This is a genomic window from Paenibacillus sp. FSL K6-1230 (assembly GCF_038002385.1).
Lineage (GTDB): Bacteria > Bacillota > Bacilli > Paenibacillales > Paenibacillaceae > Paenibacillus > Paenibacillus massiliensis.
Genome location: NZ_JBBOCK010000001.1, coordinates 4,801,737 through 5,032,422, shown reverse-complemented (window position 1 = coordinate 5,032,422; position 230,686 = coordinate 4,801,737). Strand labels below are relative to the sequence as shown.

The 230,686-nt window shown below is 49.2% G+C and carries 196 protein-coding genes, 12 tRNA genes, 3 rRNA genes, 1 pseudogene and 2 other annotated features (1 of these 214 running past the window's edge); of the genes and pseudogenes, 173 read left to right on the top strand and 39 right to left on the bottom strand.

Features of this window, described 5'->3' with window-relative positions:
- The 8 genes from MKX74_RS22190 to MKX74_RS22155 form a co-directional block, all read left to right on the top strand.
- Positions 1-1,006, top strand: the 3' portion of a protein-coding gene (locus MKX74_RS22190) for a pentapeptide repeat-containing protein (RefSeq protein WP_341179871.1). The gene continues 140 nt to the left of window position 1, outside the view; the window shows 1,006 of its 1,146 coding nt (coding positions 141-1,146); its start codon lies beyond the left edge, outside the window; its stop codon occupies positions 1,004-1,006.
- On the top strand, positions 1,003-1,527 hold the full coding sequence (locus MKX74_RS22185) for a hypothetical protein (RefSeq protein WP_341178186.1): 525 nt from the start codon (positions 1,003-1,005) through the stop codon (positions 1,525-1,527). The genes MKX74_RS22190 and MKX74_RS22185 overlap by 4 nt, the downstream gene beginning before the upstream one ends.
- 112 nt (positions 1,528-1,639) lie before the next feature.
- Positions 1,640-2,326: a hypothetical protein gene (locus tag MKX74_RS22180; RefSeq protein ID WP_341178187.1), complete on the top strand. Its 687-nt coding sequence runs from the start codon at positions 1,640-1,642 to the stop codon at positions 2,324-2,326.
- Complete coding sequence (locus MKX74_RS22175; protein WP_341179870.1) at positions 2,323-3,756, top strand: phage baseplate assembly protein V; 1,434 nt, start codon at positions 2,323-2,325, stop codon at positions 3,754-3,756. The genes MKX74_RS22180 and MKX74_RS22175 overlap by 4 nt, the downstream gene beginning before the upstream one ends.
- Before the next feature lie 148 nt (positions 3,757-3,904).
- On the top strand, positions 3,905-4,348 hold the full coding sequence (locus tag MKX74_RS22170) for a PAAR-like protein (protein ID WP_133567931.1): 444 nt from the start codon (positions 3,905-3,907) through the stop codon (positions 4,346-4,348).
- Between the two features lie 62 nt (positions 4,349-4,410).
- Positions 4,411-7,281: an EndoU domain-containing protein gene (locus tag MKX74_RS22165; RefSeq protein WP_341179869.1), complete on the top strand. Its 2,871-nt coding sequence runs from the start codon at positions 4,411-4,413 to the stop codon at positions 7,279-7,281.
- A gap of 19 nt (positions 7,282-7,300) precedes the next feature.
- The gene (locus tag MKX74_RS22160; protein WP_341179868.1) at positions 7,301-7,765 is read left to right on the top strand and encodes a hypothetical protein; all 465 of its coding nucleotides are present in this window, start codon (positions 7,301-7,303) and stop codon (positions 7,763-7,765) included.
- A gap of 126 nt (positions 7,766-7,891) precedes the next feature.
- Positions 7,892-9,262, top strand: coding sequence for a hypothetical protein (locus MKX74_RS22155; protein ID WP_341179867.1), 1,371 nt, complete (start codon positions 7,892-7,894; stop codon positions 9,260-9,262).
- Here the strand turns inward: MKX74_RS22155 and MKX74_RS28250 are convergent.
- A pseudogene (locus tag MKX74_RS28250) lies at positions 9,243-10,006 on the bottom strand (IS5 family transposase). The gene MKX74_RS22155 and the pseudogene MKX74_RS28250 overlap by 20 nt on opposite strands.
- A 66-nt stretch (positions 10,007-10,072) precedes the next feature.
- Here MKX74_RS28250 and cdiI point away from each other — a divergent pair.
- Positions 10,073-10,441: a ribonuclease toxin immunity protein CdiI gene (gene cdiI, locus MKX74_RS22145; protein ID WP_341179866.1), complete on the top strand. Its 369-nt coding sequence runs from the start codon at positions 10,073-10,075 to the stop codon at positions 10,439-10,441.
- A 456-nt stretch (positions 10,442-10,897) separates the two neighbouring features.
- Here cdiI and MKX74_RS22140 read toward each other — a convergent pair whose 3' ends face one another.
- From MKX74_RS22140 to MKX74_RS22130, 3 genes are read right to left on the bottom strand one after another with little or no spacing between them, the layout of a single operon-like run.
- Positions 10,898-11,812, bottom strand: a complete 915-nt coding sequence (locus MKX74_RS22140) for an NAD-dependent epimerase/dehydratase family protein (RefSeq protein WP_341179865.1) — start codon at positions 11,810-11,812, stop codon at positions 10,898-10,900.
- Positions 11,809-12,789 carry an NAD-dependent epimerase/dehydratase family protein gene (locus MKX74_RS22135; RefSeq protein WP_341179864.1) on the bottom strand — a complete coding sequence of 327 codons (981 nt, stop codon included), beginning with the start codon at positions 12,787-12,789 and terminating at the stop codon, positions 11,809-11,811. The genes MKX74_RS22140 and MKX74_RS22135 overlap by 4 nt, the downstream gene beginning before the upstream one ends.
- Positions 12,790-12,841: 52 nt before the next feature.
- Positions 12,842-14,119 (bottom strand): nucleotide sugar dehydrogenase, encoded by a 1,278-nt coding sequence (locus tag MKX74_RS22130; RefSeq protein WP_341179863.1) that lies wholly within the window; start codon positions 14,117-14,119, stop codon positions 12,842-12,844.
- Positions 14,120-14,355: 236 nt separating this feature from the next.
- Here MKX74_RS22130 and MKX74_RS22125 point away from each other — a divergent pair, with 236 nt between their 5' ends.
- The 16 genes from MKX74_RS22125 (at position 14,356) to MKX74_RS22050 (ending at position 35,618) form a co-directional block, all read left to right on the top strand.
- Positions 14,356-15,567 (top strand): glycosyltransferase family 4 protein, encoded by a 1,212-nt coding sequence (locus tag MKX74_RS22125; RefSeq protein ID WP_341179862.1) that lies wholly within the window; start codon positions 14,356-14,358, stop codon positions 15,565-15,567.
- Between the two features lie 18 nt (positions 15,568-15,585).
- Positions 15,586-16,674: a hypothetical protein gene (locus tag MKX74_RS22120; protein ID WP_341179861.1), complete on the top strand. Its 1,089-nt coding sequence runs from the start codon at positions 15,586-15,588 to the stop codon at positions 16,672-16,674.
- A gap of 1,084 nt (positions 16,675-17,758) precedes the next feature.
- Positions 17,759-19,915: a glycoside hydrolase family 6 protein gene (locus MKX74_RS22115; protein ID WP_341179860.1), complete on the top strand. Its 2,157-nt coding sequence runs from the start codon at positions 17,759-17,761 to the stop codon at positions 19,913-19,915.
- Between the two features lie 291 nt (positions 19,916-20,206).
- Positions 20,207-20,851 (top strand): DUF3885 domain-containing protein, encoded by a 645-nt coding sequence (locus tag MKX74_RS22110; RefSeq protein ID WP_341179859.1) that lies wholly within the window; start codon positions 20,207-20,209, stop codon positions 20,849-20,851.
- Between the two features lie 143 nt (positions 20,852-20,994).
- A complete protein-coding gene (locus MKX74_RS22105) occupies positions 20,995-21,387 on the top strand; it encodes a DUF6713 family protein (protein WP_341179858.1) in 393 nt (130 codons plus the stop codon).
- Positions 21,388-21,655: 268 nt separating this feature from the next.
- Positions 21,656-22,609, top strand: a complete 954-nt coding sequence (locus MKX74_RS22100; protein ID WP_018885518.1) for a DUF1177 domain-containing protein — start codon at positions 21,656-21,658, stop codon at positions 22,607-22,609.
- Positions 22,610-22,968: 359 nt separating this feature from the next.
- Entirely contained in the window at positions 22,969-23,637 is a 669-nt protein-coding gene (locus tag MKX74_RS22095; protein WP_341179857.1) for an AroM family protein, read from the top strand.
- A gap of 28 nt (positions 23,638-23,665) precedes the next feature.
- Positions 23,666-24,616: an aminopeptidase gene (locus tag MKX74_RS22090; protein ID WP_028591562.1), complete on the top strand. Its 951-nt coding sequence runs from the start codon at positions 23,666-23,668 to the stop codon at positions 24,614-24,616.
- A 297-nt stretch (positions 24,617-24,913) separates the two neighbouring features.
- Positions 24,914-25,555, top strand: coding sequence for an aspartate/glutamate racemase family protein (locus MKX74_RS22085; RefSeq protein ID WP_341179856.1), 642 nt, complete (start codon positions 24,914-24,916; stop codon positions 25,553-25,555).
- A 586-nt stretch (positions 25,556-26,141) separates the two neighbouring features.
- Positions 26,142-27,680 carry a PucR family transcriptional regulator gene (locus MKX74_RS22080; protein ID WP_018885514.1) on the top strand — a complete coding sequence of 513 codons (1,539 nt, stop codon included), beginning with the start codon at positions 26,142-26,144 and terminating at the stop codon, positions 27,678-27,680.
- Positions 27,681-28,147: 467 nt separating this feature from the next.
- Entirely contained in the window at positions 28,148-29,158 is a 1,011-nt protein-coding gene (locus tag MKX74_RS22075; protein WP_018885513.1) for an ABC transporter permease, read from the top strand.
- A gap of 42 nt (positions 29,159-29,200) precedes the next feature.
- A complete protein-coding gene (locus MKX74_RS22070; protein ID WP_018885512.1) occupies positions 29,201-30,100 on the top strand; it encodes an ABC transporter permease in 900 nt (299 codons plus the stop codon).
- Positions 30,101-30,598: 498 nt separating this feature from the next.
- Positions 30,599-32,182: an ABC transporter substrate-binding protein gene (locus MKX74_RS22065; RefSeq protein WP_341179855.1), complete on the top strand. Its 1,584-nt coding sequence runs from the start codon at positions 30,599-30,601 to the stop codon at positions 32,180-32,182.
- Positions 32,183-32,302: 120 nt separating this feature from the next.
- Positions 32,303-33,640 carry a M20 family metallopeptidase gene (locus MKX74_RS22060; protein WP_341179854.1) on the top strand — a complete coding sequence of 446 codons (1,338 nt, stop codon included), beginning with the start codon at positions 32,303-32,305 and terminating at the stop codon, positions 33,638-33,640.
- Positions 33,641-33,678: 38 nt separating this feature from the next.
- On the top strand, positions 33,679-34,656 hold the full coding sequence (locus tag MKX74_RS22055) for an ABC transporter ATP-binding protein (protein WP_341179853.1): 978 nt from the start codon (positions 33,679-33,681) through the stop codon (positions 34,654-34,656).
- Positions 34,656-35,618: an ABC transporter ATP-binding protein gene (locus tag MKX74_RS22050; protein ID WP_025677720.1), complete on the top strand. Its 963-nt coding sequence runs from the start codon at positions 34,656-34,658 to the stop codon at positions 35,616-35,618. Before MKX74_RS22055 ends, MKX74_RS22050 begins: the two co-directional genes overlap by 1 nt.
- A gap of 101 nt (positions 35,619-35,719) precedes the next feature.
- Here MKX74_RS22050 and MKX74_RS22045 read toward each other — a convergent pair whose 3' ends face one another.
- Positions 35,720-35,884: a hypothetical protein gene (locus MKX74_RS22045; RefSeq protein ID WP_341179852.1), complete on the bottom strand. Its 165-nt coding sequence runs from the start codon at positions 35,882-35,884 to the stop codon at positions 35,720-35,722.
- Positions 35,885-35,972: 88 nt separating this feature from the next.
- Between MKX74_RS22045 and MKX74_RS22040 the strand changes: the two genes are divergently transcribed.
- The 18 genes from MKX74_RS22040 (at position 35,973) to MKX74_RS21955 (ending at position 62,133) form a co-directional block, all read left to right on the top strand.
- The gene (locus tag MKX74_RS22040; protein WP_341179851.1) at positions 35,973-36,782 is read left to right on the top strand and encodes a helix-turn-helix transcriptional regulator; all 810 of its coding nucleotides are present in this window, start codon (positions 35,973-35,975) and stop codon (positions 36,780-36,782) included.
- 384 nt (positions 36,783-37,166) lie between these two features.
- The gene (locus MKX74_RS22035) at positions 37,167-38,159 is read left to right on the top strand and encodes a proline dehydrogenase family protein (RefSeq protein ID WP_341179850.1); all 993 of its coding nucleotides are present in this window, start codon (positions 37,167-37,169) and stop codon (positions 38,157-38,159) included.
- A 321-nt stretch (positions 38,160-38,480) separates the two neighbouring features.
- Entirely contained in the window at positions 38,481-39,488 is a 1,008-nt protein-coding gene (locus tag MKX74_RS22030) for a substrate-binding domain-containing protein (RefSeq protein ID WP_018885505.1), read from the top strand.
- Between the two features lie 112 nt (positions 39,489-39,600).
- Positions 39,601-41,670, top strand: coding sequence for a sensor histidine kinase (locus tag MKX74_RS22025; RefSeq protein ID WP_445667327.1), 2,070 nt, complete (start codon positions 39,601-39,603; stop codon positions 41,668-41,670).
- A 47-nt stretch (positions 41,671-41,717) separates the two neighbouring features.
- Positions 41,718-42,968 carry a response regulator transcription factor gene (locus MKX74_RS22020; protein ID WP_341180636.1) on the top strand — a complete coding sequence of 417 codons (1,251 nt, stop codon included), beginning with the start codon at positions 41,718-41,720 and terminating at the stop codon, positions 42,966-42,968.
- A gap of 476 nt (positions 42,969-43,444) precedes the next feature.
- Entirely contained in the window at positions 43,445-44,530 is a 1,086-nt protein-coding gene (gene chvE, locus MKX74_RS22015; protein WP_341179849.1) for a multiple monosaccharide ABC transporter substrate-binding protein, read from the top strand.
- A gap of 35 nt (positions 44,531-44,565) precedes the next feature.
- Positions 44,566-46,116: a multiple monosaccharide ABC transporter ATP-binding protein gene (gene mmsA, locus MKX74_RS22010; RefSeq protein ID WP_341179848.1), complete on the top strand. Its 1,551-nt coding sequence runs from the start codon at positions 44,566-44,568 to the stop codon at positions 46,114-46,116.
- Positions 46,100-47,263, top strand: a complete 1,164-nt coding sequence (gene mmsB, locus MKX74_RS22005) for a multiple monosaccharide ABC transporter permease (RefSeq protein WP_341179847.1) — start codon at positions 46,100-46,102, stop codon at positions 47,261-47,263. The genes mmsA and mmsB overlap by 17 nt, the downstream gene beginning before the upstream one ends.
- Before the next feature lie 185 nt (positions 47,264-47,448).
- A complete protein-coding gene (locus MKX74_RS22000) occupies positions 47,449-48,528 on the top strand; it encodes a hypothetical protein (RefSeq protein WP_341179846.1) in 1,080 nt (359 codons plus the stop codon).
- A gap of 340 nt (positions 48,529-48,868) precedes the next feature.
- Positions 48,869-50,752, top strand: coding sequence for a helix-turn-helix domain-containing protein (locus MKX74_RS21995; protein WP_341179845.1), 1,884 nt, complete (start codon positions 48,869-48,871; stop codon positions 50,750-50,752).
- A 39-nt stretch (positions 50,753-50,791) separates the two neighbouring features.
- Complete coding sequence (locus MKX74_RS21990; RefSeq protein ID WP_341179844.1) at positions 50,792-51,226, top strand: response regulator transcription factor; 435 nt, start codon at positions 50,792-50,794, stop codon at positions 51,224-51,226.
- 145 nt (positions 51,227-51,371) lie between these two features.
- Positions 51,372-52,742 (top strand): diaminobutyrate--2-oxoglutarate transaminase, encoded by a 1,371-nt coding sequence (locus tag MKX74_RS21985; RefSeq protein WP_025680253.1) that lies wholly within the window; start codon positions 51,372-51,374, stop codon positions 52,740-52,742.
- Between the two features lie 8 nt (positions 52,743-52,750).
- Positions 52,751-54,565 carry an IucA/IucC family protein gene (locus MKX74_RS21980; protein ID WP_341179843.1) on the top strand — a complete coding sequence of 605 codons (1,815 nt, stop codon included), beginning with the start codon at positions 52,751-52,753 and terminating at the stop codon, positions 54,563-54,565.
- A gap of 236 nt (positions 54,566-54,801) precedes the next feature.
- Positions 54,802-56,094, top strand: a complete 1,293-nt coding sequence (locus MKX74_RS21975; RefSeq protein WP_341179842.1) for an MFS transporter — start codon at positions 54,802-54,804, stop codon at positions 56,092-56,094.
- Positions 56,095-56,315: 221 nt separating this feature from the next.
- Positions 56,316-58,148 (top strand): IucA/IucC family protein, encoded by a 1,833-nt coding sequence (locus MKX74_RS21970; protein ID WP_341179841.1) that lies wholly within the window; start codon positions 56,316-56,318, stop codon positions 58,146-58,148.
- Positions 58,138-60,177, top strand: a complete 2,040-nt coding sequence (locus MKX74_RS21965) for an IucA/IucC family protein (protein WP_341179840.1) — start codon at positions 58,138-58,140, stop codon at positions 60,175-60,177. The genes MKX74_RS21970 and MKX74_RS21965 overlap by 11 nt, the downstream gene beginning before the upstream one ends.
- Positions 60,164-60,796 (top strand): RraA family protein, encoded by a 633-nt coding sequence (locus MKX74_RS21960; RefSeq protein WP_341179839.1) that lies wholly within the window; start codon positions 60,164-60,166, stop codon positions 60,794-60,796. Before MKX74_RS21965 ends, MKX74_RS21960 begins: the two co-directional genes overlap by 14 nt.
- Positions 60,793-62,133, top strand: a complete 1,341-nt coding sequence (locus MKX74_RS21955; protein ID WP_341179838.1) for an LLM class flavin-dependent oxidoreductase — start codon at positions 60,793-60,795, stop codon at positions 62,131-62,133. The genes MKX74_RS21960 and MKX74_RS21955 overlap by 4 nt, the downstream gene beginning before the upstream one ends.
- Before the next feature lie 303 nt (positions 62,134-62,436).
- Here the strand turns inward: MKX74_RS21955 and MKX74_RS21950 are convergent, their stop codons facing one another.
- Complete coding sequence (locus MKX74_RS21950; RefSeq protein ID WP_341179837.1) at positions 62,437-62,763, bottom strand: hypothetical protein; 327 nt, start codon at positions 62,761-62,763, stop codon at positions 62,437-62,439.
- Positions 62,764-63,065: 302 nt separating this feature from the next.
- Between MKX74_RS21950 and MKX74_RS21945 the strand changes: the two genes are divergently transcribed.
- The 10 genes from MKX74_RS21945 (at position 63,066) to MKX74_RS21900 (ending at position 75,865) form a co-directional block, all read left to right on the top strand.
- Positions 63,066-63,188: a hypothetical protein gene (locus tag MKX74_RS21945; RefSeq protein WP_264177764.1), complete on the top strand. Its 123-nt coding sequence runs from the start codon at positions 63,066-63,068 to the stop codon at positions 63,186-63,188.
- Between the two features lie 255 nt (positions 63,189-63,443).
- Positions 63,444-64,487 carry an ABC transporter substrate-binding protein gene (locus MKX74_RS21940; RefSeq protein WP_341179836.1) on the top strand — a complete coding sequence of 348 codons (1,044 nt, stop codon included), beginning with the start codon at positions 63,444-63,446 and terminating at the stop codon, positions 64,485-64,487.
- A 148-nt stretch (positions 64,488-64,635) separates the two neighbouring features.
- Positions 64,636-65,661, top strand: a complete 1,026-nt coding sequence (locus MKX74_RS21935; protein ID WP_028591538.1) for a FecCD family ABC transporter permease — start codon at positions 64,636-64,638, stop codon at positions 65,659-65,661.
- Complete coding sequence (locus MKX74_RS21930; protein ID WP_018885484.1) at positions 65,658-66,695, top strand: FecCD family ABC transporter permease; 1,038 nt, start codon at positions 65,658-65,660, stop codon at positions 66,693-66,695. Before MKX74_RS21935 ends, MKX74_RS21930 begins: the two co-directional genes overlap by 4 nt.
- A gap of 22 nt (positions 66,696-66,717) precedes the next feature.
- The gene (locus MKX74_RS21925) at positions 66,718-67,551 is read left to right on the top strand and encodes an ABC transporter ATP-binding protein (RefSeq protein WP_018885483.1); all 834 of its coding nucleotides are present in this window, start codon (positions 66,718-66,720) and stop codon (positions 67,549-67,551) included.
- A 554-nt stretch (positions 67,552-68,105) separates the two neighbouring features.
- Positions 68,106-69,854: a glycosyltransferase gene (locus tag MKX74_RS21920; protein ID WP_341179835.1), complete on the top strand. Its 1,749-nt coding sequence runs from the start codon at positions 68,106-68,108 to the stop codon at positions 69,852-69,854.
- A complete protein-coding gene (locus tag MKX74_RS21915) occupies positions 69,851-72,844 on the top strand; it encodes a glycosyltransferase (protein ID WP_341179834.1) in 2,994 nt (997 codons plus the stop codon). Before MKX74_RS21920 ends, MKX74_RS21915 begins: the two co-directional genes overlap by 4 nt.
- On the top strand, positions 72,841-73,137 hold the full coding sequence (locus MKX74_RS21910) for a hypothetical protein (RefSeq protein WP_018885480.1): 297 nt from the start codon (positions 72,841-72,843) through the stop codon (positions 73,135-73,137). The genes MKX74_RS21915 and MKX74_RS21910 overlap by 4 nt, the downstream gene beginning before the upstream one ends.
- Before the next feature lie 189 nt (positions 73,138-73,326).
- Positions 73,327-74,391, top strand: a complete 1,065-nt coding sequence (locus MKX74_RS21905; protein WP_341179833.1) for a glycosyltransferase family 4 protein — start codon at positions 73,327-73,329, stop codon at positions 74,389-74,391.
- A 274-nt stretch (positions 74,392-74,665) separates the two neighbouring features.
- The gene (locus MKX74_RS21900) at positions 74,666-75,865 is read left to right on the top strand and encodes an MFS transporter (RefSeq protein ID WP_341179832.1); all 1,200 of its coding nucleotides are present in this window, start codon (positions 74,666-74,668) and stop codon (positions 75,863-75,865) included.
- An 86-nt stretch (positions 75,866-75,951) separates the two neighbouring features.
- Here MKX74_RS21900 and MKX74_RS21895 read toward each other — a convergent pair whose 3' ends face one another.
- Positions 75,952-76,395: an Lrp/AsnC family transcriptional regulator gene (locus MKX74_RS21895; protein WP_341179831.1), complete on the bottom strand. Its 444-nt coding sequence runs from the start codon at positions 76,393-76,395 to the stop codon at positions 75,952-75,954.
- Positions 76,396-76,566: 171 nt separating this feature from the next.
- On the opposite strand from MKX74_RS21895, the gene MKX74_RS21890 reads away from it, so the two are divergent.
- The 6 genes from MKX74_RS21890 to MKX74_RS21865 all read left to right on the top strand — a co-directional run bounded on the left by MKX74_RS21890 (position 76,567) and on the right by MKX74_RS21865 (position 83,495).
- Complete coding sequence (locus MKX74_RS21890) at positions 76,567-77,733, top strand: serine hydrolase domain-containing protein (RefSeq protein ID WP_341179830.1); 1,167 nt, start codon at positions 76,567-76,569, stop codon at positions 77,731-77,733.
- 434 nt (positions 77,734-78,167) lie between these two features.
- Entirely contained in the window at positions 78,168-79,340 is a 1,173-nt protein-coding gene (locus MKX74_RS21885; RefSeq protein WP_341179829.1) for an ABC transporter ATP-binding protein, read from the top strand.
- Complete coding sequence (locus MKX74_RS21880; protein WP_341179828.1) at positions 79,337-80,053, top strand: ABC transporter permease subunit; 717 nt, start codon at positions 79,337-79,339, stop codon at positions 80,051-80,053. The genes MKX74_RS21885 and MKX74_RS21880 overlap by 4 nt, the downstream gene beginning before the upstream one ends.
- A 7-nt stretch (positions 80,054-80,060) precedes the next feature.
- On the top strand, positions 80,061-81,455 hold the full coding sequence (locus MKX74_RS21875) for a GldG family protein (protein ID WP_341179827.1): 1,395 nt from the start codon (positions 80,061-80,063) through the stop codon (positions 81,453-81,455).
- Positions 81,452-82,372, top strand: a complete 921-nt coding sequence (locus MKX74_RS21870) for a DUF4340 domain-containing protein (RefSeq protein ID WP_341179826.1) — start codon at positions 81,452-81,454, stop codon at positions 82,370-82,372. Before MKX74_RS21875 ends, MKX74_RS21870 begins: the two co-directional genes overlap by 4 nt.
- 133 nt (positions 82,373-82,505) lie before the next feature.
- Entirely contained in the window at positions 82,506-83,495 is a 990-nt protein-coding gene (locus MKX74_RS21865; protein WP_341179825.1) for a YhcN/YlaJ family sporulation lipoprotein, read from the top strand.
- Positions 83,496-83,660: 165 nt separating this feature from the next.
- Here the strand turns inward: MKX74_RS21865 and nagA are convergent, their stop codons facing one another.
- From nagA to MKX74_RS21850, 3 genes are read right to left on the bottom strand one after another with little or no spacing between them, the layout of a single operon-like run.
- Entirely contained in the window at positions 83,661-84,896 is a 1,236-nt protein-coding gene (gene nagA / locus MKX74_RS21860; RefSeq protein ID WP_341179824.1) for an N-acetylglucosamine-6-phosphate deacetylase, read from the bottom strand.
- A complete protein-coding gene (gene nagB, locus MKX74_RS21855; RefSeq protein ID WP_341179823.1) occupies positions 84,893-85,621 on the bottom strand; it encodes a glucosamine-6-phosphate deaminase in 729 nt (242 codons plus the stop codon). The genes nagA and nagB overlap by 4 nt, the downstream gene beginning before the upstream one ends.
- A 3-nt stretch (positions 85,622-85,624) precedes the next feature.
- A complete protein-coding gene (locus MKX74_RS21850; RefSeq protein WP_341179822.1) occupies positions 85,625-86,485 on the bottom strand; it encodes a MurR/RpiR family transcriptional regulator in 861 nt (286 codons plus the stop codon).
- A 201-nt stretch (positions 86,486-86,686) separates the two neighbouring features.
- Between MKX74_RS21850 and MKX74_RS21845 the strand changes: the two genes are divergently transcribed.
- A complete protein-coding gene (locus MKX74_RS21845; RefSeq protein ID WP_018885467.1) occupies positions 86,687-87,043 on the top strand; it encodes a hypothetical protein in 357 nt (118 codons plus the stop codon).
- A 94-nt stretch (positions 87,044-87,137) separates the two neighbouring features.
- Positions 87,138-87,362 carry a helix-turn-helix domain-containing protein gene (locus tag MKX74_RS21840; RefSeq protein ID WP_018885466.1) on the top strand — a complete coding sequence of 75 codons (225 nt, stop codon included), beginning with the start codon at positions 87,138-87,140 and terminating at the stop codon, positions 87,360-87,362.
- 181 nt (positions 87,363-87,543) lie between these two features.
- On the opposite strand, the gene MKX74_RS21835 is transcribed toward MKX74_RS21840, so the two are convergent.
- The 6 genes from MKX74_RS21835 to MKX74_RS21810 form a co-directional block, all read right to left on the bottom strand.
- A complete protein-coding gene (locus tag MKX74_RS21835) occupies positions 87,544-88,242 on the bottom strand; it encodes a transglutaminase-like domain-containing protein (protein ID WP_341179821.1) in 699 nt (232 codons plus the stop codon).
- 30 nt (positions 88,243-88,272) lie between these two features.
- Positions 88,273-89,034, bottom strand: a complete 762-nt coding sequence (locus MKX74_RS21830; protein ID WP_341179820.1) for an AraC family transcriptional regulator — start codon at positions 89,032-89,034, stop codon at positions 88,273-88,275.
- Positions 89,035-89,194: 160 nt separating this feature from the next.
- Positions 89,195-89,362 carry a hypothetical protein gene (locus MKX74_RS21825; RefSeq protein WP_341179819.1) on the bottom strand — a complete coding sequence of 56 codons (168 nt, stop codon included), beginning with the start codon at positions 89,360-89,362 and terminating at the stop codon, positions 89,195-89,197.
- A 66-nt stretch (positions 89,363-89,428) separates the two neighbouring features.
- Entirely contained in the window at positions 89,429-89,752 is a 324-nt protein-coding gene (locus MKX74_RS21820; protein WP_341179818.1) for a DUF5713 family protein, read from the bottom strand.
- A 164-nt stretch (positions 89,753-89,916) separates the two neighbouring features.
- Entirely contained in the window at positions 89,917-90,636 is a 720-nt protein-coding gene (locus MKX74_RS21815) for an SDR family NAD(P)-dependent oxidoreductase (protein WP_341179817.1), read from the bottom strand.
- 91 nt (positions 90,637-90,727) lie between these two features.
- On the bottom strand, positions 90,728-91,681 hold the full coding sequence (locus MKX74_RS21810; RefSeq protein ID WP_341179816.1) for a helix-turn-helix transcriptional regulator: 954 nt from the start codon (positions 91,679-91,681) through the stop codon (positions 90,728-90,730).
- A gap of 94 nt (positions 91,682-91,775) precedes the next feature.
- On the opposite strand from MKX74_RS21810, the gene MKX74_RS21805 reads away from it, so the two are divergent.
- Positions 91,776-92,222 (top strand): VOC family protein, encoded by a 447-nt coding sequence (locus tag MKX74_RS21805; RefSeq protein WP_341179815.1) that lies wholly within the window; start codon positions 91,776-91,778, stop codon positions 92,220-92,222.
- Positions 92,223-92,399: 177 nt separating this feature from the next.
- Here the strand turns inward: MKX74_RS21805 and MKX74_RS21800 are convergent, their stop codons facing one another.
- On the bottom strand, positions 92,400-94,364 hold the full coding sequence (locus tag MKX74_RS21800) for a methyl-accepting chemotaxis protein (protein ID WP_341179814.1): 1,965 nt from the start codon (positions 94,362-94,364) through the stop codon (positions 92,400-92,402).
- 295 nt (positions 94,365-94,659) lie between these two features.
- Here MKX74_RS21800 and MKX74_RS21795 point away from each other — a divergent pair, with 295 nt between their 5' ends.
- Positions 94,660-95,154, top strand: a complete 495-nt coding sequence (locus MKX74_RS21795; protein ID WP_018885457.1) for a hypothetical protein — start codon at positions 94,660-94,662, stop codon at positions 95,152-95,154.
- Positions 95,155-95,180: 26 nt separating this feature from the next.
- Here the strand turns inward: MKX74_RS21795 and MKX74_RS21790 are convergent, their stop codons facing one another.
- The 3 genes from MKX74_RS21790 to MKX74_RS21780 all read right to left on the bottom strand — a co-directional run bounded on the left by MKX74_RS21790 (position 95,181) and on the right by MKX74_RS21780 (position 99,782).
- Positions 95,181-96,557: a dipeptidase gene (locus MKX74_RS21790; RefSeq protein ID WP_341179813.1), complete on the bottom strand. Its 1,377-nt coding sequence runs from the start codon at positions 96,555-96,557 to the stop codon at positions 95,181-95,183.
- A 204-nt stretch (positions 96,558-96,761) separates the two neighbouring features.
- Positions 96,762-98,732, bottom strand: a complete 1,971-nt coding sequence (locus MKX74_RS21785; protein ID WP_341179812.1) for a methyl-accepting chemotaxis protein — start codon at positions 98,730-98,732, stop codon at positions 96,762-96,764.
- A gap of 171 nt (positions 98,733-98,903) precedes the next feature.
- Positions 98,904-99,782: a DUF72 domain-containing protein gene (locus tag MKX74_RS21780; RefSeq protein ID WP_341180635.1), complete on the bottom strand. Its 879-nt coding sequence runs from the start codon at positions 99,780-99,782 to the stop codon at positions 98,904-98,906.
- A 131-nt stretch (positions 99,783-99,913) separates the two neighbouring features.
- On the opposite strand from MKX74_RS21780, the gene MKX74_RS21775 reads away from it, so the two are divergent.
- Both MKX74_RS21775 and MKX74_RS21770 read left to right on the top strand, forming a co-directional pair.
- Positions 99,914-100,657 (top strand): class I SAM-dependent methyltransferase, encoded by a 744-nt coding sequence (locus tag MKX74_RS21775; protein WP_018885453.1) that lies wholly within the window; start codon positions 99,914-99,916, stop codon positions 100,655-100,657.
- 81 nt (positions 100,658-100,738) lie between these two features.
- Positions 100,739-101,752 (top strand): MBL fold metallo-hydrolase, encoded by a 1,014-nt coding sequence (locus MKX74_RS21770; RefSeq protein WP_341179811.1) that lies wholly within the window; start codon positions 100,739-100,741, stop codon positions 101,750-101,752.
- Positions 101,753-101,995: 243 nt separating this feature from the next.
- Here the strand turns inward: MKX74_RS21770 and MKX74_RS21765 are convergent, their stop codons facing one another.
- Together MKX74_RS21765 and MKX74_RS21760 are read right to left on the bottom strand one after the other, a co-directional pair.
- A complete protein-coding gene (locus MKX74_RS21765; RefSeq protein WP_341179810.1) occupies positions 101,996-102,421 on the bottom strand; it encodes a GNAT family N-acetyltransferase in 426 nt (141 codons plus the stop codon).
- 185 nt (positions 102,422-102,606) lie between these two features.
- A complete protein-coding gene (locus MKX74_RS21760) occupies positions 102,607-103,167 on the bottom strand; it encodes a phosphatidylglycerophosphatase A family protein (RefSeq protein ID WP_026281161.1) in 561 nt (186 codons plus the stop codon).
- 250 nt (positions 103,168-103,417) lie between these two features.
- Between MKX74_RS21760 and MKX74_RS21755 the strand changes: the two genes are divergently transcribed.
- The 3 genes from MKX74_RS21755 to MKX74_RS21745 all read left to right on the top strand — a co-directional run bounded on the left by MKX74_RS21755 (position 103,418) and on the right by MKX74_RS21745 (position 105,957).
- Positions 103,418-104,470, top strand: coding sequence for a GerMN domain-containing protein (locus MKX74_RS21755; RefSeq protein ID WP_025676513.1), 1,053 nt, complete (start codon positions 103,418-103,420; stop codon positions 104,468-104,470).
- A gap of 93 nt (positions 104,471-104,563) precedes the next feature.
- Positions 104,564-105,325 (top strand): ribonuclease PH, encoded by a 762-nt coding sequence (rph, locus tag MKX74_RS21750; protein WP_018885448.1) that lies wholly within the window; start codon positions 104,564-104,566, stop codon positions 105,323-105,325.
- Complete coding sequence (locus MKX74_RS21745) at positions 105,325-105,957, top strand: XTP/dITP diphosphatase (RefSeq protein ID WP_341179809.1); 633 nt, start codon at positions 105,325-105,327, stop codon at positions 105,955-105,957. Before rph ends, MKX74_RS21745 begins: the two co-directional genes overlap by 1 nt.
- A gap of 301 nt (positions 105,958-106,258) precedes the next feature.
- Here MKX74_RS21745 and asnB read toward each other — a convergent pair whose 3' ends face one another.
- Positions 106,259-108,103 carry an asparagine synthase (glutamine-hydrolyzing) gene (asnB, locus tag MKX74_RS21740; protein ID WP_018885446.1) on the bottom strand — a complete coding sequence of 615 codons (1,845 nt, stop codon included), beginning with the start codon at positions 108,101-108,103 and terminating at the stop codon, positions 106,259-106,261.
- A 168-nt stretch (positions 108,104-108,271) separates the two neighbouring features.
- Between asnB and MKX74_RS21735 the strand changes: the two genes are divergently transcribed.
- The 3 genes from MKX74_RS21735 (at position 108,272) to MKX74_RS21725 (ending at position 109,068) form a co-directional block, all read left to right on the top strand.
- The gene (locus MKX74_RS21735; protein WP_018885445.1) at positions 108,272-108,625 is read left to right on the top strand and encodes a hypothetical protein; all 354 of its coding nucleotides are present in this window, start codon (positions 108,272-108,274) and stop codon (positions 108,623-108,625) included.
- Positions 108,626-108,706: 81 nt separating this feature from the next.
- The gene (locus MKX74_RS21730) at positions 108,707-108,841 is read left to right on the top strand and encodes a hypothetical protein (protein ID WP_018885444.1); all 135 of its coding nucleotides are present in this window, start codon (positions 108,707-108,709) and stop codon (positions 108,839-108,841) included.
- Positions 108,842-108,994: 153 nt separating this feature from the next.
- A tRNA-Arg gene (locus tag MKX74_RS21725) sits at positions 108,995-109,068 on the top strand.
- Between the two features lie 208 nt (positions 109,069-109,276).
- Here MKX74_RS21725 and MKX74_RS21720 read toward each other — a convergent pair.
- Positions 109,277-110,047: a methyltransferase domain-containing protein gene (locus MKX74_RS21720; RefSeq protein ID WP_341179808.1), complete on the bottom strand. Its 771-nt coding sequence runs from the start codon at positions 110,045-110,047 to the stop codon at positions 109,277-109,279.
- 210 nt (positions 110,048-110,257) lie between these two features.
- Between MKX74_RS21720 and MKX74_RS21715 the strand changes: the two genes are divergently transcribed.
- The 4 genes from MKX74_RS21715 (at position 110,258) to MKX74_RS21700 (ending at position 113,783) form a co-directional block, all read left to right on the top strand.
- Positions 110,258-110,797, top strand: coding sequence for a MarR family winged helix-turn-helix transcriptional regulator (locus MKX74_RS21715; protein ID WP_341179807.1), 540 nt, complete (start codon positions 110,258-110,260; stop codon positions 110,795-110,797).
- Positions 110,798-110,826: 29 nt separating this feature from the next.
- Complete coding sequence (locus tag MKX74_RS21710) at positions 110,827-111,249, top strand: GNAT family N-acetyltransferase (protein WP_341179806.1); 423 nt, start codon at positions 110,827-110,829, stop codon at positions 111,247-111,249.
- Between the two features lie 112 nt (positions 111,250-111,361).
- A complete protein-coding gene (locus MKX74_RS21705; protein ID WP_341179805.1) occupies positions 111,362-112,288 on the top strand; it encodes an aldo/keto reductase in 927 nt (308 codons plus the stop codon).
- A 331-nt stretch (positions 112,289-112,619) separates the two neighbouring features.
- On the top strand, positions 112,620-113,783 hold the full coding sequence (locus MKX74_RS21700) for a DUF418 domain-containing protein (RefSeq protein WP_341179804.1): 1,164 nt from the start codon (positions 112,620-112,622) through the stop codon (positions 113,781-113,783).
- Positions 113,784-114,181: 398 nt separating this feature from the next.
- Here MKX74_RS21700 and MKX74_RS21695 read toward each other — a convergent pair.
- Positions 114,182-114,255 (bottom strand) — tRNA-Arg (locus MKX74_RS21695).
- A 315-nt stretch (positions 114,256-114,570) separates the two neighbouring features.
- Here MKX74_RS21695 and MKX74_RS21690 point away from each other — a divergent pair.
- The 29 genes from MKX74_RS21690 (at position 114,571) to minD (ending at position 149,456) form a co-directional block, all read left to right on the top strand.
- Complete coding sequence (locus MKX74_RS21690) at positions 114,571-115,416, top strand: hypothetical protein (RefSeq protein ID WP_033413012.1); 846 nt, start codon at positions 114,571-114,573, stop codon at positions 115,414-115,416.
- 139 nt (positions 115,417-115,555) lie between these two features.
- Positions 115,556-116,863, top strand: a complete 1,308-nt coding sequence (tig, locus tag MKX74_RS21685; RefSeq protein WP_028591810.1) for a trigger factor — start codon at positions 115,556-115,558, stop codon at positions 116,861-116,863.
- Positions 116,864-117,336: 473 nt separating this feature from the next.
- Positions 117,337-117,927 carry an ATP-dependent Clp endopeptidase proteolytic subunit ClpP gene (clpP, locus tag MKX74_RS21680; RefSeq protein WP_018885436.1) on the top strand — a complete coding sequence of 197 codons (591 nt, stop codon included), beginning with the start codon at positions 117,337-117,339 and terminating at the stop codon, positions 117,925-117,927.
- Between the two features lie 12 nt (positions 117,928-117,939).
- The gene (clpX, locus tag MKX74_RS21675; protein WP_018885435.1) at positions 117,940-119,196 is read left to right on the top strand and encodes an ATP-dependent protease ATP-binding subunit ClpX; all 1,257 of its coding nucleotides are present in this window, start codon (positions 117,940-117,942) and stop codon (positions 119,194-119,196) included.
- A gap of 113 nt (positions 119,197-119,309) precedes the next feature.
- On the top strand, positions 119,310-120,434 hold the full coding sequence (ispG, locus tag MKX74_RS21670) for a flavodoxin-dependent (E)-4-hydroxy-3-methylbut-2-enyl-diphosphate synthase (RefSeq protein WP_018885434.1): 1,125 nt from the start codon (positions 119,310-119,312) through the stop codon (positions 120,432-120,434).
- Between the two features lie 401 nt (positions 120,435-120,835).
- Complete coding sequence (lonB, locus tag MKX74_RS21665; protein WP_025680825.1) at positions 120,836-122,545, top strand: ATP-dependent protease LonB; 1,710 nt, start codon at positions 120,836-120,838, stop codon at positions 122,543-122,545.
- Between the two features lie 169 nt (positions 122,546-122,714).
- A complete protein-coding gene (lon, locus tag MKX74_RS21660) occupies positions 122,715-125,054 on the top strand; it encodes an endopeptidase La (RefSeq protein WP_341179803.1) in 2,340 nt (779 codons plus the stop codon).
- Between the two features lie 16 nt (positions 125,055-125,070).
- Positions 125,071-125,709: a ribosome biogenesis GTP-binding protein YihA/YsxC gene (yihA, locus tag MKX74_RS21655; RefSeq protein ID WP_025680827.1), complete on the top strand. Its 639-nt coding sequence runs from the start codon at positions 125,071-125,073 to the stop codon at positions 125,707-125,709.
- Between the two features lie 300 nt (positions 125,710-126,009).
- Positions 126,010-127,407: a glutamyl-tRNA reductase gene (gene hemA / locus MKX74_RS21650; RefSeq protein WP_018885430.1), complete on the top strand. Its 1,398-nt coding sequence runs from the start codon at positions 126,010-126,012 to the stop codon at positions 127,405-127,407.
- Positions 127,408-127,421: 14 nt separating this feature from the next.
- A complete protein-coding gene (gene ccsA / locus MKX74_RS21645; protein ID WP_341179802.1) occupies positions 127,422-128,249 on the top strand; it encodes a cytochrome c biogenesis protein CcsA in 828 nt (275 codons plus the stop codon).
- A 4-nt stretch (positions 128,250-128,253) separates the two neighbouring features.
- Positions 128,254-128,898, top strand: coding sequence for a precorrin-2 dehydrogenase/sirohydrochlorin ferrochelatase family protein (locus MKX74_RS21640; RefSeq protein ID WP_341179801.1), 645 nt, complete (start codon positions 128,254-128,256; stop codon positions 128,896-128,898).
- 24 nt (positions 128,899-128,922) lie between these two features.
- Entirely contained in the window at positions 128,923-129,852 is a 930-nt protein-coding gene (gene hemC / locus MKX74_RS21635; RefSeq protein ID WP_341179800.1) for a hydroxymethylbilane synthase, read from the top strand.
- A 5-nt stretch (positions 129,853-129,857) separates the two neighbouring features.
- Positions 129,858-131,420, top strand: coding sequence for a uroporphyrinogen-III C-methyltransferase (gene cobA, locus MKX74_RS21630; RefSeq protein ID WP_341179799.1), 1,563 nt, complete (start codon positions 129,858-129,860; stop codon positions 131,418-131,420).
- Between the two features lie 36 nt (positions 131,421-131,456).
- A complete protein-coding gene (gene hemB / locus MKX74_RS21625; protein WP_018885425.1) occupies positions 131,457-132,467 on the top strand; it encodes a porphobilinogen synthase in 1,011 nt (336 codons plus the stop codon).
- A 1-nt stretch (position 132,468) separates the two neighbouring features.
- Positions 132,469-133,770, top strand: coding sequence for a glutamate-1-semialdehyde 2,1-aminomutase (gene hemL / locus MKX74_RS21620; RefSeq protein WP_341179798.1), 1,302 nt, complete (start codon positions 132,469-132,471; stop codon positions 133,768-133,770).
- On the top strand, positions 133,767-134,672 hold the full coding sequence (locus tag MKX74_RS21615; RefSeq protein WP_341179797.1) for an RluA family pseudouridine synthase: 906 nt from the start codon (positions 133,767-133,769) through the stop codon (positions 134,670-134,672). The genes hemL and MKX74_RS21615 overlap by 4 nt, the downstream gene beginning before the upstream one ends.
- 290 nt (positions 134,673-134,962) lie before the next feature.
- Positions 134,963-136,210: a LysM peptidoglycan-binding domain-containing protein gene (locus MKX74_RS21610; RefSeq protein ID WP_341179796.1), complete on the top strand. Its 1,248-nt coding sequence runs from the start codon at positions 134,963-134,965 to the stop codon at positions 136,208-136,210.
- A 231-nt stretch (positions 136,211-136,441) separates the two neighbouring features.
- Positions 136,442-136,698 (top strand) — a binding site (T-box leader).
- Positions 136,699-136,792: 94 nt separating this feature from the next.
- Positions 136,793-139,459, top strand: a complete 2,667-nt coding sequence (locus MKX74_RS21605) for a valine--tRNA ligase (RefSeq protein WP_018885421.1) — start codon at positions 136,793-136,795, stop codon at positions 139,457-139,459.
- 151 nt (positions 139,460-139,610) lie between these two features.
- Positions 139,611-140,990 carry a bifunctional folylpolyglutamate synthase/dihydrofolate synthase gene (locus MKX74_RS21600; RefSeq protein WP_018885420.1) on the top strand — a complete coding sequence of 460 codons (1,380 nt, stop codon included), beginning with the start codon at positions 139,611-139,613 and terminating at the stop codon, positions 140,988-140,990.
- A gap of 9 nt (positions 140,991-140,999) precedes the next feature.
- Positions 141,000-142,379, top strand: a complete 1,380-nt coding sequence (gene murC, locus MKX74_RS21595) for a UDP-N-acetylmuramate--L-alanine ligase (protein ID WP_341179795.1) — start codon at positions 141,000-141,002, stop codon at positions 142,377-142,379.
- Positions 142,380-142,512: 133 nt separating this feature from the next.
- Positions 142,513-143,637, top strand: a complete 1,125-nt coding sequence (locus MKX74_RS21590; protein ID WP_341179794.1) for an SPOR domain-containing protein — start codon at positions 142,513-142,515, stop codon at positions 143,635-143,637.
- A gap of 122 nt (positions 143,638-143,759) precedes the next feature.
- On the top strand, positions 143,760-144,002 hold the full coding sequence (locus tag MKX74_RS21585; RefSeq protein ID WP_018885417.1) for a DUF4321 domain-containing protein: 243 nt from the start codon (positions 143,760-143,762) through the stop codon (positions 144,000-144,002).
- Positions 144,003-144,029: 27 nt separating this feature from the next.
- The gene (locus MKX74_RS21580) at positions 144,030-144,638 is read left to right on the top strand and encodes a Maf family protein (RefSeq protein ID WP_445667288.1); all 609 of its coding nucleotides are present in this window, start codon (positions 144,030-144,032) and stop codon (positions 144,636-144,638) included.
- Positions 144,639-144,650: 12 nt separating this feature from the next.
- Positions 144,651-145,343: a RadC family protein gene (gene radC, locus MKX74_RS21575; RefSeq protein WP_341179793.1), complete on the top strand. Its 693-nt coding sequence runs from the start codon at positions 144,651-144,653 to the stop codon at positions 145,341-145,343.
- A gap of 135 nt (positions 145,344-145,478) precedes the next feature.
- Entirely contained in the window at positions 145,479-146,513 is a 1,035-nt protein-coding gene (locus MKX74_RS21570) for a rod shape-determining protein (protein ID WP_018885414.1), read from the top strand.
- A 43-nt stretch (positions 146,514-146,556) separates the two neighbouring features.
- Positions 146,557-147,390, top strand: coding sequence for a rod shape-determining protein MreC (mreC, locus tag MKX74_RS21565; protein ID WP_445667326.1), 834 nt, complete (start codon positions 146,557-146,559; stop codon positions 147,388-147,390).
- A complete protein-coding gene (gene mreD, locus MKX74_RS21560) occupies positions 147,387-147,917 on the top strand; it encodes a rod shape-determining protein MreD (protein WP_341179792.1) in 531 nt (176 codons plus the stop codon). Before mreC ends, mreD begins: the two co-directional genes overlap by 4 nt.
- 75 nt (positions 147,918-147,992) lie before the next feature.
- The gene (gene minC / locus MKX74_RS21555) at positions 147,993-148,655 is read left to right on the top strand and encodes a septum site-determining protein MinC (protein ID WP_018885411.1); all 663 of its coding nucleotides are present in this window, start codon (positions 147,993-147,995) and stop codon (positions 148,653-148,655) included.
- A 3-nt stretch (positions 148,656-148,658) separates the two neighbouring features.
- Positions 148,659-149,456: a septum site-determining protein MinD gene (minD, locus tag MKX74_RS21550; protein ID WP_018885410.1), complete on the top strand. Its 798-nt coding sequence runs from the start codon at positions 148,659-148,661 to the stop codon at positions 149,454-149,456.
- 42 nt (positions 149,457-149,498) lie between these two features.
- Here minD and MKX74_RS21545 read toward each other — a convergent pair whose 3' ends face one another.
- Positions 149,499-150,206, bottom strand: a complete 708-nt coding sequence (locus MKX74_RS21545) for a DUF421 domain-containing protein (protein ID WP_341179791.1) — start codon at positions 150,204-150,206, stop codon at positions 149,499-149,501.
- 187 nt (positions 150,207-150,393) lie between these two features.
- Between MKX74_RS21545 and MKX74_RS21540 the strand changes: the two genes are divergently transcribed.
- The 19 genes from MKX74_RS21540 to MKX74_RS21450 all read left to right on the top strand — a co-directional run bounded on the left by MKX74_RS21540 (position 150,394) and on the right by MKX74_RS21450 (position 169,420).
- On the top strand, positions 150,394-151,335 hold the full coding sequence (locus MKX74_RS21540; protein ID WP_341179790.1) for a M23 family metallopeptidase: 942 nt from the start codon (positions 150,394-150,396) through the stop codon (positions 151,333-151,335).
- The gene (locus MKX74_RS21535; protein WP_018885407.1) at positions 151,328-152,209 is read left to right on the top strand and encodes a M50 family metallopeptidase; all 882 of its coding nucleotides are present in this window, start codon (positions 151,328-151,330) and stop codon (positions 152,207-152,209) included. The genes MKX74_RS21540 and MKX74_RS21535 overlap by 8 nt, the downstream gene beginning before the upstream one ends.
- 88 nt (positions 152,210-152,297) lie before the next feature.
- Positions 152,298-153,482 carry an Rne/Rng family ribonuclease gene (locus tag MKX74_RS21530; RefSeq protein WP_018885406.1) on the top strand — a complete coding sequence of 395 codons (1,185 nt, stop codon included), beginning with the start codon at positions 152,298-152,300 and terminating at the stop codon, positions 153,480-153,482.
- Between the two features lie 89 nt (positions 153,483-153,571).
- Positions 153,572-153,658 (top strand) — a sequence feature (ribosomal protein L21 leader region).
- A 12-nt stretch (positions 153,659-153,670) separates the two neighbouring features.
- Positions 153,671-153,982, top strand: coding sequence for a 50S ribosomal protein L21 (gene rplU / locus MKX74_RS21525; RefSeq protein ID WP_018885405.1), 312 nt, complete (start codon positions 153,671-153,673; stop codon positions 153,980-153,982).
- 13 nt (positions 153,983-153,995) lie between these two features.
- Entirely contained in the window at positions 153,996-154,322 is a 327-nt protein-coding gene (locus MKX74_RS21520) for a ribosomal-processing cysteine protease Prp (protein WP_028591834.1), read from the top strand.
- Between the two features lie 18 nt (positions 154,323-154,340).
- Positions 154,341-154,652, top strand: a complete 312-nt coding sequence (rpmA, locus tag MKX74_RS21515; RefSeq protein ID WP_018885403.1) for a 50S ribosomal protein L27 — start codon at positions 154,341-154,343, stop codon at positions 154,650-154,652.
- Positions 154,653-154,846: 194 nt separating this feature from the next.
- A complete protein-coding gene (locus MKX74_RS21510) occupies positions 154,847-155,584 on the top strand; it encodes a Spo0B domain-containing protein (protein WP_018885402.1) in 738 nt (245 codons plus the stop codon).
- Between the two features lie 15 nt (positions 155,585-155,599).
- Positions 155,600-156,910: a GTPase ObgE gene (gene obgE / locus MKX74_RS21505; RefSeq protein ID WP_025678921.1), complete on the top strand. Its 1,311-nt coding sequence runs from the start codon at positions 155,600-155,602 to the stop codon at positions 156,908-156,910.
- Between the two features lie 278 nt (positions 156,911-157,188).
- A complete protein-coding gene (locus tag MKX74_RS21500; protein ID WP_341179789.1) occupies positions 157,189-157,641 on the top strand; it encodes an ACT domain-containing protein in 453 nt (150 codons plus the stop codon).
- A gap of 22 nt (positions 157,642-157,663) precedes the next feature.
- Complete coding sequence (locus MKX74_RS21495; protein ID WP_018885399.1) at positions 157,664-158,950, top strand: homoserine dehydrogenase; 1,287 nt, start codon at positions 157,664-157,666, stop codon at positions 158,948-158,950.
- A 138-nt stretch (positions 158,951-159,088) separates the two neighbouring features.
- Positions 159,089-160,060, top strand: a complete 972-nt coding sequence (gene thrB / locus MKX74_RS21490; RefSeq protein ID WP_341179788.1) for a homoserine kinase — start codon at positions 159,089-159,091, stop codon at positions 160,058-160,060.
- Positions 160,057-160,944 (top strand): prephenate dehydratase, encoded by an 888-nt coding sequence (pheA, locus tag MKX74_RS21485; RefSeq protein ID WP_341179787.1) that lies wholly within the window; start codon positions 160,057-160,059, stop codon positions 160,942-160,944. Before thrB ends, pheA begins: the two co-directional genes overlap by 4 nt.
- Before the next feature lie 19 nt (positions 160,945-160,963).
- Positions 160,964-161,848: a branched-chain-amino-acid transaminase gene (gene ilvE / locus MKX74_RS21480; RefSeq protein ID WP_018885396.1), complete on the top strand. Its 885-nt coding sequence runs from the start codon at positions 160,964-160,966 to the stop codon at positions 161,846-161,848.
- Positions 161,849-162,135: 287 nt separating this feature from the next.
- Complete coding sequence (locus tag MKX74_RS21475; protein WP_341179786.1) at positions 162,136-163,827, top strand: LysM peptidoglycan-binding domain-containing protein; 1,692 nt, start codon at positions 162,136-162,138, stop codon at positions 163,825-163,827.
- Between the two features lie 315 nt (positions 163,828-164,142).
- Positions 164,143-165,694: ribosomal RNA gene (locus MKX74_RS21470) — 16S ribosomal RNA — on the top strand.
- 346 nt (positions 165,695-166,040) lie between these two features.
- Positions 166,041-168,963 (top strand): 23S ribosomal RNA (locus tag MKX74_RS21465).
- A gap of 78 nt (positions 168,964-169,041) precedes the next feature.
- Positions 169,042-169,158 (top strand): 5S ribosomal RNA (rrf, locus tag MKX74_RS21460).
- The 16S, 23S and 5S rRNA genes sit together here with 2 tRNA genes alongside, the layout of an rRNA operon.
- A 94-nt stretch (positions 169,159-169,252) precedes the next feature.
- A tRNA-Asn gene (locus MKX74_RS21455) sits at positions 169,253-169,328 on the top strand.
- 3 nt (positions 169,329-169,331) lie between these two features.
- Positions 169,332-169,420 (top strand) — tRNA-Ser (locus MKX74_RS21450).
- 285 nt (positions 169,421-169,705) lie between these two features.
- Here the strand turns inward: MKX74_RS21450 and MKX74_RS21445 are convergent.
- Positions 169,706-170,596, bottom strand: coding sequence for a Cof-type HAD-IIB family hydrolase (locus MKX74_RS21445; protein WP_341179785.1), 891 nt, complete (start codon positions 170,594-170,596; stop codon positions 169,706-169,708).
- An 18-nt stretch (positions 170,597-170,614) separates the two neighbouring features.
- Positions 170,615-171,373, bottom strand: a complete 759-nt coding sequence (locus MKX74_RS21440) for a DeoR/GlpR family DNA-binding transcription regulator (RefSeq protein WP_341179784.1) — start codon at positions 171,371-171,373, stop codon at positions 170,615-170,617.
- Between the two features lie 334 nt (positions 171,374-171,707).
- Here MKX74_RS21440 and MKX74_RS21435 point away from each other — a divergent pair.
- The 12 genes from MKX74_RS21435 to MKX74_RS21380 all read left to right on the top strand — a co-directional run bounded on the left by MKX74_RS21435 (position 171,708) and on the right by MKX74_RS21380 (position 177,424).
- Positions 171,708-171,779, top strand: a tRNA-Glu gene (locus MKX74_RS21435).
- A 126-nt stretch (positions 171,780-171,905) separates the two neighbouring features.
- Positions 171,906-171,981: transfer RNA gene (locus MKX74_RS21430), tRNA-Val, on the top strand.
- Positions 171,982-171,992: 11 nt separating this feature from the next.
- Positions 171,993-172,066: transfer RNA gene (locus tag MKX74_RS21425), tRNA-Met, on the top strand.
- Positions 172,067-172,096: 30 nt separating this feature from the next.
- Positions 172,097-172,173 (top strand) — tRNA-Asp (locus tag MKX74_RS21420).
- A 40-nt stretch (positions 172,174-172,213) separates the two neighbouring features.
- A tRNA-Gly gene (locus MKX74_RS21415) sits at positions 172,214-172,288 on the top strand.
- A 3-nt stretch (positions 172,289-172,291) separates the two neighbouring features.
- A tRNA-Arg gene (locus MKX74_RS21410) sits at positions 172,292-172,368 on the top strand.
- 140 nt (positions 172,369-172,508) lie between these two features.
- Positions 172,509-172,587: transfer RNA gene (locus tag MKX74_RS21405), tRNA-Leu, on the top strand.
- Positions 172,588-173,167: 580 nt separating this feature from the next.
- Entirely contained in the window at positions 173,168-173,761 is a 594-nt protein-coding gene (locus tag MKX74_RS21400; protein WP_341179783.1) for a TetR/AcrR family transcriptional regulator, read from the top strand.
- A 96-nt stretch (positions 173,762-173,857) separates the two neighbouring features.
- A complete protein-coding gene (locus tag MKX74_RS21395) occupies positions 173,858-174,247 on the top strand; it encodes a DoxX family protein (protein ID WP_341179782.1) in 390 nt (129 codons plus the stop codon).
- Between the two features lie 126 nt (positions 174,248-174,373).
- Positions 174,374-174,766 (top strand): RidA family protein, encoded by a 393-nt coding sequence (locus MKX74_RS21390; RefSeq protein ID WP_341179781.1) that lies wholly within the window; start codon positions 174,374-174,376, stop codon positions 174,764-174,766.
- Between the two features lie 826 nt (positions 174,767-175,592).
- Positions 175,593-176,495: a class I SAM-dependent methyltransferase gene (locus MKX74_RS21385; protein ID WP_341179780.1), complete on the top strand. Its 903-nt coding sequence runs from the start codon at positions 175,593-175,595 to the stop codon at positions 176,493-176,495.
- Positions 176,496-176,515: 20 nt separating this feature from the next.
- Entirely contained in the window at positions 176,516-177,424 is a 909-nt protein-coding gene (locus tag MKX74_RS21380) for an NAD(P)/FAD-dependent oxidoreductase (protein ID WP_341179779.1), read from the top strand.
- Between the two features lie 80 nt (positions 177,425-177,504).
- On the opposite strand, the gene MKX74_RS21375 is transcribed toward MKX74_RS21380, so the two are convergent.
- Positions 177,505-178,242, bottom strand: coding sequence for a LytR/AlgR family response regulator transcription factor (locus tag MKX74_RS21375; RefSeq protein ID WP_341179778.1), 738 nt, complete (start codon positions 178,240-178,242; stop codon positions 177,505-177,507).
- 306 nt (positions 178,243-178,548) lie between these two features.
- On the opposite strand from MKX74_RS21375, the gene MKX74_RS21370 reads away from it, so the two are divergent.
- From MKX74_RS21370 to MKX74_RS21350, 5 genes are all read left to right on the top strand, one after another.
- Positions 178,549-180,096 (top strand): radical SAM protein, encoded by a 1,548-nt coding sequence (locus MKX74_RS21370; RefSeq protein ID WP_341179777.1) that lies wholly within the window; start codon positions 178,549-178,551, stop codon positions 180,094-180,096.
- Positions 180,097-180,251: 155 nt separating this feature from the next.
- Positions 180,252-180,380 (top strand): hypothetical protein, encoded by a 129-nt coding sequence (locus MKX74_RS21365; RefSeq protein WP_341179776.1) that lies wholly within the window; start codon positions 180,252-180,254, stop codon positions 180,378-180,380.
- Positions 180,381-180,507: 127 nt separating this feature from the next.
- Entirely contained in the window at positions 180,508-182,319 is a 1,812-nt protein-coding gene (locus MKX74_RS21360; protein ID WP_341179775.1) for an ABC transporter ATP-binding protein, read from the top strand.
- Complete coding sequence (locus MKX74_RS21355; RefSeq protein ID WP_341179774.1) at positions 182,316-183,542, top strand: M16 family metallopeptidase; 1,227 nt, start codon at positions 182,316-182,318, stop codon at positions 183,540-183,542. Before MKX74_RS21360 ends, MKX74_RS21355 begins: the two co-directional genes overlap by 4 nt.
- 41 nt (positions 183,543-183,583) lie before the next feature.
- Complete coding sequence (locus MKX74_RS21350; protein WP_341179773.1) at positions 183,584-184,534, top strand: VanZ family protein; 951 nt, start codon at positions 183,584-183,586, stop codon at positions 184,532-184,534.
- Between the two features lie 66 nt (positions 184,535-184,600).
- Here the strand turns inward: MKX74_RS21350 and MKX74_RS21345 are convergent, their stop codons facing one another.
- Together MKX74_RS21345 and MKX74_RS21340 are read right to left on the bottom strand one after the other, a co-directional pair.
- Positions 184,601-185,818: an MFS transporter gene (locus MKX74_RS21345; protein ID WP_341179772.1), complete on the bottom strand. Its 1,218-nt coding sequence runs from the start codon at positions 185,816-185,818 to the stop codon at positions 184,601-184,603.
- Positions 185,819-185,881: 63 nt separating this feature from the next.
- On the bottom strand, positions 185,882-186,481 hold the full coding sequence (locus tag MKX74_RS21340; protein ID WP_018887730.1) for a TetR/AcrR family transcriptional regulator: 600 nt from the start codon (positions 186,479-186,481) through the stop codon (positions 185,882-185,884).
- Between the two features lie 230 nt (positions 186,482-186,711).
- On the opposite strand from MKX74_RS21340, the gene MKX74_RS21335 reads away from it, so the two are divergent.
- The 9 genes from MKX74_RS21335 (at position 186,712) to yajC (ending at position 194,811) form a co-directional block, all read left to right on the top strand.
- A tRNA-Pro gene (locus tag MKX74_RS21335) sits at positions 186,712-186,785 on the top strand.
- A 118-nt stretch (positions 186,786-186,903) separates the two neighbouring features.
- On the top strand, positions 186,904-187,605 hold the full coding sequence (locus MKX74_RS21330; protein ID WP_341179771.1) for a BofC C-terminal domain-containing protein: 702 nt from the start codon (positions 186,904-186,906) through the stop codon (positions 187,603-187,605).
- 213 nt (positions 187,606-187,818) lie between these two features.
- Positions 187,819-188,322 (top strand): crossover junction endodeoxyribonuclease RuvC, encoded by a 504-nt coding sequence (ruvC, locus tag MKX74_RS21325; protein ID WP_341179770.1) that lies wholly within the window; start codon positions 187,819-187,821, stop codon positions 188,320-188,322.
- Positions 188,319-188,933 (top strand): Holliday junction branch migration protein RuvA, encoded by a 615-nt coding sequence (gene ruvA, locus MKX74_RS21320; RefSeq protein ID WP_018887733.1) that lies wholly within the window; start codon positions 188,319-188,321, stop codon positions 188,931-188,933. The genes ruvC and ruvA overlap by 4 nt, the downstream gene beginning before the upstream one ends.
- An 83-nt stretch (positions 188,934-189,016) precedes the next feature.
- Entirely contained in the window at positions 189,017-190,024 is a 1,008-nt protein-coding gene (gene ruvB / locus MKX74_RS21315) for a Holliday junction branch migration DNA helicase RuvB (protein ID WP_341179769.1), read from the top strand.
- A 156-nt stretch (positions 190,025-190,180) separates the two neighbouring features.
- Positions 190,181-192,226 carry a SpoIID/LytB domain-containing protein gene (locus MKX74_RS21310; RefSeq protein ID WP_341180632.1) on the top strand — a complete coding sequence of 682 codons (2,046 nt, stop codon included), beginning with the start codon at positions 190,181-190,183 and terminating at the stop codon, positions 192,224-192,226.
- 9 nt (positions 192,227-192,235) lie between these two features.
- Positions 192,236-193,264 (top strand): tRNA preQ1(34) S-adenosylmethionine ribosyltransferase-isomerase QueA, encoded by a 1,029-nt coding sequence (gene queA / locus MKX74_RS21305; RefSeq protein WP_341179768.1) that lies wholly within the window; start codon positions 192,236-192,238, stop codon positions 193,262-193,264.
- Between the two features lie 17 nt (positions 193,265-193,281).
- Entirely contained in the window at positions 193,282-194,421 is a 1,140-nt protein-coding gene (gene tgt / locus MKX74_RS21300; RefSeq protein ID WP_018887737.1) for a tRNA guanosine(34) transglycosylase Tgt, read from the top strand.
- A gap of 63 nt (positions 194,422-194,484) precedes the next feature.
- Positions 194,485-194,811 (top strand): preprotein translocase subunit YajC, encoded by a 327-nt coding sequence (yajC, locus tag MKX74_RS21295; protein ID WP_018887738.1) that lies wholly within the window; start codon positions 194,485-194,487, stop codon positions 194,809-194,811.
- A gap of 85 nt (positions 194,812-194,896) precedes the next feature.
- Here yajC and MKX74_RS21290 read toward each other — a convergent pair whose 3' ends face one another.
- Positions 194,897-195,295 (bottom strand): TIGR04086 family membrane protein, encoded by a 399-nt coding sequence (locus MKX74_RS21290; protein WP_018887739.1) that lies wholly within the window; start codon positions 195,293-195,295, stop codon positions 194,897-194,899.
- Positions 195,296-195,423: 128 nt separating this feature from the next.
- Here MKX74_RS21290 and MKX74_RS21285 point away from each other — a divergent pair, with 128 nt between their 5' ends.
- On the top strand, positions 195,424-196,188 hold the full coding sequence (locus tag MKX74_RS21285; protein ID WP_025679010.1) for a DUF421 domain-containing protein: 765 nt from the start codon (positions 195,424-195,426) through the stop codon (positions 196,186-196,188).
- On the opposite strand, the gene spoVB is transcribed toward MKX74_RS21285, so the two are convergent.
- Positions 196,177-197,736, bottom strand: coding sequence for a stage V sporulation protein B (gene spoVB / locus MKX74_RS21280; RefSeq protein ID WP_341179767.1), 1,560 nt, complete (start codon positions 197,734-197,736; stop codon positions 196,177-196,179). The genes MKX74_RS21285 and spoVB overlap by 12 nt on opposite strands.
- Before the next feature lie 138 nt (positions 197,737-197,874).
- Here spoVB and MKX74_RS21275 point away from each other — a divergent pair, with 138 nt between their 5' ends.
- From MKX74_RS21275 to MKX74_RS21245, 7 genes are all read left to right on the top strand, one after another.
- Positions 197,875-198,021, top strand: coding sequence for a hypothetical protein (locus tag MKX74_RS21275; RefSeq protein ID WP_155988606.1), 147 nt, complete (start codon positions 197,875-197,877; stop codon positions 198,019-198,021).
- Positions 198,022-198,023: 2 nt separating this feature from the next.
- Positions 198,024-198,278, top strand: a complete 255-nt coding sequence (locus MKX74_RS21270; protein WP_018887743.1) for a post-transcriptional regulator — start codon at positions 198,024-198,026, stop codon at positions 198,276-198,278.
- A gap of 90 nt (positions 198,279-198,368) precedes the next feature.
- The gene (secD, locus tag MKX74_RS21265) at positions 198,369-199,619 is read left to right on the top strand and encodes a protein translocase subunit SecD (protein ID WP_341179766.1); all 1,251 of its coding nucleotides are present in this window, start codon (positions 198,369-198,371) and stop codon (positions 199,617-199,619) included.
- Positions 199,609-200,508, top strand: a complete 900-nt coding sequence (secF, locus tag MKX74_RS21260) for a protein translocase subunit SecF (RefSeq protein WP_341179765.1) — start codon at positions 199,609-199,611, stop codon at positions 200,506-200,508. Before secD ends, secF begins: the two co-directional genes overlap by 11 nt.
- A gap of 221 nt (positions 200,509-200,729) precedes the next feature.
- Complete coding sequence (locus MKX74_RS21255) at positions 200,730-201,677, top strand: cation diffusion facilitator family transporter (protein WP_341179764.1); 948 nt, start codon at positions 200,730-200,732, stop codon at positions 201,675-201,677.
- Between the two features lie 34 nt (positions 201,678-201,711).
- Positions 201,712-204,123, top strand: a complete 2,412-nt coding sequence (recJ, locus tag MKX74_RS21250) for a single-stranded-DNA-specific exonuclease RecJ (RefSeq protein WP_341179763.1) — start codon at positions 201,712-201,714, stop codon at positions 204,121-204,123.
- 137 nt (positions 204,124-204,260) lie between these two features.
- Entirely contained in the window at positions 204,261-204,773 is a 513-nt protein-coding gene (locus MKX74_RS21245; protein ID WP_018887748.1) for an adenine phosphoribosyltransferase, read from the top strand.
- A 400-nt stretch (positions 204,774-205,173) separates the two neighbouring features.
- Here MKX74_RS21245 and uraA read toward each other — a convergent pair whose 3' ends face one another.
- A complete protein-coding gene (gene uraA, locus MKX74_RS21240) occupies positions 205,174-206,481 on the bottom strand; it encodes a uracil permease (protein ID WP_018887749.1) in 1,308 nt (435 codons plus the stop codon).
- Positions 206,482-206,718: 237 nt separating this feature from the next.
- On the opposite strand from uraA, the gene MKX74_RS21235 reads away from it, so the two are divergent.
- From MKX74_RS21235 to MKX74_RS21215, 5 genes are all read left to right on the top strand, one after another.
- Positions 206,719-208,893, top strand: coding sequence for a RelA/SpoT family protein (locus tag MKX74_RS21235; protein ID WP_028589942.1), 2,175 nt, complete (start codon positions 206,719-206,721; stop codon positions 208,891-208,893).
- A 126-nt stretch (positions 208,894-209,019) separates the two neighbouring features.
- Positions 209,020-209,463, top strand: coding sequence for a D-aminoacyl-tRNA deacylase (gene dtd, locus MKX74_RS21230; RefSeq protein ID WP_018887751.1), 444 nt, complete (start codon positions 209,020-209,022; stop codon positions 209,461-209,463).
- A 202-nt stretch (positions 209,464-209,665) separates the two neighbouring features.
- Positions 209,666-210,574 carry a LysR family transcriptional regulator gene (locus MKX74_RS21225; RefSeq protein WP_341179762.1) on the top strand — a complete coding sequence of 303 codons (909 nt, stop codon included), beginning with the start codon at positions 209,666-209,668 and terminating at the stop codon, positions 210,572-210,574.
- Between the two features lie 313 nt (positions 210,575-210,887).
- Positions 210,888-211,394 (top strand): type 1 glutamine amidotransferase domain-containing protein, encoded by a 507-nt coding sequence (locus tag MKX74_RS21220; RefSeq protein ID WP_341179761.1) that lies wholly within the window; start codon positions 210,888-210,890, stop codon positions 211,392-211,394.
- Between the two features lie 87 nt (positions 211,395-211,481).
- Positions 211,482-211,937 (top strand): hypothetical protein, encoded by a 456-nt coding sequence (locus tag MKX74_RS21215; protein WP_341179760.1) that lies wholly within the window; start codon positions 211,482-211,484, stop codon positions 211,935-211,937.
- A 271-nt stretch (positions 211,938-212,208) separates the two neighbouring features.
- Here the strand turns inward: MKX74_RS21215 and MKX74_RS21210 are convergent, their stop codons facing one another.
- The 4 genes from MKX74_RS21210 to MKX74_RS21195 form a co-directional block, all read right to left on the bottom strand.
- Positions 212,209-213,603, bottom strand: coding sequence for a sigma-54 interaction domain-containing protein (locus MKX74_RS21210; protein WP_341179759.1), 1,395 nt, complete (start codon positions 213,601-213,603; stop codon positions 212,209-212,211).
- Between the two features lie 164 nt (positions 213,604-213,767).
- Positions 213,768-214,727, bottom strand: coding sequence for a nitronate monooxygenase (locus MKX74_RS21205; protein WP_018887756.1), 960 nt, complete (start codon positions 214,725-214,727; stop codon positions 213,768-213,770).
- A 149-nt stretch (positions 214,728-214,876) separates the two neighbouring features.
- Positions 214,877-216,121 (bottom strand): L-lactate MFS transporter, encoded by a 1,245-nt coding sequence (locus MKX74_RS21200; RefSeq protein ID WP_018887757.1) that lies wholly within the window; start codon positions 216,119-216,121, stop codon positions 214,877-214,879.
- Positions 216,122-216,288: 167 nt separating this feature from the next.
- Positions 216,289-217,896 carry an acyl CoA:acetate/3-ketoacid CoA transferase gene (locus MKX74_RS21195; RefSeq protein ID WP_341179758.1) on the bottom strand — a complete coding sequence of 536 codons (1,608 nt, stop codon included), beginning with the start codon at positions 217,894-217,896 and terminating at the stop codon, positions 216,289-216,291.
- Positions 217,897-218,814: 918 nt separating this feature from the next.
- Here MKX74_RS21195 and MKX74_RS21190 point away from each other — a divergent pair.
- The 7 genes from MKX74_RS21190 to MKX74_RS21160 all read left to right on the top strand — a co-directional run bounded on the left by MKX74_RS21190 (position 218,815) and on the right by MKX74_RS21160 (position 224,309).
- On the top strand, positions 218,815-219,090 hold the full coding sequence (locus MKX74_RS21190; RefSeq protein ID WP_341179757.1) for a hypothetical protein: 276 nt from the start codon (positions 218,815-218,817) through the stop codon (positions 219,088-219,090).
- A 486-nt stretch (positions 219,091-219,576) separates the two neighbouring features.
- Positions 219,577-219,891: a hypothetical protein gene (locus tag MKX74_RS21185; RefSeq protein ID WP_018887761.1), complete on the top strand. Its 315-nt coding sequence runs from the start codon at positions 219,577-219,579 to the stop codon at positions 219,889-219,891.
- A gap of 66 nt (positions 219,892-219,957) precedes the next feature.
- Positions 219,958-220,641: a DUF5819 family protein gene (locus MKX74_RS21180; RefSeq protein ID WP_341179756.1), complete on the top strand. Its 684-nt coding sequence runs from the start codon at positions 219,958-219,960 to the stop codon at positions 220,639-220,641.
- A gap of 544 nt (positions 220,642-221,185) precedes the next feature.
- Complete coding sequence (locus tag MKX74_RS28245; RefSeq protein WP_445667287.1) at positions 221,186-221,980, top strand: DCC1-like thiol-disulfide oxidoreductase family protein; 795 nt, start codon at positions 221,186-221,188, stop codon at positions 221,978-221,980.
- A gap of 74 nt (positions 221,981-222,054) precedes the next feature.
- Complete coding sequence (locus tag MKX74_RS21170) at positions 222,055-223,107, top strand: serine hydrolase (RefSeq protein WP_341179754.1); 1,053 nt, start codon at positions 222,055-222,057, stop codon at positions 223,105-223,107.
- Positions 223,108-224,040 carry a M23 family metallopeptidase gene (locus MKX74_RS21165; protein WP_341179753.1) on the top strand — a complete coding sequence of 311 codons (933 nt, stop codon included), beginning with the start codon at positions 223,108-223,110 and terminating at the stop codon, positions 224,038-224,040.
- 92 nt (positions 224,041-224,132) lie between these two features.
- On the top strand, positions 224,133-224,309 hold the full coding sequence (locus tag MKX74_RS21160; protein WP_341179752.1) for a hypothetical protein: 177 nt from the start codon (positions 224,133-224,135) through the stop codon (positions 224,307-224,309).
- A gap of 298 nt (positions 224,310-224,607) precedes the next feature.
- Here the strand turns inward: MKX74_RS21160 and MKX74_RS21155 are convergent, their stop codons facing one another.
- Positions 224,608-225,207 carry a flavin reductase family protein gene (locus MKX74_RS21155; RefSeq protein WP_341179751.1) on the bottom strand — a complete coding sequence of 200 codons (600 nt, stop codon included), beginning with the start codon at positions 225,205-225,207 and terminating at the stop codon, positions 224,608-224,610.
- An 82-nt stretch (positions 225,208-225,289) separates the two neighbouring features.
- Between MKX74_RS21155 and MKX74_RS21150 the strand changes: the two genes are divergently transcribed.
- The 4 genes from MKX74_RS21150 to MKX74_RS21135 all read left to right on the top strand — a co-directional run bounded on the left by MKX74_RS21150 (position 225,290) and on the right by MKX74_RS21135 (position 230,407).
- Positions 225,290-225,997 (top strand): ArsR/SmtB family transcription factor, encoded by a 708-nt coding sequence (locus MKX74_RS21150; RefSeq protein WP_025679028.1) that lies wholly within the window; start codon positions 225,290-225,292, stop codon positions 225,995-225,997.
- 534 nt (positions 225,998-226,531) lie between these two features.
- On the top strand, positions 226,532-227,776 hold the full coding sequence (gene hisS, locus MKX74_RS21145; protein ID WP_018887769.1) for a histidine--tRNA ligase: 1,245 nt from the start codon (positions 226,532-226,534) through the stop codon (positions 227,774-227,776).
- An 80-nt stretch (positions 227,777-227,856) separates the two neighbouring features.
- Positions 227,857-229,635, top strand: coding sequence for an aspartate--tRNA ligase (gene aspS / locus MKX74_RS21140; RefSeq protein WP_018887770.1), 1,779 nt, complete (start codon positions 227,857-227,859; stop codon positions 229,633-229,635).
- A 34-nt stretch (positions 229,636-229,669) separates the two neighbouring features.
- Positions 229,670-230,407, top strand: a complete 738-nt coding sequence (locus MKX74_RS21135) for a tRNA threonylcarbamoyladenosine dehydratase (protein WP_018887771.1) — start codon at positions 229,670-229,672, stop codon at positions 230,405-230,407.
- Positions 230,408-230,686 lie beyond the last annotated feature (279 nt).

The window sequence follows — 230,686 nt, the reverse complement described above, 5'->3', positions numbered from 1 at the left end:
GATTATCGCAGGATATGAAGCTTTGCAGGAACAAGGGCAGCAAGCTGCGCTTGGTTATATTACATTCTCTCTACTACGAACATCCATGCTCAGCGGACAGAGTCTCTACTTGGTAGAAGCCTCGAACAGGCTATGGTTCCTTGACGAACAGGCGTACTCTGCGTGCTACGACGCGTCCTGGGCCTATGGCTTCTTGAAGCCTTTGGAGGCGGAGCTGTTGCAGCTGGCCAAAAAATATGCTGGAGCGATTGACCCGACAGATGTGCAGCGAAGGATCATGCATACGGCAGCATTCGTCCATCAGTACGTGCTTGCATTAGCCCGCTATACCTTGCGACTTCATGAAGATAAGCTGATGCCTGCCTTGAACCGTGTCCGACTTGAGCGTGAATGTGAAATTCGCGTCGGCGAATATCGGGATCTCAGCGAGATTGTGTATAAGGTAGATCGCAGAGAGCGCTCTGCAGAAGAGCTAGGGAATGAACTGTCAGGCAGACATGGATTTGCGTATTCCGGTGAGGTGTTTCGTCATGCCGAGCTGTCGCAGGGAGATTATACGGGAATTCATTTGTATTATAGCGATCTGCGAGGAAGCTCCTGTAAAGGAAGCTTATTCACGAATGGCTATTTAGTAGGCTCTCGCTGGGATGAAGCGGACTTATGTGATGCAGATTTCAGCGGGGCATTTCTGGCAGAGGCAAGCTTTACAGGAGCAGACCTGCGTGATGCGTCTTTTCGAGGTTGTGTTGGAATGGCAGGCTTATTGGCGGAGAAGCACTGGGAACGACCTGGTTATGAGCCGGTATGCTTTACCGGTGCTAATCTGGCGGGTGCAGATTTTACAGGCGCTTGGTTGCCCGGTGCTGATTTTCGGGGAGCCTTACATGTGGATGAGGCTATGCTTCACGGGGCTTGGCTGGAAGGAGCACAATTTTCTTCTGATGTATCCGTGGGATTAGAGCGGATGAGTAAGGTAGCAACGAATAGGAAGCTGGTGGAATCATGAAATATTGGATCGGCAAGCCGGAGCACAGCATGGTGTATCCGGCTATCCCTGTATGGGATGAAGAGGCGAATGGAGAGGACTTGAGTCTCGCGGATTGGACACAATGGCCAGAGTCCAGTGCAGCCCAGTTCCGCGTGCGAGGCCATGATCTTACGGTCTATCCTGATCTGATGCTTGGTGAGCTGCTGCTCGTGTCCGATTCCGTGCATGAACTGCTGCGCTTCTATATGCCACAGCTATTCAGCCGGATGGCGCTGCTGCGTGATCTGGATCGAATGGAGCAGCGGCTCTACTGGCTTGTCCAGCCTCCACTTGTCGATGGTATTGGTACGCGGAGCGAGTGGCAGCTTGGAGGTGGGCTACAAAAGCTCGTCGTGAATCAGCAGGGAATGCAACAGCAGCCTTTGGCGCGATTGCGGGGATTGCGTGAACCGTACCTCATTGTGGAGCTTGTGCTTGCAGAAAGTATGCTACGCAGAGGATTCATTGGCATGCAATTGGAAGAGGCTGAGCTGCAGTAGAGGAATGGAGCATGGATGCTTAAGTTCACGGTCAAGTAACGAAAGTCAGCTATGGAGCAGAGCTTGATCTCATGACGTATAGCAAGCCAGTCAACAAGAAGGAGGAGTATCCATGGAACATCTGGAGAAGAAGCACCTGGATGAAATGATGGTTAGCCTGCGCCAAATCCAACAGGAGGAGCCAGCGGAAGAAGTTGAGGGCCTTGAGGATCTGGGGATCGCAAAGACAGGAACATTAGAGGAAGCTATCGCACTCGGGGAAGCTTCAGAGCAGTGGCTGAAGGGAATGCGTCGTGTAGACGGAGAGATTCTGATGTTCGCAGAACGTCTGCTGCTGGATGGACGAGTAGGGATGACGATGCCAGTTACATTTCATGAGATGGCACCGGAGCTCAAGCAAATGAAGTATCCGTCCGCCCATCGTCCATCCCTGATCCTGACGAATCAGGAGGGGAGCATCAATCTGGCTTTGAACTGGATCGACAGCGATATCGGCCCACAGGATGTAGAGCAGCTCACGATGGACATGACAGCCGTCATTAAAGAGACACAGCGCATTCAGGAATGGCAGAGCGAGGGCTTGGTGGACATTCACGGTCGACAGCTCGGCTATTGTGAATTCACGACGCCTGTATGGAATGACTTGCTGTATCATCTGATGTTCTTCACGGAGCTGGAGGGCCAGGCCTTAATCGGCACCTTTAACTGTACGGCTGAGCATCTACCCATCTGGAGACCACTTGCCTACCGGATGTTAGCCACCCTGAAGATGATCCCTACGAAAGGAGAGACACTATGACGACCCCGCGAACGACGTATGATTTACTACACATCACCCCCTACGAGCACGTGCGCATTCAGGAGCTTCATATTCGCAAGCAGATGAATGAGCACACACGGCTGTCGTTTACCGCCATGGTGCCTGAGGAATGGAAGGACAGCTATGTGCAGATGACGGCAGCAGATTCTCCTGTGGGTGTATTCCAGCTTAAAGAGGACGGCAGCCAGGCTGCTTTGTTTCACGGCACGGTACTGAACATCGAGATCAAGGTCGTACGGGATGTGTACTATCTGGAGGTGGATGCGGTGTCGTACAGCTATCAGCTGGATATTCGCCCCAGAAGTCGATCCTTCCAGGACAAGAATATGACAGTCGAGACGATGCTGCACATCGTAGGAAAGGACTATCCTGGCTTTGACCTGATCGACTCTGCCACAGGCGGTGCGGCCTTAAGAAGGCTTACGGTCCAATATGCCGAGACGGATTGGGCATTCCTGAAGCGCATGGCTTCGCGCTATCGGACTTCCCTCAGTCCTGCATCGAACTTTGATACCCCCAAATTATATTTTGGCGTGGAGGAAACGCCCTCTGGCCTGAATCTGTCCAACTATCATTATACGGTCAGTAAACGGATCGAGACGTATCGTCATTTTAACGGAAATGATACGACCCCGGTGAATGAGCAGGATTTCGTGGATTATGGGCTGGAGACCGAGCAAGTGCTGGATCTGGGCAGCCAGGTGGCCTTTCAAGGTAAAAGTCTGTACGTATACAAGGTCCATACCCGCATGACGCAAGGCATCTTAACGCACGAATACACTATGACGACGCATAAAGGTCTCCGGCACCGCGAGCTGTTCAATGAACAGCTGACAGGCTTATCGCTGCTGGGCAGCGTCATTCAGGTGGAGCGAGATCGGGTGCGTGTACATCTGGATATCGATCAGACTCAGGAGGCAGCAGTAGCCTATTGGTTCCCGTATGCTTCTCCCTATACCGCTGAAGGGCATAGCGGCTGGTATGTGATGCCAGAGCTGGGGGATCGCGTACGCATTACCTTTCCGGCGCATCTGGAGGACGGGGCTTTCGCCAGCAGCTCAGCACGGGAGGGACGGAGTGAGGAGGGACAGCAGGGACAGAACCGTTTCAGTAATCCGCAGGTGAAGATTTTTCGTACCCCACACGGTAAAGAAATTCGGCTGACACCGGATGAGATCATCATTTCCAGCAAGGACGGAGCCGTCTTTATTCGCTTGAATGAGAAGGAAGGTATTCATATTACGAGTGATCAAGAGATCAGCCTCAGTGCAGGTGGAAATATCTCGCTGAGTGCAGGAGACAAGGTCAAGATCACGGCAGGACAGGAAATCCAGCTCTCTAGTCAGGGCAGTACGGTGTCTCTGGGCGGTCAGACGACGGTCATGGGCAGTGAGGTGAAGACGAATTAGCAGGAAAGAAACTACAGAGAGAGACCATATGCAGACTTCAATTGATCTGTAGACAGGTTGAAGTAGAAGTAGGCAAGAGCAGTTTGAGAGAGATAAATGTTAGGAGATCAGGATGCGGTGGCCATGATGCCGCAAAGGAGTGAGGGTATTGTCACAGACAGGGAATAGTGCTTCTGCCGGGAAGGAAGATCTGCGGCCCGGAAAGGGAAGTAAGCTGGGATATGTCGTAGCCGGGGCCATTCTAAGCTGTAGCTTCGGCACACAGCCCACTCGGCTGAAGCGCCCGCTAAGCCATGGTGTATATATCAAAGGCAAGGCGCAAATGAATGTCGGCGATTGTGAGCCGGGAGTGAACATATCTGGCTTTGGCAGGTGCTGGTGTAAGGCCAACCCTGCGGTGAAGGCGAGCAAACTGGTAGATATCTACGGAGTGCCCAAAGCACCGTGTGTCCCGGTCATCACGGGAGCATGGATTGGAGGCAAGAAGGATGTGCTGATTGAAGGTCAGCCAGCGCTGCTGCAAAGCTGCTCTAACGCCTGCATGTATGGAGGCATGATTCGAATTGACGATGATGGACAGAACCTCGACTGAGCGGACGTTCATCACAAGGAAGGGAAGACAGGGGAGGAACAACGAGATGAGGAAGAATGGTGGTGAGTGAGATTCCGACCAATCAGAGCACAAAAGTAGAGCCCAGTCACATTCCACTGCATCGGCTGGAGTTGTCAGCGCCATTTGCACTGCAACGGATTTCAGACATGCGAATGAGCCGCCCACTGCACAATCACGCCAGACTGTTCCTGATGGGAATTGTAGATGAGGAGCAACAGGGACGCGTGCTAGAGCAGGCCCGAGCGGATCAGCCGCTCATACTTACGCTCCGAGGGGAGGAGGGTCAGCCCGCACGGACGCTGTTTCATGGAGAGCTCCAGCAGGTGCGCATGAGCATGGTTCGAGGGGTATACACCGTAGAGCTGGAGGCGGTGTCTCATACCTATCAACTGGACGTCAGACCACGGACGCGTTCTTTTCAGGACTCGCAAATGACGTACGCTGAGCTTATTCGGCAGGTGCTAGAGCTTTATCCCGATGCGGACTGCATCCAGATGGTTGGCGATGAAGTCAAGCTTGGTGAGCTTCTCGTCCAGTATCAGGAGACCGACTGGGCATTCCTGCAACGGATGGCATCCCGTTTTGGAACGGTGCTGGTTCCTGAGGTGACGCTTCCTGGTCCGAAGCTCTGGTTCGGCGTACCCGAGGGACGCTCCGTCAGCTTGGACAACGCCCATTATCGGCTGAGACGGAGCTTCGATAAGGACGCCACGGCGGAATTCAACCATATATTAGAGAGCGGAACACAGGCCCAGCCGGGAGATGAGGTAGAGTGGGCGGGAACGAACTGGACCGTCGGTGAGATCACGACGAGCACCCAAAGAGAACTGTTGCTCCATGAGTACCGCCTGATGCCTGAAGGTAGCATTCATAAGCCGCTGCAACACAATTCAAGATTGACAGGGGCCATCCTGGAAGGCAAGGTGCTGGAGGTCAAGGAGGATCGCCTGCGTGTGCATCTGGAGGTGGACGAGCAGCAGGACCCTGCGAAGGCGTGGTGGTTCCCATACGGAACGCTCTATAGTGCCGAGGGGCATAGCGGCTGGTATGTCATGCCGGAGGTGGGCGACCAGGTTCAGGTCTATTTTCCGAATGTACGGGAGGCGGAGGCTGTGGCAACGGCCTCGATCCGTCGGGCCAAGTCAGCGTCAGCGAGGCTGGCTGATCCCCAAGTGAAGGTGTGGGGTACGGCGGCGGGGAAGTCAATACAGCTCAGCCCCTCTGAATTGACGCTGACGGCGAGCAGTGGAAAGGTAGACATCCGACTTCACTCTGGTGGCGTGCAGGTGAGCAGTGACAGCAGCCTGTCGGTCTCTGCCAAGAGTCGTCTGTCGCTCCATGCAGATCGTCGTGTGCAGGTGGATGCAGGTAGTGCCATCTATCTGCATGCCGGAGGCAGCAGTCTCGTGCTGGACGGTGAGACCGATCTGCGCTCAGCACAGGTGAAGCTGGAGGGAACGGTGAAGCGCCCAGTCTTCGTAGCGGATCTGGAGCCGATCTGGGAACCGCCTATTGCCGGAGCCCCGACTCCCGGAGACTCGCCGGACGCTTCCGGGGGAGAGGGTGGAGATTCCTCGTCAGGTCGCAGCTCTTCGAATTCGAAGGGAAGTGAAGGGGGCCAAGCTCCTGCGGCTAATCTGATGGGGACGCAACTCAATGCGCTGAAGCTGGGTCAGGCAGTGGCGGGTATGATCCCAGTCTTAGGTGCAAGCCCGGTGGTCGCTGCTGTTGGTGCCGTTGTCGCTGTGGCAGTCGCTGGTGCGATGCCGTTCATGGGCCATGTATCATCAGGAGGAGCCAGAGGACGTTCCAGTTCGAGCATATTCGGTCAGCATCTATTGTCGATTGTGGGTGGTCCGCTGCTGGGCAAGGCGTATACCGCTGCCAGAATGTTCGGCAGAACGCCGATGGCCGAAGAGCTCATTAAGGCCATGAAGGATGAGATGAAGCGGAAGCAGCGGTATAGTACGTATATGGCTCTGCACATGGAGAAGGATATGCTAAGGCCGAATGCAGACATCGGCAAGCAGACACTAGCGGAGATCAAGGCAAGAAATCCAGAGAGCAAGTTGTACGGTGGAGAGCAGGAAGGGTTCTATCAGGCGCAGCAGTACTACTTGGTGTGGCTTTATGGGAGCAAGGCAACGGAGCGCTTGAGCCAAGAGGAATTGGGGCATAACTCATACCTCATCTATCAATTGCACAGCTTGCAAAAGAAAGGCCAGGATTTATCGAAGTTAACGGTTGAAGAAATGGACCGACTGTCATTTGAAAATGCGAGTCGGTGGTTTAAAATTGATTCAGCGGTTGTTACTACTTACGGTGCAGGCACCGCGTATATGGAGGGCAGAGCCCTAAGCTCGACGGTAGGTAAGACAACTGTAGATCCGCAGCCTAAGGAGAAAGGTGGCCCCGGTGTTAACCGTCCGATTGATGAATTTGACGATACATTGAATTACCAGGGAGCTGCAAATAGTCGTAAGACTGAGGGGACAGGAAATGTTAATTGGAATCTCGATGATTTAAAGAATACGGATACTTTTAAAAAAGGAACGACGAGCAACGCATTAAATCATATTTTTGAGGGCGAAATTATAAAGGGACAAGCAGTTGGATTTCATTATGAAGGTATGCCAAATAGTAAGGGGAAAATTGTTGGAAATGTTGATACCCCTAATGAGTATGGTGTATATAGAGCCAATATAGAGGTTGATGGAATACTAAAGAAAGCGAAGACTACGTTTTTTCCGAAAGATTGGACACCGCAACAAGTAATTGACGAGATAAATATAGCTTTCAATAACAAAGTTGTTTACAAGAATAATAGATATAGAGGGACTGCGAGTACAGGAATGACTATTGAATTTGTTGTGAAAAATGGGAAAATTACATCAGCATATCCGTTGTATTAAGAAGAATGGAGATAACAACATGATTAAATATTTGTATACAACTGAATTCAATGAAGATTTTAATGAGGTTATTTTGGATTTCGGTATAGATACATCATTAAAGAATGGTTTTCTGATTAGTAATTCACTAGGTTCGGATGTTTTTGGCGATTTTGCTACTGTAAAGGACGAAATCGAAAAATTACTTGAATTACTATCAGGAAAGGTAACTTTATACGAAGGTGGGGGAAATGTGAACTTAATAAAATCAGATGAATTTTTTACAACCATTGAAGATATCTTTGCTGAAGATGATGATGAAGACAGCACATGTAAAATTGAGACTTTAGAATATACAAAGATCATACTGGTCTGGGCAAAAGAAAATTTTCAGTATAAGTGCCAGAGAGGCGTTATGTTAAGAGAAGAAGCAGAATTAGCAGTGGATTGGATAAATAAAAAATGTATTGAGGTGTATGAACTACAGAGTCGACAGGATATGTAAAGAGTTTTATGTAAACTTTTTAAATTCTCTACAACAAGATCGTACAGTACAACCAACAAACCAAATACTAAAAAATGTATAAACACTTGATAAAATTTCAAGCTCATTCCCACTATATGAGTAGGAATGAGCTTTTTTGTGTGTGGAAAGGTAGACATCCGACTTCACTCTGGTAGCGTGCAGGTGAGCAGTGACAGCAGCCTGTCGGTCTCTGCCAAGAGTCGTCTTTCGCTCCATGCAGATCGTCGTGTGCAGGTGGATGCAGGTAGTGCCATCTATCTGCATGCCGGAGGCAGCAGTCTCGTGCTGGACGGTGAGACCGATCTGCGTTCAGCACAGGTGAAGCTGGAGGGAACGGTGAAGCGCCCGGTCTTCGTAGCGGATCTGGAGCCGATCTGGGACCGCCTATTGCCGGAGCCCCGACTCCCGGAGACCCGCCCGGTGCTTCCGGGGGAGAGGGTGGAGACTCCTCGTCAGGTGGCAGCTCCTCGAATTCGAAGGGAAGTGAAGGGGGCCAAGCCTCCTGCGGCTAATCTGATGGGGGCGCAACTCCATGCGCTGAAGCTGGGTCAGGCGGTGGCAGGCATGATTCCGGCTTTGGGAGCAAGCCCGGTGGCCGCTGCTGTGGGTGCCGTTGTCGCTGTGGCGATCGCTGGTACGATGCCGTTCATGGGCCATGTATCATCAGGAGGAGCCAGAGGACGTTCCAGTTCGAGCATATTCGGTCAGCATCTATTGTCGATTGTGGGTGGTCCGCTGCTGGGCAAGGCGTATACCGCTGCCAGAATGTTCGGCAGAACGCCGATGGCGGAAGAGCTCATTAAGGCCATGAAGGATGAGATGAAGCGGAAGCAGCGATATAGTACGTATATGGCCTTGCATATGGAGAAAGATCTATTAAGGCCGAAGATAGAGAAGGAGACTCTGGCGGCGATCAAAGCACGCAATCCCGATAGTAAGCTCTATGGTGGAGAGAAGGAGGGCTTCTATCAGGCGCAGCAGTATTATCTAGTATGGCTTTATGGAAGTAAGGCTTCTGAAAGACTAAGCCAAGAGGAGCTTGGACATAATTCATATCTCGTGTATGAGCTGGATAAGCTGCAAAAGCAAGGTAAGGACTTATCGACGCTAACGGTTGAAGAAATGGACCGACTGTCATTTGAAAATGCGAGTCGGTGGTTTAAAATTGATTCAGCAGTTGTTACTGCTTACGGTGCAGGTACGGCGTATATGGAGGGCAGAGCCCTAAGCTCGACGGCAGGTAAGACAACTGTAGATCCGCAGCCTAAGGAGAAAGGTGGCCCCGGTGTCAACCGTCCGATTGATGAATTTGACGATACATTGAATTACCAGGGAGCTTCAAATAGTCGTAAGACTGAGGGAACAGGACAAGCCCCTAAAATTGAAATAAGTGAGCAGGTCAGTAATGCTGAAAAATTACAAAGATCATACCATTATTTAGGGCGTGTCTTCAAACTCAAGCAAGCCACACCATAATGGATGCCAAGGCCAAAAAAGACTTGAACGTACACGCTAATTTATCATAACGAGTCGCCAAACGACGATAATTCTTTACTTTATTAAAGAAGCATTCCACCAAATGGCGCTCTTTGTAGACATCACGATCGTATTTTAGGGTCATTCGGCGATTTTTCTTTCCGGGAATCACCGGTATGGCCTGTTGTTCCTTCAAAAAGACCCGAATAGCATTCGTATCATACGCTCGGTCGGCCAAGACTTGCTTCCGGGTCAGTTTCATACTTTTAAGGATGTTGAAACCTTGGACGGAGTCATGTGCTTCGCCTCCGGTCAAGTCGAAGCGAAGTGGATTTCCTAACGCGTCAACTACCGCATGAATTTTCGTGCTTAATCCACCTCGGGAACGTCCGATCGCTTGCTTGCTTTGCCCCCTTTTGCGCCTGATCCATGCTGGTGAACTCGCACAATTGTGGCGTCAATCATCACGCTTTCCTCGTCAGGATCGAGGGAAACATGCTTTAGCACTTCATCCCAAATACCCGCTTGCTACCAGCGTCGAAAGCGGGTGTAGACGGATTTCCAATTGGGGAAGTGGTCTGGAAGATCACGCCAAGGGGCGCCTGAACGAGCCACCCAAAGCATTGCATTTAACATGATTCGATTGTCCACTGCGGGACGTCCTCCTTGTGGTTTTCGTTCAGGTGGGAACAAATCTTGAATTAGCCGCCATTGTCTCTCGTGAATTTCGTATCGTGTATTCATTTAATATAATTAACCCATGTATTACCATTTAATCAGTTTGAAGACACGCCCTAAAGGAGAAAAGAAATGTATAGAATACTTACAGAAAAAGACGAGATTGACCAATTGGTTGAATCTTATTTCTGGATTATCGATTTTCCAAGGGCTTTAGAGTATTTCGGGGATATTGAAAGGCATGGATATGGATCAGGCCCACTAGAGGTACAGTTTTCAACCTATCATGAACCAGAGGAGGAGTACTACATTGGAGACAAGAAAGTGTGCTTTATAGGAGAACCGCCAGCTTATGACAAAGATGTAATGGCAATAATGGAATATGATAAATTTTATAACTATTTAATTTTCTTTAGTACGAAACATCTTGACGAGCACCCAGAAGATAAAATTAAGATTAATAGTTTATTAGAAATAATAAAAAACAGATTGAGTATATAACTCTAACAAAAAGATAGAACAAGACAACCATCCAAGCCACAATGCGAGATATCCGCCCGTATTGTGGTCTTTTTTTGCCCTTGTTCTTGCTTCAGCTATTAGTGAAGTACCTTTACCAGTACCGAGTGAGTTGGGTAACTAAACCCTGGCAGACATAATCTAAGTAATTGCGGTATGAAAAATGAGATGAAGCGGAAGTAGCGATATAGTACGTATGGCGCTGCATATGAAGAAAGATATGACCTATGAATTACTGGAAAATGAAACAAGAAAACAACTGGACAAGATTCTTTGCAGCTTATGGAATACTGACCCTTATCATGACTTAGAAAAGGTATAAATAATCAAAACTCAGCTACAACCTATCAGCAAGATGCTAGATAGAAAAGGCCTCATAATCTATGTACTTCCGTACATGAGATCATGAGGCCTTTATCTCATTATTTCAAAAAGCTGTTACTCTTCCATTACATATTCATAGGCTTCCTTCAGACCGCTGCGTAGATCATAGCAGGGCTTCCAGCCAAGCAGCCGAACTGCCTCGCTATGATGCAGCACGCTGTGCCGGATGTCACCAGGCCTCTCAGGCTCGTAGCGTACCTGGAAGGGCTGAGAATGCAGCTGACGCAGCTCATGCACCAGTGTGTTCAGCGAGGTAGGTGTCGTGGTGGCGATCTGAATGATGTGCTGGTGGCCCCGCCTAACAGCGGCCAGGTTGGCTGCGACGACATCCTGCACATAGACAAAATCCCGTGTCTGCTGTCCGTCTCCATAGACGGTCAATGGCAGACCTTTTTTCAGACGCTCCAGGAAAATAGAGATGACACCACCCTCTCCCTTGGGTGTCTGTCTTGGTCCGTATACATTCGCATAACGCAGAACAGTGTAATCGAGGCCATAGAGCTTGTGGAAGACACGCAGGTAAGATTCTGGTGTGAGCTTGGAGATCCCGTAGAAGGAGATAGGCTCCACCAGATCCTCTTCCCGAATGGGGAGCTGATCCAGCTCTCCATAGACGGCACAGGAGGAGGGATAAATGACCTTCCGCACTCCAGCCAGCCTGCAAGCCTCCAGTAAATGAGCTGTTCCGGCAATGTTCACTGTGGCATCGTAGCCAGGATTCTTGACGGAATATTGCACATCTGCCTGTGCGGCATGGTGGAACACCACCTCAGGCTGGATGCGGAGCAGCAGCTCCTGTGCTTGAGGGCTACCGATGTCACACACGTGCAGATGAGCTTGTGGGGACACGTATTCCTGTTTGCCTGTTGAAAGATTGTCTATAATGTGGAGTTCTGCCCCTGCAGAGAGCAGGGCATCGACCAGATGGGAACCGATGAATCCCGCTCCCCCTGTGACGACAGCCTTCATGACAGTCGGCCCGCTTTCATCTGATTGCGGAACCAGTCAATCGACAGTTGAAGCCCCTCTTCCAGCGAAATACGCGGTTCGTACTGTAGCAGATTGCGAGCACGAGAGATGTCGGGTACGCGCACGGGCATGTCTTCATAGCTGCTTCCATAAGCATCGATATATGGAATGTATTCAATCGTGGAAGAAGACCCTGCAATAGTGCGAATCTTCTCGGCCAGATCGGCAATGGTAATTGGCTTCTCGGAGCCAATGTTGAATGCCAGTCCGTCCACCTCCCTCTCCATAGCGGCAATGGTGCCCTCGACCGCATCGCTGATATATGTGAAGCAGCGAATCTGCGATCCATCGTTGTATACCTGGAGCGGCTCACCAAGCAGGGCAGCCTTGATGAACCGGGATACGACCCCGCCATAGGGAGAGGAGGTCTGGCGCGGACCGTAAGCGTTAAAGTAACGTACGATGCTGACCGGGAGTCCTTCCTGTGCATAAGCAAAGCACAGATGCTCATCCGTTGCCTTTGCTGTCGCATAGCACCAACGATTGATGGAAGGTGCACCGAGCACCCGGTCCGAATCCTCACGGAACGGAAGTTGTGTGTTGCGCCCATAAATCTCCGAGGTGGAGGAGAACACGACCTTGATCCCGCGCTCGAATGCCAGCTTCAGAATATTGCGGGTACCGTCTATATTCCCCTCAATGACTTTCAGCGGATTCTCCACTGTATTCTTTACACCAAGTACGGCAGCCAGGTGAAAGATAACGTCACATTCGTCCACGAGCTCGCGAAGCACGCCTGCATCCGTCACAGAGCCCTGTATAAAGATATGATTCGGATTGTGGGATACCTGTTCAAGGAAATGCAGTCGACCTGTAGACATGTCGTCCAGCGTCCATACCCGATGACCGAGCTGGAGCAAGCGTTCTACCAGATGTGAGCCAATGAAGCCAGCCCCGCCGGTTACCAGAATGTTCATGCTTGACACCGCCTTTAATAGATTTTGTAGCTGTACTGGATCACTTGAATGATCAGATTAGGATGATTTTGCTGCGATCCTTGACATGCTTGGTAGCATTGCGGGTATCGATAATCAGATTGGAGACGGACGGGAGCTGCTCATAGGGGACAGAAGAGTGGTCAGACAGAATCAGCACACAATCGTGCTGCTGGATGTTTCTTTTGGTAAGTGGGATACTCTGAAGCTTCGCACGTCCTACGGTAACCTCGGGAATATACGGATCGGAGTAGCTTATGCGGACACCGAGCTGTGACAGCTTCTCCATGATTGGAATGGCTGTGGATTCCCGCATGTCATTGACATCCTTTTTGTAGGTGATACCGAGGACCAGGACACTACTCTTGTTCAGTGCCTTGCGGGCGGACAGGGACTGGCTGACCTTTTGTACGACATAGTTGGGCATGAAGCGGTTCACCTTATGGGCCAGATCAATGAATGTCAGATCGTAGCCGTATTGCTTGGCCTTCCAGAGCAGGTAGAGTGGATCAACGGGAATACAGTGTCCTCCAATGCCGGGTCCAGGATAATAGGGGGTAAAGCCATAAGGCTTGGTACTCGCTGCATCAATGGCTTCCCAGAGATTAATGTTCATCTTCTCGCAGAGCACCGTCAGCTCATTGATGAAGGAAATATTAACCAGCCGTTGGCAATTCTCCAGGATCTTGGTGAACTCGGCCACTCTCGGGGATGATACGACAACGACTTGATCGAAGATACTTTCATAGACTTGCTGTGCAAAGGCTGTGCATTGTCTTGTCACGCCGCCAAGCACCTTCGGAATTGCATGTAGAGCAGCTTGCTGCGGCCCCGGATCGATACGCTCGGGAGAGTAAGCCAGATGGATTTCTTCACCGACCACAAGTCCCTTGGCCTCCAGCATGGGCTGCAAAATCTCTTCCGTTGTTCCCGGATACGTTGAGCTCTCCAGCACAATCAACTGGCCCTTGTGCAGGTGGGGGAGCACGGCTTCCATAGCTTTTTTGACGTAGGTGAGGTCAGGCTGGCTGTCACGGTCCAGTGGTGTAGGCACACATATGATAATGGCATCTGCATGCGTGACATCGGCGAAGTCGCTGCTGACCTGGAAGAGCCCGTCCGCGAACAGCAATCGAATCTCTTTGGCAGAGAAATCCGAAAGATAGCTTTGATGCTGCAGCAGCTTCTGAATCTTGCTATTATCCACATCGATTCCATAGACGTGGTGTCCCTTACTGAGGAAGAGCTGAGCCAAGGGGAGTCCTACATATCCTAATCCGATTACGGCAATGTTGAAGGTTGACTTGTTCATGTTTTCACTCCTTTTCCAGTGCTTGTATATCCTACTCATTCGCTCTTCCAAACGTATAGATTAAAGTACCGTCAGCGCAAAAATGGTAGAATACCATGCCTGTTCCAGGATTCAAGAGATTATGGTGAATGGCGCTATGAATGGCAGACGTCATGGAAAATGGTTGGATGTCCCTGACGGTGACAGACACCAGCACATAGAATAGTGTGAAATGTCTTGGGGAGGTGCTGGATTAGGTGAGAATTTTGCTAAGTACGTATTTTTACTTGCCCCATGTCGGCGGTCTGTCGACCTACGTAGACACGCTTAAGCAGGGGCTTGAACAGTTGGGACATGAGGTGGATGTGTTCGCCCATCACCCGGATATGGCGCATTATTACATGTCGAACAACGGTCGCAAGCTCAAGAAGTCACTTATTGAGGAACGGGTACATGGTCAGCTCAGCGCTTATTATGAGCAACACATGCCACATGTGGAGCACTGGATTCGTTGGCGGGATATCGAACGCTATTGCTTCGAGATTGCGGCAGCCTCCTTCGGCCTGGAATCCTACGATCTGATTCATACGCAGGATATTGTCTCTACCCGAGCCCTGTGGAGGGTGAAGCCGAAGAAGACGCCGTTGGTGGCCACCATACATGGCTGTATTGCTACGGAGTTCCTGCACAATGGAGAGGTTACAGGAAAGAACACACTAGCTTGGAAATATGCTGCGGCTGAGGAGCTGTATGGTGCTACCTCCAGTCATGCGACAATGGTGCCCTCTCGCTGGCTGCAGCAGCTGATGGTATCGGACTTCGGTATTCCGAACCGTCATGTAAGGGTCATGCCCTACGGCATTGATGTAGATGCCTTCATGGCACGGACGCAGCAGCCGACAGAAATAAGTGCAGCAGAGGGGACCAAGGTGATCGTGTGTCCAGCCAGATTGGTGCCTGTCAAAGGACACAAGTACTTAATTGACGCACTGGCTCGCTTGAAGCAAGACCGTACAGATTGGGTGTGCTGGCTGTTAGGAAATGGACCACTCAAGGAGGAGCTACAGCAGCAGACGCAAAGGCTCGGCCTGCAGGAGCATGTCCTATTCTTGGGAGATCGCGCAGACGTACCAGCCTTGCTCAAGAAATCGGATATCTTCGCGCTGGCGAGTCTGCAGGATAATCTGCCGTTCTCCGTCATGGAGGCTCAGCTGGCTGGGACTCCCGTCGTAACGGCAGGAGCCGGTGGTATTCCCGAGATGGTGCAACATGGCAAGACGGGCTTCATTTGCCTTCCAGGACAGAGCAATGCGCTATATAGACACCTCAAGCGTTTGCTGGACAATCCGGGGCTACGGGCTCAGATGAGTAAGCAGGCCCAGGAGTGGGCGATGGAATACTGGTCCATGTCACGCATGATGACTGAGACGATGGAGCTCTATGAAGAAGTGACGAATCAACCTAGCTAAGAGAAAGGAATGACGCATATGGCTTATCGTATGGGGCTGCTCAGACAGACCAAATGCGCTGTGGGCAGACCAACCCAAAGCAGACGTACAAAAAGCGAACGCACCAAAAGTGAACGCACCGCGACTTGGGGTTCTGCTCGTAAGCGACGCCGGTCAGAAGGCTTGAAGAGTCGGAAAAGAAAGCCAACGTCGTATAGCGGTAGCGGTGGGGGAGTCAAGCGACAGGCGAGAAGACTCAGAAGGAGTACTCAGGCCAGGGGGAGCAGAGGAGTGAGACAACGGAAGCCGAAGCAAGTGAAGCAGTTTAAGCCTAGTAGTCCATTGCAGCAGCAGAGAAACCACTTCATAGCTCCTGCACTACCGCCATGGCCTGGAGCGCCGCAGCAGGCTGAGGCTTGCCCACCTGAGCAGATGCTGCAGCCGCTGGCGCCCCCAGTACCCCCAGTACAGCCTATAGCAGCAGCACCTACTTCTGAGCAGCTGATTCAGCAAGTACACCCGTTGCACCCAGTAGAGCTGTCGGAATCGGTGCTCCCGAATCTGGCCGCAGCGGCACTTCAGCATGAAGGAGAGGTAGCAGGCGGCGATGAATGGGGAGCCCATTCTGCAGCGTTCATTGCCGAGCATTCCGGATTTACTTCTGAGCACTTAGCAGGTGAAGCTGCCGAGCAGGTATCGTCTCATTCTGTTGAAGTTGTCGAGCATGTACCGTCTCATCCTGTTGGGACTATTCCGTCGTCAGTTCAGGAAGAAGCAACTGAGGCTCCTTTTGTTGCAGGGCACACGGTGCAGGAGAACGATATAACGAACGATATAACGAACGATATAACGGATACAAGCGTTTGGGGCGCTCCTGTAGCTCGCGGAGCATCTCCTGATTCAGCTGCAGGCGAGCCTAGAGTCCGGGAGCATACTGTCCCAGAGGAGGATATACCTGTAATCACCCGGCTGGAGTTGGACCCGGCTTTCCTGGAGGTATTGTTGACATCTTCACCTGCAGCCTTGTCGAGTGCTAAGGGCATGGGAAGAGATGAAGGAGTGGGGACGGTCCTGTCTAAGGATGAGATAGATCAGCTTGCCCTTCAGGTCAGCCCGCCAGAGCTATAGTAGTTGTTGTAGATGCTGCTTGAGCCTCTTTGGGAAGGGGTTATGAGGGGACGTTTCTTATAATGCGCGAGTGTGCAGGGAGCAAGGGGAGCGATACTTTCAAGAAAAAAAGATTCAGTGTAAATCAGCCTTCAGTATGCTGCTTCCCCGGCGTCTGAAGGTTGTGTTTTTGTACTCAGCTGGGAGAGCCTAGAGCAGTGGATTTGCTAGAACATCACTAAATTGCAGGATGCATGCCCCATCTAGCTCTTGTAGCTTACCCTTCCATGTCTCAACGGGTCTTTGCCCTTTCATTCCTTCGTTACACCTGACAAGGAGAAGGAGGGTCATACTGCATTAATGATCACTGTAACGTCCTTCAGTGCCCATTTGCCTTTCCAGCTGAAGGCTTTGGCAGCTCTCCTCTAGCTCCTTTAGCCGCTTGATTATACATGAAGCACAGTACAATCCATCCTCCCCTGCCTTCAGCGATTCGGAAGAGCTCATTCCAATTACATTTTGAGCTCCGGGCTGAAGCATCCGCATCGACAAAAGCCCATCATCTTACGAGTCGCGTCTACCAAGGATACCTTGCGTGCGTCTGACTGAGGTCAGATACTAATTTATTTAGAGGGAAAGAGCATTTTTTTGCGAAAAGGGTAGATTTTTCTCAAAATCTTTGTTATTTTTGGGATAAAATATAATTTATATTAATCAATTCAATTAAGTCTAATATTTTCATATTTCGCAGTTGGTTACAAAGGTGATGAGCTTGTCATGTAGAAGCTTTTATGTAATAGGAGTAGGTTTGTTCAAACACCAAAAAGAAAGCGCTTCCTTTTTTTAGAGTTCGGCTGCTACGTGTCCTAAATTTCGAGCACCGATACTGACTCACAATCACCCACACCTTCTGTACCTCACCCAGGAACTCACCTATAAGAGCCACGAATCTCACTTGTAGTTGTCAGTTTTCTCATGTCGAAATCGTTTTAGAAAGGGGGTGAGCATTCACGACTCATCCGTACGCTCGCTAGCGTGCGCACATCGTGTCAGAACAGAGGAGCAAGCTTGCTATTCTCACTTTATACAAAGGAAAGGTGGTACTATGAAGACAAAACTGAAAGCGGGACCCAAAAAACAAAATACGCTTCGTAAAGGTATGAAGCACATCCTCGCCGCCACCGTGCTGGCGGCGGGAATTTTTCCTTGGATGCCTCCGAGTGGTACTCAGGCTGCAGAAGCCCATGTGGATAATCCGTTTATTGGTGCTACGGCTTACCTGAACCAGGATTATTCCGACCTAGTCGATACATCCATTGCGCTTACCACTGATGCCTCATTAGCAGCAAAGATGGAAACGGTTAAATCCTATCCGACAGCGGTATGGATCGACCGCATAGCAGCCATCTATGGGGGAGATAACAATGCCGGACGCAAGAGCATCGAGGAGCACCTGGATGCCGCTCTGGCACAAAAGAAAGCCGGTACACCCATTACAGCTTCATTCGTCATCTATAATCTGCCTGGCCGTGATTGCCACGCCTTGGCTTCCAACGGAGAGCTGCCGCTGACGCAGGCTGCCCTGCAGACGTACAAAACAGATTATATTGATGTTATCGCTGATATCTTTGCCAATCCCAAATACCAAGATATTCGCATTGTCACCGTTATTGAGCCCGACAGTCTGCCGAATCTCGTAACCAACCTTAGTACCCCGGCTTGTGGACAGGCCAGCTCGACAGGGATTTATGCGGACGGAGTGAAATACGCTCTGGACAAGCTGCATGCGATCCCGAATGTCTATACGTATCTGGATATCGCCCATTCCGGCTGGCTCGGATGGGATAACAACCGCTCAGGTACAGTCTCCTTGTATACGAACGTGGTTAGGGAAACAAAGGCTGGTCTGAACAGTGTTGACGGCTTCATTACAAATACGGCTAACAGTACTCCCCTCTTCGAGCCGAATCTGCCCAACTCGGACTTGAATGTTGGAGGACAGCCGATCAGATCCGCCAAGTTCTATGAATGGAATCCGTATTTTGATGAGACGGACTTCACAGCTGCACTCTATTCTGATTTCGTACAGGCGGGCTGGCCGAGCAGTATTGGCTTCCTGATCGATACCAGCCGCAATGGCTGGGGCGGCGCGAATCGTCCAACAGTTGCGTCTGGCAACGATATTAACACGTATGTAGACTCCGGTCGTGTCGATCGTAGGGACCACCGAGGCAATTGGTGTAACAACAGTGGAGCAGGTATCGGTGAACCACCTACGGTAGCGCCTGGTCCTGCACATCTGGATGCCTATGTATGGGTCAAGCCTCCAGGTGAGTCCGATGGTTCTAGCTCTGAAATTCCCAACAATGAAGGCAAAGGCTTTGACCGGATGTGTGATCCAACGTTTACAACCCCTGATGGCGTGTTGACAGGTGCCCTACCTAACGCACCCATCTCGGGCCACTGGTTCCATGATCAATTCGTGATGCTGGTACAAAATGCATACCCTGTGCTCTCAGGCACTGACAATGGAGGCGGCGAACCAACGGCTCCAGCAGCTCCAACAGCACTGAAAGCAACAGCAGGCAATGAACAGATTGCACTAAGCTGGACTGCTTCCACAGGCGCAATGAGCTATAACATCAAGCAGGCACTAAGTGCCTCCGGTCCATTCACAACGGTAGCTTCCGATGTATACACTACATCCTACACGAATACAGGTCTGACTAATGGAACGACCTATTATTATGTCGTTAGTGCCATGAATGCCGTTGGAGAGAGCATTGATTCCTCCGTTGCTTCCGCAACGCCAGAGAGTGTGGTGGCTCCGAGCGGCGATCTGGTATTGCAGTACCGCACAGGAGATACCAATGCAACGGACAGCCAGATCAAACCAAACTTCAATATTAAAAACATTGGCAATACTCCTGTTAGCCTAAGTGATCTCACAATCCGCTATTACTTTACCAAGGAAGGTACGGCAGATATGGATTCGGCAATCGACTGGGCCCAGGTTGGCAGCGAGAACATTCAACGCACTTTCACGGATTCGTATGTGGAGCTCAGCTTCACAGCTGCAGCTGGTTCGATTCAGCCAGGCGGACAATCCGGGGATATTCAGCTTCGTATGTACAAGACAGATTGGAGCAATTTTGATGAAACGAATGATTACTCATATGACTCTACCAAAACATCGTATCAGGACTGGGAGAAGGTGACGCTCTACAAAGACGGTATTCTTGTCTGGGGTATTGAGCCTTAAGCATGTCTTCTTATAGCTCTACTTGTAGGTGCTTCCCTAATTCAGACAGGCAAACCAACCGAACCGATTTTCGGATTTGATTAGTTAGCCTGCACGTGCTGTTGAAGCAACCGTCATTCTCTTAATCTAGGGAATGGCGGTTTTCTCTGTACTCAAGGATCCATCCGAACAACAAAGGACACGGAATGTACTATATTCCTTAACACCTATGTCCTGACTGTCAAAAAAGGGATACCCTTGACTCTCAGCGTAAAATAGAAGTAGACCAACTATCACACAAAGGAGGTTCGCATGGAGCGAGACTCATATATAGACAGTTTCTTGAAGGAACACTTTGACGGAAATGATCTGAAGAAGCCTTTGTTTTACAACTCCCGCATAGCCATTCGATTCGAGATGGGGGCAGATGTGGAGGAGCCCGAAGCAAGAGCTGCGCAAGTGAAGCAAAGGGCCGTAGCCTTATATAATGCCTTGAACCAGCCTGAGGACGATGTGCTTGTGATGCTATTTGTGGACAAGTGGGTGGATGAGCCTGTGGATGCGCTTGAGCAGGAGGTTACGGAAGCCTTCAATACCTATATAGACCAGAATCACATAGGGCCACTAGGTAAAAAAGAACAGGAGTATCGGTATAAGGAACCGGATGATTCCGATGATGTGATGACGATTCGGTATGCGGTGCGTGTGAAATCCAGATATGTGAAATTAGCTGACCTTATGGAGGCCATTGCTAATCAGACGTTGGGGCTGAAACCTACGGTAGATGGCGACATATATGTGTTGAACACAACGAACAGGACGATTTTTCATCTCTATGATGATCGGGGACTGGATATAGTAGCTGCGGACAGAGAGACGCTGAGACCGATATATGAGCAGTATAACGGCTGGATTTTGGACTATGACCGTGACAGAATTGATGCCACATTCAACTAACCCATGCCATGATTCAGGGAACGCTTACTATCACTAAGAAATGATCGCAAGACATGAATTGAATGTAGCAAATGTGTTTGTTTTGGTACCTACAATGACCCGATGCACTCATACAAATATAAGCTTATTAGGAGGCTTCACGATTGTCTGACCTCTTGTTGCCAGAGCGCTTACTGCCAAATCACTTACTTATAGTATTTTTGCTGAATTTGTCTTTATTTCTCCTGCACGAAATGGATGCGATCAGACATGCGGAGTGGAAAATGTTTGTCGTGCTCAAGGAAATGGAGGATTCCACCGCATATAAAATCTTCACAGCTATTCATCTACCTCTGTACCTAATCATTCTGTATTTCCTGTTCAGTCCTCACCAGACCATTGTGTTCTGGGTTCTCGATCTGTTTTTCATGATTCATGCTATATTGCATCTTTTGTTCGAAAAACACCCCCAGAATGGAATGAAAAATATGTATTCCAGATCCATTATTTATGGTATGGGTATCCTGGCAATGGTTCATGTCATGTTACTTTTCTAATGAATTAATTGTGCGAATGTTGTGGAGCATGTTCATGTTCCATGACATTCTTTTTTTTTATTGTAAGGAGCACCATATCATGGATGAGTATGTCACATTAAAGGACATAGTGAGTTAACTTTTAATAAAGAAAGCGCTATCAATAACTCTTTTTATCCTTCTCGCACAATAAACCCGCAATCATTTTGGCAAAGTGGTACATTGTAGCCCTCTTCCGAACTAGGTAGACTTGATCTCAAGATGAACAGCTTAGAGAGGATGTGTAACCATGCCACTTCAAAAAACATTATTGGCCCTTGAGGCTCTGGATAGTGCTTATGTTACAGGAGAGAGTGTGAAGCAGTTGTTTGCTTCCTACCCGCGTGTGTCGGTAGAGGTAAAGACGGTGCAGGGGGAAAAAGGTAGCACGGATTTTGTGAAAATTGTAGTGCCAGGAGCTGACGGGAAATCAGGCGGTGGGCAAGCCCCAACGATGGGGATCGTCGGTCGTCTTGGCGGCATTGGAGCACGCCCCGGGCGCATTGGTATCGTCTCGGATGCGGATGGTGCAGTAGCTGCAATCGCTGCGGCCTTGAAGCTGGCAGATATGCAGACGAAGGGAGATGTGCTTCGCGGAGATGTCATTCTGACGACCCACATCTGCCCAGACGCGCCGACACTGCCGCATGAGCCGGTTGATTTCATGGATTCTCCTGTAGACATCCAGCAAATGAATGAGCAAGAGGTCCTGCCCGAGATGGAAGCCATTCTGTCGATTGATACGACCAAGGGCAACCGTGTCATTAATCATAAAGGGATTGCGATCTCGCCGACGGTCAAGGAAGGCTATATTCTGCGCATTAGCGAGGACCTGCTGCGACTGATGGAGATGGCAACAGGACAATTGCCTGTGACCTTCCCGATCACAATGCAGGATATTACGCCTTATGGTAATGACCTGTACCATATCAATTCAATTCTGCAGCCAGCCGTAGCTACACATGCTCCGGTAGTAGGTGTCGCCATTACAGCTCAGGCTGCTGTACCAGGCTGCGGCACGGGAGCAAGCCATGAGATTGATATCGCTACGGCGGTTCGATTTGCCATTGAAGTTGCCAAGGAGTTCACCGGCGGGATTTGTTCCTTCTATGACGCTGCGGAATTTGAGCGTATTCACAGCCTCTATGGCTCTATGAAAGTGCTGCAGACCTCGGGTGCTAAGTCTGGTAGCCCTACGGCCTAATTCTTGAATCCTACAGCTTGATAGGCTAGTACCTTGACCTGATCAAATGAGTGTAGAGCCGCTGCAAGCAGGGAGCCCTGTCGACCTCTGTTAAGCTTGCTGTTCTTTCGAACGAAAATGAAAAGCTGATGAACAGCAAGCTTAAAGGAGGCCACTGTCGTTTCTCTAGGGCTTCCCCGCTTTCCGCTAACCACTACGCTCTCCAGATCATTCAACCTGAAACCAGATTCGGTCAAGGCAATAATAGTCGAATGGTCTAATACTCGAATGGTCTATCACTCTAAGTATCAGTGACTCTGCAACTGTGCCATAACTTAGAATGCAGAGTCATGATGAACAGGGCAAAAGGAGCCGATGCTATGAAGCAGCTTGGTATGATTACGATTGGACAGTCTCCTCGAACAGATGTGGCTCCTATTATTGAAAAATATCTGGAGGGCCGTGCGGAGCTTGTGCAATGTGGAGTACTGGACGAGCTCACACCTGCTCAGATTGCAGAGCTGGCACCAGAGCCCGGGGAATATGTGCTGACCTCCCGTCTGCGTGATGGTTGCGCCGCGGTTGTATCCCGGGAACGAATCAGACCGATTCTGGAACAAAAAATTCGGGAGCTGGAGGAGCGCGGCATCCTGAATATATTGCTGCTATGTACGGGATCATTTCCAGGGCTGCGGGTAGACCGTGCCCACCTGATTGAGCCAGACCGCATTATCCCCCCAGCAGTTGAAGCGCTGGCTGATGGTCGTAGGCTAGGACTGATTGGCCCTCTACCGGAGCAAGCAGATCAGCTGGGGCAAAAGTTTACCTCTACGCCTCCACCTCTTTTTGCAGCAGCATCCCCCTATGCTTCAGGAGAAGCGGAGTTCCGCCAGGCAGCACGAGCGCTGAAGGATCAGGCCCATTTGATTTTGCTGGACTGCATGGGGTATGATGAACGACACCGTCAGTGGGTAAGCGAGGCCGCGGAGGGAGTTCCGGTGATGTTGTCGAATGCATTAATGGGCAAGCTCGTCTCCGAGACGGTATGACCTATAGGCATAGAAGGAGGCAATACCAATGAGTCAAGAGCGTATCGAGATTAGCAAGCATGTACTGATTCAGTGTCTGGGGCTACGCCCTGGTGAGAATCTGGCAGTCGTGGCGGATGATGCCAAGCGTGAGCTGGCAGAATCCATCTATGAGGCAGGCAAGGCGCTTGGTGCGGAAGCGGTGCTGCTGGTTATGAAGGAAAGAAACCGATCAGGTGAGGAGCCACCTGCTCCGATCGCTGAAGCCATGGCTCGTGCCGATGTAGCTGTCTGCGTGACACGTCACTCGGTGACACACACACAAGCACGCAAAGCGGCAGCGGCTGCAGGTACAAGAGTCGCGACGATGCCGGGCATGACGGATGACATGTTCATGAACGGAGCCATAACGGCTGAATATACCGAAGTGAAGGCTCTGACCGAACAAGTGACAGACTTGCTCTCCCAAGGGCGCGAAGTCCGTATCGAGAAGGATGGACAGGTGCTGTCGTTCTCCATTCAAGATCGTCCAGGTGTTCCAAGTACAGGGATGTATTTGAACCCAGGAGAGTCCGGGAATCTGCCTTCCGGTGAGGCCTACATCGCACCTGTGGAGGGTCAAGCACACGGCAGTATTGTGGTCGACGGCTCGATCGCAGGAATCGGTGCATTATCTGAGCCGATCACGCTGACCGTGGAGAATGGTCGTCTGGTTGCAGCGAGCGGAGCAGAAGGAGCGAAGCTGCTGGAGATTCTGGGTGAAGGTGATGGACGCCTACTCGGTGAATTCGGTATTGGGACGAATGACAAAGCCCGCATTACTGGTGTGGTGCTGGAGGATGAAAAGGTGTACGGCACGATTCATGTAGCTTTTGGCAGTAATAACACTTTTGGAGGGACTATTGCTGCGGGTGTACATATCGACGCAGTGGTCTGCAAGCCGGATGTGTATATTGACGATGTCCTGATCATGCGGCAAGGAGAGCTGCTCTCCAAATGACAGGGATCTGCCCGTTGCTGGGCACAAGGAATTATTCAGAGAACAGCACGTGGAAGAGCGGATAAGCACGATACATACACCATGCTAAGTACACATGCTAAATACAATATCTTAAATACAATATGCTAAATATGTGAAGACAGTATGTCAAATACAACCTGCTACATAAAGGCATCTTATATGCACAGTACGATACTTTCGAACAGTTCATCTGTAATGTAATAAGACTGTCTCGTAGATAAGGTGCAGGGCTTCATTAATTACAACTTCATTACACATCAGCTAGGAGGCGGACGGATGTTAGGGATGATTCGGGTAATTACGCTAGAGCAGGAGGAAGCGGTTCATAGGCACGGGGCCTTGCTTGAGGCGAAGTACGGACTCCCCGTTATCAGTCGCTGCATTCCAGACCAATCGCTGGGTGTGTACGATGAGGCTACGGAGCAGGAAGCCATTCCGAAGATTATTGCCTTGGCTCGTGAATTAGAGAAATTAGGCTGTACAGCTATCGGGATTAGCTGTGCCGCCGATCCTGGTCTGGCCGAGGTGAGGGCGGCGACCGGCATACCAATATTTGGAGCAGGCTCCTGTACTGCTCATCTGGCCTTAACCGCTTCAGAGCGCATTGGAGTGCTTACCATTCTGGAGGAGGTACCACCGTTGATTCGCTCCATTCTAGGGGATGCTTTCGTAGGGATGGAGCGTCCTGAGGGGGTGGTGACGACGGTGGATTTGAATACACCAGCAGGTAAGACAGCTGCGCTCGAGGCGGCCCGGCGATTGCAGAGACTGGGTGCTGACTGCATTGCATTATCCTGTACGGGCTTTGCAACGATGGGGTTCGCCGCCGAAGCAGAGCGAACGCTCGGCATCCGCGTGCTGGACCCGATTCTCTCGCTGGGAGCCGCCGTGGCAGCTTCGCATGTCGGGGGAAAATGATCTTCCTTCTGTAGACGAACAACCTTGTGCAGATGAACAACTAAGCAGAGGCTGCTGCATTTCCCCATAGTAAACGCAATACAAGACTAGCTGGGAGCTGGCTTGTGTGCAAATAGCACCGGTTGGCTAAATGCCTGCTCGGTGCTATTTTGTATGATTGGAGATATTTATAACTCAATGACTATGTGATTCTATGATTCATGGTTCTACGCTTTATGTCTCCATGTCTTCATGTCTCTATGGCTCTATGTTCTGTGGGCAACAATCCAACCAATGGATTGGGGGATAAGATTTTATCCACTAGACCACTTTACTCCTTCTAAGTGATAACGTAATGAATTTTTTTATGTATCCATAAATTTCATATAACAACATGAAAATAAAGTCTATTTTCATGAAAACAAGATAATAAAAGAAAAAGTCTCAGGAATTTCCGTTTTGTTTACGAATGGAGTCTGGTACACTATCTGGAACATTAACACATGATGAAATGACAGTAACGACATAATACGTATAAGAAGACATAGCAGATCGGGAAGGATTTATCATCATGAGTGCCACTACCGGGTCATAGGGGGCGATAGACTTGAGAACGACAGGAATTACACTGCAGGAGCTAATGAATATCTCCATACTCAGCAGAGCCAAGGTGATTAGTGGACATCAGGGATTGGACAGGGTCGTCCGTTTCGTGGATATTATGGAAGTTCCAGAGCTGAAGGGCTGGCTGCGAGAAGGTATGCTTATGCTGACGACGGCCTACTCCATCCGACATGATCCTGCGATCTTGGGTGAGCTGATCTATACGCTGAATGAGGCGGGAGCAGCTGCGCTGGCAATCAAGCCCGCTCGTTTTCTCAAGGAAATTCCTATAGAAGCTGTGAATGCCAGCAATGAATGCGGATTGCCTATACTCGAAATTCCGCCGGATATTCCTTATATGGATATTACCCAGCCCATCATGGAGCTAGTGCTCCATCGTCAGGCTGCGCTACTGCGCCGTTCGGAGGAGGTCTATCGCACGTTGACCACGATGGTCCTCGAAAATAGCGGCATTCAGGCTGTTGGTGACAACGTAGCTGATCTGCTGCAGGCTCCTGTTGGCGTTATTGATAATGCAGGAAAGATTATCGTCTCATCTCCACAGAACTATAACTGGAAGACGACGGAGCATGCCCCGTTATCATGGGAGATTAACCTGGATCGGAGGCGGGTCGCACGATTGCTGGTGGACAAGCCAAAGCTGGATGAGATGGAGGAGGTTGGTATCGAGCAAGCACGACTGGTGCTGTCGCTTGAACTGATGCGCAACAAGGTGGCAGAAGACACCGAGCATCGGCTACGTGGCAATTTCATTGACGAACTGCTTACACCTCCTCTGATGTCAAGACACGAGGCTGAAGCTCGCGGCAGCAAGCTGGGGATGAATCCACAGCATCTGTGGGAGGTCGCTGTTATCGAGGGGGAGGATGAGCCGAATCAGGAAAGTCTGACTGCCCTGCTGGAGCTCGAAGCCAGACAACGTGGTGTAACGCCGCATATGGAGTTTCGCTCGAATCGGGCAGTCTTGTTCTTGCCTACACCCGATTACAGACCAGGCATTGATGATACGGAGAAGCCCTGTGCCTGGGCCAAGACGGTAGATGGCTGGCTGCAGGATTCTGCGAATCGGCTAGGGGGCTTCAGAGCCGGGATAGGCAGCCCGGTCCAGCTGTGGAACATGCACCAGAGCTACGGAGAAGCTCGGAATGCATTGAAGGTATCTGTACGCCTGTACGGATCACGCACGACTCGCTTCGAGGAGGTCGAGGTCTACCACCTTCTTGGGGAATCCATTGAGGATACGGGCTTCGCCGCACTGTTCGAGCGCAAGCTGGGCAAGCTGTGCCAGTACGATCAGGAGCATGCAGGGGACCTGCTGCGTACATTGTTCTATTACCTGGAGAGTCGGGGGAGCCTGGTGGACACGGCTCAGCGTCTCTATATTCACCGCAATTCTGTAAAATATCGGCTAGAGCGTATTCGTGATATCGTAGGCTTCGATCTCAATCAGCCGAGGGAGCAGTTCGTATGCCACTTATGTCTGGTGTACTACTATTTAAGACAGGATGAGCAGGAAGGCTGAGACTTCATCCATGGGGGAAGCAGTCCTTACAGGGGGCGATTGAATTGGTGAAATCGAACGATTCGTACACAGCAAGACAAACGTTCGCTACATTGCAGGACAAACGTTCGCTGCATCCCGATCTGTTTCTTGTCGAAATACGCCCATAAGAACTTTATAATGTGACTTAAAATGACACGGAGAGGTACATTAGTGCACAACCGACAAACGGTTGTGCTTTTTTTTAGCTGAAATGGACGTAGTTCAGCCCTCGGATTCTATGTAAAATAAGCACAATTACTAAAGAGCAAGTGCCGCAAACCTGAAGTACAATGTCCGAGCTACAAGATGTTCCAGCGCGATAGGCAGCTTTCTGCTTGTACTGGAACGATGAACGATTGGAATGAATCGAATGCAGAATGCTGAAGAAGAGATGCAATTGGCACACAGCAAGGTGATGACAACAGAGATAAAAAGGGGTTGATCCATTGTTTGCTTTTACAGTCCGCAGGCTGCTGCAGATGATTCCGGCATTAATCGGTATTATCATCATCACGTTCATTCTGTCCAGGGTCCTGCCTGGGGATCCTGCGCTTGTGATGGCGGGAGAACAGGCCACGGATGAGGTCATCGCGAAGATTCGGGCGGACATGGGGCTGGATAAGCCGTTATTCATGCAGTTCTTCGCTTATGTAGGGCAGCTGCTGCAGGGTGACCTGGGCTTCGCCTATCATACCGGTCATACGGTCATGAGCGACTTTGCCACCCGCTTCCCGGCGACGATTGAGCTGACCCTGGCGAGCATGATTATTGCTATCTGTGTAGCCATTCCAGTAGGTATCATTGCTGCTACACAGAAGGAATCGATTATTGACCATATTTCACGGGTGTTCTCGCTGATCGGAGCCTGCGTACCTATTTTCTGGCTTGGTCTGCTAGGCATTTATATTTTTTATTCAATTCTAGGCTGGGCTCCTGCACCCATGGGACGCATCAGCGGTGATCTGAATCCGCCGACGAATATTACAGGCTTGTATGTAGTAGATAGTCTGCTAAGTGGCGATATGGTTGCCTTGAAGAGCAGCCTCGCACATCTCCTGCTTCCCGCGATCTGTCTGAGCACAGGTACGATGGCGATTGTGGCACGAATGACCCGTTCCAGCATGCTGGAGGTGGTAGGACAAGATTATGTTCGCACCGCACGGGCCAAGGGCCTCAGTGAGACGGCAGTTATCGGAAAACACTCTTTGATCAACGCACTGATTCCGACCATGACGGTGCTTGGACTGCAGTTCGGCGGACTCATGGGGGGGGCGGTGATCACGGAGACGATCTTCTCCTGGCCAGGTGTCGGTGGCTATGTGACGGATTCGATCCTCGCAGCCGACTATGCACCGATTCAAGCATTTACGCTGGTCAGTGCCATCTTGTTCAGCTTCATCAACCTGATTGTGGACCTGGTGTATGGATTAATCGATCCACGAATCCGCTATGAATAATTTCTCAGTAACGATGGGTGCTGTGAAAGGAGGAACAACGCTGTGAATACTGCTGCACCGACGAGCTTGGGCACATCACCTGCCAAGGCAGTGACTCCCAAGCCAAGAACGTTCTTTCGACTCCTGCTGCGCAATCGTCTGGCAGCCGTAGGACTGGCCTTTATCATTATGTGGACCGTGATCGCAGCTGTCGCGCCTTGGATTGCACCTTATGATCCTTATGCTACAGACACCTCTGTGAAGCTTACCGCTCCCACGAGCGAGCACTGGTTCGGAACGGACAACTATGGACGGGATATTCTGAGCCGGGTACTATACGGAGCCAGAATTAGTATCTGGACTGGCCTCATTGCAGTCAGTATTTCGTTCCTGATCGGCGTACCGCTAGGTGGCATCGCTGCTTATTATGGCGGACGTACTGGAACAATCATCATGCGTATCATGGATGTGTTGCTAGCCTTTCCTTCCCTGGTGCTGTCGATGGCGATTGCCGCCTCCATGGGGAACGGATTGACTGGAGCCATGATCGCTGTCGGTATCGTGGGCATTCCCGAATTCGCCCGCTTGATGTATGGACAGACCGTGTCCTTACGTGAAAAAGAATATGTCGAGGCCAGCCGGGCCATCGGCGTGAAGGATCGAACGATCTTGTTCCAGCATATTTTGCCGAATGCACTTGCTCCTCTGCTGGTGCAGGCTACGCTGGGAATGGGATTTGCCATTCTGACAGCCTCAAGCCTTAGCTTCCTCGGTCTTGGTGTCAAGCCACCAATCGCTGAGTGGGGCGCAATGATCTCCGAAGGACGGGAATACATCATTTCAGGCCAGTGGTGGCTGGTGACGTTCCCGGGACTCTCCATTGCGACGTCGATTCTGGGCTTCAATCTGCTGGGTGACGGCTTCCGCGATGTACTTGATCCACGGCTACGCTCGGGTAAATAGCCCGGGTGAAGAAGCGGACCGAACGTAGCTTCGCTCCAGCCAGTGAATAGGTTCTCCGGTCTGGGAGAATGGATGATTCATACTTGTACAAACAGGTACCGTAAATCACCTTCATCCATGTGTATCCAAAGTGACCATCTATGTGTATCCACGTGCATCCATGCACTCTGATGAATTGATGCGATATCGCTGCATGACTTCACAGTGTGATGATCATATGGTGAATCATACTTTACTGACTGCTGTATATTCGATACCTGGCTTCATTGCTGCATGCATTAGCACCAGCATTCATTCATAGTCGTCAACTTCAAGCATCCAGGTACCCAGACATCCAGAAATCAACGCATTCAAGGTATCAAGGCTTGAAGGATTCAAGCAGCAATCGCTCTACCGATCCAACACGGCTTCAACTCGATTCCACTTGATTCAACTCGCTTCTACGTGGTAACGAAGGCTTCATCAGATGACAAGGTTCAATTGGGGAGGAAAACAGACATGAAAAAGCTCAAATGGTTCTCAGCATTGATTGCCCTTACTGTAGTACTCGGCGGCTGTGCCAGCAACGCGAACCAGCAGCCAGCGGCATCCGGCGATGGAGAAGCAGCGAAGCCTGCACCATCGCTGACGGTAGCCTACTCTGAAGGCGGTACGACGATGGACCCAGCGGAAGCCAATGATTTGACTTCAGATACCCTGGTACTGGCCACTTACGACCAGCTCGTAACGTATGGGGTGAAGACACTGGATGGCTCAGAGGTTGCTAATACAGAAGATATCCAACCAATGCTCGCAGAAAGCTGGGAGGTATCGCCAGACAATACGACCTACACCTTCAAGCTGAAAAGTGGCGTGAACTTCCAAAGTGGCAACCCGGTAAATGCCGACGCGGTCGTCTACTCCTATGACCGAGTGAAGAACTCCAGCTCCGGCAGCTTCCTGTACGGAATGGCTGACATCAAGACCGTAACGAAGAAGGATGATTCCACTGTGGAGATCGTGCTGAACAAGCCGAACCACATGTTCACACAGATTATCGCGATGTATACCTTCTCGATCGTGGACCAGAAGCTCGTCGAGGAGAAGGGTGAGGATTACCTCAAGACCAATGCCGCTGGCTCCGGTCCGTTCACGCTGGAGAAGTGGGACCCGGCAACGGAAGCGGTGTTCCAGGCTAATGCAGACTACTGGCAAGGTGCTCCTAAGCTTGGCAAAGTTACACTGAAGTTCACCAAGGAAGCCTCTAACCGTGTATTGCTGCTGAACAAGGGCGATGTGGATATGGCGATTGAGATTCCGCCGAAGGACGTGGCGGCGCTGAGTGAAAATAGCGCTTTGACCGTTAAATCCAATGCCAGTAACCGTATTTTGTTCTTCGGTATGAACAACAATGTGAAGCCGTTTGACAATGTGAAGGTGCGTCAGGCTATCAATTATGCGATTCCTTACGATCAATTGATCAATGACGTTATGTATGGACAAGCAAAAGTGATGAAGAGCTCGGTAGCCAGCAATACACCAGGCTCTACGGATGCAGGCTACGTCTATGAATATAACCTCGATAAAGCGAAGCAGCTGCTGACAGAAGCGGGCTATCCAGACGGATTCAGCTTCGACTTTACACTGGGATCAGGCTTTGATGACTGGGAATATGATGCGGTACTGATTCAGGCAGAGCTGGCTAAGATTGGTGTGAAGATGAACATTAACAAGGTCGCTCGTGCTCAATTCCTGGAGCAACAAAAGGAAGGTAATCTGGTATCCTACATCTCCAAATGGACATCCTTCGTGAATGATCCTGGCTACCATCTGGGCTTCCTGCTCTACGGCGAAGGCTCCTCCAACTACATTCATTACAACAATGAGGAAGTCAACAAGCTATGGGAAGAAGCGGGCGCAGAGACAGATGCGGACAAGCGTAACGAGCTGTATAAGAAAGCACAGGAAATCATTACAACAGAAGCACCTTGGGCTTACCTGTATGAATACAATCGCGTTGTGGGTATGAGTAACAAAGTCAGCGGATACGTGTACTATCCAGATGAGGTATTGCGTTTCTACCCGCTTAACAAAGGCGAATAACAGCACAGGCAGCAAGAAGCAGGAGGGAGACAGGTGCATACCTGTCTTCCGACCTTTTTTCAGGACGATATGGTTAACTGTATGAATATTTGAATAGACGATGCGGAGAGGAGTCTGATCATGATGGACTGGAAGAAGAAAGTGCTGGAGGCAATCGAGGAGCAACAGGATGATCTATTGGAGCTGTGCTCGAAGCTGATTCAGTATCCGACGGAGAACCCGCCTGGAGACTCACGGGAGATCAGCGCCTTCATTATTGATTATTTGCAGCAGGCGGGGATATCTACGCAGGTTCACGCGGCTACGGATACGATGCTGAATCTGGTCTCAACGCTGGAGGGGGCAGGCCAGGACAAGTCCGATCGTCATCTGATTTTCTGCGGTCATACGGATGTAGTTCCGGCAGGGGACCTGTCACGCTGGGATTTCGATCCATTCTGTGGCGAGATTCGGGACGGATACATGCTGGGGCGTGGCGCCTCCGACATGAAGGGTGGCTTGGCAGGGCTGCTGTTTGCCACGGCGATTCTGGCCAAGCTGGGCGTGCCACTACGTGGTGATCTGTCACTGATGATCGTGCCGGACGAAGAGACTGGCGGCGATCTGGGGGTTCCTTGGGTGCTGGAGCGAGGCCTGGCAACGGGGACTGCGGCCGTCATCGCTGAGCCTTCCAGTCCGCAGCATCCGACGATCGGACAGAAGGGAAGCTGCTGGTTCGAGTTCACCGTGGAGGGTACGCCTGGACACGGAAGTCTGTCTCCCGTCGTAGGTGACAATGCCATCGTCAAAGCAGCGAAGGGAATTGAGTCCCTGCAGCGGCTGTGGGACATCAAGCCCAATATTCCAGAAGAGGTGCAGGAGATCATCCGTATCTCTCAGCAATATGCGATTGAGCGTGAACAGGCTGGACTAGCCTATCAGGTCTTCGATCATGTCACCGTGAATATCGGGACAATTACAGGTGGAACCAAGGTCAATGTGGTTGCGGATCGTTGTACGGTACAGGTAGATTCCCGTGTGCCATTCGGCGTGGACTACAGGGATGTGCTGGATCGGGCGCGCTCTCTGCTGCTGGAGGCCGGTATTGAATCCGAGCTGAAGCCGTTTGGCTTCCAAGGTAATGCCAACTGGACACCACCGCATGAGCCGATCATTAGTAATCTGGTCGATAGCATTATCGAGGTCAGTGGCGAGGAAGCCTATGGTGTGCTGCAATGGGCTTCCAGTGATGCCCGTCATTTCCGCAATCACAATATTCCCGTACTACAATATGGACCAGCCGAGCTGTCCACGATTCATAATTTTAACGAAAAAGCGCCTGTATGGCAGATTATTCAATGTGCCAAGGTCTATGCGCTGAGCGCTTTGAAATATCTCGGTGTGGAGGGCATGGAAGACACGCAGAAGGATGCACCTGCTCATGGCGCTAGCGCACAGGGAGTTACAGCTTCTTCGTAAATGATACAGTAGATACGCGTTCTGGGAGGAGGAACAACATGACTGAACTGCTCGAAGTCACGGATTTGCGAACAGAATTCATTACAGACAGCGGCGTCATTCGGGCCGTGGACGGCGTGAGCCTGTCTGTGCGACAAGGCGAGGCGCTGGGGATTGTGGGCGAGTCTGGCTGCGGGAAGAGTATCACCTCGCTGTCGATTATGCAGCTCCTGCCCAAGCGGATCGGACGTGTCGCCTCCGGTGAAGTGCGATTCAAGGGCAAAGATATGCTCAAGCTGTCCAGACGAGAAATCCGGCAGGTGCGTGGAAATCACATGGCGATGATTTTTCAGGAGCCTATGACCTCATTAAATCCGGTGTTCAAGATTGGTAAACAAATATCAGAGTCGGCGCGCTATCATCTGAAGCTAGGCAAAAAAGAAGCCTGGGAGCGCTCAGTGGACATGCTGCGCAAGGTTGGCATTCCGCGGCCCGAGCGTATTGCGGAGCAGTATCCTCACCAGCTATCAGGAGGAATGCGTCAGCGGGTTATGATTGCGATGGCGATGGTGTGCAGCCCACAGCTGCTCATCGCGGATGAGCCGACAACAGCGCTGGACGTGACGATTCAGGCGCAAATTCTGGATCTGATGCGGGAGCTGCAGCGTACGGAGAATATGGCAATCATGATGATCACCCATGACCTGGGCGTTGTCGCCGAGATGTGCGATCGGGTCATGGTCATGTATGCAGGGCAGGTCGTGGAGGAGACGGATGTGAAGACGCTCTTCTCGAATCCCAAGCATCCATATACGCGGGGATTGATGGCTTCGCTGCCCCAGCTGGCCGGAGACCAGAAGCGACTGTCCTCTATTCCGGGGCAGGTGCCCAATCCGGCACATATGCCTGCAGGCTGTCGCTTTGCTCCACGCTGTCCAGTCAAGCAGGAGCAATGTGAGCTGATGCAGCCCGAACTGCTGGAGACCGAGCCGGGACACCGCTGTCGCTGTCTGCTGGAGCAGAAAGGAGGAGCCTGATGAGTGCCATATTGGAAGTTCGCAATCTGAAGAAGCATTATCCGATTCGGAAAGGCCTGCTAGCCAAGCAAGTAGGTGCAGTCAAGGCTGTGGATGGAGTCACGCTAACGGTAGAGACGGGCGAGACTTTGGCTGTAGTTGGTGAGTCCGGCTGTGGTAAATCTACCACAGGACGTGCGATCCTGCGGCTCATTGAACCGACAGACGGTGAAGTGTTCTTCGAAGGCCAGGATGTGCGCGCCCTGTCTCCTGAGCAGCTGCGTCGTTTTCGTACCGATATGCAAATGGTATTTCAGGACCCCTATGCGTCACTTGATCCGCGTTGGACGGTACAGCGTACCCTGGAAGAGCCATTGCTGACCCATCACAGCTTGGGCCGTAATGAGGTCAAGAGCCGTGTAGAGGAGCTAATGGAGGTCGTCGGCCTGTCTCCTTATCAGGCGCATCGGTTCCCGCATGAATTCTCTGGAGGTCAGAGACAGCGGATCGGTATCGCCCGTGCATTGGCACTCAACCCGAAGTTCATCGTCTGTGATGAGCCTGTCTCAGCACTCGATGTGTCCATTCAGGCGCAGGTGCTGAATCTGATGCAGGATTTGCAGGAGCAATTCGGGCTGACGTATATGTTCATCTCGCATGACCTGTCTGTCGTTAAATTCATCAGTGATCGGGTAGCTGTCATGTATCTGGGTAAAGTGGTGGAGCTGGCTCCGACGGCCGAGCTGTTCAAGGAGGCGCTGCATCCGTATACGCAGGCGCTGATGTCAGCCGTTCCGGTGCCGAACCCCGAGATCACCCGGCAGCGGATCGTATTGAGCGGAGATGTACCGAACCCGGAGAATCCTCCGTCTGGCTGTACCTTCCATACTCGTTGTCCGTATGTTAAGGATACCTGCCGCTCCGTCGTACCAGAGCTGCGTGAAATATCCCCTGGGCGTCAGGTTGCTTGTCATCTGTATTAAGTACAGTTGATCTACTCTAGTACCTTGACCAGATCAACTGTGAGTAGAGAGCAGCTAGCAAGCAGGGAGCTCTGTCGACCGCTGTTAAGCCTGCTCCTGTCCTAAATTGAAGTCACCTGAATGCATGAGACGAAGCTCATGGCCAGGTGGCTTCTTGTCGTATCCGGGGTGAAGGAAGCTTGACCGTCACTGTACTTGGCTACATACTGAGCATACATGGAGGCCATACAAGCAGGAACTACATGTATGGCCTCACCTATATGCATACGTTCACCTAACGTCTACACGGCGCCTATGGCATATGAATTTAGCCGCATGGGTCATAGACGAACAGTAGGGAAAGGAGAGAAGAGCATGTCCAGAGTTAACTTTTATCGGGATGCGGAGACTCCGTTTCTGGAGGCCAAGCATTGCCTTGCCGATGATCTGGCTTACCATAAGCATTTTCACGAGGAATACTCCATAGGTCTGATCCATCAGGGACGTACTCGCGCGTGGTGTGATGGTCAATTGCTACATGTGGACGCCGGGAGAGTCATTAGCTTCCCGCCGCAGATGCTGCATGCCTGTCAGCCAGAGCCGGAGCTGGGCTGGCAATACAGTATGCTCTTCATTCAACCAGAGTGGCTAAAGCAGCTGGAGCCGCGGGAGCTGGAGCGTGTGCATATCCCGTATTTGCTCGCAGATGCCAAAAATCAAAAGTGTGCTGTCCTGATCGAGCATGTGATGACTGCGCTGCGGGAGCACAGGGGACCACTGGAGACGGAGACAGCCCTCATTGACCTATTACAAGTCATTACAGGTGCGGAGCCGGATGATCTGCGCCACGCGTATCGCAGCAAGGGAGATCATCAATACATTCGACGGATTCATGAGTATCTGAACGAGCATTTTATGAAGCGAATTACCTTGGAGGAGCTAGAGCAACAGGCAGGCATCAGCAGGTTCCATCTCATTCGTCTGTTCAAGCAGTGGAGCCACTTGCCTCCTCATGCTTATCAGAACGTGCTGCGCATCAATTTTGCCAAAGTCGAGCTGGCTCGTGCACGTCGATCACTATCGGATATAGCGATTGAGGCAGGCTTTTATGACCAGAGTCACTTTACACGGATGTTCACCAGAATCGTCGGAGTCACGCCGCGCCAGTACAGTCTATCCGTATAGGTACTTATCGAAATAGAAGCTTCTCTATCTAGATTCAAATTATCATCGACTATATTGAAATTATCATCAATGCAATTCGTCTTCTGCTGTCAACAAGATGCTTCTTACCTCGTAAAAATTCATATCGAGTAATATTCTGGAGTCATATCATTGAAGCAATATTTTGGCGCAATATTCGGAGCAATTTTGTACAATATTTTGGTCACCCTCTCCTGTACAGTTAGGATACTCAGAAGGCTTTTCGCGCAGAGTCTCCACTTTTTTGCCAATGCAGTGCCGCATTCTTGCAGCCCCTTAATGAAGCGTTACAGTCACTTGAGGTTATTGGCATTTGTAGCAGTGGCTCAGTCTCGAAAAGCTGCCTTACGAAAAGGAGCTGGAAGAATGAATCAACTACAACTTACAGAGCTAGATAAGCAGCTAGCAGAAGCACTCAAATCTATTGCTCGTCGTCAGGATATCAAGGCTTATCTGGAGCAAAATGAACAGATGAATCGGCTGGTGCGTCGAGCGGCGGCGCAATATGTCACGGGCGAGCAGCGTCATGAAGCCATGATTGCAGCAGCTAGACTAGAGCAGCTTGGCTACGCCGTATCGCTTGAGTATATTGGAGAAAATACGACAAGCGAGAAGGAATGTGAGCTAGCTGCGCAGGAGCTGTCTGATCTCATAGCTGAACTGGGGGCGTCCAGGCGTTCAGGTCGTGTTTCCTTTGACCTGTCGCATATCGGACTGCTGCTGGATACAGAGCTGGCGCTAGCATATTTGCTACAACTGGCAGCTCAGGCCAAGCCGCTGGGTATTGAGCTATTCATCAGCATGGAGGAATCCGCCAAGACAGACCGGATCTTACAGGTATATGAGCAGGCTGTGGCCCTACACTTGAATATCGGCATCACGCTACAGGCTCATTTACATCGTACCTGGGAGGATGTCACGGCGAAGCTTCCAGCTCAAGCCAGAGTACGTATCGTCAAGGGGGCTTATCAGGAGGATGAAGAAATCTGTCTTCCACGGTCACAAGCTTTGAATGAGCGTTACCTGGAGCTGTTGACCCACGTTGTGACTCAAGGCCATCAGGTATCCATTGCAACTCATGATGAAGCATTAATAGAAGTAATCCTGCAGAAGGGCTTGTTGGACAGACCGGGGGTGGAGTTCGAGATGCTGTACGGCATTGAACCGGAGCTCAGTGCTCGCCTCCAAGCCGCTGGACATCCTGTTCGTATCTATCTGACCTATGGACAGGAGTGGTATCTATATTTGTGCCATCGCATTGCCGAGTACCCGCCCAATCTGTACCGCGCCGTCATTCACATGATTCAGGAGGAACCGATAGACGCTATAGCATCTTATGGTGAATTGCCTGCCCGATAAAAAAAGCAGACAATGCAATATACCAAACAAGTACAACAAGTATATCAAGCACAACAAGCACCATAAGCAAATTGGAAAAAGTAAATTAAATAAATAAATCAAAACAAGCACAACGAGAAAAGCTTACTAAGAAAAGCTCACGGATAAAAACTCACGAAGAAAAGCCACCAAGAAAATCCAAAAAAAGCCAAATAAAAGCAGCTCCGAGCTATGCAGATGGATCAACCGTTACTATGGGGTAACGGTTTCTTTTTGTTGTGATACCGTTTACAATTCCATATATAATATGGAACATAACTATTGATCTAGGACGTGGATGATGTGAAAAAAACACTTCTGATCTATGTGGTGCTGATTGGCCTGTTTGCGCTCTATGTGTTCCGATACGAATATGCGAGCCGGACACAGGGAACCTGGGAGGAGCATGCGCTGCAGGGAACATTGACGGAAAGCTATGTCATGATAACGTTCCAGTCTGGGCTGGAGTATTGGAAGGGAGCGCTAAAAGGGTTTGAGGATGCAGCCGATGCGCTCGGAGTGACGGCTGAATATCGCGGAGCCACTCGTTATGACGTGCAGGAGCAGACTACGGTGATTGAGCAAGTCATAGCGCGCAAGCCGGCTGGGATCGCCATCTCGGCTATTGATCCGACCTCTGTCGTTCCGGCGATCAACAAAGCTATTGATGCTGGAATTCCTGTCGTACTGTTCGATGCCGGGGCACCGGGCAGCCGGGCGTATTCTTTTCTGGGAACAGACAATTATCAAGCCGGTATCACCGCAGCAGACCAGATGGCTGAATGGCTGGATGGTACAGGAGAGGTGGCCGTCTTGACACTCCCTGGTCAACAAAATCATATGGAGCGGACTCGCGGGTTCATGCAGCAGATCCAAACGCAATATCCTGCTATACAGGTCGTCGAGGTTGCGGATGGGGAAGGTGATGCGAAGGTATCGAACAGCGAGGCTCTTCGATTGATGACGGAGCATCCCCGACTGACGGGCATCTTTGTGACAGAAGCGACTGGGGCAGCGGGGGTAGGGGAGGCAGTTCGGAACGCTGCTGCTGACAGATCGCTGACGGTTATTGCATTTGATACAAACAAAGCGACGCTGGACATGATCAAGGATGGGACGATCTCGGCGACAGTAGCCCAAGGAACCTGGAATATGGGGTACTGGTCCCTTCAATATTTGTTCCATTTGCAGCACGGCCTGACCGTTCCGGCACCTTCTCCGACAGCTCCCACGGCTCCACTGCCTGTAACGGTAGACACAGGGATATCACTCGTGACCCGCCAGAATGTGGATGATTTTTATGCAAAATAAACATCAACGTCAGCAGCTACAGACTGAGATACGGGGCAGCCACGAGCAACAGTCAGCTGAGATACGAGAGGACCATGACCAGCATCCACGACTTCGAGAGCTTCTTACCCACATGCAGCTGCGGAATATGCCTCTGCGCTATCAGTTGATCCTGCTCTTTCTGTTATTCGCTATTGTCCCATCGGTCGGATTGGGAGCTCTGGTGAACTGGACGGTCGAACGGATCGTAGAGCGGCAGGTGGAGAGCCATACACTACAGCTGATCGGGAAGGTGAATGAGGCACTGGACAGTCAGATGGAGAACCTACAGAACATGACCTATCTGATCGGCTTCCAGCCAGAGGTCATGGCCTTCATGTCAGGACAGACGGCAGCGGATGGCTATACCGGACAGTCCGCACAGACTGCAGGCACACCAGATTCAAGGTCTGGGGATTCAGCTGTTATAGCTTCGGCGCTGGCAACGGTCTCACCTTCAACAGCGGTCTCACCTTCATCTTCAGTCTCATCTTCAGCAACGGATTCAGATTCTCCGAAATCTGAATCGCAGCCAGCATGGCAGCAGCACTTACCGAAGGCTCCGTTGTCGGCTACGGGCGCATCATCGGCCCGGAGCCAGGATCAGCTGTACAGCATGAAGCAATACCTGCAGGGCTTTACGACACTCTATCCCGAGATTGCAGGCATTCTACTCGTCAATCAGCAAGGAGATTATATTAGCAATGATATGTATCCCAGATATGATCGCAGTCTGCTGCTGGAGGATTGGTACGTCAAGGCAAAGCAGAACCCCGGTATTTTCACGGTGCTGGGCCAGCCTGATCAGCGTAACCTGACAAGCCATGCCCGCTATCAGAACAATGAGCTGGTGTCGATCGTTCGCTCGGTGACAGATCCGGCCTCAGGCCAGGTGCTGGGTGTTATCCTGATTGATCTCAAGCAACGAAGCATCTCACAGGCAGCGAGAAATATAACCCTTGGCAAATCCGGCTACGTCATGGTGACGGATGCAGAGGGGAGAAGCATCTATATGCCGGAGCTGTCGCCTATCAAGCATATTCCTCCAGAATGGTTCCATAGCGGTGAGAGCGGAGGCATATTTACTCGGGAGACAGAAGGCAGGGAGATGCTGTTCATGTATCAGGCCTCTTCATTTACAGGCTGGCAGACGGTAGGTGTATTTCCTGCCGATGAATCGGTACAGGAGGTGCGCCAGATTCAATTTTATATTGTCAGCTTTGTGTTCATCGTCTGTCTGTTCGGCTTGACGGCGTCCTTATGGTTATCCCGGTCGATTGCCCAGCCTATCCTGCAATTGATGTCTTATATGCGTAGAGCAGAGAAGGGAGATCTAAGCAAGGGGAAATGGACGGAGCGAGCGGATGAGGTGGGCATGCTCGGCAGGAGCTATAACCGCATGGTAGAGCAACTTCAACAGCTAATGCAGCTGAACAAGGTGCGTGAACGTCAAAAACGGGAAGCCGAGCTGCGCAGTCTGCAAGAGCATATCAAGCCACATTTTCTATATAATACGCTGGATACGATTCACTGGATGGCACGTAAGCAGGGAGCTGCAGATGTGTCTGTCATGGTAGGAGCACTCTCGCGTCTGTTCCGCATCGGACTCAGTAAAGGCGATGATTATATTCCACTGCAGGCGGAGACCGAACACGTCTCCAGCTACCTGCATATTCAACAAATGAGATACAGAGATCGGCTGCGCTATGAGCTGGTCGTGCCACCAGAGCTTGCGCGATTGTACCTGCTGAAGCTGCTGCTTCAACCCATCGTGGAAAATGCGATTTATCATGGGATCAAGGCCCGGCGTGGACCCGGCCTGATTCGCATTGAAGCCTCCGCAGATACAGACAGCCTCAGGCTCACAGTGAGCGATAATGGGGCAGGCATGTCAGCGCAGCGCTTGCAGGAAATCAGAGAGCTACTGGCATCCCCTGTGGAGAAGCTGGATACGCACGAGCGAAGACAGGACCCCACTTGGACAGGAAGAAGCTACGGTATGCTGAATGTGCAGGCTCGCCTGCGCCTGTCGTTTGGTGACACATATGGAATCACAGTAGATAGTGTGGAAGGGAAAGGAACCTGCGTAACCATCATTCATCCACTTTTGCCTGATATGCCAACACCTCAGGCTGAGCGGACGGAAAGCGAGGGATTGGATTGAGCGAAGTTGTGACTAACACAAACGGAGATGGTCATAGAGAACCTATGATGTGGCCGCTGGAAAAAGCCCGTAGCATAGGCATGAGTCCACCTACTGCTTCCTACAGAGTGCTGATCGCTGATGATGAGCCTATTATTCGTGAAGGTATACGAGAGGCTATCCCATGGTCTGAGCTAGGGATGGACGTAGTCGGTGAAGCAGAGGATGGTGAGGAAGCGCTGGAGCTTGCTCGAGAGCTGGATATTCATATTATGCTGGTCGATTTGAACATGCCTTTCCTGAACGGGATTGAGCTGATCCGTCGCTTACAGGAAGAATGCCCGGATTGTCGCTGCCTGATTATATCCGGTCATGATGAATTCGCCTATGCCCAGGAGGCTGTTCGTCTCGGTGTACAGGATTATCTGCTCAAGCCAGTAGACGACAGGCAATTATATGAGACACTATCCGGTCTGCGACAGCGAATGGATGAGGAGCTTGCACGGAGCGCCTATGTGGAGCAGACGGCCATCCAATTGGAGCGACATATTCCCTTGCTCCGGCGTCGCAGCTGCCTGGAGTGGCTGGAGGGGAGCATGGGAGAGCCCGAGGTGCTGGAGCAGCTCGCCTTCCTGAGCCTGCCGCCCCATCTTCCGGTACAGATTGGACTTGTACGCTGGCCAGGAGGGGAGTCGCAGAGCATTATGCAGGAGTCTGAACGACAGCTACTTCGATTCGGTGCCGAGAATATTATGGGGGAGCTGCTGACGGAGCTCCCGCATGTGTTGTTCCAGACGCGCGGAGGACTGATTGGTATGTGTCTGTGGCAGCTTGCGCCTGAAGGTCTGGAAGCGGAGATTGAACAGAAGATTGGCAGCTTCCTGAATATCGCTGTACATTGCTGCCAGGAGAAGAATGAAGATGGACTGGAGGGACTTCGAGCAGCGTATCGGAACTGCCGCGAGCAATTGCAGTATGAGGCCCAGGTGTCTCCCTTGGTCCGCCGTGCACGTCAGCTCATCCGGGAGCGCTATGCCCAGCGCGAGCTTACGCTGGATTCGCTGGCAGCCAGCCTGCAGGTGTCGCCCGTGTATCTCAGTCGTGTGCTCAAGAAGGAGCTGAACGATAACTTCGTCACACTTGTCACGCGTACCCGAATTCGCAAGGCCGTGCAGCTGCTGGATTCCACCCTGCTGCCCATTCATGCGATCGCAGAGCAGACTGGATATGACAGCCAGCATTATTTCAGCACGGCATTCAAGAAGATTATGGGCGTCTCTCCGGCCCAGTACCGCCGAGGTGGGGGCACGGCTACCTAGCGCAAAGCGGGGAACCCCTAGAGAAACGACATTGGCAGCCATTAAGCTTGCTGCTCATCCACTTTTCTATTTCGTTCGAAAGAACGGCAAGCTTAATAGCGGTCGACAGGGCTCCCTGCTTGCAGCGGCTCTATACTCTCATATGATCCCATCTAATCAAGGCATAGTAGAAACAAAATGACTTCATCCGTTCTCTGGAGCAGGTGAGGTCTTTTGTGTTTTTTTAGAGGCAGCCGTTCACTAATTTTGATGATAAGCCGAGTCCAAGGAGACAAAAGTTAAAATTTTATAAAAAAGGTTCATTCATCATAAAGACCCTGCTTATTCCCAAGTGATACCATATCCATGCAGGTGACGCACCGATATTACATTTTGAAAGCGTTATCCATTGTGCCACTAAACATCCGACATCAAGTAGCGGCAAGCACAATTCGGAACGAATGGGTTGGCGATTCAATAGGAAAGGGGACTTCGCGATGAACAAAGGAGCTGTAATGCTGTGGCTACTGGCCATGACCCTGCTGCTATCCGCCTGCAATCTGGCAGAGAGCGGGCCGGGCAGCAGAGAGAAGGGCTACGTGGGCATATCTATGCCGACCAAATCCTCTGCACGCTGGGTAGCTGATGGAGAGAATATGGTCCGTCTCTTTCAGGAGCAAGGTTATAAGACGGACCTGCAATACGCTGAGGATGTCGTTGAGAATCAAATTTCGCAGATCGAGAACATGATTACCAAGGGCGTTGATGTCATGGTCATCGCTTCGGTGGACGGCAACACACTGACAGATGTAATTCAGAAGGCACATGATCAGGGAATTCAGGTGATTTCCTATGATCGTCTGATTCGCAATACACCTTATCTGACTTACTACGCAACGTTTGACAATTTTAAGGTAGGCGTGCAACAGGCCTCGTATATCGAGCAGCACCTGGGGCTTAAGGAGGGTAAAGGACCGTTCAACATTGAGTTGTTTGGCGGGTCACCGGACGATAACAACGCCTATTTCTTCTTTGACGGGGCCATGTCTGTACTGCAGCCCTACATTGATGAGGGCAAGCTCGTCGTTCGTAGTCAACAGACCACGATGGCCCAGATTGCCACGCTGCGTTGGGATGGTGCGTTGGCTCAATCCCGGATGGATAATCTGCTGAGCGCCTACTACTCGACAGAACGGGTGGACGCTGTGCTGTCACCGTATGATGGAATTAGTATCGGAATTATATCCTCATTGAAGGGTGTCGGCTACGGTAGCAGTGCCAAGCCCTTGCCGATCATCACTGGGCAGGATGCCGAGCTCTCCTCGATCAAATCCATTGTAGCCGGGGAGCAGACGCAAACGGTATTCAAGGATACACGTAAATTGGCGGAGAAGACGGTAGAGATGGCTAACAGCATCTTACAAGGTCAACAGGCGGAAGTGAACGACACAGAGTCTTATAACAACGGAATAGAGGTAGTCCCGGCTTATCTGCTGGACCCTATTTCTGTCGATCAGAGCAATGTGGAGAAGGATATTGTAGGCAGCGGATATTACACTCGCGAGGAGATTGGTCTCAAGTAACAAGCAGAAGACACGAGCTGGAAAGGAGCAGGTCCATGGCTGGAATCATTCTGGAGATGATTGGCATCACCAAAGCTTTCCCGGGCGTCAAGGCGCTGGAGGACGTGAATCTACGGATTCGCGAGGGAGAGATTCACGCTTTGTGTGGGGAGAATGGAGCAGGAAAATCGACCTTGATGAAGGTGCTTAGCGGAGTGTATCCCCACGGCTCTTATGAAGGGGAGATTCGTTTTCAAGGACAGACTTGCGAGTTCAAGGATATCCGGCAAAGCGAGGAGCTGGGGATCGTTATTATCCATCAAGAGCTCGCATTAATTCCGGAGCTGTCGATTGCGGAAAATATTTATTTGGGCAATGAACGAGCCAGTAAAGGAGTGATCGACTGGAACGCCACTTATGCGGGCACGCAGCAGCTTCTGGCCAAGGTTGGACTGCATGAACGGCCAGACACGCTGGTATCCAGTATCGGTGTAGGGAAGCAGCAGCTCGTCGAGATTGCCAAGGCCTTATCCAAAAAGGTCAAGTTGCTCATTCTGGATGAGCCAACGGCAGCCTTGAATGAGAACGATAGCGAGAATCTGCTGCAATTGATGCTGGAGCTGAAGCGACAGGGCATTTCCTGCATCATCATCTCCCATAAGCTGAATGAGATATCCAAAGTGGCAGACTCCGTGACCATCCTGCGTGACGGCCACACCATTGAGACACTGGACATGAAGAAGGACGTGGTCACAGAGGACCGGATCATTAGCGGTATGGTCGGTAGAGATCTGACCAGCCGCTATCCAGAGCGACACGCCGAGATTGGTGAGGTCATTCTGGAGGTGAAGGACTGGACAGTCTACCATGAGCATCATGCCGATCGCAAAGTGCTGGAGGGGGTCAATCTGCAGCTACGGCGCGGGGAGATTGTCGGGATCGCCGGACTGATGGGAGCAGGTCGGACGGAGCTGGCCATGAGCATCTTCGGCAGATCCTACGGGCGTGGAATCTCCGGGCAGCTCATCAAGGAGGGCCGCATCATTCGCAACCGGACCGTGACGGAGGCTATTGAGAATGGATTCGCTTATGTTACCGAGGATCGCAAAGCCTACGGTCTGATTCTGATGGATGACATCAAGCGCAACATCTCGCTGACTGGCTTGCCCAAGCTTAGTCAGAACACCGTGGTGAACGAGCATGAGGAAGTGCTGGTGGCTGAGGAGATGAAGCGCAGCATGAATATCAAGGCACCAAGCATTTTGCAGAAGACCGGCAATCTAAGCGGTGGCAATCAGCAGAAGGTGGTGCTGGGAAAATGGATATTTGCGGAGCCTGACATTCTCATGCTGGATGAGCCGACGCGCGGTATTGATGTAGGTGCCAAGTATGAGATCTATACCATCATTCATCGACTGGCTGCTGAAGGAAAGGCTGTGCTGGTCATTTCCTCCGAGCTACCCGAGATTCTCGGGCTATGCGATCGCATCTATGTTATGAACGCAGGACGAATGACCGGAGAAGTGAGCCGTGAGGAAGCATCGCAGGAAGTGCTTATGAGATATATGACCAAGTCAGGAGGCGGGAAGCATGACCATGTTGGCTAGATTGTTCAAGGGAAATGTACGGCAATACGGTATGATATTTGCATTGGTGGTCATCATGCTGCTGTTCCAGGTGTTAACGGGCGGGCTATTGCTCAAGCCGATCAATATTACGAATCTGATTTTGCAAAATAGCTATATTCTGGTGCTTGCCATTGGCATGGTGCTGGTCATTATAACAGGGCACATTGATTTGTCGGTCGGTTCGGTTGCTGCATTTGTGGGTGCGGTAGCTGCGATCATGATGGTAGACTGGCAGCTGCCGACATGGATAGCTGTTATTGCTGCCATATTGGTTGGTGGCCTAATCGGTGCCTGGCAAGGCTTCTGGGTGGCGTATGTAGGGATTCCGGCCTTTATCGTGACGCTGGCTGGTATGCTGCTCTTCCGTGGTCTAACCATGATTGTGCTGGATGGGCAGTCCATCTCCCCTTTCCCTGGTGGATTCCAGAAGCTGAGCTCAGGTTTCCTGCCGGACGTTGCTTTTTCGGGGGTTAGTATCATATCGGTGGTAGTGGGTGTTGCACTGAGTGTCTGGTACATTCTGAGTGAAATGCGTGCTCGCCGTGCGCAATTAAAATATGGATTTGAGGCGGGGGCTAATAGTCTATTCCTCCTGAAGCTGGCTGCGGTAACGATCATAACGAATGTGTTCACCTTCATGCTGGCGAGCTATGCGGGCATTCCGAATATTCTGGTTCTGTTGTTCGCGCTGATTATTGCCTATTCCTTTATCATGAATCGTACGGTCATCGGACGACATGTGTATGCACTGGGAGGAAATGAGAAAGCGGCTGAGCTGTCCGGGGTCAAGACGAAAAAGGTCACGTTCTGGGTGTTCGTCAATATGGGTGTGATGGCTGCGATCTCCGGCCTGATTTTTGCCGCGCGTCTGAATGCTGCTACGCCACGGGCAGGAACGAACTTTGAGCTGGATGCTATTGCAGCCTGCTTCATTGGGGGGGCTTCGGCTTCCGGGGGGATCGGAACGGTCTATGGTGCAATCATCGGGGGCTTGGTTATGGGCGTGCTGAACAATGGTATGTCGCTCATCGGCCTCGGTATTGATTGGCAGCAAGGTATTAAAGGTCTGGTACTTCTACTGGCTGTAGCATTCGATATCTACAATAAAAATAAGCGCGCTGCTTAGACACCAACATCAACCATTTACGATCTATTGCCGCTATTCATAACCTGATGTAAAGTGAGGGAGATAAGGCACTTCGAGCATTGTGTATACATCGTATCCAGGTATCTTCAACTGGACGCTTGAGCTGTATTTTGGGCCTGAATGTATGCAAAATGCTGACTTTACAGCGAACAGGGGCGATAGGGATGAGAGGGAGCATTGGGAGACTTGTGCCGGTCTGGATTACGATGAGCCTGCTGCTGGCGGCTTGTACGGGGATGCAAAATTCAGCTGCAGATCGGGAACAGCCAGTCCCGGCACAGACGCAAGAGGGGGTGAACACCCAAGGTGAAGCTAAGACGGACAGCGGCTTGGGGGCGGGGAGTGAGCATACGCTAGACAGCGAAGGTGCTTCAGCATCCACAACACCAACGGCAAGCCATTCGAGTCAAGGCTCCTCATCAGCGGTGTCATCGACATCATCGTCATCAATATCATCTTCATCATCGGTGTCGTCTGCGGAACCTCTTGCAGTTCTCAATCCTTCCCTACTATTGACCGAGGGCTCCTTAGGCTTCGCAGATCCGTCAGGCAGCAGATTGTTAGTTGATTCGCCAAACGAGGGCAAGGTACCGAGTCAGAGATACAATCTCGCTGTAGGCTACCATGGCCAGCGCCTCGCTGTTCGATATATGAGTGTACAGGAGCGGAATGAGGCGGATAATGGCCGCCAGACGGCCCAGAATTTTGATCACCTGCCTGGCAGTCTCTACGAGGTTGTCGAGGGGAAGGCAGAGCCCAATGAGACCTATTTTCTGACAATGGAGCAAGACATGCCTGAAGCTGCTCAACTGGACATGACCTCTATACGTGAAGAGCAGACACCCGCTGCGCTCGTCAGCCGTCTGGAGAATACCCGGAAGCGTCAGATTCAACATATCTGGCCCTTAGAGCAGATTGACTCACAGGGTAAGCTGTACCTGGTCCAATTCGAGCCGAAAGGCCAAGAACTGCTGGCCAGCCTTGTGCTTGACAGCAAGGATGGACTGATCGTGCAGGATTATCCTGCGCAGCTTGAGGGCTATTCAGCTTGGCGAGTGGACGATGGTGGGGAGGTCCTGCCAGAGATGTTCTCATTCCTGTGGGCTGCTCGCACACCGCAAGGATTCATGCTAGGTGTGCAATGGATGGGAGCAGAAGGTGAGTCCGTCACGTTCCTGTCACGGGAGCAGAACCAATTTGCGGAACTGGACGTTACTTATGGTCGTTATATGTCACCTTTGTGACGGTTAAAGAGACGACGTATATAATCATCTTCTTTATAATTATCTTTTAAAATACTTGCGCTACTGCGATAGACCTCAGAGACGTGATAACGGATCTATGAGGTCTATTTATTTTGCTGAATATATATTGTTACTGTTATCCTGCTTTTGCTATCGTTATAGCTTAGTTATATTTGAAGAGTCTTGCTGGTAGGAACGCAGATCTAGGCTCGAATGAATTCAATGCTTCTAGATTCAATTCTGTTGAATTCGATACTTCTGAAACGATATTTGATAATGATTCTCAGTGAAACTATAATAGAACTAACATAAATTCTGGAAACGGGGGGTTGGAGCACGAATGGTGACACGCGATCAAATGCTGTTATGGACTTGCGCTTCCATTGATATTGTCGATATTCGACATAGCCAGCTGCAGCTGGGAGAAGAGCTGGATTATGTTGCACCTGCAGAGCTATTCCTCATATCAGGGGCAGGGATGGCTCGAATTGAGGCTGGCGATGTAATTTGCAGCTCTGAGGGCTCACCTGTCGTTCATGTCGGGAAAGGAACACGCCTTCATATCAGTCAGGTGTCGAACGGGCTGGAATACGTCCTGATATTGTACAAAGCCTCTCTTCCACAGCAATTACCGAGCGGGCTGCTTGAGCCGGAGCTGGCTGTGGATAGTTTTGGCTCTTGTTATGGCGGTCCTCCCGGGTCCACTGCCATGTATAGAAGCATAGCGTCCGATATGGACAGATTATGGCATCAGGAGGACCCGCTGGCGCGTCTGGAGGCGAAGCAACGCTTCTATGCCTTCGTGCAGCTGCTGCTAACAGAGCTGGAGCGGCTGGAGGGAGCCGCTGACAAGACAGAGGAGCAGGATATGATCGCTTCCGCTCTCTGGCATATGGAGGCTTGCTACAACGAGCCTATAACGCTGTCCTCCTTGGCTGAGCGATTACTTACAAGCCCGCGTCAATTGCAAAGAGGCTTCAAGACTCGCTTCGGACATGGGCCGATGGAGCATTTAATTGGCATTCGTATGGAGCGTGCAAAGCGACTGTTGGAGCAAAGCGGGCAGCCCGTTGCACAAATTGCAGAAGAGGTCGGGTATCCAGATAGCTACTATTTCAGTCGGTTGTTCAAGAAAAAGATCGGACAGTCTCCAAGAGGCTATAGACAGACACATACAGCCAATCCATTTATGACAGGAGTAAATTGCGATAATTGTCGTATTTCTCCAAGTTCATCGTCGCAAACGGTCATTGTCCCTGCCAAATTCGATAGTTATCATCAAAGGGTGAGCGCCACGCAATCCTTCCGTGCCCTATTGTCACTAACCCTGATGTGTACCGGAGGACTGGCCTACGTGGACGACAGGATTCGCATGCCTCATATGAGAGGAATATTGGAGCTTGAACGCAAGCCCGAGCGAATCGTAGTGCTTGATTATCAATATTCAGATCAACTGCTATCCCTTGGTGTCTGTCCGGTAGGTAGTGTGGCTTGCAGTATTGTAACGGATGGACTTCCTTTACCTCTGAAGCAGTTCATGGGAAGCATGTACCACCTCGGAACGAAGGAGCAGCCTGATCTGCAAGCCTTGGGCGAGCTACAGCCTGATCTTATTGTCTGTACGTCATTTCAGGAGCACTGTTATGGGGAGCTGCTCGGCATAGCGCCGACAGTAATGTTTGATCGCAATGAGGATTGGCGTGTCACCCTGCTTAGATTTGGCGAGTTGGTAGGTCGACAGCATCAGGCTCTTGAGATCCTAGATGGCTTCAATACCAAGCTGGATCGACTGCGTCGCAGAATAGAAGCTGGTCATGAACAGACGGTGGCATTGATTCGACCACGTGATGGCAGCATACGACTACATACGGAGCGGCATCGAACTGCGCGCCTGTTGTATGAGGATCTTGGCCTTGCTCCGCCAGCGCTCGCAGTGAAGCAGGCCGGGACTAGCTCCTTAATTCCGTTAGAGACGTTGCCAGAGTTGCAGGCGGATCGGTTATTTGTGCTGACAGATAATTTGAATCAGGAGCAGACTCAGCTATATGAGCAGCATCCTTTGTGGAGTAGTATGAGTGCTGTTCGGAGTGGACGAGTGCGTCATTTTCACACTGCATTATGGACTGGTTATTACGGGCCACTGGCGATGAACAGGGTCGTTGATGAGATTGAAGAGACATTGCTGCCGCCCATTACTTCTAATTTTCGTATTCATAATTTGTAATTAAAAAGTAAATATTCCAATTCGGATGGTGAGGGACCTATGCCTGTTACTAAACTGAGTCTAACGGTCGCCTCCAGCGCGGGTAATGAACGGGAGCGCGAGGAGCTGGCTGAGCTGCACAGCATCATTATGAATTGGGTGATCCAGATGAACATCCGCGATTGTATTCAGGTCAAAATGGAGTATGAGGCGGTTGATCAGGAGGCCCTCCCCGTAGCTACGACTACACGTAACCCACAGTCGACAGGGCCGGTGGAGTCTGTGGTGCTGAGCGGGAGGCAGCTTGAGATTGCTGAGCTGCTGTGCCGCCACTACAGTATTCGTAGAATTGCGGAGGAATTATATATTAGCGTTAATACCGTTAAAAAGCATATTCAGAATATTAAGAAAACGCTCTGTATCGAGCAGACAGGAGGAGATTTCGTCTTTCTGCTGGCAGAGAAGCTAAAAAGCCACAGTAGAACGCAAGACTAACCCCAAATTAACACGATAAGAGTATGAATATAATCCTGCTGGATAATATTCAGTTTGACTCCAAAAATGGTATGATTTAGGCAACTTACTGATAATGATTATCATTAGCGGTAGGGCATAAATCGTATCCAAGGAGTGAACCCGTATGCATCCAGCTACAGCGGCAACAGAAGCATCTGCCAACAGCCGTTATCTACAAAGCCAGCAGGAGCGTGAATCTTCGGCCCGCTCCTATCCTAGACGCCTTCCGATCGTGATTGCCGAAGCGGAGGGAGTCCATATCAAGGATATGGACGGTAAGGTCTATTACGACTGCTTAGCCGGCGCAGGAACCTTGGCGCTTGGGCATAATCATCCGGTGGTGATTGAAGCGATGAGGAATGTGTTCGATCAGAAAATTCCTCTGCATACGCTTGATCTTACAACTCCGCTTAAGGAGAGCTTTATTGACGAGTTATTCGCGAGCTTGCCTCCGTCCTTTGCCCGTCATGCCCGTATTCAGTTCTGTGGCCCAACCGGCGGCGATGCCGTTGAGGCCTCAATCAAGCTGATGAAGACGGCGACTGGCAGACGAAGCGTGCTGGCGTTCCATGGAGGCTATCATGGCTCGACCCATGCGACGATGAGCATCAGCGGTACGCTGGGGCAGAAGGAGCAAATATCAGGCCAGATGCCAGATGTTCATTTCCTGCCGTATCCGTATGCTTATCGTTGTCCTTTTGGTGTTGGAGGCGATGAGACACAGCGACTGGGTCTCCGTTATATCGAGAATGTGCTGCGTGATCCAGAGAGCGGGATCGTGAAGCCAGCGGCGATGATTGTTGAGCCTGTTCAGGGTGAGGGAGGCTCGATACCAGCTCCAGCTGAATGGCTGAAGGGGCTGCGGCGTATTACCCAAGAGCAACAAATTCCCCTCATTGTGGATGAGGTTCAGACGGGATTTGGACGTACCGGAAAGCTATTTGCCTTTGAACATGCCGGGATTGAGCCAGATGCCATCGTGCTGTCAAAAGCGATTGGAGGCAGTCTGCCACTCTCCGTTGTCGTCTATCATGAACGCTACGATGTGTGGCGGCCAGGTGCGCATATTGGTACTTTCCGTGGCAATCAGCTAGCCATGGCAGCCGGACTCGCAGCACTTCGCTATATCAAAGAGCAAGAGCTGCCTGAGCGGGCTCGTCAACTGGGTGAGCGCCTGCAAGGAAGACTACGCCAGTTGGCGGAGCAGGAGCCTTGCATCGGGGATGTACGCGGGCTAGGCTTGATGATCGGGGTAGAGATCGTCGATGAGCATGGTAAGCCGGATCATCTGGGCCATATACCTGCAGCTCCGCGGTTAGCAGCGCAAATCCAGCAGGAATGCCTGAGACGTGGACTTATTTTGGAGGTCGGAGGTCGGCATTCCGCAGTCATGCGTTTTCTGCCACCGCTCATCGTGACGGAGGAGCAACTGGACGATATCGCTGATCGGTTCTGCGAATCGGTGCGGGCAGCCCGCAAGGCTCTGTCATGCTGACAGAACGGATGACAGTGACGACGGCACAGGGGATGGCCGAGAGTATGACCGCTCGTTCGCTGCTTAATGCTTTCCTGCGGGAAAACGAAGACGTGATAGAGTCAGTCGCCGAGCTTGAAGCTGCGGCACAGCAGGGCTCAGCCGTATCACTAAGCTTGCTGCTGGCGAATAGCGCAAAATTGCGCGTCACGATCCGTTATGCCTCACTGACCGGACAGCATTTGTTCGAGGAAGGCTGGTTATTGGAACGTGGCGGCTATACTGGGCAGATCAGCTTCGAAGAGTTGGCCGAGACGCTGGTTACGGAGCTGGCACTCCGCTTCGACTCGGAGGCTCGTCTGAACACGACAGCGGTGTTGGAGCGCATACACCGTAGCGTCTCTCAACTACGGGGGCATTTGGAGCAGTGGGTGGATGCCGGGGCGGATGACAAGAACCTGAACAGGCTGGATTACATTGCCTCAGAGCAAAGTGTATTTGCAGGCCACCCATTCCATCCATATCCCAAAAGTGCCGAAGGCATGAGCGAATCCGAGCAGGATCGCTACAGTCCAGAGCGCGGTGCGGACTTTGTCCTATATTATTTCGCGGTTCATGCTTCCAGACTGCAGGAGCAGTGGCTGCAGGGGGAAGAAAGCCGCGCCTTTCCAGCGGAGGTATATGCGCAGTTCCGGCAGGCATTGTCGGAGCGTCTGAGTAGCGAGGCAGACAAGCTGTACAAACCCTTGCCCATGCACCCGTGGCAGGCCCATCGCATGCTGGAGCGCCCTTGGGTGCGGGAATTGATACAGCGTGAAGAGCTTATTCCACTGGGGCCATTAGGCCCGAGGGTATACCCTACCTCATCCGTACGAACCGTCTGGGAGCCTTCCAGTCGGAATGGCTGGAAGCTGCCACTGGAGGTGCGCATTACGAATTTGATTCGTGTCAATACGCCAGAGCAGACGGCTCGTACCATGGATGCGGCATCCTTGACTGCGTTTTTGGGGCATGAACTGGTCCAGGAGCTACCTGGCTTACTTCCAGAGACGGGGTTCATCGGCCTTGTAGCGCAAGGTCAGGATCAGCCGGATCCGGCCTTCACCGTACTCATCCGACCGATGGAGGTGGATCGAACGTCCACGTTCGTGCTGGCTTCGGTGCTGGAGAGCTGGCCGGGTGAGCATACACCCAAGCTAGCCCAGGCCATATCAGATCGTGCGCAAAATGGAGGGAATCTGCCCATACCCGATATGAAGGCATGGCTGGAATGCTATCTGCGGTTGTCTATGCTGCCGTTGCTGCGTGTCTGGGATCGCTTCGGCATCAGCTTTGAGGCGCATGCACAGAATTCGCTGTTGTCGCTGAAGGACGGCTGGCCTAGCTGCTTTTACATCCGCGATCTGGAAGGGATGAGTGTAGATCATGAGCTCGCCCGCAAGCTGGAATGGATCGGTGGCTCTATAGCGGAGGATAGCCCACTGTTATACGCCCCGGCAGAGGCTTGGCATCGCACCAAATACTACTTTTTTGTGAACCACCTCGGTTCGCTGATCCATGCTCTAGCTCTATGGCAGGAGCGACCAGAGGGTGAAGGCTGGGCTGTCGTGCGTAGTCTGCTGCTAGAGGAGCGGGAGCGTGCGAGTGTGCGACTGCGTCCGTATGTGGAAGAGCTACTGAATACGGATACGTTGCCGGCGAAGGCCAACTTTTCCAGTTGCCTGGCGGATAAGGGAGATACGCCGTCGTACTTGGGAATTCCGAATCCAATACGAGAGAGCTGTCTTTCACCCGAAAGGGGTTCGCGCGGTAACAGCATTTTAGGTGAGCAACGGAGAAAGTGATGGGGCAACGAAGAGTGTAATAGGAGCAACGAAGAATGTAATAGCATTAACAGAGAATGGTGCATGAAAGGTAACATAAAAAGCAACGTGAAGAGTACCATGAAGGGCAGCATAGAAGATCAAGGTGGAAAACAGCATGGAAGACAATGTGGAGTATGATCATCTTACCGTGAGCAACGAGACTGTGAGAACTGAATGGATAGGCTTCAGACATCACAGCATGTTCCACACCAACAATGAATGCAATGAAAGGAAGACGGGCCAAGATGGAAGCTTGGAAGCGTAGTCTATACATCCTGTGCATCGGCCAGTTCCTAGCTATGGCCTCCGTCAGTTGTGTGACACCGTTTCTGCCCCTGTATCTGCAGGAGTTGGGCGTGCATGGACAATCAGAAGTGATGCTCTGGTCGGGAGCGATCTACGGTGCGAATCTGCTCAGTGCCTTTGTCCTTGGTCCCTTCTGGGGAAGACTGGCTGACCGCTATGGACGCAAGCCGATGCTGCTGCGCTCCGGCTTTGGCATGGCGCTGACGATCACGCTGATGAGCGTGGTGAACGGTCCGCTGGAGCTCTTCCTGTTGCGTTTGGTAAATGGTATGCTCTCTGGCTTCAGTCCAGCTGCAGTAGCGCTGATCGCGAAGAATGCTCCCAAGGAAAGAAGCGGCTATGCGCTTGGCGTCCTGCACTCCAGTTCGGTTGGCGGCACGATATGTGGTCCGCTATTGGGAGGAGCACTGGCGGATCAATTCGGCTTCGCACCTGTATTTCTATACATCGGGATAGGGATATTCGCTGCTTCGCTGGTTGTTCTGTTCGGTGTACATGAGCATCGGGAGGAGACAACGAGCCAGATGCAGACGACGGGATTGCGAGGGGATTTTAAGGAAATCATGTCCCGTCGCGCCATGCCCACATTGCTAGTCTCGGCCTTCTTGCAGCGGGCGGCTATGGTAGGTACCTTGCCGTTCATTCCATTGTATGTACAAATGCTGGCGCCTGGCAGCGATAATATCGCACTGCTCGCAGGATTTACTGCAGCCGCAATGGGTGTAGCCAATATGCTATCGGCACCACAACTGGGCAGACTCGGCGATCATTATGGACAGCGGCGAGTGCTGAATGGAGCGCTGTTCGGCGCCGTCGTGCTCATGGTTCCTCAGGCCTTCGCACAGCAGCTGTGGCAGCTGATTGCTCTTCGTTTTTTCAGTGGCGCCTGTCTTGGTGGACTTGGCCCATCACTGAATGTGCTTGTAAGACGTTATGCTCCGTCTGGGATGGAGAGCCGTTCCTTCAGCTATCTCAACTGCGCGCAAATGGCAGGAGGTCTGCTCGGCTCGATCGGATTGGGCTGGATGGCTGCGGCTTTTGGCTTGCGTTATATATTTATAGGCTCGGCGGTGCTGCTCGCGGCCAACTTCGTTTGGATGTGGACAGCAGAGCGGCGGGAGGGGGTCACGAATACAGATTCCCTGTCGGGTGAAGCTGCATCGGATACAAGCATGATCCAATCGGAAAAACGGGAGCTATAGACAGCACTATCGACGGAGAGACGTTATCTTGCTGGACGTCCTCACGGGTGTGTCTCACGGCTGGCAATCCAGTGGTGGTCAGTACATCGACCTGATCCAAGATATAAGTGATAGTAAGGTATAAGTGATAGTAAGGTGTGAGTATAGTCCAAGGTGTGAGTGATCATTTGATGAATTCGTAAAACAACGTATAAATGAAATTAAAAGAGGTGAGCAAACACATGAAACTTTGGAAAGAAATCGACCCGCGCAGCCTAGCGATTCGCTCTCAGCACTACGAGGCGGCAGAGCGACGCGTGCTGGGACAATTGCTTGAAGCTGTGCTGTACGAGGAAATTGCTTTGCCTAAGGAAGGCCTGCCACAGGCAGGCGAGAGCCGAATGGTGGAGCTGGCTGGACGTTCAGCGTCTGGAGAGGTCGTTCATTACCGTTGTGTCTGCCGCCGTAAGCTCAGCTTTGAGCGGATTCGTCTTGATCGTGAATCGCTGGAACGGATCGGGCCAGACGGAGAGTCATCTCCTGCACGACTTGCGCTTTTTGTGGATGAAGTACTGGGTCAATATCAGCAGGGGGAGTTGCTGCTTCGTTTACAGGAGGAGCTGTCACGCACGTTGCTACATGACGCAGAATCCCGCGCCTGGCGTGTAGAAGAGGGGGCACAGCGACAGCGTGATCATGCGGAGGGAGAGCTCGATGGTCATCCGTACCATCCTTGCTTCAAATCCCGTGTTGGATTTGATGCCAGTGACAACCGTCAATACGGACCGGAGTTCGGTGAGCTACTGAAGCCGGTATGGGTAGCTGTCTCACGTTCCTATGCGCAGCTGTCGCTACGTCGTGGTATGAAGGAGGAGGAGTGGCTGCAGGAGGAGCTTGGGGAGAGGGTTCTGGCGGATTTTCGCGCCGTGATTCTCCATAGCGGCTATGATCCAATAGATTACCTGTTCCTGCCCGTGCATCCTTGGCAATGGGAGCATGTAGTGGTGCCTGCACTGCACCGTGAAATAGCGGAAGGTATCGTACTGCCATTAGGTAATGCAGAGGATGACTATCGGGCGCAACAGTCCATTCGCAGTCTGGAAAATGCAAGCGATCGCAGCAAAGCAACACTGAAGCTGGCACTCGGTATTGTAAACACGTCGACTCGCCGCATGCTGGCACGACACACGGTGCTGAATGCTGCCTTGGTGTCGGATTGGCTGCATGATCTGGTGGCGATGGACCGTACACCGAACAAGCCGGAGTTCGCGCTATTGGATGAGTATGCCGGTATAGCCTTTGATACGCAGGAGCTGTCGCCCTCGGTGCGTGAGCGGGCTTATGGTGCGCTGGGCGCCATTATGAGGCGCGGTGTGGGAGCTGTTGTGCGGGATGGCGAGCAGGTGCTTCCTTTTGCCGCGTTGTCACACCCGGAAGGAGAGCAGGCAGACCTTGTAGGGGAGTGGATAGCCCGATATGGGGCAGATCAATGGCTTGGCGAGCTACTTGAGGCATCCGTTACACCGCTTATTCATCTACTGTATGCGCATGGAGTGGGGCTGGAGTCACACGCGCAAAATATTCTCCTGCTGCATCGGGACGGACGCCCCGTGCGTATCGCGCTACGCGATTTTCATGATGGCGTTCGGTATTCCCGGCGCTTGCTGCCACAGCCACAGCTCTGTCCAGAGCTGCATCCTGAGCCTGCGGCTCATCTGGCTCAGAATCGCCATTCGTATATGCAGACGGATGACCCGGATGCTGTTCGGGATTTTCTGCACAGCGCATTCTTTTTCGTCTGTCTGGGTGACCTTGCCCTCTTCTTGCATGAGCGTCATGGCATCGCAGAGGAGTCCTTCTGGGAGCGTGTAGCCGGAATTATCCATCAATATCAGCAGAGCCACCCTGAGTTCGCAGCTCAGTATGAGCTATATGATCTATTCTCGGATAGCATTCGCATTGAGCAGTTGGCCCGCCGCCGTCTGTGGCCTGATACGCAGGTCGATCCGAGGTGGGTGCCTAATCCGCTTCATGCATTTCGTGCTGTGAAAGGAGTGGGCGTTCATGCCGAATAAGTTGGTTGAAGAGGAAGCACTACGACGTGTCATGGAGGATCTGCTGAACACGTTGCTGGCTGAAGAATTGTTAAATGGGCTAATCATGCTCACACCAGCAGCCTGTGATGCGCTCGCTGAAGCAGATGAAATGTTCGATTCCGTCTGGGAGCTATATCGAATCCAAGCAGCGCTCACTGCTAAGCGAGCAGGTGTCAAAGTTGGTGCTACAGAAATGGCTATAGAAGGTGCCAGAGCAGGAGACGAAACAAGTACCGACAGAGCTACTGTAGGATCTGGGACAGAACAGAGCATGGACCCAGAAACATCTGAAACGATGCTAGGCCTGTGGCGTTCGTCCAAAGACAGAACGATGGTCTTCTTCGCCCTTCGTCCTTCCGTGGTACAGCGCTGGCGTTGTATCCCGGGAGCCGTGGTAGTAGGGAGTAATTCTAAAGGAAGAGCCCGACTTCTATCTCCGTCAGAGCTTATGCGCTTAGTCGCTGACAGTCACGGGGAAGCAGCCGGAATACAGCCTGAAGGTACTGACGTTTTCATCGACATGCTGCAGCAGACAGTTAGGCAGATCTCGTGGTCGCTGGAGCGTCGTCAATCATATTCGGCCCAGCTATCACTACCGCCGGAGCATGCTCTGCTCTCGCTGGAGCGTTATGCCGCATGGCGGGACCGTCCATTTCATCCGGTAGCAAAGGCGAAGCTCGGCTGGGGTCAGGAGGAATGTGGGAGCTATACGGCGGAGGCGGCGGAGCCGATCAAGCTGCGCTGGATCGCCGTGCAACGGGATCGCCTGCTGAGTGGAGCGGATGCTGTGAGCGTGCTGCCGCATGAACTGTTGCTCTCGGTAGCAGAGCAGCAGAAGCTGACGGAGGAGTTAACCCGCCGTGGGCTGAAGGATACGCACGCAGCCTTGCCTGTGCATCCATGGCAGATGGAGCATATGCTGCCTAGCCGTCTGTACCCAGAGCTGGAGAACGGCGCTTGTGTCTCGCTGGATATAGAGGCAGGCACCTATTATGCTACTTCCTCTGTACGCTCATTAATGAGCCTGGAAGCATCACCACGGCATGTGAAGCTGCCACTGGGTATTCGTTCACTGGGTGGCCTGCGTTATCTATCCGCGATCAAGATGATGAATGGCGTCCGTGCCGAGAGCTTGCTGCGACAAGCCCGAGAGCTTGATCCGGTCCTGAGCGCACAGCTGTATTTATGCGAGGAAGGGCGCTGGTGGGCATTGAGACCTGAGGATGACGATCTGTTCGCGGATAATCCCCGTCATCTCTCTGCTCTGGTTCGCACCTATCCAGAAGAAATAATGAGCGATGACAGGAAGCGGCTTGTCCCGATGTCAGCGCTGGCTGCGGAGAGCAGTCAGGCATTGCTGTTCGCCGAATGGCTGCAAGAACGAGGACTGCCAAATACAGCGGAGTCTGCACTTGAGCTGTTCCGGGAAGTCGCCGAGACCTTCGGCGAGCTGTCCTTGCGCCTTCTACGCTTCGGTCTCGTACCGGAAGCGCACGGGCAAAATGCAGTCCTCGTCCTCCATGAAGGAAAGGTATCGGGACTCCTGCTGCGTGATCATGATGCGCTGCGCGTCCATGTGCCATGGCTGCAGGAAGCAGGTCTGGCTGATCCCGAATATTTGCTGCGTCCAGGCGTGCCTAATTCTCTTTATCATGATTCGCCACAGCAGCTTATTGCGTTCTTCCAGATGCTTGGAATTCAGGTGAATTTGTTCTCCATCATGGATAGCTTAGCCAACGCCTACAGCCTCTCTGAGGAGCGAATGTGGTCAGAACTTAAGCAGGCTCTACAGACGGCGATGGAGCGAGCGGCACTGCCTGAACAACAGGAGGGGGTTATCTCCAGTTGTCTGTTCACCACTGAGAAGTGGCCATGGAAGCAGATCGTCCGACCATTGCTCGCACAGACGTCCAAGGTACCAGGCAGCATGCCATATGGCAAAGGCGAAATGCCGAATCCACTGCGTGCTGTCCAAGCTGAAGAGGAGGTGCCCTATGTTGCGTATTGAGCCTCATGCCAAGCCATTGGCGCCAGAGCTTCTAGAGCTATATCGCACCATTCAGCCCTCTACGATTGGACATTTGACCGACTTCGGTTATATTCGCGGGATACGGCCCTTATTTCATCCGATCCGCTTGCTTGGCTCAGCCCTTACAGTACGGCTACCCCACCTGGATTCTGCAGCGCTACGTGAGGCGCTGGAGATGGCTCAGCCCGGGGATGTGCTCGTCATCGACATGTCAGGTGATGAGGATCGGGCTTGCTGGGGAGAATTCCGGGCCTACAAAGCCATAGCCAAGCAAGTAGCTGGAGCGGTCGTATCTGGATGCGTCTCGGATGCAGCAGCGCTGAGACAGCTTGGTTTTCCAGTATTTTCGCGTGGTATCAGTGCACTGACCACCCGCTCGCTGGAGCTGGAGGGAGAGGTGAACACCTGCATCAGCGTGGGGGGTGTAGCGATAAGTCCTGGTGATCTAATCATCGGAGATGAGGACGGGCTATTCGCCATTGATCCCTCGCGAGCAGAGGAGCTGGGCCAGAAGGCTGTGGAGAAGCAGCAGCGTGAGCAACGCACCCGTGACAAGCTTGGGTACAGCCATATTGGTGAAGGAGGAGAGGGAGTATGAGGGCAACCGACCAAGGAAAACGTCAGCTTCACCTGAATCTGTTCTTGCTCAGCACGGGACATCATGAGGCAAGCTGGCGTCATCCCGATGCTAGTCCGCAACTGGCAACTGACTTTCGCTATTATGAGCGACTGGCCCGGATGGCTGAGCAGGCGAAGATGGACTCCATCTTCATTGCAGAGAAATACCGTTTGAACAAAATGACGAAGTACCGCGTCATTCCACAGCTGGAGGCATTCACCATGCTTGCTGGGCTATCAGCGGTAACCGAGCGGATTGGCCTGACGGCGACAGCGTCGACCACGTACAACGAGCCCTTCCATATCGCTCGCAAATTCGCCTCGCTGGATCACATTAGTGGTGGGCGAACAGCCTGGAATATCGTGACCTCAACAGGTGATGCGACGGCTCGTAACTTTGGTAAGCAGAACCATCTCGATCACTCGCTCCGTTACGATCGCGCCCATGAATTCGTTGAGGCAGCCGTTAAGCTGTGGACAGGCTGGTCCGAAGATGCACTGCTGATCGATCAGGAGGCTGGACTATATGCGGATATGAACCGGATCAAAGCCGCTGATTATGAGGGTAAGCATCTATCGGTGGCTGGTCCGCTCAATCTGCCACGATCTCCTCAGGGGGTGCCAGTGCTTGTACAGGCAGGATCTTCTGAAGCGGGTCGCTCATTCGCGGCCCGGTGGGCAGAGCTTGTGTTCACGGCACAGCCTTCGATGGAGTCGGCGATAGCCTTCTATACGGATTTGAAGGGCAGGCTGAAGCTATGGGGACGCCGACCTGAGCAGCTGAAGATTTTGCCGGGGCTGATTACCTTTGTGGGGGATACCGAGGCAGAGGCGAAGGAGAAGGAACGCGAGCTGAATGAACTTAGCGCTTCCGAATACGGGCTCTATAATTTGTCAGCGTTGCTGCAGACAGATCTGTCGGATTGTCCGCTGGATGGACCGCTTCCTTATGAGCGCTTACCTCAGCTTGAGCAGGTGCAGGGCCAGAAAGCGCGCTTCCAGCTCTATGTCAATCTTGCACGTGAGGAGCAGCTGTCGATCCGAGAGCTGATTATCCGAACAGCAGGAGGAAGAGGGCACTTTACTGTTGCAGGTACGCCGATCCAGATTGCCGATACCATGCAGCGCTGGCTGGAGGCAGGTGCGGCCGATGGCTTCAATCTGATGCCGCCATTATTGCCGACGGGACTAGAGGATTTTGTGACGAAGGTGATTCCTGAGCTGCAGAACCGCGGGATCTATCGTACAGAGTATAGTGGAAATACACTGCGTGAGAACTTGGGGCTGACGGAACTGCCTGCGACGCAGTTGGTGTGAGGTATATTGCGGCTGTTGCTCAGGGAAGATTGTGAGTCGTGGTCCCAAATCTCGCCTCCTTACTGAGGGCGTATGGTTATCAGTTAAGGGGCATGGATCAGGAAGAGATCAGCGCAAGACACACTTTTAGAACGATTGTATAGGAGAGTAACTTTATTTCAGGAGCCTGTTCGAATTGTCATACCTTCAGACTCGCTAAAATAAGTTTTAGACTGAGTTTAGAAAATGACAGCGACAGTCACGGAAGAGAAAATAAAGTCCTTGACTGTCGCTATTTTATTGAGCTAATGTTTCCCGTTAGCTTCACTGTGACTTCCAACGTTCCAAACTTTCGCAAAGAACCTTATAGGCTCGTACCGCAATTTTAGCTTCATCTGCAAGAATGGTGATTGAATCATCGAAATACGAGACAATTATTCGCAAAACGAATTCTCCATCTCCTTCAATCCAGTAGTAAATTTGATAGATCTCCTGTTCTTTACTGGCGCGCTCTAGTATCACTTTAGCATCTATAAATTCATTAGCGATAGCTTCAGGGAGAAAAGGTAAATAAGTGCGCGAACCAAGGGGCTTCCTGTACCCGTAGATGATCAATTTGTTTTCTAAGTCTCCAACAATTCTATAGGCCATCTTTAAACTCCTATCAAGATTAAATACTTCTGATGATTTTAATTTACACCTTTTTTCAGAGGACCGAAAGGCAATACTCCAAGTACCTGAAGAAGCTGGTGCGCTACTAATCACCAAGTCGATAGAACAGGCTGTTTTTGAACAGAAGTCATTTTCAGCATTAGAGGTTCAATGCAAAACGACTCAAGATCATGCTTTGAAAACTTGATGTAACAGGTTTTTAGTTGTGAACAACGGGGTTTTATTTAGACGTAGTGGGTGTATGAGAATGTCTAATCGCGAAGCGAGCGGGCGTGCTGCACATGGACACAGTTACACAGGCTGCGTATCACCTCCATGCCGTGGAGCAGGATCTGAATCGGAAGTTATTTGAAGTCCGACTGGAGAAGAGTATCTTGGCGAATCGAATGAGCCAGTCTACATAAATTACCTTTAAATCAGGGACAGCACAGGATCACTTTAGGGTGTTCCTGGACTGTCCTTTTACCATTCCCGTTAATATCTCAATTATCAGAAATTATTGCCATTCTCATAAGTATCCCCATTCTCATAAATACCCCCACTGTCGGAAATGTCCAGAACTGCTGACGCAAATGTTCATTTTCAAGCCATAATCTTCATGTAATAATGAGAATCAATATCAATTAAGGTTGAGATAGAAAAAGGGGAGTGTCCATTTCATGTTTAGCTTATTCCATAAAGGACTTCGGAGGCGCTCCGGGTTCATGATGTTTACGGCTTGTCTGCTTGTGCTGGTTGTATTGGCTGGATGCGGACAAAGTGGCGGCAACACCGCAAGCTCGGGCAGTGGTGAAGCTGCATCCTCCAACGCTCAGTCGGGTTCGACCGCAGCGGGACAGGAGGGCTCTTCCGCAGCTGCTGGTGAGGAGCGTACTGTTCAGCATGCCATGGGCGAGACGGTGATCAAGGGAACGCCACAGAAAGTCGTTACCTTGTTCCAGGGAGCCACTGATGCTTCATTGGCGCTGGACGTCAAGCCTGTAGGTGCCGTAGAGGCATGGATTGAGAAGCCATGGTATAACTATATCCGTGAACGGATGGATGGGGTCGTGGATCTGGGCTCCGAGAACCAGCCAAATCTGGAGGAGATCGCTGTACTTAAGCCAGATGTCATTATTGGCTCCAAGACCCGTCATGAAGAAATCTATAACCAGCTCAGTGCCATTGCGCCGACGGTGATGACGGAGGAAGTGCATATCTGGAAGGATTCGCTAGCGTTGACGGCGGATGCACTGAACAAGAAGACTGAAGAGCAGGCCTTTCTAGATCGCTGGGCAAGCGAAGTTGCCGACTTTAAGGAAAAAATGGGTGACAAGCTGAACCAGCAGGTGGGAATTGTTGATTTCCGTGCGGATCATGCACGTATTGTCCATACAGGCTTCTCGGCGCTGGTCCTGGATGAGCTGGGCTTCACACGTCCTGACGTTCAGAAGAGCGAGGAGTGGGGAGTGAAGCTGGTATCGAAGGAGAACATCCCGCAAATGGATGCAGACATCATTTTCGATCAGACGAGCACAGATCGCGATGATGGACGCCTCGACTTGCGCAAGGAGTGGACAGAGCATCCACTTTGGAAGAATATCAAGGCCGTGCAAGCCAATCGTGTCTATCAGGTGGATACAGCCGTCTGGAACAGTGGCTCAGGTCCATTGGCGGCCGAAGAGATGCTTAAGGATCTTAAGGAATTCTACGAACTGGACTAATGAGCGGCAGGGCAGCGGCAAGTGCCAAGAGGTGTGTATCGGTGCGCCGCTGTTGCTCCGTATAGCGGCGGCCGATATGGCTTGCCGCTTCTGTCTTTTTTGCATTGGCCCTGGATGTTTGTGCACCATGATATGAGGGAGGATCATCGTGAAGCCACTTTTGCAACGTAACCGTAGCAAGCTGATCGGCCTTGTGGCCGCGCTGTTGCTGCTTGCTGTCGCTTTTATCGGCAGCATCGCACTTGGAACGACACCCATTGCTCCGTCTACAACGCTGGAAGCGCTCGTCAGCTACAATCCGGCCAACAATGAGCAATTGATCATCATGACTACGCGTGTACCACGGGCTGCGTTCGCCTTGGCTGTTGGTGCAGCGCTGGCGATTGCCGGGGCACTCATGCAAGCCCTTACTCGTAATCCGCTGGCTTCACCGGGGCTGTTCGGGATCAATGCCGGTGCCGTACTGGCGGTGGTGCTAGCGCTCACAATTCTGCCGTTGTCCTCGCTGTCACAGCTCGTGTGGGCAGCCTTCGCAGGCGCTGCGATTGCCGCTCTGCTAGTCTATGTACTTGGTTCATTAGGAGGCGGAGGCCTGTCACCGCTTCGGCTAGTGCTGGCTGGTTCCGCGCTCAGCGCTTTGTTCGGCGCCATGACTCAGGGCGTGCTCGTGCTGGACGAATCAGGCTTGCAAAATGTACTGTTCTGGCTGGCAGGCTCGGTGGCAGGCAAGGAGCTGCCGCTGCTACAGCAGGTGCTTCCTTATATGATTACAGGTGGAATCGCGGCTCTGGGGCTCGGTTACCCGCTAACTGTGCTCAGCTCTGGTGAGGATGTAGCCAAAGGTCTTGGTCAGCGTACCCTGCTCGTCAAAGCCATTGCTGCCGCTGCAGTCGTATTGCTGGCGGGTAGTGCGGTAGCGGTGGCGGGAGCCATCGGCTTCGTTGGACTGGTTATGCCACATTTTGCCCGCTATCTGGCCGGAACTGATTATCGCTGGGTCATTCCATACAGTGCCGTGCTTGGCGGAATTCTGCTGCTTGCTGCGGATATTGTCGCCCGCTTCCCAGTGCAGCCGGGAGAGCTACCGCTTGGAGTCGTGACTGGACTAATTGGTATGCCATTCTTCATTTATATTGCCCGTACTGGATTTCGGGGGAAGGAGGCCGCAGGATGAGTCGTCTTGTTCCAATTCGTAGTCGTCAAGAGCGTATATCCCTTCTGGCTGATCGGCGAATTGCTCTGACATTGCTGGTATTGATGCTTCTTCTCATGGTGTCATTCGTGCTGGGAGCGTCTCTCGGTAGTAAGTGGGAGTCACCGTGGCAGGTGCTGCTTACGCTTGTCGGCCAGGGGGGAGATTCAGCTTTTGTGATTGGTACGCTTCGTCTACCTCGGCTTGTGCTGGCGATGTTGGCCGGAGCGGGTCTCAGTGTGGCCGGGGCAATCCTGCAGGGAGTGATTCGTAATCCGCTGGCTTCCCCGGATGTGCTCGGGATGACAGGGGGAGCATCGGTCGCTGCCGTTGCCTTTATTGCTTTCTTCGGAGGGGAGCTCAGCATTCGCTGGCTACCGCTTGCCGCCATGCTCGGTGCTGCTCTCGTGTCTGGTTTGATCTATGCCCTTGCCTGGAAGGATGGCGTCTCACCGATTCGCCTCGTATTAATCGGCATTGGTATCTCAGCGGGTACAAGTTCTCTGACCATGCTCATGCTGTCGTTCAGCTCGATCACCACAGCGAGCCGTGCTTACATCTGGCTGACTGGCAGCGTATATGGAGCCTCCTGGGAGCAGGTGCTGACGCTGCTGCCGTGGACGCTGATATTTATACCGCTGGCAATGATCTGCGCACGACATCTGAATGTGCATGAGCTGGGCGAGCAGGTGGCTGCTGGCGTAGGCGCGGCTGTGCAACGTCAGCGCTTGGGCTTGCTCCTGATTACTGTGGCATTGGCAGGATCGGCCGTTGCCTTGGTGGGAGCTGTCGGCTTCATCGGCCTGCTTGGGCCACATATTGCGCGCAGACTTGTCGGACCATCTTATGGCGGGTTGCTACCTGCCGCAGCGTTAGTCGGAGCATTGCTATTCTTGCTGGCGGACACCGCAGGACGGACACTCTTTCAGCCGCTGGATATTCCAGCGGGCGTATTCACCGCCGCAATCGGAGCTCCATTCTTCATCATGCTGCTGCTTCGTCATCGACGTCATTAATCAGGATAGGGAGTGAAATGCCATGCAACAGACAGATGGACTCGACATTCGTGACTTAACGATCTCCTACGGAGGAGATCCGGTCATTGAAGGGCTGGATTTAGAGCTATTGGCCGGAAAAATAACGGTATTCGTCGGTAGCAACGGCTGCGGCAAATCAACGCTATTGCGTACAGTGGCGCGTTTGCTGCGGCCACAGCAAGGCAGTGTGCTGCTGGATGGCAAGGATCTGCTGCAAATGCCAACGAAGGAGGTAGCCCGTAAGCTTGCTATTCTCCCGCAAGGGCCGACCGCTCCTGAGGGGCTCACGGTGCTGCAGTTGGCACGCCAGGGACGCTATCCCCATCAGAGCTGGCTGAAGCAATGGAGTCGTGAGGATGAACGAGTCGTTCGTGAAGCGCTGGAGAAGACAGGAATGAGTGTCTATGCGGAGCGCACGGTAGACTCCCTGTCTGGTGGACAGCGGCAGCGGGCCTGGATTGCTATGACACTCGCACAGGATACAGATTGGTTGTTACTGGATGAGCCGACGACCTACCTTGATCTGGCGCATCAGATTGAAATTCTGGACTTGTTGTTTGAGCTAAATGAACGGGAAGGGCGTACTGTGGTGATGGTGCTGCACGATCTGAATCTGGCCTGCCGCTACGCACACCACATTGTGGCTGTTCATGACAAGTCGGTATGGACCGAGGGGCCACCAGAGGTCGTTTTGACGAAGGACATGGTTCAGGCTGTCTTCGGCCTAAGCTGTCAGATCGACACAGACCCTATTTTCGGGACTCCCCTTGTCATTCCGCACGGTAAAGGCAGGAGATTGGTGCAACGCTCGAAGAAGAACGTTCAGTATGTATAAGTGAGTAGTATATGTGATGGGAAATATGAGATGAGTGAATAATGATTAAAGATAAATTATTAGATATAAATAATTAGATATAAATTATTAGAGAAAATCATTAGAGATTAGAGATTTATAACCGTATTATATTTGAGTCGTAGTAGAGGGCCGTTACAGATGGCAGTGTAAGAGAGTAGCCATAGACACAGTGATAGTCATTGATAGAACTATTAGTAGCAATAAAACAAGAACTAGCAATAGAACCAGCATACTGACCGGATCTGGTTTCAGGTTTTAATGTTCTGTAGAGCGTAGCGGTCTTACTCCCATTTGATTTTCGAAATAGTCCACAATCTACCTCAGAAGGATTCAGAAGAATCCCTGAGGTTTTTTTCGTTCCATAGCTTCAACTAAGGTCCATACCAACGGCAACGAGTGGAATATATTAAATAGTATAACTCCTTGTGACCTATGCTTTTGCAAGGATCGAAGATTTTCACCCAAGGGATGGGTTCGTATCGTGACATTTGCTCCGGAAGGTGAGCGGTTGTTCGGGAAAGGAAGGGCTTCGTTTGAAGATTTTGCTTGTAACCTACTGGCCATACCCCCATACAGGCGGAGTGACGACACATTTGCAAGGCATGTCCTCACGGCTAGAAGATTTGGGTCATGAGGTGGAGGTGCTCGCTCAGCATCCAAATCTCTCTCATTATTACTTGGTAAAAGAAGGACGACTGATCCCCAAGCAGCCGCTTCTGGATCAAGCTGAGGCAGCCATTATGGCACGCATGCAGCAGGAACAGATCACCCTGACAAGCTGGCTACTGCGAAAGGAGATCGAGAAGGCAGCTTTTGGTCTAGCTTGTATCCAGGCGAAGCTGGGGCAATATGACATCATTCATGCTCATGATATTTATGCCTCTGCAGTTTGTGCCAAGCATAAGCCTACGCGTACCCCATTAATCTCCTCCATTCATGGGTGTCTGGCTACGGAGTGGGCAGTAAATGGTGAAATTCGTTATCGGACTGCTCAAGAACGCGCGTATCTTGTCTGTGAGGAGTACAGTGGGGTGATGTCTGCTGATCGCTTGATTGTCCCCAGCCTCTGGCTGACTCGCAGAATGCAAGGTTTGGGTGTTTACCATCCCAACACAACACATATTCCATATGGCCTGGATCAGAAGCTTTATGCCCACAGCATGTCCTTGCCTCTATTAGAGGCTGTACCTGTACAGGCTCAGGGGAAGGATAAGCTTGTCATTGCTTGTCCTGCGAGGCTGGTTGCCATTAAGGGACATGTATATCTGCTGAAGGCGCTTGCGAAGCTCCGTGATTCGGGTCGTCCATTCGTCTGCTGGATCATTGGCGATGGTATCCTCAGGAAGACACTGGAGGAGCAGATTGAGACTCTTGGTCTGGAAGCTTCGGTGTATTTACTCGGTAAGCGTAAGGATATTCCACAGCTATTGTCCCGTGCAGATATCGTGGTGCTTCCGTCGCTGCAGGACAATCTTCCGTATTCCATTATTGAGGCCCAGAGTGCTGGTAAGCCTGTAGTGGCTTCTGGTGTAGGCGGTATCGTGGAAATGATTCGTGATGGGATAGATGGCTTCCTGGTCGAACCAGCCAATGCCGACATGCTGTATCAGAAGCTTGCCCTACTGATCGACGACCCTGCGCTGAGACACCGTCATTCACAGCAAGCATTAGCCAAGCGGAGCGAGTGGGATGAAGCTGTGATGACGAGGCGAATTTTGAACATATACACGGAGGCACATACAGCTGCCCACCTTGCTAATGCTGGGGTTACTGCTATTAATGATTCTAATATGGATCAGAGTACCGATCCCGTTGGAAATATTCATTCCAACAAGCATACAACCAGCAATCCAAGCATTCCCATTTTAACAACAACCACAACGAACACCACCGAGATGGATGATATAACATGCTCACATCCCTGGGGGTCTTTAGAATTCATAATGCCCGAAGAGTCGGATCAGAGGAGCATATTCCTGGCAGGTGGCGCACCTGAAGCATTAGCCCGTGAGCTATCTGACATATCAGGCGTTGTAACAGCTACGACAACAGCACAACCGATCCCATATGCAGGTCTTCATCTGCTCGACTGTACCGGGATGGTGCTGTACAACACGAGAAGCGGGCATAACGGAGTATTTCAACTAAGTGATGTTCAGCCTGGAAGCTATGAGCTTGTATGTGTGAAGGAAGGTTACAAGCCTTATACGCAGAAGATCACTTTGCATACATCCAGCGAACTCAGGATTACAGCTGTACTTGGAGAGGTGGAGAATGAATGAGTGAGCAGCAGCCCTTTTATCTATGGAAGACAGTAGAGGGAGAAGGGGAGCATGACCGATTCGGCAGCCGTATTCTAGCGGGAGATATTAACGGGGACGGACAGGAAGAATGGATCATTGCAGCCAGTACGGCTACTTATGTAGAGGATAAAAATGGAGTGAACCCTATCCCGTATCCTTTTAGCGGCAGAGTATACGTCTACACCCGTGATATGGAGCTCCTGTATACATTGGAGGGAAATAACAACGGGGATTGCTTCGGAGCAGCTCTTGCGCTTGGAGATCTTAATGGTGATGGCGTTCCTGAGATTGTTGTAGCCTCTCCACGAGCAAGTAGTCTCACCTGCGTAGAGTGCGGGGAGATCCGTGTCTTCTCTGGCGTGTCGGGAGAATTGCTATATCGCTGGCAAGGGATGGAGGATTACGCTCGTCTGGGATCTCAACTGGCCATTCTGGACTGGGATGGAGACGGGATACCGGAGGTAGCTGTGTCCTCCCATCAGACAGACATGTATGGCACGGAGCAGGATGGAATGGTTACCGTCTATAAGCAGGATGGAAAGCAAATTTTGGCTCGCTTCATGGGAAATGCCCGAGAGGGACTGGGTCTATCACTGGCGGCAGGTGACGTCAATGGTGATGGCCGAGATGAGCTGATCATCGGTGCTCCTCATTATCATGCAGATGGGATGACACGCAGTGGGAGAGTGATGATCTGCGCACCGAACGGCGTGCTAGGCGAATGGAGAGGGAGCCGTGCCTATGATGAAGGTGGGAGTCGTGTTGCCGTACAGGATGTGGACGGAGACGGAATACCAGATATCCTGATAGGCTCACCAAATGCCAGTCGCAAATACCAGCGTGGAGGACTCGTCACCGTCTATTCTGTTGCGCTACAGCGGGAGCTTTTGCAGAAGGAAGGGACATTTGCATCCCAACAGCTTGGAACCTTCGTTGGCAGTGGACTGAGCGGACAGAAGCAATGGCTTATTGGCTCCAGAGCAGGCTTTACCTACGTACTGGATTCTTTGGGACAGGTGCTGCATGAACTGGAGGGTGCCGAGCATGAATTATTCGGTCATTCCCTGTGCGTATTAGATGCTGGAATTGGCCGTAGACGGCTTGCGATCGGCGCGTTGTCGGGCTTGAATCGTCAGCATTGGATGGCGGGCTGTGTGTATATTTTCAATCAAGAAGGGAACGCTCAGGATGCTACTAGCTCTGTAAAATCCAGTAGCTCATCTCATTCCCCCGGAACTAGTGAATCAAGCCAATCAGCTCCAACAACTCCAACAACTCCATCAGTGGAATTCACCAATTCCAACGATTCCAGCGAACCAACGGGATTAACATACTCAACCGAAACAGCCCTTCCAACGGAATTAGCTGCATCGAGTGCATCGAGTGCATCAAGTGCATCAAGTGCATCAAGTGCATCAAGTGCATCAAGTGCATCAAGTGCATCAAGTGAGTCAACGGCAAACGCATTTAACGAAACTAACGAAACTAACGAAACTAATGCACCAACCACACCAACCACACCAACCATTTCTAGTGCATCTAATGAACTCATCCAAACTACTGAATCCTCGTCCTTCCATTCGTTTGATCAGATCGACTCTGCGAAGCAATCGGAAGCACCAGCCAAGGTTCCTGACCGAACTATGCCGTCACCCACAATAGTTGATTCCACCTCCAGCACTCATCTATCATCAGCTCTCGCAGCCAAAGGTCATCCCACCTACGTTAGACCTTTGCGCATTCTGATCGTCACCTATTGGTATCTTCCGCACGTGGGAGGCGTAGACGTCTATGTGCGCCTGCTCAAAAAAGAACTGGAGCAGCAAGGGCATACAGTCGATGTGCTGGCCCACCACCCGGATATGGCGCACTATTACCTGACAGATGGTAGCCAAGTAGAGGACAAATGGCCGATCAAGGAAGTGGTTTACGAGAGACTGATGCCCCTGTATCAAAAATATCTCCCTCATATTCAGCCCTGGGTCCGTTACCGTGAAATTGAGCGCTATTGCTTCGAGCTGGCAGCCTCCTTGTTCAATCTGAAGCAATATGATCTCATTCATACGCAGGATATTATCTCAACCCGGGCTCTATCACGAGTCAAGCCAGCCTCTACCGCACTTGTATCTACGATTCATGGGCTGCTGGCCAAGGAGCACATCTATGCCGGGGACATTACAAGCAAGGAAAGCCTGGCCTGGAAGTACGTTGCAGATGAAGAGTACTATGGCTGTACTTCGGCAGATGCTACGATCGTTCCCACCGAATGGCTGGTTCGTGAAATGGGACAGTTCGCGGTACCACCGGAGTCGCTGTACGTTCTTCCTTATGGAATGGACATTGCTGGCTTCCTGAAGCGTACAAAAGAGGTGCCTGTCCTGACGCAAGCTGAATTCCAGCAGGGAGTACCCATCATCAGCTGTCCGGCCAGACTCGTACCAGTGAAGGGTCATCGGGTGCTGCTGGGGGCACTGCGTCTGCTGGCCGCTGAGCACAAGCTTCCGTGGCGCTGCTGGTTAATCGGCGATGGCGTGCTGCGAGAGGAGATCAGCGCCATGATTGCGGAATACCAATTACAGGAGCGGGTAGTGCTGCTTGGTGACCGGAGCGATGTGCCTGCCCTACTGCGTCAGTCAGATCTGATGGTGCTGCCATCCTTGCAGGATAATCTTCCATTTTCAATTATGGAGGCACAGCTGGCGGGAACAGCCATTGTTGCATCGGATACCGGAGGAATACCGGAGATGATCAAGCATGGTGTAACCGGTCATATTGTAGAGACGGGAAATGAGCGTCAGCTGGCAGCAGCGCTTCAGTTACTGTTAACCGGACACGAATACAGGCAGCAATTAGCGGAGCAGGCCCGAATTTGGGCAGAGAAGCATTGGTCATCGACCACGTTAATGAAGCGGACTCTGCAGGTCTATCAGGCTGCCATAGATTCGGTGAAAGGAGCTGCACAAGAGTGACTAGAATTCCTATATTTAATATCACGACCCGCCCTGTCCTTCCCGAAGAGAGGCAGCAGCAACTAGCAGAGCTTCTGGAAGCGACTTGTCTATTCCCTGACCCTGCCTTTCTGAAGACATTGGACCCACATGAGCTGTGTGGCGAGGAGAGAAGGTTCAACATGGAGGGATTCCGAGAGCTGGAGCAGCGAAGTGGCACGGTTGATCTTTGGACTCGGCTGCAGCAAAATCTGCCTGCACAATATACCATCCCTGACATCCCTTTTTTGCGAAGGCAGTTGGAGATCGACTGACGGGTCATGGAGCAGGGCAGGAGAAATGAGTTCAGACACATTCGACAGTGTAGCCTCGACTAGAGTTCGTTCACAGGTCCAAGGTTATCTTGGCAGCGATGTTCACGGCACCATTTTGGTTACATCCATCACGAGGCTTAATGTGTCCCCACAAGCTGACAGGAAAGTGTAGAAGGGAGGAAGCATGCAGTGAAAGTTCTGTTTGTTTTTTATATCCCGAGCGGGGGAATGGAGACGTTGAACCGCCAGCGCTGCACTGCGCTTCGCAAGCGTGGGATTATGGCCGAATGCCTATATTATGAACCGGGAGCCGGGTTACAAAATCCCGTGGACTTCCCGGTTCACGTCACTCGGGATGATGAGCAGACGCGGCGAATTCTGCGGGAGGGTCAGTATGACGTTATCGTCGTGACAACGGATCATAGCAGCTTTGAACGGTTCAGAAGCCTCGGATTCCAAGGCAAGCTTGTGCTTGAAATTCAGGGCTACGGTCCGATGGAGGTAGCACGTGCAGAGCTAGCCAAGGCTATGCCCATTGTTCAGGCCCATGCATCTGCCTTGTTGAATCCTAATACACCCCATATCGCAAAACTCTTCAACGAGCTGTATCCGACCATTCCGAAGTTTCACATGAACAATTGCTTTGATACAACAAGCTTCACCTATTATTCGGCATCGAAGCCTGATGCTCCGATTGTTGCCTGGATCGGGCGAATCGAGGACAACAAAAATTGGAGAGAGTTCCTGTACATCGGGTATCGACTGATGCAGGAGTACCCCCAGCTACGTCTATGGATGTTCGAGGATGCGAGTCTGTCTGTGCCCGCAGAACGTGAGCAATTCGAGCAGCTGGTGTTGGGACTGGGGCTGGGACCTCGTCTGGAGATCCGCTCCAATATACCGAATGTCCAGATGGCTTATTATTATTCGCAGATAGGCGATTCTGGCGGACTGTTATGCTCCACCTCCAAGGTAGAGGGCGCCCCGTTATCAATACTGGAGGCATTGAGTTGCAGATGCCCTGTACTTGCCTCGAACTCAGATGGTGTGACGGCTTCGGTTATCCATAATGTCACTGGCAAGCGTTACATGCTCGGAGATATTGAGCAGGCTGTGCGTGGTGCCAAGGAGCTGATGAATGATCCGAGACATAGGGACGGTATTCGTGATGCTGGGCTCAAGCATCTGCAGCAAGAATTCAGCGCTGAGAAATATTGTATAGAATTTATGAAGATGCTCCATGCAATTGGGTAGAAAGACACGATCCAGTACGGAGGGAAAGAGAAATTCACATTCATCCCTATCGAACGCTTCAAGCTCGGCGATTATGATCTATCATTAGGCGGCATCTGCGATGCTGCTTTTTTGCTTTTAAAATCAAGGGATTTCTTTGAAAACAAAAGTGTTTTCCTCTTAATTCACTTCATCCCCCTTTAATCATCCATGTAAAAAAGTGTTTTATTTATATAAGCTTATACGGAAGCGAAAGCCTTTTTAGCGGCAAAAAATAAATAAAGGAGATTTTTTCGTGAACCTAAACACTACTCTTGTAAGAAAAGGCGGGGCTAATGTGTCGTCTTCCACACGTCTTCCGTGGGCCGGGTTGCTAGCTTTAGCTATGGCGGGCTTCATCTGCATTCTTACGGAAAGTCTACCTGCTGGATTACTGCCGCAAATTGCACAGGATCTTGGGGTTAGAGAAGCTCTTGCTGGACAACTGGTCACTCTCTATGCGATTGGATCGCTTCTGGCCGCCATTCCTTTGACAACGGCTACCCGTGGGTGGAGGCGTCGGCCGCTTCTATTGCTGTGCATCATCGGTTTTCTTGTATTTAACACCATCACCGCGTTATCTTCCGCTTATGTGCTGACGCTTGTCGCGCGTTTCTTCGCAGGTGTCTCGGCAGGTGTTCTGTGGGGGATGACGGCCGGTTATGCACGGCGCATGGTACCTGATTCGCTGAAAGGAAAAGCGATGGCCGTAGCTATGGTCGGCACCCCGCTGGCATTGGCGCTTGGCGTTCCGCTTGGTACTTTTTTTGGAACATATACAGGGTGGCGTCTCATTTTCGGAGCTGTATCATTACTGACTGTAGCACTTATTGGCTGGGTGCTCTGGAAGGTGCCGGATTATGCAGGTGAGCTAGCCGGTGATCAAGTCCCTTTTCATAAGGTTTTCCTGCTTCCTGGTGTGCGCACAATTTTGTTCGTCGTTTTGACATGGATACTGGCTCATAATATTTTGTACACTTATATTGCACCGTATCTTGCGGAGACCGTGTTTGCTCAGCGAGTGGATTTGGTTCTTCTTATTTTTGGAATTACCTCGGTTGTTGGCATTTGGGTAATAGGCATACTGATTGACCGTTTTCTAAGAATGCTGGTTTTAATCAGCATCACAGGATTTGCCTTGGCTTCTGTAGCCTTGGGAATCGGAATGAATCAGCCTGTAATCATCATGCTTGCTATTACAGCGTGGGGGATTACGTTTGGCGGGGCAGCCACTTTACTGCAAACAGCAATAGCACAAGCTGGAGGGAAAAGCGCAGATATAGCCCAATCAATGCTGGTTACTGCGTGGAATGTGGCCATAGGCGGGGGAGGCATTATTGGTGGCTTTCTTCTCGAGTTGCTCGGAGCCCGATTCCTTCCGGGAGCATTAATTATCCTGTTGCTTCTCTCTTTGCTTGCAGCTTGGCAAGCTAAAAAGCATGGGTTTCCTTCCTAAAGGAGCCCAAGAGTATATGTAACATAAGCAAAAAAATGAATCCGCTGTATGGCGGATTCATTTTTTTGGGATTAGAGAAGTACATCTTATGCGAGCAAATCTGTTTCTCCAATGAGATTTTTGTAAGCGATCGGTGAAGACATGACGATCAGAGTCGTATAGGTTCCGTATTGATCGCACCGGTTTTCAAACTCCTCCAGGTCCTGGGTTGTTTGCGTGAGGACCTTCAATAAATAATTATGCTCTCCGCTTATCCGGTAACATTCCGTGACCTCCGGCGATGAACGACAAAAATCAAGGAAAGGATAGCAATTCCGGGTCCGAACAAGCATAAAGGCTGTGCATTGCTTACCCATTTTTTGCGAAGAAATGACGGTTCGGTATTCCTCGATAACCCCCTTTTCTTCCATGCGTTTTACACGTTCAGTAACAGCTGGTTGAGATAACCCCACTAGCTTTCCTAAATCTGTCATTGATAATCTCGCCTGATTCTGCAAATGGAGCAGGATGTCTTTATCGATTTCGTCCAAGAAAATCATCCTCCTTTAATTTAAAATCCATTTATTTTAAATGCCTTTAAAATCATCGAAAATTTCTTTATATAACTTGTTTCCTTTATGTAAGGTGACAGAAATTATTTATATAATAAACACACTTGCTATAAATAATCAAGTGAATTACAGCAGGAGAGGATGAGAAGCATGAGAAAAATAGATCTGGAATGGCTGCATAAAAACGTCAATGAGGTCATTGACCACACACTTGAGGAAAAAAGGATCGTGGGTACCGTCGTCCTAATTGCATCAGGCGGAAATGTTGTCTACCACAGGTCTGCTGGTTGGGCCGACCGCGAGCAGAAACGACCGATGCAGGAAAATGCTTTGTTTAGATATGCTTCGGTAACCAAGCCGATCGTGTCAGCGGCAGCTTTAGTATTAATTTCGCAAGGGAGATTGCAGTTAAACGATCTGGTGGGAAAATGGTTGCCCGCCTTTCGACCCAAACTGCCAAACGGACAATATGCCTCTATAAGCATTCACCATCTGATGACACATACCGCCGGCTTAACCTACCGTTTCTTCCAGGAAGAATCGGGAACTTATGAGCTTGCCGGGGTATCGGACGGCATGGACCTGGCAGGAATTACACTTGAAGAGAATCTGCAAAGACTCGCTTCTGTCCCTCTTCTATATGAGCCGGGGAAAATGTGGAGGTATTCCATAGCAACAGACGTGCTCGGAGCGGTCATCGAAAAGGTAACTGGAATGCCGCTAAGTGAAGCTGTACGGTTGCTTGTAACTCATCCGCTCTCAATGATGGACACGGATTTCAAGGCTGTGGATGCGGACCGATTGACCGCGGCTTACGCAGACAGTGCTGGAGAGCCCCGGCGCTTGCACGATTTTGATACCATTCCTTTCGTGGAGGGGACGGCAGGATTCCGCCTTTCACCCAATAGGTTTACCGATAAGACAGCTTATCCTTCTGGTGGAGCTGGTATGATTGGTAGCGCAGGAGACTTTCTTAAATTGCTGGAAGCTTTGCGGCAGGGAGGAAATCCGATTCTGCCTAAGGCTCTTGTCGCAGAAATGACAACCAATCAAATTGGTAACCTTGTGATGCCCTATTGGCCGGGAAGAGGCTTTGGACTTGGTTTCACGCTGCTTAAGGACCCAGTGGATGCCAATACACCGGAATCGCCGGGAACGTGGCGGATGGGCGGCACCTATGGTCACTCCTGGTTTGTTGATCCGAGTGAGGAGCTTAGTGTTGTAGCGTTCACTAATACGGCGCTTGAAGGAATGTCAGGCAGGTTTACAACGGAGCTGTGCGAATCTGTCTACAAGGGTATTCGAGGAGTTAAGTAATGAGTAAGAACATTATCTTGAACAAATTTTGGAATATGTAGACTCTATATGGATATCAGATTACATTTACTAAGTAAATTTGAGATGAGAATTTATCATAAAGGTCTCAGTCTATTACTTATTTCTCACCAGAGTCATACTCCACTCGCCATGATATCAGTTTTTTTCTGCCTTCTACAGCTGTTCGTGCCGTGCTTGCGACATCCATGTTTCGTCGTAGGCTCTGGCAGGAGCAGTTTCTTTTTTTTCAGGCTCAGCAAGTCAAATGGCAATAAAGGGGCAAGCTGATATTAGAGATTTATTAGTTCACAAGTTAGACACATTTTTTTAAGCTTGCATTTAGATAACTTTAAGCGAGAATTAGTAGTTATTAGATATAGTGGTACAGCCTCCCGCATGAAAGGCGGGAATATGCGGAGAAAGGATGAAGTGATGTGCTTGATGTGAAGAAGGTTAGCAAAGCTTATGAAGGCCGGATGCGGGTCAAAGAGCTTGACTTCAGCATCCAGCCCGGTGAGATTGTTGGTTTTCTGGGGCCAAATGGAGCCGGAAAAACCACGACGATGCGAATGATTACCGGATATCTGTATCCCACCTCGGGAGAAGTGCTGGTGAATGGGATCTCCGTGCATGATGAAGGGAAGCGGGTAAGATCACGAATTGGTTATTTGCCAGAGACACCGCCTCTGTATTCGGAAATGTCCGTGCAAGGTTATTTGAGATTCGTAGCGGATCTGCGAAATGTTCCTGCCCGTGAACAAAAAATGACCATTAGCGAAATGATTAGCAGACTAGGTCTGAATGGAAGGGAACGACAGCTTGTTCGGAGCCTGTCCAAGGGATATAAGCAAAGACTTGGCCTTGCGGGGGCTATCCTCCATCGGCCAGATTTACTTGTGCTGGACGAGCCTACGTCGGGGCTGGACCCTAATCAGATTATGGAGATCCGGGATCTGATTCGTGAGTTGGGGGAAGAACATACCGTACTGCTTAGTACACATATTTTGCCTGAGGTAAGTATGCTCTGTAACCGAGTGCTGATCATCCATGAGGGGAAGATTGTCCTGGATGGTGATCCGCAAGCGATGAGAGGAGGCGTGAATGAAGCCTTCAAAGTAACACTGGAGGTCAAGGGGGAGCGGCAGCAAGTCATGAGTGTACTGGAAGGATGGTCATATGCCAAGGCTCAGGTAGCTGGTGCTGTGAACACGTTAGCTGTGGACACATTAACTGAGGCAGAGCGGCGTTCGAGCCATGGTGAAAATGAGTCACTCCATGAGCCAGCGAATCCTGGGATTACTCGCTTGGTCCTTGAAGGAAATACGGCTGAGGACTTCCGTGAGCCATTATTCTATCTTTTATCCGAGGCGAACCTGCCCATCCTGGAAATGAAGCGAGAACAGCCAAGTCTGGAGCAGATATTCCAGCAGCTGACATTGGAGCGCGCCTCCTCCCCATCAGAAGAGATAGTATCAGCGGAAGATCCTCAACAGACCGTTCCAAATCAGGTAGAGTCTTCCGGACAGGACACTCCTTCAGCGGGCGAGCCTGAATCGTCGAGCTCCACACTGGACAAGCAGAATTCAGCAGAGGAGGACAAGCGATGAGAAGGATGCTTGCGATCTGTCGAAAGGAGCTGCATGGCTATCTATGGACACCTATGTCGTACGGGATACTTGCCGTGTACATGCTCCTGTCGGGGTTACTGTTCTACTCAAGCTTCGTGTTTTATCAGCCAAGTATCGTAGATTATCGCTTGGTACTGGGGGATACATTATCTGTCTTCATCTTCGTTATTCCGCTATTGACGATGAGACTGATGGCCGAGGAATTCCGTCAGGGAACTGACGAGTTATTACTGACCTCACCAGCAAGCACGACAGAGATCATTTTAGGTAAATATTTATCCTCGCTCGTATTCTTGCTGGTGCTGGTCTTACTTAATTTGCTCTATCCGTTATTAATGTCCCAGTTCGGAGAGCTGGACCTCGTTATACTCTTCACCTCCGCATTCGGGTTATTCCTCATGGGGGCTGGTATGATGGCGATTGGTCTATTCGCTTCGTCTCTATCGCGACATCAGATGGTGGCGGCCGTAGCCGGCTTCATTATATTGCTCACTTTGTGGATGCTTGATTCACTCGGAGGCAATAGCAACACAGCTATTATGGAATGGCTTCGGCCCTTCTCCTTATCCAGTCGTTTTAATGGATTCCTGAAGGGCATCCTGAATGGAGCCGACATCATCTACTATATAACACTGTCCGCACTGTTCCTGCTGTTCAGCATACAGGTTGTGGAACGGAAACGGTGGAGGTGAACGGAACATGAAAAAATGGCTGGGACATGGAAACAGTGTGGTGTTATCACTGGCTGCAGTTGGAATATTCATTCTGCTTACGTTGTTTCTTCGTTCGATTGGCGGCTTTCAGCTCGATCTGACCGCGAATAAGCAGTACACCCTGTCTGAGCAGACACAGAGTGTGCTGAAGTCGATCCGGCAGGATGTGCGCATTTTGTCCTTTACGGTAGGTAGTGCGCAGAATCAGGTTCTGAATCAGGATGTCTCTGATCTGCTTGAAGAATATAAGAAACGCAGCAGCAAGCTGTCTGTGGAGGAGTATGAATTGAATCAGGAGCCTGCACTCGCGCGGCAGTATGGTGTTTCATCCGCCTCGATTGTGCTCCTGCAGGGTGATCAGAGCCGAGTCGTAGATATCGGTACTTTGTTCCGTGCCACGGCAGATGGCAATGGCTACGAGTTCGCAGGGGAGGAGCAGCTCACCTCAAGTCTGATGTCTCTGTCCTCCTCGGATACGCATAAGATTGCCTTCCTGAGCGGGCATGAAGAGATTCCACTATCAGAAATGACGGGGCTACATTCGTCTTTGGAGCAGTACAACGCTACGGCTACCGAGCTTCAACTGAATCGGGATGGAGCCATTCCTGAGGATACGGATGTACTAGCGATCATAGGTCCGCAACGTGATCTTAGTGATCAGGAGTTGAAGCTGATTCGTGAATATTTGAGCAATGGCGGCAAGCTTCTTCTAGCACTTGGGTTCAAGGATGATATGGCAGAGAGCTGGAGTAATATTGATGCCTTGGCTTCTGACTATGGCGTGAAGGACCTGCATGCCGTCACAGTGGATCGTACCCAGACGAGTACACTGGGACCACTGTGGGTTGTGCCTAGTCTTGGAGAGCATCCGATTACGTCGAAGCTGGCTTCAGCCAATCTGCTGCCCATGCTGTCTCTGTCTATTGCTTTGACCACATCCGAGGAGGAGCAGAGCAATTGGCAGCTGACCTCTCTCATGCAGAGCTCGGGAGACAGCTATGGAGAGCTAGATATTAAGGGCCTGTTAAATGGAGATACGAGCTTTAATGAAGGTACTGATATTCAGGGACCAGTAAATCTAGGGTATGCGGCTGATACAGCAGAGGGCAAGTCCAAGGCGATAATTCTAGGCAGCTCGGCCCTGTTCAGTGATACGGAATGGATGAATGGAGGCAATCGGGATCTGGCGCTGAATAGCTATAATCATCTGCTGGAGCGTTCCAACGATCTGTCGATCAGACCGCGACAACAGCAAGGCTATGAGCTGGCCTATTTGACGCCTGTTCAAGCCCGGACCATCTTAGCCATTACTGTGGTCGGAATTCCACTGGTGCTGATAGCGGGTGGGGCACTTCTGTGGTGGAGGAGAAGACAGTCATGAGAAAATGGATGCCTACATTATTGCTGGTCGTGATATGTATAGCCGGCTTCTGGTATGCAAGCTCGGAGAATTTCTTTCGGAGCACCGAGACCGTAGCAGCGCGATTAGTCCAACAGGATAAGAGCTTAATCCGAGAGATTGTAATTCGTGGAAAAGGAGAAGATGGGACAGCTATACGACTTATTCAGGACAATGGGGCCTGGATGATGAAAGAACCGGATGCCTATCCATTAAATAAATACGGTGTAGAGCGATGGCTGGATATGCTGCAGACAGCAGAAGCCGGAGATGTCATTGAAGCGAACCCGCAGGAGACAGCTAAATATGGAATGGATGGGCAACACGACGAGATTGAAATTACGGATGAGCAGGGAACAGTCACAAAGATTGCTTTTGGAGATACTCTTCCTACGGGTGATCAGGTATACGCTCGGGTGAATGAAGGAGATATTACGTCCATAGCCAATAGTACGATGACTTCCTTGCTGCTGAGCTATTCTGAATTCGTGAATACTACACCTTTCCTGTGGGATCAGTCCGAGATTACCCAGCTGGAATGGGAGGGAAGAGAAGCATCATGGATGCTGTCCCGCAGTACAACATCAGAGACGGAGTGGAAGCTGAATGGGACCCGCGTAACGAATGAAGTGGCCTCAGGCATTGCAGACCAGATTAAGAATACCGTAGCAGAGCTACCTTTGCTTCCCGCCTCCAAGCTCAAGGGGGCTGTGCATCAATTCACCTTAACAGTCACACGCTCAGGGCAAGATCCAACAGAGGTATACCAAGGCTGGACGCTTCCCAACGATGCGAAGGTATGGGTGGTTCCACCGGGCAGCAATTGGGCCTATGGTATCTCAGCGAGTGAGGTGTCTAGTCTCGACCGATCAGCAAGTGAGGCTGCCCAATCAGAATGACACTCTTCAGCAACCTTCTTTCTTCATAATGATAAAGCGTACGACTGTGTTCCCATATCCTTGCAGGATAAATGCCCTCTCATGAGCGCATTCTAGGATTGTCACACAATTTATCATATTGGAGGATGAATTCATGCCTGGAGGGAAACAACTTATTTCTTTGTCCTTATCTGCTGTACTGATTGCTGGCATGGTCAGCGTGACAGGCTGTGGATACCGGGATGGCAACGGAAACGTTAGCACGAACAGTACACGGTATGGAACGAAGACTCTGGATATGAACAGAGTGAATCGTTACGGTGTCAATTCCACTGGACGAGATGGTCTGATGGACGGCAGCGCGAACGGTCGTAGTGAGAACCTGCGGGTCAGCAAGGAGTTGTCCCAGCGCATTTCTGAAATGGCAGAAGTAAGAAATGCTACCGTGATGCTGCGCAATAATGATGCCTATGTAGCCGTAAATACGAATAACATGGGTGCAAACGGCGTACGTGGAATGAATAGCACGCGTGGGATGAATGGCACAAATGGAATGAATGGCACTCGTGGGATGAACGGTGTAAATGAGCGGACGACAGACCTGGGAGGTCCCCGTGTATATGGAACGAATACTCCTAACACGACAGGTGTGCCAATGACTGGTGAGCGGAACATGGTTAGAGGAAATACAGGCTATGGCCCAGCCGATCAAGGGATGGACATGACGTCACGTACGGGCGTGCTTGGTATGATGAGAGGCGCAGCAGCTAACTCTAATGCAGGTGTTCGTGATCATGGCATGATGAATAGAGCTGGTGTAGATACGAACAGAGCAGGTATGCATACGAACAACAGCACTACCACGACTGCAGAGCTACCGCAGCAGCTGAAGAACAAAATTGCCAACAAAATTAAACAATTTGCTCCGGAGATTGAGAATGTGTATGTATCGGCTGATCCTGAATTTACAGAGCGCATGGGAACTTTTGCCCGTGGCATTGAGAATGGACATCCGGTTCGTGCGATTACAAATGAATTCCGTGAAATGACGGATCGCTTGTTCCCGACTCCAGCCGGAATGACCCAACCAAACGGACAAATGAATGGAACTCAAGGTATGCGCGGCGGCAATACGGTTCGATAATGTCGTGCAATAATATGGGATAACGGTATCTGAGATGCTCTTACGACAGAGCAATCGATAAATAAAAGTCACAGTAGTACCTCACGGTGCCTGCTGTGACTTTTATTTTTAATATCGCATGCTGTAGGCTGCGATTCTCAATATTGGGATGATGCGTTGCAGCTATCAGTTGAATGGTGTATTCATCTGTAACTGCCTGCCCTGAATCCATACCTCCTCAAGAGCAAGCTGAGGGGACAAGCGTAGTATATCTGCCTGCTTACCCTGCTCCAGAGAACCGACACGATCTGCCATACCAATGGATAGTGCCGGATTCAGACTGGCAGCCAGCGAGGCCTCCACCAGACTCATGCCAGCTTCTTCGATGAGGAAGCGGAAGCCGCGGATCATAGTTAAGGTGCTACCAGCAAGAGTCACTCCATCCTCAAGGCGTGCGATCCCGTCCTTCACTACAACGGGTAGATCACCGAGGGTATAGTTCCCGTCATGAAGTCCTGCCGCAGACATGGCATCCGTAATTAGTATCAGATTATGATTCTGCTTCAGTCTGGCAAGTAAAACCACCGCTGCCGGATGAACGTGAATCCCGTCGGCAATGACCTCCGCTTCAATCCGATCCTCCCCGAGCACCGCTCCAGCCGCTCCAGGCTTCCGATGATGCAGTGGAGTCATAGCATTGAACGTGTGAACGGCGTGGCGTAGTCCAGCCTCGACAGCTCGCTGAACCTCTTCATAGGTGGCATCGGTATGTCCGAGTGCTGGGGTAATTCCTTGCTGACTCAGCCAGGTAATCAGCTCCAGTGCACCTTCCTGCTCTGGAGCCAATGTGAGCTGACGGATCAAGTCAGGATATTGCGTGACCCACGATCGTGCCCATTCGAGATTGGGCAGAGCAATATGCTCCGGGTTCTGTGCTCCTGGCCACTTGGGACTGAGAAAGGGTCCTTCCAGATGGACGCCAAGCAATTGAGCGTATCGCATATCCTGTTGGCTATAGGCATGCACTTCTGCCAGTACACGCTCGATGCTCATGCGGGGAGCTGTCATGGTCGTAGCTAGCATAGAAGTTGTCCCCTGTGAGGCATGAAAGGAAGTAATGGTATCGAGTACTTTTTTGTTAGCGTCCATAAAGTCTTCTCCGTTACCCCCATGGACATGAATATCTATAAATCCAGGTACAAGGTAGCCATGCGAGCCAGATGCTATCGCTTGATCAGAAGAGATTCCTGCCGTCGGTGTTAGAGTGGAGGCGACATCCTTCCATTGGGCTGGGATGTTCTCCATATTGCCCACATATTGCAGAACTCCATCCTGTATGACCAGCGCGCCGTCATGGATAATGCCTGTCGGAGTAACGACAGCGCCATACATAACATGCGACTTAGACTCTTGCTCCCTCATGACAGCTGACTCCCTGCCTTACGATCAAGCAGAACAACGACATGCGGATGGCATTGCAGCAGCGATGCCGGACATGCAGTCGTGATCGGCCCGGTGAATGCTCGGCGAATAACATCCGCTTTATCTCCACCGCGTGCAATCAGCAGGATTTGGCGCGCCTTCATGATCGAAGCTACGCCCATCGTAATGGCTTGACGGGGGACATCATCAATCGAGTCGAAGAAGCGTGCGTTGGCAGTGCGTGTCTGCTCATCCAGTTCGACGACGTGTGTACCACCAATCAGACTCTCAGCAGGCTCATTGAACCCGATATGGCCGTTGTGTCCGATGCCTAGTAGTTGAAGATCTACTGGCCCTCGATCATCAATGAGTCGATCATAAGCAGCGCATTCTGCCTGTAGATCAGGAGCATTTCCATTCGGCACACGCGTATTGGCGAGTGGGATGTCAACCTCGTCAAAGAGGTGCTTGTTCATGAAGCTGCGATAGCTCTCGGGGTGGTCGGAAGACAATCCGACATATTCATCAAGGTTCACTGTGGACACCTGGGCAAAGCTGATTAGATCCCTGCGGTACATTGCGGTTAAATGGCGATAAATGCCTACCGGTGAGCTTCCGGTTGCAAGGCCGAGGGTGGCACGGGGCTTGGTCTGAAGGAGGCTTGCAATGATGCCTGCTCCTGCTGCATTTAGGTCATCCTCATGTTCAAAAATTCGAATATTCATCCTTCATTCGCCTCCCTGATGTTTACGAATCTTCTGTACGTTGCGGTAGGAATGCTCCAGTCTTGGAATGTAGTGTTCAAAGTCAGCGCTCACCATACCTGTAAACAAAATATCAATCACATGCAGCTGAGCAATACGTGAAGCCATATCACCCCTGCGCATTCCTTCCTCCAGTGAGGAGGAGAATAGTGGAATATCCGCAGTTCGGGCAAGTGTATTGCTACCATAAGAGGTGAGCGACAGCGTAGCTGCGCCGTTCTCCTTCGCGACACGCAGTGCGTCAATCGTCTCCGGGGTCTCACCGGAATAAGATACAGCGAGCGCTACATCTTCTGGTCCGAGTGTTGAGGCTGAAGTGATCTGCATATGAGAGTCGGCAAAAGCTGTGCTGTTCTTGCCGATTCGTACCAGCTTCTGATAGAAATCCTGAGCCACAATGGAGGAGGTTGCCATTCCATACAGGTCAATGCGATTAGCACGACATAGCAGCTCCACGGCCTTTTCCAGTCGTTCCATATCTAGCAGCCTGGTAGTATCTGAAATGGAGGCCAGATGATTGGCGGCGATTGCTTCTACGATTCGGGACAGGGGATTGCCTGCTACAATATCCTGATAGGCCGTCTCCTGAGCAGGCTGAGAGATCTCGGCAGCCAGCTTCATTTTGAAATCGGGAAAGCCTTTGAAATGGAACGCTTTGCAAAAACGTGTCACCGTTGCGGGACTTGTCCCGCTTTGTAATGCCAGTTGGTTAATCGTCCAGCCTGGAACTTCGGAGGGCGTATGCAAAATAATCTCCGCAATCCGGCGCTCCTGTGGAGGGAGACCCTCCAATGTCTGCTGCAGCACATGCAGTATGGCTGTCATGTAGAAGCTCCTCTGAAAATTATTTTTGTTAATTATATCTTAGATAAGAAAATTATTTTTACACCTTGATTGTAATCAATCATTTATAGTAAAGCAAGTGGATTCTGGGCCATAGCCACAAAAAACATAATATTACACAAAGGCCCCGGGTTCATTTACTATGGATTACATGGATACCAGCAGCAAAGGAGATATCTGGCTATGAATCGACGACAACGTCAGAAGTACATACCCTCACTCTGGATTATTGCGGAGAAAATGCACACACATGGCTCGTATTTTGCATTGTATGCCATCGATTGGAAGCGTGGAGGGCGATTAAGCTGGGAGGGATGGCAGCGGCTTGAGGATCTGCTACAGTTTCGCATTCCATTGAAGCGCGGAGCAGGAGGCAGGAAGCTGCGCTACCAGCCTGGTTCGAAGATCGTCCCCAAAGCACTCCACCTGAGACTGGACGAGTCACAGTATGATGAACTGGAGAGACTTTTTTATCAACCCTTCTCCCCAAAACGCTGGAGGGAGTTCATTCGAGCAAACAACTGCCCATTTTTGCAGTAAAACTGAACCAACACCCTTCACCTAACATAAAATGTGTTGACTGTATCCCTTAACCTTGTTACACCACATAAACCCGAGCAAGGAGGGGTGAATCTTGAAGGGCAGCGACCACAAAAGCAAATTTTTGCTGACTCACCGTGAACGTGAAGTATTCGAATTGCTGGTACAAGACAAGACAACGCGGGATATTGCAGGGCAGCTATTCATTAGCGAGAAAACGGTGAGAAACCATATCTCGAACGTAATGCAAAAATTGAATGTTAAGGGGCGTTCACAAGCGGTCGTAGAACTGATCAAGCTTGGAGAACTGAAAATCTAACGTACTTACGCTCCTGCGGGTGCATAACCTTCTTGATTATCCTTCTGCAGAAGGATGGGAGAGAGGGTTTTTGTGCGGTATTCCTTTTCGTTGCCATTATTCAATCAAATCCTGGTGAAAATTAGCGACCAACAACAAAAACACGGAGCTCTTGGCTCCGTGTTGGAACGTTCCTTGCGAACTATCCTTCCCTAATGCGCCTGATATTCCGATTCATTAAATGACGGACAATCCGGCTATAGATCTTTTTTTTGAGCGGACCCAGCTGTTGTTGATGTGCGGAGAAAAAGGCGTCTGGACTCTCGTAGGTTCCGAAATCCTGAACAATTCCTTCTTTCTGCACATAGGTGTCATTTTCATTCCAATGGATGGGCGGGTTCTGAAAATTGTCTGTAGCAACGCCATAGCCACAAAAGGAGCCTGTACATTGCTGAAATTTTTGCTGAAGCTTGGTGAGATAAGGAAGGTCCAGAATGAAGCCCTCGATATTCAACCACCTGTCCTCATACCATACTTCCACCCAGCTGTGCAGAATCTCCTGGGGAGACAGTCTATAATACCAGCCCTTCATTGCGCCTTTTTGCAGCTGTTTATGGATGGTGAATCCATGCATACGACAGGGGATGTCAAGAGCTCTTAGCAATGCCATGAAAAGTACGCCCTTGGTATTGCATTGACCATAGCCGTCTAGCAACACTTCGGAGGCTGGAATATCATCGGATCGATTGTAGCCAAAGCTGATCTCGTCGCGGACGTAGTTATATACGGCAAGAATCTGATCCTTCACAGGTAGACGATCCCACTGCCGACTACGAATGAGGCCTTGAATCGTCGGGTGAGTGTAGTCAAGCAATACAGTATTCGTTAGATATGAATTCATTACGAGCACCTCCTTGCACTAATTGTATAGCTAATGCAGGCAGGAAACTTGCAAAAAGACGTTATCCTTGCGAATATCCTTGGCCGTCATACCTAGCAATTTCTTGCTTGTGGCAGCTAAATGTGATGGACTATCAAATCCTGCTGCCATAGCGGCATCTGTAATACGGAGTCCCTGGAAGATCAGATAAGAAGCCTTCTGAAGCTTGTGGAGCAGAATGTACCCACTCAGCGATATCCCCGTATTTTCTTTGAAGAGATGTGACAGCCTACTGTTGGATAAGCCGATCTGGCTAGCAAAATGACCAATCGAGTGGTCAGAATCTGTACAAGCTTTTATGAGCTGAATAAGCTTCTTGATGCGGGGGTCCGTCATAGCGGGTTGCATGTAATCCAAATGAAGATGCTGCATGAGCTTCTCCAGGAACGAAACATATCCATCGGTATCCTTAACATGAGGGGATGTGTCTTGAACAAATGGGGCGACAGCATTGATTATTTCTGCTGGAAAAAGCGCATACGGCTGACTACCCATGTAGTGCTTGAAGCTTGCTGCCATTGTTGAAGTACTATCCATAAGCAGCAGTAGCAAAGGCTGCCCCATCCCGTGCAAGCGATGCGTCACATTGGAATTAATAATCACCCCGCTGGAACAAATAGGTTCCCCCTCAATGTCCATGTCAAACGGAGCTTCTAAGGCGATGGTAACTTGTATAAAAGAGTGCTTATGCACATCGGCATCAATGGTATCGGATAATACAAGGATGTGGTGCTCGGCCCCGTAAAAAATCATCAGCAAACAATCCCCCATGTAATCAAGTGCTGCGTCAAAACTATCGGATCATATATAAATCCATATGAAGATGCTTCGCCATAGCCTACTTCTCGGTAACAGTGCGCTTGTTCCATGATCGAATTCATAATCATTCATGGCTCATGTGCTGTGACCATTATTACTTGCGAACATCAAGGATTGTCCGGCAAGTGCTTAGCTCCGATGCTATGATCTGGCTGAAGATATCAGTTGCTTCGATATTCAGCCTGAAGTCAAAATCAAAATAGCTATCGCCGCCTTCCTCATAACGGAACTGGATGTTCGGCTCTAATTTCATACTGCTCATGTCCGGGAAGTGATTTTACATACATCCTCTATTCTCCTTAGGCGTCTGCTACCATACTCTTGCTCCTTACCAGTCTCGTTCGCGAAGGGCCTCCTCCAGATCAATCTCAATAGCGAAGAATTGGAGTACATCTCTCACGGATACGGCAATGCTATCCCGCGCAACAGTCTCAATCTCGCTCCCGTGTTCCCAGAACAGCTCCTGAATATCGTTAATGGCACTCGTCATCTGGTCGAGCTTTTCTTGAATGGCTTCGAGGTCCTTAGTATCGTTCTCCAGAAAATGCATTAGGCTTACGAGCTCATCCTTGATCTTGTCTACCAGAAAATCGGGATAATAACTGCTGCTATACATGTCTGTTAAAAGCTCGAACTGTGGCTTTGCATTCAATGGCTTGTACCTCCTTCGAGAACTACTAGTTGATAAATGAACTAGATTGTGACTTAGCCCCTGAGGCTAGTTTTACATACGAACGATTGATGGCCTGTAATGCTCTACATCAGGTACTACAAGTTGTAATGTTTGTGTCTACGCAGCAGCATCATTACGAATCACTATGCATTGACATCCGTAATGGCAGGCACATGAATTTCTTTGACGCAAGCAACCTTGGACAGACTGACAATGCACTTCACGATGGAGACAATATCCTGTACAGGAATCCGGGTCCCGTCATATTCTGCAATCGCCTTGTCAGGACCATCCTCGAACGGAATCTCTGCAGCCAGCTCGCCGGGATTGACGCAGGTGACCGCGATGTTGTCTTTGCGAACATGCTCCCGCAAGGCATTCGCAATCCCGCGCAAACCGAATTTGGAGGCTACGAAGGACACTTGAGCATTATTGGTATGATCCAGTCCGGCTGTCGAACCAATCATGATGATTTTGCCAGCCTCAGCTTGTCGTACATTAGTCAATAGTGCCTGTATACAGGTAATCGTTGCGGTGATATTCACTTGGATAATATTTGCTATCTCAGCAGGGGTATCTAGGTCAAAGCTATAGTGATCCTCGAAGCCTTCTTTTTCCCAGATACCCACGTTATAGATCAGTACATCAATGGTCTCGCCTTGCAGAGCATCGGATACGACCTGTGCAGCGTTCGGCTGCCCCAGATCGGCGGCAATCCATCTTCTATTGACGCCGTCCGCAAGCTCCATGCTGCCTGGCTTATTTCTGGAGACGATCCATACTTGATCCCCTTGATCAGGCAGTCCTTTCACAAAAGCATCGCCTAGCCCCTTGCTTGCACCGAAAATAATATAGTTTCTCATAGGTTCTCCTTCATCACTAAACAGTGTGTTCTATCATATCAATTCCTTCATTATCTTACGTACCATTACTTAGGTTATTTGAGTTCCTTCGCTATGGAATGCTTTTGCCCAGTCGTTCCTTCATGCTGACGAGCTGCTGAGTGAACCTCTGCTTAATGGAATAAGGATGGATATCGAGCAGATAAGGCCCGAATTGATGACAATATTGGAGCAGGAAATCCATCTCAGAAGGTTCAATCCAGCCGGTAATCAAGCTCTGCCCGTCCTGCTTCGCAAGCGACATATTGGGATAATGAGAACGCTCGTAGATGGGCTCGCCCTCTGTAGCAATGGTAATGATGTAATCCATCGCCTGATTACTCTTGTGTATCAACTGGAAGTGATTGGTCAGATCCAGATCCTGCAGCCACTTCAGAGGTAGATCGTCAAGTACAGTCAATTGGATGATCCGGTCACAACGGAACAGCCTGTATTCCTGTTTGTCGAGGTCCCATGACGGACAGTACCATTTACCATACTTGGCGAGCATGCCTATGGGCTGGATGCGGCGTTCAGTCTGCTTGTGCGCGGTCTGATATACGATGCTTACTACAGACGGCTTCAGAATCGCTCGAAGAATGGGCTCCAGCATAGGGCAATCGTCAGCTAGCTTCACAGTACCAAATGAAATACGAGAGTTCAACTGCTCCAGTGTACTCCTGATATTCGGCGATACCGAATCCAGAAATTTAGAACGTATGGCACCATATTCGGCTTGGAAGGGTATAGCCCCTAGCAGTTCCATGCTCTTCATAGAGAAGAACAGGGCGTAGGCCTCCTGTGGAGAAAAAGTCACGGGGGGCAGTTTATAGGTGTCCAGAATAGTGTAGCCACCGTAGCGGCCCATTTCCGAGTATAAGGGCACACCGATATCTTCAAGGGCTTTGACGTAGCGGAGGGCGGTGCTTTTGGAAATGCTGAATTCTGTCATTAGATCCTGCAGTGTGAAGCGATCTTTTTTATAGGCATAATTCATGATCCTGTATATGTTTTCGTATTTTTTCATAGTCTCCACCAATGGTGTCTAATTTTGATACCTTTCGTGATTATAGTATACATAGATCACACGTAACATCATACATGAATAAAGGAGTGACATGATGAGCTACGAGGTAGTTACATTTTTATCGATGAATGGAAGAGCGGCAGAGGCTATTGAATTTTATACGCGTCATCTTGAGGCCAAGGTCATCTTCAAGGTGACCTATGAAGAGATGAAGAGAATGGAACCGACTCTGGTGGTGAAGGAAGGAACAGAGCAGTGGGTATCCCATTCCATACTGGAGGTTGGGGTGCATAAGCTTATGCTAGCGGAGGAGACGATGCTCCCTCAATCAAGCTACCAAGCAGGAAATCATATTTCCCTGTGTATTCAATCTGCAGATCGGCAGGAGATCGAAGGCATGTATCATTCACTGCTTCAGGAATCGAGAACCGAGGTGATCCGACCTTTGGGCGAGATCGTCTTCAGCGAGGCCTATGGGATTGTACAAGATCCATTCGGTATTCTGATTCAATTGATGTACGACAAGCGTCTGGCCAAGTAACCGGGGCAAAAATGGAGCAAAAATGGAGCATGACAGAGAAGAGCCTCACCAGTCCACTGATGTGGACCGGGAGGCTCTTCGTTGTAAGTGATTGACTGTGCTAGAACATACGTCAGGTGTAGCGTATTTATCCAGGCACGTTCGTCTAGTATTCTATCTAGCGTACTCAGGACATCCTTAAATGCGGAACCTACCCGCAAGCTCCTGTAGCTGTTCTGCCAGGCGAGTCAGGTCTGCAGCGGAGGAACCAATCTCCTCCATGGAAGCCAATTGCTGCTGGGCTGCGGCAGAGACAGTCTCTGTATGGGCTGCAGCTTCCTGTGCCAGATGGGTCACTTCGGTCATCGTAAGCACGACATCTTCAGCCCCGTGGGATATCTCCTGCACAGCGCCGGATACCGACTCCAGCTGCTTCGCAGCCTTCATGACGCTTCTGCGAATGCGAGAGAAGGAGCGGCCTGATGAGTCAATGGACAGAATACCTTCTCCGACGCGTTCCTTCACGGTCTGCATTGCTTGCAGGGCTTCAGAGACCTGCTGCTGGATGCCCGCGATCTGCTCGTTAATCTGTCCAGCGGAAGCGGACGAGTTCTCAGCCAGCTGGCGAACCTCGGAGGCCACGACGGCAAAGCCTTTACCATGCTCACCAGCTCTTGCAGCTTCAATGGAAGCATTGAGAGACAACAGGTTGGTCTGTCTTGCAATGTCCGCCATCAGTGTGACAATGGTACCAATGTGCACAGAGCGTTCGTTGAGTGCAGCGATAATAGTATCGAGCTCCTCGACAATGGAACGGATGCCATCCACGTGGACTACGCTGTGACCAATCTGCTCGCTACCATTGTCAGACGCGGTAATGCTCTGCTCGGTGAACTCCGCCATTTGCGCTACAAGATTAGTCATGGAAGTCATCTGCTCTGCAATGCCCTGTAGGCTCTCCTGACCGTGCTGGACCTTGTCAGCCTGCTTCTCACTGCCTGAGGCTACATCCTGGATTGCTACGGTTACATGCTCAATGGCACGCGTAGTCTGCTCTGCACCTGCCGCAAGCTCCTGAGAAGAGGCAGACAGATTCGAGGTTAGATCCTGTATGCTCACTACCATTGAGCGGAGATTGTGTACCATGGTTCCGAAATAACTAGCTAATAAGCCGATTTCATCCCGACTAGTGATTGTTGTCTGCTGTGTCAGATCTCCATGGCTGACCTGCTCAGCCACCTGTCTGAGTCGTTGCAGTGGCTTCAGCATCGAGTGAATCAACCAGTAGGAAAGCAGGCCAATGACCACAGTAGACACACCAAGCACGATGAAGGTCGCATAGGTAATTGGTGCGATGGCCTGTGAGATTTCGGAAATCTGCAGTACCCCTGCAATTTTCCAGCCTGTTAACTCGTTGGTTACATACTTCATACGTTCAGCGGCTCCTGCGTCATCAATATGATCGAATTGACCGGAGGCATCCTTGAACAAACCATCGCTGATATCCGTCTCCGCTACTTCTCCAGCAGGCTGTGTCGGATGACTGATAATCTGCTTGCTGCCATCAAGGAGCAGTATGTATCCATGATCGCCGACCTTCATGTTGGTCATTTCCTGCAATGCTGTGAGATTCAGGGACATACCCAGGACCCCGTTTCCATCAGCAAGCACACGTGAGATGAACACGACAGGGATGTTCTCGGTATTCAAAGATACGGATGAGATTACCGTCTCACCGGGCTTGTCCATGGCGTCCTTGTACCAGGCTCTTTCTCGCGGATCATAGGGCTCCGAGGAGTTACGCTCCAGACCTCGCACCATGAGGCCATCTTTCGTACCTACGAAAATATTCGTAACCTCTGCATGAGTAGACAGATACAGCTGAAGCTCATGTAGTAGTACGGATTCCTCGGGATTGGATGCCATCTCGGTGCTCAGGGTGCTCGCATAAAATTCAATATCCTTGACCTTGGTACTAATCGTCTGGGTAGTGATCATGTCAGCAGCCGTGATGCTGGATTGAGCTCCTGACATCAATTCAGCTTCAATTTTGTCAGCGGCGACTTCATAAGCAATTATGCTAACCAGTAAAGCAGGGATCACCATACAGATTAGAAATGATCCGAGCAATTTTCTGCGCAAAGTAAAAAAGCCTAACTTCATATGTCTCTCCTCCGTTGTCTGTTTCTGTTCTGGTATTGGGAATTGTTTTACAGGTACATCCATATATATCGGGCTGAACACTAAAAGTTATGAGAGAGGGGGAATTTGTAAAGAATGAGAAAAGTAGAGGAGCAGAGCAGAGCAGATAACAGCCTATGACCGGAGGAAGGAATGTAAAAAATAAATCAAAATCGTCAAACCACGGTTTTTGCCACATTAAGGTTAAAATAAGGGATAGCATTGATGTTTTCATATCTTTATAGTACATTAGCAGTGAATCCAAAGGAGGCTCTTCATGTACGCAAACAGACAAGAGGATACTTTATACATCATGACCTACACATTAAACAGTGGCATTAAGGGCACTGTGCCTTTGTCTAATCAGCAGATCCAGGAGTGGATGAATTGTTACAAGAGTGGAACGAAGTTCGTCACCGAGATTGGAAAAGAATTTTTCGGCCTGCACGCAGACTTGGTTGCTGATTTCAAAGTACATAATTCTTCTTCCAGCTATCAGGAAGTAATCACGCCTGTCCAACAGCAACAGACAGACAGCAGCTTGAAGCAGCTATCGAACGCCTACAAAGAAACAGAGATTTTGATCAAAATTGACTGTAAGTGTGGTACCGCATATGTAACGGAGTCCCCGTTCAAGCGAACCAAGTGGTACTGTACCAAATGTAAGGAGATCGTGTTCCTGGATTCAAAGAAGGGAATGGTAGAAACATCACGTGGCGAAGCATACTATATGACCAATAAATATTTCGTGGAAAGAGAAACAACCGGCTGAGCGCCGGTTGTTTTTTTGTTCTATATTCAGGCTTGCAGCGAACGAATGTATTCGACGATCGTCAACAGACCTTTATCGAAATTCTCCAGATTGAAATGCTCGTTCGGTGCGTGCAGATTCTCATCTGGCAGACCGAAACCCATCAGTACAACTGGTGCGGACAAAGCCCGTGCGAAGGTCTCAACGATGGGAATGGAGCCACCATCCTTGGTAAAGATGGCCCGTCTGCCGTAGACCCGCTCGAACGCATCTGCCGCCTGCTGCAGGAAAGGCTGATCCGGATCAATGTTGAAGGCACGGGCCTTCTCCTTCTGGCGAACATCAATGCGAGCACCAGTAGGTACATGCGAATTCAAATGCCGCTCGATCTTGTCCAGGATGTCCTGTGGGTCCTGATTCGCTACCAGTCGGCAGGTAATCTTCGCATGAGCTTCCTTAGGAATGACCGTCTTGCTGCCTTCGCCCTGAAAGCCACCGTATACACCATTCAGCTCCAGAGTTGGACGTACACCGACACGCTCCACGAAGTTAAAGCCCTCTTCGCCATATAGACTCTCCAGACCGAGACCCTGGCGTAGCTTCTCTTCGTCCAGATCCATCTTCTCCAGCTCCGTCTTCATGGCTGGGGAGAGAGGCTCAACGTCATCGTAGAAGCCATCCACACCGACACGTCCTTGCTCATCATGCAGGGTAGCTAATAGCGTGACCATGGCATGAAGTGCGTTCGGCACTCCACCACCATAGCTGCCGGAATGTAGATCTGTATTGGCTGTGTACAGGGACAGCTCCATGGAGCATAGTCCGCGCAGCCCTGTGCAGATCGCTGGTTTGCCTTTCTCGATCAGGGAGGTATCGGAGACCAGCACTGCATCCGCAGACAGCTTGGTTGCAGCTTCTGAAGTATTGAGGAATTTTAACAGATTAGGGCTACCAATCTCTTCTTCACCCTCTATGCAGAACTTGATATTGACCGGAAGCTTGCCGTCTTCACGGAGAATGGCCTCGATCGCTTTGACGTGCATGAAGATCTGTCCCTTATCATCTGTTGCTCCGCGTGCATACAGCTTGCCGTCACGCTCCGTCGGCTCGAACGGAGGTGTCTCCCATAGATGGAGTGGATCGACGGGCTGCACATCATAGTGCCCATAGACTAGCAAGGTGGGCTTCCCTGGGGCATGCAGATGATCCGCATATACGATGGGATGGCCAGCTGTCTCAATGATCTCGATATGCTCAAGACCTGCTGCCTTCAGGTGATCAGCCAGCCATGATGCTGCTCTGTTCACGTCTTGTTTGTGATTGCTTAGTGCAGAAATACTGGGGATGGTCAGCCATTCCTTCAGCTCTGACAGGTGCTGCTCCCGATGGTCTGCAAAATATGTAGTATAGATGTTGGAACTCATCTACTTAGGACCTCCTTCAATCTTTTCTTTCCATAATCTGTCCCTGTCTATTGTACACGTTTTGAAGGTAAAACGGAAAGAACGACACAAAAGGTTCTTCTGCGCAGGTCAGAGTGTATTGCAGACCCGGAGAAGAACCTTCTTTGATGAAGCTTGATCATCGTCTCAATCAAATTCCTGTGACGCTATCTACCCTGCTGTTCTCTATTCATTTGAATCAATGCGGAACTTCTCGACCTGTGTACGTAACTGCTCTGCCAGGTGTGTCAGATCCGCAGCAGACGAGCCGATCTCTTCCATAGAAGCTAGCTGCTGCTGAGCTGCAGCAGAGACGGTCTCGGTATTTGCGGCTGCCTCCTGGGCTAGACGAGAGATATCAGCCATGGCTTCGGCTGCCCTATTGGCTCCTGCTGTTACCTCCTCGGAGGAACGTGTGATGGTATCCAGCTGCTTGGCGGTCTTGGCCACATTCCGACGAATACGAGAGAAGGAGCGTCCTGACAGATCAATGGAGGCAATTCCCTCCTGAACTCTTGCCTTCACCGTGTCCATAGATTGATGAGCTTGGTTCACGCTTTCCTGAATGCTGGAGATCTGATCCCGAATCTGCTGCGCAGATGCAGAGGAGTTCGCCGCGAGCTTGCCGACTTCCGTAGCTACTACGGCAAAGCCCTTGCCTTGCTCTCCAGCTCGTGCCGCTTCAATGGAGGCATTCAAGGCCAGCAGGTTGGTCTGCTTGGCAATCTCGGAGATCAATGTGATGATACTGCCGATGTGCCCGGAACGTTCATTTAGCGTGTTGATTACGCTATCCAGCTCCTCGACGATGGCTTGAATGCCGTCAATGTGCATGATACTGGTCCCGATATGCTCACTACCCTGATCCGAGGCCACGATAGCTTGCTCAGATAGCTCGGACATCTGGATAATCAGCTCGGTCATCGCGTGTGACTTGCCAGCAATGACTTGCATGCTGTCCTGACCTTCCTGCACCCGCATGGCTTGCTGCTCTGTTCCTGAAGCCACATCCTGCATGGCTACCGTGACATGCTCTATCGCACTCGTTGTCTGCTGAGCGCCAGCTGCCAGCTGCTGGGCGGAGGAGGACAGATTGACGGTCATGTCCTGAATGCCGCCTACCATACCTCTCAGATTGTCCACCATAGTCTGGAAGTGACTGGCGAGCACGCCTACTTCATCGCGGCTATCAATCCGGACCTGGCTAGCCAGGTCTCCCTGACTGATGCTCTCGGCAGACCGACCGAGACGGTGGAGTGGTCGCAGCAGGGAACGGACGATAATGACCGCAGCCACACCAACCAGCAAGGCCGATACGACCATTACAATGACAATGAAGTTCAAGAGCGGCCTTACAGCTGCCTGAATCTCGGCGGTGTCAAGGCTTCCGGCGATCTTCCAGCCAGACAGCTCATTCGTCGTAAAGCTCATCTCTCTACTGCTATCAACGTCTGTGTAGGAGAATAGCCCCTCTGAGGCACCAAACAATTGATCAACCCATGCACCTTCCGGCTGGTCTGCACTGGCCAGTGTCGGGTGTACAACAACCTTATGCGTGTTATCCAAAATCAGGACGTAGCCCTCTTGCCCAATCTTCATGTTCGTCATGGCTTGCAGTGCGCTAAGATCCAGGGATAGTCCCACAACGCCACTTCCATCTGGTAATGTTCGGGAAATGAACACGACAGGGACCTGCTGCGAATTCAGCTCTACAGGCGTCATAACGGTTTGACCAGGATTGCTCATCGCGAGCTTGTACCATGGTCTCTCACGAGGGTCATAATTGCTGGAGGTAAGGGGACGTCCTGGCGCAATCCGACCATCTGGAGTAGCCAGATACATGTTCAGAACGTCACCATGTGTATTCAAATAGGTATCCAGTACATTAAGAATACCGGAGTCTTCCGGCTCCATAGTCATGTCTGGACTGAACACGGTTGCATAATATTCAATGTCTTTCATCTTAACGCTAAGTGTCTGGGTGACAGCCATATCGGCTGCATTAGTGCCTGCTTGTGCACTATTCAATAACTCATTACGAATCTGATCTCCAGCAGCCAGATATGAAAACACACCAATGATAGACGTGGGGACAAGCAAGCAAAAAAGAAATGCTGCGATTAATTTTTTTCGAAGCGTCAAGAATCCAAGTTTCATTCCAATCCCCCGGCTTTCTGCACGAACTGCACCCATCGGTTAATGGAGCATCTGCTTGATATAACGCATATGCGGGCTATTTACATGAAATACCGCAGCATGCTGATACTATATATATCGGCCACTTCCGGGGGAAAAGAGAGAGGGGATTCTAAGGAAATAACTTGAAGCTTAAAAGAGGCTCATCTGCTCCGGGTCTTCTCCATCCTCAGATGCCAGACGAACAGGCAGGGGCTTCGGATTCATGCCCAGTAGCATCATCAACTGCTTAGCATTAGCCGCAGCGTGCCCACCTGAGTTGTTGTTGAAGATGACGCATACTTCCTTACACTGCTGCTGCAGCTCCAGAATGATGTGCTTCCAGTCGGTGAGCTCCTGCTCATTATAATTATAGAGGTATCGTACCTCACGCCAGTTCGGAGCATCACTCTGATTCCAGCCGCTGACATTGCGTCCATGCAGCCTGACGAGTGTCAGCTCCGGGTGAGTGGCCTTGGGGACGATGGGGATCGATCCCCATCCGGCCTGCGGCTCGTCACACACACTATGCATCCACTGCTCACGGGATAGGAAGGCCAGTGTCCGTTCACAGAATTCGTCCGCGTACCAGCTCTGATGACGGAACTCGACGATACAGGGAATATCCTTCATCCGACTACGGGTATCACGTAGAATCTGTACATTTTCAAAGGTGCAATCGAACCATGGTGGGTATTGGAACAAGACTGCCTTGAGCTTGCCAGCCTCTACCATGGGGGCTATGGACTGTAAGAAGGCGTGATACATATCCTCTTCGGAGATGAAATAAGGTATCTTGCCTCGTGTATGTCCGGTCATTCCCTGATACGCCTTCACGATGAAGGAGAAGCCATCTGGCGTCTCCGCTGCCCATTTTGCCATTCGTTCCGCTGGTTGTACCGCATAGAAGGAGCTGTCCAATTCAACGATGGGAAAATGCGTCCCGTACACATAGAGCTTGGCTGAGGGCTTAGTGCCGTAGGGTTCTAGGCTTTCGTGGTCCCCCCATCCGGTTAATCCGACATGAATCATTCGTAGCACCTCATTTGTCATGAATTATGCAACATGTAATTATTGTAGCATGTGATACAATATCAGAGAATTTTACAGGCCAAATGGAATGTCAGTAGCTAGATAGACTTGTATTTGGGGGGATAGAAATCATGACAGAATGGTATAAGGACAGCTTCGGAGAAGATTATCTGATTGTATATAAGCATCGTGATGTAGCCGGAGCGAACCGTGAGGTCCATCAAATGATATCCTGGTTGGACCTTCCGAAGGGAGCCCGTGTGCTGGATCTGTGCTGTGGCATGGGAAGACACTCCATCGTGCTTGCCCAGATGGGCTATAAGGTGACAGGAGTCGACCTGTCCAAGGTACTTTTGCAAGAAGCATCTCATCTTGATGAGCAGGAACAGGTAGAGTGGGTGTGTGCAGATATGAGAAATCTTCCATTAGAAGGCGGGTATGATGCGGTAGTGAACCTCTTTACTTCGTTCGGGTATTTCCGGGATGATCAGGAGCAGGAGAAGGTATTGCATGAGATTCGCCGAATATTGAAGCCAGACGGACGATTCATCATTGATTATATGAACCCGTCCTATGTCATTCGTCATTTGGTGCCGCATTCTGTCCGATCCATAGAGGGGCTGCAGATTGAAGAGCACCGCAAGGTGGAGGACGGATATGTCAGTAAGCAGATCACGCTGCGCCCCATGAAGGATGGTCAAGGGGACGTGCGGACTCACCAAGAGCGTGTCAAGCTGTATACCTATGAAGAATTCATGCAAATGCTGCAGGAGGCAGGGCTTCATGTTCAGCAAGTGCATGGGAGCTATCAGGAGGACAAATATGATGAGCAGAATTCTCCCCGCATGATCTTTGTAGGTTACCGGAAGGAGTAGTACGAAGGAGAAGCTACATAGAAGCTATACATAAATGGCGACAAAGACAAGCTGGTGCCAAAAGAAGGAGTGTTGGACCTCATGAAATTGCCAGAGCTTACTTATTGGGATGAGGATGATCTGATTCAGGCGAAAATAACGATGGCGTTCCCCCTGCGCTGGGTGAATAGTTATATTCTTCGAGACAGAGAGGGTGTGACTATTATCGATCCTGGTCCCCACACGGAGCTGGCTGAGCAGGAGTGGAAGTGGTTGCTTGAGCAGTTATCCCTGTCCTTTAAGCAGATTAAAGGTATTGTGGCCACTCACCATCATCCTGATCATTATGGAATGACAGGCTGGTTACAGGAGCGAAGTGGTGCGCCGGTCTACATGTCCCAAAGAAGTCAGGAGGAAGCGAGGAGAATGTGGGGAGCCTCTGCGAACATGATTCAACAGCTGCCTGGGCTGTATGCCAGACATGGCATGACAGCGACGTGGCTCGAGGCTCTGCCTGCACATATGCAGGAGGGGGAGCAGCAGGTGACGCCCCAACCGGAAGTAACCCTGCTGGATGAGCGGCAGAGCTTCAACATGGGAGGTCAATCCTGGCAGATGATCCAGACCGGCGGACATGCTGCTGGCCATCTGTCCTTTTATCAGCCGGAGCGGCGTACGATGCTATGTGGAGATGCGGTGCTACCGCAGATTTCACCCAATATCAGCTATGTGCCAGGTGGTGAGACGAATCCTTTACAGCAGTATATGGATGGGTTAAGGGAGCTCGGAAAGTATGAGGTAACGAAGGCCTACCCAGGCCATAGGAACCCTTTTTCTAATTTTCAAGATCGAACGTGGATCTTGCTATCCCATCATGAGGAGCGGCTGAACCGCTTGGAGGAGTTGCTCGTTGCAGGACCGACGACAGCCTTCCAGCTCTGCATTCAGCTGTTCAGTCAGAAGCTGACACCTCATCAGATGCGCTTCGCCATGTCAGAGACACTGGCGCATCTGTTCGAGTTGATTCGGCGTGGGCGGGCAACGCAAAAAGGGGGAGAAGAGGCGGAAGAGGTACTGTTCCACCACTCAACGTCCCCGTGGTCAGTCAACTCGTAGCTTGATCGAATCTGAGGTCGGATGGATGGTTTGGAGAGCATCCGTCGTTAGCGGGAATCGGGAAGCCCTAGAGATACGGAGTGCCTGCCTTTAAGCTTGCTGCTCATAGTTTTTGAGCCTCGGTCGACAGAACAGCAAGCTTAAGTGATCGACAGGGCTCCCCGTCTGTAGCCTCTCTACACCTACAAGTGAAACTGACGAAGCTACTACTTACTACTCATGAATAAATTTATTATGAGAACTTTAAAGGGAGCGGGAAAAGACATGGAAGCTATCCCGCTTCTCCCAGCCGTGGGACAGCCAGAAGCGCTCTCCCTGCTCGTTGCCGCTAATGACGAAAATGTGGCATTTCTCAATGCCTTCCTGTCGTAGGGCCTGCAAGGCGTGCTCGACCAAATGCTCACCGATGCCGCGCCCTCGCCAAGCAGAGTCGACCGCCAGATGATACAAGAAGCCACGGCGTCCATCATGCCCGGCCAGCACGGTCCCTGCAATACCATTGCCGATATCACATACGAAGCTGCAGCCGGGGTTGTGATTCAGATAACGCTCAATCTGTTCACGTGAATCTGCCTCGCTGACAGCTAGTCCCTCCATATGCTCCCACAGGCTGAACGCCTGTTCATAATCCTCTATTGTCATGGGACGAATGCTCCATGAGACCTTCATGTCACTTTTGCCACTTATGCTATTCATTCCACTTACGTTACTTGGCTTACTCAATAGTACCCTCTCACTCTCCATTTCAACTAAGGCCCTCTATTTTACAGGTACATTTCCCAACGTTATTAATCATCCTTCAGCGAGCGGATTCATATCTTAGCGCCCATAGGGTCCATGCGATCGGGACGTGATTAAGGAGCGATGTTGTCTCCGAGCGTATCTTCACCAAGCTCCCGCTCCCGCTCTGCTTGCTTGCGGTGGGCAATGCGACTACTTGCGGAGGCAGCAATCGCGCCAACGATATCGTCCAGGAAGGTATGAATCGGGAGGCTCGACTTATCGTTCAGACGCTCCAGCACCCCTGGCTTCAGCTTGTCCACGTATCCATAGTTCGTGAAGCCGATGCTTCCATATACATTGACGATGGAAAAGGCGAGAATCTCATCTACTCCGTACAAGCCTTCATCATTCTCAATCATTTCCTGAAGGGGAGAGATCAAGGCACCTTGCTCTGCAAGTATATCGAGCTGAATGCCAGTCAGTACAGCATTCTGCACCTCACGTTTGGCAAGTACCTGCTCTACATTGTGAATGCATTCCTCCATCGTAAGGGTGGGGTAATACTTTTGCTGGAGCAGCATGACCAGCTCTGCAATTTCGCTAATCATGACACCGCGCTTGTGTAGCCACTCTCGGGTAGCATCGGCGACCTTCTTGCTGTTCAGACTATACGGAACCTTTTCTTCCTTCATCATGAAGCACCCTCTCTCAGCCGTTCTTGTCGTATGATTATTTCCTGAATCAGAGATTTCTAGCGAGCTCTGCATGAAGAATTTGCTGGTTATTTTTTGCATACAGGCTCGTATACATATTAGTACAATCTCCAGCCTGTTCACAATGCTAGCTATGGTTTTGTTTACGGGAACATCACTACGAAAAGTCCGTAATCATTGGCGGATGTGAGTATGGCTGCAATTACTAGGTTAGGGAGGGCTAACACTTATGAAGGGTAAAAGAGCTATTAGATTAGTTCCGGCTGTTGGCATGCTTATGGTGCCATTGCTGCTGGCTGGATGCGGTCTATTCAATTCTTCTGCACAATCCATTGATCCACCGCCAGCTTCGGTGGAAGAAGCGATGCTGAAGGCAGCATCAGGAGAGAGTGTACCGACTGGAGATCGACTGGAGGCTGTCTATTTGTCGGATCAGAATGGTCTGCTAGCTCCAGTATCACTTCCGATTGCACCTGGAGATTCGGCAGCGAATGCGAAAACTTCACTTGAAATGCTCGTTAAAGGCGGACCATTCTCAGGCATTATCCCTGAGGGATTTCAGGGAATTCTCCCGCAGGGGACCGAGGTGGAAAGCGTAAGTATTGATCAGGATAGTAAGGTTGCTGTGGTGGAATTCAACCCCTCGTTCCTTGACTATCCCGCACAGGATGAACGCAAAATACTGGAAGCCCTGACATGGACTTTAACGGAGCGTCCGGATGTACAGAGTGTGCAGATATGGGTGGATGGCCGCAAACTGAATGAGATGCCAGTCAATGGGACACCGACCGACCGTCTGTTGACAAGAGCTTTGGGGATTAATCTGGAGCTTGGAAACGGAGTGTCCGCAATGTCTTCCAGCCCTGTAACGGTCTATTTCTCCGCTGCTTCTCCTGCAGGCGTGGCCTACTATGTGCCTGTTACGAGGCTCGTTCAGTCTGGTCCTGACAAGCTAAGCTCTGCCCTGACTGAGCTTATTCATGGTCCTCAGTCCAAGCAAGGACTCAATCAGGTGCTGACTGGCCAGACGAAGCTGGAATCCGTCAAGAAGACAGAGGATGGGGTGGTCAGTGTCGCGATTACAGACGATATGTTCGAGCATGGCGAGATCGTCCCAGCGGAATTCCTGCAATCCATCGTGCTTACCGCAGCAGATAATGCCGGTGGAACAGCGAAGATCCGCATTGAGCTGAATGGGCAAAAGACAGTCATGGGCGAGGATAATCAAAATTACGGTTTACCTGTGGCAAGGCCTGAACATATTAATGAAATTCCAATCTAGAGCGATCACGGAGCGTTCCTGTTTTTGGATTTTTACAATTCCTCTGTTAGAATAGAGTGAACATGCAGGACGCAAACGATGTAGGAGGAAAACATGAGATCTAATGGACGCAGCAACAGTGATGAGCTAAGGCCAATGAAGTTGACCACAGGTGTGAACAAATATGCGGAAGGCTCCGTATATATTGAAATGGGAGATACGAAGGTGATGTGTACTGCCAGTGTAGAAGAGCGGGTACCTCCCTTCATGAAGGGGCAAGGCAAGGGCTGGATCAATGCAGAATATTCGATGCTGCCTAGAGCAACACACACCCGTAACCAGCGTGAGGCAGCTCGAGGCAAGCTGGGAGGACGCACGATGGAGATTCAGCGTCTGATCGGCAGAGCACTACGCTCAGTCGTCGACTTACAGGCGCTTGGGGAGCGCACAATCACGTTGGACTGTGATGTTATACAGGCAGATGGCGGTACGAGAACCACTTCCATTACAGGTGCCTTTGTGGCGCTGTCCATCGCTGTCGATAAGATTGCGCAGCAGCACAAGCTTCAGGTATTTCCGATTACGGACTTCCTGGCCTCAGTGAGCGTGGGGGTAGCCGGCGGTAACACAGTACTTGATCTTAATTATGATGAGGATTCCAAAGCGAAGGTCGATATGAATCTGGTCATGACGGGTAGCGGCAAATTCGTAGAGCTGCAAGGCACTGGAGAGGACAGCCCATTCGATCGCAAGGAGCTGGAAGAGATGCTGACGCTCGGCGAGAATGGCATTCTGCAGCTAATTGAGCGCCAGAAGGAAGTACTGGGGCCAATCGCACTGAAGATTGGGAGTCGCCAAGCCGGGGTGAATGCTTAATGAGCAGTCAGAAGGATATCGTTATTGTCGCCACGAAAAACAAGGGCAAGGTACGCGAGTTCGCCCATGCGCTGGCCCCTTTTAACAAAGAGGTTAAGAGCATGTTTGATTACCCGGATCTGCCTGAGGTGGTGGAGGATGGCGCGACTTTTTCTGATAATGCCCTGAAGAAGGCCAGAACAGTAGGGGATGCTTTGGGACTGCCCGTTCTGGCTGATGATTCCGGTCTTTGTGTGGATTTGCTGGATGGAGCGCCAGGTGTATATTCTGCACGCTTTGCTGGCGAGAATGCCACGGATGAGGGTAACATCGAGAAGCTACTGGAGCTGCTGGAAGGAGCGCAGCAGGGAGATGATACGGGACAACCGTTATTGAGTCCTGCCCGCTTCATCTGCTCGCTCGTCCTGTATGATCCGCATACAGGACGTACGCTGGAGGCTTCTGGGGAAGCCGAGGGCTGGATTACCGCGGAGAGAGCCGGGAATGGCGGCTTCGGTTATGATCCTGTATTCTACGTGCCAGCCTACGAGAAGACTATGGCCGAGCTAACGATGGAGGAGAAGCAGTCGATCAGTCACCGCGGGGCAGCGCTGCGCTCTTTGGTTCAACAGTTGGGTAGTCACGAGCTGTAAAGTACCGAGGATGGTTGGACGGTTCGCCCTAGCGTAAGGAACAGATTACATGTGAGTATAGAGCCGTTATCTGCTAACTCATGCGCTCCACAGATCACGAAGAATTACAAGAGGTAAGATCAAGGAGCCGGGATAATTACAGGATATCGTGAAATAAGGAAGCAGGCAGCTCGAATATGACGGGCTGCCTGCTTATTTTATATAACTAGATAGAGAGCCAAAAGATAGAGAGCCGAAAGAAATCTGGATAGAGGGCCAAAAGAAAACTGGGGATAACAGCGATCGGAAGGTTGTTCTGTTATCAACGAATAGCGACCTTATACGTGCGAAGCCAATAGTTGACTTGAGTCAGGTAGGCGAATAGCTGCGGACCTGACATGAGCTGACCGAACCAAGGCAGATTGGATGAGGCTTCAGGCGAAGCTGCAATTTCCCGTATCCGGGCTGCATCAATCAGTGGCAGAATGGGAGAGGACGGATCATCCAGCATATCCAATGCCTGCTTGCGCACTTCATGAAGATAAGCGGGATTGTGCGTCTTGGGATAGGGGCTCTTTTTGCGATATAGCACATCATCAGGCAAAACACCTTCTAGCGCCTTGCGCAAGATACCTTTCTCACGATTGCCCGTCACCTTGATCTCCCACGGAATATTCCATACATATTGCACGAGACGATGATCACAGTAAGGGACACGCACCTCCAGGCCTACGCCCATGCTCATTCGGTCCTTGCGATCCAGCAATGTGGGCATGAAGCGTGTAATGTTGAGATAGGACATCACCCGCATCTGTGCGGCTTTACCTGTCTCTCCCTGCAGACGGGGAACCTCTCCGACAGCTTCGCTATAACGATCCTGCAAATACTCCAGTGGCTTGATCCAGTCCCTGATCTCGGGGGAGAGCAGATTAGCCCGTAGCTCTGGAGCTACTGCCCACGGGAAGGTACCTGCATTCAACATTTCCTCCCGATGGAACCAGGGGTAGCCTCCAAAGACCTCATCAGCAGCCTCGCCGGAAATGGCCACGGTCGCTCCCTTTTTGATTTCTCGGCAAAACAGATATAAAGAGGAGTCCACATCTGCCATTCCTGGCAGATCCCTCGTGCGAGTCGAATATTCCAAAGCCTCTACAACCTCGGGGGTGTCAAATTCAATCCAGTGATGCTGGGTGTTCAAATCCTCAACCATACGCTGTATCCATGGTGCATCTGCTCCAGGCTGGAAGGAATGGGCTTTGAAGTGCTTATCATTATCGACGTAATCGACGGAATACGTGTGAATCTGTCCTTGTCCTGTTCGATTATAATAGCGTACTGCAAGTGAGGATAGGGCACTTGAATCCAGTCCTCCTGACAGCAGGGAGCAGACCGGAACATCCGAGGCCAACTGCCGTTCCACCGTATCCTGCAGAAGCTCTTTTACCTTGGCAGCGGTGTCCTCCACATTGTCTTCGTGGGCGGCGCTTTCCAGCTTCCAGTAGGTACGAATTCGGCTTCCATTACGGTCGTAGGTCAGCGTCTGTCCTGGTCTAAGCTCCTTAATGGAGGCATATACCCCATGACCGGGGGTTCTTGCCGGGCCAACAATAAAAATCTCCGCAAGACCGTCTGCATGCACGACAGCCTCTACATCAGGATGCTGAAGCAAAGCCTTGGGCTCTGATCCGAAAATGAAAGCATCCTTGGTCTCGCTATAGAAAAAAGGCTTTACCCCCAGTCGGTCCCTGGCCATAAAGACCTGTTCTTCCTTGCCATCCCATATCGCAAATGCAAAGATTCCGTTCAACCGGTCTACGCAGTCTGGCCCCCATTCCATATAAGCAACGAGCAGAACCTCGGTATCACATTGTGTCGTAAACGAGTGACCTCTCTGCTGCAGCTCCAGCTTAAGCTCTGGCGCATTATAAATCTCCCCGTTATAGACGATCGTATACGTAGTGTCCTCACGCTTGCGGATCATGGGCTGTGCGCCGTTCTCAGGGTCCATGACGCTTAGTCTCCGGTGACCAAAGGCACAGGGATTGGAGATCCAGGTGCCCGATGCATCCGGTCCACGGCTCACGAGCGTGTTCGTCATTTGCAGGAGCAGATTGGATTGTCGGGTGAGATCTGTATTCCACTGTATGAATCCAGTAATTCCGCACATGTAGATTCATCCCTTCCTTGTCATAGTTCATCCAGTGTCTGGTTTTTGACATCGAGAGTATAAACAAGGATATGCCGAATCAGGGCATAAAATGTCTGTCCGCTTCGAAAACTACATATGATCCGGGGGACTGCAAGCACCCAGTACCCTCAGGAAGGAGGATGCCAAATGTATTACATTAAGGATGCCAAGATCAGAAGATATACGGAAATCAATGGGATGCGCTGTGCCGAGATTGAGGTGGAGCCAGGAGCCGCAGATGACCCTTCTTTGCTCGTGTACGTTGCTCCCGCCGCAGACGGCCATCAGTATCAATTGCTTCGCATTGTACGTAATGATGCTGATCTGGAGCTCGACTGGTACGATAACAATCTTCATTCTGCCTTTGAGGATGCGACAGAGCAAGCCTTTACGGATTCAACCTTAACTACAGCTGGCGAGGAACGTGGCAAATTCACCTCTGAGCTAGTAGGGTTCGGAAAGCTGGAGGCAGAGCTGTCGGAGGAGTTCGGTGCTCGTTAGCAAGTCCATGCATGACGCGACATACCTTGTAGGCCAAGCACTATAAGGAGCATTAGGGCCGTAATGGAAAGGAGGGGGATTATGAACGTTAAGGATAACTATAAGAAGAACAAAGGCAACAATTATTCGCATGACTCTGAGTATGCAGAAAAAGTCCTTGATCAGAACGTAAAGCATCCATCTGGAAAGAATCCATGGCGTACAGGAAATAAGTAGCCCTGCTTGTGAAAAATAGTCGTCTACTTGATGTGGGCGGCTATATTTTTATGTGAACATTAGTGGCTGATTATTAATTTAAGAAAAAAGACTTTCCATAGACCTCCAATCTGTGCTATAATCAAAAACGCACTAAATACATAATTTTAAAGTGTCCCAGTAGCTCAGCAGGATAGAGCAACGGCCTTCTAAGCCGTCGGTCGGGGGTTCGAATCCCTCCTGGGACGTACAGTTAAGAAGCACTCCACTAGGAGTGCTTCTTTTACGTCAGTGGAAGAGAACTCCTTGAGGGGGGCGTCGGAGCATAAGCTTCGTTAGCACTACTTCGCAGTCGGCTCGATTTATGAGCCGTATCCCTCCTGGGACGTACAGTTAAGAAGCACTCCACTAGGAGTGCTTTTTTACGTCAGTGGAAGAGAACCCCTTGTAAGGACATTAGCGTGGCTTAACAGCCGTTATTCGAAGCCGCTTGTAATCCGCATACCAGTTCCCATCCTGGAACAGTTCGGTACGGCATGCAGCGGCTATTTTACTGTAGATTTCTTGTCTTTCTGGTTCTGTAAAAGTTGAGAAGTAGGGCTTTCCTGCAAAGGCCTCCAGCCAAATGTGAAGTCCCTGCTCCCCGCATTCGAGCATAGTTGGACGATCATAGTGGACAGCAGACAGCACACGGAACCCTTGCTTCTCCAACAGAGAACTGTAAGCACCAAGCGTTGGGAAGTACCAGGGATGAAGGTTGTTACCATCAACCCCATAATCAGCGCTTAAGACCTGATGAATGGCATTAACGACTTGCTGCACATTGCCGTGACCACCGAATTCCAGCACCAGCCGTCCTCCCGGCTTAAGTGCTTGCCACATGCAAGATACGACCTCCGCAGCCTCGGTGACCCAGTGCAGAGCCGCGTTGGAGAAGATCGCATCCAGCGGCTCAGGGACGGCAAAGCTTGCCGCGTCTCCTTGCATAAAAGCTAGAGCGGGATATTTGTGCTGTGCCTTCTCGATCATTTCAGGTGACATATCTATGCCAATAACTCGTGCACCAGTCTCCGAAATAGCATGGCATAGATCGCCAGTGCCGCATCCCAGATCAAGAATGAGCTCTCCCGTCTGAGGAGCAAGCACCTCAACCAATCCCTTGCCATATTGAGTTACAAAGGCTAACTGCTGATCGTAGGTATCTGGATTCCAAGCATTTGAAGACATCAGGGCCATCTCCTTCATCATATCATCTGTAGTTATGAAGCTATTGTTGCACAGAAAGGCACCTGTATAGAAATATTGGAAAACTACCACGTTAATAGGCAAAACCTATCACTAAACAAATGTTTATTAATTTATAAGTATATTACGTGGATAGAATCAGGATTAAGCTCTCGCAATGCCTTTACTGGATCTGACTTCAGGTGTGGTGATTTGGACAGTGAATATTTACAATTAATTATTTTTTATATTAGAATAGTCCTATTACAGTACTGTACGAAGAAAGGATTATCAATGACGGAATGTAACATTACAGACAGCCAATTAAAGCAATTTGCCATTGGTTTGCACGAAATGAATATGATTTACGAAGATTATGCAAAGTCAGTTAATCTTCCATATACCAGTCTACAAATACTCAATCTCATCACGCAGATCGAAAACTGCACACAAAAAAATATCTGTGAACAAACCTTTTTGCCGAAACAAACTGTGAATACAGTCATTACCAACTTTTATAAAAAAGGAATGATTGAATTAAGGGAAATACCAAATAATCGAAGAGCTAAAACAATTCATTTAACAAAGTCGGGGGAAGAATTTGCTAATTCAATAATTCCTCAAATAAGAGAAGCAGAACGCAGTGCTATTGCAGAGCTAACACCCGAACAACGAGAAGCTTTCCTAGAGGGAATGCAACTATATTGTGATACATTCCGCAAGATAATGAAAACGGGGAAAAGCATAAATTAATTTAAGTAAAATTTGGAGGTTAATACAGCATGATAAGAAAACTAAATAAAGATGATATTGATCAAGTTACACAAATTTGGCTTGAAGTTAATACTAGAACTCATAATTTTATCCCAGAAAGATATTGGACAGAACAATTTAATGCTGTAAAAGAAATACTACCTCAATCAGAGGTATATGTTTATGAACAAGGTGATGAAATACTTGGATTTGTAGGTCTTTCAAATAATTATATTGCAGGTATTTTTGTTTCTACCATTTCACAATCTAAGGGAATTGGAAGGGAATTGTTGAATTATGCCAAATCTATCAAAACAGAGCTGTCCTTGAGTGTGTATCAAAAAAATGAGCGTGCTATAAAATTTTATCAAAGAGAAAGTTTTATAATAGAGGCTGAAAAAATAGATGAGAACACAGGAGAACAGGAATTTTTGATGTTATGGGAACGATAAACATATATAAACTGAATTTAACAAAATCAACTTCTCCAATTGTGATAATATTACAGAAAGTGAATGTAGTGAAAAAATCAACAGTGTATACATAGAAGGGAGAACGCTTGCTATGAAATTCAGAACGTTGGGCACGACCGGGTTGAAGACCTCTGTCATTGGAGTAGGGACCTGGCAATTCGGTGGTGAATGGGGATTGACGTATACGCAGGATGAAGTGGACCGCATACTGGATAAGGCTGCTGAATTGGATATCAATCTAATTGATACGGCGGAATGCTATGGCGATCATTTGTCTGAATCGTTCATTGGTGATTATCTTAGTCGGCGTGAACGTGAACGCTGGATCGTGGCCACCAAATTCGGTCATCATTTTCATGGATTGTTCGAACGAACAGATCAATTCTCGGCTGAAGCAGTGCTTGCACAGTTGGATCAATCATTAAAGGCGCTTCGAACAGAGTATATTGATATTTACCAATTTCATTCCGGGCCGGATACCAGCTTTGACAATGATAAGCTATGGACTATGCTGGACAAGCAGGTGGAGGCTGGGAAAATCAGGCATCTGGGCATCTCCATCGGGAGCAATGCGAACATTCATCAGACCTCGCAGGCCAGTGATCTGAAAGCGGAGGTTATTCAAGTGGTGTATAATCGCCTGGATCGAGTGCCTGAGGAAGAGGTGTTCCCTTCCTGCGAAGAGCAGAAGCTCGGTGTGCTGGCACGAGTGCCGCTGGCAAGTGGGTATCTAAGTGGTAAATATAAGCCGGGAGCGGCCTTTGGTGAAAATGATGTCCGTCATAAGCATGACGTACAGCAGCGGGACGAGCGACTGGCACAGGTGGAGCAGATTCAGCGTGAGGAAGTACCAGCAGGCGTACCGATGGCAGAGTGGGCACTGGCCTGGTGCTTGCAGCATCCGGCTGTGACGGCTGTTATTCCAGGTTGCAAGACTCCTGAGCAGGTTGAGTCCAATGCGGCTGCTGCCTCGCTTGCACTGGTAAATGACGAGCATCCACAGGCTGTGAAGTCCTGAATGTACTAAATGTCGAATATGCTGTTCGATGTATATTTTTTTAGAGTAGAAGAGGCGCTCTCATTATGGAGGGTGTCTTTTTATTTCGAGGAACATAATCCCTCGTCTCTTAAATATTTAAAATAATTGAATTATATAAAGAATTTTTAGAAATCAAGTGTTAAAATAACTCGAATGATACATTGTGGAAATAAATGAATGTTATTTCTATTAACAACGTGATGTGTCACCGTATCCGAAACGTATATATAACTCAAATCAGGATTCAGTGGTACCAAGCAAGGTCGTATTCCTGATGTTGAACATTATTCTATAAATAGAGGTGATTAGAGTGAGTACACCCAAAAAGCGCATCCAATTAATCGATGCATTGCGCGGATTCAGTCTGGCCGGGATCGTGTTAGCGAATATACTGGCATTTCAATATGGGGTGTTCGGCCAGAGTACACCGCAATTATTCGGGATAGTCGGAGCTGAGCGGGCATTGCACTCGCTCCTCCTTATCGCTGTGGTGGGAAGTTTTATGCCGATCTTTGCATTTATGTTTGGCTTCGGCATGATTAAGTTGTCAGAAAGTCTACAATCACGAGAGCTGCGCCCAAAGTGCCATCTGGCTCGCCGCTTCCTAATGTTGTTTGGCATCGGTATGCTGCATATGACCTTTCTGTGGGAAGGGGACATTCTGATGTTTTACGGGGTCCTTGGCTTCTTCTTGCTGATGTTCCTCAACAGGAAGCCGAGAACGCTGCTAATCTGGGCGGTACTGCTGCTCGCCGGGTCAGGCTTGTTTGGTCTTCTTGCCTTCAATCCACTGGATCCGCTGGCCCATACACCGTCCACGCATATGGAAAATTATATTCTACAGAGTAAAGATGTCTACGGCAGTGGCAGCTATGCAGAGATCAGAAATTTCATGAACAACGCCGATCCATTCGGCGGGGACTTCGATGAGACGTTAGCCCTGTTGATTTTGGTGTCTGTTCCGCTGTTGCTGGTGCCGATGTTTCTGCTCGGTATGCGCGCCGCCAGAGTGGGTACGTTTGACGATCCTGAGGCAATGCGGCATACGTATCTGCGTCGGGCCGTGATTCTGATTCCGGTCAGCTTACTGCTCAAAGCATACGGTGTATTGGCGCCACAACTCAGTGTAGGAGGATGGCCCGGTATGGGCATCGGTGGGGCACTCGGAGGAACGTTACTTGCGCTTGGGTATATTTATGCATTTGCGTGGCTTTATGTGGGGCGCAACCATGCGAGGCTGATCAGCAGATTCGAGGCGGTTGGTCGACTCTCGTTGACGAATTACTTGATGCAAAGTGTGATTTGCACAATGATTTTTTACGGATATGGCTTGGGATTATTTGGCCGTGCTGGTGTGTTCATCGGGGCTGTTATTGCGCTTGCTGTCTACGGCTTTCAATTGTGGTTCAGCCCGCTCTATTTAAAGAAGTTTAGCAATGGACCGTTCGAGCATGTCCTACGGATCTGGACGTAACTGTCCTGGAAAGGGCAGCCGAAAAAGAAAAGAAGAGCGCAGCAAATGGCCACAGAAAATGCACCCGGCGTCAACTGAGTTGTTAAGTAACTCTAGTCACAGAACACAAAGAAGCCGTCTGCCATATGAAAGACGGCTCAAAAATCGAGCCGACTGCGAAGTAATGCTACCGAAGCCTATGCTCCGACGCCCCCTCTGAAGGGGTTCTCATCCCCAGACGCAAAAAAAGCACTCCAAGCGGAGTGCTTCTTGTATTACGTCCCAGGAGGGATACGGCTCAAAAATCGAGCCGACTGCGAAGTAATGCTACCGAAGCCTATGCTCCGACGCCCCCTCTGAAGGGGTTCTCATCCCCAGACGTAAAAGAAGCACTCCTAGTGGAGTGCTTCTTAACTGTACGTCCCAGGAGGGATTCGAACCCCCGACCGACGGCTTAGAAGGCCGTTGCTCTATCCAGCTGAGCTACTGGGACATAAAATTCAAGCGAATATTAATGTACCATATATCCGATACAAGTTCAAGTTTTATTTTCTAACAATTTCTAAAGTAAGCAATACAGGTTTTTTCGTTTTCGAAATAGGGTATGTTAGAATCATATAGGTTTCTATTAAAAACACGCTATTGGACTTCAACTGTTGTTTCCCAGTATAATCTACAATCATTTGGGCATTTGAGCTTTTGGAGGAGAGGGGGGAATATTATAAAGGACTCCAAGGTATCCACAGAAGATAACAATATTATCCTGTTCCCGAAGACGCTGGATTATTACCAGATTCAACTGACCGTGATGCTTGAGAACGAGCGATATCAGGAAGCCATGGGGTTGCTGCGCTTTTTGTTGAAATGTCAGGGACAGAATCCGAAGCATTACGAAGAATGGGATGCACTTTTGCAATGGCTGGAAGCGGCTTTTCCGCAAGGAACTGTACATACCGAGCTGTCTGAGAATCGTACGGATGATGAGGGAGACGTCAGTGAAGAGGAGTTGGCAAGACGGCAGGCGCACCTGAAGCTTCAGCAGGATTCGGGATATGGCGACAAGCTCCTTCGCATGGTCATGGAGGAGCCATTGTCCGAGCAGACGATGCTGGCACTGGAGCAACTATCTTATCTTGAGCAACCTGAAATTGATGAGGCCTTGATGCAATGGCTTGAGGAGAAGCCGATGCATCCCTTGCTGCAGTTCCGAGTGCTGCAGACGCTGCGCAAGCGGGGCGTGGATGGCACGATTCGCTTCAAACGGGATGGATCGGCAGCAGAGATTGACATGGATACAGTGCCACTGCAGCCGGATGATTTTCCACAACCGATTATTCGTATTCTGGAACGTGTGGCGGATCAGACGGAGGTGCATGAACCGACACTGTTTTACTTTGCACAGGAATTGTGGTCTCAATTTGTCATGGCAGTGTATGGAACGGACGATTATCGGTCAATGCTGAGTGAAGACGACAGTATGATGGATATTTGGGCGGCAGCACTGCATCAGACCGTATCAGAGAGCCTGACAGGGGCAAAGGACGAGGAAGAGACAAGAAGTCTCTACGGCATTACCGATTCCATGCGCTTCAGGTATGAGCAGGCGTATCGATCGATGAAGCATTTTGTATCTGTTGGCATGCAAACTCCGTAGCCTCGGGAACCATTTCCACTCCCTGCCATCAGGGTTGCCCTTGAAAAAGTTTTCAAAGTTGTATATACTATGATGGAAATTTTGTGCGTATTTTTAGCGTGAATTCAAGTTAAGATATTGTTGGAGGGGAAAGCATAAAATGAAAGCAACTTGGGAGAAAATAGACAAGAACGTAGGCGTTCTTGAGGTTGAAGTGGAAGCGGAACGTGTCTCCGCAGCGCTTGACAAAGCTTTTAATAAAGTAGTGAAACAAGTAAACGTACCAGGATTCCGTAAAGGTAAAGTACCACGTCCAATTTTCGAAAAACGCTTTGGTGTGGAAAGCCTTTACCAAGATGCAATCGACATTCTGCTGCCAGAAGCTTACGGCGAAGCAGTGAATGAGACGGATATCTTCCCGGTAGATCGTCCAGACGTAGATATCGAGCAATTCAACAAAGGCGAAACTTTCAAGTTCAAAGCGAAAGTGACTGTGAAGCCTGAAGTTGAGCTGGGCGAGTACAAAGGCGTTGAAGTGCCTGTAGCCAAATCCGAAGTAACGGATGAGGAAGTTACAGCTGAACTGGAGCGTCTGCAGCAGCGTCATGCTGAACTGATCGTGGTAGAAGAAGAGGCTGCTCAAGCCGGCGATACAGCTGTGTTGGACTTCGACGGTTATGTAGACGGCGAGCAATTTGAAGGCGGACAAGCTGAACGCTATTCTCTGGAGCTCGGATCCGGTACCTTCATCCCAGGCTTTGAAGATCAAGTCATCGGCATGAACACTGGTGATTTCAAGGATGTTGAAGTAACCTTCCCTGAGAACTACCACTCTGCTGAGCTGGCTGGCAAAGCAGCGGTATTCAAAGTGAAAATTCATGAGATCAAGCGCAAGCAACTGCCTGCTCTGGATGATGAATTCGCGAAAGATGTCAGCGAGTTCGATACTTTGGCTGAGTACAAAGAAGATCTCAAGAAACAACTTCAAGAGCGTAAAGACAACGAAGCTAAAGCAGCACGTGAAAATGCTGTAGTAGAAAAAGTTGGCGAGAACGCAACAATCGACATTCCAGAAGCCATGATCAACAGCGAAGTTGAGAACATGATGCGTGATTTCGACAACCGTCTTCGCAATCAAGGCATGAACATTGACATGTTCCTGAGCTTCTCCGGCCAGACTCGTGAGGATCTGCAAGGACAAATGCGTGATGACGCTGCTAAGCGCGTACGCAACAACCTGGTGCTGGAGCAAGTAGCCAAAGCCGAGAATGTTGAAGTAAGCGAAGAAGAAGTGAACGAAGAACTGCAAAAAATGGCTGACACTTACAAGCGTTCTGTTGAAGAGATTCGCGGAATCCTTGAAGGTAATGGTTCCATCAGCAATCTTCGTGAAGAAATCTCCCTTCGCAAAACAATCGCTCTGCTGGTAGACAGCAGCAAAGAAGTAGAAGCTCCAGCGGCTGAGTAAGCTTATCGGCAAAGGGAGATTCACCGAATTACATGACAAATTACTATTGGGTGAGGTATACTCCGCTCCTAATAGTGAATGATACAGAAATAGGGCACGCAGTTAATCAACTCGTGCCTTATTTTTAACTTATGGCATCCAAACCCTGGCAGTTCAGGAGGCAAATAGTACCTGATACTACTTGGGGATTCCTTATGACGGAGTGCAAGATCCGCGGGGATTCAGAGCCTGCATCTGTTGTACATAGGTTCCATTTTGACGTGTTATCGCCATTACGAAGTACATATACTGATTCAGAGCCTTGCTAATCGGGCTGCCTGAATGCCATTTGCACTGCACATATGAAACATGTTTAAATATGATAAGGTCTGCAATATGACATTGGACCTGTAACATGTTAAAATACGTTTAGGTAAAATTCTGTTTCGGTTTTGCCGATTTTCATTTTACCAATGGAAAAGAGGTTGGTCACAATGAGTCTCGTACCTATGGTTGTTGAGCAAACGAATCGAGGAGAAAGATCCTACGATATTTACTCCCGCTTGCTTAAAGATCGCATTATTTTTCTGAGCAGCGCAATTGACGATGATGTTGCCAATCTCGTTATAGCACAGCTTCTGTTTCTGGCTGCGGATGATCCTGAGAAGGATATCAGCTTGTATATCAATTCGCCCGGCGGTTCTGTAACAGCCGGTATGGGTATATATGATACAATGCAAATCATCAAGCCTGACGTATCAACCATTTGTGTAGGTATGGCTGCAAGCATGGGCTCTTTGCTGCTCACGGCCGGCGCGCCTGGCAAGAGATACGCTCTCACCAACAGTGAGGTTATGATTCATCAGCCGCTTGGTGGCATCCAAGGGCAAGCATCCGATATACAGATTCACGCTGACTGGATTATCAAGACACGCCAGAAGCTTAATCAGATTTATGTGGAGCGGACAGGTCAGCCCCTGGAAAAAATCGAACGGGATACAGACCGCGACTTTTTCATGGATGCCGAAGAAGCTAAAGCATACGGGATCATAGACCAAGTGCTTACCAAGCCGACCAATTTGTAAAGGGGTGGTTACATGTTCAAATTTAACGATGAGAAAGGGCAACTGAAGTGCTCCTTCTGCGGAAAATCACAAGAGCAGGTGCGCAAGCTGGTTGCGGGACCTGGAGTCTATATATGCGATGAGTGTATTGAATTATGTACGGAGATCGTGGAGGAAGAGCTGGGTCACGAGGAAGAGCTTGACCTGAAGGACATTCCAAAGCCACTTGAGATTCGCGCAATTCTGGATCAATATGTCATCGGGCAGGATCAAGCTAAGAAATCCCTGTCTGTTGCCGTATATAATCACTACAAACGGATCAATACACAGAGCAAAGCCGATGATGTTGAGCTGACGAAGAGTAATATTCTGATGTTGGGACCAACAGGTTCAGGTAAGACTTTGCTAGCACAGACGATGGCCAAGATTCTGAATGTGCCATTCGCCATTGCCGATGCAACGTCCCTGACGGAAGCAGGCTATGTCGGTGAGGATGTAGAGAACATTCTGCTGAAGCTCATTCAGGCAGCGGATTACGATGTAGAAAAGGCCGAACGCGGTATTATCTACATTGATGAGATCGATAAGGTTGCTCGCAAGTCCGAGAATCCTTCCATTACAAGAGATGTATCCGGGGAAGGTGTTCAGCAGGCTTTGCTGAAGATTCTCGAAGGTACAGTAGCTTCTGTTCCTCCGCAAGGTGGACGTAAGCATCCGCATCAAGAATTTATTCAAATCGATACCACGAACATCCTGTTCATTTGTGGTGGTGCATTCGACGGCCTGGAGCAAATGATCAAACGCCGGATTGGCAAAAAGGTCATCGGTTTCAATGCTTCGGCAGACCAGAAAGATTTGAAACCAGGTGAATATCTGCAAATGGTACTACCTGAGGATCTGCTCAAGTTCGGTCTAATCCCTGAATTTGTAGGTCGTCTGCCAGTGATTTCTACGCTGGAGCCGCTTGATGAGAATACACTGGTACGTATTCTGTCGGAGCCTAAGAACGCGCTGACAAAGCAATATCAGAAGCTGCTGGAAATGGACAATGTCACGCTGGAGTTCCAGCAGGACGCACTGGAGGCCATTGCCAAAGAAGCAATCAAGCGTAATACCGGTGCTCGTGGTCTGCGTGCGATTATTGAAGGCATTATGCTGGATGTCATGTACGAGGTACCGTCCCGTGATGACGTTACTACTTGCATCATTAACGAGAAAGTCGTTCAGGATAAAATGGCTCCCGAGCTTCGTGGTGCCGACAAAGATAAAACACAAGAAGAGAGCGCCTAAGACAGTAACTTTTGCGACCTCGATAACATGAGCCTGCCATCCTCCACGTTTCGCCCGCTTTGACGTCTAAGCGGGCGGGGGTGGAGCTTTGGTATTATGGGAGAGATATGACCATGTTCTTAAGACAAGACACCCGTCCCGTCAAAGTCGGCAATCTGACCATTGGCGGAAGCAACGAAGTGATCATTCAGAGTATGTGTACGACGAAGACAGCTGACGTACAGGCTACCGTAGCTGAAATTCTGCGCTTGGAGGAGGCCGGCTGTCAGATTGTTCGGGTAACTGTCAACAATGAAGAGGCTGCCGCCGCCATCAAAGAGATCAAGAAGCAAATTCATATTCCTCTTGTTGCGGATATTCATTTTAACTACAAGCTCGCTCTGCTTGCCATTGAGAACGGCATCGACAAGGTACGGATCAATCCCGGAAATATCGGCCGTCGTGAGAAGGTAGAGGCAGTCGTTAAGGCTTGTAAGGAGAAGGGGATTCCGATTCGGATCGGAGTCAATGCTGGTTCCCTGGAGCAGCATTTGCTGGACAAATACGGCTACCCTACGCCTGATGCGATGGTGGAGAGTGCTCTCTTTCACATTAACATTCTGGAGGAGCTCGACTTCCACGATATTATCGTGTCTCTGAAGGCATCGGATGTGCCGATGGCGATTGAGGCGTACACGAAGGCTGCGAAAATCATTCCTTACCCGCTGCATTTGGGTATTACCGAAGCAGGAACACTGTTCACAGGGACTGTAAAAAGTGCAGCCGGGATGGGAGCTCTGCTCTCTGCAGGTATCGGCTCAACAATGCGTATCTCGCTCAGTGCTGATCCTGTCGAGGAGGTTAAGGTGGCTCGTGAGCTGCTGAAGACATTTGGGCTGATTACCAATGCAGCGACGCTCATCTCCTGTCCAACCTGCGGACGGCTGGATATTGACCTGTTCTCCATCGCCAACGAGGTTGAGGATTATATTGCCAAGCTGAAGGTGCCTATCAAGGTATCCGTGCTGGGCTGTGCGGTGAATGGACCTGGTGAAGCGAAGGAAGCGGATATCGGAATTGCCGGAGCACGCGGCGAGGGTCTGCTATTCCGTTACGGACAGATGATTCGCAAGGTTCCTGAGGCCGATATGGTAGACGAGTTGAAGAAAGAGATTGATATTATCGTCAAGGCCTATGAGGAGACCGGCGAGATTCCAGGACGTAAGGAACGGCACGGTCATCAAAAGCAAGAGGCTTGAGGATGGAGCGAGTGCTTGTGCTGGGCGTGGATTGTGAACTAATACATTGAATATATGCCGATTGGCTATAGATAAATGTGACTCTAACAGCTGTATACGTCGCTGTTCTTGAGTCACAACCGCATATGAGCGGGCTGCTAGGTTCAGTTGCAGCTTGTTATATTGAAGAAGCATGTGAGTAGCTCGCATGCTTCTTTGCTTTGTTACCATCTCTGTTATCATCTCTGTTGCCACTTCTATCTACTACCTCCGTTTTTGCTACGTCATTTACCTTTGACATATCCCCCTATTTTCTCTGTCTGTAACTTCTTTTGTGTGTATCGTTTAGAGGTCGATGAAAAGGAAATAATGGTTGTCATAGACGATCCCTGCAGACAGGGAGTAAAACGGAGGAATGACAAATGGATTTCACAATGATTATCATGCTCGTGCAGTTGTTCTTTGGAATTGTAATCGGATTGTACTTTTGGAATTTGCTTCGCAGCCAGAAGACCAATCGGGGCGCTGTGGATCGAGAATCACGTAAGGAATTGGATAAGCTAAGAAAGCTGCGTTCCATCTCATTGACCAAGCCTTTGGCTGAACGTACTCGCCCTGCGGCTATTCAAGATATTGTGGGACAGAAGGATGGGCTACGTGCGCTCAAGGCAGCACTATGCAGCGCGAATCCTCAGCATGTCATTATTTATGGACCTCCTGGAGTAGGTAAGACAGCCGCCGCTCGTGTTGTCTTGGAGGAAGCGAAGAAGAATCCGTCCTCTCCATTTCGGGCAGATGCAAAGTTCACTGAAATTGATGCAACGACGGCGAGATTTGATGAACGCGGAATTGCTGATCCACTCATTGGCTCTGTTCATGACCCCATTTATCAAGGAGCTGGCGCGATGGGAGTGGCTGGAATTCCCCAGCCGAAGCCGGGTGCGGTTACGAAGGCCCATGGCGGCATATTGTTCATAGATGAGATTGGAGAGCTGCACCCAACCCAGATGAACAAATTGTTGAAAGTGCTGGAAGATCGTAAAGTATTTTTGGAGAGTGCATATTATAATTCTGAAGATACGCATACACCTGCGTACATTCATGATATTTTCCAGAATGGCTTACCAGCGGATTTTCGTATGGTCGGGGCAACGACACGTTCTCCACACGAGCTCCCGCCAGCGCTTCGCTCCCGCTGCATGGAGATTTACTTTCGCTCGCTGCTGCCGGAGGAGATCGGGCGGATCGCGGAGGACGCTGTATCCAAGCTGAGCTTCGAGCCTTGTCCTGAAGCCGTGAAGGTGGTACAACGTTATGCCACGAACGGAAGAGAAGCGGTGAACATGATTCAATTGGCTGCTGGGATCGCACTGACAGAGCAACGCAATACGCTGCATCCAGATGATCTGGAATGGGTCGCTGGCAGCAGTCAGATCCAGCCACGTCCCGACCGGAAGGTGCCTTCCCGTCCACAGGTAGGCTTTGTGAATGGACTTGCGGTCTATGGACCGAATCTAGGTATGCTGCTGGAGATTGAGGTTACGGCCGTTCCTGTGCCCAGAGGACAGGGGAACTATAATATTACTGGTGTAGTGGATGAAGAAGAGATCGGGGGCGGCTCACGAACGCTGCGACGCAAGAGTATGGCTAAAGGCTCTGTGGAAAACGTACTCACAGTATTGCGGACCTGTGGGCTACGGCCTGAGGATTATGAGCTGCACATCAATTTCCCGGGTGGAACACCAATTGATGGACCATCAGCTGGCATTGCCATGGCTACGGCCATCACATCTGCCATTCGGAATATTCCGATTGATCATGAGCTGGCCATGACTGGAGAGGTCAGTATCCATGGCAGAATCAAGCCGATAGGCGGAGTGCTGGCGAAGATTGAAGCAGCCGTGCAAGCTGGCGCCAAGCGTGTCATCATTCCACTGGATAATTGGCAGAGCTCCTTTGATAAGCTAGCGGATTTACAGGTTATTCCCGTGCAGTCCGTAGATGAAGCCTTCGGACATATTTTCGGGGAAGCATGGAATCCAGAGCAGGAAGCAACAGCGCCAATGGAGAATTTTTTGCCAGCAAGAACGAGCTTTTTACAGGCAGAAGGGCCGCAGGGAAGCAGCATGTGAGTTCCTATTTGGCATAGATGGGTGCCTCTCATTGGTTTTTCCATGAAACATTTGTTAAAATAGCAATAATGACAACCTGGGCATCTTGTATGTGAGGTATTTCGGCTTATCGATATAGGCCTGAGGGTACATGATGCTGAACCTGAGAACCATTGGAGGTGCGAAAGCGATGGGACCAAGTAAAACTAAAGGCCGTCGTTTTCCTTTACTGCCTTTAAGAGGACTTCTTGTCTACCCGAGTATGGTTCTGCATCTCGATGTGGGCCGGGAAAAATCGGTCAAGGCTTTGGAAAAAGCGATGGTAGAGAATAATTTGATCCTGCTGTGTTCTCAATCTGATGTTAATATTGAAGAACCTACGCAGGATGATATTTTCAAGATTGGTACAGTGGCCAAAGTACGTCAGATGCTCAAGCTTCCGAATGGCACCATTCGTGTTCTTGTAGAGGGGCTGGAGCGTGCGGAGATTATCCAGTACTTGGAGAATGACGAGTATTACGAGGTGATGGCAAAAGAACTGCCTGAGCCTGACGTGACTCATCTGGAGATTGATGCTCTGATGCGCACGGTGCTGAACCAATTTGAGAACTATATCAATTTATCGAAGAAGGTCACCCCGGAGACGCTGGCGGCTGTCTCTGATATCGAGGAGCCTGGCAGACTGGCTGATGTCATTACCAGTCACTTGGCACTCAAAATAAAAGACAAGCAGGAAATTCTGGAGACGATCGATGTTGCAGAACGGCTCGAAAAGCTGCTTGATATTCTGAACAACGAACGTGAAGTGCTGGAGCTGGAGCGCAAAATCAACCAGCGTGTGAAGAAGCAGATGGAGAAAACGCAAAAAGAGTACTATCTCCGTGAGCAGATGAAAGCGATCCAGAAGGAACTGGGTGATAAGGAAGGCCGTGCCGGTGAGGTAGAGGAGCTGCGCGCACAGATGGCGGAGCAAGAGCTACCTGACAAGGTAAAAGAGAAGCTGGAGAAGGAAATCGAGCGACTGGAGAAAATGCCTACCAGCTCTGCTGAAGGCGGGGTCATTCGCAACTATGTGGATTGGCTGCTCAGTCTGCCATGGAGCAAGACGACAGATGATGATCTGGACATGGCGCGTGCAGAAGAAGTGCTCGATGAAGATCATTATGGTCTGGAGAAGCCGAAGGAGCGTGTGCTGGAATACTTGGCTGTACGCAAGCTGGTGAAGACGATGAAGGGTCCGATTCTATGTCTCGTTGGGCCGCCAGGGGTCGGGAAGACATCACTTGCTCGCTCGATTGCCAAAGCACTTGGCAGAGAATTCGTGCGAATTTCCTTGGGCGGTGTGCGTGATGAAGCCGAGATTCGTGGGCATCGGCGTACGTATGTCGGTGCGATGCCTGGTCGGGTCATTCAGGGTATGAAGTCAGCCGGTACCATGAATCCTGTCTTTCTGCTTGATGAGATTGACAAAATGGCTTCGGACTTCCGTGGTGATCCGGCCTCCGCTCTGCTGGAGGTGCTGGACCCGGAGCAAAACAATACGTTTAGCGATCATTTTGTAGAGCTGCCGTTCGATCTGTCGAATGTGATGTTCGTGACAACGGCTAATGCACTTCATAATATTCCGCGCCCATTGCTGGACCGGATGGAGATACTGAGCATTCCGGGCTATACGGAACTGGAGAAGCTTCAGATTGCAACTCGTTATCTGGTACCCAAGCAGAAACGGGAGCATGGACTTGAGGATCAGCAGCTAATCATTGAAGAAGACACACTGCTTACCGTCATTCGTGAGTATACACGGGAGTCCGGCGTCCGTAATCTGGAGCAGCAGATTGCTTCTCTGTGTCGGAAGGCTGCGAAGACTATTGTTTCCACGTCTGAGGAGCAAGCGATTCATATCCAGCCTGATGATGTAAAGGATTATCTTGGTATACCCAAATTCAGATATGGCATGGCTGAGCTTGAGGATCAGGTTGGGACAGTCACTGGGCTTGCCTGGACGGAGGTTGGTGGCGAGACTCTCACGATTGAGGTGACGGTAGTGCCTGGCTCTGGCAAGCTGATCCTCACGGGCAAGCTGGGAGATGTGATGAAGGAATCAGCACAGGCTGCCTTCAGCTACACGCGCTCCAAAGCCTCGGAGCTTGGCATTGAGACGGATTTTTATGAGAAGAACGATATTCACATCCATATCCCTGAGGGGGCCATACCGAAGGATGGTCCATCGGCTGGTATTACAATTGCTACAGCGCTTGTATCTGCCCTAACCAATCGCCATGTCTCCAAGACGGTTGCCATGACTGGGGAGATTACACTGCGCGGGCGTGTACTGCCCATCGGGGGATTGAAAGAGAAATCACTAGCCGCCCATCGAGCGGGGTACAAGAAAATATTGCTGCCTAAGGATAATGAACGGGATCTGAAAGACATCCCTGATAGTATCAAGGATGATGTGGAGTTCATTCCTGTGGCTCACATGGATCAAGTGCTGCAGCATGCGCTTGTCGAGCAGGCGAGCGTGCATTAGAGAGGACACATATCACATGAAAGTAACCAAATCGGAATTCGTGATCAGTGCAGTACGCCCTGATCAATATCCTGAGGACGCCCTGCCTGAGGTTGCTCTGGCCGGGCGCTCCAATGTCGGGAAATCATCGCTCATTAACCGCATGATCAACCGCAAGAATCTGGCTCGGACCAGCTCAACACCGGGGAAGACTCAACAGCTGAATTATTACCGCATTAATGATGAATTATATTTTGTGGATTTTCCAGGCTATGGATTTGCGAAGGTCTCCAAGTCGCTTCGCCAAGCATTCGGCAATATGATCGAGACCTATCTGATGCAACGGGAGCCACTCAAGCTGGTTCTGCAGATGGTAGATCTTCGTCACCCACCATCCAAGGATGATCGACTGATGAATGAATGGCTTATGCATTATGACCTGCCATTGTGTGTAGTAGGAACGAAGGCAGACAAAATTCCGAAGACCCGTCGTGACAAGCACATCAAGATGATCAAGCAGGAGCTAGGAATCGGCCCTGGAGGGTTGTTCATCCCATTTTCGTCGGAAGAGGGCCTGGGAAGAGATGAGCTATGGTCTGTGATCTCGCAGTATACAGGAGTTGGACAGGAGACAACAGCCACGGATGAGTCTGAGAACGAGACAGAGCGTGATTAGTCTTACCGATGAGGAAGTGCGTGGAAGGTCTGAGCAATAGGATGTAGCAACTATACAATATGATTATAGATATTTATGATATAAGGTTTACATCATGAGCATCCCGAAAGGGGTGCTTTTTTGTATGATGATTTGGTTAGGTATAACATAAGTGGACACAGATTACACTAAAGGTGTCTTCGTTTCTTCATAAACTTTTCATAAAAATCGCCTGGAGCTATCGAGGTTCTGTGATATACTTAACATAGTTGAAAGAACGTATGTGATTTTATTTACTACAGTAAGGCAGGTGGACGATTCATGCACATCCTCGCAGTGGGATTAAACTATAGAACAGCTCCTGTGGAGGTCAGAGAACGATTTACCTTCGCTGAGCAGGATTTGCCAGCAGCACTGGAGAAGCTAAAACTCACGAAGAGTGTGCTTGAGGGTGTTATTGTAGCTACCTGCAATCGTACGGAAATCTATGTGGTGGTAGATCGGCTGCATATGTGCGGGTATTTTATTCGCAGCTTTATGGAGCAATGGTTCGGTATCCCTCGGGATCAATTTACACAGCATTTGTATATATACGAAGACGAACAAGCCATCCGTCATCTGTTCCGTGTAACCTGTGGGCTGGATTCCATGGTGCTTGGGGAGACACAGATTCTCGGTCAGGTGAAGCATGCGTTCCTTGCTGCTCAGGAGCGGAAGGCAACGGCGACCTGGTTCAATATGCTGTTCAAGCAGGCTGTGACGCTTGGCAAAAGAGCGCATTCGGAGACGTCTATTGGCGAGAGTGCAGTGTCTGTCAGCTATGCAGCTGTAGAGCTTGGCAAGCGGATTTTTGGCACATTTAAGGATAAGAAGGTTATGATTCTGGGTGCTGGCAAGATGAGTGAGCTGACAGTGAAGCATCTGTACGCAGGCGGGGCAGCAGAGGTGATTGTTGCTAACAGGACACTGGCACGCGCTGAAGAGCTGGCATCTAAGTTTCAGGGCACACCTGTTACGATGGATCAAGCACTCCAGCGTCTGCATGAGGTGGATATCGTCATTAGCTCGACAGGAGCCAAGGAATATGTACTGGACACCAGAAGCGTACGAGAGCAGATGAAGCAGCGACAGTCGCGGCCACTATTCATGATTGATATTGCGGTCCCACGGGATATTGATCCTGCTGCCGGCGATATCCATAACGTGTTCCTGTATGATATTGATGATCTGGAAGGCATCGTGGAGAGTAATCTCGAAATGCGTCGAACAGAAGCAGCCAAGATTGAAGTGATGATGGAATCAGAGATGGAGCAATTCTATCAATGGCTTAAGACCATGGGTGTTCGTCCGGTCATTCGTGCATTGCAGGAGAAATCTGCTTCTGTGCATGAAGAGACTCTGCAGAGCCTCTTCAATCGTCTGCCTGATCTGGATGAGCATGAACGTACTGTCATTCGCAAGCTGACCAAGAGTATGATGAATCAGATGCTGCATGACCCGATTAATCGGATCAAGGAGCTGGCTGTTGAGAAGCAGGGGAATGAATCACTGGAGATGTTCAGCCAGATATTTGCACTGGAGGATCGCTTGGACGATGCAGCAGCGAAGGTGGAACATAGTCATGCGTTGGCTATGAGGATGAAAGGGACAGCCCAGAAAGAAAAGCAAGCCAGCGCGTCCGAATCTGCATCGGCTTCATACGCGCCGGTCGGTCTATAGGCAGGTGATGCATATTGTCACCGGGTAATGGAATTTATGATGCCATGATGTACACATATGCCCTGAGCCTACTGTTTGTGTTCTCGGATTGCATTCGTCGTAATGCGACGGCCAAGCGGACGGGCACAGGGCTTCTTGTTGCTGTTCTGATCCTGCAGCTGGCCTATCTGGGAGTCAGGACATGGACTGACGAGCATCTCCCTTTTTTGATAACGTATGACTTTTTGTTTCTGGTCTCATGCTTGCTCGTGGCGCTTTCCTTAGTCATGTCGCGATTTCAGCGCTCAGAGATGGTTGTACTGCTGCTGAATTTGATCGGGTGTACAATCGTTGTCCTGAATAAGCTCTGGTTCCGACCTGTGGATGATCCCTTGAGCACATGGCAGACCGTACATGGCTTTTTGATTTTGCATATTGTATTGGCTAACCTGAGCTTTGCTGCACTGACCGTCGGTGCTGTATTTGCGGCTCTGTACTTATTCTTGCATCGTAATCTCAAGGGCAAACGGTGGAGTGACACTCTGCGGCGCTTACCGAGTCTGGAGGTGCTCGATCGCTACACACATACCTCATTGCTGATCGGAACGCCTTTGCTGATGGTATCTGTGTTCGTTGCCGTGATCTCGATTGTCGCTGAAGGTCGCTGGTTTCTGCTGCTGGATTCGAAAGTAATAGCAACAACTGCGGCTATGTGTTTGTACATTATTTTTTTACTTGTCAGGCGCTTCAAGAGTCCTTCGGGTGTCATTAATGCGCGTCTGGCTCTGATCGGGTACGGGTTCATGATTTTGAATTTTGTGGTGAATTCCTGGTCAGCATTTCACCAATGGACAGGGGAGTAGAGGGATGTCACACATGATTCCTGTGATGCTGAATGCCAAGGGACAAACTTGTTATATTATCGGTGGGGGAAAAGTGGCCGAACGCAAAGCAGCCGGACTGGCAGACAGCGGAGCCTCCCTTGTCCTCATTAGCCCCACGCTTACGCCAGGTCTTCAAGCCATGGCCGAACAGAAGCAGCTCCGCTGGATCGCCCGAGCATATGCCGCCGGTGATTTACAGGGAGCATTTCTTGTATTTGCAGCCACAAATAGACCTGAAGTGAATGAGGCAGTAATGCGCGAAGCCCATCAGATGGGTATACTGGTGAATAGAAGTGATGATGCGACTGAGAGTACATTTATTAGCCCTAGCGTGCTACGTAGAGGAAGGCTTACGGTGAGCGTCTCTACGGATGGTGCTGGACCAGCGGTGTCAAGGAGGATCATGGCCCGGCTCGCAGAGCTATGGGGCCCTGAATACGAGGAATATTTGGATTTCATGGCCCAAGTGAGGCAGCGTGTCAAGGAAACCATTCCTGATTCAGACACACGGGCCAAGGTGCTGCGAGGGCTGGCAGCGCTCGAATTACCGGAGCCATCGGGCTCTGTTGAGTGGAAAGCTGCAGCAGAACAGGTGGAACGCTGGATTGCCCAGCAGCTTGAGGGCTGACATGCGAAATATTGGAGGACTGACATGAGAACGATTATTGTAGGAAGCAGACAAAGTGCGCTTGCCTTGACCCAGACAGGCTTTGTAATCGAGGATCTCAAGAAGCTGTGTACGCAGCATGGAATCGCCATGAACTTTGAAGTGCGCAAGATTGTGACCAAAGGAGATCGAATTCTGGATGTTACACTGTCCAAGGTTGGTGGTAAAGGTCTGTTCGTGAAGGAAATTGAGCAAGCATTGCTGGCTGGGGATATAGATATGGCCGTGCATAGCATGAAGGATATGCCTTCCGAGCTTCCTGAGCGCTTGGTGAATGGGGCAGTGCCAAAGCGTTTTGACCCCAGGGACTGTCTGATTTCTCGTACGGGAGGAGACCTGGACAGCCTTCCTGTGGGAGCTAAGGTAGGTACGAGTAGCTTGAGGCGTTCCAGTCAATTGCAGGCAATGCGGCCTGATCTCAAGCTTGAACCTGTACGTGGCAATATCGACTCCCGCTTGAAGAAGCTGGAGACGGAGGGCTTCGACGCAATTATCCTGGCAGTAGCTGGCTTGCAGCGCATGGGCTGGGAAGACCGGATTAGTGCGTATTTACCTGAGAAGATATGTCTGCCTGCGGTCGGGCAAGGGGCACTTGGAATCGAATGCAGGGAAGATGATGAGGAGCTATTGGCACTGCTTGCGTTGTATAATGATCAGGATACTGCGCTGACGGTAGCGGCTGAACGACGCTTTCTCAGCGAGCTGAACGGAGGCTGTCAGGTCCCGATTGGTGCTCATGCAACCCTGTCAGCGGAAGGAGTTATTGAGTTGACAGGAATGGTCGGCTCTCCAGATGGACAGATCATTCTGAAGGAGACACTTTCCGGCAACGACGCACAGGAACTAGGGACACGTCTGGCGAACAATCTGAAGAAGCAAGGTGCAGAAGAGATATTGGCAGAGGTTAGGGGCTGAAGGTTATGACGGGAAAGGTATATTTGGTTGGAGCAGGACCAGGTGATGCGCGGTTGATTACAGTAAAGGGCTGGCAATGCATTCAGAAAGGCGATGTGGTCGTCTATGACAGACTAGCGAGCCCTCGCTTGCTGAATCTGATGAAGCCGGGTGCACAAAAGATCTATGTAGGCAAGCTGCCTGATCGTCATACAATGAAGCAGGAGGAGATCAATCAGTTGCTGGTTGATCTTGCTTTGGAGGGAAAGACTGTAGTTCGTCTGAAGGGTGGCGACCCAACGATCTTCGGAAGAGTGGGAGAGGAGGCAGGTCTTCTCCGCAAGCATTCCATTCCATATGAGATCATTCCAGGCATTACGTCTGCCATCAGCGTGCCTGCATATGCAGGTATTCCAGTAACACATCGGGATCTGGCGTCATCGTTATCCATCATTACTGGACATGAGAGCCCTGACAAGCTGGATCGAAGTATTCATTGGGACAAAGTTACGAATGCTACGGGTACATTAATCTTCCTCATGGGAGTTGCCAAAATTGGATATATCAGCGAGCAGCTCATTCGTCATGGCCGTTCTCCCGAGACACCTGTAGCACTGGTTCGCTGGGGGACACGTGCGGAGCAGGAGACGCTGGTCGGTACACTAGCTGATATTGAGCAGAAGGTGCAGGAGTCGAGCTTCAAGCCGCCAGCTGTCATTGTTGTCGGTGAAGTAGTCCGTCAGCGCGAGCAACTGAAGTGGGCTGAGTATATGCCTTTATTCGGGAAGCGTATCCTGGTTACGCGCACCCAAAAGCAGGCAAGCAACCTAGTACAGCAAATTGAGGATTTGGGCGGCGAGCCTTACGAATTCCCTGTCATTGAGACAGTCATGCCAGACGAGGCTGATGAACTGGAACAGATCAAGGAAGCCCTGACTCGATTGGAGACATATGACTGGGTATTTTTCACGAGTGTGAACGGAGTCGAGTTCTTCTTCACCCATCTGGACCAGCTAGGACTGGATGTGCGGGCTCTTTACAAGGCAAGGATTGGCGCTGTTGGGCCGGCTACTTATGCTGCCCTACGCAGCAGGGGGATTGCGGCCGAACAGGTAGAGGGACCCTTTCAAGCGGAATCCTTCGTGGCTACCTTTGGCAAGAATATGCATGCAGGGCAACATGTGCTGCTGCCGCGAGGCGATCTTGCCCGCTCATGGCTTCCAGGCAAATTGCTTGAGATGGGGCTAGAGGTCACGGAAGCTGCGGTGTATAAAACCGTTCCAACCCATGTCCATGATGATGAACTAATCAAGCTCATAGAGGATGGAGCCATTCATGCGATTACACTAACCAGCTCATCGACTGTGACTCATCTGCTCGAGGCATTGCGGCGGATGGGTATGGACAACCCACAGGAGAAGCTGCGTGGGGTTACGCTGGCTGCGATTGGGCCGCTCACGGCGGAGACAGCAAAGCAGGCAGGCCTTGAGGTTGAACTGATGTCGGAGGAAGCGACCATCCCTAGCCTCGTCCAATGCTTATGTGATTGGAATGAACAAGCGGCAGCTTCGAGAGAACGGGAATTGTAGAAGGGACGCAATAGAAATAATAGGAGGTAGTACTTGATGATACAATCATTTGCGAGACATCGCCGTCTACGGCAGACGGCGGCACTGCGCAGCATGGTTCGTGAGACCTGGTTGAACCCTGCTGATTTTATACAGCCGATTTATGTCACTTATGGTGAGGGAGTGAAGCAGGAGATCAAGTCGATGCCGGGTGTATACCGCTTCTCACTTGATCAGCTGGGGCCAGAGTTACAAGAGATTCATAGTCTTGGCATTCCTGCGGTGCTGTTGTTCGGCATTCCGGATACCAAGGATGATGTCGGTTCATCTGCTTATGATGAGCATGGCATTGTACAAGAGGCGACGCGACTGATCAAAGCGCAGTATCCCGATCTGCTCGTCGTGGCTGATACCTGTCTATGCGAATTTACAGATCACGGACATTGCGGGATGGTACATACCTATGAGCAGGATGGTGTCCTGTGTGGCGATGTTCTTAATGATGAATCATTAGAGCTACTGATCAAAACGGCCGTATCCCAAGCGGAGGCTGGTGCAGACATTATTGCGCCATCGAACATGATGGATGGATTCGTACAGGCGATACGCCATGGCCTCGACGAGGCTGGCTTTACGCATATTCCGATTATGTCATACTCGGTGAAGTATGCCTCTGCCTTCTACGGACCGTTCCGAGAAGCAGCTGACTCAGCTCCGCAGTTCGGGGACCGCAAGTCCTATCAGATGGACCCAGCCAATGCTCGTGAAGCGCTGCGAGAGGCGGAGTCTGATGTGCTGGAGGGTGCTGATATGCTAATGGTCAAGCCTTCTTTGTCCTATCTCGATGTGATGCGGACGATTAAGGACCAGTTCGATCTGCCGCTGGTCGCTTACAACGTAAGTGGTGAGTATGCAATGGTGAAGGCAGCTGCCCTGCAGGGATGGATTGATGAGCGGGCGACCGTGCTGGAGATTCTCACCAGCATGAAGCGTGCCGGAGCGGATATGATTATTACGTATTCAGCTAAGGATGCAGCCAAATGGCTGGCGGATGGAGGCAAAAAATAAAATGAGCAAACCCTTTGGAAGACATGATGATGGAAAATCAGCAGCAGCCTTTGCTGAAGCCAAGCAGTATATTCCAGGTGGAGTGAACAGCCCTGTTCGCGCCTTCAAGTCCGTAGGGATTACCCCCATTTACGTGGAACGTGGTGAAGGGGCCTATGTATACGATATTGACGGCAATGCTTACATTGATTTTGTCGGCTCGTGGGGGCCTCTTATTATGGGACATGCACACCCAGAGGTTGTTAAGGCGTTGCATGATACCGCGATCAAGGGCACAAGCTTTGGTGCACCAACACTGCTGGAGACCGAGATGGCGCAGCTCGTCTGCGAACGGGTGCCTTCTGTTGATATTGTACGGATGGTTAACTCAGGCACCGAGGCTACCATGAGCGCTATTCGTCTGGCAAGAGGCTATACCGGACGTAGCAAAATTCTCAAATTCGAAGGCTCTTACCATGGTCATGCTGACAGCCTGTTGATCAAGGCAGGCTCCGGGGTAGCTACGCTGGGACTGCCTGACAGCCCGGGCGTACCAGAAGGCGTAGCCAGCAATACGATCACGGTGCCTTATAATGACGAGGCTTCTGTGTCTCTGGTCTTTGAGAAATATGGTGAGGATATCGCAGCCGTCATTGTTGAGCCCGTAGCGGGAAATATGGGAGTTGTTCCTCCGCTGCCTGGATTCCTGGAGAGCTTGCGCCGATTGACTGAGCAATATGGCAGTCTGCTTATTTTCGATGAGGTTATGACAGGGTTCCGTGTTGGCTATCATTCAGCTCAAGGGCGTTTTGGCATTACCCCGGATCTGACGTGTCTTGGCAAAGTCATTGGTGGCGGTCTTCCGGTCGGTGCCTATGGTGGACGAAGAGAGATTATGGAGCAGATGGCACCAGCTGGCCCGATCTATCAGGCAGGAACATTGAGTGGCAATCCACTGGCTATGGCAGCAGGCTACACCACACTGAGTCTACTCACGCCAGAGATCTATGACCAATTGGAGGAGCGGGCGGCTAGACTACAGGAGGGCTTCGAACGTAATGCGCGGGAGATCGGAATCCCTGTATCCATTAACCGTGTAGGCTCTATGGTGTGTCCGTTTTTTAACGACAAGCAGGTTACAAATTATGAAGTGGCACGTGCAAGCAATCCGGATCATTTCCGTCGCTACTTCGCGGAAATGGTGCGTGAGGGAGTCAGTGTAGCGCCTTCTCAGTTCGAGGGCATGTTCGTATCGGCAGCGCACACTATTCAGGATATTGATGCCACGATTGAAGCCAACTATAATGCGCTGAAACGTCTATGAGCTGGCGGAAGAGCTGGAAGCGACGCGGACCGTGGCTAGAGCTGACTCCTGGCAAGGAGGTCACTTCAAGTGAGGACAAGCACCTTGCCGCAGAGCGTTGGATACAGGGGCAGCTTGGCATGCCTGAGAAGCTATACCGTAGATTACAGCATGATAAGCTTATCCTGCTAGCCGGAGATCGGTTGCGGATACAGTTGTTCCCTGAGCTGGACTACGGTGTGGAGCCGAGGTGGCATGAACTGACAGTCCTGTACGAGGACGACTTTTGTCTGGTCGTGCACAAGCCTGCCGGCATGCCTGTACATCCGGATGGAGGAGCGGGAGACGGTCCTGTCACTCTGGATCATGCGGTGGCATCTTATTATGAGATGAACGGAATTCGGACACCTGTGCGGCATATCCACCGTCTGGATGTGGACACGACAGGTCCTGTGCTGTATGCAAAGAATGGCTTTGCTCAGCTCAAGCTGGACGAGCAGATGAGGAGCAAGGAAATCCACCGCCGCTATGTTGCTATGGGTCAGGGTAAGGTGCCGAAGGATCTGGTTCGGATTGATGAGCCGATCGGTAAGGATCGACACCATAAGCAGCGACGGCGCGTATCGACTACCGGTCAAGAGGCAGTTACCCTTGTGCAGACTGAGGAATATCTGCAAGGAGCTACTCTTGTACACCTGACTCTGGAGACAGGCAGGACCCATCAGATTCGCGTGCATATGAGTCATGTCGGCCATCCGCTGCTAGGTGATGTGTTATATGGAGGTCCGTCATTACAGATGCGGAGGCAGGCACTTCATGGTGAGGAGCTGACCTTCCAGCATCCAATCAGTCGACAGGAGATCCTCGTCCATGATCCTTGGCCATCGGACTTTCGAGAGTTGTATGAACGTTTGAAGCTATAGCAAATTACTAAATATGCAAATAGATCAGTGCTAGACTTCCCCAATTAACAAGTTAAGCAGGAAGGACTTCGTCCGAGACCGCTTGTCAGGGGAAGTGTGGCACTGTTTTTTTGTTAAGAAGAGAGCTACAACGTATACAGCATTGGGCTGATCACGAGGGTTCTTTTTGCAAAAGATGGCATGCTCTTCTTTCTGGTGCATATACATGAACCGAACGAACAATGGTTGGATTAAGGACTATCCGCACAGGCAACGAACATGCGGAAGCTCCCGAAAGGAGGATGCTATCCATGCAAGATAGGCCCTATGGCTTGCGTTTTGATATCTATGAACGTATCCATCTGACGGAGGAAGCTGCGGGCATAGTAGAGTTAGAGGAGATTGAGCTACTGCCGCGGATTCAGGTTGTTGAGCAGGAGGATCAGGCGGCGTTACGCGGACATTTGCTGCTTGAAGGGGTATATCGGGGAGAGGAAAATGAGCTTCAGAGCCTTACTCATCTCATCCCTGTGGAAATTACGATTCCTATGAACCGGGTCAGCAGTGTAGAGGACATCTCGGTAGAAATTGAAAATTTCGATGTGGATTTGTTGTCTTTGCGAAGTCTGAATATTACCGGGGTGTTGTCACTCCATGGGGTGGAAGGGATAGAGCCAGCCGACTCTTCTGTCTGGGCCGAGGACGAATTTACGGTTGTGCATACACCGCAGCCTCCCACAAATCTTGTGCAGCAGCGAGAGGAAGTACAGGAGCAACAGAGTGAGCCGGACTCTGCTTTTGTGGCATCATCAACGACTGCTCCAGAGCAATGGAGTCCTCATTTTGGCGATTCCGCTGCACATAGCTCTTCTTCGTCAGATAAACCGGCTGCTGAACAGTCATCGAATAAGCCACAGGTCTGGCAGTTCGAGAGTGCCTCCCATGCGAGAGAAGAAATTCGTGAGCCTGACAGGCCATCTGGTACATCCCAAGCGAACACGGATGCTGACCATTCGCCATGGAATGAAGAACGGGAGCAACAGGTGGATGTAGATGAGCGTGATCCTTCCTCCGATATTCAGATAGAAGACTCCGATGCTGCGGTATCCGCTCTGTCTGAATCCGAACTACAGAACGAGCAAGAAGAAGTGACTGCAGCTGTGGATTCATCCTCAGAGGACAAGAAGGAAATGAAGGTGGCCTTCGGCAGCAAAAAGGATGTTCTGGTTACCGAACTGGAGTCTGTTCCGTTCTCTACATTGCTACCAACCTCACGGGTATCCAAGGAGCCGCCTGCTAATGAAGCAACGGAGGCAGAAGCACATGCTGAGCAGGAGCCAGAGGATTTCAAAGCAGCAGGTGGCCGGTGGAATTCCCTGTTCCAGCGCAGTGAAGAGGAGCAAGGAGCTTTCCGTAAGCTGAGGCTATGTATTGTGCAACGGGAGGAGACACTGGAGACCATTGCCGACCGCTATGAGCTAAGTGTACGTGAGCTGCAGCTATACAACAGGCTTACAGAGCATGGGGTGGAGGAAGGACAGGTATTGCTCATCCCATGATGTATGAACGGAGCGTGAGCTCGTAGCCTCTAAGCAACCTGTGTCTGATTTTTTGAATTATGCCATCTACTAGAGCTCTGAAAAGACAGCTATACTCCGTGTAAAAGGCAATGCGGGGCTTTGGATATTGACTAACAGCATTCAGCAAGTTATGATGTGGTATAGCAACTGGAGAGATGATGTGCTTGACATCACGCGCTTTGAATAGCGCAAGGTCATCTGCCAGCTATACAACAGACATTGAACGGGAAGAGTAGGCAGTGAGCCCTTCAGAGAGCGGAATTGTAGCGCTGTGAGGTTCCGCAGGATGCAGCTGGCCGAAGTCGCCCGGGAGTCGCTTGTTTGAACCCGCCGAGGCAAGATGCGAATTAGAACAAGCCGGGGACGGCCGTTATCCGTAGAGTGTCACAACCTTGTACCCCTATGGGTCAATTGCAGGGATGTGAAACAAAGGTGGTACCGCGAAAGAACAGCCTTTCGTCCTTTGAGGATGGAGGGCTTTTTTTATTTTCGTCCCCATATATGCATGGTATTGAATGCGGATTAGAGCACGGAAAACCAATTACGTTGGAGGGAATAGATATGTCAGAGCAAGAGCACCAAGCAACAACCGAGATGCCGACAACCTATGATCCGAAATCGGCGGAGCAAAAGTGGTATAAGTACTGGATGGATGGAGGATATTTTCGTGCAGGACGTCTGCCAGAAGCAGAGCCGTTCTCGATCGTTATTCCGCCCCCGAATGTGACAGGAATGCTGCACATTGGTCATGCCCTTGATTTCACTTTACAGGATATTATTATTCGTACGAAGCGGATGCAGGGCTATGATGCACTGTGGCTGCCGGGAGCAGACCATGCAGGGATCGCTACACAGACCAAGGTAGAACAGCAGCTTCGCGCTGAAGGGCTGACCCGCTATGATCTGGGACGCGAGAAGTTTCTGGAGAAGGTATGGGAGTGGAAAGACCTTTACCTGAACAATATCCATAGACAATGGGAAAAAATGGGCTTCTCTTTGGATTACTCCCGTGAACGCTTTACGCTGGACGAGGGTCTATCCAAGGCCGTTCGTGAGGTGTTCGTCAAGCTCTATAATAAAGGTCTGATCTATCGCGGCAAGCGGATCATTAACTGGGACCCTGTGGCTCGTACAGCGCTGTCTGACATCGAGGTAGAATACAAGGAAGTGAATGGTCACCTGTATCATCTGCAATATCCGCTTAAGAATGGTAATGGGCATATTACGGTGGCAACGACACGTCCTGAGACGATGCTGGGAGATGTGGCCGTAGCCGTTCATCCAGAGGACGAGCGCTACAAGGATATGATCGGCGAGATGCTGGTCCTCCCTATTGTGGGCCGTGAGATCCCTGTCATTGCTGACGATTATGTAGATAAGGAATTTGGTAGTGGCGCAGTCAAGATTACGCCTGCCCATGACCCTAATGACTTCGAGATGGGGCAACGCCATCAGCTGCCACAGATCAATGTGATGAATGAAGATGGATCTATGAATGAAGAAGCTGGCAAATATCAAGGACTCGACCGTAGTGATTGCCGGAAGCAGATCGTCGCGGACTTGAAGGAACAGGGTGTGCTGATTCGCATTGAGGATCATGTGCATCAGGTAGGACATAGTGAGCGGACGAATGCTGTAATCGAGCCTTACTTGTCCACACAGTGGTTCGTGAAGATGAAGCCGCTCGCCGATGCTGCTATTGAAGCGCAAAAAGGCGGTAATGGTGTACAATTCGTACCGGATCGCTTCGAGAAAATCTATCTGCACTGGATTGAAAATATCAGAGACTGGTGTGTATCCCGACAGCTATGGTGGGGTCACCGAATTCCAGCCTGGTATGACGAGGAGACTGGCGAGATTATCGTCAGCGCCGAGGACCCTACGACGCTGCCAGAGTATGCGGGACGCAAGCTGAAGCAGGACGAGGATGTGCTCGACACTTGGTTCAGCTCAGGACTGTGGCCGTTTTCTACCATGGGGTGGCCTGATGAGACAGAAGACTTCAAGCGTTACTACCCGAATAATGTACTCGTAACAGGCTATGACATTATTTATTTCTGGGTAGCACGGATGATCTTCACCGCTTTGGAATTCACTGGACAAAGACCGTTTGCGGATGTATTGATTCATGGACTTGTTCGTGATGCTGAAGGACGCAAAATGTCTAAGTCACTTGGCAACGGGGTAGACCCACTGGAGGTCATTGAGAGCTATGGTGCGGATGCCATGCGCTACATGATCTCGACAGGCAGTACGCCTGGGCAGGACCTGCGCTTCCGCATTGAGAAGGTGGAGCAGGCTCGTAATTTTGCCAACAAGATCTGGAATGCTTCCCGCTTCGCTCTGATGAATCTGGAAGGCGTATCGTACGAGGATATTGATATTACGGGTGAACTCAGTACGGCAGATCGCTGGATCTTGCATAGACTGAACGAAACTTCACGTGATATTACGCGTCTAATAGATGCCTATGAATTCGGGGAGACTGGACGTCTTCTGTATAACTTCATATGGGATGATCTTTGTGACTGGTATATTGAATTCTCCAAGCTCACACTATATGGAGAGGATCCAGCAGCCAAGAAGAAGACACAATCCGTCCTTGCTTATGTACTGGATCGTACACTGCGCATGATTCATCCGTTCATGCCATTTATTTCCGAAGAAATCTGGCAGCATTTGCCTCATGAAGGGGAGACCATCACACTTGCCTCCTGGCCGGTATATGATGCTGCCCTGGAGAATGAAGCAGCGGTAGCCGAGATGAATCATCTGCGTGATGTGATTCGCTCGGTGCGAAATATCCGTGCTGAAGTGAATGTTCCGATGAGTAAGAAGATTGAGCTGCAGGTGAAGGCAGCAGATTCGCATATTCTGGATATTCTGAGCCGTAATGGAGAGTACATTCGTCGCTTCTGCAATACCTCCGATTTCTTGCATGGAATTGAGCTGAATGTACCAGACAAGGCGATGTCTGCAGTAGTAACCGGAGCAGAGCTCTATTTACCGCTAGCGGGTCTGCTCGATATCGGACAGGAGATTGCCCGACTGGAGAAGGAGCTTCAGCATCTGAACAACGAGGTGCTGCGTATTGACAAGAAGCTGTCTAATGAGGGCTTCGTGGCCAAGGCACCAGCGAAGGTTATTGAGGAGGAGCGTGCCAAGCATGCAGACTACTCTGATAAGCGGGATAAGGTGATTGCTCGTATCCAGGAGTTGAAGGATTAACACACGCTTGTTGATGAAATAACAACCATTTTGCTGACAAACCCCCATGGTCTGAGGTGCTTGTCAGCAATTTGGCTGTGTAATTTGGTACGGCTGGAAGAGAGCTGGCTGTAGCAGCGTGACAAATAATAGCGACCTGAAGGTGAAAAGCATGTCTGAACAGTACGAGGCTCCCGGGTCAACGGGACCCTTACACACATATACTGAAGCAGTTGACTGGATTAATGGTCTGATTCCATTTGGCATCAGACCTGGCCTGGAACGAATTGAACGGTTGATGACCATGCTGGGTGAGCCGCATCGACATCTGAAGTTCATCCATGTAGCTGGAACCAACGGCAAAGGCTCTACCTGCGCGATGCTTACATCCGTGCTGCTGGAGAATGGTTACGATGTTGGGACTTTTACCTCTCCCTACATCACCAAATTTACAAATCGTTTTCAGTTTAACGGAGCTGACATTTCCGAATCGGATCTTGTGATGCTGTCCAATCGTCTGTACCCATTGGTACAGGAAATTGCGGAGACAGAGCTTGGCTCCCCCACCATGTTCGAGGTAGCTACGGCCCTTGCCATTTTGTATTATGCAACAGTCACTTTTCCTGATGTTGTGGTATGGGAGACAGGGCTCGGGGGAAGGATGGATGTTACCAACATTGTCACCCCGATTGTGTCGGTAATTACCAATATCGGCTTCGATCATACGGATATTCTGGGGGATACGCTGGAGCAGATTGCTGGAGAGAAGGCAGGGATTATCAAATCCGGTGTGCCTGTCGTGAGCTGTGTCACTCAGCCGGAAGCTCTTGAAGTGATTCGGAGGACTGCCATTGCTAAGGGGGCTACGCTCTATCTTGCTGGTGAGCATTTCATATATGAGCTGCTTGGGGCCGATGAGCATGGACAGAGCTTCCGCTTTGCCGGTCCGTTCAGAGAATTGGAGATTTCGATCACCATGCTGGGCGAGCACCAATGTACGAACGCAGCCGGTGCTATGATGACACTGGAGGTACTGCGCCAGTATATGGCTTTCGTACTTGACGATGAGCCGTTGCTGGAGGGCTTCCGAAAGACACACTGGGCGGGGCGCTTGGAGCTGTTATCAACGGAGCCGAGAATCGTCGTCGATGGTGCTCATAACCCTGAAGGGGCAGAGTCACTTGCCAAGAGCATTCCTTCGCTGTTCAAGTACCGGAAGTTGATTTTCATGATGGGGATGCTTGCGAACAAGCATCACGAAGCTTATCTCAAGCATATACTGCCACTAGTGGATACGCTTATCCTGACCGAGCCCGATTTTCGCCGCAAGATGGATGCCGGAGAACTGGCAGACCTGGTGGATAGATTGCGCCCATTATATGCAAAACAAGATTTACAAGTCATTGTGGAACGAGACTGGAAGCAGTCGCTTGAGCTGTTAAAGTCGCGTACAGAAGAGGGGGATCTAGGAGTCGTGTCCGGCACATTGTATCTGATTTCCGATGTGCGTGCGACTCTTGTGCATCAGACCGATTCGGAAAAAGGTTGGTGAAATTTTTTGTTGAATACTGCAGAACATGTTCATTTTATCGGTATCGGCGGTTATGGAATGAGCGCCATTGCACGGGTCATGCTGGAAATGGGGTACACGGTGACCGGCTCAGACGTTGCGGCACAGGAGCTGACCGAGAAGCTGGCAGCAAAGGGTGCAAAAATATACATTGGCCATACGGCGGAGCATGTACATGGTGCTGATCTGGTCGTATATTCAACAGCATTATCACGTGATAATGTGGAGCGCGTAGCAGCTGAGCAGTTGAATATACCTACCCTGCATCGATCACAAATGTTAGCACGGCTGATGAATGAACGGAAAGGCGTAGCGGTTGCTGGAGCTCATGGCAAGACAACGACCTCTTCAATGATCGCTCTCGTCATGGAACGTTGCGGAACGGATCCCACATACATTATCGGTGGAGAGATTATGAACGTGGGCACCAATGCCAAGGCTGGCACAGGAGATTGCGTCGTTGCTGAGGCGGACGAGAGCGATGGCTCCTTCCTGCAATATCATCCGTGGCTAGGGATCGTTACGAATATTGAAGCGGATCATCTTGAGAACTACAATGGGGATTTTGCCGAGCTCAAGAAAGCCTATGTCCAGTTCCTGAATCAGATTAGACCTGAGGGAACAGCTGTCGTATGTGCGGATGACGCTAATATTCAGGAGCTTAGTTCGCAATTGACGACTCGTCTGACGACCTATGGAATCGATTCTGAGGCGGAATACACTGCAACCGATATTCACCTGGGAGATCGTCAGGTATCCTTTATGATGAATCATAAAGGTCAGCCGCTTGGTGTGATTCGCCTGTCGGTACCTGGACGGCATAATGTGTATAATGCCATGGCTACAGTCATTGCTTGTCTGGAGGCAGGAATTGAATTCAGCCGTATTGCCGAGGCGATCGTAGAATTTAACGGGGCCAAGCGACGCTTTCAAGTGCTGGGTGATTATAATGATATTCTGGTTATTGACGATTATGCTCACCACCCTACGGAGATTGAAGCCACGATCAGCGCTGCACGAGCTACAGGGAAGCGTATCGTTGCTGTATTCCAGCCACAGCGGTATACCCGTACCTTCTTCCTGCTGGATGCGTTCAGTCGTGCCTTTGGCGGAGCGGATGAGGTCATCATAACCGATATTTACTCTCCAGCTGGAGAGAAGCAGATTGAAGGAATTCATTCCTCCAAGCTGGTGGAACTGATTGTAAGTAATAGCAATGCTAATGCTCGCTATCTGCCTACCAAGGAGGCTGTAGTGGAGGAGCTCCAGCAGCGAATTCAGCCGGGAGACCTTGTCATTACGATGGGAGCCGGAGATATCTGGAAGGCTGGGGAAGCAATTGCTCAGCATTTGAAGGGGCGTTTGTCCTAGACTACAACTTGAAGTGTCCTGTCGTCGATTTATCGGCGGCTCAGGGCACTTTTTTTTGAACAAAACAGTCATAAAACGGGAACGCGGTGCATACAACTTGATATGAGGCTTAAAGGGACAAGGGGTGTGTACCGTGAATAATTCCAGAATGACGTTCCACTTCAATCAGCCAGAGGCTGATCCATCGAAGCAAACGACGCATGGTTCTGCTGACAGACTGCGACCGGTCCGGCAAGAGCCGACTGAATCTTTAGTGACGGAGCCTGCTGCGCAAAGCATAGAAGAGTTCAAAGACAGTCCATCCAAGGTGGACAAAGTGCCTGTACCGGGACATGAGGACTGGGACGACCCGTTCGGAGCATCCGCTTCTTCATGGTCTTCTCCTGCTTACTGGAGAGAAAAGGTAAGTCCTGTTGCACGAGTCCGTCGTACCTCACCCTGGAAAATTGCTGGCTCTGTAACCAGCGCTTTGATGACGGGTGCCTTGTTCGGCTATATTGTGCTGGCCATCTTCGGTGATAGCAGCAGTGTGCAAGCACCATCACTTGAGAATCAGGCTGCTGTTCCCGTATTCTCTCAGGAGCAGGGCACACTTGCTGAGCTTAGTGTACCTCCATCATTTCCTGTGGTAGAGGCGAAGATATCTCCAAGCTCTTACTACATGCTTCAATATGGAGTATTCAGCTCGGAGGAACGCGCCCTGCAGGCTGCGACAGAGCTGGCCGCCGCTGGTGTAGCCTCTGGAAGGGATACTCTTGAGGATAACAGGGTATATGCGGGAATCTCTCCTGACCGGGAGCAGGCGAAGCTGCTGGGAGGGCAGATGAAGACGCAAGGCATGGAGCTGTATGTCCGCCAGTTGGATCTTCCTGGAGCAGACAGGCTTGCTTTTGCGGGTACTCCGGACGGAGCAGAGGAATATTTTACGGTCAGCACCGAGCTTGTTCACAGTCTGACAACTTTGTCTGCCTCATTGCTTCGTGTGGCGCAGCCTGGTGAGGTGCAGGACTCCACCATGTCAGAGCTAGAGAGTATACATCAACGCTGGACGGAGAGCGTGACTTTATTGTCCAAGGGGATTCCCGGCGAAGCGAAATCGCTCGTAGAGGGAGAATTAATCAAGTCGATGAACAGTGCGATGTCGGCTTTGTCGGAATACAACAAGAATAAGGCGAAGGAGCATTTATGGGAGGTACAATCCTCCATGATGAAATATGTTTTTGGACAGCGACAGCTGCTGGAATTCATCAAACAATAGCCAAGTGCCCTATGATCCGGCGTGGAACTGGAAATACTTCCCCGTGCCGGATTTCTGTTTGTGTTGCACCTGAAATCACCGTATAATAATATGGTGTAAAAAAATGGCGAGGGAAGATCAGGATGAGGAAAAATGCAGGCATATTTACGCTGTTTATTATTCTCGGCTGGCTGCTGGGGGCTTGGATTGCCAAGGCGCTTCAGTCGGTTCAGGTTCTGTCCTTCTTGACGAAGGCTACGTCCATAACATGGAAGCCTGCGGCTGATCTGGATATCATCAGCTACAATATAACATTAACATTGCAGATGAGCCTGCTCAGTTTGATCGGCATTATTGTAGCGATCTGGCTGTACCGCAGGCTCTAGTTGTGGTCAAAGGAGTAAGCTACTGTGATGAATATGGATGTTCCGCATATCATTTTGGCATCGGGATCACCGCGTAGACGAGAGCTCATGACTGCATTGCAGTTGCCATTCGAGGTAATTGTCAGTCATGCGGACGAAGAGGTTGAGGAAGGTCTTAGTCCTACACAGATTGTTGAATCTCTGGCTCTTCGGAAGGTATCTTCTGTGCGTGATACGATGGAGCCTGACGCAGCAGAGGCTGTTATCGTTGGGAGCGATACGATTGTGGTGCTCGACGGCGAGGTTCTCGGCAAGCCTGTAGATCATTCGGATGCTGTTCGAATGCTTACAGCATTGCAAGGAAGAACCCATGAAGTATTCACAGGTGTGGCTTGTCTACATACAGGAAACGGAATGACACGGACTAGCAGTCGTAGAACGCTCGTAACGATGAAGCCTCTGGATGAGCAGTCTATTCGGGCGTATGTTGCTACAGGAGAGCCTGCAGATAAGGCGGGTGCCTACGGAATTCAAGGACTTGGAGCCACCCTGGTGGAAGCGATCGAGGGGTGCTATTTTAACGTGGTTGGGCTACCAGTGTCTCTTTTGACAGACATGTTGTCTGAATTCGGGATACATGTGCTTCGCCCGCAATAAAAGGGGAATGCTATGATGGAGTCGCATAAGTTCATGCTTCGCGACCTCCCCCATGAAGAACGACCAAGAGAGCGCATGATGCAGTATGGGGCCGAGGCTTTAAGTCATGCTGAGTTGCTTGCCATTCTACTAAGGACAGGCACACAGCAGGAATCAGCTTTACATTTGGCACAGCGGATTTTGATGCAAGCAGGTAATCTGCGCCAACTGGTGGATCTCAGTCTTGAAGAAATGATGGAGATCAAGGGAATTGGGACAGCCAAGGCACTTCAGCTCAAGGCAGGTATCGAACTCGGGCGTAGGTTAGCCCTGTCCCGGCATACGTTGTCTCCCGCAATCCGTAGTCCTCGCGATGTCTCCGACCTGCTCTCTGAGCAGCTCCGATATTTGCAGAAAGAGCATTTTGTCTGTCTCTTTCTGAACACGAAGAATGTAGTGATTGCTCAAGAGACCTTGTCGATTGGCAGTCTTAACGCTGCGGTGGTGCATCCTAGAGAAGTGTTCCGGGCAGCCATCAAATGCAGCAGCGCTTCCATCATTTGCGCCCATAATCATCCGAGCGGAGATCCTACACCCAGTAAGGAAGATGTTCAATTGACGCAACGCCTGATCGAGGCGGGCAGCATCGTCGGAATTGATGTACTGGATCATGTCGTCATCGGGGATGGACAATACGTAAGTTTGAAGGAACGAGGTCTTATATAATATAATGTGTTGGTTGGTAATACCACAGGGCTCATGAATACCACACATTTCCCTCAACGTATGCATTCGGTCGGAATGACCGCATAATAACATATTACATCAATAATGGAACTGACTAGAAAAGGAGATTACAGCATGTTTGGTGGATTTACAAAGGATTTAGGAATTGATCTCGGGACAGCAAATACATTGGTCTATGTACGTGGACGCGGCATTGTCGTAAGAGAGCCTTCGGTAGTGGCTCTGCGGACAGACACGAAGAGCATAGAGGCAGTTGGTGAATCTGCCAAGAAAATGATTGGACGTACGCCTGGCAATATTCGTGCGATTCGTCCCATGAAGGATGGAGTAATCGCCGATTTTGATACTACAGCCACGATGATCAAGTACTTTATTCGTCAGGCTCAGAAGCAACGCTCCATATTTCCGCGCCATCCGAACGTCATGGTATGCGTACCTTCCGGCATTACAGCTGTAGAGCAGCGGGCAGTGGAGGATGCGACAAGACAGGCAGGAGCTCGTGAAGCATACACCATTGAGGAGCCATTCGCAGCAGCGATTGGAGCTGATTTGCCAGTATGGGAGCCTACAGGTAGCATGGTCGTAGATATCGGTGGAGGAACAACTGAGGTTGCTGTGATCTCCCTTGGAGGTATCGTGACCAGCCGCTCTGTGCGAGTAGCCGGTGACGAAATGGATGAGTCCATTATCCAATATATTAAACGTCAATATAATCTGATGATTGGTGAGCGCACCTCCGAGCAGCTGAAAATGGAAGTGGGTTCGGCTATGCCACTGGAGACCGTGGAGACAATGGAGATTCGCGGACGTGACCTGGTGACAGGCCTTCCGAAGACCATTACAATTACATCAGATGAGATTAGTGAAGCGCTATCGGATACGGTAAATGCGATCGTAGATGCTGTGAAAGTGACTCTGGAAAAGTGTCCTCCCGAGCTGGCGGCTGATATCATGGATCGCGGTATTGTGCTTACAGGCGGTGGCGCATTGCTTCGGAATCTGGACAAGCTGCTTGCTGGCGAGACTGGCATGCCAGTCATTGTCGCTGAGAATCCACTGGATTGCGTTGCCATCGGTACAGGGAAAGCTCTCGAAAACATCCACCTGTTCAAATCGCGCAGCAGCTCTGCAGTCCGCTCCAAACGTTGAATCGGGGGTGTAACCACTGTTTAAGCTGCTTGGGAACAAAAGACTGTTTATTCTGCTGATCGGCATTGTTACATTTATAGCCCTGATGGGCTTTACATTGAATAACAGGGAATCTCTGTCCTGGCCTGAGAAGTTTGTCAGGGACACTACTGGTTTTGTACAAAGCATTTTTTACAAGCCCGCTGGAGCCGTAGCGGGCTTCTTCAAAGATATTGCGAATATGCGAGCAGTCTATCAGGAGAACGAGCAGCTGAAGATTGCAGTTGCCCGTTATACCCAAAATGAAGTTCGCATCAGCGGTCTTGAAGAAGAGAATAAGCGACTGCAGGAAGAACTCAATTTTACTGAAATGCAGAAAAATAAATACAACTACACGGACAAGATTGCCAATGTTGTCAATGTCGGCTCTGATCCTGTCGTGAAGACCTTGACGATTGATATCGGCTCTAATGAAGGCGTCAAGCCTGGTATGGCCGTTCGCTCCATTGATGGATTGGTCGGTGTGATTGATCATACGGCCAATTTCACTTCTTCAGTCAAGCTGCTGACCTCACTGGACCCGACTACAAATGCCATCGCAGCTACAGTAGTGGGCAGAGAGGATCAAGCCTTCGGTATGCTTGAAAATTATAATCCCAATACAGGTAAGTTCGAGATGACACGGATCGAAGAGGGCGATGTTGTAAAGCCCGGTGATCAGATCATGTCCTCCGGGACTGGTGGGGAATTTCCAAAGTACATGCTGATTGGGAAGGTAGAAGAGGTAAAGGTCGGAGAGTTCGGTCAGACACGCACAGCAATTATTGAACCAGCCGCGAAATTCTCAGACTGGAAGGAACTCTTCGTTGTATTCACTCCAGAGGTGCCAGAATCATGAGGTTCCGCGGACATGTACTGATCATGCTTCTATTTCTGCTCTTTATCGTGGAGGGTACGATTATCCCTTGGCTGATTCCAGGTGGCTGGCAGTATCGTTTGTCTCCTAATTTGGTCTTTATCATTATTTTATTCGTAGCGGTATATTATCATCGTCATACTGCACTTGTGCTAGGCATTATCTTCGGATTGCTACATGATATCATCTTTTATGGAGCCATGATTGGACCTTATTCATTCGCTATGGGGTGTGCAGCTTACCTGATGGGTCTGATCTTTCAGGCCCCGCGTGCTCCCATGCCGATCATGATGACTGTAGTACTGCTAGGAAGTCTACTCTTTGACTCCACGCTGTTCGGCATCTATCAGCTATTTCAGCTCAATGTGCACTCATTTAACTGGGCGCTTACCCAATATATGATCCCCAATCTATGCGTGCATTTCCTGTTTGCATTGATCATCTATGTACCTATGCGTAAGCAGTTCGAGCTTCTGGGTGGCCGTCCCAAAAAAGAAGAGAGCTTGTAGCTGCAGGTTTTTGCGGGGCCAAGCAGGAGATTCGACGTTCCGGCGCGAAAGAGTTGGGATGGGAGGGACAGGCTAATGACGGTTAAACCAAATCGTGTTACGATTAAAGGCATCAAAGACGGCCTGGTATTCCTGCTGGATGATCAATGTGAATTTGATGAACTGCTGGGAGAATTGCGCTTCAAGCTTGAGCATAGCCACCAAAATATATTGACTGGACCGATAGTTCATGTAGATATTAAGATGGGGAACCGTGAAATCAGCGAAGAGCAGAAGGAATCTTTACTGGAGGTACTACGTACTAGGGGAAATCTGCTTATTCGCTCCGTTGAATCACCGAACCTGCAGTCCGAGGATGACAAAGGACAGCATATTCATACAATGACAGGTATGGTCCGTTCGGGCCAGGTGCTGCATTACAACGGAAATCTGTTGTTTCTGGGTGACGTGAATCCGGGAGGAGCGATTACTTGCACGGGTGATCTGTTCATTCTCGGTTCATTGCGAGGAATGGCTCATGCGGGAATGGAAGGCAATAGAGAGGCGATTATTGCCGCTTCTTACTTCGCCCCTACTCAGGTACGGATCTCGGACGTAATCAGTCGTCCCCCGGATGAATGGGAATCACGCGAGGCCGGCATGGAATTTGCATATCTGCAGGAAGATACCATGCAAATTGACAAAATTACGAATATTGGCAGACTTCGCCGTGAATTTAATGTGTTTAAAGGAGTGTAGCGCATGGGAGAGGCCATAGTTGTCACCTCGGGAAAAGGCGGCGTCGGTAAAACGACGACCTCAGCAAATATCGGAACAGCTCTCGCACTGCTCGGCAAGAAGGTGTGCCTGGTCGATACGGATATCGGCCTCCGCAACCTGGATGTGGTTATGGGACTGGAGAATCGCATCATTTACGATCTTATTGATGTAGCAGAAGGACGCTGCCGCTTGAACCAAGCCTTGGTGAAGGACAAGCGCTTTGAGGAATTATATATGCTTCCTGCTGCACAGACGAAAGATAAGAATGCTATTACGCCTGAACAGGTCAAGGATATTATTCTGGAGCTCAAGAAGGATTTTGAATACATCATTATTGACTGTCCTGCAGGAATCGAGCAAGGATTCAAGAATGCCATTGCCGGAGCAGATCAGGCTATTGTCGTTACTACGCCGGAGAATGCAGCAGTACGTGATGCAGATCGGGTTATCGGACTGTTGGAAAATTCGGAGATTGGCTCGCCGAAGCTGATCGTCAACCGGATTCGTAGCAGCATGGTGAAATCCGGGGATATGCTGGATATCGACGGCATTTTGCAGGTACTGAACATTGATTTGATCGGAATTGTGCCTGATGATGAGCTTGTCATCAAAGCAGCTAACATCGGTGAACCTACCGTCATGAATCCGGATTCTCAGGCTGCGATTGCATATCGTAACATTGCTCGGCGTATTCTGGGAGATACCGTTCCATTGATGCAATTGGATCAGAAGACAAGTGTGCTGACTCGCTTCAAGAAATTCTTCGGGGTCAAGAGCTGACTATCTGAAGGTGTAGCTTCCTTGTAGCTGTGAGCTCAACCTTTATTCCTTATCGATTGGCTTACGGATATCGTCTTGATAGTAGTCAAAAAAGAGCTGCTGATGTGTTCCTCTCACCGCGTAGAGCACATCAGCTATTCGTTTTCCTCTGCTCCTCACTTCATTTTCCAGCCATTCTTTGCTTAATCCCTGATTTTGGAGGTTTTGTTCCAGGATTACCCCATCCATAACCAGTTCAATAGGGAACTTCTGGGTACTTGGTGCAAGCTTCATATCCTTCCTAGTTACGAATTGGTAGTCCTCCTTCAATAGCACCGAAACTGTCCCATTATCCTCGAGAACCGCATAGTCGACCTCATTCAGATTGAAAATCCCCTTGCTTCGTAACACCTGATTCAGCGTATCAAGCGTATACCTTATCTTCTTCATGTTATTCTCAAGGATCTTCCCATTCTCGATCAGCACAGTTGGCGAGCCAGAAATCCATTTTCGTAATGTACTACTCTTGATCGCTATGATGGATAGCAAAAATGAAATGCTGGCCATGACACCGAGTGTCAGAATAAAATAGGAATATTTCAACGGTACATTAAACGCCAAATTAGCTGCAACGGACCCAAGCGTAATATTGGTTACAAAATCATGTAACGTCATGTTAGATATAGTCTGTTTACCAAGTAAACGGGCAATCAGCAATACGCTGAAAATGGCTAATATAGTTCGAACTATAATGTCTGCGTAAGTCTGCATTTGAATAATCCCTCCTCCTATGTTCATTATTTCCACACGAGATCAAAACACCACTTGTTAACGATAATTTTTCACCAACTGGTCATAAGGCACATAAGTCTTCTGCTCAATGCGTTTGGTTCTGCTCATAAGTTGGAGCCCGTCCTCATATACATGAAGCAAAAGATCCTCGCTGGAGGGACAGAACATGGACAGAGATACAGGAATTAAACGTCGTCGCGAAATGCGCATTCAGGAGCTACTCACACAGGAGGTACATCCTCAGGATGTTTACCGGCAGAGCGTGCGCCTACAAGAAGAGGACTCGAATATACGGACCATCGATCCGTATATTCGAGGAAGGCAGTCACAAAAGCGCAATTCGCTCAACCCGAAGTCGTCGGCGCCACTTATGAAGGATTCAACAATGCGTGCCGGACAAGCGCAGGAGATGGAGCCAGATCCAGAATTCGAATGGAAAAAAAATAGGCATCGCTGGAATGATAGTTTCACAGCTCCACGAAAGCCTTCATTCGTGGCATCGTTAATCCGAAGGCTATGGGTAAGTGCTGCTTTGTTTGGATTGGTGTGGGGAGTATTCCACTGGGAAATGCCATATAGCTCGGAGATTCGCTTGTTTGTAGCGGATGCAATGCATCGTGATATGGATGTACAGTCTGTTGCTGGTTGGTATGAGGAGCATTTTGGCGGCTCACCGGCCTTCTTACCTATATTCAAGGGTCTGGAGCAGAAGGTGCAGCAGGTGCATGGACAGCATCACTTGGCACCTCCTGTACGAGGCAGCATTGTCCAGCCCTTTGCCGTGAGCTTGAAAGGTATAGAGATTGTGCCGGAATCCTTTTCAAACGACCCAGTCCTGGTTAAGAGTATGGATGCGGGACGAGTCATGGATGTCGTACCAGGCACGGAAGGAGACAGCACAGTAGTCATTCGTCATACAGATGGACTGACTGCTATATATGGGCGCTTATCGGGCACCTCGCTGAGGACTAATGATTGGGTACAGGAAGGGGACGTTGTGGGGCAATTTACAATCATGCAGGAAGCACAAGAAACCAATACCTTGTACTTAGCTGTGAAGCAGGGAGAGCAGTACGTAGACCCGGCAGAAGTGGTAGCGTTTGATTAAGGTCAGAGGAGTAAGGCTGTCCTTACATCCGCTCTTCGTTCTGATCATGATGGCCTCGGTGCTCACAGGACATTTTATTGAGCTAGTGACCTTGTTTGCCATTGTGTTCGTTCATGAGTTGGGGCATGCTGCTGCTGCATCGATGCTCGGAGCGAGAGTAGTGTCCATTCAGATGCTTCCCTTCGGCGGTGTGGCCGAGATTGAGGACCAGGGCTGTCTTCCGGCATGGAAGGAGATTGTGATTGCACTCGCCGGGCCTCTGCAAAATCTGTTTATGATTGCTGTGCTGCTCTTGATTCGTAATCTGGGGACAGAGCAACACGAATTTATCGACTATGTCATCCGTGGCAACCTGATGATTATGTTATTTAATCTGCTGCCTGTGCTTCCACTAGATGGTGGAAAGATTGTCCAGGCGTTGCTGAGTATACTGCTGTCCTATCATGCTGTTCTCCAGCATACGTTACGCGTTAGTATGGTCTGCAGTATCATAATGTGTGTAGCGGCGATTATCCCTGCCCTCTCAGGCAAGGGATCACCGTATTTGAATATGCTCGCTATGGGCTTGTTTCTCTTTTACTCCAATTTAACTGACTACAGGAACCTTCCCTATCGTTTTGTCCGCTTCCTGCTTGGTCGAGATAATCAATACCGTAAAAAGCTAGAGAAGGGAATCATTGCCACGCCAATCATCTCTCATCCGGTGCAACATTTGGAGGGGATTCTGCGTCTATTTAAGAGGGAGAAATACCATATGATTTATGTCATGAATGAAGAGGGCGGCATTATAGCCATGCTCCCGGAGCAGCGGTTAATACGATCTTTTTTCACTAATTATCATGCATCTGGTCCACCTGACCGAAATATATCATAGTGGGGTAATATGGAAAAAATAGAGATATAAACTCATCATAAAAGTTGTTATGATAGATAGAGGAACTTAGCCGGGATAGGAGAATTCCATGAAACAGATGATCGTACACCATAAGCAGCAGACCACGCAGATGGCTCTACTGGATCAGGGAAGACTGGTAGAATATGCTGCGGAGCGTTCACGGGAGCGGGATACGCTGGGCTCCTTCTACAAAGCGCGTGTAGTCAATGTGGTTCCTGGCATGCAGGCGGCATTCGTTGACATCGGCCAGCGTAAGAATGCTTTTTTGTACGTGGATGATGTACTGCACGCTCATACGGACAAGCAGCCGAAGGTGAAGCCCGATATTGCCAGTCTGCTTCATGTGGGGCAAGAGCTGATTGTGCAGGTATTCAAGGAGCAGTTCGGTAATAAAGGAGCAAGAGTTACAACCCATTATTCGTTGCCTGGGCGCTGGATCGTGTATATGCCCTGTGCTGATTATGTAGCCGTCTCCAAGAAGATTGAGCGTGAAGGGGAGCGTGCCCGCCTGAAATCCTTGGGGGAGCAAGTGCGAACTGGCGAGGAAGGACTAATCATTCGGACTGTCTCCGAGGACGAGGGCCAGGAGGCGATCGAAAGTGATCTGCGTTTGCTTCGCAGGCAATGGGAAGCCATACAATCCAAGGCAGAACGGACAAATGCACCGGCAGAGCTACATAAGGATCTAAGTATTGTACAGCGGTTCATACGCGATGCATTCACACCCGAGCAGGATGAGCTCATCATTGATACGGAGTCACAGGTGGAGGAGGCCATTGCCTTTCTTGAGGGGCTTGGAGTCAGCCGACCCTCCGTCAGACTGTACAAAGGGGCAGAGCCTATTTTTAACGCCCATGGTGTCCAAGAGCAGCTTGAGCGGGATTTTGCACGTAAAGTCTGGTTGAAGGGCGGAGGCTACATCATTATTGATCATACCGAAGCTCTGACCGTTATTGATGTAAATACAGGCAAATATACAGGCGGAAGTAATCTGGAGGAGACGGTGACCCAGACGAATATGGAAGCCGCATCAGAGATTGCTCGTCTGATGAGAGTACGTGACATTGGCGGGATCATTATTGTCGATTTCATTGATATGGAAAGGGACGAGCATCGAAAGGAAGTGGCGAGTGTGCTTGAGCAGGAGCTGAAGCAGGATCGGACCAAGTCCTACATTGTAGGCTGGACGAAGCTGGGGCTACTCGAGATCACTCGCAAGAAGGTTCGTGAGGAGAAGACGCTTGTGCCTTAATGAGCTGATGGTCGCATGATTGAAATAATATCTTGAAATCACATACCACATATGCTAGAATCATCTGGTATGTGTATGATCTATTGCTGCACATGCTGTAACCGCACCAGTGAGGTCGAAGTGTGACATTCCTAGTGGATGTGACCACCTGCATCAGGGCGAGTCTGAGAAATAAGGAGGTGCAAGCAATGTACGCAATTATCGAAACTGGTGGCAAGCAATACAAAGTTCAAGAGGGCGATGTATTGTACATTGAGAAGCTGAACGCAAATGATGGTGATACTGTAACTTTTGACCGTGTCCTGGCTGTGTCCAATGACAAAGGTCTTAACGCAGGTACTCCACTCGTATCCGGAGCTTCCGTAACAGCTAAGGTTGAGAAGCATGGCAAAGGCCAAAAGGTTGTTGTATACAAATACAAACCGAAAAAGAACTACCATGTGAAGCAAGGTCATCGTCAACCTTACACTAAAGTAACGATTGAAAAAATCCAAGCATAAGAGGGTTCGATAAGTGATTATCGTACACATTAAGCATATGGAGAACGGAAGCATCGCTGGTTTTTCGGTGAAAGGTCATGCGAACTATGCTAAATCCGGTGAAGACATTGTGTGTGCTGGAGTATCAGCCGTCACTGTAGGAACAGTTAACTCGATTGAAGCTTTGACAGGTGTCGTGCTCAACTCGAGAATGAAGGACGGATTTTTAAGTGCCGATCTTCCTGAATTGCCTCATGATCATGTCTTTGACGAGATTCAGCTGCTGATGAAATCTATGGCTGTTATGTTGGAGACTATTGCAACGTCATACGGTAAGTATATTGAAATACACAATTCCTAAATGAAGGAGGTTGACACGATGTTGAGATTGGACCTTCAGTTGTTCGCATCCAAGAAGGGTGTGGGCTCCACAAAGAACGGACGTGATAGCCGTTCCAAACGTCTGGGTACAAAGCGTGCTGACGGACAAACCGTTACTGGCGGAAGCATTCTGGTTCGTCAACGCGGAACGAAAATTCATCCGGGTACGAACGTGGGAATCGGTAAAGACGACACTTTGTTTGCGAAAGTAGACGGCGTTGTTAAGTTCGAGCGTTGGGGACGTGACCGCAAAAAAGTTAGCGTCTATCCGGTTGATGTCGCTCCGGTAGCGGCTGCAGTAGAAGCTTAATAGCGGTTGAACCGTGACCAGGCCTCCGGCATTACGCCGGGGGCTTTTTTTGAATCATTTGGATCATGGGTCCAGGCATTAGAGGTATAGCAGTAATATTCTTTTTTTATTGGTAATGTACTGGAAAGTAACTCATGCTATACTGGATGTTGAATTCATGATCTGACCTTAAGCGTTGAGAACGGAGAGAAGCCATGTTATTGCGGAAATATTTACCGCTGCTGGCGGTATGTTCGATTCTGATTCCTTTCGTTATAGCACTTTTATTTCCGGGTACAATGAGTATAGTCCTGCTTGGGCTTTGGGGTGGCGTGGCAGGTGTTACTGCGATGCGGATTGCCCAACGTAAAAAAGATACCGAGCAAGCTTCGGCCATTCGGGAGTTGAAGCAGACGGCAATGGATACATTAACGCACCACAGGCATGATTGGATGAATGATCTGCAGGTGCTCTACGGATATATCCGTATGGGGAAGCATGAGAGGTCGGTCCAGTACGTGGAACGAATCAAGGAACGTGTTCTTGAGGAGAGCCGAGTTGCCAAGTTGGGTGTCCCATCACTTGTATTCTACTTGCAGTCGTTCCGGACATGCTCTGGTGACCTACAGCTAAGCATTCATGTGGAAGACCAACTGCAACTGGAGACTGCCATCTCTCCCGAAGACGGCGAGTCGCTTGCTTCAGCCGTCATTGAGTTTCTTGATGCCTGCAAGCACAGAGAGGGCCGGTCGTCCTGGGGAGAAGTGCGCAGCCTGAGCTTGTATTTTGAGATGGACCATGAAGATATTGTCGTGCGTATTGAAGGAGACGGGATACCTGAGCAATCGGACAAGCTGTTACAGCTGCGATCTGTTGTCAGTAATACCCGGGTAAGAGCAGAAGAGCATCCATCAGGGCATATTATTCGAATGAGGATGCAGTGTCAAGCATAAGGAAGGTGAAATTGCATGTTTGTAGATAAAGCCAAAATTTATGTCAAAGGCGGAGACGGCGGGGATGGACTCGTAGCGTTCCGTCGTGAGAAGTATGTGCCTAATGGAGGTCCAGCGGGCGGTGATGGTGGAAAAGGTGGTCATGTGATCTTTCGTGTAGACGAGGGGCTTCGTACCTTGATGGACTTTCGTTATCAGCGTCACTTCAAAGCACCTAAAGGCGAGAAAGGGCGTAACAAGAGTCAGCATGGTGCCAACGCGGAGCATATGATCGTTCGTATACCGCCAGGTACCATGATTCTGGATGATGATTCTGGTGAGATGCTTGCCGACATGACCCGCCATGGGCAAGAGGTTATCGTTGCCAGAGGTGGACGTGGTGGACGTGGGAATATGCGTTTTGCTACGCCAGCTAATCCTGCACCTGAATTGGCTGAGAATGGTGAAGATGGACAGGAGCGTTATATTACGCTGGAGCTTAAGGTCATGGCTGACGTCGGACTTGTCGGATTCCCTAGTGTCGGCAAATCCACACTGCTGTCCGTTGTATCAGCTGCTACTCCGAAGATTGGAGCCTATCATTTTACAACCATTACACCGAATCTTGGTGTTGTCGAAGCGGGAGATGGACGTAGCTTTGTTATGGCTGACCTTCCAGGGCTGATTGAAGGTGCCAGTGAGGGTGTAGGGCTTGGTCATGAGTTCCTCCGTCACATTGAGCGTACACGCATCATTATCCATGTCGTGGATATGGCAGGCTCAGAGGGCCGTGATCCTTATGATGACTGGTTGAAGATCAATGAGGAGCTTAGACAGTACAATGCGAATCTGGAGTCCCGTCCGCAGATCGTTGCAGCCAACAAGATGGATATGCCGGAAGCTGCTGAGCATCTGGAGGAGTTCCGCCGTCAGGTAGCTGAAGTACGTCCGGATCTTGAAATTCTTCCGATTTCCTCACTTACACGCCAAGGTATTCAGGAGCTACTATATCGCGCAGCCGAGCTGCTGGATCAGATTCCTGATGAGCCAGACGTTGAGGAAGTAGCAGAGCTTCAGGAGCGTAAGGTGTACAAGCTGGAGACGGAGGAAGATAACAGCTTCCGTATCGTGAGAGAGAACGACATCTTCGTTGTCGAGAGCGTGAAGATCGAACGTATGATGAAGCGGATGCAGCTAACGTCGCATGAGGCAATTCTCAAGCTGGCCAGAACACTGCGCCACATGGGGGTAGATGACGAGCTGCGGAAGCGCGGTGCCAAGGATGGCACGATTGTGCGCATTAATGATTTTGAATTTGAATTCGTTGAGGGTAGCAGTTACTACTAAGTCAGCAGACATCCCTCAATTGTAGTGGATACTGATCAGAAGGTCATAGGGGCAAAGCCTCTATGCATGAATATTAGATTCACATATGAAGAACACGATCCTTGCTATAGAGCGAGGGTCGTGTTTTTGCATATACAAATGATTCATGGGAGTCTTACCTTACATCTGGTGTAAAAGGGACACTTGGCTCATCGGGACATAAAGTTATTGCTCTAATTCATTTCTTTCGATATAATGTCCTCTATATGAAAACATAAGTCTTTGAGGAGAGGACGTTCGTGAAAGAACGCTACTATTTGGTTAATGAGGATATTTTGCCTGAAGCCATTGTGAAGACGATTCAAGTGAAACAGCTTCTAGCCTCCGGGGACGTCAAGACAGTTCATGAAGCCGTAGAGCAGGTGGGCCTGAGTAGAAGCGCTTTTTATAAATACAAAGATGGTATCCACCTGATCAATCAGCTCGAACGAGAGCGCATTGTGAATGTCTCTATTGATCTAGAGCATCAATCAGGATTATTATCCAGGGTATTGGCAATGGTAGCAGAGCATGGAGGGAATGTCTTGACGATTCAGCAGAGCATTCCACTGCAGGGCCGAGCCAACGTGGTCATTTCTGTGGAAATGTCGAGGTTGAATGAGGATCTTGGGGGTATGCTGGAGGATCTGCAAAGCGTTGCAGGAGTCAAGAGAATCCGTATGATTGGACAGGGGTACATGGGTGTGATCTAAGTTGGAATAGTGAGGGGATATCATGAAACCGGTGAAGATAGGCTTATTGGGATTAGGGACTGTAGGTACTGGGGTTGTCCGAATTGTGGAAGGCAATCAAGAGGATCTCAGCAGCCAGGTTGGCTCACCGATCGTTATCGAGAAAATCGCAGTAAAGAACACAGAGAAGACTCGTTCCATTCCGATTGAACCATCCAAGCTCACCGAGGATCCTTGGGAGGTCATCCACGACCCGGAGATCGATGTCATTATTGAAGTTATGGGCGGTGTTGATAAGACCAAGACTTATCTGCTGGAGGCATTGGAGCGTGGCAAGCACATTGTGACAGCCAACAAGGATCTCATGGCTCTGCACGGCTCCGAGATTCTGGCCAAGGCACAGGAGAAGCAATGCGATGTGTTCTATGAGGCGAGTGTTGCCGGAGGTATCCCGATTATCAGAACGCTGATTGAGGGCTTCTCTTCGGATCGAATTACCAAGATCATGGGCATTGTGAACGGGACGACCAACTATATATTGACGAAGATGAGCAAGGAAGGTGCATCTTATGCAGAGGTGCTTAAGGAGGCTCAGGAGCTCGGCTATGCAGAATCGGACCCTACCTCCGATGTAGAAGGGCTGGATGCTGCACGTAAAATGGCGATACTCGGTACACTTGGCTTTAGATCCAATGTGGAGCTGAGCGACGTTCAAGTCCGTGGGATCTCCGGGGTATCGAGTGAGGATATCCTGTATGCCAAGCGTCTCGGCTACGAAGTGAAGCTGCTCGGTATAGCTGAGCGTAAGGATGATCAGTTCAGCATTAGCGTCGAGCCTACGCTGGTAAGACAGAACCATCCACTGGCTTCTGTGAATGGGGTCTTTAATGCGGTCTTCGTTCATGGTGAGGCCGTAGGAGAGACGATGTTCTACGGTGCTGGAGCGGGCGAGATGCCCACGGCAACCTCTGTTGTAGCAGACCTGGTGGCTGTCATTAAGAATCTGAAGCTGGGTGTGAACGGACTGAAGGGGATCGTGCCGTATAAGACCAAGAGCATCACAAGTGACGAAGAGGTGTACTGCAAGAACTTCATTCTGCTCCATGTCGATGATAAGGCTGGCGTTCTGGCCCGAATTACGCAGGTGTTCGCAGAGTTTGGAGTTAGCCTTGCGTCTGTAGTGCAGCAGCCGAATGAGCATAATCCGAATGCCGAAATTATAATAGTGACCCATATGGCGAGCAAGGCCAACATGAAGAAGGTACTGAGCCATTTTGAGTCACTGAGTGTCATTCGCCGAATCAAAAGCGTATACCGTGTAGAAGGATAGGAGAGGGAGCTCTAGCAGCCCCTTGCTGAAACGTGGACAATAAAAGGAGCTGTAACCATTGGATTATCCCGAAATGCGTGCAAGTGATATGAATCAAGGAACAGTCTTAAGGTGTTGCTGGAAGGAGGCTTGTAGCCCATGCCGACCATAGGCAAAGTCTCCAGAGTCAAGATACCTGCCAGTACCGCCAATCTCGGTCCAGGCTTCGATACCTTGGGAATGGCCCTGTCGCTATACGCCTGGATTGAAATGAAGCCTTCTGAACATACAGTTTTCCACATGTATGGTGAGCAGCTGGAGGGGGTGCCTGGTGACAAGAGTAATCTAATCTATCAGGTGGCACAGCAGGTGTTTGAAGCGGCAGGTGTGGCCATCCCTGAGCTTGAGATCTCGATGTACTCGGATATTCCGCTCACCAGAGGGCTGGGGAGCAGTGCATCAGCGATTGTTGGTGCACTGGCTGCGGCGAATGCACTGATTGGCTCGCCTTTATCTGATGCCAAGCTGTTTGATATGGCGACCTCCATTGAGGATCATCCTGACAATGTCGGGGCTTCTTTGTATGGAGGAATTGTAACAGCGATCTGGGATGGACAGCATGCGGACTGTATTCGATTGGAGCCTGACGTAAATCTGGAGGCGCTCGTCGTGATCCCTCATTTTCAATTATCCACTTCCAAGGCCAGACAAGTTCTGCCTTCGGAGTTCGGCATGAAGGACACGGTATACAATATCAGTCATTCATCGCTGTTGGTGGCGGCTTTGGCGATGGGTCAGTTGGATAAGGTCGCAGCAGCTATGAAGGATCGTGTTCACCAACCATACCGTGCTGCACTTGTGCCTGGCATGACAGAGGTACTGGAGGACGCTTATAAGCATGGTGCGCTGGGAGCTGCTCTTAGCGGAGCTGGGCCAACGTTGCTTGTGCTTGCTGATCGACGTTCAGACCGTAAGGCTGAGCTAGAGAATTATGTCACGAGCAAAATGCAAGAAGCGGGTATTGAGTCTACGGTTATGTGGTTGCGTCCAGAGCCGAATGGAGTTAAGGTATACAACGGGGAGGATGTTCTTCCCTTCTTGGATATGATAAAAGGGGAAACGGAATCATGAAACGAATTGCATTGCTTCAGGAAGGAACAGTATCCCACGAGGCAGTGAACAACCTGCTTGCGGGCGAGCCAGCACAGTTAGTTCATTATCAGCAGATCACGGATGTTTTCCGGGCAACGGCGCAGGGGACTACGGATTATAGTGTCATTCCCATCGAGAACACGATCGACGGTTCCGTAAGCCTGCATCTGGATTGGCTCGTGCATGAGGTGGATATTCCCATGCAGGTGGAGTGGGTATATCCTTCCAAGCAGAATCTGATCGGATCAAGTCAGGAGTTCACCCTTCCGTCGGGAGAGCTGGATTTAAGCAAAATTGTAAAGATTATGTCTCATCCAGTGGCTATTCCCCAGTGTCAGAAATTCATACGAGAGCATGTTCCGCAAGCACAGCTGGAAAGCGTCAGCAGTACAGCACAGGCAGTAGAGATTGTGAAGCAAAATCCGGGCCAAAGCTGGGCAGCCATCGGCACGACTCTTGCTGCGCAGACTCATCAGCTGGACATATTGGCGAGTGGCATCACGGATCATCACAATAATTTTACAAGATTTGTCCTGATTGGCCAGCAGCCTCTTGTACTGCAACGGCAGCCGGAGGGGCATCGGACGAGCGTATTGGTCATGCTCCCATCAGACTATCCTGGAGCGCTGCATCAGGTGCTGGCTGCTTTCGCATGGCGTCGTTTGAACCTGCTGCGGATCGAATCCAGACCGACGAAGAAGCAGCTCGGCAGTTATTATTTTTACATTGAAGTGATGGAGTCGGTTGAATCAGTACTGCTCACGGCAGCCTTTGCAGAGATTGAAGCTCTGAAATGCCAGGTGCGAGTGCTGGGTTCTTACCCGTGCTTCCCATATTTAGACAATACTATAAAGATTGATTGAATTAGCGGAGGTGGCCATGATGGCAGAGCAGTGGATTTATCTGGATGGAGAATATGTTACGAAAGAAAATGCTAAGGTATCCGTATACGATCACGGATTTTTGTACGGAGACGGAATCTTTGAGGGTATTCGGATTTATGGAGGAAATATCTTTAAATGCAAGGAGCACTTGGACCGTCTGTATGACTCCGCCAAGTCCATTCAATTGAACATTCCATTGACTCAGGACGAAATGCGTGATGTGATGGCTGAGACCATCCGCCGAAACGACATGCGTAACGGCTATATTCGTCTCATCGTGTCCCGTGGACCTGGTAACCTCGGTCTGGACCCGAATCGCTGTCCGAAGGCTAGCGTTATCATAATTGTAGAGCAGCTTGCGATCTATCCAGAGGAAGCCTACAAAACAGGCCTCAAGACGGTCTCCGTCTCCCAACGTCGTAATATTCCGGATGCGTTGAATCCGAAGATCAAATCCTTGAACTACCTCAACAACATTCTCGTAAAAATCCAGTCCAACTACGCCGGTGCTGGGGAAGCGATTATGTTGAACTCGCAGGGCTATGTAACCGAAGGCTCCAGCGACAATATTTTCATCATCAAAAACGGTACGGTATTTACTCCTCCATGCTATCTTGGTGCCCTTGAGGGGATTACGCGTAATGCCATTATTGAGCTGTGTGATAAGCTGGGGTACACGCTGAAGGAGCAACCATTTACCCTGCATGATGTCTATGTCGCGGATGAAGTGTTCTTTACGGGAACGGCAGCTGAGGTCATTGCTGCTTATGAAGTGGATGGACGTACCATTGGTGCTGGCGTTGCAGGCCCGATCACGTTGAAGCTGCTGGAAGAGTTCCGTAAAATTGTAACTGTAGATGGCTACAAGGTATGGTCCGAATAACATTTTAATTCGAATAGTCTTTTTATTCGAGAAGTGGCTTTGTTCTCCTCCAAGTACAACCTAATTATTGCCCCAGGATATTTGTCCTACATTGGCATGTATTCTCTGTTAACCTCTTTGGCTACCTACGGCTGAAGAGGTTTTTTCTCGTCATTGCATCATTGCTTTTGGTGAGGAACGGTATTTTTTTCGTTTATAGGATGTCATATGCCCAGAAACTGCATAGGATGTATTAACGAACAAGGGCGAATGCCATGCCCGGGAATGCCGAGGAGGTTAGCGAACAGGTGAAGATACACATTGTTAAAAAGGGAGACAGCATGTACTCTCTCTCTAAAAAGTATAATGTCGAGCTAGATAAGCTGATCAGCATGAATCCACAGATTACAAATCCGGATGTCCTGAACGTTGGGGATAAAGTGAAAATCCCGACTGCACCAGTCGCCACCCAGCCAACAAAACCAATCGTCCATGAGCACAAGGTGCAGCAGGGAGATACGCTATGGAAGCTCAGCAAGGCGTGGGGAGTCAGCCTGAAGGATATGATTGATGCAAATCCGCAACTTAAAAATCCAAATGCGCTGTTGGTTGGTGAGGTTGTGTATATTCCGGGTACCGTCACAGCCAATACACCTTCTAATTCCGCTAATCCTCAAATGCCTTCTGTGTCTGGGGAGATGAGTGGCAAAAAGAAAAATACAGCCGTTAAGGAAGAGATGGAGAAGCCTGAGGAAAAAGATACGAATGTAGCTAATGTGAGTAATGAAGAGCATGAAGAGAATGAAGAAAATGAAGAAAATGAAGAAAATGAGAAGCTAGAGGCTGAGTACAATGAGCCTTGGAAGGAAGAGAAGGCCATAGAACACGCAAAAGAGAATATGGCAAAAGTGGAAGTGAAAGAAAAGAAGAAGAGCCAGCCGATGCCTGAGCTGCCGAAAATGCCAGACCTTCAACAGATGGCCTCCGAGCTTTTCAAGAAGCAGCCTGAACCCGTAGCCTATCAGCCTCAAAGTATGTCACCAGCGCAGAAGTCCAATATCAATCCTCAATTAAGTCCTTTATCCCAGCCCGACTACAATAATGCTAATATTCAGCCTATGTACCAGCCCGCGTCCAAGGGAAAGGGAAAACAACAAGTAGCTCCATGGGGGGGGCAGTCTGAGACGTTAGAGCATCCCTATATGTCTTACCAGCTTCCTGCCTATGAGGCCTACTCGCCGGCTTATCCTGAGGATAATTCACCTATGGGAATGGGGAGCAGTCCTTACATGGGGTCTAATCCTACCCTTGGAGCTAACATTTCCATGGCATCTAACCCGATGTTTCCGGGGATTGGTGCGGGTGATGAGAACAGTTATATAATGCCAGTAACAGATGAGAACATGCAGCCTATGGTAAATATGGGATACCAAGAAAATATGAACATGCCTTATGGCTACAGTCCGGAGTATACAAATGCTCCACAGGCTGAAGCAAATACATGGGCGCCTAGCTCTCAAGCGACTGAATCGCCCTATTCATGTCCTCCAGGGTATATGTGGCCGATGCAGCCTTGGGGCTACCCTGCACAGTATCCATCCTATTATGGTGGCCATCCATTCTCACCAACGCCTTGGGGGCATGGAGAGCATATGCCATACTATAATCAGCCGCAAGGCTATTTGAATACAGAGAACACGTCTTATTCGCCACTAGGTGAGCATGTCAATAAAAAGGCAGAGGTTCAAAGCACTAATGCTAATATGCTACCTTATCCTCCCTATAATTGCGGATGTCGTGCTGAAGAAGGAGCAGACTATGATTCGACGAGCGTGACTCCACAAAAGAAGCAGAAGAAGAGTGCAACGAAGTCCACAGGTAAAGCTTCAATATCGAGTGCTCGATCTTCATCCAAGAAAAAGCCAACGGTGAGTAGCGTGACGAAGTCACGTCGAACCACGATGGGAAGCTCTCGAAAAAATCCCTGGCTGCAAGGCTAGTGTAATTATAGTGAAATAACATGGAGCGGTGAAGGCTTGCACTCACCGCTTCTTCTCATGCTCGGGGATCATGAGCTGCTTACAAGTGCTAGAAAAATTAATTATTAAAATAATGCTTGCAATTAATTATTCATCATGATATATTATTTAAGTCGCCGCTGAGATGCGGTGGTAACGCAAGAAAAGAAACAAATGAATGAAGTTGATCTTTGAAAACTGAACAACGAGTGAGCGAATTTCACGCAAGTGAGATTCAAACAATGAGATATTAAATCTCGTCAGATTCAAAATGAGCAATCGCTCTTTTCAATAACTTTATTGGAGAGTTTGATCCTGGCTCAGGACGAACGCTGGCGGCGTGCCTAATACATGCAAGTCGAGCGGACTTGATGGAGAGCTTGCTCTCCTGATGGTTAGCGGCGGACGGGTGAGTAACACGTAGGCAACCTGCCCTTTGGACTGGGATAACTACCGGAAACGGTAGCTAATACCAGATAATTCACTTCTTCGCATGGAGGAGTGAGGAAAGACGGAGCAATCTGTCACCGGAGGATGGGCCTGCGGCGCATTAGCTAGTTGGAGAGGTAACGGCTCCCCAAGGCGACGATGCGTAGCCGACCTGAGAGGGTGATCGGCCACACTGGGACTGAGACACGGCCCAGACTCCTACGGGAGGCAGCAGTAGGGAATCTTCCGCAATGGGCGAAAGCCTGACGGAGCAACGCCGCGTGAGTGATGAAGGTTTTCGGATCGTAAAGCTCTGTTGCCAAGGAAGAACGTCCTTAAGAGTAACTGCTTAAGGAGTGACGGTACTTGAGAAGAAAGCCCCGGCTAACTACGTGCCAGCAGCCGCGGTAATACGTAGGGGGCAAGCGTTGTCCGGAATTATTGGGCGTAAAGCGCGCGCAGGCGGTCATTTAAGTCTGGTGTTTAAGCCCGGGGCTCAACCCCGGATCGCACGGGAAACTGGATGACTTGAGTGCAGAAGAGGAGAGTGGAATTCCACGTGTAGCGGTGAAATGCGTAGAGATGTGGAGGAACACCAGTGGCGAAGGCGACTCTCTGGGCTGTAACTGACGCTGAGGCGCGAAAGCGTGGGGAGCAAACAGGATTAGATACCCTGGTAGTCCACGCCGTAAACGATGAGTGCTAGGTGTTAGGGGTTTCGATACCCTTGGTGCCGAAGTTAACACATTAAGCACTCCGCCTGGGGAGTACGGTCGCAAGACTGAAACTCAAAGGAATTGACGGGGACCCGCACAAGCAGTGGAGTATGTGGTTTAATTCGAAGCAACGCGAAGAACCTTACCAGGTCTTGACATCTGAATGACCGGATCAGAGATGATCCTTTCCTTCGGGACATTCAAGACAGGTGGTGCATGGTTGTCGTCAGCTCGTGTCGTGAGATGTTGGGTTAAGTCCCGCAACGAGCGCAACCCTTGACCTTAGTTGCCAGCACCTCGGGTGGGCACTCTAGGGTGACTGCCGGTGACAAACCGGAGGAAGGTGGGGATGACGTCAAATCATCATGCCCCTTATGACCTGGGCTACACACGTACTACAATGGCTGGTACAACGGGAAGCGAAGCCGCGAGGTGGAGCCAATCCTAAAAAGCCAGTCTCAGTTCGGATTGCAGGCTGCAACTCGCCTGCATGAAGTCGGAATTGCTAGTAATCGCGGATCAGCATGCCGCGGTGAATACGTTCCCGGGTCTTGTACACACCGCCCGTCACACCACGAGAGTTTACAACACCCGAAGTCGGTGGGGTAACCGCAAGGAGCCAGCCGCCGAAGGTGGGGTAGATGATTGGGGTGAAGTCGTAACAAGGTAGCCGTATCGGAAGGTGCGGCTGGATCACCTCCTTTCTATGGAGAATCGCTTCCTGCAACGGAAGCATTCAAATCAGATCGATGTTCCATCGATCATAAGAAGAGGAATTCGGTACTGCGCTCTGCGCGTATGAAATCCTCTTAACAGCTCACTCGTTGCTCAGTTTTGAGAGTTCAACTCTCAAACTCATCTGTATGAAATTCATCCGCTCAAGCGAGATGGACCGAATTTCACACAGGGGCTGTTGTTTCACAACAGCATTGCACCTTGAAAACTGGATACCGAAACGAAACATTGCGTTTTAGAACATCTTTTAGCTGAACTTGTGTAAGCAAGTGAAAGTTATTAGCGGTTTGATCTTTTGCCTATGGCAAAAATCATGGTTAAGCTAATAAGAGCACACGGAGGATGCCTAGGCGCCAGGAGCCGACGAAGGACGTGGCGAACGACGAAATGCCTCGGGGAGCTGTAAGCAAGCTTCGATCCGGGGATGTCCGAATGGGGAAACCCGGCTACTGTAACAGGTAGTCACTCTTTGGTGAATACATAGCCAAAGGAGAGGCAGACCAGGGGAACTGAAACATCTAAGTACCCTGAGGAAGAGAAAACAATAGTGATTCCGTCAGTAGCGGCGAGCGAACGCGGATTAGCCCAAACCAGGAAGCTTGCTTCCTGGGGTTGTGGGACGTCTCACACGGAGTTACAAAGGTGTACCCTAGATGAAGAGGTCTGGAAAGGCCCGCGATAGAGGTAAAAGCCCTGTAATCGAAATGGTGCACCCTCCGAGACGGATCCCGAGTAGTGCGGGGCACGTGAAACCCCGTATGAATCCGGCAGGACCATCTGCCAAGGCTAAATACTCCCTGGCGACCGATAGTGAAGCAGTACCGTGAGGGAAAGGTGAAAAGCACCCCGGAAGGGGAGTGAAATAGAACCTGAAACCGTGTGCTTACAAGAAGTCAGAGCCCGATCTATGGGTGATGGCGTGCCTTTTGTAGAATGAACCGGCGAGTTACGTTCCCGTGCAAGGTTAAGGTGAAGAGCCGGAGCCGCAGCGAAAGCGAGTCTGAATAGGGCGATTTAGTACGTGGACGTAGACCCGAAACCGGGTGATCTACCCCTGTCCAGGGTGAAGGTGCGGTAACACGCACTGGAGGCCCGAACCCACGCACGTTGAAAAGTGCGGGGATGAGGTGGGGGTAGCGGAGAAATTCCAATCGAACCCGGAGATAGCTGGTTCTCCCCGAAATAGCTTTAGGGCTAGCCTCGGAAAAGAGAGTCGTGGAGGTAGAGCACTGATTGGGTGCGGGGCCCGCAAGGGTTACCAAGCTCAGTCAAACTCCGAATGCCATAGACTTAGTTCCGGGAGTCAGACAGTGAGTGCTAAGATCCATTGTCAAAAGGGAAACAGCCCAGACCATCAGCTAAGGTCCCCAAGTGTGTGTTAAGTGGGAAAGGATGTGGAGTTGCACAGACAACCAGGATGTTGGCTTAGAAGCAGCCACCATTGAAAGAGTGCGTAATAGCTCACTGGTCGAGTGACTCTGCGCCGAAAATGTAACGGGGCTAAACACACCACCGAAGCTATGGCTTGATGCTTGCATCAGGGGTAGGGGAGCGTTGTATGCAGGTTGAAGGTGTACCGTAAGGAGCGCTGGACAGCATACAAGTGAGAATGCCGGTATGAGTAACGAAAAGATCAGTGAGAATCTGATCCGCCGAAAGCCTAAGGGTTCCTGAGGAAGGCTCGTCCGCTCAGGGTAAGTCGGGACCTAAGGCGAGGCCGAAAGGCGTAGTCGAAGGACAACAGGTCGAAATTCCTGTACCACCGTAAACCGTTATGAACGATGGGGGGACGCAGGAGGGTAGTGACGCGGACTGATGGATGTCCGTCCAAGCAGTGAGGCTGATGTGTAGGCAAATCCGCACATCGTAAGGCTGGGCTGTGATGGGGAGTGAAAATTACAGTAGCGAAGGTCATGATCTCACACTGCCAAGAAAAGCCTCTAGTCAGGTGAAGGTGCCCGTACCGCAAACCGACACAGGTAGGCGAGAAGAGAATTCTAAGGCGCGCGGAAGAACTCTCGTTAAGGAACTCGGCAAAATGACCCCGTAACTTCGGGAGAAGGGGTGCCTCGGTAGGGTGAATAGCCCGAGGGGGCCGCAGTGAAAAGGCCCAAGCGACTGTTTAGCAAAAACACAGGTCTGTGCGAAGCCGCAAGGCGAAGTATACGGGCTGACGCCTGCCCGGTGCTGGAAGGTTAAGGGGAGTGGTTAGCCGCAAGGCGAAGCTATGAACCGAAGCCCCAGTAAACGGCGGCCGTAACTATAACGGTCCTAAGGTAGCGAAATTCCTTGTCAGGTAAATTCTGACCCGCACGAATGGCGTAACGACTTGGGCGCTGTCTCAACGAGAGATCCGGTGAAATTTTAATACCTGTGAAGATGCAGGTTACCCGCGACAAGACGGAAAGACCCCATGGAGCTTTACTGCAGCTTGATATTGAATTTGGGTACGATCTGTACAGGATAGGTGGGAGCCGTAGAAGCAGGAGCGCAAGCTTCTGTGGAGGCGTCCTTGGGATACCACCCTGATCGTATCTAGGTTCTAACCTGGTACCGTAATCCGGTACGGGGACAGTGTCAGGTGGGCAGTTTGACTGGGGCGGTCGCCTCCTAAAGAGTAACGGAGGCGCCCCAAGGTTCCCTCAGAATGGTTGGAAATCATTCGAAGAGTGCAAAGGCAGAAGGGAGCTTGACTGCGAGACCTACAAGTCGAGCAGGGACGAAAGTCGGGCTTAGTGATCCGGTGGTACCGCATGGAAGGGCCATCGCTCAACGGATAAAAGCTACCCTGGGGATAACAGGCTTATCTCCCCCAAGAGTCCACATCGACGGGGAGGTTTGGCACCTCGATGTCGGCTCATCGCATCCTGGGGCTGAAGTAGGTCCCAAGGGTTGGGCTGTTCGCCCATTAAAGCGGTACGCGAGCTGGGTTCAGAACGTCGTGAGACAGTTCGGTCCCTATCTGTCGTGGGCGTAGGAAATTTGAGAGGAGCTGTCCTTAGTACGAGAGGACCGGGATGGACGTACCGCTGGTGTACCAGTTGTTCCGCCAGGAGCACCGCTGGGTAGCTATGTACGGACGGGATAAGCGCTGAAAGCATCTAAGCGTGAAGCCCCCCTCAAGATGAGATTTCCCAGTATGTAAGACCCCTTGAAGACGACGAGGTAGATAGGCTGGGGGTGGAAGTGCAGTAATGCATGGAGCTGACCAGTACTAATCGGTCGAGGGCTTATCCTAAAGTAGAATGCAATGATTCGTTTCGGTTCCAGTTTTCAGGGTGTAACCTGAATACCGCATTTGATCAACAAATGCACGTTTGGTGGCGATAGCGGAGGGGTTCCACACGTACCCATCCCGAACACGACCGTTAAGCCCTCCAGCGCCGATGGTACTTGGACCGAAGGGTCCTGGGAGAGTAGGACGCCGCCAAGCAAAATTATTACTGGTCCTTGCGCATAGTGTGCAATAGGTCCAGTACTATTTTTGTAATGGGCTTTTATACAAGTATAGCCGTTACTACTAATATTCCCTGATAGCTCAGTTGGTAGAGCACTCGACTGTTAATCGAGTTGTCACAGGTTCGAGTCCTGTTCGGGGAGCCATATGGAGAGGTGTCCGAGTTGGCCGAAGGAGCACGATTGGAAATCGTGTAGGCGCCAAAAGCGTCTCGAGGGTTCGAATCCCTCTCTCTCCGTAGTTTTTACATCATGGCTGGAATGAGAACCCATAAGGGGTTCGTCGAAGCATTCGCATCGATAGCATTACATCGCAGTCTCGAACAAAGTGAGAGTATCCCTCTCTCTCCGTTGAATTTAAGAGTCTAATCCAGTTAGCTACTAGCTATCTGGATTTTTTGCTTTTTGCTAATGTATTTCAGCGATATATTTGTATTTATTCTTTACTAAAACACCCAAAGCCGGGATATCTGGCTTTGGGTGCACAATTAGATCATAGTCATTGATCCTGTATTGAAAACTGGCTATTCACCTAATGGAAGCTTTGACTGGCCGATCGGTGTTCCATCCAATACGCAATGGATCGCATGTGCTACGCCATGCTCAAAGTTCTTGAGTGTTACGGCTTGAGCAATTTCTTGAATATCAGGAGCTGCATTTCCCATCGCGATACCAAGGCCTGCCATTTGTAGCATGGATACGTCATTGTAATTATCTCCAATGGCTGCCGTGTCATCCATGGAAATGCCCATGGAAGCGGTCAGCCGTGCTAGAGCATTACCCTTAGACACATCTGGGTGCTGCATTTCAAAATTGTGATCAGATGATACGACCATTGCAACATCTTTACGACCTGCAAAGTAGTCGCGTCCGTGATTCAGTTCTTCTGGATACAGAGAGAAGGCCATGATATTGTAGATGGATGCGTCTTTCGGAATATCCAGATAAGAGCCAACCCGATGGAAGTGGGGCTTCTCATAGTGCTTTTTAATGCTGCGGATCATATGTTCAGTATACTCACTTGGCTGATTACCCAGGAGGCGGTCCATTTCAGCGAGCATTTCTTCATTTCTATTGAGGGGAGCGTAAAGCCCGCGGTCGGTGGAAGCTTCATAATAATATCCTTGCTCATCGAGCCACTGCATGACAGATAGCGCCGTATCTCGCTCAACAGGAAGATGGTACAGCAATGTGCCATCCATATCGTGGATTGTAGCACCGTTGGAGGCGATGACAGGTGTTTTAATCCCGCCGTCCTTAGAGATCTCTACTACATCCGCATAAATTCTTCCCGTTGCAATTGCAATGTGAAGTCCTTCCTGCTGTGCCCGGTGTATAGCTGCAGCGCTCTCAGGGGCAATACGGCTATACAGATTTAACAGTGTTCCATCTAAATCGGTTGCGAATAATTTCATGGTGAACAGCTCCTCTGCTTATAATTCAGGAATCAGGATTTCAACCTGTTGCTTCTTCAGGAATTCTCTCCATTCAGAGGAGAGAGGTTGATCAGTAATGAACAAATGTACATGAGACCAGTCGGCAAATCGATACATCGAACGACGGTTAAGCTTGGAGTGATCAGCCAGAACAATGACTTGCTCAGCTTGCTGCATCATTTTGTGCTTAATCTTGCCGTCCTCTACCCCTGAATATAGCCCTTGTCTTGCCACGCCTCCAACCCCAATAAAGGCTTTGTTCACATAATAGTGATCCAAAGCTTCAAACACAGAAGGGCCATATAAATATCTTTGCTCTTTTTGGAGTCTGCCGCCGAGCAGATGAATATCTACAGCAGAATGGTTAGATAAAGTATCTGCAGAGTGAATGGAATTAGTGATTACAGTACAAACCTTCTGGTGAAGGTACTCTGCACACGCTTGGACTGTCGTAGAGGAATCGAGGATAATATGATCTCCCTTGCGTACGAGTGCGGCAGCTAGCTTGCCAATAGCTCTTTTCTCTTCGGATACGTACTGAAGGCGATCGTTATAGCTTCTATACTCTCCGTGAGCAGAAGGAAGAATCGCTCCTCCACGGGTTCGAACAAGGGCATCCTGTTCTTCAAGCTTGATTAAATCTCGCCTTGCTGTATCCCTGGAGACATCAAACAGCGTTACGATGTCATCGGCTGAAATACGTTGGTGTTTTCGCAAGTATTCCATAATGAGCTGCATACGTTCTTCTTGAAACACAGAAGACCTCCCAGCATTCGTGTGTAATATCGCTACATCTTATTAGTTAATTATAAGTGAATGTAATGAGTTGTGCAATTTCATAAGTGATTATGCAACTTTCAGGATTTACTTCAATACATAACACTGTGTAACAAGATTCTCTACGAAGTTAATATGTCATTGGAATCCCATCATTATAATCTGCAGGTTTGCTTGTGATATAAAGATGTATGTTAAAAGAATGATAAATTATAGATTCTCAATAAATATTCAATTGGTTAGAAAAAAAGTTGCATATTTCGTTCCAGTTTGATATACTCTTAAATGTTGCTACAAGATATTCACTAATTGAGGCCCGTTGGTCAAGGGGTTAAGACACCTCCCTTTCACGGAGGTAACAGGGGTTCGAATCCCCTACGGGTCATAAGGCTATTTCATAGCCGTTGAAAGATGAGAGTACCTGAGAGTTCGTCGGAGGATAAGCTTTGGAAGGATTACATCGCAGTCGACTCACATGGTGAGGCGCATCCCTACGGGTGATACATAACATGGAGGCTTAGCTCAGCTGGGAGAGCATCTGCCTTACAAGCAGAGGGTCGGGGGTTCGATCCCCTCAGCCTCCACCATAATCAAATATCGCGGGGTGGAGCAGTTCGGTAGCTCGTCGGGCTCATAACCCGAAGGTCACAGGTTCAAATCCTGTCCCCGCAATTATCTTTCAAGTGATTGAAAGTGCCTCATGGAACTGTGGTGTAGAGGCCTAACATGCCTGCCTGTCACGCAGGAGATCGCGGGTTCGAATCCCGTCAGTTCCGCCATTTATATTTTAGAGTACTGCGAGAATTAAATAAGTATTTTGCGGACGTGGCTCAGCGGTAGAGCATCGCCTTGCCAAGGCGAGGGTCGTGGGTTCGATTCCCATCGTCCGCTCCATATGTCCCCTTAGCTCAGCTGGATAGAGCGTTTGACTACGAATCAAAAGGTCGGGAGTTCGAATCTCTCAGGGGACGCCATATATATTCTTACAGTAATTCACAAAGTTCACTGAAAGGGATTCGAACGAATGAGTTCGTCGGAGCTATACCTCGTTAGGTTAACTTCGCAGTCCGACGTATTTTGTCGGTATCTCTCAGGGGACGCTATAATTTTATATGCCGGCGTGGCGGAATGGCAGACGCGCTCGACTCAAAATCGAGTGGGAAACCGTGGAGGTTCGAGTCCTCTCGCCGGTATACGTATAAAAAAGTTCATTAGACATCTAATGAACTTTTTTTTATATCTCTGTTCCGGGCAAGCGTGTGAGTTACAAACGGATATCAATTAGAGTTCCAATTCACATTACTAGCACCTTGTTCTAAAGTGGAAACTATATTTTTATTTACAAACCGATGGTCGGTTTGTATAATTGGTTTAATAGAAAGAAGGAAAGCTAATGATCCCCTTGATCATTCTATTGGGCAGTTTTTTAGCATGTACGCTTGTTCACGCTGTGAGCAACAAAATAGTACTACCAAATGTGCGAGTTAGAGGACGGATTGTACTAAGTATAATGCTGGTTTCGACGGGCATTTCTCACTTCACAAATGCACAACAGTTTGTTGATATTCCAGATTTAAGGTAGCAGGCATTGCAACTGTGGTTTTCTCCGCGCTTTTTTCCCAGTTAATGTGATTAATGCGCTCAGTAATAAAGATGTTCCCGGAGCATTAAACCATATCCATTATTATTTGTGGATCAGGTTACTGTTGCAGCCTGTGTATATTTGTTGGACGATTTGGTCATCAGAACTACGCAAGTCTGGAGGAATAGCACTTGAAAAATGAGGATAGACGAAAGAATACAATGGCTCATTTGTTAACTGCGACCAAGGAATTATTAGAGGTAAAAGGTTGCCATGCAATCACTTTGAAAGAAATTATGGAGCGCTCCGGGTTATCAAAAGGGGCGATTTTCCATTATGTCCGAAGCAAAGATGAGATTTTCATCTGGATTCTAATGGAACATCAGGAAACGTTACATTCGAAATTTTTGTCTGCGGTGTCCGAAGCAGATGTGAAAACGTTTGAGGGACCGATGCAGGTCATAACTGCAAATCTACTTCAATTAGAACAGCAGGGATCGATAACGAACAAAATTCTACTTTATTTGTTGGGAAAAGAGGACGATCCACAGATCTCTGCTACGCTCGAACAATTTTACGAAAGGTCAGTTAGTTATTCGATGCAGTGGATTGAACTAGGTATACAACATGGTGTGATTGATCAATCAGTAGACACGGAACAACTTGGAGAGCTATTCGTTCTCCTCTCGATGGGACTACGGATACGTGCTTCAATGACCAAGAAAGAAAAGTCTCGGCTGGCTTCTGCTGAAATCTCACGCTTCATATCTTATATGCTTAGGTAGTAGGTTTAAACAAGGTTGCAAGAAACAGAAGGAGGATATATGGCACCATTTATTGTATTATGCGTGTGTTTTTTGCTGCTTCGAGGAGGAGGCTATTTGTTTATTCCTATGCTTGACCACTGGCATCCTGCTCTACAAGGAGCAGTTTCCATTATGTTTTTGATGACGGCCTCAGCACATTGGGGCAGACGAAGAGCGGATTTGCTACGAATGGTTCCACCCCGTCTACCAAACAAAGAAGGGGTTGTCACTTGGACAGGGTACATGGAAATTGCCGGGGCGTTAGGCCTTCTGGTACCCTATATTGATTGGGCTGCCTCTGGAGGTCTAATCCTTATGCTCATCATGATGTTCCCTGCAAATATCCATGCCGCCCATGAGAAGCTTACGATTAATGGCAGGCCAGTTCTTTCGGTTTTTCCCCGTTTATTGCTTCAACTTGTCTTCATTACAGCGGTTGTACTTGCTTCGCCTCTGTTCGGTTAAATTAAGAGCATTGACGTTTCGTTTTGTTACTATCTTTTGGGATAGTATATATCATAAAAGACCGTACTATATTTTTAGCTGCGTTCAATTTATACTAGCCTTACATTCAACTAAGGAGAGGATAGTATGACAACAGCTCAAATTTATAATCACGGTGTCGCATGGGAAGAGGATTTTGGTGTTACTCAAGGCTATAGCATCCATGGGACGATTTATATCTCCGGGCAATTTTCCCATGATATGGAGGGGAACTTCGTTGGCGAGGGAGATGTTGAGGCGCAGACACGACAGTCGCTGGAAAACCTGGATCGAGTGTTAGCTGGATTTGGTGTTGCTAGAGCAAATATTGCCGAATTAGAGATCTTCTTGACCCACCCACAAGAGCACTTTCAGCAGTGCGTTGGTCTGTACAAAGAGTATGTAGGCGAGCATCGTCCAGCGGTGACTCTCGTCGGAGTATCAGGTTTAGCGTTTCCTCATCAGCTTGTCGAAATTCGGGCGGTTGCACATACTGATTAAATCAGTACACCCACTTATACATTCATTCTTCACATTTCAATCACCACATTTAGCTCGTTATTCAATCCGTATTGGCGGATACTTGTCGAGGCTAAGCTTCAGATAACGTTAGTACTGTATAAAAGTCCAGAGTCTGCGTATGTATCATAGATCTTCGACAAGAGGCCACAAGGAATTGAATTCCTTGTGGCTTTTTTGTGTTTGTGCTTTTTATGTCTGTACTATTTATGTTCGTACTTTCTTTGAGCCTGTACGTTATTATGACAATGACTGCTTCAGGCATGTTGACATTAAAATGAATAAGAGTTATTGTAGATATATATAATCTGTAATAAACTGAAAACAGCTTGCGAATTTCTCAAAAGCAGCGAACTAGCAACGAACTAGTAACGAACTAGTAACGAACTAGTAACGAACTATGCACTCCAGACGATGCTTTTTATTGTGGCAACTACTCCAGAAAAACGTATCCGTGTCCAGCAGCTGGCAGAGCGTCGTCAATAGATCTCCTCTACGTACCTATCTAAAATTCTGCCATGGGTCAAGTTCAGTGATTAAGGCCGAAGGGCGATGGAGACGTGTCTGAAAAACAAGAAGATGTCTGACTTGGCTAATTCCGTTAAGATTTCGCTGTAACAAGCGCTGTTTTCAAACCTAATTTTTTTAATCGTATTAAGGATATAAAGAGTCTTTTAAATCTTTTAATTTATTATAGAGAAAGGAGAACTACAGAGATGACTATTTATGAAGAATGATTATTTTTTTGTTTGTATTATAGATATTGGGAGTCTTTTAAATCTACAAATGAATGAAGGGAGAAACGATTATGAACAATAAAGAGTGGTTCAATGCACTAAGCTGGGAGAAGGCGTGGAGGGAGGATGCACATACAGCAGTCAACAGAATGAAGAGAGCCGGCATGGACCCGGCGCATGTGATGGATCAAAGGGCCAAGGCGTTCAATGAGCAGGCCTTTAGTGACGAAGGAAGGCGCAGAGCTAAGCGTATCATGAGCTGGCTGGAGCATCAGGGAGTGGTTTTTAAGGATGCTTCGATCCTGGACATTGGTGCTGCTTCTGGTGGCTTTACAGTACCTTTTGCCAAGGAGGGAGCCAAGGTTACAGCTGTAGAAACCTCATTACCGCTTATTGAACTGATGAAGGGAAATATATCGAGCCTCACAAGTGGAGCTGTAGAAATCGTTGCTGAGCCCTTTGAGCAAATCGACCTGCAGGCCAAAGGCTGGGAGAAGGCTTACGATCTCGTGTTTGTATCCATGTGCCCGGTCCTCGTTGATTGGGAAAGCGTGGAGAGGGTGCTGAGCGTTGCTCGGAAATATTGCTATATGAGCTTGTCCGTCGGTCCCCACGAGAATAGTCTCATTGATGAGATATGGCCTTTAGTAAGTGATCAGCCGCGAGGCTCAGAGCATTTGGAGATGGCTTACCTGATAAATTTATTATTACTCAAGGGCTACGCCTATCAATCGCTAATTACCCGTGAGATAACGACGAAGACCGTATCCAGAGCAAAGGCCTTCGATGAAGCCATAACCAAGTTGTCGTTATTCGGGGTGTCGTGTGATGAACGGGTTCGTAACATCGTGTCTGATTACCTGGAGAAAGCGTACCCTTCAGATGAAGTAAGCATTCGTCAGGGAGGAAGATTCGGCAAAGTGCTCGTTCAGTTGGAGAGACAACACATGTACAGCAGCGATGAACAAATCTAACGGTATAGGGGATTAAAAAAATGAAATACGATTGTGTCATTATAGGCGGTGGCCCAGCAGGATTAAATGCAGCGTTAGTGCTTGGAAGAGCCAGACGTACAGTAGCGCTCATAGACCATGGTCGACCAAGGAATGCTGTAACTCATGCGTCACACGGTTTTATTACACGAGATGGTATTCAGCCCGCCGAGTTTCGACGGATTGCGTTGGAGGAAGTATTACAATATCCGACCGTTCATCATATCCAGGAGGAGGTAGTGGACATTCAGAGCTCGGAGCAAGGCTTTGATCTCCACACTGCTATAGGAGGACATATACAGGGACATAAGATCATTATGGCCGCGGGCTTACGTGAGGAGCTACCTGGTATAGAAGGAGCTCAAGAGTTTTATGGAAAAAGCCTCTTCAACTGCCCATTCTGCGATGGCTGGGAGCTGAGGGATCAACCGCTGGTCATTGTGTCAGACACAGGTGATGCGTTTCATCGAGCGAAGCTGCTGTTAAATTGGAGCCGAGATCTGATCGTATGCACGAGTGGTGGTCCTGCCTTGACACCTGAGCAAATCCAAGTCCTTGCTTTCAAAGGGGTCCGAACGATTGATACGCCTGTTGCCTCATTTTCGGGGCAAAATGGCATACTTGAACGAGTTCATTTTACAGATGGCAGTAGCGTTGAGCGTAGTGGGGGATTCCTGTCGCCTGCACTCATACCGAATCATGCTCATTTTGCTGATGCACTAGGCTATCAAATAGCCGAGAATGGGGCGGTAGTAACCGATCCGATGGGGAGAACGACTGTGCAGGGAATCTATGCAGCGGGCGACTCCGCCTATGTTATGCCTTCTCAATTGATCTATGCAGCCGCCTCTGGCAGCAAGGCAGCTATGGGCGTAGTGGCAGATCTGACGGAGGAACAATGGCAAGAGTAAGATAAGAGTTGCTTGAAATTAGCGGGTAAAAGTAGTGCTACTAGAGCTACTTTTACCCGCTTTGTTATCACAGGGAGGGCTTATAGCTGAGTTAGCGTATAGCGAGTAAAAGCATCTTTGATTTTTCGAGCTTGTGTTCTACCAATAGGATATTGAATCTGATTAGACATTAATGCGAAGCCATTTGTAAATCTGCAAATATGCTCGAGATTGATAATAGTCGAACGGTGAATTAGAAAAAAGGGATATTCTAATCGATTTAGCAGCTCGGTGAGGGTGCCTGTAACTGTATAATGCTGATCGGAGGAGATAACGGTAAGCTTATTTTTAGCAAGTGTATGTTTTATTTTGACGATTGCAATGACATCCTTTTTGTTAAGTACGATATAATCGTCTTCAGTCTTCAAAAGAAGAAACTGGCTGTTCAGACTATTAATATATTTACAGAGCATGATAATCTTACATTTAAATAATTCATAGGACATAGGTTTAAGCAAATAATGAAAGGGCTGGACATCGAAGCTACCCAATAACGCTTCTGGATGACTAGTCATGAATAGGATTTGAACACTATGATCCTGAAGATCCCGAATTTTTCTGGCGATTTCAATTCCGTTGATCTCCTTTAGTTCAATATCGACTATAAGAAAATGAAATGGGAAGTTGTTATCTTCAAGGTAGTAGTTGTACAGCTCACGACCGCTAAAAAAATGCTGAATATGGAATAAATAAGGTGTAGCAACGGATAATCGCTGCAACAAATTCTCGATAAGATGATGCTGTCCCTCATCATTATCGCAAATGGCTACTTTATACAAAGAGATCCCTCCTTATTAATCTCTGATATTATACATTATTTTCTATAATCATCATATATTATTAATTTTATATAAATTTCCAAATTGAAGATTTTTTATTTTTCACTTTTTTAGCGGTTGTCATGCATGCTGTCGAGCTTCCCTGAAAACCTGACATGAAATGTCGTTCGGTAATATTTTCTATCTTTTTACTTCTAAATCCTTATTTATACATTTCTATATGCTACTATTGAATAGCAAAGCGCATCATCAACTGTTCAAAGTGCTTCGCTGCTTTTTCAAAATGAAAGGGGTACTCGTGGTGATATGAAGACGACGACGGAAAAAATTGAATTACTTCATAAGCTGAACATAGAGTATTGGGGACGCCTTGGAACCTTATTCACGACTGATCAGTATAAGTATTTCTATGATACGGGTACCGGGAAGGTGTTCCAATGTAACCTGGCTGAGTATTCTGTTATTGACTGTCTATTAACACATTCCAGTCCTGAGCTATTGTATGATTTGCCACTCTCTGTGGACGAGCTAGAGGGAGCCATAGATAATTTGATAATGCTGATCGAGCAAGAACACATTTTTCAAGCACCTGTATTTACAGATTTTATTCAGCCTCAAAAGGATGAGTTTCCTACAATTATTGAGAGTGGTATAGAGCAAGTTATTTTGGAATTGACTGAGAAATGCAATCTACGCTGCAAATATTGTATCTATCATGAGCAGAATGACCAGTTCAGGAATTTTTCTATGAATGATATGAGCTGGGACGTCGCACAGAAGGCTCTTGATTACATATCCCACCACGTAGGTGAGGAACTTGCCTTGACCTTTTATGGAGGTGAGCCTTTAATCAATTTTAAGCTAATGAGAAAATGCATTGAGTATAGTCAAGCCATTATGAGCAGTACACGAATATCAGTATCTTTCACCACAAACCTGACGCTGTTGTCCGATGAGATCATTGATTTTCTTACCTCTCTGGATAAGTGCTCCATATTGTGCAGCCTGGACGGGCCCCAGCATATTCAGGATTTTTATCGCGTTACGGTGGATGGCAGAGGAAGCTACGATAAAGCCATAGAAAAAATGAAGAAGCTTGCACAAGCTTTTGCTGGCAAAGAAGAGCATTCTATTGGTATTAATGCTGTGCTTTGTCCACCTTATAGCTTACATAAAATTAATGAAGTGGCAGATTTCTTTAATACTCTGGAGTGGCTTCCAGAAGGGACGAAGGTTAATATTAATTACGTCGAGGAAGGCTCCCTGGATTTACAAACGTTGGGTCTTGACAAAATTGAGCTTACTCCAGAAGAGTTTTACGGCCATGATGTAATTGCGGACCCTTTGGCTGTATGGGCTAATGATAGGATTGATCAGGATGATGACCCGGTAGGAATTGCAAATGAGGTAGGCCAGACTCGTTTGATGCGCATTCATAATAGAGTTATTACGGATACCCCACAGCGTGGTATTCACATGAATGGGTGCTGCTTTCCAGGGCAGAGAAGATTATATGTGACTACCAGTGGAGAGTATAGAGTATGTGAGAAGATGTCCACTTCCCCGGGCATAGGTGATATTGAGCGAGGATTGGATATAGAGGCAATCAGCAAGCACTATTTTGCTGACTACAGCAAGAAGTCGATCGAGAACTGCTCGAATTGCTGGGCTGCACGATTATGTGGAGTATGTTATGCAATGTGTTATCAAGAGGATGGGCTGAATGAGGATAGAAAGCAGGATATCTGTCACTCAGAACGAGCTACTGCTAAAATCTATTTGAGAAGGTACCATCAGTTGCTAGAGAATAATCCCGAAAAGCTACAGTGTTTAAACGAAATAACTATTTCATAATTCTTATAATAAGGTAGTAATAACATTCTTGTAATTATCTCACTAGTCTTCAAGAATGTTATTTCTATATAAACCTAATCGAAAAGGAGATGCAGTTGAAATGAAACTTATTAATCCTGTAGGTAGAAACGTCAAACTGGACACTCAAGCATATTATGGAGGAATTAATCCTATGGATGGCTGTATTTGCTCTGGTAGTGCAGCTGTGTCAGCCGATATTGCAAAATCCAGAAGCGGCGGCGGTTGTGCTTGTTATTGTGCTGGTGGTGATGCGAACAGAGTAGCCAATTTCGCCCAAGCTTACATTGCCTAATATGTTCAATTACTAATAATTTTGGAGCTTGTGACAGAGCCGCTATGCATTGTGATAGTGGTTCTGTTTTTTCTAACTTGAATGGTTAGGAGATTAATATGAATACAACAGGGGCAAGAGCTCTGGATTTAAGACAATTATTCTGTAAAATATGTACACTACTTTGGCGTAGTTCCAAGAGTACCTTTTTAATGCTAATTTTGTTCAACCTGATATCAGGGCTAGCAATTCCTGTTGTAGCTATGATTTGGAAGTATTTCTTGGACAGTGTTGTACTTGCATTGCAGAATGGAGATTTGGTCAAGCCAGTGTTTTGGGTGGTTGTTCACTTTTTATATGGTCAATTCAATAATATCATTAGCAATATTTGTAGATATCTAGAGTCCAATCAGGCAGATTATTTGAATAAATATATCTCAGGATTGACTTTGGATAAAGTAGCAACCCTGGAAATGAAGGATTTTGATGATTCAACGCTGTTCGATGAAATTCAAAAGGTGAACAATGATTCAGCCCAACACTCTATGAATCTTTTAAGAACATTTATTACTCTGTTGCAGAATATCGCGTCAATATCAGGAGCAATTGTTATTTTTTTGAGTTTTGGGCCCTTCATATTATTAGTCAGCTTCGTTGCATGTCTTCCTTCTTTGTTCGTAAATCTCAGGATGTCTTCCAAGCTTTTTTTAATTTTCACCAAACGATTCGAGCAATTAAGATTTATTGGTTATCTTAAATCTATTCTTACAACCTATGAGAATATCAAGGAAATTAAAGTGAATCGATTGCATGCTTTTATTAAGGATATAGTCATTCAGCGTTTTGATGAATTTCTACAAGAAGATAAGAAGATCAGAAAAAAATTCATGCTCCAAAATTGTATGACCAACTTCTTAGAGAATGCGGTGGCTTATGGATTCCAGATATACATTCTATTCAAGGTCGTGTCTAGAAATCTAACAGTGGGCGATGTGACGTTATTCATCAGCACGATCAATAATTTTAATACCTCAGTTGAAGCCATGCTAAGATCGGTATCTTCATTGTATGATGACGGGCTATATATTCAGAATTTATTCTCATTATTGGAGCGCGATTCTCTAAAGTCACAGGAGGAACGGCTTCCATTTCCTGAGCCATTTGATTGCTTGGAATTTCGGCATGTATATTTTAAATACCCCGGAAGTGATGAGTTCGTGCTAAAGGACATTAGCTTCACACTCCATGCGAACAAGAACTATTCCTTTGTTGGATTGAACGGGTCGGGCAAGACGACGTTGATGAAGCTGATCTTGAAGCTGTATGATCCCACGCATGGTGACATTCTTCTAGGGGGAATCAATCTACGAGAGATAGACTCAACAGACTATTACAGGCAAGTGGGGGTTATTTTTCAGGACTTTATTAGATATCCCTTTGATATTGAGAAAAATATAGCACTGGGTGATATAGACGGTTTTGATAATTTTCCAAGAGTGGTAGAGGCTGCTGTACAATCAGGAGCAGCTGAGTTTATTGAGCAGCTTCCATTAAAATATGCCACGATGGTGAATAAGGAATGGTCCAATGCCACGCAGTTATCATTAGGGCAATGGCAAAAAATAGCTATTAGCAGGGCTTTTATGTCACCATCTAGCATTCTTATTCTGGATGAGCCGACAGCTTCATTAGATGCTAACGCCGAATATGAGCTATTCAGGAAGTTCAAAGATTTAATGGAGGGAAAAACTACAATACTAATATCTCACCGATTCTCAACAATACGACTTGTGGATGAAATACTTGTTTTACAAGAAGGTACTGTATTGGAAAAGGGAAATCATGAAGCCCTTATGACTCATGATGGTGAATATGCCAGATTATATAGAATGCAGACAGAGATGTACCAAGAAGGGTTGCTTGCGGAATGAGAGATCGGATTCAAAAACACATGTTAGTGAACGGGTCTACTTGTCTGATTCGAGAGACAGATGTGCAAGTGGAGCGAGTAGTCTTGTGTCTTGCGGTTAGAGCCGGATCTTTGTTGGAGTCGGAACAACGTAATGGATTAGCTCATCTGGTAGAGCATATGAATATGAACTTTGACAAATTTGCGTTGCATCCAAGTACTCTGAGCCACACGAGTTACGGCTATACCGATTTTGATCGAACGGTGTATGTGATTGAGCTAAGTAATGATTGGACTTCCATAGAGCAGGGACTCGTCATATTAAGAAATATTGCGCTTGGTACTTATTTAGATTCCGCGTTTTTTTCTGCGGTTAAGGAGGAGGTTATGGATGAAATTACGGCTCTGAGCAGCAGGAGGCCAAGCTTGGTCTATAGGCATATATTTGAGCAATCTCCACTTCAGGCTAGAATGCCCATTGGGAATTTGAGCCACGTAAAGCAGCTGGATTTTGAAAAGGTTGTCGAATTTCATAGAAGCTGGTATGTACCTGAGAATTTATCTGTAATCGCTGTGGGAGACCTTTGTACTGCAAAATTTCAGAAGCAGGTACAGAGGTACTTCGATTTGCCTCAAGGTAAATATATGCCAGAGCTCAGTTTCAAAATTATGAATGAATTTGAACTAAAGCCATTTAACGGTGTAGAAGTAAAGTTGCCCCAAATGGGTGAAATTGGTATTATGGATATATATATTAAGCAAATACGAAGCTATCAGATGACTCTGAAAAGTAAATGTGTATCAGAATTGATAGCTCTGTGCCTGGATATAGCACTGGGATCTGATATGGTGGCCCATACCTCATATATCAATTTTCTGAATCGTTATGATCTATGGAAGACAACTCTTTTTTCTGATAGAGGTATGAAGAATGATCGAATTCTTGAGCGGATGTTGGAAAAAATAAAATATGCCGTTGTGGACCGGGGATGTCACGATGTATTTATGAGTGCTCAGCAGAACCTGCTTAGCCATTTCACGAATCTCGAATTTATAGAGAGTATGACCCAAGCCGATCTGTTAGATGAATGTCTGGATCATGTGATGATGGCAAGTCCATTGCTGTCTTATGAGACGGAAATGAATCTTTTAATTGAAACGATAGAGGGAATAAGGCTATCTGATGTAGAAACGATGCTTCGAATACTGCATTGTACAAGCGACAAGATCATATTCACCTCTTGATGCAATTGTAGATTAACAGATTAACAAGTGAGGTAATGTCTATGTCAAAGTTAATACGATCTAATATATTTCTGTATCTATTTTATTTGCTATTCTGCGGATATGTGGCGACTGCAATATATATAATCCTCTTTAAAACAGTGCCTATAACAGCTTTGATTACAGGTTCGTCAATATCGTTACGAAGTGTCAATTGGATTCCTGGCTATACAGTTATTTCTTTTGTTCAAGGAAATATGGATGTGAGTAGTCTACTGAAGAACGTATTGGGCAATGTGGCCATATTCATTCCATTAGGTATTTTTCTTTCCTACATCCCACGCTTCGTGACGCTTCGCACAAAGCTCATCTTAATTGCAGTAAGTAGTTGCGCCCTTGAGTTCATCCAATATGCATTTGGATTGGGTAGTACAGATATAGATGATGTTATTCTAAATTCGATTGGTGGCCTGATAGGAGTCTGGATATATAAGCGAATTAGCAGAATGTCACGAACAAAGGAACAGCTTCTGGTATCGTTAGTGACCGTATTTATGTTATGTGGTCTCGGAGGCGGTGCCACGATATGGTGGACGGATAGTGGCTTGATTCCATTTTTACAGACCCAAACAGAATACATAGATGTGAACAAGGAGGTGTTGGGAGGTATTGAAGAGAATTCTGCTGATTTATTCGGTGACTTAATTCAGCTAAATACAACTAACTTAACGGTACTGAACAATCCTCAATATGCAACAGTAATGAGCAGTGCACCAGATGACAAGCAGTTACAAGAAGCTGAGAGAACAGTGTCTTATAATTCATCAACGCAGATTATCTTCAAACAGGTCAGCAGTGAACGAAATAAGGTGACTAGTCAATATAAGAAGGGTACAGCTTCCGAACTGATGGATAAGTTGAAGGAAGCTGAACCGTCCACTCGTGTAAGGGTATGGCTGTCCAAGCCAGACGGTGATACAGCGGTCATGATACTTGTCAGCCAGGATTATTGATTTTGCATGAAATCAATAATCCTGTATATGAAGCTGACAGGCTGCTTTGGATAAGAGCTGAGATGATTAAGTCGTGGATTCAGACTCCATAGCATAATTGCGTCGTCCAACGCTTAGTGAAAAGGCGAAGCAAAGGACAAGGACGAGACACGCAAGCATATATGGATAATTAATATTGATATCGAACAAGAGACCAGCTACGATAGGGCCTGCAATGTTGCCAAGACTGGTGAAGGCCGAGTTCAGACCCGCAACATAGCCTTGCTCATCCTTCGCAAGCATGGACATCTGGGTACCAATTGCTGGACGCAGTATGTCGATCGCCAGAAAAACGATAAAGGTTACGGCAAAGATCAACCAGAACGTATGAACAAATAAGGTGAGTAAAATGAACACGCCAGCAAAAAGAAGGCACAACAAAATTACGCGTCTTGTACCGAAGCGATTCAGAATCCAACTGAAGGCGGTAGCCTGAATCACAGCTCCAGCGATAGAGCCGAATGTAATAATAAAAGCGATATCTTTGGGGGAGAAGCCGAATTTATGATCCACAAACAGTCCGAATACAGTCTCAAAGTTCGCCAAGCCAAAAGACATCACGAATACGATGACCAGACTTAAGAAGTATGGCTCGCGGTATGAGTTCATGAGTTGTGTAAGTAGACTGCTCCGCTGCTTCATCACAGCCGGTATATGCGCATCTGTAGCTTCTGTCTTGGCAGGCAGTGATTCGCGCAGTGTGAACCAGGTAATGAATGCAGCGACCAATCCTGCGATGGCTGCCGTATAGAAAGGGACGCGTATGCCAAATTCTGCAATATACCCTCCAATACCGGGTCCAATAATAAATCCTGTAGTAATGGAAGCGTTAATAAAGCCCATTCCGGCCGCACGTTCTTCCTTGGTCGTAATGTCGGCCGCATAAGCCATAACTGCAGGCATAATCATGGCAGCACTTACTCCGCCCAGCATACGTGATACGAACAATAATACCGGAGAGGTCGCAATCCCGAATAACCACTCAGAGAATGCGAAGATGAGCATACCGATGACAATCATGCGCTTTCTGCCCCAAATATCCGCTTGTCGACCTGCCAAGGGCGAGAAGAGAAACTGTGTTAACGAAAAGGTAGCGACCAAGAGGCCGATAATGCTCCCGCCGATACCCAGATCATTCATGAAAGTAGGCATAATGGGGATGATCAATCCGATTCCCGTAAAGACGAGAAACAGATTGAGCATTAGAATTAGCATGGACCCCCGATTTTTTAATAAGATAGACATGTTCATCCTCCTGTTAACTTTCCAAAATACTGAATGTTCATTCTAAATTATGACCTGAAAAAGCTAGCCCTGCGGCTTAGCAATTCCGTAAAGAAAAATATCCATAGCGAGACGGTAGAGCGCCTGTGACTCGTCCTGATCCATACCTCGAGAGTGCTGGCTTAACCCATACAGCAGACTATCCATGATTACTGCCAGCCGGTTAAGATCGATATTCCGGAACTCTTCGCGCTCCATTCCCTTTTGTAATAATTCCTCGTTAAAATGAACATAATTGGCTACGAGCTGCTGGATTCGTTCGTTCGCATCGGACATCTTCTCCGAATTGTTAAAGAATTCATCCGTGGCTTTGACAAGTGGCTGATTCAACTGCTCCTGCGATAAATACTCAGCCATAGCATATAGCTTCTCAGCTGTAGTAGCATAAGAAGATTCCTTCGCGAGCCATTGCTGCTCCCATTCCTTATCAGATTCCTCGATCAAATGTAAAAAAAGCCCTTCTTTACTCTTGAAATGATAATAAATGTTCCCCGGACTGCAATTTGTCTCCTTGACTATGTCTTCAATGGAAGTGGCGTTGTATCCCTTTTGTATGAATAATGCACGGGCGGCATCAGCAATTCTCTTTTTGGTCTGCTCGCTCTGCAGTTGCTTTTTATTCATTAAGCCTCACCTCTAATCATGAATTAGTATTTTCTCCGAGAACGGATGTCTTATGTCGAGAAAATAATACTGAACGCTGATTCAGTATTATAGTCCCTCATAGCGATATTAGCAAACCTTATATTCCATTCGATGCAGCTCATTAGGATAAAAAACGATTGACTTTTCTGCTGATATAGTGCTAATATATGAGAAGTGACTTGAAAGTTATTGAGTCTATAATGTCATAACGGGATGTAGCTCAGCTTGGTAGAGCACCTGGTTTGGGACCAGGGGGTCGCATGTTCAAATCGTGTCATCCCGATCATTTTTTCGAAGAGAATCGCTTAGGCGATTCTTTTTTTGTTGTTATTCTCTTAGATCTGTATAAATGAAAGTCCCCTGGGTACAATAACGCAAAAAGCGGATAGAAGGGGATATCATTGAATCGAACAAGATTAAGGAGAAAAATACGGCAGCAGCTTAGATTCTGGAAAAAAGCCGTCTGGGTATTTATCGCAGTCGGGGCCGCTGCCTGGTGCTTGGCAGGTACAATGATGCCGCAGTATATGGAGCAATTGTTGACACGCCAGAACACCTCCTCGGCTGTCATGGCAGTAGCCAGTATGGATGAAGGACAGGATACACAAGAGCTGCTTGGGCTGGAGCAAAAAAAGCTCATTGATCATATTCGTGATTCAGGTCTTGAACGTGAAGTACACATGATAACAACATTTATTTGTGGGACAGAGACCACCCGAATGGGACAATTGAAGGCTGGCTCCATAGCTGAGCTGCTAGAGCAGCATCCGGACTGGCACGGTCGTTTGAATACCAAAGGCGAGCTCTGGGTTGAGAGACAGGTGGAAGACTTGTCCCCCTTGTGCAAGAAGCAGGCATACATGGGCATGAATAGGGAAGGGCAGTTAACGCTTTTCGAGGGACCTCCCAAGAAGGACAAGGTGATTCGGACATTTTTCCAGCTGGATATCGGCACCATGGAGACGAATCTGCCCGAGGGAGTATACCAGCAGCTTAAGGATGGAATTCGGGTTCAAGACTTGCAGGAGTATTATAGTGTGTTATCAACCTTCAGCGATTTTGCAATCGAGCATACCAGAAAGGTTATGGGTCAGGAATTCTAAATTCAGGATCAGCCATCATAGAGGCTGGTCCTTTTTCGTATTGCCAGGTCAACCAGAAAATTTCTGGTTGGCCTATTGTTTTGGTAGTTTTTGTTGCACCAATAGCAAGGGGGGGTAAGCCCCTAAACTTTTTCTCTCCACCCTCTAATCTTTTGTTATAATGAAATGAAACGATACATATGTTCGCTCTGGACGACAAGGGAGAGATGGTTTTTGCGTATTTTAGGGATCGACCCCGGTATAGCCATTGTCGGGTTCGGGTTAGTCGACAAGGTCGGGAGCAAGATTACGCCGGTGCAGTATGGCTCGATTCAGACAGAGGCACATACCCCCGATGAGGAGCGTCTGCTTCATGTGTATGAAGGTATGCTTCAGCTTATAGATCAGTACAAACCGGAAACGGTCGCTTTCGAGAAACTGTTCTTCAACCGCAATGTAACGACAGCGATGTCGGTCAGTCAGGCTCGTGGGGTATTGATTCTCGCTGCGGCACAGCGCGGGCTGCCGATTGCTGAATATACTCCAATGCAGGTCAAGCAGGCCATCGTCGGTTACGGTAAGGCAGAGAAGAAGCAGGTTCAGGAGATGGTGCGGATGTACCTGCGCCTGCAGGCTGTTCCCAAGCCGGATGATGTGGCGGATGCGCTCGCTGTAGCGATCTGCCATGCGCATTCTTATACACTTAATTCCAAGTTAAATGAGGTATTGCGAAAATGATTGATTTTCTACGAGGTCCTGTAGTTCATCTGGAAGGTGAATATGTAGTGCTGGATGTACAAGGCGTGGGCTACCGGGTGTTTTGCCCCAATCCCTATGCCTTTGCCAAGATGGATGGAGCAGTGACCGTATATATTCACCATCACGTCAGAGAAGACGCGATCCTGTTGTTCGGCTTCCCGACACGGGAGGAGCAACAGTTGTTTCGCAAGCTGATCGACGTCTCAGGTATCGGTCCGAAGGTAGCTTTGGGCATTCTGGGCGGTGGTACTCCTGCGCATGTGGTTAATGCGATCTATCAGGAGAATATTACATTCCTGACGAAGCTGCCAGGGATCGGGAAGAAGACAGCGCAGCGGATGATTCTGGATCTGAAGGACAAGCTGGATGGTATTGGTGCGGCAGCGATGGCAACAGGATTATTCGCACCGCCGGAGCTTGTGGAGACAGACAGCAGCGCTTGGGCGGAAGCAAGGGAAGCATTGAAGGGATTGGGCTATACGGATGCAGAGCTTGATCAGGCATGGAGCCGTATGAAGCAGGAGACTACAGCAGATGAGACTGCGGACGTGCTTGTCAAACGAGCGCTTAAGCTCCTGTATGCTGGCTAGAACAGAGCCTGTTAACAGGCATTCGTTATAGGATAAAGTCACCTGCTGTATAGGTGCAATGGGATACAGAGGAGCGATTAGTAATGGAAGACCGCTTAATATCAGCGAATCTTATGATGGAGGATCAGACCGTAGAGCTAAGTCTGCGTCCCCGGTTCCTGAATGAATATATTGGCCAGAATCAGGTCAAGGAAAATCTTAAAATTTATATAGAAGCTGCAAAAATGCGGTCCGAGGCGCTTGATCATGTCTTGCTGTACGGGCCTCCCGGGCTCGGTAAGACGACGCTTGCCAACATCATTGCGAATGAGTTGGGTGTGAATCTGCGTACTACCTCAGGTCCAGCGATTGAACGTCCAGGCGATCTGGCTGCATTGCTGACCAACCTGCAGGAAGGCGACGTGCTGTTCATTGATGAAATTCACCGTTTGCATCGGACGGTCGAGGAAGTCATGTACCCCGCAATGGAAGACTTTGCGCTGGATATTATGATCGGGAAAGGTCCCAGTGCGAGATCCGTAAGACTGGACCTTCCACCGTTCACACTGATAGGAGCAACGACGCGTGCAGGATTATTGTCGGCGCCCTTGCGGGACCGCTTCGGGGTTATTAGCCGCCTTGAATTCTACACGAAGGATGAATTGGCCTATATCGTATCCCGAGGCGCGGATATTCTTGGCATAGAGATTATTGGAAATGCTGCCGAAGAGATTGCACTCCGCTCACGTGGAACCCCGCGGATTGCGAATCGACTGCTGAAGCGGGTAAGAGACTTTGCCCAGGTACAAGGAGATGGCATCATACATGCTGACCTGGCTGAGGATGCCCTGCAGCGCTTACGCATTGATCCGCTTGGTCTGGATGATATTGATCACAAGATGCTGAAAGCCATGATCCATCAATTCCGAGGAGGGCCGGTTGGCCTGGATACGATAGCAGCTACCATCGGAGAAGAGAGTCAGACCATAGAGGATGTGTATGAGCCTTATCTGTTGCAGGTAGGATTGCTGCAGCGCACTCCACGCGGCAGAGTAGCTACACCGTCGTCTTATGCTCATCTGGGTATTCCGATGCCTGATGTGAACGGCTAGCTAATTTTTAGCTATAGACAGTGATTGACAGGGCTCGCCGCTTGGAGCGGATCAACACTCATAATTGATCTGGCTCAAGATACTGACGATAAGCGATAAGTGTTAAGGAGGAGTAACGTGTACAGAGGTATTTACAAGAAGATTGCGTGTGCCGCCATGGGACTGACTGTAATGATGACAAGTGGCATTGTGCAGTCCCCGTCATTTGCTGCAGAGGCAGACCAGACCATTCGCGTAGCGATGTATGCGGACTTGGGAAGTACTTATAAATCAACGATACCTGCCGTTACCCTGAAATCAGGTGATAGCTGGACTATCGGCCAGGATACAGGTGACAGTCACCGGCCGTGGCTATTCCTTTCTCCCGGTCAGACGATAAAATTCAGTGTGGATGGCTACAGGGTCAAGGTGCTGGAGACCACTAACTTCGCTACGGCCTCAGCAGCAGCCAAGGCTCTGCAAGCAACGAGCGATAAGCCTTTCATTATTCAGGGTTCGAAGAATGGACGGGTAGTGTATCAGGTATATACAGGTATGTATGCCAGTGAACAGGCTGCTTCCTCAGCTGCTGCGAGAACTGCCACTACAGCTGCTGCCCAACTGGGTGAACAAATGCCTGTAGTGGCGGGTAATAAATATTTGTCCGCAGGCAGCTTCGTCAGCGAGCAGGAGGCGAATCTGACTCGTGCTACTATTAATGCAGCCGGATATGATGCGTTCACTGTATTGCAGTCCGGGGATCGTTATTCGGTCTGGATTGGAGAGGCCGCGAATGAGTCCCAATTGTCAGGAGTTCGAGCGGAGGTGAGAGATGTTGTACCCGGTCTGACTTGGAGTCCTGCCAATATGAGTGAGCCTGCTATCCTAATCAGACAGGATGCAGGTCTTGGAGCGAGCGCGCAGACCGTTCGTCATTACATGCTCAGCGGACCAGAATCCGCCAAACTGACTGTACAGACTAGCGGCGAGAGCATTCAGGTAGTAGAGCGCTCAGCTAGAAGCTATCGTGGTGATTTCGAGATCAGCAAGCAATCCGGTCAGCTCGCTCTAGTCAATGTACTGGCCGTAGAACAATATCTGTATTCTGTGGTAGGGGCAGAGGTACCAGCCTCATGGCCAGCCGAGTCGTTGAAAGCACAGGCTGTTGCGGCGAGAAGCTATGCACTATTTCAGAACAACAAGTTCAAGATCGCAGACGTAGTCGACACCACGCTAAGTCAAGCCTATAACGGTGTCGCCTCGGAAAGCTCCAGTGTGAACCGTGCTGTGGATGCTACAACAGGTGAGGTGCTGAAGAGCGGCGACAATATCATTGAAGCAGTGTTTTCCTCCAACGCAGGAGGCATGACGGCTGATCCATCTGAAGTATGGAACGGCGGCGGGACGTTGTTTGCCAGCGTGGAGAGCCCAGGAGATGCCTCCGCCAATAGCGATGGCTTCATGTGGTATCACGTGCTGCTAGACAATGGGAAGACAGGGTACGTTCGCGAGGATAATGCCAGGATGCTTGAGGGTGTCACAACCGCTGGACTGTCCCAAATGACAGTGACTGCTGACAAAACCAATGTTCGCCCGATTCCACAGATTCAGTCTGGAGTGGCAGCTGTGGCACAGATGGTTCCGGGAGAGGCGGCAGTAGTGCTGGACAAGGTGCCAGGCTCAGGTGCGTATTCCTGGGTGAGAGGCCCATATACCTCAGCAGAGGTTCTTAAATTCCTGAATGGGAAGGTGTCCGGATCGCTACCTTCAGCGATTCAGTTCCTGGATGTGACCAAGCGTGGTCCTTCGGGGCGCGTGCTGGAAGTACAGGCGAACGGTCAGACCTTGTCCGTCAAGTATCCAGATCAATTCCGCTCTGCATTTGGCGGCTTACCAAGCACGAAATTTGATATTAGCGGGACCGGAAGCTATACTGTATTAGGCGCTGGAGGCGTAAAGGGAAATATTAGCGGCGCTGATGGGGCAACGATCATGTCTGCAAGCGGCAGTTCACGTGCTGCAGGCTCCAATCTGGTCATCATGAATGGAGAACGGCAGGCGCGAGTCGTTGATCGAAATGAAGGCTTCCTGTTCACTGGACAAGGCAACGGCCATGGGCTGGGTCTGTCACAGTGGGGAGCTAAAGGAATGGCAGATGAAGGGTATGATTACCGGGATATTCTGCAACACTATTACCAGAATGTATCTATAGTTAAGGAATGACGACTACACATGGATGTAAACTTATATGATTTTCATTTACCAGAGCAGCTAATTGCTCAGACCCCGTTATTGGAACGCAGTTCCTCCAGATTGTTAACGCTGAACAAGGACACAGGTGAGATCAGCCATCATACATTTACAGCTATCCTTGATTACCTGAAGGCGGGGGACACGCTTGTACTAAATGATACACGTGTATTGCCCGCTCGCTTGTTCGGGGTCAAGGAGGATACGGGAGCAAAGGCAGAGGTACTCCTGCTGAAGAATACAGAGGGAGACTGCTGGGAGGCACTTGTCAAGCCAGGAAAAAGATTACACAAAGGTGCAGTCATCGTATTCAGTGATGAACTTAAGGCAGAGATTGTCGAAGAAGGGGAGTCTGGTGCGCGAATTCTGTCGTTCTCTTACGATGGAGTATTCAACGAGATTCTCGATCGCTTGGGCCAGATGCCACTGCCACCCTATATTAAGGAGAAGCTTGAAGATCGCGAACGCTACCAGACTGTGTACGCGAAGCATGAGGGATCAGCCGCAGCCCCTACAGCTGGACTACATTTTACCGAGGAGCTATTGGAGCAGGTTCGTGCAAAGGGAGTCGAGATTGCTTTTGTGACCCTGCATGTGGGACTTGGGACCTTCCGACCGATGTCGGTGGATGTCGTCGAGGATCATGTTATGCATGAGGAGTTCTATCAGCTGTCTGAGGAGACGGCTCAGATCTTGAATGAGACTCAAGCACGTGGCGGACGTATTATTGCCGTGGGTACTACGAGCTGTCGGACCTTGGAGACGGTAGGAAGTGAGCTGAAGGGTGCACCTTTCAAAGCCAGCAGTGGCTGGACTCAGATTTTTATGTATCCAGGCTACGAGTTCAAGGTCGTCGATGCATTGATTACGAATTTTCATTTGCCAAAATCCACGCTGGTGATGCTAGTTAGCGCTCTGGCAGGCAGAGAACGAATCATGGCGGCATACCAGGAAGCTATTGATCAGAAATATCGGTTTTTCAGCTTCGGTGATGCCATGTTTATTTATTGAGCGGAGGAATGTTACGCATGTCAGCAGCAATAACCTATGAACACATTAAGACCTGTAAGCAATCAGGAGCCCGTCTTGGTCGGGTGCATACGCCTCATGGAGTCATTGAGACGCCGACATTTATGCCTGTGGGAACACAAGCTACTGTCAAGACGATGAGTCCGGAAGAGCTAAAGCAGATGGATGCGCAGATCATTCTGAGCAACACCTATCATTTGTTCCTGCGTCCCGGCCACGATATTGTTCGTGAGGCGGGTGGCCTGCACAAATTCATGAACTGGGATCGACCCATCCTGACCGACAGTGGAGGGTTTCAAGTCTTCTCTCTTAGTGAAATGCGCAAGATTACGGAGGAAGGGGTACATTTCCGTTCTCATCTTAATGGGGATAAGAAGTTTTTATCGCCTGAGGTGGCCATGGAGATACAAAATTCGCTAGGCTCCGACATCATGATGGCTTTTGACGAATGTCCGCCTTATCCTGCCGAATATGAATATGTGAAAAAGTCTCTGGAACGCACCAGCCGCTGGGCCGAGCGTTGTCTGGAAAGCCATGCTCGGCCACATGATCAAGGGCTGTTCGCCATCGTTCAGGGTGGTATGCATGAGGATTTACGTAAGCAGAGTGCAGCTGATTTGACTTCCATGGATTTCCCGGGGTATGCTATTGGTGGACTGAGCGTAGGCGAGCCCAAGCATTTGATGTATGAGGTGCTGGACTATACGGTTCCGCTCCTGCCTTTTGGTAAGCCGAGATACTTAATGGGTGTAGGCTCTCCCGATGCATTGATTGAAGGTGCCATCCGTGGAGTGGATATGTTCGATTGCGTATTGCCGACACGCATTGCACGTAACGGGACCTTGATGACGAGTCAGGGAAGACTTGTTATTCGGAATGCGCAGTTTGCCCGTGATTTTGGTCCAGTGGACCCGACTTGCGACTGCTATACGTGCCGCAACTATTCGCGTGCCTATTTACGACATCTGATCAAAGCTGACGAGACATTCGGATTGCGGCTTACGACCTACCATAACCTACATTTCTTGCTCAATCTTATGAGAGATGTAAGGCAGGCCATCATGGATGACCGACTGTTGGACTTCAGAGATGAGTTCTTTGCGCAATATGGTCTGCATGAGAATTCCAGGGGTTTCTAGATGACAAGAAGTGAATGCAATCTTTAAGTTGTAATATAGTTCATGAAAGGGGGGAAACTATACATGATGCAATTTGCTACGGCCACAGCCGGTCAAGGGCAAGGCGGGCTTTTGGGTCTTATTTTGCCATTCGTCCTGATGTTTGCTATCTTCTACTTCCTGTTGATTCGCCCACAGCAGAAGAAACAGAAGCAGCGTACTTCAATGCTGAATGCCTTGGATAAAGGTGATAAGGTGGTTACGATTGGAGGCCTGCACGGTACCATTGTAGACATCACCGATGATATTGTCATTCTGCGTGTAAACGATGTCACCAAGCTGACATTCGATCGTAGTGCGATCAGCGGTAAGGTTACAACTGGGGAGAAGGCTGCTGAGGTATCCAAATAATACTTAGCATCCATAGATATACATAAACAGCGATGACCTGTCTTCAGGAGCATCGCTGTTTGCGTTTTCGCTATAGTGATATTACTCAGGATTGAGAATGGCTCATGTTCACACCAATCATGCCTCCAACCGCCCCAATGCAGAAGGCAACAGCCATATGCAGCATGTCCTGCAAGCCCACAGCGGCATCCAGTGCCAGAAAGCCCACTAGCAGTACAATGACCCCATACAGCAGCGCTGTTAATCCACCTTGATACCATCCCTTCTGACCAGATCGCTTTCCTGACATGAATCCACCAGCAAATAAGGATATCCCATGCACGAGATAAGTGTATAATGACAAATCCTGCTCCTTCAAATGAGTCAGCCATAGTAGGGTCGATAAGATCAGAGAACCAATCAGCATCCAAATAAAGGCATGAAGAACACCTGTAAGTAGGGGGTGAGACATGCGTGCTGATGACCAGCGGCGGATGGTTTCCATAACAATTCCTCCTATTTCATGTTTTCCATTAATTAAGCTTCTGTCCTCCGAATGACCTGTTATAGGCAGGGTGAGAATAGCATTACGCCTGTCAAATTCATGTGAATACAGGAATGAGGAGGGTCATGATGCTTGATCACATATTGAACCATATTTTTCGCACTTTGCTGATGTATGTAGTGATGTATGCATTAATGCGGATGATGGGTAAAAGAGAGATTGGCAAGCTGTCCATCTTCGATCTGATTATCTCGTTCATGATGGCTGAGATTGCCGTGCTGGTGCTGGAAGATCTCAAGCGGCCATTGTATGACGGAATTATTCCTTTGGTAGTGTTAGTGGTCCTGCAGATTGGCATGGCCTACATCACTCTGAAGAGCCGTAAGCTTCGTATATGGTTTGAGGGGAAGCCCAATGTTCTTGTACAGAATGGCAAGCTGAATCGAGAAGAGATGGCTAGCCAGCGCTACAATCTGGATGATCTGATGCTTCAGCTAAGAGAGCAGCAGATTGATGATCTGGCCAAGGTCGAATTCGCAATCCTTGAGACATCCGGCAAGTTAACCGTCATACCTAAGGAAGAGAGCAATACTGGCGGAAATCAAAGGGCTGTCCAGAGCCCACGACGTTCCAAAGCACTTTCCAAGCAGCGACTAGCTGAGAAGATGGATATCAAGCAGCGTAGTGAGACCGTACATCAATTCAGATATGAGGGCTTGCCCATTCCGCTCATTATGGATGGTAAGGTCCAGGATGAAAATCTAGAGCGTCTAGGCAAGACGAGATTCTGGCTGAAGGATCAGCTGAAGCAGCAAGGATATAAGGATTTCAAGGAAGTGTTCCTTTGCTCCATGGACCATAACGGAAAGCTGTTCATTAGCTCAGGGACCTAGCCATCGTCGCAGCAGAGGAAAACGATGCAGGTTCTTCCAGCGTATCATGCGGCACAAGGTCATGATTAGGAGATATAGCAGCATCCCCAGTGCGGAAGAACTCACGAATTGAAGCCAGATCACCTCCTCGAAGGGGAGTCGTTTATACAGAAGAGTCAGACCCGCCGCCATAATGACCATACCTACTGCAGTCTTGCCGATATCCTTAAGCTGAATTCGGAATTGCAATAGTCTGCGTACACTATGAGCGTGCATGATGGTGACAGCCGCACTGTTGATGCAGATGGCCATGACCGCACCATAGATTCCGTAGTCTGGATTGGAAGCGAGCAGTACGATCAGCGCGATCTTGATGGCAGCACCTACGGCAGTATTAATGAGGGCCTGACCCGGTCGATCGAGCGCTTGCAGTGCTGCCTGTAAGGGAGATTGAATGTAGATAAAAAGGGCGAATGGAGCCATGACCTTGAGCATAGCCGCAATGTCGGTCTGCTTGTAAAGCAGCATACACAGTGGCTCTGCCAGAACATACATGATGACAGCAAATGGTGCACCGGCGACTAGTGACAATCGAATGGCCTGATGAAGCCTTTTGTGAATCGTAGAGATGTTCCCCTGTGCTGCAGCCTCAGACAAGGAGGGGACGAGCGATACTGCCAGTGACGTGGTAAGCGCGCCAGGCAACAGCAGAATTGGAATAATCATCCCTTGTAGAGCCCCGTATTGGGAAGTAGCCACGACAGTCGCGATCCCCGCAAATGCAAGACATCGCATCAGCACGATGGATTCCAGCAAATAAGAGAAGGAGCCTACAAGTCTGCTCGCTGTTACTGGAATGGAAAGCTTCATCAGCGGCTGAAAAATGGGGGGCTGGGATACTCCCTTGACGACAGCAGGCGTATCCGCCTGTGGTTGATGGTGATGTCTGCTATATTGCCATAACAGCACAAACATCCCTGCCAATTCCCCGACCATCGTTCCAAGCATAGCACCTGCTGCGCCAAAGGCTAGTCCTTTGGGAAGCAGCAAATATGAGAACCAGATGACGCAAAAAATGCGAATCAGACTTTCGGCAACAGATGAGGCGGCTGAAGGGATCATATTTTGCTTTCCTTGAAAATATCCGCGATATACGGAAGATACAGCGATAATGACCAGCATGGGGCTCATACTTACAAATGTGTAGTACACTCGGTTGTCTGTTAAAATATGTGTCGTTATCCATGAGCCGAAAGCAAGGCATAACACTAACATCAGCAAGCCAAAGGCCAGGGTGAAGCGCAGACTGATATTCAGAATTCGCTTGGATCTGTCCGGCATACCAGCGCTCTCTGCTTCAGCTACCAGCTTGGCGACAGCTAGTGGAATTCCACCTGTAATGAGCGTAACCAGCACGATAAAAAATGGATATCCTTGCTGATACAGCCCCACTCCCTCTGCTCCGATAATGCGGGGCAGAGCAATGCGGGGAATAAAACCGAGCAGTCGGTTGATAATGCCCGCAGCCAAGAGAATGATGGCGCCTTGGATAAATGTTTGCTTTTTCAACCGCAACTCCCTCTTCCGTCCATTTTGAACTGCTCCGGTACTGTAACGAGCGGTTATTAACATGGATATGCGATACCTGTCCGATTTCATGACTGCTTGACCAGCAGAATAAATGGTTTTGGTCTGCCCTTTGTTTGAGTGGAGGTAACATATGCTATTGACGTGGAGCTGGAATCAAGCTATTGTTTGCTTGGACAGGTACGTGCAGGTAATACGTATGTGCTTCGTGCAGCTTCGATAGTGAAGCTCGCAGACGGTCGTATGCACAAGGGAGGAGGCGCGTAGTAATGACGGAGGAATTGAATGAGCAGGATTGGGAAGAAGCGATTGAGATGCTGTGTCAGAGCAAGGCTGAAGAGCTTCGATTGGTAGGATACGAGTACGTTACAAGCCAGGATGTATGGGATTGTATCAGTAGCGGGTACGAGAAAGAAGGAGTTCCCCCTTTGCATAAGCTAGTGAATGATATCCTTTCCCTCAAGGCCACCAAATTCATGAACTTTTTGACCATGTCCGCGCTCCGTGGATCCTCTTTCGAATAGAAAGCGGGTCTTTTTTGTGTGTAAATTGACTGTGTTTTACAGGGTAGCTATAATAGGAATATTGAGAATGAAGGGGGAACAAGGGACGACATGAAGAGAGTTTTAAGTTTCATCTTGGTCGTACTCATTACTACTGGGGTTATGATTGGGACGAGCCCAGGCTTGCTGAACAGTCTAAAATTAGGCCTCGATCTTAAGGGAGGCTTTGAAATTTTATATGAAGCGGAGCCTCTGGAAGCTGGACAAACGGTTACCCGTCAATCTCTGATTCAGACAGCACAAAGTCTGGAACGAAGAATTAATGCGCTGGGAACGACTGAACCTGAGATTACAACAGAAGGTACGAATCGGATTCGGGTAAGACTCGCAGGGGTCACGAATGAATCTGAAGTACGTGAGCTGCTCAAGAAACCGGCGGATCTTACTTTCCGCAGTGCGGCAGAGGGAGATGCACCTGGCACGTACAGCAAGATTGAGCTGCGCGGGAATGATTTCGTCGAGAATGCAGCTACCGTGTACAGCAACAACATTAACCAACCAGAGATTAGCATCAAGGTAAAGGATAAAGAAAAGTTTGCTGAAATTACACAGCGTTTGATCGGAAAACCATTGGCTATTTATCTGGATGAGGAGTTGTTGTCTGCTCCCGAAGTACGACAAGCATTGACAGATGGTAGCGCCTCGATTAGCGGTAATTATACGCGTGACGAAGCGAACCAACTGGCTGATACCATCAATCTGGGCGCGCTCCCGTTAAAATTGACCGAGAAATACTCGCAGAGTGTGGGTGCAACACTTGGTCAGATCTCATTGGAGCAGACGATTCGTGCAGGTCTGATCGGTTCTGTCATTATTCTGATCTTCATGGTTGCTATGTATCGTGTGCCAGGCTTAATTGCCAGCTTCTGTCTCATTGTGCACACATGGCTCGTTTTGGCTATTTTCTATTTAGGGGATTTTGTATTGACTCTTCCGGGTATCGCAGCCTTCGTGCTGGGAATCGGGATGGCGGTCGATGCGAATATTATCACTTATGAACGTATCAAAGAAGAGATGCTCACAGGCAAATCCATTCGTTCTTCGATGATTGCAGGTGGTAAGCATTCTTTCCGTACCGTAATGGATGCTAACATTACGACCATGATCGCAGCTGGAGTCATGTTCTTCCTAGGCACAGGCTCAGTTAAGGGCTTTGCTCTTGTACTGATTGTCGATATTGTCGTAAGTATCCTGACGAATGTCTACTTCTCCCGTTTCTTGCTGAATCTCCTGATTAAGGCAGATGCTATCAAGAAGCCGAAATACTTCGGAGTGAAGGAGAGTGACATCCGTGCGCTTTAATTGGAATTGGGATTACATCAAATACAGCAAAATTTTCATTATTGCTTCTATCGTCATTACCCTGGCAGGGATTCTGTTTGCTTCCATTTTCGGTCTGAACTATGGGGTAGACTTTCGCTCGGGTACGAATATGGATATCAATATGACCAAGCAGGTCAGTCAGGCTCAGATCCAATCGCTACTGAACGAGCAGGGAATCAATGAAGAGATTGACTTCCGTCCTGGTAATGAGCGGGTTAGTATCCGATTCGCTAACAATCTGACAGATCAACAGGTAAATAAGATTCAGACCGCGTTCCATGAGAAGCTGGATCCAAGTGCGGCTTTTGAAGTCAATACTGTGGATGCCGAAATGGCCAAAGAGCTTGAACGCAATGCAATGATCGCTGTACTAATTGCTTGTGTGGCTATCGCTATCTATGTATCTATCCGTTTCGAATGGCGCTTTGCCATTGCAGCCATCGTATCATTGCTGCATGATGCTATTCTCGTCATTGCCGTATTCTCCATCTTCCAATTGGAGATTGGACTGATCTTTATCACTGCGGTGCTGACCATCATTGGTTTCTCGATTAACGACACGATCGTGGTGTTTGACCGGATTCGTGAGAATGCGCGCTTCGCGAAGAAGAAATCTCCAGAATCTTTGAAGGAGATTGTGAACAACAGTATTGCACAGACGATGACGCGTACACTCGCAACTGTATTTACCGTATTTGTTGCCGCTGTGTGTCTGTTGATCTTTGGCGGAGCATCGATTCGCATGTTCTCGCTCGCGATGACTATTGGCTTGCTCTTTGGTGCGTATTCTTCAATATTCATTGCTGCACCAATCTGGCTGGCACTGAAAGTCAGACAAAAGCCAGCTTCTGCTGCTAGCAAGGCATAGATTAATTTGGAGCAACTTGATTAGCACGTAATATTGATGTTTCTGTGGAGCCGCGTCCAGCTTTGGCGCGGCTTCATGATCTTACAAAGTAGTAGGACAAGGGTGCATACCATCTTATGGCGGCACCCATTTCTTCTTGTAGAGCAAAGTAAGTAGTGCCCGGAGCTTGGAATCAATCCGGGGTAAGCTACGGTCTGGATGGAAATGAGAGGAGATTTGTAGTGAACAGCAAACGGAGTCTGTCAGCTGAGAGAGTGTACTGGTCGTCCATGATCGGAAATTTGGCGCTGGCTCTTCTGAAGGGGATTGTAGGCTATTTTTCCAATAGCAAGGCTCTATTGGGAGATGCGCTGTATGCAGCATCTGATGCAGCGTCCGCTTTGTCGCAGCGTTTTTCTTTCCGCGAGAAGCAAGGTATGGGAGTCAGATCTCAATCACAAGAAGCAAGAGGGCCAGCGGTGTCGGTTGTTTTTGCCATTCTACTCATTATGAGTGCATTGCAGTTGGCTGTCAGTTCAGTGATGTCGATGGCCGGATCTGAGCCGACAGCACCTCGACTATACGTGCTTGTGGTCGCCTTTGCAGCCTTGGTGCTGAAGGAGAGCCTTTTTCAATACGAATACCGTCATATTAAAAAAATAGATAAGCAGCAGGCTCAAAAGAATGTCGGAGAGCATCGTTTCTCTCTGTATTGCTCTTTGACGGCTCTGCTTGGGATGATTGGTGCAATGGCTGGGAATGCCCTGAATTTCGGCTGGCTTCTGTATATGGACGCAGCAGCGGGGCTGCTAATCTCCTGTTTTGTGCTGCGCAAGGGCTATGGATTAATTGTACAATCCGTATATGGGCCGAGAGTACGTGAGCTTGGCGCTCATGAACTGCAGCAATACATGGAGACGATCCAGCGGGTTCACGGAATTGTAACAGTTGAGAGCCTTAAAGCGACGGCCCAAGCTAAGACGGTCAGCATCCATGTCATGATTAGCGTCGGGCCACGTATCACGGTTCAGGATGCACAGGAGATTGCGGATCGTGCTAAATTACTGCTGTTAAGTCGCTTCACTCAGGTGACAGATGTGACCATTCATTTCACCCCATATCATTCAAGCTATCCATACAAGTCTAATTATGAGCTGCCGGAGAGTCATACCCCATCCATTATCCAGTAGCGTTCGAGGGGAAGGAAGGTAAGGTGAACGGAAAGTGCTGCACGCTCAATATCAATGGAAATTACCAAGTACGAACACGGATGAGGCGGACCTGCTAGCTAAGGACTGCGGGATATCTCCCCTCTTGGCCGGCCTGCTCTTGAATAGAGGGATTCATACCTCTTCGGCAGCCCACAGCTTCTTGCACGAAGCTGAGAACATCCAGCATGATCCTTTCCTGCTGTCAGGCTTGCAAGAAGCCGTGTCGCGTATTCGGCAAGCGTTGGAGCAGGGAGAACATATCTTGGTCTATGGGGATTACGATGCGGACGGGGTGTCCAGTACTTCCTTGATGATTCAATTGATGCGCAAGCTTGAGGCATCCTTTGATTTCTACATTCCACATCGCACCAATGAAGGCTATGGTCTGCATAATCATGTCCTGGATTGGGCCCAGCAGCAGGGAGTTACGCTAGTTATTACGGTAGATACGGGGATTAGTGCAGTCGACCAGATTGCTTATGCTCGTACCTTGGGAATAGATGTCATCGTAACAGACCATCATGAGCCACCAGAGGTGCTGCCCGATGCCTATACGCTGGTGAACCCCAAAATTCCAACCTGTACATATCCCTTCAAGGGATTGGCGGGTGTCGGAGTGGCTCTTAAGCTCGCACAGGGACTTCTGGGAGAGGAAGTCCCTGAAGAATGGCTGCAAATTGCTGCGGTTGGCACAGTAGCTGATCTCATGCCCCTTCACGATGAGAATCGCTCGATTGTGCGAAGAGGAGTTGCTTCTATGCGTGTGGATACGCTTATAGGCATCAAGGCATTACTCGGGGTCGCCGGTGTACAGCCGGACCAAGTGACCTCCACCAATATTGCATTCTCATTGGCACCACGCATTAATGCGGCAGGCAGAATGGAGCACGCCGGCAAGGCTGTAGCTCTGATGACGGCAGATAGCCCTGACGAGGCAGATCGGATCGCTTATGAACTGGATCTGCTGAATAAGGAGCGACAGCAGCTGGTCAATCGGATCTATGATGAAGCTGTTGCTATGCTGGAAGAGAAGATACAGGACAAGGAGCTTCCCTCTGTCATCGTGCTGGCAGGAGAAGGCTGGAATCCGGGAGTAATCGGCATCGTAGCGTCCCGTATTCTGGATCGCTATTACAGGCCAACGATTATATTAGGCATTGATTCGGAGACGGGAATGTGCAAGGGTTCTGCCCGCTCCATTCCCGAATTCGACATCTACACTGCATTAACGACCTGTCGGGAATGGATGGACCATTTCGGTGGACATCACTCTGCTGCAGGAATGAGCCTTCACCGTGAGCAACTGCAGAAGTTCGATGAGCAGTTGAATGTATACGCCGGTCAAGAGCTACAGGCTGAACAGCTGGTTCAGTCTGTAGCAGCAGATGGGAATTGCCGGCTTGCAGAGCTGAATCTGGAGGCTGTGGAGCAATTGGAGCAATTACAGCCCTTCGGCATGGACAATCCTGCTCCTACATTCGTATTACCGCAGTTGAAGCTGCGGGAGGCACGGAAGATGGGGAAGGAAAAGAATCATTTGAAGCTCATTCTGGAGCAGGACGGTCGCACACTGGATGCGGTCGCTTTTGGTCGGGGCGAACTGGCCGACTATTTGGAGTCTGGCCAGTCAGTGGATGTATTAGGCGAGCTTTCCATCAATGAATGGAATGGTAAAAGAACAGTTCAACTGATGCTGAAGGATTTAAGAGCGCATGGGTTTCAAATTTTTGATTTCCGTGGTCAATCGAACCCCTTGGCCGTCTTTGAACGTTGCGTGCGCAATGTTCACCCTGGGCTGGAGAACAGCAGATCCTATGCTATTGCGATGCGCAGCAATTCCTCGGTGTACCAGCCCGATGCATTGAACAAGGATAGTATATGGATATATGACCAGCAGGATGGAGTCCGGCCCTATGAGGACGGGGAGCGCAAGCTAACCGCTATAGCCCCTTCGGAGGTACGCTCGCTATTTCTGCTCGATCCTCCGGAAAGTGCAGAGCAAATGCGGAGATTGCGTACTGTCTTCTCCAATGTGGACAATATCTTCGTGCTGCATGCCACGCACTCCTTCCAAGGTCGCTTGCAGATTCCGAGTAGAGAGCAGTTCAAGCGCATCTATGTCCAGCTAAGGTCTTTGGGGCCAGGCCCCTTGGAGGAGCAGAAGATTCTGCCTGCACTCAGTAGACAGACATCCTGCTCTGTAAGAATGCTGACAGGGATGCTTGATGTATTCCAAGAGCTAGGCTTTGTGATGAGAGCGGATGGTCAGCTCAGTATTGTTGCGAATCCCCCTAAGCAAGATTTGACGACATCCAGCAGATATCAGGAGCTGCACCAGGGGGCTGAAATGGAGCAAATGCTGCTGGATGCAGAGACGGGACAGCTCACGAATTGGATGAAAGCTGTGCTCAAAGGAGCTTCTTAGAACGATTTTACAGTTTGTAGCTTGATTTTGAACACGTTCGCGGTACAATGTAAAAGCGGATGAATTGGCAGAGGTTGTGCCAGCTTAGCTGCTTAAGATTAGAATCATGAGATCATGATCAGGTAGGAGGACCTATATTGGATTACAAACAGTTCATTCGGGTAATTCCCGATTTCCCTCAGCCGGGGATCAGCTTCAAAGACATTACGACCTTGATGAGAGACGGAGGCATCTACCGTCAAGCCATCAATGATATGAAAAAGATGGTTGAGGAACTGAAGATTGATGTGATTGCTGGACCAGAGGCACGCGGCTTTGTAGTGGGAGCACCACTTGCATATGCTCTGGGTGTGGGATTTGTGCCGATTCGTAAGAGTGGCAAGCTGCCAGGTCAGACGATTGAAGCGGATTATGCTTTGGAGTATGGCAAGGATAAGCTCGCGATGCATAGCGATGCCATTGAGAAGGGGCAAAATGTACTGATTGCAGATGACCTGCTCGCTACTGGTGGCACGATCGCGACATCAATCAATCTTGTTCAACAGCTGGGTGGTAATGTTGTAGGAGCTGCTTTTTTCATTGAACTGCTTGAACTGAATGGACGTGCCAAGCTTCCTGATGTAGAAGTGTTCACCTTGATGACTTACTAAGTCACCAGCATTTTTTGTTCTGGGAGCAGCCTGTTACTCCTTTTTAGCTTAGGAGAAGCATGCTCCGTGAAGGCGACAGGTAAGTGAAGCTGTTAGTATGTGAGGCGCATCAGCGACTTTTCCCGGGAAATAAGGGGAGGGGTCAGCTGGTACAATCCGTATTTCGTTATACGGCACCGAAGATAGGATATGGAAGTATACACAGGCTTGAGACGTCTTCTTGCGGTTACTGAAGGAATCAGCGTTGCTGATAACCTTATATTCTATATGAAAAAGGCATCCCTCGAACCAGACTTGCTGGCTTGAAGGATGCCTTTTGGCATGTATGAGCTAGGGTCAGGCATATGCTGCCACTGAATGAATGATGATAACATCAGTATGTCTGGATAGACGTACTATATCAATCTGGAGTCTTCTCTGTTAGCTTCTCATCCGGGCCATCGTTGGATAGCCCTGTGATCTCAATAAGCTTGAAGATCAGACTCAGCGCGATACCTACAATCGTAGCCAGTGCCATTCCTTTAAGCTCTACGGCTCCAAGCGTTAGCTTTACTCCACTGATTCCCGTAATCAACACAATGGTTGTAAGAATGATGTTGCTCGCTTTGGAAAAATCAACTTTCTGCTCTACGAAGATGCGCAGGCCTGAGGCTGCAATGACACCGAATAGCAGGAGAGATACGCCACCCATGACAGGGGAAGGAATATTCATGATCAGAGCCGAGAAGGTACCGGAGAAGGACAGCAGGATTGCAATAATTGCTGCACCGCCGATAACCCAGACGGAGTAGACCTTCGTCAAAGCCATGACGCCGATGTTCTCACCATAAGTGGTATTCGGAGTCGAACCTACAAAGCCTGACATGATGGTGGATACACCATTACCTAGCAGGGAGCGATGCAGACCAGGGTCCTTGGACAGATCCTTGCCGACGATGTTGCTTGTTACCAATAGATGCCCGATATGCTCTACGATGACTACCAACGCTACCGGAAGGATGGTTAGAATAGCCGACATGTTCCAGGTAGGTGTCGTTACCGTTGGCATAGCGAGGAAGGAAGAGTTAGCGATATTTGCGGTATCTACCATTCCCATGTAATAGGCCAGAATATAGCCGACTACAATGCCGAGTAGAATGTGTATGATTTTGGCAAACCCACGGAACAGAACGGCACCGAGTGCAGTTACGCCAAGAGTAATCATGGACAGGGTAATGGTCTTGAAATCTGGTGTCCATGGCTCTAGTGGATTGGAGTTGATCAGTCCAGCCATACCAGCTGCTACCGGTACGAGCTCCAGACCAATCAGAGCGACGATGGCACCCATGACTGCAGGAGGGAATACGACATTCAGCCAACCTGCCCCAATGAGCTTGACAATCAGGGCAACGATGCAAAATATGACACCAGTCACGATAAAGGCGCTTAGCGCCATAGAATAGCCGTTCTCGGGATTCGCAGCTAGCACCAGGCCAACAGGTCCAATGAAGGCAAAGCTGGAGCCGAGATAGGCAGGGATTTTACCGCGACATAAGAACAGATACAGCAGGGTACCAATTCCGTTCATCAACAGAATCATGCCTGGGTCGACGCCGAAAATGGTCGGTACCAGCACCGTACTACCGAACATGGCAAAGAGATGCTGCAGACTCAGTAAGAATCCCGGCACCACGGGAAGCTTCTCATGCACTTGAATTTCACGTTGCAACTTGGGTTCACTCCTAACATTATTCGCTACATTGTTCGCTCTGTGAGCGACCAGTCATTCTTATATACATTAATGAGTTTCGCCAAATTTAGCAATAACAATCTTCCAATGCTTGCAGGCAGTTGACGTTAGAGCTTACAAGCGTCATAATTAGAGGAAATTACTTATGCGGAACCTGTGCGATCAAGAATTACGTCGGGTTCCATTTTGTATAGAAAGGACACGGAATAGAGCAGAATGGGCATTGAGCAATTACTTGAAAAGGCCGGAGCCTATATCAGACAACCTGATCTTCTTCGCATACGGGAAGCTTATGATTTTGCAGACCAGGCTCATCATGGCCAGACGCGGAAGTCCGGAGAACCTTATATTTTGCACCCGCTGGCGGTAGCAGATATTGTCGTAAACATGCAGATGGATACGATGTCTATTATTGCTGCTCTTTTGCATGATGTGGTTGAGGATACGACCGTCTCTCTGGATCAGATTCGCGAGCGCTTTGGCGATAATTGCGCTATGCTCGTCGATGGCTTGACCAAGCTTGAGCGTATTCAGTTCCGTTCCAAAGAAGAGCAGCAGAACGAGAATTACCGCAAAATGTTCATAGCGATGGCACAGGATATTCGTGTCATTGTCATTAAGCTTGCTGATCGACTGCACAATATGCGGACCCTCAAGTACCAGTCTGAGGAGAGTCAGCGCAGAATTGCTTATGAGACACTGGAGATTTTCTGTCCGATCGCGAATCGGCTCGGGATCTCGGCCATCAAGTGGGAGATGGAGGATATCGCCCTGCGATATCTGAATCCGCAGCAGTATTACCGAATCGCGAATTTGATGCACAAGAAGCGCGCAGAGCGTGAGCAATTCATTGATAATGTCATAGCGCGAATCAGTGAAAAGCTGGGTGAGATGGGCGTTCATGCGGACCTGTCTGGTCGTCCGAAGCATATTTATAGTGTCTTCAAGAAGATGACTACCAAGAACAAGCAATTCAACGAAATTTATGATCTGCTGGCGATTCGTATTATTGTGGATAATATTAAGGATTGTTATGCCACACTTGGCATTATTCATACCTTGTGGAAGCCGATGCCTGGCCGCTTCAAGGATTATATTGCTATGCCCAAAGCGAACATGTATCAATCATTGCATACCACGGTTGTAGGGCCTAACGGTGAACCTACCGAGGTGCAGATCCGCACATCGGATATGCATCGTACTGCAGAATTTGGTATTGCGGCACACTGGGCGTATAAGGAAGGCAACAACGCGAACGGCAATCTGGAGGATAAGATTACATTCTTCCGAGAGATTCTGGAGCTGCAAAATGAAGCCAAGGATGCTTCCGAGTTCGTAGAGTCGCTGAAGATGGATTTCTTCTCCGATCTTGTATTTGTATTTACACCCAAAGGTGAGGTCATCGAGCTGCCAGCCGGATCTGTGCCGCTCGACTTCGCCTATCGTATCCATACAGAGGTCGGTAACCGGACGATTGGTTCCAAGGTGAACGGAAGAATTGTTCCGCTTGATTATCGGCTGAAGACCGGAGATATCGTGGAGATTATGACCTCCAAGCATTCTTATGGCCCTAGCCAGGACTGGCTGAAGATTGCCCAATCCTCTCATGCGCGCAGCAAGATCAAGCAATGGTTCAAGAAGGAAAAGCGCGAGGAGAACATGGAGAAGGGTCGCGAGAATCTGGAGCGCGAGCTGAAGCGCATGGGTATCGAGCCATCTGCCTGGATGAGCGATGACAAGCTTCAGGAAGTAGCGACAAAGTTCTCATTCCATGACGTGGATGACATGCTATCAGCCATTGGCTTTGGGGGCATCACAGCCGCTCAGGTATGTACCCGTCTGACTGAGAAGCTACGCAAGGAGCAGGAAGAGGCCAAGCTGCTGGAGCTGACTTCAGAGCTTAAGGAGATCAAGCCAGCGGCTGAGCGCAAGAATCGCCCGACGAATGGCGTGCGCGTGAAGGGCATAGACAATCTGCTGGTGCGTTTTGCACGCTGTTGCAATCCGGTACCAGGCGACGAGATTATTGGTTATGTCACACGTGGTAGAGGTGTCTCTGTCCACCGTACAGACTGTCCTAACATTCCAAGCGGTGAAGGTGAAGAGCAGGCTCGGGTCATTGAGGTCGAGTGGGAAGAGGAAGTAGAAGCGAATTACAGTGTCGATATCGAGATCACCGGACATGATCGCAACGGACTCATGAACGAGGTACTGCAGGCGATCTCGGAGAGCAAGACCGGCCTCGCGGCGGTAACCGGACGTTCAGACAAGAACAAGATGGCGATGATGCATATTACGATTCTGATCCGCAATACAGACCACCTGCATTCTGTGGTGGAACGGATCAAGCGGGTCAAGGATGTGTACACGGTGCATCGGATCATGCAATAGTCGAATCCAGGAGCAGCCTGCAACGGCTGTGGTAGCTATCAGGAGCCGGCATGCAGGATGAATACTGAATTGAAGCAGGGATATCCCTTGATTATGTAGCATTTGCGGAATGGAGCAGCAATACAGATGAAAATTGTGATACAGCGTTGTAAACGAGCCTCTGTCACAGTAGATGAGCAGGTTGTAGGACAGATCGAGCAGGGGCTGATGATTCTTGTCGGCGTGACCCATGAGGATACTGAGGCAGATGCTGTATATTTGGCGGACAAGGCAGCTGACCTTCGTATCTTCGAGGACGAGCAGGGTAAAATGAACCACAGCGTCCTCGACATCGGTGGTGCTGTACTGTCAGTCTCTCAGTTCACTCTTTATGGGGATTGCCGCAAAGGCAGACGTCCGAACTTTATGGCTGCGGCCAGACCAGAGCCTGCTGAGCAGCTCTATGAGGCGTTCAATCGGCAGCTACGTAATCGGGGACTAACCGTCGAGACGGGCCGCTTCGGAGCCATGATGGATGTCTCTCTCACGAACTGGGGCCCAGTTACGCTGATTTTAGATAGCCAGGCATAGGTCTTGCAGGATAGTTGTTGTAGGATAAATGTAGTAGCAATAGATAGCGTTCACACTGTCAGAATCGGAGAAAGCTTTTCCGGCGGACAGGCTGTGGACGCTTTTGCATATATAGATAAGTATCCTTCAAATGCAATGTAAGGCTCTGAAACTGTAATCATGTGTGGAGATCTATGATGAAACCACTTGGAGGGGAAGCAGATTGACGCTGCAGCAGTTGAAGTATGTGATTGAAATTGCCACACGAGGCTCCATGAATGAAGCTGCCAAGCGGCTCTTCGTGTCTCAGCCCAGTCTGTCGAATGCGATTCGTGAGTTGGAGCAGGAGCTACGAATCACGATCTTTGAGCGCACCAATAAGGGCATCTCGCTGTCGAAGGAAGGCGTTGAGTTCCTTAGTTATGCTAGGCAGGTAGTGGAGCAGGCAGAGCTACTGGAGGGCCGCTATCTGAACGCTAAGCCTTCACCACAGCACTTTGCTGTGTCCACTCAGCATTATGCGTTTGCCGTGAACGCCTTCGTCAAGCTAGTGCAGGAATACGGACAAGAGGAGTATGAGCTGGCCTTACGGGAGACCAAGACCCATGAAATCATTCAGGATGTACGTACTCTGCGTAGCGAGATCGGCATACTGTACCTGAATGAATTCAATGAGAAGGTAATGAGACGTTTGCTGAAGGATGCGAATCTGGAGTTCCACAGTCTGTTCATTGCGAAGCCGCATATTTTCATCAGTGTGAACAACCCGCTCGCTAAGCAGGATGTGGTCAGTATTCATCAGCTTGAGCCTTATCCCTACCTTTCGTTCGAGCAGGGCGAGTATAATTCCTTCCATTTCTCCGAGGAGATTCTTAGCACGTTGTCCCACCCCAAGAGTATTCGTGTGAATGATCGGGCAACATTGTTCAATCTTCTCATTGGTCTCAATGGCTATACGATATCTACGGGGGTGCTGAGTGCTGAGCTGAACGGACGGGATATTATTCCTGTTCCGCTGGACTGCGAGGAGACGATGAATGTAGGCTGGATTAGCCATAAGAGTGCGGCACTATCCAAGCTTGCTACGGTATATGTCGAGGCGCTGTATGAGGCAGCCTCCAATCCGATATAAAGTAATCAAGGGCAGAGTCTGAGTCGTATGCTACATGTTAAGATAAGAGAATTTATAAGTTTTTAACGGATCTGAACAATTCGATGATCGCAGGGAAGAGCTTCAGCCCAAAGAGATCTGTCTTAATAGAGCAAGCACAAATAAGATAAAGTCGTACAGGGCAGCTCCTTATCGCATATAGCGTGAGGGGGTGCCCTGTTCCTGTTGCCCAAGGCGGAGATATGGAGATTTCTGCAAGAACTCACTTGTTATAAAAGAGTTCTAAGAGGGTAATACAAGAAAGTGGTTACTATACCGGAGAGGAGAGCTGATCATGAGCAAAATCGCATTCTTATTAGCTGATCAATTCGAGGATTCCGAGATGCAAGTTCCATACGATGAAGTAAGGAAGGCCGGTCATGAAGCTATTATCATTGGCCTGAAACAGGGTGAGAGCTTGACGGGTAAGAACGGCAAAGCGACCTACACGACAGACAAGGCGATTAGCGAGGTGCAGGCGGCTGATTATGATGCCGTAGTCATCCCAGGTGGATCATCCCCAGAGAATCTGCGTCTGAATTCGGATATTCTGACATTCGTCACAGAAGCGAATGCGGAGAAGAAGCCTATTGCTGCTATCTGTCATGGTCCACAAATTTTGGCTAGTGCAGATCTTCTGAAGGGACGTACCATCACTGCATATCCTCCACTGAAGGACGATATGATCAATGCCGGAGCAGAGTTCAGAGATCATGAGGCTGTTGTGGACGAGAACTTCATCACGTCACGTACACCACAGGATGAGCCAGCCTTCGTACGTGAGATTCTTAAGGCACTGTAAGTATGTCTAACAGTGTCGCAGGAGCTTCACAGCATACGAGAAACAGTAAAGCAAACGTCAGACAAAATCCAGAAGGAGGGGTTTGACATGTCAAAGTTAATCCAGGCTTATTTCCGAACAGAGGATGAGGCAGAGGCCGCCAGATATTCACTGCAGGCATACCAAACGAGTGATGTGGAGGTAGGGGCACTGGAAAGTTCTTTGGGCAGGGATAAGAGGCTACTCATTCCGATCGTTCCTTATAACACAACCGGCTCCATGACTGGAGGGGCTGTGGGAGGCATCTCTGCACCAGGCTCCACAGGACCGGATTCTGTCTCTGTTGTGAGTACCAATGATTTCAAAGAAGCCAGAAGTCGTGATGATGATCGGGATGATGAGGTGCCATCCAATCCGGTGCTGCTCGATGCGGATGATGTGTATTCCTCAGAGCACAATGATGATCTGCGCTATGTGCTATCCGTCAAGGTCGCAGAGAGCGATTATGATCAAGTCGTAAGCAAGCTGCGGGCAGGTCATGCGTTCATTGAGAAATTTGATTAAGATGCAGTATAGACATAATACGCCGGGAGGACTGCGCATGTCGCCGTTTTCCCGGCTTTTCCGTGTATGCCTAGCATATAATGACAAAATCTCTATCTGTAATACAAATGTAATATTAGCATCACAGTCCGTTAACATATCGTGTCTATAATAAGAGCATGACCCCCTTTTAATATACCTTTTGGACCTGTGGACCGTTTCCGCAGGTCTTTTTTTTGGTCATAATCGTGTGGGGGGAATAATGAGTAAGAAGGAGTTCATGCTTTGAGCTTTATAATCGGATCTCGAGCTTTGCCAGAATGTCCTCCATCTTCTTCAGCTTGCGATAGACGGCGGAGCGGTCAATTCCTAGCTGTCTGGCTGCTTCGGCACTATTGCCACCACAGACCTGCAGCATCTGCTGAATGTATCGTCCCTCGGTTAACGTCGTATATTCCTTTAGCCCGTTCAGTCGACTGCGGTTGGCCTGGATGAAATGATCCAGTGTGAACCAGTCTGTGACCTGCTCGATGGGCTGCTGCTGGCATAGCCCCGTCTGATCCGTTACGATCAGTCGTTCGATATAATTGCGAAGCTCGCGTGCATTTCCGTGCCATGGCTCGGCTAGCATTGTTTGAAATTCATCGGCTGGCAATACATACTTTTTGTCATACACCTTATTGAAATGAGCAATAAAGCTGGAGATCAGTCCGACGAGATCCAGCCTGCGACTGCGCAGCGGCGGGATATGAATCGGGATGACATTGATTCGATAGTACAGGTCCTCGCGGAACAATCCTTTTTTCACCATATTCCACAAATCACGATTCGTAGCAAAGATCATCCGACATTGAATCGGGATAGCCTCGGTGCTCCCCACACGTCTGAATTCCCCACGCTCAAGCACATCAAGCAGCTTGGCCTGTATTTCCACTGGCAGCTCAGCGACCTCATCAAAGAACAATACGCCGCCTCTGGCCACCTCAAACAAGCCTTGCTTCTCATCCATTAAGCCGGGCATCGCCCCCTGAACATATCCGAACAGCTCATATTCGAATAAGGCGGCTGGAATAGCGGCACTATTAATTGGGATGAATGGACCGTTCCACTTCGTGCTCTGGCGGTGAATATATTTGGCAATGACTGATTTGCCTGTCCCCGATTCACCCAGAATCAGTACCTTGCTATCGTAAGAGGCAATCTGGTCACATACCTGAATAATTTGCTTCATCGCCAGGCTCTCCGCGACGACGCCATTATTCTTGAGTACAGAGGCGGCAGTACTTGAGCGTTTGCTATTCTCATGAGCAGGTGGCAGCGCAGTCCCAGCAAGGATGGAAGATCCTCCTCTATAGCCGCTGGAGCTAGTAACGACTAGCTGCACCTCACCTGTATTATCGAGAATGGGCACAGCTGTCGACTTGACCTTGAAGCCTTGTACGGTATTAATGTATTGAGTCACCTTCTGTTTGGACTGAATCGCCTTCATCGTGATAGATTCACTGTAGTAGCCTGCTTTCACGAGGTCCTGCACATTGTAACGAAGCAGCTCATCAAGCGGGATACCAATCGTCAAGGCGGTGAATTCATTGGAGATCAGGATATTGCCTTTCGCGTCTGTGACGAACAGCGTGGCAGGAGACTGGTTGCTACCTCCGGGGGCTCGTTTATCTGTATGTCTGGTCATGATCGATCAACTCACTTTTGTATAATCGAAGTAATAGCTGGTTATCATCCTTGATTATACCTTACTATATGGCCTGTAGAAATGAACAATAGAAGCTATTAGAAAGGCCGGATCATCTCCTGCAAAGAGGGATACACCCGGCCTTTCATTGTCACATTGGATGGTTACACGGATGCTACCTGCTCACCGGTAATTTGAGTCTGTCCAAGACGATTTAGCAGCTCTTGTGCTTCATTGAACATGGTCGTAATCATTTGCTCGACCGTAGTTATCTCGTTACACAGGCCGCAAATTTGTCCAGCCATAACCGAACCGCGATCAGTGTCGCCTTCGAAGACGGCTTTGCGCAGAGAGCCAAGGCTGATCTTCTCCAGCTCCTCACGGGTGGCATGCTCCTGCTCCAGCTTCAGATATTCAGCAATCATGCTGTTTTTAATGCTGCGTACAGGCCCGCCAAGGCTACGTCCGGTAACTGTAGTGCTGGTATCGTCCGCGTCGATGACAGCTTGCTTGAAGTTGTCATGTGTAGGACATTCGACGGTAGTAAGGAAGCGAGTCCCAACCTGGACACCTTGGGCACCCAGTGCAAAGGCAGCTGCAATACCACGTCCATCGGCAACGCCACCTGCGGCAACGACAGGAATGGACACGCTACTAACGACCTGTGGAACGAGTGCCATCGTAGTTGTCTCACCGACATGACCGCCAGCTTCGGTACCTTCGGCAACGACAGCGTGCACGCCGAGAGCCTCCATTTTTTTCGCAATCTTGACAGAAGGAATAACGGCTATTACTTTAATGCCATGCTCCTTGAAGATCGGCATATACGGGGCTGGTGTACCCGCGCCAGTCGTCACGATCTTGACTTTCTCCTCGACAATAACCTCAATCAATTCGGGAATGTTATGCATCATTAGCATCAGATTCACGGCAAACGGCTTGCTGGTGGCTGCACGAACCTTGCGAATCTCTTCACGAAGCACCTCAGCGGACATCCCGCCAGAGCCAATAATGCCAAGTCCGCCAGCATTGGATACAGCACTTACGAGTGGTTCACGGGCAATTTGGGCCATAGCGCCTTGGAAAATAGGATATTTAATACCAAGCAGTTGTGTAATAGTCATAATTAGTTCCTCCAATAATCTTATTATAATATGTGGTCCATCAATAGGATTCAGAGTCATACAGAGTCATACAAATTATAATTCACATTTCATAATTCATATTCCTGGCTCAAGCCCATATTTCTAGCTAAATAGCTACTTAAAGCAGATCATGCTGCTTCGACAGTGGTAGGTGCAGGTCTATTGCTACTCTCCAAGGCTTTGTAGAGGAAGGTCAGCGCGAAGCCTACCAGAGCAATGACGAGCGCGATGTAAAAGGCGTTGGTGAACATGCCGTTATTCGCCGCTGCGACGGAATTCGCAATTCGCGGTCCGAAAAAGGCAGCACCTGAGTAGCCGATGAAGGTTACGCCATAATTGACACCGTAATATTTCATACCGAACTTCTGCCCGACGATCGAAGGGAAGACGCCCATTGTGCCGCCGAAGCATAGGCCAATGCCGATAATGGCGACGGCAAATCCAGCGACAGAACTGGACAATGCCAGCGTCAGCATCATGGCAGCAATCACAAGGTAGATCATCATGAGACAGCGTAATTGGCCGATCCGGTCCGATACGGCTCCCCAAAAGATGCGTCCCAGGCAGTTACTAAGGGAGTAAAGACTTACGAACAGAGCCGCTACACCTGCGGACAGACCGAACATCGTCTGGCCGATGACCGAAGCATTGGAGGTAACCATCATACCGGATAAGGCACCAATCAGGAACAGACAAGCAATGACGTAGAACAGTGGCTGCTTAAGCATTTGTCGCCAATTCAGATTGACCGAGCCTGGACGTGCGCCTGCTGTCTGGGGTGGCGTCCAGCCAGCAGGTGTGTACCCTGCCGGACAGGCCTTGGTGAATAGTCCACCAGCCATAATGACGATCAGGAAGGCTGTGCCAAGCATAATCATAGTTGTCTGCACGCCAGAGCTAGTAATCAAGGCATTCGCCAGCGGAGCGATAATAATCGTACCGCCGCCATAACCTGCGGTTACAATCCCGGCTGCGAGTCCACGCTTATCCGGAAAGAGCTTCACAGTATTCCCGATGGTAGCTGAGTAGACGATCCCCTGCCCGAGGCCAGCGATCACCCCGTAGGTCACATAGAGCATCCAAGGGGCCGTGGCAAGACCTGACAAGATGAAGCCAAGTCCAAACATCGCACCGCCGAGGAAGATCGCGGTTCTTGCCCCACCCCGGTCTACGAGCTTCCCACCCAAAATCATCGGGATTGGTGAAATGGCACCATTAATCGTAAAGGCCATCATAATTTCAGGCATGCTTGCCGAGAACACTTTGCTGAGTGGAAGGGCAAAAATACTGAAGGCATAAATAGAGCCGACGCAAATATTGATCAGGGTCGCGGCGATTAGAATGCGCCAGCGATTCAATTGTACATTTTCCATAGGAGGTTGGTCCTTTCTGGTGCAGGATCAGTGCGGGTGAAGAGAGGGCATTGTTCCCGCTATTAATTTCGCTATATCATGACTTTCATTCATTCGATCATTCATCTCTGTCAGTCCTTGTGATCATTTGATACTTTGACAAGCATCTGTACTCTCTTGGTCTGCGCTTATACAGTAGCCACTGCATCTATCTCATGCTTCGCTTGCTCGCTACCCTTGGCTGTAATCACGTCACGCAGCTTGCCCCAATGCTCACAGAACATATCGGCATCCATTTCCTTCAGCTCTGACGAGATGACAGGTATGAACTCCATCTGATCGAGAATTTGAGTCTGTAAATCAATGCCAGGGGCGATCTCTGTTAGTGTCATTTTTCCATCTTGCAGCTCAAATACCGCACGTTCTGTCACATAGACGACCCGCTGCTTGACCTTAGTAGCGTAGGAGCCGCTGAAGGTAATTTGTTGAACCTTCTTCAGGAATTTCTTGGCTTTGCCCTCTTGCACGATCTGAAGCTTGCCGTCCTCAACAGCAATTTGCAGCCCTCCTGCGGTGAAGGTTCCGGCAAAGACGAGCTTTTTGGCCGATTGGGAAATGTTGATAAATCCGCCGCAGCCTGCTACACGGGTACCGAACTTGCTGACATTGACGTTCCCGGATTCGTCGGTCTGAGCCAGCCCCAGCACGGAGAGATCAATACCGCCGCCGTCGTAAAAGTCGAACTGGGACACATGATCCACGATGGCCTCGGAGTTGTAGGCATGCCCAAAATCCTTGATGCCTGCTGGAACACCGCCGACCGAGCCTGCCTCGGTTGTCAGAATTAATTGGTCGCTGACGCCTTCCTCTGCTGCCACTGTAGCTACACAGACCGGAATGCCGACGCCAAGATTAAGCACTGTATTTGGTACCAGCTCGGCAGCCGAGCGGCGTGAGATAATTTTACGCTCGTCGAGTGGGATCACTTCCATGGCATCCATCGGCACCTTCACATGCCCGGCGAAGGCAGGATTGTATTGTGTATTTTCGGTCTGAAAATGATTTTGTGGCTCGGAGATGATCAGATGATCGATCAGAATACCAGGCACTCTCACATCCTTCGGATGCAGTGTACCGTTCTTGGCCACGGTCTCTACCTGAGCAATCACGATGCCGCCAGAATTGCGCACAGCCTGAGCAATCTGCAGAACCTCCATATGAAGGCCTTCCTTTTCCAGCGTCAGATTTCCATTCTCGTCGGCCACGGTACCGCGGATCAATGCGACTTGAATCGGGAAGCTCTTATAGAACAGCCATTCTTCGCCTTCCAGCTCAATCAGCTTGACGATCTCCTCTGTTGTACAGGCTGACATTTTACCGCCTTCTACACGAGGATCGACAAAGGTCTCCATACCAACCTTGGTGATGACTCCTGGACGCTTGGCTGCAATCTCACGGAACAGCTGTGTAATTACGCCTTGTGGCAGATTGTAGGCTTCACATTTATTGTCCTCGATAAGCTTAGCCATAGCGGGGGATGCAATCGCGATGCCACCGATCCAGCGTTTGATCAGACCTTCATGGCCCAGATGGCTCATTCCTTTGGTACGACGATCGCCAACTGCGCTGGCATGAACGACTGTCAGGTTACGGGGATGACCGGATTGCAGGAATCGTTCCTCAATGGCGATGCCCATCTCTTCGGCCCAACAGGAAAGACCGAAGCCGCTTGCGGCAATGGTGGCTCCATCCGGGATAAGTGTTGCTGCTTGACTGGCTGTAATAATTTTAGACATGAATGCTCACTCCCTCGATAGCATGAATTGAATGAATAGGGCTAGAAGTAACATAGATTAAAAGCTGTTATTTACGTGCGGACAAACTGCTACGTATAGGTAATCTGCTACGTGAGGCAAACTGCCGAGTCTCATGTGCAGGCTCATTGCCGTCATCACGGAATAAGTAGAAGAATAGATAAGCAGATAAAGTAGATAAATTAGGTGTCGAACGATTTAAGTGAAAATATTCACTTTCACTCCGGAATGAATTTGTGAATACTTTCACTTGAATCATAGTGCGTGTTTTTTTTTCCGTCAACAGGGGTCCAACTACTTGGGAAACAGGAGAGGGAGTGTGGCAAAATTGCGAATGTAGTGAGCGAGGTGATAGTTAGAAAACGTCTAAAATGGCTTTTTGGACCGAATACTTCTATGAGCAGGTTCGAAATGAGCCTATCAACACTACGAGGTATATGGAATTGTTGGATTCGTAAAAATACTACACTTTCTTGTCGGAGCTCATGTTAGTCATTGGACAGTTATGGGTGAAAGGATTGAATAACGGCGTGTTCTTCAAATTTTTATAGAAAGCGAGTCTATTCCTAACAATAGCTCTTGAGCAGTAGATAGTCATTAGGCTTCACAACAGCAAAAGAGTCAAGATAAAAATTTTCGAGATGGCTTGTGATTGTTTTTTTTGGCAAATTTACTACGTTAGACTTTTTCAGAACTGGAAAATATCTGATCTCAAGCACTTCTATGAAACAGCTCTGAGTCATGTCAGTTAACTAACCTTAAATGGTTAAAATTTTTACATTTAAATTTTTGGTTTTTGATGGTAATATTGTAAATGGAAAAAGGTGGTGGTAAATATCTGAAAAGATAATAATCTATTTTTTATATCTATTTATGGAAAATAAGAGGAGGTAACAAGGGATGAAAAAAAAGTGGAAGGTTTTAAGCTTGTTAGTAGCTGTTGCAGCTTTTTCTACACTTAGTTTGACGGCTTCATATGCCTCTGATTATCAATCTGTAGGAACAAAAGCTGTTGCAAATTCTGTAAAAGTTGACGATATGTCAGTTAGGGACAAGGCTGTCTTAGTTGCTGGTGCTCCGAAAATGGTGTTCTTTTCTCAAGCTCAAGTGGCAGGGAAAATCCCCGTTGAAGTCGATGGTTCGGGTAGCCTGGGGGATATAATTTTTGATAAATAGGTAGCAACTTTAAAGGAGGAGCTGTTTCTCAAAATGAGCTCCTCCTACTCCACAGTGAGGCTTATTAAGGGTGAAACCCAAACAGCTTGATATGGATAGACGTACTGAGCCAATGCTCAGAACGAATGAGGAGACTCTGGAAAAGATGAGATTACATACAAGCTGATCGAAAAAATGCACATAAAAAGGATGTTCAAAACAAAATATATTCTACTGAAAGAAGATTCTATGCGAATAGAAGAGATTCTATATCGGTATCCTTCCGCTTTTGCGAAAAAAGAATTTCCAGAGGCCTTGATATATTTGCGGTACTTCAATGAACTAATTTTGAGCAAAAGCAGATTATATTTAAAATTTCTATATTTCATATTTAAATTATTTGGATTTAATGGTAATATAACCATTGGAATAAGATGGTGTAAATTGAAATAATCAATTCATTACCCATCAAAAAGTTTATTCTAGGAAATATGAGGAGGAAAAAGTGTGAAAAAAAAGTGGAAGATTTTAAGTTTTGTTGTGGTTGTCACGGCATTCTCTACTCTTAGTTTGACCGCTTCTTATGCCTCTGGTTACCAATCTGTAAGCACGGTAGCAAATGTAAATATTCAGAATGCCAGCAAAGCTTCAGTTGAACCTCAGGCTATAGCATCTCTTGCCAGAAAAGCATGGGTTGTAGCCACAGAGGCCTATAAGGCCAATAAAGATGCCTTGCGAGAAGTCACACGTCTAGGTAGCTTATTGGGTACAGGCGTATCCTCAACGGATGTTGACAATGCAGATGTAATTTTTGATAAATAGACATAACTTTAGGAGGGGATGCTTATCCAATATGCGCTCCTCCTTTTTTATAGGAGGCTTAGTTCAATGAAGCAAAAATACAAATTTATTTTTTTGAATACAACAATATTCTTGCTCTCTATGCTCCTGCTGATACACTTTTTCTTGGTTTTTCTCCATGCTGGACCCATTAATCCCATTTCCGTTGCGTTAAAGTCAGTAACTGATAATTACGTTGGGCGTTTTTTTCAACAGAATTGGCATCTGTTTGCTCCACAGCCAATGACTCAAAATTTAAAGCTGTATGTTCGGGTTAAATATACTGACATTGGCAGTAAAGAAATCAACGTGAGTGAATGGTACGACGTTACCGAACCCATGATTAGGACAAATGAAGAAACGCTATTTTCCCCCTATAACAGAATTATCCGAATAGGGAGCGGGTACATTCATCAATTATACATTGGAGGAAAAGATGAACTTACATACAAATTAATAGAGAAAAATTCAGATAAAGAGGATGCACAAAATAAAATAAATTCTTCACTAGAGAAGGACTCGGAGCATATTGAGAACATTCTATATCGATACGCTTCTGCCTTTGCTAAAAAAGAATTTTCAGAGGCTGAGATCAGAGAGGTACAGTTTATGACATCCATAGCAGATGCTGTTCCGTATTCAAAACGAAACGATTCCTCCTTCAAGCCTGAAGAGACGACAGTTGTTTTTGACTGGAAGGGAGTAGTGGATGATGTTGTCCAGTTACCGTAGCTTTTTTTTAACTGAGAGGTTCTTAATCGGTACAAGTCTACTAAGAATAGCCATTGGGTTCATCATACTCTATAACTATTTTGTTAACTATTGGCAGAGATATTTTTTATGGCATGACTTTGGTATAAATATGTATTCTGACGAATTCAAATTAATGTCGTGGTCACTATACAATCTGAGCTCTTCAATCTTGTATTTTGATGTAATCTATCATCTTGGAATCATAGTGACAATTATATACTTGTTAGGGTATAAGGGGCGTATATTCACATTCTTAACCTATGTATTTTTTTATTCGATATATACTCGGTCATTTACCATTAGCGATGGTGGGGATAACCTTCTGATAGTTAATATGTTCTTTCTATTGTTCACTAATAATACAGCCTATTTTTCTTTAGATGCTGCGTTGAGAGAGAAGACTCGGGATTTTTCTGAACTTGATGTATTCCATAAATTCAAGCTAATCATTCATAATTTTGCAGTGCTATTTTGTATAATACAGCTTTGTATTGTTTATTTTTTCTCAGGGATGTACCAGATTATGGGTGAGATGTGGCAAAACGGAACTGCATTGTACTACATTTCTCAAGTTAGGGAGTTTAGTAGGCCTATTTTGAAGGACGTGGTGGATAACTATATTGGACTGACAATTATTATTTCATATTTATCTATACTCATTAAGATTGCATTTCCCTTTGTGATTACAAATAAACGGATTAAGCCATTTATAGTGAGCGCAATGATTTTATTTCATGCTGGCATTGGAATGGGGATGGGGCTGCTTACATTCTCACTAGTGATGATCGTCATGGAATTACTTGTGTTTTCTGATAGCGAGTATAGATCAATGCACGCATACATTAAGAAAACAACGAGAAAACTATCCGTTTCGTTAAAGCGAAAAACAAGGGTCTGGGGGACCGCGAAGCTTAATCAAATGCGAATAGTTGTCTTTTATGATAGCTGGTGTCCGATTTGTACCCAAATTAGTGTGAAGTTACGTAATCTAGATTGCTTCAGGCTACTACAACTTGTTAGTCTGAGAGATTCTGTGCTAGTCAAGTCTTACGAACTGGATGCAGAAGAGCTGGTGAAAAGAATGCATACAGTCTCAGTTGGGAAGCCGGGCTCTGAGAAAAAAGGAATAGATGCCTTGTATCAAATTAGTATAAGAATTCCGCAATTATGGATTGTAGCGCCTTTCTTATATATCTTCAGTAAGTTGGGTATTGGAGGTCTTCTGTACGATTACGTTGCTTCCAGAAGAAAAGTAATTCCAGTCGGAAATTGTGATCAAGCATGTGATTTTGTTCCTGTTGGCACGGCAAAGGAGTGATCTATAAGTTGCTCATAGTTATTGTGACTATTGCATTTAGTATCATTGCTCTGTTATTCGTAGTTCTGATTCTTATGGCAAAACGGCAACATCAGATGAAGACAGAACATGATGTTCTGAGTTATTTCAAAAACAATCCAGACAAAGTCTCTTTTTATATGCTCAAAAACGGAGTAGAGAAAGTTAGCTATCATGCCGAGGAGCAACGACCTCTGGCGAGTACAGCAAAATTAATCGTAGCTGTTGAGTTTGCGCGTCAGCTTGTGAACCAGTCCTTGGAGAAGGATGAACTCGTGTCTATAGAGGAACTACAACGCTATTACATTCCCGGATCTGATGGCCACGCTCATGAAAAATGGGTTGAGTCTGTCAAATCTCAAAATAGCATTATAGAGGGCAAGGTCACCCTGTTTGAAATTGCTCGGGGGATGCTAATTCACAGTTCAAATGCCAATATGGAATACTTAATGCAGAGGCTAGGTCTGGATTCCATAAATTCCAATCTGCAGCATCTGTCACTAACTTTACATGATCCATTATTCCCTTTTTCATCTGCGGGACTTATATGTTCTTTTCTTCAGGAGCAAGAGAATATTGGTTTTAAAGAAGCACTGTTAAGAATAAAAAATATGAGCCGTGAAGAATACATGACCCATTCAATGAACATTCATGATGTATTTGGCAGTAAAAATGATTTATCCGCAATCAAACGATGGAACACACGCAAAATCTACACTAGAGAGTTGCAACTACTTGAGTCCAAAAAGCAACCCCGAGGAACAGCAAGAGATTATGCAAATTTGATGAGGGCCATACAAAATGAAAGCCTAGTCCCTAATACTATCCATGAAGTCCTCAAAAGTCTATTAGAGCGGCCTGTGGACTCTACCAAATTGAAAGTGCTTGGAAATAAAGGAGGGTCATCCATTTCTATCTTGACAGAGGCCCTCTACTGTACTGATGTAACAGGAAACGAGATTCAATTAGCCCTATTTATTCATGAAGAATCTGAGTTAGAACAAATCTGGCTAAAGAAAAAAATAGATTTGTTTCTTGGGAAGCTATTAACGGACAGCTTGTTTGAAGAGGAGGTACAAAAACAATTGTCTATGAAAGAGGGCTACTAAATGCTGTATGAGGCAATCAAATTACTTATTATTCCCTTTATTCTTTTATATATGTTAGCTTGCTTTCCATTTAAACATCGAATCGTCTATTATATTCACTTTTTGTTTACTGTTTCGTATTTGTTCATGCTTCTATTTATTAATGATTGGTCCGATTTAAATTATTATTTTCGACCGATCTGTGTGATTGCTTTTTTATATTCATTATTGCATCGCAGTCTGTTTAGGCCCTTACCCAAAACGGGGGCTTTGTCAGCAAGAGCAAAGGTTTTATTATCGTTGTATGGTGTAGTAGCAGGATATCAAGCAATAATTTGCGTGCTGTTTATTTTGTCTTATGTAGTAATGACTCCAGATAAGAAACAGTCAGTTGATCTTATGTTTCCATTACAGGAAGGATTCATCATAGTGGTTAATGGTGGAATGAACGCCTCTATGAATTATCATTATGATCACCGAACTATGAAATACGCCCTTGATATAGCTAGGCTTACTCCGACTGGTACGAGAAAACATATCTTAAATGATTCAGGGGCGTTAGCAGCCTATCCAATCTATGAGAACTCAGTGTACAGCCCCGTTGGGGGAGTGGTTGTTGAAGTAGTAGATGGAGTGGATGATAATGCACCGAATGAATTGGGAGATACAACCTCAAATATGATCGTCATCCAGGACGGGGAATATTATATTGTCCTTTTGCATCTCAAGAAGGGCAGTGTTCTTGTTGAAAAAAATGATACGGTACAAGCAGGACAAGTATTAGCTCAGGTGGGCAATTCAGGCTATAGTACCGAGCCTCATCTTCATATTCATGCAGTAAAAGATATTAGCAATGGGGATTACTTGAACGGTACCTCGATCCCCATTACTTTTCAAGGAAGGTATCTCAAAAGGAACGATGTATTGTATGATCAAACGCTTATTTTTCGATGACAATTACAAATTACTATGAACGGAGTTTGATTTATTTGAATTTTAAACTCCCACTGTTATGGGGAAGCTTACTGCGTCTAATCGCTTTTATTATGGGATTGGTTAATCCATATCTGAGCCTAACTGGGAAAATCATTGTGCTCGTGTTGGTGTGCATTGCCGGGATTTTGGAAAAAGATGCAGATAGACGCCCACAGTGGTTAAGTGTTGCTATTGCTTTTATTTTTGGGCTGCTAGTTAGCTATGCTTTGTTACCTTTATTCACATAAATGTGCATATGTAGGACTTTGGTGCTATTTAGCGATCACAGTCCGTCCAAAGCTACGAGCTACGTCTCAAGCTGCGCTTTAGGCATGCTCTGAGCTGCCCTCCAATTTATGCCGCAAGCCACGTCTCTAGCTGGACACAGATGGGAAACGGTTCACTCGGGAGGCTGTGATCGCTAACTTTCGTTTGATAGTCTAGAACATCTCTATAACATCTCTATAACATCTCTATAACATCTACTCTTGCAGTTTCATATGTGCTGTGACTGCACTGCTGCTGCAGTTGGTACTTGCAATCTCGTTAATTCGCGCGGTAGCTCGCGCCTCTCTGGTCACCCAGACCAAAATAATGGCGGAAATTGTAGATGAGTGGCTGCCATTTCAAAGGATCAATCTTATGGTCAGCCCGCAGAATGTGTGGATGGGCGTGCACATGTACTACCTTGACTTCCACAATAGCCATGTACGGCGTATGTTCGGGAACACGGATATGGTGCACCTCAGCCTCCAATTGAAGGGGGCACTCCGCTACACGCATGGGTTCAACCTGGTCCGACTTTTGTGGCGTCCATCCTCCAGCGCTGAATTTGTCCTTCCTATATCGAAATCCGAGCTGCTGCTTGGCTTCGGGTACAGGATTCATTCCCGTATAAGAGGCGATCTGTTCGACCTGCTCCCATGAGCCTGCCTCTGGCAAATTAATGACGCATTGCGGATGGCGCATAATATTCGCATAGGCTTGTCCCTGGATCCCTATGCCGAGGACTATGCAATCTCCAAGTGCCCAAGAAGAGGACAAGGGAGACAGATTCGTAGATCCGTCTTCATTAGAGGTGCTCAGCAAAAGGATTGGCATGCCATAATACAATATGTTGGGCTGGATGCTAACGTGGGAATTCATTTGGCTCATCTCTCCTTATTAATAGCTATGTATTAAGATCATCTGTATTGTAACGCGCAAATATTTCATATATGATCGAAATATGAATGCATATCCGAATATAGCTGTCGTAGCCTCATTGATTGCTGATCCGAGCAGGGCGATATTTCTGGAATCCCTATTGGACGGAAGGGCTCTTCCCGCAGGTGAATTGGCTTATATGGCGAGTGTCTCGCCCCAGACGGCCAGCAGCCATCTCGCCAAGCTGGTGGAGGGAGGCTTGCTTACGGTCGAGCCCCAAGGACGTCATCGCTATTACCGGATAGCGGGACCGGAAGTGGCCCGACTTGTCGAAACGATGGCTAACTTGGCGCCACCTGTACAGATTCGATCTCTGAGGCAGTCTGAGCAGTTAAAACGACTGAGCGGTGCTCGTACCTGCTATCGTCATCTGGCGGGACAACTGGGCATTGCCATCTGTGAAGCGTTGCTTGCAAAAGGAGTTCTGAAGGAGCCAGCAGCAGTGGAGGAGCGGAATTACGAGATTACAGCAGAGGGCTATACCTGGCTTAAGTCTTTCGGGATTGAATGGACGGGCTCTTCCTCATCGCGCCGGGCTATAGCACGCCAATGTCTCGATTGGAGCGAGCGTCGTTACCATGTTGCAGGTGTGCTGGGAGAGAAGCTGCTGAACCGTCTGCTAGACCTAGGGTGGATTCGTACCCGTCCGGACAGTCGTGCTGTAGACATCACTTTGGAGGGCAGAGCCGGCCTTCAGGAGTCGTTTGGAATTACATGGGAAGCCAATTAGTCGTATTAATAACGGATCAGGTCCATAGGAAAATTGAAACAGATAACATTTGAACTCGAAATGAAAAAAGTGTGGAATAATGTAGAAATAAGACTGAAATGTACCCAAGTAGATTGTTTTGTCTTGACTTTGACAATTTAGTTCATTAAAATCAAAAAATAATTACAATATGGATTTGATGACGGGACCAAGTAATCCGGCACCCACAAGTACAGAGAGGAGCTCCTTGGCTGGAAGAGCTCTCTTGATGAACGGACGAATGACTTCCCCGAGAACAAACAGCGAACAAAAGTATGGCAGTATTCTGCTGTGACGATTAGTAGCTGATTTGCGCTGTGCGGGCGTTACACGTGTTGAGCGATACGGACTGCGGATTCCTGAATCCGAGGTGCGTTATCGGAATGTGGGTGGTACCACGGGTGATCGTAAACGACAATCTCTCGTCCCTGTTTGTTACAGACAGGGCGAGGGATTTTTTTGTTGTATATGGCAAGCTGTTCATATTGAATTGCAGAGATAATGGAGGGAAACGAAATGGCCTTTCAAAAACCGACAGGGACGCAGGATTTGCTGCCCGGTACCGTCGAGAAATGGCAGTACGTAGAGGAGAAAGTGCGGGATATTAGCCGCCGCTTCAACTACCGTGAAATTCGTACACCGATCTTCGAGCAGACAGATCTGTTCGTTCGTGGTGTAGGAGAGACCACCGATGTGGTCGAGAAGGAAATGTACACCTTCAAGGACAAGGGAGACCGCAGCATGACTCTTCGCCCGGAGGGAACCGCAGGCGTGGTTCGGTCTTATGTCGAGAATAAGCTGTACGGCGAACCCGACGTAACCAAGCTGTACTATGTGGGACCTATGTTCCGCTATGAGCGTCCTCAGGCGGGCCGGCAGCGCCAGTTCCACCAATTCGGGATTGAGGCGCTGGGAGCCACTGATCCTGCGATTGATGCTGAAGTGATTGCTATGGGCTACCAGCTCTGTGTGGAGCTGGGCCTGAAGGATGTCCGTGTCGAAGTGAACTCGGTCGGCAATGCGTCCAGCCGTGCGGCTTATCGCCAACGTCTGCTGGATTTCCTGCTTCCCATGAAGGATACCCTGTGTAAGGATTGTCAATCCCGCATCGAGCGTAACCCGCTCCGAGTGTTAGACTGCAAGGTGGATCAGGATAAATTCACGGATGCGCCTTCGATTCTGGATAGTCTGGATGAGGAATGCAGCACACATTTTGCCAAGGTTCAATCTTATCTGAATGATATGAATGTGGAATTCACCTTGAATCCGCGTCTTGTAAGAGGGCTAGATTACTACACGATGACAGCCTTCGAATTCAAGGCGCAGGGCATCGGCGCCATTGATACGATTGGCGGCGGTGGGCGATATAACGGGCTCGTCGGAGATCTGGGAGGACCAGATCAACCAGGTATTGGCTTTGGCATGGGGCTGGAGCGGATTCAACTGATTCTGGAGCATCAGGGGATCGCAGCAGATACGGCTAAGCCACTCGATGTGTACCTGATTCCACTTGGGGAAGCTGCCGAACGCGAGGTCACCAAGCAACTGTTCCTGTTACGTCAAGCCGGGATTGCTGCCGAGCGCGATTATCTGAATCGTAAAATGAAGGCTCAGATGAAAGCTGCTGACCGACTGCACACACGGTATACAGCTATTTTGGGTGATGACGAGTTGGAGCGCGGTGAGATTGCCCTGAAAGCCATGGCTACAGGAGAGCAACGCACCGTTCGTCTGGATGAGCTTAAGGATGCACTGATATAGGCTGATTATATAAGTTGAACTTAACATGTAAGCTTACGTTCAATTTAAATAGAAAATATACATTTTAAAGGAGAATGATCATGAATAGGAGTCATCAATGCGGCACCCTGACAACAGCGCATATTGGAGAGACAGTAACCTTGAACGGCTGGGTACAGACCCGGCGTGACCTGGGTGGCGTGTTGTTCATCGATCTCCGCGACCGCAGCGGAATCGTTCAAGTTGTATTTAATCCGGCATTTTCTGGTGATGCTCTGGGCATTGCTGACCGTGTGCGCAGTGAATACGTCATTGCTGTCAAAGGTACAGTGGTGAAGCGTGACGCAGAGACGATTAACCCGAATCTGGCGACAGGGGAAATTGAAGTACAGATTACCGAGATCGAGGTATTGAATGCAGCCAAGACTCCTCCGTTCTTCATCGAAGATGGTGTAGAGGTGGATGAGTCCCTGCGTCTCAAATACCGCTATCTGGATCTGCGTCGTCCGGAAATGTATAACACACTCAAGCTGCGTTCCAAGGCTGCGAAGATCTTCCGCGACTTCCTGGATGGAGAAGATTTCATTGAGGTAGAGACACCAATCCTGACAAAGAGCTCGCCAGAGGGTGCGCGTGACTATCTGGTGCCAAGCCGTGTACATGAGGGTGAATTCTTCGCTCTGCCACAATCGCCGCAAATCTACAAGCAGCTGCTGATGGTAGGTGGCCTTGAGCGTTACTATCAGATTGCTCGTTGCTTCCGTGACGAGGACCTTCGTGCGGATCGTCAGCCAGAGTTCACTCAAGTCGATATTGAGACATCCTTCCTTCAGCAGGATGACCTCATGGGCATGATGGAACAATTGATGGCCAGATTGCTCCGCGAGACGGTCGGTGTAGAATTGGAGCTGCCATTCCAACGCATTACTTATGCGGATGCCATGGGCAAATACGGCTCAGATAAGCCGGATCTGCGCTTTGGTATGGAATTGATCGAGATGAACGATATTGTAGCAACTAGCGGTGTGAAGGTGTTCGCTTCGGTCATTGAGAAGGGCGGAGAAGTGAAGGTCCTGAATGCGAAGGGCTGCGGAACATGGACACGCAAGGAGATTGACGATCTTGGACCATATGCTGCGCGCTATGGTGCGAAGGGTCTGGCGTGGATTCAAGTCAAGGACGGCGAATTCAAGGGGCCAATCGTGAAGTTCTTTACGCCGGAAGAGATCGAAGCTGTCAAAGAGCGCACGGGAGCCGAAGAAGGCGATCTGCTGCTGTTCTCTGCAGACACGAAGAAGGTCGTAGCGGATGTACTCGGTGCCTTGCGTCTGAAGATTGGGCGCCAATTGGGTCTGATCGATGACAGCAAATTCAAGTTCGTGTGGGTGGTAGACTTCCCGCTGCTCGGCTATGATGAGGATCAAAAACGTTATGTAGCAGAGCATCATCCGTTCACGCGTCCGAAGGATGAGGATCTGGCCCTGTTCGATACTGACCCGGGACAAATCCGTGCCCAAGCCTATGACATCGTCCTGAACGGCTACGAAGTCGGTGGCGGCTCCATGCGGATCTTCAAGCGTGACGTGCAGGAGAAAATGTTCAACGCAATCGGTCTGTCTCCAGAGGAAGCCAACGATAAATTCGGCTATCTGCTTGATGCCTTCGAGTACGGAACGCCTCCTCATGGTGGTATCGCCTTTGGCTTCGACCGTCTGGTGATGCTGCTCACGGGCCGCACGAACCTGAGAGAGACAATTGCCTTCCCGAAAACGGCGAGCGCTACGGATCTGCTCATGAACGCACCGTCTGAGGTGGACCATTCGCAGCTGGAGCAGTTGCATATTCGTCTCGCACCGAAGCCTGCTGCAAGCAAGGCTTAATATTACAGCATGACAAAGGAGGTCATCGACGGGTATGCTGAATCAGTTCTCCCGTACTGAGCTGGCCATCGGCTCCGAAGGACTTGAGAAGTTGAAAAATAGCACAGTCGCTGTGCTTGGCATAGGCGGTGTAGGATCGATTGCGGTAGAGGCTCTAGCTCGAAGCGGAGTCGGCCGGATCATCCTGATTGACAAGGATGTCGTGGACATCACCAACATTAACCGTCAGATCCACGCGCTTACCAGCACGATTGGACAGAAGAAGGCCGATCTGATGGTAGATCGTGTGAAGCTGATTAACCCCGAATGCGAAGCCATAGCTCTTAACATGTTCTATACAGAAGAGACCTATGAGGAGCTGTTCAAATTCGAGCTGGATTACGTCATTGATGCCTCAGACACGATCTCTTACAAGATCCATCTGATCAAGCAGTGTCTGGAGCGCAAGGTTCCCATCATTTCAAGCATGGGTGCGGCGAACCGGATGGACCCGACCAAGTTCCAGGTAGCGGACATTTCCAAAACCTCGATGGACCCGATGGCACGTGTCATTCGGACGAAGCTGCGCAAGGAAGGCATCAAGAAAGGCGTTCAGGTGGTCTTTTCCACGGAGGAGCCGATCAAGCCGCGTGAGGACATCACGAAGAAGATCGTGCCGGAGAATGCTCCAGCGATCCGTAAAGCCAAGCAGCCTCCTGCAAGCAATGCATTTGTACCGCCTGTTGCTGGCTTGATCATGGTCAGTGTCGCGGTGAAGGAACTGCTTGCATAGAGCTTCCTTATAACTTGTACCTTAAATTAGGGGGCCCTTGCCTTCCTTATGGTTAAGCGTGCAAGGCTTAGCGTGCAAGACTCCATTTGCATACTCAACATTAATGCCTGGTTGCACCTGTGCACGGGCCTGTCCGTAGATAGCATCTTCATTGCTGTCTGCGGGCTTTTTTTATGTGGCGTGCCCAGCTAAGCATTGCAACTTCTAGTTGGTGGAGAGTCAAGTTGTGGGGCAAGCGTGTCAAATGAGTAACAACCACTTCGGAAGTGAAGTGGTTGT

Bases quoted from the DNA above. Each gene is read 5' to 3' on its own strand.
- MKX74_RS21720 (WP_341179808.1), bottom strand. From the start codon at position 110,047: ATGTCTTCAAATGCTTGGAATCCAGATACCTACGATCAGCAGTTAGCC.
- MKX74_RS22045 (WP_341179852.1), bottom strand. From the start codon at position 35,884: ATGCATATAGGTGAGGCCATACATGTAGTTCCTGCTTGTATGGCCTCC.
- clpP (WP_018885436.1), top strand. From the start codon at position 117,337: ATGAGTCTCGTACCTATGGTTGTTGAGCAAACGAATCGAGGAGAAAGA.
- MKX74_RS22095 (WP_341179857.1), top strand. From the start codon at position 22,969: ATGAAGCAGCTTGGTATGATTACGATTGGACAGTCTCCTCGAACAGAT.
- MKX74_RS21390 (WP_341179781.1), top strand. From the start codon at position 174,374: ATGACAACAGCTCAAATTTATAATCACGGTGTCGCATGGGAAGAGGAT.
- pheA (WP_341179787.1), top strand. From the start codon at position 160,057: ATGAAACGAATTGCATTGCTTCAGGAAGGAACAGTATCCCACGAGGCA.
- dtd (WP_018887751.1), top strand. From the start codon at position 209,020: ATGAAAATTGTGATACAGCGTTGTAAACGAGCCTCTGTCACAGTAGAT.
- yajC (WP_018887738.1), top strand. From the start codon at position 194,485: ATGATGCAATTTGCTACGGCCACAGCCGGTCAAGGGCAAGGCGGGCTT.
- rpmA (WP_018885403.1), top strand. From the start codon at position 154,341: ATGTTGAGATTGGACCTTCAGTTGTTCGCATCCAAGAAGGGTGTGGGC.
- yihA (WP_025680827.1), top strand. From the start codon at position 125,071: ATGAAAGTAACCAAATCGGAATTCGTGATCAGTGCAGTACGCCCTGAT.
- MKX74_RS22065 (WP_341179855.1), top strand. From the start codon at position 30,599: ATGAAAAAGCTCAAATGGTTCTCAGCATTGATTGCCCTTACTGTAGTA.
- MKX74_RS21845 (WP_018885467.1), top strand. From the start codon at position 86,687: ATGAATCGACGACAACGTCAGAAGTACATACCCTCACTCTGGATTATT.
- MKX74_RS21745 (WP_341179809.1), top strand. From the start codon at position 105,325: ATGAGCAGTCAGAAGGATATCGTTATTGTCGCCACGAAAAACAAGGGC.
- secD (WP_341179766.1), top strand. From the start codon at position 198,369: ATGAAGAGAGTTTTAAGTTTCATCTTGGTCGTACTCATTACTACTGGG.
- MKX74_RS21785 (WP_341179812.1), bottom strand. From the start codon at position 98,732: ATGAAACTTGGATTCTTGACGCTTCGAAAAAAATTAATCGCAGCATTT.
- MKX74_RS21975 (WP_341179842.1), top strand. From the start codon at position 54,802: ATGAATGCAATGAAAGGAAGACGGGCCAAGATGGAAGCTTGGAAGCGT.
- mmsB (WP_341179847.1), top strand. From the start codon at position 46,100: ATGACCATGTTGGCTAGATTGTTCAAGGGAAATGTACGGCAATACGGT.
- MKX74_RS21870 (WP_341179826.1), top strand. From the start codon at position 81,452: ATGAGAAAATGGATGCCTACATTATTGCTGGTCGTGATATGTATAGCC.
- MKX74_RS21155 (WP_341179751.1), bottom strand. From the start codon at position 225,207: ATGAATTCCCACGTTAGCATCCAGCCCAACATATTGTATTATGGCATG.
- MKX74_RS21610 (WP_341179796.1), top strand. From the start codon at position 134,963: ATGCAAGATAGGCCCTATGGCTTGCGTTTTGATATCTATGAACGTATC.
- ilvE (WP_018885396.1), top strand. From the start codon at position 160,964: ATGGCAGAGCAGTGGATTTATCTGGATGGAGAATATGTTACGAAAGAA.
- hemC (WP_341179800.1), top strand. From the start codon at position 128,923: ATGAGAACGATTATTGTAGGAAGCAGACAAAGTGCGCTTGCCTTGACC.
- MKX74_RS21945 (WP_264177764.1), top strand. From the start codon at position 63,066: ATGGACACAGTTACACAGGCTGCGTATCACCTCCATGCCGTGGAGCAG.
- cdiI (WP_341179866.1), top strand. From the start codon at position 10,073: ATGTATAGAATACTTACAGAAAAAGACGAGATTGACCAATTGGTTGAA.
- tgt (WP_018887737.1), top strand. From the start codon at position 193,282: ATGTCAGCAGCAATAACCTATGAACACATTAAGACCTGTAAGCAATCA.
- ruvA (WP_018887733.1), top strand. From the start codon at position 188,319: ATGATTGATTTTCTACGAGGTCCTGTAGTTCATCTGGAAGGTGAATAT.
- MKX74_RS21965 (WP_341179840.1), top strand. From the start codon at position 58,138: ATGCCGAATAAGTTGGTTGAAGAGGAAGCACTACGACGTGTCATGGAG.
- MKX74_RS21780 (WP_341180635.1), bottom strand. From the start codon at position 99,782: ATGATTCATGTCGGATTAACCGGATGGGGGGACCACGAAAGCCTAGAA.
- MKX74_RS21220 (WP_341179761.1), top strand. From the start codon at position 210,888: ATGAGCAAAATCGCATTCTTATTAGCTGATCAATTCGAGGATTCCGAG.
- MKX74_RS21510 (WP_018885402.1), top strand. From the start codon at position 154,847: ATGTTATTGCGGAAATATTTACCGCTGCTGGCGGTATGTTCGATTCTG.
- MKX74_RS22025 (WP_445667327.1), top strand. From the start codon at position 39,601: ATGCAGCTGCGGAATATGCCTCTGCGCTATCAGTTGATCCTGCTCTTT.
- MKX74_RS22130 (WP_341179863.1), bottom strand. From the start codon at position 14,119: ATGAACAAGTCAACCTTCAACATTGCCGTAATCGGATTAGGATATGTA.
- MKX74_RS21235 (WP_028589942.1), top strand. From the start codon at position 206,719: ATGGGCATTGAGCAATTACTTGAAAAGGCCGGAGCCTATATCAGACAA.
- MKX74_RS21540 (WP_341179790.1), top strand. From the start codon at position 150,394: ATGGACAGAGATACAGGAATTAAACGTCGTCGCGAAATGCGCATTCAG.
- MKX74_RS21730 (WP_018885444.1), top strand. From the start codon at position 108,707: ATGAACGTTAAGGATAACTATAAGAAGAACAAAGGCAACAATTATTCG.
- MKX74_RS21980 (WP_341179843.1), top strand. From the start codon at position 52,751: ATGACAGTGACGACGGCACAGGGGATGGCCGAGAGTATGACCGCTCGT.
- mreD (WP_341179792.1), top strand. From the start codon at position 147,387: ATGAGGTTCCGCGGACATGTACTGATCATGCTTCTATTTCTGCTCTTT.
- rplU (WP_018885405.1), top strand. From the start codon at position 153,671: ATGTACGCAATTATCGAAACTGGTGGCAAGCAATACAAAGTTCAAGAG.
- MKX74_RS21875 (WP_341179827.1), top strand. From the start codon at position 80,061: ATGAAAAAATGGCTGGGACATGGAAACAGTGTGGTGTTATCACTGGCT.
- radC (WP_341179793.1), top strand. From the start codon at position 144,651: ATGATGGAGTCGCATAAGTTCATGCTTCGCGACCTCCCCCATGAAGAA.
- lonB (WP_025680825.1), top strand. From the start codon at position 120,836: ATGGATTTCACAATGATTATCATGCTCGTGCAGTTGTTCTTTGGAATT.
- MKX74_RS21310 (WP_341180632.1), top strand. From the start codon at position 190,181: ATGGGACTGACTGTAATGATGACAAGTGGCATTGTGCAGTCCCCGTCA.
- MKX74_RS21755 (WP_025676513.1), top strand. From the start codon at position 103,418: ATGAAGGGTAAAAGAGCTATTAGATTAGTTCCGGCTGTTGGCATGCTT.
- MKX74_RS22020 (WP_341180636.1), top strand. From the start codon at position 41,718: ATGTGGCCGCTGGAAAAAGCCCGTAGCATAGGCATGAGTCCACCTACT.
- MKX74_RS22185 (WP_341178186.1), top strand. From the start codon at position 1,003: ATGAAATATTGGATCGGCAAGCCGGAGCACAGCATGGTGTATCCGGCT.
- minD (WP_018885410.1), top strand. From the start codon at position 148,659: ATGGGAGAGGCCATAGTTGTCACCTCGGGAAAAGGCGGCGTCGGTAAA.
- MKX74_RS21795 (WP_018885457.1), top strand. From the start codon at position 94,660: ATGTACGCAAACAGACAAGAGGATACTTTATACATCATGACCTACACA.
- MKX74_RS21170 (WP_341179754.1), top strand. From the start codon at position 222,055: ATGGCAAAACGGCAACATCAGATGAAGACAGAACATGATGTTCTGAGT.
- MKX74_RS21200 (WP_018887757.1), bottom strand. From the start codon at position 216,121: ATGGAAAATGTACAATTGAATCGCTGGCGCATTCTAATCGCCGCGACC.
- MKX74_RS28245 (WP_445667287.1), top strand. From the start codon at position 221,186: ATGGGTGAGATGTGGCAAAACGGAACTGCATTGTACTACATTTCTCAA.
- queA (WP_341179768.1), top strand. From the start codon at position 192,236: ATGGATGTAAACTTATATGATTTTCATTTACCAGAGCAGCTAATTGCT.
- thrB (WP_341179788.1), top strand. From the start codon at position 159,089: ATGCCGACCATAGGCAAAGTCTCCAGAGTCAAGATACCTGCCAGTACC.
- MKX74_RS21830 (WP_341179820.1), bottom strand. From the start codon at position 89,034: ATGATTTTTTACGGGGCCGAGCACCACATCCTTGTATTATCCGATACC.
- MKX74_RS21135 (WP_018887771.1), top strand. From the start codon at position 229,670: ATGCTGAATCAGTTCTCCCGTACTGAGCTGGCCATCGGCTCCGAAGGA.
- MKX74_RS21580 (WP_445667288.1), top strand. From the start codon at position 144,030: ATGAATATGGATGTTCCGCATATCATTTTGGCATCGGGATCACCGCGT.
- cobA (WP_341179799.1), top strand. From the start codon at position 129,858: ATGACGGGAAAGGTATATTTGGTTGGAGCAGGACCAGGTGATGCGCGG.
- hemL (WP_341179798.1), top strand. From the start codon at position 132,469: ATGAGCAAACCCTTTGGAAGACATGATGATGGAAAATCAGCAGCAGCC.
- MKX74_RS21735 (WP_018885445.1), top strand. From the start codon at position 108,272: ATGTATTACATTAAGGATGCCAAGATCAGAAGATATACGGAAATCAAT.
- MKX74_RS21835 (WP_341179821.1), bottom strand. From the start codon at position 88,242: ATGAATTCATATCTAACGAATACTGTATTGCTTGACTACACTCACCCG.
- MKX74_RS21765 (WP_341179810.1), bottom strand. From the start codon at position 102,421: ATGAAGGTCTCATGGAGCATTCGTCCCATGACAATAGAGGATTATGAA.
- MKX74_RS22000 (WP_341179846.1), top strand. From the start codon at position 47,449: ATGAGAGGGAGCATTGGGAGACTTGTGCCGGTCTGGATTACGATGAGC.
- MKX74_RS21810 (WP_341179816.1), bottom strand. From the start codon at position 91,681: ATGAAAAAATACGAAAACATATACAGGATCATGAATTATGCCTATAAA.
- MKX74_RS22180 (WP_341178187.1), top strand. From the start codon at position 1,640: ATGGAACATCTGGAGAAGAAGCACCTGGATGAAATGATGGTTAGCCTG.
- MKX74_RS21165 (WP_341179753.1), top strand. From the start codon at position 223,108: ATGCTGTATGAGGCAATCAAATTACTTATTATTCCCTTTATTCTTTTA.
- MKX74_RS21385 (WP_341179780.1), top strand. From the start codon at position 175,593: ATGAACAATAAAGAGTGGTTCAATGCACTAAGCTGGGAGAAGGCGTGG.
- MKX74_RS21205 (WP_018887756.1), bottom strand. From the start codon at position 214,727: ATGACTATTACACAACTGCTTGGTATTAAATATCCTATTTTCCAAGGC.
- MKX74_RS21640 (WP_341179801.1), top strand. From the start codon at position 128,254: ATGTCACACATGATTCCTGTGATGCTGAATGCCAAGGGACAAACTTGT.
- nagA (WP_341179824.1), bottom strand. From the start codon at position 84,896: ATGAGGGAGCAAGAGTCTAAGTCGCATGTTATGTATGGCGCTGTCGTT.
- MKX74_RS21340 (WP_018887730.1), bottom strand. From the start codon at position 186,481: ATGAATAAAAAGCAACTGCAGAGCGAGCAGACCAAAAAGAGAATTGCT.
- MKX74_RS21800 (WP_341179814.1), bottom strand. From the start codon at position 94,364: ATGAAGTTAGGCTTTTTTACTTTGCGCAGAAAATTGCTCGGATCATTT.
- hisS (WP_018887769.1), top strand. From the start codon at position 226,532: ATGGCCTTTCAAAAACCGACAGGGACGCAGGATTTGCTGCCCGGTACC.
- MKX74_RS22120 (WP_341179861.1), top strand. From the start codon at position 15,586: ATGGCTTATCGTATGGGGCTGCTCAGACAGACCAAATGCGCTGTGGGC.
- MKX74_RS21760 (WP_026281161.1), bottom strand. From the start codon at position 103,167: ATGAAGGAAGAAAAGGTTCCGTATAGTCTGAACAGCAAGAAGGTCGCC.
- MKX74_RS21195 (WP_341179758.1), bottom strand. From the start codon at position 217,896: ATGTCTAAAATTATTACAGCCAGTCAAGCAGCAACACTTATCCCGGAT.
- MKX74_RS22115 (WP_341179860.1), top strand. From the start codon at position 17,759: ATGAAGACAAAACTGAAAGCGGGACCCAAAAAACAAAATACGCTTCGT.
- MKX74_RS21865 (WP_341179825.1), top strand. From the start codon at position 82,506: ATGCCTGGAGGGAAACAACTTATTTCTTTGTCCTTATCTGCTGTACTG.
- MKX74_RS22090 (WP_028591562.1), top strand. From the start codon at position 23,666: ATGAGTCAAGAGCGTATCGAGATTAGCAAGCATGTACTGATTCAGTGT.
- MKX74_RS21605 (WP_018885421.1), top strand. From the start codon at position 136,793: ATGTCAGAGCAAGAGCACCAAGCAACAACCGAGATGCCGACAACCTAT.
- MKX74_RS21545 (WP_341179791.1), bottom strand. From the start codon at position 150,206: ATGCAGACTTACGCAGACATTATAGTTCGAACTATATTAGCCATTTTC.
- MKX74_RS21350 (WP_341179773.1), top strand. From the start codon at position 183,584: ATGTCAAAGTTAATACGATCTAATATATTTCTGTATCTATTTTATTTG.
- MKX74_RS21530 (WP_018885406.1), top strand. From the start codon at position 152,298: ATGAAACAGATGATCGTACACCATAAGCAGCAGACCACGCAGATGGCT.
- clpX (WP_018885435.1), top strand. From the start codon at position 117,940: ATGTTCAAATTTAACGATGAGAAAGGGCAACTGAAGTGCTCCTTCTGC.
- MKX74_RS22085 (WP_341179856.1), top strand. From the start codon at position 24,914: ATGTTAGGGATGATTCGGGTAATTACGCTAGAGCAGGAGGAAGCGGTT.
- MKX74_RS22055 (WP_341179853.1), top strand. From the start codon at position 33,679: ATGACTGAACTGCTCGAAGTCACGGATTTGCGAACAGAATTCATTACA.
- asnB (WP_018885446.1), bottom strand. From the start codon at position 108,103: ATGTGCGGAATTACTGGATTCATACAGTGGAATACAGATCTCACCCGA.
- MKX74_RS22140 (WP_341179865.1), bottom strand. From the start codon at position 11,812: ATGAAGGCTGTCGTCACAGGGGGAGCGGGATTCATCGGTTCCCATCTG.
- MKX74_RS22155 (WP_341179867.1), top strand. From the start codon at position 7,892: ATGAGCTTTTTTGTGTGTGGAAAGGTAGACATCCGACTTCACTCTGGT.
- MKX74_RS21890 (WP_341179830.1), top strand. From the start codon at position 76,567: ATGAGAAAAATAGATCTGGAATGGCTGCATAAAAACGTCAATGAGGTC.
- MKX74_RS21495 (WP_018885399.1), top strand. From the start codon at position 157,664: ATGAAACCGGTGAAGATAGGCTTATTGGGATTAGGGACTGTAGGTACT.
- MKX74_RS21180 (WP_341179756.1), top strand. From the start codon at position 219,958: ATGAAGCAAAAATACAAATTTATTTTTTTGAATACAACAATATTCTTG.
- MKX74_RS22050 (WP_025677720.1), top strand. From the start codon at position 34,656: ATGAGTGCCATATTGGAAGTTCGCAATCTGAAGAAGCATTATCCGATT.
- MKX74_RS21710 (WP_341179806.1), top strand. From the start codon at position 110,827: ATGATAAGAAAACTAAATAAAGATGATATTGATCAAGTTACACAAATT.
- MKX74_RS21600 (WP_018885420.1), top strand. From the start codon at position 139,611: ATGTCTGAACAGTACGAGGCTCCCGGGTCAACGGGACCCTTACACACA.
- MKX74_RS21990 (WP_341179844.1), top strand. From the start codon at position 50,792: ATGCCTGTTACTAAACTGAGTCTAACGGTCGCCTCCAGCGCGGGTAAT.
- MKX74_RS21705 (WP_341179805.1), top strand. From the start codon at position 111,362: ATGAAATTCAGAACGTTGGGCACGACCGGGTTGAAGACCTCTGTCATT.
- MKX74_RS21690 (WP_033413012.1), top strand. From the start codon at position 114,571: ATGCTTGAGAACGAGCGATATCAGGAAGCCATGGGGTTGCTGCGCTTT.
- MKX74_RS21370 (WP_341179777.1), top strand. From the start codon at position 178,549: ATGAAGACGACGACGGAAAAAATTGAATTACTTCATAAGCTGAACATA.
- MKX74_RS21160 (WP_341179752.1), top strand. From the start codon at position 224,133: ATGGGATTGGTTAATCCATATCTGAGCCTAACTGGGAAAATCATTGTG.
- hemA (WP_018885430.1), top strand. From the start codon at position 126,010: ATGCACATCCTCGCAGTGGGATTAAACTATAGAACAGCTCCTGTGGAG.
- MKX74_RS21970 (WP_341179841.1), top strand. From the start codon at position 56,316: ATGAAACTTTGGAAAGAAATCGACCCGCGCAGCCTAGCGATTCGCTCT.
- mmsA (WP_341179848.1), top strand. From the start codon at position 44,566: ATGGCTGGAATCATTCTGGAGATGATTGGCATCACCAAAGCTTTCCCG.
- MKX74_RS21995 (WP_341179845.1), top strand. From the start codon at position 48,869: ATGGTGACACGCGATCAAATGCTGTTATGGACTTGCGCTTCCATTGAT.
- MKX74_RS22060 (WP_341179854.1), top strand. From the start codon at position 32,303: ATGATGGACTGGAAGAAGAAAGTGCTGGAGGCAATCGAGGAGCAACAG.
- MKX74_RS21150 (WP_025679028.1), top strand. From the start codon at position 225,290: ATGAATGCATATCCGAATATAGCTGTCGTAGCCTCATTGATTGCTGAT.
- tig (WP_028591810.1), top strand. From the start codon at position 115,556: ATGAAAGCAACTTGGGAGAAAATAGACAAGAACGTAGGCGTTCTTGAG.
- MKX74_RS22035 (WP_341179850.1), top strand. From the start codon at position 37,167: ATGAATCAACTACAACTTACAGAGCTAGATAAGCAGCTAGCAGAAGCA.
- rph (WP_018885448.1), top strand. From the start codon at position 104,564: ATGAGATCTAATGGACGCAGCAACAGTGATGAGCTAAGGCCAATGAAG.
- MKX74_RS21955 (WP_341179838.1), top strand. From the start codon at position 60,793: ATGAGGGCAACCGACCAAGGAAAACGTCAGCTTCACCTGAATCTGTTC.
- MKX74_RS21290 (WP_018887739.1), bottom strand. From the start codon at position 195,295: ATGGAAACCATCCGCCGCTGGTCATCAGCACGCATGTCTCACCCCCTA.
- MKX74_RS22110 (WP_341179859.1), top strand. From the start codon at position 20,207: ATGGAGCGAGACTCATATATAGACAGTTTCTTGAAGGAACACTTTGAC.
- MKX74_RS22100 (WP_018885518.1), top strand. From the start codon at position 21,656: ATGCCACTTCAAAAAACATTATTGGCCCTTGAGGCTCTGGATAGTGCT.
- MKX74_RS21345 (WP_341179772.1), bottom strand. From the start codon at position 185,818: ATGTCTATCTTATTAAAAAATCGGGGGTCCATGCTAATTCTAATGCTC.
- MKX74_RS21585 (WP_018885417.1), top strand. From the start codon at position 143,760: ATGAGGAAAAATGCAGGCATATTTACGCTGTTTATTATTCTCGGCTGG.
- MKX74_RS21985 (WP_025680253.1), top strand. From the start codon at position 51,372: ATGCATCCAGCTACAGCGGCAACAGAAGCATCTGCCAACAGCCGTTAT.
- MKX74_RS21850 (WP_341179822.1), bottom strand. From the start codon at position 86,485: ATGACAGCCATACTGCATGTGCTGCAGCAGACATTGGAGGGTCTCCCT.
- obgE (WP_025678921.1), top strand. From the start codon at position 155,600: ATGTTTGTAGATAAAGCCAAAATTTATGTCAAAGGCGGAGACGGCGGG.
- ruvB (WP_341179769.1), top strand. From the start codon at position 189,017: ATGGAAGACCGCTTAATATCAGCGAATCTTATGATGGAGGATCAGACC.
- MKX74_RS21770 (WP_341179811.1), top strand. From the start codon at position 100,739: ATGAAATTGCCAGAGCTTACTTATTGGGATGAGGATGATCTGATTCAG.
- MKX74_RS21915 (WP_341179834.1), top strand. From the start codon at position 69,851: ATGAGTGAGCAGCAGCCCTTTTATCTATGGAAGACAGTAGAGGGAGAA.
- MKX74_RS21925 (WP_018885483.1), top strand. From the start codon at position 66,718: ATGCAACAGACAGATGGACTCGACATTCGTGACTTAACGATCTCCTAC.
- MKX74_RS21355 (WP_341179774.1), top strand. From the start codon at position 182,316: ATGAGAGATCGGATTCAAAAACACATGTTAGTGAACGGGTCTACTTGT.
- ispG (WP_018885434.1), top strand. From the start codon at position 119,310: ATGTTCTTAAGACAAGACACCCGTCCCGTCAAAGTCGGCAATCTGACC.
- MKX74_RS21940 (WP_341179836.1), top strand. From the start codon at position 63,444: ATGTTTAGCTTATTCCATAAAGGACTTCGGAGGCGCTCCGGGTTCATG.
- MKX74_RS21615 (WP_341179797.1), top strand. From the start codon at position 133,767: ATGAGCTGGCGGAAGAGCTGGAAGCGACGCGGACCGTGGCTAGAGCTG.
- MKX74_RS21285 (WP_025679010.1), top strand. From the start codon at position 195,424: ATGCTTGATCACATATTGAACCATATTTTTCGCACTTTGCTGATGTAT.
- MKX74_RS21930 (WP_018885484.1), top strand. From the start codon at position 65,658: ATGAGTCGTCTTGTTCCAATTCGTAGTCGTCAAGAGCGTATATCCCTT.
- MKX74_RS21815 (WP_341179817.1), bottom strand. From the start codon at position 90,636: ATGAGAAACTATATTATTTTCGGTGCAAGCAAGGGGCTAGGCGATGCT.
- MKX74_RS21270 (WP_018887743.1), top strand. From the start codon at position 198,024: ATGACGGAGGAATTGAATGAGCAGGATTGGGAAGAAGCGATTGAGATG.
- minC (WP_018885411.1), top strand. From the start codon at position 147,993: ATGACGGTTAAACCAAATCGTGTTACGATTAAAGGCATCAAAGACGGC.
- MKX74_RS22040 (WP_341179851.1), top strand. From the start codon at position 35,973: ATGTCCAGAGTTAACTTTTATCGGGATGCGGAGACTCCGTTTCTGGAG.
- MKX74_RS22135 (WP_341179864.1), bottom strand. From the start codon at position 12,789: ATGAACATTCTGGTAACCGGCGGGGCTGGCTTCATTGGCTCACATCTG.
- MKX74_RS21380 (WP_341179779.1), top strand. From the start codon at position 176,516: ATGAAATACGATTGTGTCATTATAGGCGGTGGCCCAGCAGGATTAAAT.
- MKX74_RS21190 (WP_341179757.1), top strand. From the start codon at position 218,815: ATGAAAAAAAAGTGGAAGGTTTTAAGCTTGTTAGTAGCTGTTGCAGCT.
- MKX74_RS22175 (WP_341179870.1), top strand. From the start codon at position 2,323: ATGACGACCCCGCGAACGACGTATGATTTACTACACATCACCCCCTAC.
- MKX74_RS21570 (WP_018885414.1), top strand. From the start codon at position 145,479: ATGTTTGGTGGATTTACAAAGGATTTAGGAATTGATCTCGGGACAGCA.
- hemB (WP_018885425.1), top strand. From the start codon at position 131,457: ATGATACAATCATTTGCGAGACATCGCCGTCTACGGCAGACGGCGGCA.
- chvE (WP_341179849.1), top strand. From the start codon at position 43,445: ATGAACAAAGGAGCTGTAATGCTGTGGCTACTGGCCATGACCCTGCTG.
- nagB (WP_341179823.1), bottom strand. From the start codon at position 85,621: ATGAATATTCGAATTTTTGAACATGAGGATGACCTAAATGCAGCAGGA.
- MKX74_RS21775 (WP_018885453.1), top strand. From the start codon at position 99,914: ATGACAGAATGGTATAAGGACAGCTTCGGAGAAGATTATCTGATTGTA.
- MKX74_RS21445 (WP_341179785.1), bottom strand. From the start codon at position 170,596: ATGAAATTATTCGCAACCGATTTAGATGGAACACTGTTAAATCTGTAT.
- MKX74_RS21880 (WP_341179828.1), top strand. From the start codon at position 79,337: ATGAGAAGGATGCTTGCGATCTGTCGAAAGGAGCTGCATGGCTATCTA.
- MKX74_RS21825 (WP_341179819.1), bottom strand. From the start codon at position 89,362: ATGAGCAGTATGAAATTAGAGCCGAACATCCAGTTCCGTTATGAGGAA.
- aspS (WP_018887770.1), top strand. From the start codon at position 227,857: ATGAATAGGAGTCATCAATGCGGCACCCTGACAACAGCGCATATTGGA.
- MKX74_RS21805 (WP_341179815.1), top strand. From the start codon at position 91,776: ATGAGCTACGAGGTAGTTACATTTTTATCGATGAATGGAAGAGCGGCA.
- MKX74_RS22160 (WP_341179868.1), top strand. From the start codon at position 7,301: ATGATTAAATATTTGTATACAACTGAATTCAATGAAGATTTTAATGAG.
- MKX74_RS21210 (WP_341179759.1), bottom strand. From the start codon at position 213,603: ATGACCAGACATACAGATAAACGAGCCCCCGGAGGTAGCAACCAGTCT.
- lon (WP_341179803.1), top strand. From the start codon at position 122,715: ATGGGACCAAGTAAAACTAAAGGCCGTCGTTTTCCTTTACTGCCTTTA.
- MKX74_RS21215 (WP_341179760.1), top strand. From the start codon at position 211,482: ATGTCAAAGTTAATCCAGGCTTATTTCCGAACAGAGGATGAGGCAGAG.
- MKX74_RS21950 (WP_341179837.1), bottom strand. From the start codon at position 62,763: ATGGCCTATAGAATTGTTGGAGACTTAGAAAACAAATTGATCATCTAC.
- MKX74_RS21960 (WP_341179839.1), top strand. From the start codon at position 60,164: ATGTTGCGTATTGAGCCTCATGCCAAGCCATTGGCGCCAGAGCTTCTA.
- MKX74_RS21365 (WP_341179776.1), top strand. From the start codon at position 180,252: ATGGAGGAATTAATCCTATGGATGGCTGTATTTGCTCTGGTAGTGCAG.
- MKX74_RS21360 (WP_341179775.1), top strand. From the start codon at position 180,508: ATGAATACAACAGGGGCAAGAGCTCTGGATTTAAGACAATTATTCTGT.
- MKX74_RS21790 (WP_341179813.1), bottom strand. From the start codon at position 96,557: ATGAGTTCCAACATCTATACTACATATTTTGCAGACCATCGGGAGCAG.